Annotated in this window: 185 protein-coding genes and 1 pseudogene (1 of these 186 running past the window's edge); 91 read left to right on the top strand and 95 right to left on the bottom strand. The window is 69.0% G+C overall.

The window, feature by feature from the left end:
- The 4 genes in view from ubiA to recG are tightly spaced (at most 55 nt apart) and all read right to left on the bottom strand, a layout consistent with a single transcriptional unit that may run on beyond the window.
- Positions 1-523, bottom strand: the 5' portion of a protein-coding gene (ubiA, locus tag AC1Q9M_RS20690; RefSeq protein WP_492435530.1) for a 4-hydroxybenzoate octaprenyltransferase. It extends 350 nt beyond the left edge of the window; the window shows 523 of its 873 coding nt (coding positions 1-523); it begins with the start codon at positions 521-523; its stop codon lies off the left edge, out of view.
- A 10-nt stretch (positions 524-533) separates the two neighbouring features.
- Complete coding sequence (locus tag AC1Q9M_RS20695) at positions 534-1,037, bottom strand: Dps family protein (protein WP_291111885.1); 504 nt, start codon at positions 1,035-1,037, stop codon at positions 534-536.
- A 36-nt stretch (positions 1,038-1,073) separates the two neighbouring features.
- Complete coding sequence (locus AC1Q9M_RS20700; protein WP_382153707.1) at positions 1,074-2,033, bottom strand: hydrogen peroxide-inducible genes activator; 960 nt, start codon at positions 2,031-2,033, stop codon at positions 1,074-1,076.
- Positions 2,034-2,088: 55 nt separating this feature from the next.
- Positions 2,089-4,185 (bottom strand): ATP-dependent DNA helicase RecG, encoded by a 2,097-nt coding sequence (recG, locus tag AC1Q9M_RS20705; RefSeq protein WP_492435532.1) that lies wholly within the window; start codon positions 4,183-4,185, stop codon positions 2,089-2,091.
- A gap of 70 nt (positions 4,186-4,255) precedes the next feature.
- On the opposite strand from recG, the gene queA reads away from it, so the two are divergent.
- Genes queA through tgt form a run of 3 tightly spaced genes read left to right on the top strand, consistent with a single transcriptional unit; the run spans position 4,256 to position 7,789 of the window.
- Positions 4,256-5,362, top strand: coding sequence for a tRNA preQ1(34) S-adenosylmethionine ribosyltransferase-isomerase QueA (gene queA, locus AC1Q9M_RS20710; protein ID WP_492435534.1), 1,107 nt, complete (start codon positions 4,256-4,258; stop codon positions 5,360-5,362).
- Positions 5,363-5,373: 11 nt separating this feature from the next.
- On the top strand, positions 5,374-6,591 hold the full coding sequence (locus tag AC1Q9M_RS20715) for a PQQ-dependent sugar dehydrogenase (RefSeq protein ID WP_492435536.1): 1,218 nt from the start codon (positions 5,374-5,376) through the stop codon (positions 6,589-6,591).
- Between the two features lie 25 nt (positions 6,592-6,616).
- A complete protein-coding gene (gene tgt / locus AC1Q9M_RS20720; protein ID WP_382322119.1) occupies positions 6,617-7,789 on the top strand; it encodes a tRNA guanosine(34) transglycosylase Tgt in 1,173 nt (390 codons plus the stop codon).
- On the opposite strand, the gene AC1Q9M_RS20725 is transcribed toward tgt, so the two are convergent.
- The 5 genes from AC1Q9M_RS20725 to AC1Q9M_RS20745 all read right to left on the bottom strand — a co-directional run bounded on the left by AC1Q9M_RS20725 (position 7,786) and on the right by AC1Q9M_RS20745 (position 12,728).
- Positions 7,786-8,832 (bottom strand): serine endopeptidase, encoded by a 1,047-nt coding sequence (locus AC1Q9M_RS20725; RefSeq protein ID WP_492435538.1) that lies wholly within the window; start codon positions 8,830-8,832, stop codon positions 7,786-7,788. The two genes, tgt and AC1Q9M_RS20725, sit on opposite strands and share 4 nt — an antisense overlap.
- A gap of 28 nt (positions 8,833-8,860) precedes the next feature.
- Positions 8,861-9,661 carry a DUF2145 domain-containing protein gene (locus AC1Q9M_RS20730; RefSeq protein ID WP_382322120.1) on the bottom strand — a complete coding sequence of 267 codons (801 nt, stop codon included), beginning with the start codon at positions 9,659-9,661 and terminating at the stop codon, positions 8,861-8,863.
- The gene (locus AC1Q9M_RS20735; protein ID WP_382328141.1) at positions 9,658-10,113 is read right to left on the bottom strand and encodes a hypothetical protein; all 456 of its coding nucleotides are present in this window, start codon (positions 10,111-10,113) and stop codon (positions 9,658-9,660) included. The genes AC1Q9M_RS20730 and AC1Q9M_RS20735 overlap by 4 nt, the downstream gene beginning before the upstream one ends.
- 41 nt (positions 10,114-10,154) lie before the next feature.
- Complete coding sequence (locus AC1Q9M_RS20740; RefSeq protein WP_382322121.1) at positions 10,155-10,646, bottom strand: YiaA/YiaB family inner membrane protein; 492 nt, start codon at positions 10,644-10,646, stop codon at positions 10,155-10,157.
- A 126-nt stretch (positions 10,647-10,772) separates the two neighbouring features.
- Positions 10,773-12,728, bottom strand: a complete 1,956-nt coding sequence (locus AC1Q9M_RS20745; protein ID WP_492435541.1) for an MFS transporter — start codon at positions 12,726-12,728, stop codon at positions 10,773-10,775.
- A 141-nt stretch (positions 12,729-12,869) separates the two neighbouring features.
- Here AC1Q9M_RS20745 and AC1Q9M_RS20750 point away from each other — a divergent pair, with 141 nt between their 5' ends.
- The 3 genes from AC1Q9M_RS20750 to AC1Q9M_RS20760 all read left to right on the top strand — a co-directional run bounded on the left by AC1Q9M_RS20750 (position 12,870) and on the right by AC1Q9M_RS20760 (position 16,212).
- On the top strand, positions 12,870-13,601 hold the full coding sequence (locus AC1Q9M_RS20750) for a helix-turn-helix domain-containing protein (RefSeq protein ID WP_382322122.1): 732 nt from the start codon (positions 12,870-12,872) through the stop codon (positions 13,599-13,601).
- A gap of 7 nt (positions 13,602-13,608) precedes the next feature.
- The gene (locus AC1Q9M_RS20755; protein WP_492435544.1) at positions 13,609-14,787 is read left to right on the top strand and encodes an MFS transporter; all 1,179 of its coding nucleotides are present in this window, start codon (positions 13,609-13,611) and stop codon (positions 14,785-14,787) included.
- Between the two features lie 78 nt (positions 14,788-14,865).
- The gene (locus AC1Q9M_RS20760) at positions 14,866-16,212 is read left to right on the top strand and encodes a PQQ-dependent sugar dehydrogenase (RefSeq protein ID WP_492435546.1); all 1,347 of its coding nucleotides are present in this window, start codon (positions 14,866-14,868) and stop codon (positions 16,210-16,212) included.
- A 73-nt stretch (positions 16,213-16,285) separates the two neighbouring features.
- Here AC1Q9M_RS20760 and AC1Q9M_RS20765 read toward each other — a convergent pair whose 3' ends face one another.
- Entirely contained in the window at positions 16,286-16,450 is a 165-nt protein-coding gene (locus tag AC1Q9M_RS20765) for a DUF1328 domain-containing protein (RefSeq protein ID WP_382153673.1), read from the bottom strand.
- A 157-nt stretch (positions 16,451-16,607) separates the two neighbouring features.
- Entirely contained in the window at positions 16,608-17,240 is a 633-nt protein-coding gene (locus AC1Q9M_RS20770; protein WP_291111933.1) for a response regulator, read from the bottom strand.
- Positions 17,241-17,452: 212 nt separating this feature from the next.
- On the opposite strand from AC1Q9M_RS20770, the gene AC1Q9M_RS20775 reads away from it, so the two are divergent.
- The 7 genes from AC1Q9M_RS20775 (at position 17,453) to AC1Q9M_RS20805 (ending at position 22,690) form a co-directional block, all read left to right on the top strand.
- Positions 17,453-17,692, top strand: coding sequence for a CsbD family protein (locus AC1Q9M_RS20775; protein WP_382153670.1), 240 nt, complete (start codon positions 17,453-17,455; stop codon positions 17,690-17,692).
- A 60-nt stretch (positions 17,693-17,752) separates the two neighbouring features.
- Positions 17,753-18,193 (top strand): BON domain-containing protein, encoded by a 441-nt coding sequence (locus AC1Q9M_RS20780; protein WP_444687574.1) that lies wholly within the window; start codon positions 17,753-17,755, stop codon positions 18,191-18,193.
- A 114-nt stretch (positions 18,194-18,307) separates the two neighbouring features.
- Positions 18,308-18,619, top strand: coding sequence for a BON domain-containing protein (locus tag AC1Q9M_RS20785; RefSeq protein ID WP_382153665.1), 312 nt, complete (start codon positions 18,308-18,310; stop codon positions 18,617-18,619).
- Between the two features lie 169 nt (positions 18,620-18,788).
- Entirely contained in the window at positions 18,789-19,190 is a 402-nt protein-coding gene (locus tag AC1Q9M_RS20790) for a response regulator transcription factor (RefSeq protein WP_382322126.1), read from the top strand.
- A gap of 18 nt (positions 19,191-19,208) precedes the next feature.
- Complete coding sequence (locus AC1Q9M_RS20795) at positions 19,209-20,615, top strand: CHASE3 domain-containing protein (protein WP_382322127.1); 1,407 nt, start codon at positions 19,209-19,211, stop codon at positions 20,613-20,615.
- Positions 20,612-21,970 (top strand): sensor histidine kinase, encoded by a 1,359-nt coding sequence (locus AC1Q9M_RS20800; RefSeq protein ID WP_444687576.1) that lies wholly within the window; start codon positions 20,612-20,614, stop codon positions 21,968-21,970. Before AC1Q9M_RS20795 ends, AC1Q9M_RS20800 begins: the two co-directional genes overlap by 4 nt.
- A gap of 24 nt (positions 21,971-21,994) precedes the next feature.
- Entirely contained in the window at positions 21,995-22,690 is a 696-nt protein-coding gene (locus AC1Q9M_RS20805; protein WP_492435550.1) for a DUF1345 domain-containing protein, read from the top strand.
- Positions 22,691-22,702: 12 nt separating this feature from the next.
- Here AC1Q9M_RS20805 and AC1Q9M_RS20810 read toward each other — a convergent pair whose 3' ends face one another.
- Entirely contained in the window at positions 22,703-22,861 is a 159-nt protein-coding gene (locus AC1Q9M_RS20810) for a hypothetical protein (protein WP_382328135.1), read from the bottom strand.
- 235 nt (positions 22,862-23,096) lie between these two features.
- On the opposite strand from AC1Q9M_RS20810, the gene pyk reads away from it, so the two are divergent.
- Positions 23,097-24,530, top strand: a complete 1,434-nt coding sequence (pyk, locus tag AC1Q9M_RS20815) for a pyruvate kinase (RefSeq protein ID WP_291111957.1) — start codon at positions 23,097-23,099, stop codon at positions 24,528-24,530.
- On the opposite strand, the gene AC1Q9M_RS20820 is transcribed toward pyk, so the two are convergent.
- Entirely contained in the window at positions 24,527-25,294 is a 768-nt protein-coding gene (locus AC1Q9M_RS20820; RefSeq protein WP_382153647.1) for a DUF481 domain-containing protein, read from the bottom strand. The genes pyk and AC1Q9M_RS20820 overlap by 4 nt on opposite strands.
- A 143-nt stretch (positions 25,295-25,437) precedes the next feature.
- On the opposite strand from AC1Q9M_RS20820, the gene AC1Q9M_RS20825 reads away from it, so the two are divergent.
- Positions 25,438-26,328, top strand: coding sequence for an alpha/beta hydrolase (locus AC1Q9M_RS20825; RefSeq protein WP_382322132.1), 891 nt, complete (start codon positions 25,438-25,440; stop codon positions 26,326-26,328).
- Here the strand turns inward: AC1Q9M_RS20825 and AC1Q9M_RS20830 are convergent.
- The gene (locus AC1Q9M_RS20830; RefSeq protein WP_382322133.1) at positions 26,297-26,869 is read right to left on the bottom strand and encodes a phosphatase PAP2 family protein; all 573 of its coding nucleotides are present in this window, start codon (positions 26,867-26,869) and stop codon (positions 26,297-26,299) included. The two genes, AC1Q9M_RS20825 and AC1Q9M_RS20830, sit on opposite strands and share 32 nt — an antisense overlap.
- Positions 26,870-27,011: 142 nt before the next feature.
- Here AC1Q9M_RS20830 and fba point away from each other — a divergent pair, with 142 nt between their 5' ends.
- Complete coding sequence (gene fba, locus AC1Q9M_RS20835) at positions 27,012-28,076, top strand: class II fructose-bisphosphate aldolase (protein ID WP_382153638.1); 1,065 nt, start codon at positions 27,012-27,014, stop codon at positions 28,074-28,076.
- A gap of 55 nt (positions 28,077-28,131) precedes the next feature.
- Here fba and AC1Q9M_RS20840 read toward each other — a convergent pair whose 3' ends face one another.
- Entirely contained in the window at positions 28,132-28,959 is an 828-nt protein-coding gene (locus AC1Q9M_RS20840) for an IclR family transcriptional regulator (protein ID WP_382322134.1), read from the bottom strand.
- A 182-nt stretch (positions 28,960-29,141) separates the two neighbouring features.
- Here AC1Q9M_RS20840 and AC1Q9M_RS20845 point away from each other — a divergent pair, with 182 nt between their 5' ends.
- The 3 genes from AC1Q9M_RS20845 (at position 29,142) to AC1Q9M_RS20855 (ending at position 32,913) form a co-directional block, all read left to right on the top strand.
- A complete protein-coding gene (locus AC1Q9M_RS20845; RefSeq protein WP_444687579.1) occupies positions 29,142-30,836 on the top strand; it encodes a long-chain fatty acid--CoA ligase in 1,695 nt (564 codons plus the stop codon).
- 40 nt (positions 30,837-30,876) lie between these two features.
- Positions 30,877-31,875 (top strand): tripartite tricarboxylate transporter substrate binding protein, encoded by a 999-nt coding sequence (locus AC1Q9M_RS20850; RefSeq protein WP_382322136.1) that lies wholly within the window; start codon positions 30,877-30,879, stop codon positions 31,873-31,875.
- Between the two features lie 129 nt (positions 31,876-32,004).
- On the top strand, positions 32,005-32,913 hold the full coding sequence (locus tag AC1Q9M_RS20855; protein WP_492435555.1) for a phosphoribosylaminoimidazolesuccinocarboxamide synthase: 909 nt from the start codon (positions 32,005-32,007) through the stop codon (positions 32,911-32,913).
- Here AC1Q9M_RS20855 and trxA read toward each other — a convergent pair whose 3' ends face one another.
- Positions 32,914-33,825: a thioredoxin gene (gene trxA / locus AC1Q9M_RS20860; RefSeq protein WP_382322137.1), complete on the bottom strand. Its 912-nt coding sequence runs from the start codon at positions 33,823-33,825 to the stop codon at positions 32,914-32,916.
- 112 nt (positions 33,826-33,937) lie between these two features.
- Between trxA and purE the strand changes: the two genes are divergently transcribed.
- From purE to AC1Q9M_RS20875, 3 genes are read left to right on the top strand one after another with little or no spacing between them, the layout of a single operon-like run.
- Entirely contained in the window at positions 33,938-34,426 is a 489-nt protein-coding gene (gene purE, locus AC1Q9M_RS20865; protein ID WP_291111981.1) for a 5-(carboxyamino)imidazole ribonucleotide mutase, read from the top strand.
- Positions 34,423-35,664, top strand: coding sequence for a 5-(carboxyamino)imidazole ribonucleotide synthase (locus AC1Q9M_RS20870; RefSeq protein ID WP_492435558.1), 1,242 nt, complete (start codon positions 34,423-34,425; stop codon positions 35,662-35,664). The genes purE and AC1Q9M_RS20870 overlap by 4 nt, the downstream gene beginning before the upstream one ends.
- Positions 35,665-35,672: 8 nt before the next feature.
- Positions 35,673-36,689: an L-threonylcarbamoyladenylate synthase gene (locus AC1Q9M_RS20875; protein WP_382322139.1), complete on the top strand. Its 1,017-nt coding sequence runs from the start codon at positions 35,673-35,675 to the stop codon at positions 36,687-36,689.
- A 167-nt stretch (positions 36,690-36,856) separates the two neighbouring features.
- Here AC1Q9M_RS20875 and dacB read toward each other — a convergent pair whose 3' ends face one another.
- Positions 36,857-38,404 carry a D-alanyl-D-alanine carboxypeptidase/D-alanyl-D-alanine endopeptidase gene (dacB, locus tag AC1Q9M_RS20880; RefSeq protein WP_492435560.1) on the bottom strand — a complete coding sequence of 516 codons (1,548 nt, stop codon included), beginning with the start codon at positions 38,402-38,404 and terminating at the stop codon, positions 36,857-36,859.
- 127 nt (positions 38,405-38,531) lie between these two features.
- On the opposite strand from dacB, the gene tsaB reads away from it, so the two are divergent.
- Genes tsaB through wecC form a run of 5 tightly spaced genes read left to right on the top strand, consistent with a single transcriptional unit; the run spans position 38,532 to position 43,224 of the window.
- Positions 38,532-39,302: a tRNA (adenosine(37)-N6)-threonylcarbamoyltransferase complex dimerization subunit type 1 TsaB gene (gene tsaB / locus AC1Q9M_RS20885; protein ID WP_492435562.1), complete on the top strand. Its 771-nt coding sequence runs from the start codon at positions 38,532-38,534 to the stop codon at positions 39,300-39,302.
- A 41-nt stretch (positions 39,303-39,343) separates the two neighbouring features.
- Complete coding sequence (rimI, locus tag AC1Q9M_RS20890) at positions 39,344-39,931, top strand: ribosomal protein S18-alanine N-acetyltransferase (protein ID WP_492435699.1); 588 nt, start codon at positions 39,344-39,346, stop codon at positions 39,929-39,931.
- Entirely contained in the window at positions 39,928-40,776 is an 849-nt protein-coding gene (locus AC1Q9M_RS20895; RefSeq protein WP_492435564.1) for a uracil-DNA glycosylase, read from the top strand. Before rimI ends, AC1Q9M_RS20895 begins: the two co-directional genes overlap by 4 nt.
- A 47-nt stretch (positions 40,777-40,823) precedes the next feature.
- A complete protein-coding gene (gene wecB / locus AC1Q9M_RS20900; protein ID WP_492435566.1) occupies positions 40,824-41,945 on the top strand; it encodes a non-hydrolyzing UDP-N-acetylglucosamine 2-epimerase in 1,122 nt (373 codons plus the stop codon).
- Between the two features lie 19 nt (positions 41,946-41,964).
- Complete coding sequence (wecC, locus tag AC1Q9M_RS20905) at positions 41,965-43,224, top strand: UDP-N-acetyl-D-mannosamine dehydrogenase (protein WP_492435568.1); 1,260 nt, start codon at positions 41,965-41,967, stop codon at positions 43,222-43,224.
- Positions 43,225-43,228: 4 nt separating this feature from the next.
- Here the strand turns inward: wecC and AC1Q9M_RS20910 are convergent, their stop codons facing one another.
- Positions 43,229-44,116 carry a DMT family transporter gene (locus tag AC1Q9M_RS20910; RefSeq protein ID WP_492435570.1) on the bottom strand — a complete coding sequence of 296 codons (888 nt, stop codon included), beginning with the start codon at positions 44,114-44,116 and terminating at the stop codon, positions 43,229-43,231.
- Positions 44,117-44,202: 86 nt separating this feature from the next.
- Here AC1Q9M_RS20910 and pyrF point away from each other — a divergent pair, with 86 nt between their 5' ends.
- The 5 genes from pyrF (at position 44,203) to AC1Q9M_RS20935 (ending at position 50,010) form a co-directional block, all read left to right on the top strand.
- Complete coding sequence (pyrF, locus tag AC1Q9M_RS20915) at positions 44,203-45,042, top strand: orotidine-5'-phosphate decarboxylase (RefSeq protein WP_444687585.1); 840 nt, start codon at positions 44,203-44,205, stop codon at positions 45,040-45,042.
- Positions 45,043-45,197: 155 nt separating this feature from the next.
- A complete protein-coding gene (locus AC1Q9M_RS20920) occupies positions 45,198-47,054 on the top strand; it encodes a DUF1800 domain-containing protein (RefSeq protein WP_492435572.1) in 1,857 nt (618 codons plus the stop codon).
- An 11-nt stretch (positions 47,055-47,065) separates the two neighbouring features.
- Positions 47,066-48,526 (top strand): DUF1501 domain-containing protein, encoded by a 1,461-nt coding sequence (locus tag AC1Q9M_RS20925; RefSeq protein WP_382322146.1) that lies wholly within the window; start codon positions 47,066-47,068, stop codon positions 48,524-48,526.
- A gap of 150 nt (positions 48,527-48,676) precedes the next feature.
- Positions 48,677-49,396, top strand: a complete 720-nt coding sequence (locus tag AC1Q9M_RS20930; protein ID WP_382153601.1) for a glutathione S-transferase family protein — start codon at positions 48,677-48,679, stop codon at positions 49,394-49,396.
- On the top strand, positions 49,393-50,010 hold the full coding sequence (locus AC1Q9M_RS20935) for a glutathione S-transferase family protein (RefSeq protein WP_492435575.1): 618 nt from the start codon (positions 49,393-49,395) through the stop codon (positions 50,008-50,010). Before AC1Q9M_RS20930 ends, AC1Q9M_RS20935 begins: the two co-directional genes overlap by 4 nt.
- Before the next feature lie 9 nt (positions 50,011-50,019).
- Here AC1Q9M_RS20935 and AC1Q9M_RS20940 read toward each other — a convergent pair whose 3' ends face one another.
- Positions 50,020-51,573: a CYTH and CHAD domain-containing protein gene (locus tag AC1Q9M_RS20940; protein WP_492435577.1), complete on the bottom strand. Its 1,554-nt coding sequence runs from the start codon at positions 51,571-51,573 to the stop codon at positions 50,020-50,022.
- A 189-nt stretch (positions 51,574-51,762) separates the two neighbouring features.
- Between AC1Q9M_RS20940 and AC1Q9M_RS20945 the strand changes: the two genes are divergently transcribed.
- Positions 51,763-52,308: a hypothetical protein gene (locus AC1Q9M_RS20945; RefSeq protein WP_492435579.1), complete on the top strand. Its 546-nt coding sequence runs from the start codon at positions 51,763-51,765 to the stop codon at positions 52,306-52,308.
- Between the two features lie 7 nt (positions 52,309-52,315).
- Positions 52,316-53,146 (top strand): MipA/OmpV family protein, encoded by an 831-nt coding sequence (locus tag AC1Q9M_RS20950; RefSeq protein WP_492435581.1) that lies wholly within the window; start codon positions 52,316-52,318, stop codon positions 53,144-53,146.
- A gap of 4 nt (positions 53,147-53,150) precedes the next feature.
- Here the strand turns inward: AC1Q9M_RS20950 and uvrA are convergent, their stop codons facing one another.
- On the bottom strand, positions 53,151-56,204 hold the full coding sequence (gene uvrA, locus AC1Q9M_RS20955) for an excinuclease ABC subunit UvrA (protein ID WP_492435701.1): 3,054 nt from the start codon (positions 56,202-56,204) through the stop codon (positions 53,151-53,153).
- Positions 56,205-56,480: 276 nt separating this feature from the next.
- Here uvrA and AC1Q9M_RS20960 point away from each other — a divergent pair, with 276 nt between their 5' ends.
- Complete coding sequence (locus AC1Q9M_RS20960) at positions 56,481-57,674, top strand: MFS transporter (RefSeq protein ID WP_382325757.1); 1,194 nt, start codon at positions 56,481-56,483, stop codon at positions 57,672-57,674.
- On the opposite strand, the gene AC1Q9M_RS20965 is transcribed toward AC1Q9M_RS20960, so the two are convergent.
- Positions 57,657-59,033, bottom strand: coding sequence for a chloride channel protein (locus AC1Q9M_RS20965; protein ID WP_382322148.1), 1,377 nt, complete (start codon positions 59,031-59,033; stop codon positions 57,657-57,659). The two genes, AC1Q9M_RS20960 and AC1Q9M_RS20965, sit on opposite strands and share 18 nt — an antisense overlap.
- A gap of 111 nt (positions 59,034-59,144) precedes the next feature.
- On the opposite strand from AC1Q9M_RS20965, the gene ssb reads away from it, so the two are divergent.
- Complete coding sequence (gene ssb / locus AC1Q9M_RS20970) at positions 59,145-59,645, top strand: single-stranded DNA-binding protein (RefSeq protein ID WP_291112021.1); 501 nt, start codon at positions 59,145-59,147, stop codon at positions 59,643-59,645.
- 68 nt (positions 59,646-59,713) lie between these two features.
- On the opposite strand, the gene AC1Q9M_RS20975 is transcribed toward ssb, so the two are convergent.
- On the bottom strand, positions 59,714-60,604 hold the full coding sequence (locus AC1Q9M_RS20975) for a hypothetical protein (RefSeq protein WP_492435583.1): 891 nt from the start codon (positions 60,602-60,604) through the stop codon (positions 59,714-59,716).
- A gap of 296 nt (positions 60,605-60,900) precedes the next feature.
- Between AC1Q9M_RS20975 and AC1Q9M_RS20980 the strand changes: the two genes are divergently transcribed.
- A complete protein-coding gene (locus tag AC1Q9M_RS20980; protein ID WP_492435585.1) occupies positions 60,901-61,650 on the top strand; it encodes a ProQ/FinO family protein in 750 nt (249 codons plus the stop codon).
- Positions 61,647-62,924, top strand: a complete 1,278-nt coding sequence (locus AC1Q9M_RS20985) for an MFS transporter (protein WP_382322151.1) — start codon at positions 61,647-61,649, stop codon at positions 62,922-62,924. The genes AC1Q9M_RS20980 and AC1Q9M_RS20985 overlap by 4 nt, the downstream gene beginning before the upstream one ends.
- Here AC1Q9M_RS20985 and AC1Q9M_RS20990 read toward each other — a convergent pair.
- From AC1Q9M_RS20990 to AC1Q9M_RS21000, 3 genes are read right to left on the bottom strand one after another with little or no spacing between them, the layout of a single operon-like run.
- Positions 62,888-64,189: an FIST signal transduction protein gene (locus AC1Q9M_RS20990; protein WP_492435587.1), complete on the bottom strand. Its 1,302-nt coding sequence runs from the start codon at positions 64,187-64,189 to the stop codon at positions 62,888-62,890. The genes AC1Q9M_RS20985 and AC1Q9M_RS20990 overlap by 37 nt on opposite strands.
- A 43-nt stretch (positions 64,190-64,232) precedes the next feature.
- Positions 64,233-65,066 (bottom strand): PhaM family polyhydroxyalkanoate granule multifunctional regulatory protein, encoded by an 834-nt coding sequence (locus tag AC1Q9M_RS20995; RefSeq protein WP_444687594.1) that lies wholly within the window; start codon positions 65,064-65,066, stop codon positions 64,233-64,235.
- 37 nt (positions 65,067-65,103) lie between these two features.
- Positions 65,104-65,934, bottom strand: coding sequence for an enoyl-CoA hydratase/isomerase family protein (locus AC1Q9M_RS21000; RefSeq protein ID WP_382163839.1), 831 nt, complete (start codon positions 65,932-65,934; stop codon positions 65,104-65,106).
- An 85-nt stretch (positions 65,935-66,019) separates the two neighbouring features.
- Here AC1Q9M_RS21000 and AC1Q9M_RS21005 point away from each other — a divergent pair, with 85 nt between their 5' ends.
- Positions 66,020-66,460, top strand: a complete 441-nt coding sequence (locus AC1Q9M_RS21005; RefSeq protein WP_382322154.1) for a VOC family protein — start codon at positions 66,020-66,022, stop codon at positions 66,458-66,460.
- Positions 66,461-66,469: 9 nt separating this feature from the next.
- On the opposite strand, the gene AC1Q9M_RS21010 is transcribed toward AC1Q9M_RS21005, so the two are convergent.
- On the bottom strand, positions 66,470-67,477 hold the full coding sequence (locus AC1Q9M_RS21010) for a fumarylacetoacetate hydrolase family protein (protein ID WP_444687595.1): 1,008 nt from the start codon (positions 67,475-67,477) through the stop codon (positions 66,470-66,472).
- 228 nt (positions 67,478-67,705) lie between these two features.
- On the opposite strand from AC1Q9M_RS21010, the gene AC1Q9M_RS21015 reads away from it, so the two are divergent.
- The 3 genes from AC1Q9M_RS21015 to AC1Q9M_RS21025 all read left to right on the top strand — a co-directional run bounded on the left by AC1Q9M_RS21015 (position 67,706) and on the right by AC1Q9M_RS21025 (position 70,267).
- Positions 67,706-68,581 (top strand): IclR family transcriptional regulator, encoded by an 876-nt coding sequence (locus AC1Q9M_RS21015; protein ID WP_492435704.1) that lies wholly within the window; start codon positions 67,706-67,708, stop codon positions 68,579-68,581.
- A gap of 11 nt (positions 68,582-68,592) precedes the next feature.
- Positions 68,593-69,816 carry a DUF3108 domain-containing protein gene (locus AC1Q9M_RS21020; RefSeq protein ID WP_444687598.1) on the top strand — a complete coding sequence of 408 codons (1,224 nt, stop codon included), beginning with the start codon at positions 68,593-68,595 and terminating at the stop codon, positions 69,814-69,816.
- Between the two features lie 166 nt (positions 69,817-69,982).
- On the top strand, positions 69,983-70,267 hold the full coding sequence (locus tag AC1Q9M_RS21025) for a BTH_I0359 family protein (protein WP_382153555.1): 285 nt from the start codon (positions 69,983-69,985) through the stop codon (positions 70,265-70,267).
- Positions 70,268-70,316: 49 nt separating this feature from the next.
- Here the strand turns inward: AC1Q9M_RS21025 and AC1Q9M_RS21030 are convergent, their stop codons facing one another.
- Entirely contained in the window at positions 70,317-71,387 is a 1,071-nt protein-coding gene (locus tag AC1Q9M_RS21030; RefSeq protein ID WP_382325761.1) for an AbrB family transcriptional regulator, read from the bottom strand.
- Between the two features lie 56 nt (positions 71,388-71,443).
- Between AC1Q9M_RS21030 and AC1Q9M_RS21035 the strand changes: the two genes are divergently transcribed.
- Complete coding sequence (locus tag AC1Q9M_RS21035; RefSeq protein ID WP_382322155.1) at positions 71,444-72,250, top strand: ChaN family lipoprotein; 807 nt, start codon at positions 71,444-71,446, stop codon at positions 72,248-72,250.
- A gap of 85 nt (positions 72,251-72,335) precedes the next feature.
- On the opposite strand, the gene aptA is transcribed toward AC1Q9M_RS21035, so the two are convergent.
- Positions 72,336-73,676 carry an omega-aminotransferase AptA gene (gene aptA, locus AC1Q9M_RS21040; protein WP_382322156.1) on the bottom strand — a complete coding sequence of 447 codons (1,341 nt, stop codon included), beginning with the start codon at positions 73,674-73,676 and terminating at the stop codon, positions 72,336-72,338.
- 124 nt (positions 73,677-73,800) lie between these two features.
- On the opposite strand from aptA, the gene purU reads away from it, so the two are divergent.
- Positions 73,801-74,649 (top strand): formyltetrahydrofolate deformylase, encoded by an 849-nt coding sequence (purU, locus tag AC1Q9M_RS21045; protein WP_382153546.1) that lies wholly within the window; start codon positions 73,801-73,803, stop codon positions 74,647-74,649.
- An 85-nt stretch (positions 74,650-74,734) separates the two neighbouring features.
- Positions 74,735-75,604, top strand: coding sequence for a LysR substrate-binding domain-containing protein (locus tag AC1Q9M_RS21050; RefSeq protein ID WP_382322158.1), 870 nt, complete (start codon positions 74,735-74,737; stop codon positions 75,602-75,604).
- Positions 75,605-75,628: 24 nt separating this feature from the next.
- On the opposite strand, the gene AC1Q9M_RS21055 is transcribed toward AC1Q9M_RS21050, so the two are convergent.
- Positions 75,629-76,051: an Hsp20/alpha crystallin family protein gene (locus AC1Q9M_RS21055; protein ID WP_382322159.1), complete on the bottom strand. Its 423-nt coding sequence runs from the start codon at positions 76,049-76,051 to the stop codon at positions 75,629-75,631.
- A 208-nt stretch (positions 76,052-76,259) separates the two neighbouring features.
- On the opposite strand from AC1Q9M_RS21055, the gene AC1Q9M_RS21060 reads away from it, so the two are divergent.
- The 3 genes from AC1Q9M_RS21060 (at position 76,260) to AC1Q9M_RS21070 (ending at position 82,153) form a co-directional block, all read left to right on the top strand.
- Positions 76,260-77,762 (top strand): FAD-linked oxidase C-terminal domain-containing protein, encoded by a 1,503-nt coding sequence (locus AC1Q9M_RS21060; protein WP_382322160.1) that lies wholly within the window; start codon positions 76,260-76,262, stop codon positions 77,760-77,762.
- A 132-nt stretch (positions 77,763-77,894) separates the two neighbouring features.
- Positions 77,895-81,671, top strand: a complete 3,777-nt coding sequence (locus tag AC1Q9M_RS21065; RefSeq protein ID WP_444687600.1) for a PAS domain-containing sensor histidine kinase — start codon at positions 77,895-77,897, stop codon at positions 81,669-81,671.
- Positions 81,668-82,153, top strand: coding sequence for a response regulator (locus AC1Q9M_RS21070; protein WP_291112066.1), 486 nt, complete (start codon positions 81,668-81,670; stop codon positions 82,151-82,153). Before AC1Q9M_RS21065 ends, AC1Q9M_RS21070 begins: the two co-directional genes overlap by 4 nt.
- 24 nt (positions 82,154-82,177) lie before the next feature.
- Here the strand turns inward: AC1Q9M_RS21070 and AC1Q9M_RS21075 are convergent, their stop codons facing one another.
- Both AC1Q9M_RS21075 and AC1Q9M_RS21080 read right to left on the bottom strand, forming a co-directional pair.
- A complete protein-coding gene (locus AC1Q9M_RS21075) occupies positions 82,178-83,995 on the bottom strand; it encodes a carboxyl transferase domain-containing protein (protein WP_492435706.1) in 1,818 nt (605 codons plus the stop codon).
- A gap of 175 nt (positions 83,996-84,170) precedes the next feature.
- Positions 84,171-84,473 carry an RNA-binding protein gene (locus tag AC1Q9M_RS21080; RefSeq protein ID WP_291121781.1) on the bottom strand — a complete coding sequence of 101 codons (303 nt, stop codon included), beginning with the start codon at positions 84,471-84,473 and terminating at the stop codon, positions 84,171-84,173.
- 262 nt (positions 84,474-84,735) lie between these two features.
- Here AC1Q9M_RS21080 and AC1Q9M_RS21085 point away from each other — a divergent pair, with 262 nt between their 5' ends.
- Complete coding sequence (locus AC1Q9M_RS21085; RefSeq protein WP_492435594.1) at positions 84,736-87,672, top strand: sensor domain-containing protein; 2,937 nt, start codon at positions 84,736-84,738, stop codon at positions 87,670-87,672.
- A 19-nt stretch (positions 87,673-87,691) separates the two neighbouring features.
- Here the strand turns inward: AC1Q9M_RS21085 and AC1Q9M_RS21090 are convergent, their stop codons facing one another.
- Positions 87,692-88,750 (bottom strand): cupin-like domain-containing protein, encoded by a 1,059-nt coding sequence (locus AC1Q9M_RS21090; protein ID WP_492435596.1) that lies wholly within the window; start codon positions 88,748-88,750, stop codon positions 87,692-87,694.
- Positions 88,751-88,798: 48 nt separating this feature from the next.
- Positions 88,799-91,771, bottom strand: coding sequence for an L-glutamate gamma-semialdehyde dehydrogenase (locus AC1Q9M_RS21095; RefSeq protein WP_492435598.1), 2,973 nt, complete (start codon positions 91,769-91,771; stop codon positions 88,799-88,801).
- 106 nt (positions 91,772-91,877) lie between these two features.
- On the opposite strand from AC1Q9M_RS21095, the gene AC1Q9M_RS21100 reads away from it, so the two are divergent.
- Positions 91,878-92,348, top strand: coding sequence for an Lrp/AsnC ligand binding domain-containing protein (locus tag AC1Q9M_RS21100; RefSeq protein WP_297395587.1), 471 nt, complete (start codon positions 91,878-91,880; stop codon positions 92,346-92,348).
- Between the two features lie 69 nt (positions 92,349-92,417).
- A complete protein-coding gene (locus tag AC1Q9M_RS21105) occupies positions 92,418-92,966 on the top strand; it encodes a DUF3617 domain-containing protein (protein ID WP_492435600.1) in 549 nt (182 codons plus the stop codon).
- Here AC1Q9M_RS21105 and AC1Q9M_RS21110 read toward each other — a convergent pair.
- A complete protein-coding gene (locus tag AC1Q9M_RS21110; RefSeq protein WP_492435602.1) occupies positions 92,950-93,669 on the bottom strand; it encodes a YggS family pyridoxal phosphate-dependent enzyme in 720 nt (239 codons plus the stop codon). The two genes, AC1Q9M_RS21105 and AC1Q9M_RS21110, sit on opposite strands and share 17 nt — an antisense overlap.
- 39 nt (positions 93,670-93,708) lie before the next feature.
- On the opposite strand from AC1Q9M_RS21110, the gene AC1Q9M_RS21115 reads away from it, so the two are divergent.
- The 3 genes from AC1Q9M_RS21115 (at position 93,709) to AC1Q9M_RS21125 (ending at position 97,009) form a co-directional block, all read left to right on the top strand.
- Positions 93,709-94,752, top strand: coding sequence for a type IV pilus twitching motility protein PilT (locus AC1Q9M_RS21115; protein ID WP_291121788.1), 1,044 nt, complete (start codon positions 93,709-93,711; stop codon positions 94,750-94,752).
- 112 nt (positions 94,753-94,864) lie between these two features.
- Positions 94,865-96,001: a PilT/PilU family type 4a pilus ATPase gene (locus AC1Q9M_RS21120; RefSeq protein WP_291120124.1), complete on the top strand. Its 1,137-nt coding sequence runs from the start codon at positions 94,865-94,867 to the stop codon at positions 95,999-96,001.
- Between the two features lie 105 nt (positions 96,002-96,106).
- Positions 96,107-97,009 (top strand): NAD(P)-dependent oxidoreductase, encoded by a 903-nt coding sequence (locus AC1Q9M_RS21125; protein WP_492435605.1) that lies wholly within the window; start codon positions 96,107-96,109, stop codon positions 97,007-97,009.
- Between the two features lie 105 nt (positions 97,010-97,114).
- On the opposite strand, the gene AC1Q9M_RS21130 is transcribed toward AC1Q9M_RS21125, so the two are convergent.
- From AC1Q9M_RS21130 to AC1Q9M_RS21140, 3 genes are read right to left on the bottom strand one after another with little or no spacing between them, the layout of a single operon-like run.
- Positions 97,115-97,777 carry a BON domain-containing protein gene (locus tag AC1Q9M_RS21130; protein ID WP_492435607.1) on the bottom strand — a complete coding sequence of 221 codons (663 nt, stop codon included), beginning with the start codon at positions 97,775-97,777 and terminating at the stop codon, positions 97,115-97,117.
- A complete protein-coding gene (locus tag AC1Q9M_RS21135; protein WP_291120132.1) occupies positions 97,774-98,394 on the bottom strand; it encodes an SIS domain-containing protein in 621 nt (206 codons plus the stop codon). The genes AC1Q9M_RS21130 and AC1Q9M_RS21135 overlap by 4 nt, the downstream gene beginning before the upstream one ends.
- 36 nt (positions 98,395-98,430) lie before the next feature.
- The gene (locus tag AC1Q9M_RS21140) at positions 98,431-98,868 is read right to left on the bottom strand and encodes a YraN family protein (protein WP_382163836.1); all 438 of its coding nucleotides are present in this window, start codon (positions 98,866-98,868) and stop codon (positions 98,431-98,433) included.
- Between AC1Q9M_RS21140 and rsmI the strand changes: the two genes are divergently transcribed.
- Positions 98,868-99,779, top strand: a complete 912-nt coding sequence (gene rsmI / locus AC1Q9M_RS21145) for a 16S rRNA (cytidine(1402)-2'-O)-methyltransferase (protein ID WP_382322165.1) — start codon at positions 98,868-98,870, stop codon at positions 99,777-99,779. The two genes, AC1Q9M_RS21140 and rsmI, sit on opposite strands and share 1 nt — an antisense overlap.
- Here the strand turns inward: rsmI and AC1Q9M_RS21150 are convergent.
- Positions 99,773-100,129, bottom strand: coding sequence for a hypothetical protein (locus AC1Q9M_RS21150; RefSeq protein WP_382322166.1), 357 nt, complete (start codon positions 100,127-100,129; stop codon positions 99,773-99,775). The two genes, rsmI and AC1Q9M_RS21150, sit on opposite strands and share 7 nt — an antisense overlap.
- Before the next feature lie 126 nt (positions 100,130-100,255).
- On the opposite strand from AC1Q9M_RS21150, the pseudogene AC1Q9M_RS21155 reads away from it, so the two are divergent.
- The 3 genes and pseudogenes from AC1Q9M_RS21155 to AC1Q9M_RS21165 all read left to right on the top strand — a co-directional run.
- A pseudogene (locus tag AC1Q9M_RS21155) lies at positions 100,256-100,886 on the top strand (DUF502 domain-containing protein); the annotation flags it as partial.
- Positions 100,887-100,986: 100 nt separating this feature from the next.
- Entirely contained in the window at positions 100,987-101,613 is a 627-nt protein-coding gene (locus tag AC1Q9M_RS21160) for a dioxygenase family protein (RefSeq protein ID WP_492435610.1), read from the top strand.
- A 23-nt stretch (positions 101,614-101,636) separates the two neighbouring features.
- Positions 101,637-102,647: a metal-dependent hydrolase gene (locus AC1Q9M_RS21165; RefSeq protein WP_492435612.1), complete on the top strand. Its 1,011-nt coding sequence runs from the start codon at positions 101,637-101,639 to the stop codon at positions 102,645-102,647.
- On the opposite strand, the gene AC1Q9M_RS21170 is transcribed toward AC1Q9M_RS21165, so the two are convergent.
- The 3 genes from AC1Q9M_RS21170 to dinG form a co-directional block, all read right to left on the bottom strand.
- Positions 102,644-104,146, bottom strand: coding sequence for a phospholipase D family protein (locus tag AC1Q9M_RS21170; RefSeq protein ID WP_492435614.1), 1,503 nt, complete (start codon positions 104,144-104,146; stop codon positions 102,644-102,646). The genes AC1Q9M_RS21165 and AC1Q9M_RS21170 overlap by 4 nt on opposite strands.
- Before the next feature lie 61 nt (positions 104,147-104,207).
- A complete protein-coding gene (locus AC1Q9M_RS21175; RefSeq protein WP_382322170.1) occupies positions 104,208-104,678 on the bottom strand; it encodes a CopD family protein in 471 nt (156 codons plus the stop codon).
- 24 nt (positions 104,679-104,702) lie between these two features.
- Positions 104,703-107,033, bottom strand: a complete 2,331-nt coding sequence (dinG, locus tag AC1Q9M_RS21180; RefSeq protein ID WP_492435616.1) for an ATP-dependent DNA helicase DinG — start codon at positions 107,031-107,033, stop codon at positions 104,703-104,705.
- Positions 107,034-107,128: 95 nt separating this feature from the next.
- Here dinG and AC1Q9M_RS21185 point away from each other — a divergent pair, with 95 nt between their 5' ends.
- Entirely contained in the window at positions 107,129-108,205 is a 1,077-nt protein-coding gene (locus AC1Q9M_RS21185; RefSeq protein WP_382322173.1) for a patatin-like phospholipase family protein, read from the top strand.
- Between the two features lie 28 nt (positions 108,206-108,233).
- On the opposite strand, the gene nadC is transcribed toward AC1Q9M_RS21185, so the two are convergent.
- The 12 genes from nadC to AC1Q9M_RS21245 all read right to left on the bottom strand — a co-directional run bounded on the left by nadC (position 108,234) and on the right by AC1Q9M_RS21245 (position 120,132).
- Positions 108,234-109,079, bottom strand: a complete 846-nt coding sequence (gene nadC / locus AC1Q9M_RS21190; protein WP_492435619.1) for a carboxylating nicotinate-nucleotide diphosphorylase — start codon at positions 109,077-109,079, stop codon at positions 108,234-108,236.
- A 39-nt stretch (positions 109,080-109,118) separates the two neighbouring features.
- On the bottom strand, positions 109,119-109,580 hold the full coding sequence (locus tag AC1Q9M_RS21195) for a bacteriohemerythrin (RefSeq protein WP_444687618.1): 462 nt from the start codon (positions 109,578-109,580) through the stop codon (positions 109,119-109,121).
- Positions 109,577-110,329 (bottom strand): sulfite exporter TauE/SafE family protein, encoded by a 753-nt coding sequence (locus tag AC1Q9M_RS21200; RefSeq protein WP_382322176.1) that lies wholly within the window; start codon positions 110,327-110,329, stop codon positions 109,577-109,579. The genes AC1Q9M_RS21195 and AC1Q9M_RS21200 overlap by 4 nt, the downstream gene beginning before the upstream one ends.
- Before the next feature lie 35 nt (positions 110,330-110,364).
- Positions 110,365-111,354, bottom strand: coding sequence for a substrate-binding domain-containing protein (locus AC1Q9M_RS21205; RefSeq protein WP_382322177.1), 990 nt, complete (start codon positions 111,352-111,354; stop codon positions 110,365-110,367).
- An 11-nt stretch (positions 111,355-111,365) separates the two neighbouring features.
- On the bottom strand, positions 111,366-112,370 hold the full coding sequence (locus AC1Q9M_RS21210; RefSeq protein WP_382322178.1) for a PDR/VanB family oxidoreductase: 1,005 nt from the start codon (positions 112,368-112,370) through the stop codon (positions 111,366-111,368).
- Positions 112,367-113,539: a Gfo/Idh/MocA family protein gene (locus tag AC1Q9M_RS21215; RefSeq protein WP_382322179.1), complete on the bottom strand. Its 1,173-nt coding sequence runs from the start codon at positions 113,537-113,539 to the stop codon at positions 112,367-112,369. Before AC1Q9M_RS21215 ends, AC1Q9M_RS21210 begins: the two co-directional genes overlap by 4 nt.
- Positions 113,539-114,072 (bottom strand): MarR family winged helix-turn-helix transcriptional regulator, encoded by a 534-nt coding sequence (locus tag AC1Q9M_RS21220; RefSeq protein WP_382153469.1) that lies wholly within the window; start codon positions 114,070-114,072, stop codon positions 113,539-113,541. Before AC1Q9M_RS21220 ends, AC1Q9M_RS21215 begins: the two co-directional genes overlap by 1 nt.
- A gap of 43 nt (positions 114,073-114,115) precedes the next feature.
- Positions 114,116-115,213, bottom strand: coding sequence for an ABC transporter ATP-binding protein (locus AC1Q9M_RS21225; RefSeq protein ID WP_382322180.1), 1,098 nt, complete (start codon positions 115,211-115,213; stop codon positions 114,116-114,118).
- Positions 115,214-115,238: 25 nt separating this feature from the next.
- Entirely contained in the window at positions 115,239-116,996 is a 1,758-nt protein-coding gene (locus AC1Q9M_RS21230; RefSeq protein ID WP_492435623.1) for an ABC transporter permease, read from the bottom strand.
- Positions 116,997-117,004: 8 nt separating this feature from the next.
- A complete protein-coding gene (locus tag AC1Q9M_RS21235) occupies positions 117,005-118,045 on the bottom strand; it encodes an ABC transporter substrate-binding protein (protein ID WP_492435625.1) in 1,041 nt (346 codons plus the stop codon).
- A 73-nt stretch (positions 118,046-118,118) separates the two neighbouring features.
- Positions 118,119-118,850 (bottom strand): class II aldolase/adducin family protein, encoded by a 732-nt coding sequence (locus AC1Q9M_RS21240; RefSeq protein WP_444687626.1) that lies wholly within the window; start codon positions 118,848-118,850, stop codon positions 118,119-118,121.
- Positions 118,843-120,132: a Rieske 2Fe-2S domain-containing protein gene (locus AC1Q9M_RS21245; protein ID WP_444687627.1), complete on the bottom strand. Its 1,290-nt coding sequence runs from the start codon at positions 120,130-120,132 to the stop codon at positions 118,843-118,845. The genes AC1Q9M_RS21240 and AC1Q9M_RS21245 overlap by 8 nt, the downstream gene beginning before the upstream one ends.
- Before the next feature lie 273 nt (positions 120,133-120,405).
- On the opposite strand from AC1Q9M_RS21245, the gene AC1Q9M_RS21250 reads away from it, so the two are divergent.
- The 4 genes from AC1Q9M_RS21250 (at position 120,406) to AC1Q9M_RS21265 (ending at position 122,855) form a co-directional block, all read left to right on the top strand.
- On the top strand, positions 120,406-121,386 hold the full coding sequence (locus AC1Q9M_RS21250) for a porin (protein ID WP_444687628.1): 981 nt from the start codon (positions 120,406-120,408) through the stop codon (positions 121,384-121,386).
- A gap of 163 nt (positions 121,387-121,549) precedes the next feature.
- Positions 121,550-121,837 (top strand): GNAT family N-acetyltransferase, encoded by a 288-nt coding sequence (locus tag AC1Q9M_RS21255; RefSeq protein WP_382322187.1) that lies wholly within the window; start codon positions 121,550-121,552, stop codon positions 121,835-121,837.
- A complete protein-coding gene (locus AC1Q9M_RS21260; protein ID WP_382322188.1) occupies positions 121,824-122,168 on the top strand; it encodes a GNAT family N-acetyltransferase in 345 nt (114 codons plus the stop codon). The genes AC1Q9M_RS21255 and AC1Q9M_RS21260 overlap by 14 nt, the downstream gene beginning before the upstream one ends.
- A 9-nt stretch (positions 122,169-122,177) precedes the next feature.
- The gene (locus AC1Q9M_RS21265; protein ID WP_492435628.1) at positions 122,178-122,855 is read left to right on the top strand and encodes a glutathione S-transferase; all 678 of its coding nucleotides are present in this window, start codon (positions 122,178-122,180) and stop codon (positions 122,853-122,855) included.
- Here the strand turns inward: AC1Q9M_RS21265 and AC1Q9M_RS21270 are convergent.
- From AC1Q9M_RS21270 to AC1Q9M_RS21280, 3 genes are read right to left on the bottom strand one after another with little or no spacing between them, the layout of a single operon-like run.
- The gene (locus AC1Q9M_RS21270) at positions 122,818-123,501 is read right to left on the bottom strand and encodes a MarC family protein (RefSeq protein ID WP_382322190.1); all 684 of its coding nucleotides are present in this window, start codon (positions 123,499-123,501) and stop codon (positions 122,818-122,820) included. The two genes, AC1Q9M_RS21265 and AC1Q9M_RS21270, sit on opposite strands and share 38 nt — an antisense overlap.
- 13 nt (positions 123,502-123,514) lie before the next feature.
- Positions 123,515-125,044 carry a BCCT family transporter gene (locus tag AC1Q9M_RS21275; RefSeq protein WP_444687633.1) on the bottom strand — a complete coding sequence of 510 codons (1,530 nt, stop codon included), beginning with the start codon at positions 125,042-125,044 and terminating at the stop codon, positions 123,515-123,517.
- Positions 125,045-125,057: 13 nt separating this feature from the next.
- Positions 125,058-125,555, bottom strand: coding sequence for a MarR family winged helix-turn-helix transcriptional regulator (locus AC1Q9M_RS21280; protein ID WP_492435631.1), 498 nt, complete (start codon positions 125,553-125,555; stop codon positions 125,058-125,060).
- 95 nt (positions 125,556-125,650) lie between these two features.
- Here AC1Q9M_RS21280 and AC1Q9M_RS21285 point away from each other — a divergent pair, with 95 nt between their 5' ends.
- From AC1Q9M_RS21285 to AC1Q9M_RS21295, 3 genes are all read left to right on the top strand, one after another.
- Complete coding sequence (locus AC1Q9M_RS21285; RefSeq protein WP_492435633.1) at positions 125,651-126,625, top strand: Bug family tripartite tricarboxylate transporter substrate binding protein; 975 nt, start codon at positions 125,651-125,653, stop codon at positions 126,623-126,625.
- A 174-nt stretch (positions 126,626-126,799) separates the two neighbouring features.
- A complete protein-coding gene (locus tag AC1Q9M_RS21290; protein WP_492435635.1) occupies positions 126,800-127,765 on the top strand; it encodes a Bug family tripartite tricarboxylate transporter substrate binding protein in 966 nt (321 codons plus the stop codon).
- A gap of 7 nt (positions 127,766-127,772) precedes the next feature.
- Positions 127,773-129,110 carry a sulfatase family protein gene (locus AC1Q9M_RS21295; protein ID WP_382322194.1) on the top strand — a complete coding sequence of 446 codons (1,338 nt, stop codon included), beginning with the start codon at positions 127,773-127,775 and terminating at the stop codon, positions 129,108-129,110.
- Here the strand turns inward: AC1Q9M_RS21295 and AC1Q9M_RS21300 are convergent.
- Positions 129,080-129,811, bottom strand: coding sequence for a hypothetical protein (locus AC1Q9M_RS21300; RefSeq protein WP_492435638.1), 732 nt, complete (start codon positions 129,809-129,811; stop codon positions 129,080-129,082). The two genes, AC1Q9M_RS21295 and AC1Q9M_RS21300, sit on opposite strands and share 31 nt — an antisense overlap.
- 172 nt (positions 129,812-129,983) lie before the next feature.
- On the opposite strand from AC1Q9M_RS21300, the gene AC1Q9M_RS21305 reads away from it, so the two are divergent.
- The gene (locus tag AC1Q9M_RS21305) at positions 129,984-131,669 is read left to right on the top strand and encodes a SulP family inorganic anion transporter (protein ID WP_492435640.1); all 1,686 of its coding nucleotides are present in this window, start codon (positions 129,984-129,986) and stop codon (positions 131,667-131,669) included.
- A 16-nt stretch (positions 131,670-131,685) separates the two neighbouring features.
- On the opposite strand, the gene AC1Q9M_RS21310 is transcribed toward AC1Q9M_RS21305, so the two are convergent.
- Positions 131,686-132,177 (bottom strand): DsrE family protein, encoded by a 492-nt coding sequence (locus AC1Q9M_RS21310; RefSeq protein ID WP_382322197.1) that lies wholly within the window; start codon positions 132,175-132,177, stop codon positions 131,686-131,688.
- A 165-nt stretch (positions 132,178-132,342) separates the two neighbouring features.
- On the opposite strand from AC1Q9M_RS21310, the gene AC1Q9M_RS21315 reads away from it, so the two are divergent.
- Positions 132,343-132,816 (top strand): acyl-CoA thioesterase, encoded by a 474-nt coding sequence (locus AC1Q9M_RS21315; RefSeq protein WP_382153395.1) that lies wholly within the window; start codon positions 132,343-132,345, stop codon positions 132,814-132,816.
- Between the two features lie 7 nt (positions 132,817-132,823).
- Here AC1Q9M_RS21315 and AC1Q9M_RS21320 read toward each other — a convergent pair whose 3' ends face one another.
- From AC1Q9M_RS21320 to AC1Q9M_RS21330, 3 genes are all read right to left on the bottom strand, one after another.
- On the bottom strand, positions 132,824-133,978 hold the full coding sequence (locus AC1Q9M_RS21320) for an ABC transporter substrate-binding protein (RefSeq protein ID WP_382322198.1): 1,155 nt from the start codon (positions 133,976-133,978) through the stop codon (positions 132,824-132,826).
- Positions 133,979-134,156: 178 nt separating this feature from the next.
- Positions 134,157-135,608 carry an alpha/beta hydrolase gene (locus AC1Q9M_RS21325; RefSeq protein WP_382325763.1) on the bottom strand — a complete coding sequence of 484 codons (1,452 nt, stop codon included), beginning with the start codon at positions 135,606-135,608 and terminating at the stop codon, positions 134,157-134,159.
- Positions 135,609-135,781: 173 nt separating this feature from the next.
- Entirely contained in the window at positions 135,782-137,476 is a 1,695-nt protein-coding gene (locus AC1Q9M_RS21330) for an FAD-dependent oxidoreductase (RefSeq protein ID WP_492435643.1), read from the bottom strand.
- Between the two features lie 53 nt (positions 137,477-137,529).
- Between AC1Q9M_RS21330 and AC1Q9M_RS21335 the strand changes: the two genes are divergently transcribed.
- Positions 137,530-138,054: a MarR family winged helix-turn-helix transcriptional regulator gene (locus AC1Q9M_RS21335; protein ID WP_492435645.1), complete on the top strand. Its 525-nt coding sequence runs from the start codon at positions 137,530-137,532 to the stop codon at positions 138,052-138,054.
- On the opposite strand, the gene AC1Q9M_RS21340 is transcribed toward AC1Q9M_RS21335, so the two are convergent.
- A complete protein-coding gene (locus tag AC1Q9M_RS21340) occupies positions 138,026-139,012 on the bottom strand; it encodes a Bug family tripartite tricarboxylate transporter substrate binding protein (RefSeq protein ID WP_444687640.1) in 987 nt (328 codons plus the stop codon). The genes AC1Q9M_RS21335 and AC1Q9M_RS21340 overlap by 29 nt on opposite strands.
- Before the next feature lie 90 nt (positions 139,013-139,102).
- A complete protein-coding gene (locus tag AC1Q9M_RS21345; protein WP_492435647.1) occupies positions 139,103-140,191 on the bottom strand; it encodes a tartrate dehydrogenase in 1,089 nt (362 codons plus the stop codon).
- 112 nt (positions 140,192-140,303) lie between these two features.
- Between AC1Q9M_RS21345 and AC1Q9M_RS21350 the strand changes: the two genes are divergently transcribed.
- The 4 genes from AC1Q9M_RS21350 to AC1Q9M_RS21365 all read left to right on the top strand — a co-directional run bounded on the left by AC1Q9M_RS21350 (position 140,304) and on the right by AC1Q9M_RS21365 (position 142,511).
- A complete protein-coding gene (locus AC1Q9M_RS21350) occupies positions 140,304-141,230 on the top strand; it encodes a LysR substrate-binding domain-containing protein (RefSeq protein WP_492435649.1) in 927 nt (308 codons plus the stop codon).
- Between the two features lie 123 nt (positions 141,231-141,353).
- A complete protein-coding gene (locus AC1Q9M_RS21355; RefSeq protein ID WP_382153369.1) occupies positions 141,354-141,713 on the top strand; it encodes a hypothetical protein in 360 nt (119 codons plus the stop codon).
- Between the two features lie 109 nt (positions 141,714-141,822).
- Positions 141,823-142,095 (top strand): hypothetical protein, encoded by a 273-nt coding sequence (locus tag AC1Q9M_RS21360; RefSeq protein ID WP_291116867.1) that lies wholly within the window; start codon positions 141,823-141,825, stop codon positions 142,093-142,095.
- A complete protein-coding gene (locus AC1Q9M_RS21365; RefSeq protein WP_492435651.1) occupies positions 142,092-142,511 on the top strand; it encodes a hypothetical protein in 420 nt (139 codons plus the stop codon). Before AC1Q9M_RS21360 ends, AC1Q9M_RS21365 begins: the two co-directional genes overlap by 4 nt.
- Here the strand turns inward: AC1Q9M_RS21365 and AC1Q9M_RS21370 are convergent.
- Positions 142,471-142,875: a RidA family protein gene (locus AC1Q9M_RS21370; RefSeq protein WP_492435653.1), complete on the bottom strand. Its 405-nt coding sequence runs from the start codon at positions 142,873-142,875 to the stop codon at positions 142,471-142,473. The genes AC1Q9M_RS21365 and AC1Q9M_RS21370 overlap by 41 nt on opposite strands.
- A 146-nt stretch (positions 142,876-143,021) precedes the next feature.
- Between AC1Q9M_RS21370 and AC1Q9M_RS21375 the strand changes: the two genes are divergently transcribed.
- A complete protein-coding gene (locus AC1Q9M_RS21375) occupies positions 143,022-143,945 on the top strand; it encodes a LysR family transcriptional regulator (protein ID WP_492435655.1) in 924 nt (307 codons plus the stop codon).
- Between the two features lie 111 nt (positions 143,946-144,056).
- A complete protein-coding gene (locus tag AC1Q9M_RS21380) occupies positions 144,057-144,404 on the top strand; it encodes a DUF1428 domain-containing protein (RefSeq protein ID WP_382153358.1) in 348 nt (115 codons plus the stop codon).
- Between the two features lie 10 nt (positions 144,405-144,414).
- Here AC1Q9M_RS21380 and AC1Q9M_RS21385 read toward each other — a convergent pair whose 3' ends face one another.
- The 5 genes from AC1Q9M_RS21385 to AC1Q9M_RS21405 all read right to left on the bottom strand — a co-directional run bounded on the left by AC1Q9M_RS21385 (position 144,415) and on the right by AC1Q9M_RS21405 (position 148,026).
- Entirely contained in the window at positions 144,415-144,840 is a 426-nt protein-coding gene (locus AC1Q9M_RS21385; RefSeq protein ID WP_382322204.1) for a hypothetical protein, read from the bottom strand.
- Positions 144,837-145,532 (bottom strand): Bax inhibitor-1 family protein, encoded by a 696-nt coding sequence (locus tag AC1Q9M_RS21390; protein WP_444687647.1) that lies wholly within the window; start codon positions 145,530-145,532, stop codon positions 144,837-144,839. The genes AC1Q9M_RS21385 and AC1Q9M_RS21390 overlap by 4 nt, the downstream gene beginning before the upstream one ends.
- A 54-nt stretch (positions 145,533-145,586) precedes the next feature.
- Positions 145,587-146,345, bottom strand: a complete 759-nt coding sequence (locus AC1Q9M_RS21395) for a TerC family protein (protein WP_382153348.1) — start codon at positions 146,343-146,345, stop codon at positions 145,587-145,589.
- 78 nt (positions 146,346-146,423) lie between these two features.
- Positions 146,424-146,783 carry a hypothetical protein gene (locus AC1Q9M_RS21400; protein ID WP_492435658.1) on the bottom strand — a complete coding sequence of 120 codons (360 nt, stop codon included), beginning with the start codon at positions 146,781-146,783 and terminating at the stop codon, positions 146,424-146,426.
- Positions 146,784-146,823: 40 nt separating this feature from the next.
- Positions 146,824-148,026, bottom strand: a complete 1,203-nt coding sequence (locus AC1Q9M_RS21405; RefSeq protein WP_492435660.1) for a Bcr/CflA family efflux MFS transporter — start codon at positions 148,024-148,026, stop codon at positions 146,824-146,826.
- A gap of 232 nt (positions 148,027-148,258) precedes the next feature.
- Between AC1Q9M_RS21405 and AC1Q9M_RS21410 the strand changes: the two genes are divergently transcribed.
- Genes AC1Q9M_RS21410 through AC1Q9M_RS21435 form a run of 6 tightly spaced genes read left to right on the top strand, consistent with a single transcriptional unit; the run spans position 148,259 to position 154,424 of the window.
- Positions 148,259-151,201, top strand: a complete 2,943-nt coding sequence (locus AC1Q9M_RS21410) for a monovalent cation/H+ antiporter subunit A (protein ID WP_444687649.1) — start codon at positions 148,259-148,261, stop codon at positions 151,199-151,201.
- Entirely contained in the window at positions 151,201-151,545 is a 345-nt protein-coding gene (locus tag AC1Q9M_RS21415; RefSeq protein ID WP_382322208.1) for a Na+/H+ antiporter subunit C, read from the top strand. Before AC1Q9M_RS21410 ends, AC1Q9M_RS21415 begins: the two co-directional genes overlap by 1 nt.
- 35 nt (positions 151,546-151,580) lie before the next feature.
- Complete coding sequence (locus AC1Q9M_RS21420) at positions 151,581-153,263, top strand: monovalent cation/H+ antiporter subunit D (protein ID WP_382328626.1); 1,683 nt, start codon at positions 151,581-151,583, stop codon at positions 153,261-153,263.
- Positions 153,260-153,751, top strand: coding sequence for a Na+/H+ antiporter subunit E (locus AC1Q9M_RS21425; protein WP_382153336.1), 492 nt, complete (start codon positions 153,260-153,262; stop codon positions 153,749-153,751). Before AC1Q9M_RS21420 ends, AC1Q9M_RS21425 begins: the two co-directional genes overlap by 4 nt.
- A complete protein-coding gene (locus tag AC1Q9M_RS21430) occupies positions 153,748-154,026 on the top strand; it encodes a K+/H+ antiporter subunit F (protein ID WP_291116828.1) in 279 nt (92 codons plus the stop codon). The genes AC1Q9M_RS21425 and AC1Q9M_RS21430 overlap by 4 nt, the downstream gene beginning before the upstream one ends.
- Positions 154,023-154,424 (top strand): Na+/H+ antiporter subunit G, encoded by a 402-nt coding sequence (locus AC1Q9M_RS21435; RefSeq protein ID WP_382153333.1) that lies wholly within the window; start codon positions 154,023-154,025, stop codon positions 154,422-154,424. Before AC1Q9M_RS21430 ends, AC1Q9M_RS21435 begins: the two co-directional genes overlap by 4 nt.
- 20 nt (positions 154,425-154,444) lie before the next feature.
- On the opposite strand, the gene AC1Q9M_RS21440 is transcribed toward AC1Q9M_RS21435, so the two are convergent.
- From AC1Q9M_RS21440 to AC1Q9M_RS21465, 6 genes are all read right to left on the bottom strand, one after another.
- Positions 154,445-154,978: a MarR family winged helix-turn-helix transcriptional regulator gene (locus AC1Q9M_RS21440; protein WP_492435664.1), complete on the bottom strand. Its 534-nt coding sequence runs from the start codon at positions 154,976-154,978 to the stop codon at positions 154,445-154,447.
- A 75-nt stretch (positions 154,979-155,053) separates the two neighbouring features.
- Positions 155,054-156,334 (bottom strand): TRAP transporter large permease subunit, encoded by a 1,281-nt coding sequence (locus AC1Q9M_RS21445; RefSeq protein ID WP_492435666.1) that lies wholly within the window; start codon positions 156,332-156,334, stop codon positions 155,054-155,056.
- A gap of 11 nt (positions 156,335-156,345) precedes the next feature.
- The gene (locus tag AC1Q9M_RS21450) at positions 156,346-156,843 is read right to left on the bottom strand and encodes a TRAP transporter small permease (RefSeq protein WP_382322211.1); all 498 of its coding nucleotides are present in this window, start codon (positions 156,841-156,843) and stop codon (positions 156,346-156,348) included.
- 18 nt (positions 156,844-156,861) lie between these two features.
- Positions 156,862-158,250, bottom strand: a complete 1,389-nt coding sequence (locus AC1Q9M_RS21455; protein WP_444687650.1) for an FAD-binding oxidoreductase — start codon at positions 158,248-158,250, stop codon at positions 156,862-156,864.
- A 65-nt stretch (positions 158,251-158,315) separates the two neighbouring features.
- Complete coding sequence (locus tag AC1Q9M_RS21460; RefSeq protein WP_382153319.1) at positions 158,316-159,338, bottom strand: TRAP transporter substrate-binding protein; 1,023 nt, start codon at positions 159,336-159,338, stop codon at positions 158,316-158,318.
- Positions 159,335-160,246: a fumarylacetoacetate hydrolase family protein gene (locus AC1Q9M_RS21465; protein ID WP_492435669.1), complete on the bottom strand. Its 912-nt coding sequence runs from the start codon at positions 160,244-160,246 to the stop codon at positions 159,335-159,337. Before AC1Q9M_RS21465 ends, AC1Q9M_RS21460 begins: the two co-directional genes overlap by 4 nt.
- A gap of 119 nt (positions 160,247-160,365) precedes the next feature.
- On the opposite strand from AC1Q9M_RS21465, the gene AC1Q9M_RS21470 reads away from it, so the two are divergent.
- From AC1Q9M_RS21470 to AC1Q9M_RS21480, 3 genes are all read left to right on the top strand, one after another.
- A complete protein-coding gene (locus AC1Q9M_RS21470) occupies positions 160,366-161,043 on the top strand; it encodes a GntR family transcriptional regulator (RefSeq protein ID WP_382322214.1) in 678 nt (225 codons plus the stop codon).
- A gap of 71 nt (positions 161,044-161,114) precedes the next feature.
- On the top strand, positions 161,115-162,050 hold the full coding sequence (locus tag AC1Q9M_RS21475; RefSeq protein ID WP_492435671.1) for an aldo/keto reductase: 936 nt from the start codon (positions 161,115-161,117) through the stop codon (positions 162,048-162,050).
- A gap of 9 nt (positions 162,051-162,059) precedes the next feature.
- Positions 162,060-162,734 (top strand): DUF6064 family protein, encoded by a 675-nt coding sequence (locus AC1Q9M_RS21480; RefSeq protein WP_444687652.1) that lies wholly within the window; start codon positions 162,060-162,062, stop codon positions 162,732-162,734.
- Here the strand turns inward: AC1Q9M_RS21480 and AC1Q9M_RS21485 are convergent.
- Genes AC1Q9M_RS21485 through AC1Q9M_RS21495 form a run of 3 tightly spaced genes read right to left on the bottom strand, consistent with a single transcriptional unit; the run spans position 162,697 to position 165,113 of the window.
- Positions 162,697-162,954 (bottom strand): VF530 family protein, encoded by a 258-nt coding sequence (locus AC1Q9M_RS21485; protein WP_382153304.1) that lies wholly within the window; start codon positions 162,952-162,954, stop codon positions 162,697-162,699. The two genes, AC1Q9M_RS21480 and AC1Q9M_RS21485, sit on opposite strands and share 38 nt — an antisense overlap.
- On the bottom strand, positions 162,951-163,898 hold the full coding sequence (gene gshB, locus AC1Q9M_RS21490) for a glutathione synthase (RefSeq protein WP_492435673.1): 948 nt from the start codon (positions 163,896-163,898) through the stop codon (positions 162,951-162,953). Before gshB ends, AC1Q9M_RS21485 begins: the two co-directional genes overlap by 4 nt.
- Positions 163,899-163,910: 12 nt before the next feature.
- A complete protein-coding gene (locus AC1Q9M_RS21495; RefSeq protein WP_382153297.1) occupies positions 163,911-165,113 on the bottom strand; it encodes a benzoate/H(+) symporter BenE family transporter in 1,203 nt (400 codons plus the stop codon).
- A gap of 160 nt (positions 165,114-165,273) precedes the next feature.
- Here AC1Q9M_RS21495 and AC1Q9M_RS21500 point away from each other — a divergent pair, with 160 nt between their 5' ends.
- Together AC1Q9M_RS21500 and AC1Q9M_RS21505 are read left to right on the top strand one after the other, a co-directional pair.
- Positions 165,274-165,636, top strand: coding sequence for a type III secretion system chaperone family protein (locus tag AC1Q9M_RS21500; protein ID WP_382153294.1), 363 nt, complete (start codon positions 165,274-165,276; stop codon positions 165,634-165,636).
- A gap of 7 nt (positions 165,637-165,643) precedes the next feature.
- Complete coding sequence (locus AC1Q9M_RS21505) at positions 165,644-167,521, top strand: hypothetical protein (protein WP_492435676.1); 1,878 nt, start codon at positions 165,644-165,646, stop codon at positions 167,519-167,521.
- 3 nt (positions 167,522-167,524) lie between these two features.
- Here the strand turns inward: AC1Q9M_RS21505 and AC1Q9M_RS21510 are convergent, their stop codons facing one another.
- On the bottom strand, positions 167,525-169,393 hold the full coding sequence (locus tag AC1Q9M_RS21510) for a potassium transporter Kup (protein ID WP_444687655.1): 1,869 nt from the start codon (positions 169,391-169,393) through the stop codon (positions 167,525-167,527).
- Between the two features lie 133 nt (positions 169,394-169,526).
- Positions 169,527-170,819, bottom strand: coding sequence for a glutamate--cysteine ligase (gene gshA / locus AC1Q9M_RS21515; RefSeq protein ID WP_382153285.1), 1,293 nt, complete (start codon positions 170,817-170,819; stop codon positions 169,527-169,529).
- A gap of 118 nt (positions 170,820-170,937) precedes the next feature.
- Here gshA and AC1Q9M_RS21520 point away from each other — a divergent pair, with 118 nt between their 5' ends.
- Complete coding sequence (locus AC1Q9M_RS21520) at positions 170,938-171,225, top strand: hypothetical protein (protein ID WP_382322220.1); 288 nt, start codon at positions 170,938-170,940, stop codon at positions 171,223-171,225.
- A 3-nt stretch (positions 171,226-171,228) separates the two neighbouring features.
- On the opposite strand, the gene AC1Q9M_RS21525 is transcribed toward AC1Q9M_RS21520, so the two are convergent.
- The 8 genes from AC1Q9M_RS21525 to AC1Q9M_RS21560 all read right to left on the bottom strand — a co-directional run bounded on the left by AC1Q9M_RS21525 (position 171,229) and on the right by AC1Q9M_RS21560 (position 176,287).
- Positions 171,229-171,900 carry a hypothetical protein gene (locus AC1Q9M_RS21525; protein ID WP_492435678.1) on the bottom strand — a complete coding sequence of 224 codons (672 nt, stop codon included), beginning with the start codon at positions 171,898-171,900 and terminating at the stop codon, positions 171,229-171,231.
- 66 nt (positions 171,901-171,966) lie between these two features.
- Positions 171,967-172,239: a DUF2277 domain-containing protein gene (locus AC1Q9M_RS21530; RefSeq protein ID WP_492435680.1), complete on the bottom strand. Its 273-nt coding sequence runs from the start codon at positions 172,237-172,239 to the stop codon at positions 171,967-171,969.
- A 26-nt stretch (positions 172,240-172,265) separates the two neighbouring features.
- Positions 172,266-172,766 (bottom strand): BON domain-containing protein, encoded by a 501-nt coding sequence (locus tag AC1Q9M_RS21535; RefSeq protein ID WP_492435682.1) that lies wholly within the window; start codon positions 172,764-172,766, stop codon positions 172,266-172,268.
- Between the two features lie 18 nt (positions 172,767-172,784).
- Entirely contained in the window at positions 172,785-174,065 is a 1,281-nt protein-coding gene (locus AC1Q9M_RS21540) for a glutamate-5-semialdehyde dehydrogenase (RefSeq protein ID WP_382153272.1), read from the bottom strand.
- A gap of 44 nt (positions 174,066-174,109) precedes the next feature.
- Complete coding sequence (locus tag AC1Q9M_RS21545) at positions 174,110-174,421, bottom strand: single-stranded DNA-binding protein (protein ID WP_382153270.1); 312 nt, start codon at positions 174,419-174,421, stop codon at positions 174,110-174,112.
- Positions 174,418-174,897, bottom strand: a complete 480-nt coding sequence (locus tag AC1Q9M_RS21550; RefSeq protein ID WP_382322225.1) for a hypothetical protein — start codon at positions 174,895-174,897, stop codon at positions 174,418-174,420. The genes AC1Q9M_RS21545 and AC1Q9M_RS21550 overlap by 4 nt, the downstream gene beginning before the upstream one ends.
- 39 nt (positions 174,898-174,936) lie before the next feature.
- Positions 174,937-175,410: a CreA family protein gene (locus AC1Q9M_RS21555; RefSeq protein WP_492435685.1), complete on the bottom strand. Its 474-nt coding sequence runs from the start codon at positions 175,408-175,410 to the stop codon at positions 174,937-174,939.
- 73 nt (positions 175,411-175,483) lie between these two features.
- Complete coding sequence (locus AC1Q9M_RS21560; RefSeq protein WP_444687659.1) at positions 175,484-176,287, bottom strand: IclR family transcriptional regulator; 804 nt, start codon at positions 176,285-176,287, stop codon at positions 175,484-175,486.
- 116 nt (positions 176,288-176,403) lie between these two features.
- Here AC1Q9M_RS21560 and AC1Q9M_RS21565 point away from each other — a divergent pair, with 116 nt between their 5' ends.
- The 3 genes from AC1Q9M_RS21565 to AC1Q9M_RS21575 are packed head-to-tail and all read left to right on the top strand — an operon-like array spanning position 176,404 to position 178,579.
- On the top strand, positions 176,404-177,411 hold the full coding sequence (locus AC1Q9M_RS21565) for a TRAP transporter substrate-binding protein (protein ID WP_382325765.1): 1,008 nt from the start codon (positions 176,404-176,406) through the stop codon (positions 177,409-177,411).
- Positions 177,412-177,416: 5 nt separating this feature from the next.
- The gene (locus AC1Q9M_RS21570) at positions 177,417-177,866 is read left to right on the top strand and encodes a type II 3-dehydroquinate dehydratase (protein WP_382153253.1); all 450 of its coding nucleotides are present in this window, start codon (positions 177,417-177,419) and stop codon (positions 177,864-177,866) included.
- Between the two features lie 29 nt (positions 177,867-177,895).
- Positions 177,896-178,579: a hypothetical protein gene (locus AC1Q9M_RS21575; protein ID WP_382322227.1), complete on the top strand. Its 684-nt coding sequence runs from the start codon at positions 177,896-177,898 to the stop codon at positions 178,577-178,579.
- Positions 178,580-178,795: 216 nt separating this feature from the next.
- On the opposite strand, the gene AC1Q9M_RS21580 is transcribed toward AC1Q9M_RS21575, so the two are convergent.
- Together AC1Q9M_RS21580 and AC1Q9M_RS21585 are read right to left on the bottom strand one after the other, a co-directional pair.
- A complete protein-coding gene (locus tag AC1Q9M_RS21580) occupies positions 178,796-180,442 on the bottom strand; it encodes an alkaline phosphatase PhoX (protein WP_382153249.1) in 1,647 nt (548 codons plus the stop codon).
- A 106-nt stretch (positions 180,443-180,548) separates the two neighbouring features.
- The gene (locus AC1Q9M_RS21585) at positions 180,549-181,439 is read right to left on the bottom strand and encodes a class I SAM-dependent methyltransferase (protein WP_444687660.1); all 891 of its coding nucleotides are present in this window, start codon (positions 181,437-181,439) and stop codon (positions 180,549-180,551) included.
- Between the two features lie 127 nt (positions 181,440-181,566).
- Here AC1Q9M_RS21585 and AC1Q9M_RS21590 point away from each other — a divergent pair, with 127 nt between their 5' ends.
- Positions 181,567-182,250, top strand: a complete 684-nt coding sequence (locus AC1Q9M_RS21590; RefSeq protein WP_444687661.1) for a winged helix-turn-helix transcriptional regulator — start codon at positions 181,567-181,569, stop codon at positions 182,248-182,250.
- Positions 182,251-182,258: 8 nt separating this feature from the next.
- Here AC1Q9M_RS21590 and AC1Q9M_RS21595 read toward each other — a convergent pair whose 3' ends face one another.
- From AC1Q9M_RS21595 to AC1Q9M_RS21615, 5 genes are all read right to left on the bottom strand, one after another.
- Entirely contained in the window at positions 182,259-183,782 is a 1,524-nt protein-coding gene (locus AC1Q9M_RS21595) for a tripartite tricarboxylate transporter permease (protein WP_492435689.1), read from the bottom strand.
- Between the two features lies 1 nt (position 183,783).
- Positions 183,784-184,230 (bottom strand): tripartite tricarboxylate transporter TctB family protein, encoded by a 447-nt coding sequence (locus AC1Q9M_RS21600; protein ID WP_492435691.1) that lies wholly within the window; start codon positions 184,228-184,230, stop codon positions 183,784-183,786.
- A 4-nt stretch (positions 184,231-184,234) separates the two neighbouring features.
- Positions 184,235-185,224 (bottom strand): Bug family tripartite tricarboxylate transporter substrate binding protein, encoded by a 990-nt coding sequence (locus tag AC1Q9M_RS21605; protein WP_492435693.1) that lies wholly within the window; start codon positions 185,222-185,224, stop codon positions 184,235-184,237.
- Positions 185,225-185,342: 118 nt separating this feature from the next.
- On the bottom strand, positions 185,343-186,755 hold the full coding sequence (locus tag AC1Q9M_RS21610; protein WP_492435695.1) for a sensor histidine kinase: 1,413 nt from the start codon (positions 186,753-186,755) through the stop codon (positions 185,343-185,345).
- Complete coding sequence (locus AC1Q9M_RS21615; protein WP_382153229.1) at positions 186,752-187,420, bottom strand: response regulator; 669 nt, start codon at positions 187,418-187,420, stop codon at positions 186,752-186,754. Before AC1Q9M_RS21615 ends, AC1Q9M_RS21610 begins: the two co-directional genes overlap by 4 nt.
- Positions 187,421-187,514 lie beyond the last annotated feature (94 nt).

Here is a 187,514-nt window from a genome sequence, read left to right on the forward strand (position 1 = left end):
TCAGCACCCAGGCCAGCAGCGGCACCTGCGACTGCACCGCCGCGAACGCCATCGGCACGCCGAAGCTGAAAGCCACACCCAGCACCGCCTGCGGCATGGACACATAGCGCTTGGCGTAGGGGTAGATCAGCGTGATCGTCAGCGCGGCGAACGACATCAGCACCGTGAGCGTGTTGGTGGTGAGCACCAGCCCGAAGGCCGCCAGCGCCAGCACGGCCCCCACCGCGAGCGCCTCGCGCGTGGAGACCTTGCCCGAGGTGACCGGGCGCTGCGCCGTGCGCTTGACGTGCTTGTCGAATTCACGATCGGCCACGTCGTTCACACAGCAGCCCGCGCTGCGCATGAGGATGGTGCCCAGCACGAACACCGCCAGCAGGTGCCAGCCCGGGAAACCGCCCGCGGCCACCCACAGCGCGGCCAGCGAAGGCCAGAGCAGCAGCAGCCAGCCCGCGGGCCGGTTCCAGCGGATCAGGTCGAGGTACAGCGACAGGCGCGACGGCGCGGGCGAGGTGGCGGCAACCATGGCAGGCGAATCACTCCTCGAGCAGCGAACGCAGCATCCAGGCGGTCTGCTCGTGCACCGTCAGGCGCTGCGTCAGCAGGTCGGCGGTGGGCTCGTCGCCCGCCTTCTCCACCACGGGGAACAACTGGCGCGCGGTGCGCGCCACCGCCTCGTGGCCCTGCACCAGGATGCGCACCATCTCCAGCGCCTTGGGCGGCGTGGCCGGCACATCGGGCACCGAGCTGAGCTTGCCGAACTGCGCGTAGCTGCCCGGCGCCGCGTGGCCCAGCGAGCGGATGCGCTCGGCCACCGGATCGACCGCGTTCCACAGCTCGGTGTACTGCGTCATGAACATGGTGTGCAACGACGTGAACATCGGACCGGTCACGTTCCAGTGGAAGTTGTGCGTGGTCAGGTACAGCGTGTAGGTGTCGGCCAGCAGCTGCGACAGGCCCTTGGCGATGGCGGCGCGGTCCTTCTCGCCGATGCCGATGTTGATCGCGGGGGCGGTGACGGTGCCTCGGGGTTTGGCCATGGTGTGCTCCTTGGGATGGTGAATGGAAAGGAAAAACTAGGACAGGCGTTTGACGCCCGGCAGCTCGCAGGCGTAGATGGCGTTGCGCAGTTCGGCGATGGCCTCGTAGCGCGTGAAGCTGCGCCGCCAGGCCAGCACCACGCGCCGCGTGGGCGCCTCGCCCTGGAACGGCAGGTAACGCACGTAGGACGAATCGCCGAAGTCCTGGCCCGGCGCGCTCGCGCCGTCCAGCGCCGAGGACGGCACCGACAGGCGCGGCACCAGCGTCACGCCCATGCCGGCGGCGACCATGTGTTTGATCGTCTCCAGCGAGGAACCTTCGAAGCTCTTGCGGATGCCTTCGGCGTCGTTCGAGAAGCGCGCGAACTCGGGGCAGACCTCCAGCACGTGGTCGCGGAAGCAGTGGCCCGTGCCCAGCAGCAGCATGGTCTCGCGCTTGAGCTCTTCGTTGGTGATGTGCTCCTGCTTCGCCAGCGGATGGGTGTGCGGCACGGCGGCCAGGAAGGGCTCGTCGTACAGCGGCGCGATGGCGAGGTTGGTGTCGGGAAAGGGCTCGGCCAGGATGGCGCAGTCGATCTCGCCCAGGCGCAGCTGTTCCAGCAGCTTGACGGTGAAGTTCTCCTGCAGCATCAGCGGCATCTGCGGCGTGCGGTCGATGACGTGGCGCACCAGGTCGGGCAGCAGGTAGGGGCCGATGGTGTAGATCACGCCCAGCCGCAGCGGCCCGGCCAGCGGGTCCTTGCCGCGCTTGGCGATCTCCTTGATGGCGGCGGCCTGCTCCAGCACGGTCTGCGCCTGGCGCACGATCTCCTCGCCCAGCGGCGTCACCGCGATCTCGGTGGCGTTGCGCTCGAAGATCTTGAGCTCGAGTTCCTCTTCCAGCTTCTTGATGGCCACCGACAGCGTGGGCTGCGACACATAGCAGGCCTCGGCGGCCTTGCCAAAGTGCTTCTCCCTCGCCACGGCCACGATGTACTTGAGTTCGGTGAGCGTCATGGGGTGCTATTTTGCGCCCGTGGCCCGCGGCGTGCAGGGCGCCTCAGCCATTCACTCAGGCTTTCAGGTACTCGGCCTTGCCGCCGAGCCAGCGCGCGATGTGTTTTTCCGCCGCCGCCGGGTGCTGGGTGAGCATCACCGGCGCGGCCTCGCGCGCCCAGTCGAGCAGGTGGGTATCGGTCGCCAGGTCGGCGAAGCGCAGCAGCGGCGCACCCGACTGGCGCGCGCCGAGGAACTCGCCCGGGCCGCGGATCTCCAGGTCGCGGCGCGCGATCTCGAAGCCGTCGCTGGTGTCGGCCATGGCCTTCAGGCGCTCGCGCGCGGTCTCGCCCAGGCGCCCGCCATCGGGCGGCGTGTACATCAGCACACAGGCCGAGGCCGCCGCGCCGCGCCCCACGCGCCCACGCAGCTGGTGCAGCTGCGAGAGCCCGAAGCGCTCGGCGTGTTCGATCACCATCAGCGAGGCGTTGGGCACGTCCACCCCGACTTCGATCACGGTGGTGGAAACCAGCACGCCCATCTGCCCACCGGTGAACAGCGACATCACGGCCTTCTTCTCGGCCACCGGCATGCGCGAATGCAAGAGGCCGACCAGCACGCCGGGCAGGGCCTGCGACAGCTCGGCGTGCGTGGCTGTGGCGTTCGAGAGGTCGATCGCCTCGCTCTCCTCGATCAGCGGACAGACCCAGTAGACCTGCCGGCCCTGCCCGAGCTGGCCGCGGATGCGCTCGATCACCTCGGCGCGGCGACTGTCGGCCACCACCTTGGTGACGATGGGCGTGCGCCCGGGCGGCAGTTCGTCGATGGTCGACACGTCGAGGTCGGCGTAATAGCTCATCGCGAGCGTGCGCGGAATCGGTGTGGCCGTCATCATCAGCAGGTGCGGCTCCTGCTCGGTGCCGTCTTCCGCCACGCCCACCTTGCTGCGCAGCGCCAGCCGCTGCGCCACGCCGAAGCGGTGCTGCTCGTCGATGATGGCCAGCGCGAGGTGCTTGAACACCACCTGGTCCTGGATGACGGCGTGCGTGCCCACCACCAGCGCGGCCTCGCCGCTGGCGATCAGGGCCAGCATCTCGCCGCGCTGCTTTTTCTTCTGGCTGCCGGTGAGCCAGGCCACGCGCTTGCCCAGCGGCGCGAGCAAGGGCTCCAGCCAGCCGATGAGCTTGGCGAAGTGCTGCTCGGCCAGGATCTCGGTCGGCGCCATCAGCGCGCACTGCCAGCCCGCGTCGATGGCGATGGCGGCGGCCAGCGCCGCCACCACCGTCTTGCCCGAGCCCACATCGCCCTGCAGCAGCCGGTGCATGGGCACCTGGCGCAGCAGGTCGCGCGCGATCTCCTCGCCCACGCGGCGCTGCGCGGCGGTGAGCGCGAACGGCAGCGCACCCAGCAGCTGCTCGTGCAGCCCGCCCGCAGCGGCGCGCAGGGCGGGCGCGCGCAAGGCGGCGCGCTCCTGCTTGGCCGTGAACTGCGAGAGCTGCTGCGCCAGCAACTCCTCCGCCTTGAGGCGCTGCCAGGCCGGGTGGCTGCGGTCTTCCAGCGCGTCGAGCGACACGTCCGGCCCCGGGTGGTGCAGGTACTGCAGCGCGTCGCGCAGCGTCCAGGTGCCGCGCACCACGGCCTGCAGGCCGCCCAGCAGCGCGGGCGGCAGCGTCTCGCTCAGGTCGGCGCGCTTGAGGCCGCTGGCCACGGCCTTGCGGAGGTAGGCCTGCGGCAGCTGCGCGCTGGTGGGGTAGACGGGGGTGAGCGCGTCGGGCAGCTCGCCACCGGCCGCGTGGAACGCCGGGTGCACCATGGTCCAGCCCAGGAAGCCGCCGCGCAGTTCGCCGCGCACGCGCACCCGCTCACCCACCGCCAGCGTCTTCTGGTGCGCCGGGTAGAAGGTGAAGAAACGCAGCGTGCAGGTGTCGGTGCCGTCGTCCAGCGTCACCAGCAGCTGGCGGCGCGGGCGAAAACTGATCTCGCTGTTCGTCACCGTGCCCTCGATCTGCGCCAGCTGGCCGTCGCGCGCGCCGCGCAGGCTCACGATGCGGGTCTCGTCCTCGTAGCGCAGGGGCAGGTGCAGGGCCAGGTCGATGTCGCGCACCAACCCGAGCTTGTGCAAGGCCTTCTGAGGGGCAGACAGGGGCTTGCGGGCAGGGGTGGCGTCGGGCATGGGACAATTCTGCCCGGTTCCCAACCCCTCCTTTTCACTTGGCACGGGCCTTGTTCGGCCCTCAAGCAGCATGACCGCTTCTTCTTTCCCCGACACCGTCGCGCGCCCCTTCACCGTCGCCGACTTCGACTTCCACCTCCCCCCCGAGCTGATCGCCCAGCACCCCGCCCCCGAGCGCAGCGCCTCGCGCCTGCTCGACGGCACCGGCCCCGCGCCGGTGGACCGCGTGTTCCGCGCGCTGCCCGCCCTGTTGAACGACGGCGACCTGCTGGTGTTCAACGACACCCAGGTCGTCAAGGCGCGCCTCTTTGGCCAGAAGGCCAGCGGCGGCCAGCTGGAAATGCTGATCGAGCGCGTGCTGCTGCCCCACGAGGCCAGCGACGGCACGGCGCACGAGGTGGTGGCCCACCTGCGCGTGAGCAAGAAGCCCCAGCCCGGCGGCCGCCTGCACATGGCCGGCGGCCTGAAGGGCGGCGGGTTCGACGCGGTCTTTCTCGGTCGCTGGCCCGACGAGCAGGGCCAGCTGTTCCGCTTCCGCCTGCACGGCCCGGCCGGTGACACGCCCTACGAGCTGATGGCGCGCCACGGCCACGTGCCCCTGCCGCCTTACATCACCCACGCCGACGAGGCCGACGACGAGCGCCGCTACCAGACGGTGTTCGCGCGCGTGCCGGGCGCGGTGGCCGCGCCCACCGCCGCCCTGCACTTCGACGAGGCCGTGCTGGCCGCGCTCGACGCGCGCGGCGTGCGCCGCGCCAGCGTCACCCTGCACGTGGGCGCGGGCACCTTCGCGCCCATGAAGGCAGGGCGCATCGAAGACCACGTGATGCACCACGAGCGCTACGCCATTCCCCCCGAAACGCTGCAAGCCATCGCCGACTGCCGCGCGCGCGGCGGCCGCGTGGTGGCGGTCGGCACCACCACCGTGCGCACGCTGGAGAGCTGGGCGCGTTCGGGCGAGACCCAGGGCGACACCAACATCTTCATCACCCCGGGCTTCGGCTTCCGCGTGGTGGACCTGATGGTGACCAACTTCCACCTGCCGCAGTCCACGCTGATGATGCTGGTGAGCGCCTTCGCCGGCTACGACCGCATCCGCGCGCTGTACGACCACGCCATCGCCGGGCGCTACCGCTTCTTCAGCTATGGCGACGCCATGCTGCTGCGCCGCGCCTGAACCGTCTCACCATGCGCCCTCTGCTCCTGGCCCTGCTCGCCCTGTTGCTGCCCCCCGCCGCGCCAGCCGCCCAGCCCCTGTACGCGGCTAAGGGCCGTTGCGACGGCCACCCGGGCATCGCGTTGAAGGTGCCCGATGGCTGGTGCGCGGGCCTGGTGGCCGATGCGCGCGATGGCCTGCGCATGCCGCGCCGCCTGCTGGCCGTGGCGCCGCACCGGTTCTGGATCATCGACATGGGCAACTGGGAGCCGCGCCGAGGCCGCCTGCTGGAGCTGCGCACCGATCTCGCGCGCGGCGAGGCCGGGCGCGTGCGCGTGCTCGCCAGCGGCCTGGACCGCCCGCACGGCCTGGCCCTGGGGCCGGACGGCCGCGTCTACATCGGCGAAGCCGGCACCGTGTGGCGCACGCCGGTGGGCGAGGCGGTGCAGCGGCAGGACGTGATCACCGGCCTGCCCACCGGCGGCGCGCACCCGCTCAAGGAACTGGCCTTCACGCCCGATGGCCGCCTGCTGGTCAACCTGGGCTCGGTCACCGACGCCTGCCGGGGCGACGACCAGCAGCAGCCCCAGCCCTGCCGCGAACTCACCGGCCCGCAGCCGCGCGCCGCGGTCTACGTGGCCCGTTTCGGCGGCGCGGACTTCGCGCTGCAGAGCTTCCAGGCCCTGGCCACCGGCCTGCGCAACTCGCTCGGCCTGGCCGGCACGAGCGCGCGCGACGGCACGGTGCGCCTGTGGCAGGCCGAGAACTCGGTGGACTACACCGACGCGGCACTGCCCGCCGAGGAACTCAACGAGCTGAAGGACGGCGCGTCCTACGGCTGGCCCTACTGCGTGAGCGATGCGCGCGGCAAGGCCGTGCCGGCGCGCGGCTACGAAGGCCGGGCGCGCTGCGCCACGCACACGGCGGCCCACGCGGCTTGGCCGGCGCACGTGGCCCCGCTGCAACTGCTCAGCGCGCCCCAGGCCCTCACCACCGGTCCGTTCGCCGGTCGCCTGCTCGCCGTCTGGCATGGCTACCGCACGGGCGGCCACCGCGTCGTGGCCTGGCGGCTCGACGAACACGGCCGCCCTGGCGGCGCGCGCGAAGACCTGGTGAGCGGCTGGCACGCCCAGGTGGGCGTGCGCCCGCTGGGCACCCCCGCCGGCATCACCCTCGACGCCGAGGGCCGCCTGTGGATCGTCGAAGACCGCAACCGCAGCGTGATCGTGATCGCGCCCAGCCCACCCTGAACACCCGTCCCCCAAGAGACCCACCATGCTCCAGTTCGACCTGCTCACCACCGACCCAAACAGCCACGCGCGCCGCGGCCGCCTCACGCTCAACCACGGCGTGGTGCAGACCCCCATCTTCATGCCCGTGGGCACCTACGGCACCGTCAAGGGCGTGATGCCACAAAGCCTGCACGACATGGGCGCGCAGATCATCCTGGGCAACACCTTCCACCTCTGGATGCGCCCGGGCCGCGAGGTGATGCAAAGCTTCGGCGGCCTGCACGCCTTCGAGCAATGGCACAAACCCATCCTCACCGACTCGGGCGGCTTCCAGGTCTGGTCGCTCGGCGCGATGCGCAAGATCACCGAAGAAGGCGTGACCTTCGCCTCGCCGGTCAACGGCGACAAGCTGTTCATGTCGCCCGAGGTCAGCATGCAGATCCAGACCGGGCTGAACAGCGACATCGTGATGCAGCTCGACGAGTGCACGCCGTACGAGACCAACGGCCACCTCACCACCGAGGCCGAGGCGCGCAAGAGCATGGAGATGAGCCTGCGCTGGGCCAAGCGCTCGCAGGACGAATTCGCGCGGCTGGAGAACCCCAACGCGCTGTTCGGCATCGTGCAGGGCGGCATGTTCGAGCACCTGCGCCAGGAGTCGCTGGACGCACTGGTCGAGATGGACTTCCCTGGTTACGCCATCGGCGGCGTGAGCGTGGGCGAGCCCAAGGAACAGATGCTGCAGATCATGGCGCACACGCCGCACCGCCTGCCCGCGCACAAGCCGCGTTACCTCATGGGCGTGGGCACGCCCGAAGACCTGGTGCAGGGCGTGGCCGACGGCGTGGACATGTTCGACTGCGTCATGCCCACGCGCAACGCGCGCAACGGCACGCTGTTCACGCGCTTTGGCGACCTGAAGATCCGCAACGCGCGCCACAAGACCGACCACCAGCCGCTGGACGCCACCTGCACCTGCCACGCCTGCGCCGGGAAAAGCGGCGTGAGCTGGGCCGACGGCGGGCGCGACGGCTTCAGCCGCGCCTACCTGCACCACCTGGACCGCTGCGGCGAAATGCTCGGCCCCATGCTGACCACCATCCACAACCTGCACTACTACCTGAACCTCATGCGCGAGGTGCGCGAGGCGCTGGACGCCGGCACCTTCAGCGCCTTCCAGGCGAAGTTCAAGACCGATCGCGCGCGCGGGGTCTAGCTCTCGACCTTCGCCGCCGGTTCACCACACGAGTAGCAGTACCGCGCGAACGCGCTCTTGCGCGCCTGGCAGGCCGTGCAGTGGTTGTGCAGGCCCATGCCACAGTGCGGGCAGAAGTCGTTCTTCGGGTCCTTCAGGTCCACCGCGCGCTCGCAGCCCGGGCACACGCCCTTGGCCAGGCGGGTCTGCGCGAGGTCGTAGTCCAGCTCCTGGCGGCGCTGCCGATCGGGCAGCGCCTCGGTCTGCTGCTGGCGCTCGAGGTAACGCTGCAGCGCCTGGATCGCGTAGCGCCCCCCAATCACCGTGAGCACGATGCCCACGATGTAGCGCACATAACCGCCGTAGCTCGGCAGGTAAGGCACGAGCTCGACGAAAAACGCGAACAGCGCGAAGAAGATGAAGCCCCAGACGAAGGGCCAGTAGGTGCTCTTGCGCTGCTTCGCGAACAGCCAGCCCGCCACCACCAGCAGGGGCAGCGTGAGCGCCAGCCGGTAGAGGAACACGCGCAGCTCCTGCGCGCGCTGGGCCGATTCGTAGGACTGGCGCGCGTCTTCCTGCATCTGCTGCAGTTCATCCTGGGCGCGCTGCTGCACCTGCCGCGCGTCAAGCGCTGCCTGACGTTGTGACTCCACCGCCGCAAGCGCCTCGCGCTCGGCCTGGCGGTAACCGTCGAGCTGCCGCGTGCGCTCGATCAGTTCCGGGTCCTGCTCGGGCCGCTGCGTGGCCTGGCGGGTATTCAACCAGTTGCCGAAGGTGTCGCGTGCCGCGCGGTGGTTGGCCTGCGCGGCCTGGTGCTGAAGCTGCGCCTGATCGAGCGCGTCCCGGGCCTCGCGCGCCCTGCGTTGCGCGGTCTCGATGACCTGCCGAACCTGCGGCGCACGCTGCGGGTCCAGAAAGTCGTCGAGCGTGCGCTGCTGCTCGACCTGCGGCAGGTCGCCCACGATGGTGCTGCCCAGCCCCACCAGGAACCACGCGAACACGAAGGCCACCAGCCAGAGGCCTCGGTGGAACCACTTCTCCGACCAACGCAATGCCTTGCCCATGTTCAGTCCTCCAGAAAGTTGCACCGTTTTACAACGCCAGCGCCTGCGGCGCGGACGCCATGCCGCTGCGAGAGAGCCATTCGAACACCGAATCCACCGTCACGGTCTCGATGCGGTCGGCAAACCGCTTCTCGTTCGGGTGGTCGTCGAAGGCCACGTTGGCCGTGCCGGCGCGCGCGCCGAGCCGCGTGAACGCGCCCAGCTTGAGCGTGGTCGGCTGGTAGCCCTTGAAACGCAGCCAGGCCTGGGCCTGTTCGCGCGTGCCGACACCGCTTTCGGCCGCCATCGCGAGGGTTTCGATCGCCCACTGGTTGGACTGCTGGTAACGCTGGCCCCAGGCGTAGCTCACCAGGTTGTAGGGCCGCGCGTGCAGGGCCACCGAGCGCCGGGGGTCGTTCAACAGCTCGAACAGCGGCGCCTGCAGGGCCGGGGCCGGCACCACCCACGCGGCTTCCTGGCGCCACAGGTCGTCCAGGAAAAACTCGCCCAGGCCCTGGCGGTACAGGTCGCCGGTGGCGGTGCCGCACTGGTTGAGCTTGTGCAGCACGCGCCAGGGCCCTTGCGCCGTCTTGTAGGCCCAGCCCAGGTGCGAGTAGCGCAGCTGGTACTTGCTCAGGTCCTGCCCGGCGCGGCCCAGCACCACCACGCGCGCGCCGCTGCGGGCGTGCTCGGCGTCCAGCGCCTGCGCGGTCCTCTGCGCCAGCGCCATGCCCTGCTCGATGGTGTGCGCGGTGAGCGGCTTCTGTTCGCAGGATCGGCCGGCGTGGGCCACCGCCGTGAACATCAACGCGGCAGCGCATCCGCAAGCGAAACGCAGCGCGGCCTTCATTGCGTCACCCGTTCGTTGTGCAGCAGGGCGCGGCCCAGCTCGTTGGGGATGAAGGCCAGCACCTCGCCCGCCGCCGAGAGCAGCACGCCGGTGCCGATCACGCTGACCGCCACGACGGTGCCCACGCCGACCACCACACCCGAGGCCGCGCGCCCGGCGACCTCCACGCTGGCGCGGGCGCCGTCGGAAGCGCGTTCCAGCACATAGACCGTGCCGCGCGCGGTGCTCTCCACCGTTTTCACCACCAGCACCGCACCGGCGGTGGAGAAGGCCACCGGCAGCACGCTGACGGCCGCCGCGCCCGCCGAGGCGGTGACGACGACGGACGCCACGGGCAACAGGGACAACGCGGCCGAGGCCTCGCTCTGCGCCCGGGCCGGGGCGCTGGCCAGGGACAAGGCCAGGCAGACGCTGGCGAGCAGCGACATCGATTTCAGTTTGAACGTGTTCATGGAAGACTCCGGCTGAAAAAGAAAAGAAGGGGTGGGTCGGTTCATTCGGCGGTGCCGGCGGCGCGTTCCTGCATCGCCTGCTGACGGCCGCGAATCTGGGCCTCGCTCAGGTCGGCCTCGTGGCGGTCGCGCAGGGTCTTGGCCAGCGTGAACGCCGAGGTGACGAGGTAGAGCCAGCTCACGCCCAGGTAGGCGCGGTAGGTGTCGTTGATCTCCATGCGCATCAGGCCCCAGCCGGTCAGGCCCATGGCGACGGCAAAACCGCCCCAGACCACGATGCGCCACATCGGCGTTTCGGCCTCGCCACTGAGCGCGGCCTTCTGGCCATCGCGCACCGCCTTGGACAACACGAACACGGTCGAGAGACAGAACACGTAGCCCATCACCATGAACGCGCGGTCCAGCGACTGCCCCGGCAGCCAGGCCAGGCCGGTGGCGCACAGGAAGACGGCGACACCGAACGAGACCCACACCTGCAGTTGCCAGGCACGGGTGTCGCGCATCACGATGAGGGAAGAACGGTTCGAGGCCATGTGAAAACCCTTGGGGTTGTTGAGGAGCCGCGATGGTGCCGCTGGCGCGCCTCGAAAGACCCGGGAAACTCGACCTGTATCGAAAAATGGCTGATCGGGTATCGATTTGCGATACCCGATCAGCCATCAGTGCAGCAGCTGGGCGACGCGCGCCTGCAAGGCCTCGGGCGTCACGGCCGAAGACGGCATCGGTTCGCCCACGTTCAGCCCGACGCGGTTGAACAGGCCGCGCCGGAACGGACGGACCATGGCGGTCTTCTCGCCGTGGCGCACCTCGACCCTACTGAAGAAGGAACCCCAGAGGTTGGTCAGCGCCATCGGGATCACCGGCACCTGCAGGCCATCGGCCTCGGCGCGTTCGAGGATCTTCATCACGCCACCCTTGAACGGCTGCAGCTGACCGTCGGCCGTGATGCCGCCTTCGGGGAAGATGGCCAGCAGCTCGCCCTCGCGCAGCACGGCGGCGGCGGCGTCGAACGCGGCCTCGTAGGCCGCCGCGTCTTCCTTCTGCGGCGCGATCGGAATCGCCTTGGCCAGCCGGAACAGCGCGCCCAGCACCGGCACGCGGAAGATGCGGTGGTCCATCAGGAAGCGGATCGGGCGCGGGCTCGCGGCCATGAGCAGCACCGCGTCGACAAAGCTCACGTGGTTGCAGACGATCACGGCCGCGCCGTCGGTGGGGATGTGCGCGTCGCCCGTGACCTTGAAGCGGTACACGCAGCGCGAGGCCACCCAGGCCACGAAACGCAGCAGGTACTCGGGCACCAGCATGAAGATGTAGAACGCCACCACCGCATTGGCCAGGCCCACCAGCAGGAACATCTGCGGGATCGTGAAACCCGCGCCGAGCAGGGCGCCCGCGATGAGCGCGCTGGCGATCATGAAGAGCGCGTTGAGGATGTTGTTGGCCGCGATGATGCGCGCGCGGTGCGTGGGCTGGCTGCGCATCTGGATCAGCGCGTACATGGGCACGCTGTACAAGCCGGCGAACAGGCTGAGCAGGGTCAGGTCGGCCAGCACGCGCCAGTGGCCCGACACCGCCATGAACTCGGCCACGCCCTGGCTGGCCACCGGCGGCAGGCCGCGCGAGGCGAAGTACAGGTCGATGGCGAACACGCTCATGCCGATGGCGCCCAGCGGCACGAGGCCGATTTCCACGTGCCGGCGCGAGAGCACCTCGCACAGCAGCGAGCCGGTGCCGATGCCGACCGAGAACACGATGAGCAGCAGCGAGGCCACCTGCTCGTTGCCGTGCAGCACCTCCTTGGCGAAGCTGGGGAACTGGCTCAGGAAGACCGCGCCGAAGAACCACATCCAGCTGATGCCCAGCACCGAGCGGAACACCACCGTGTTGCCGTGCGCGAGTTTCAGGTTGCGCCAGGTCTCGGTGAAGGGGTTCCAGTTGATCTTCAGGCCCGGGTCGGTGGCGGGCGTGGCGGGCACGTAATGCGCCGTCACCCGGCCGAGCACGGCCAGCGCCACGCAGCTGAAGCCCACATGGTGCGCGCCGATCTCGGGCACGGCGATGATCAGGCCGCCGGCCAGGTTGCCCAGCAGGATGGCCACGAAGGTGCCCATCTCCACCATGCCGTTGCCGCCGGTGAGCTCGCGCTCGCCCAGGTGGTGCGGCAGGTAGGCGAACTTCACCGGGCCGAACAGCGTGGAATGCAGACCCATGAGGAAGGTGCAGGCCAGCAGCAGCACGATGTTCGTGCTGAAGAAGGCCCACGCGGCCAGGGCCATGATGAGCACCTCCAGCCGCTTCACGAAGACGATCAGCGTCTTCTTGTCGTACTTGTCGGCGAGCTGGCCGCTGGTGGCCGAGAACAGCAGGAAAGGCAGGATGAACAGGGCGCCGATCACCAGCCCGGCCAGGGTGGGGGGCAGCCAGGCCACCTGCAGCTGGTAGGTCACCAGCACGGTGAAGGCGAACTTGAACAGGTTGTCGTTCGCCGCGCCGAGGAACTGCGTCCAGAAAAACGGCGCAAAGCGGCGCTGGCCCAGCAGCGCGAACTGGCCGCCTTCGTGGGCCGGGGCGTGAGACGGATGGGCCACGGCGGACGTGGCGGTGGATGGGCTCATGTGCATCTCCTCCTGTTGGGCTTGTGCGGCGGATTCTGCCGCACGGCGCAGTGTCATGCTCCCCACCCCATCGGGCATCGTCTTCCGATACAGTCGATCCAGACCAAACCCCAAGTACCGCATCTCGATACCGGACACCCCATGAGCACCACCGCCGACCTCGTTCTCGCGCTCAAGAAGGAACTGAAGGCCGCGCAGATGACCTACGCCGACCTGGCGCAGGCCATCGGCATGGCGGAGTCCAGCGTCAAGCGCATGCTGGCCGGCGGCGACATGTCGCTCTCGCGCGTGGACGAGATCTGCCGCGCCCTGAAGCTGGATTTCGCGGAGCTGTCGCGGCGCGTGGCCGACACCCAGCCCCTGCTGCGCGAGATGTCGCAGGACCAGGAACGCGCGGTGGTGGCCGACAAGAAGCTGCTGCTCGTCGCCATCTGCGTGCTCAGCCAGTGGACGCTGGAGCAGATGACCGCGCAGTACCGGCTGAGCGAGGCCGAGTGCGTGAAGTACCTGGTGCAGCTCGACCGCATCGGCATCATCGAGCTGCGCCCGCTCAACCGCTACCGCCTCAAGCTGGCCAAGACCTTCCGCTGGCGCCCTCATGGCCCGGTGATGAACTACTTCCGCGAGCACGCGCTGCTGGACTATTTCGCCGGCGGCTTCGACGGCAGCGGCGAAGGCGTGATGCTGGTGCACGGATCGGTCAGCCGCACGCTGGCGCCGGCCTTCCTGGAGCGCCTGCAGCGCGTCGCGCAGGACTTCGCGCAGCAGCACCAGACCGACCAGAAGCTCAGCGAGAAGGACCGCGAGGGCTACACGCTGGTGCTGGCCATGCGCAGCTGGGAGTTCGAGGCTTTCACACAGCTGCGGCGCTGAGGCCGGCATGAACACCTCCGTGCCCCGCCACATCCTGCCCGTGCTGGTGCTGGCCCAGTTCCTGGGCACCTCGCTCTGGTTCGCGGTCAACGCCGTCATGCCCGACCTGCAGCGCGAGCTGGGCTGGCCCACCAGCGCGGTGGGCACGCTCACCTCGGCGCTGCAGTTCGGCTTCATCGCCGGCACGCTGGTGTTCGCGCTGCTGGCCATCGCCGATCGGTTCGCGCCGCGCCTCGTGTTCCTGGTGTGCTCGCTGGCCGGTGCGGCCTGCACCGTGGGGGCCTGGTGGATGGTTCGCGACCACACCGCCTTGCTGGTCTGGCGCTTCGCCACCGGTTTTTTCCTGGCCGGGATCTACCCGGTGGGCATGAAGATCGCGGCGCAGTGGTACACGCGCGGCCTGGGCGGTGCGCTGGGCCTGCTCATCGGGGCGCTGGTGCTGGGCTCGGCCAGCGCGCACGCGCTGCGCGCGCTCAGCGGCGCCCTGCCCTGGCCCACGCTCATGCTGGGCGTGGCGGCGCTGGCCGCCGCGGGCGGCCTGCTGCTGTTCTTCGGCACCAGCGACCCGCCCGGCGCAGCCCAGCGCGTGACCACGCTGCAATGGCGCGCCCTGGCCACGCTGTGGACGGATGCGCGCGTGCGCAGCTCGGTGCTCGGTTACTTCGGCCACATGTGGGAGCTCTACACCATGTGGGTGATGGTGCCGCTGGTGCTGGCCACGCGCTTCGAGGGCACGGGGCTTTCCTGGACCGCGTTCCTCGTGCTGGGCGCGGGCGCCATCGGCTGCGCGGGCGGGGGCTGGCTCGCGCCGCGCTGGGGCAGCGCGCGGGTGGCGGGCACGCAACTCGCGCTCAGCGGCGCCTGCTGCCTCGCCGCGCCCTGGGCCCTGGGCGCGCCGACCCCGCTGTTCATCGGCTGGCTGCTGCTCTGGGGCATCACCGTTTCGGGCGACTCGCCGCAGTTCTCCACGCTGACCGCTCGCAATGCACCACCGCAGGCCGTGGGCAGCGTGCTCACGCTCACCAACAGCATCGGCTTCGCGATCTCCATCGCGAGCATCCTGCTGTTCGTGTCCCTGGCCGAACACGTGCCGCTGGGCGCGCTGCTGCCCTGGCTGGCGGTCGGGCCCGCGCTGGGGCTGTGGGCCTTGCGCCCGCTCTGGCGGGAGGACGCCCGCGCGCGCTGAGCACGGCGCGTGCGCTGGCGAACAGACCGGGCCGGGCACAGGTCCTACCGTGGAAACCCACCCGCCACGAAGAACCCCATGCCCCGGCCCCACCTGCTTCCTCCGCCGAACTGGCGCGCCCGCACCGCCGTGGGCCTGACCGCGCTGCTGGCGCTCGGCGCCTGCGCCGAATCGGCCCGCCACAGCGTGGCCGAGGGCACGGGCCCGAACCCGGTCCTGCCGGCACCGAACAAGACCCTGATCCCCACGGTGAACGTGGCGCCCGTCGTCGGCTGGCCCAGTGGTGCGGCGCCCACCCCCGCGCCGGGCACGCGCGTGACGGCCTTCGCGCGCGACCTGGCGCACCCGCGCTGGCTGCTGGTGCTGCCCAACGGCGACGTGCTGGTGGCCGAGTCTGCCGCGCCCCCCAAGCCGGAAGGCAGCGGGGGCGGTTTCAAGGCCTGGGTCACCGGCCTGTTCATGAAGCGCGCGGGCGCGGCCGTGCCCAGCGCGAACCGCGTCACCTTGCTGCGCGATGCCGACGGCGACGGCGTGGCCGAGTTCCGCTCGGTGCTGCTCAGCGGCCTGCACTCACCCTTCGGCATGGCCCTGGTGGGCGAGCGCCTGTTCGTGGCGAACGCCGACGCGGTGCTCGGCTTTCCGTACCGCACGGGCGACACCACCATCGGCGCGCCCGGCACCCCGCTGGTGGCCCTGCCGGCCGGCATCAACCACCACTGGACCAAGGGCCTGATCGCCAGCCCCGACGGGCAGCGGCTCTACGTGAGCGTGGGCTCCAACAGCAACGTGGGCGAGCGCGGCATGGCCGCCGAAGAAGGCCGCGCCGCGATCTGGCAGGTGGATGTGGCCACGGGCGCGCACCGCCTCTTCGCCACCGGCCTGCGCAACCCCGTGGGCATGGCCTGGGATGCCTCGGGCCGCACGCTGTGGACGGTGGTGAACGAGCGCGACGAGCTCGGCAGCGACCTGGTGCCCGACTACCTCACCTCGGTGCGCGACGGCGGCTTCTACGGCTGGCCCTACAGCTACCATGGCCAGCATGTGGACGCGCGCGTGCAGCCGCCGCAACCCGCGCTGGTGGCCACGGCAATCGCACCCGACTACGCGCTGGGCCCGCACACCGCGTCGCTCGGCCTGGCTTCGTCCCGTGGCAGCGCCTTGCCCGCGCCGTTCGTGGGCGAGGGCATGTTCATCGGCCAGCACGGCTCGTGGAACCGCCAGCCGCACAGCGGCTACAAGGTGATCTTCGTGCCCTTCCAGGCGGGCCGCCCCGCCGGCATGCCGGTCGATGTGCTGACCGGCTTCCTGAATGCGGATGGCAAGGCCCAGGGCCGGCCGGTGGGCGTGGCGATCGACCGGCGCGGCGGCTTGCTCGTGGCCGACGACGCGGGCAATGTGGTCTGGCGCGTGAGCAGCGAACGCTGACGCCAAAAAACGAAGGCCCGACCGGCAGACACCGGTCGGGCCCTCATCGCGGTGAAGCGAGCGGAATGGCTCGTCAGCGCTTGCGGATCAGGCCGACCACGATCGAGACCAGGGCCATGACCAGGAAGACCACGAAAAGCAGCTTGGCGATGCCGGCCGCGCTGGCGGCGATGCCGCCGAAGCCCAGCACAGCGGCAATCAGGGCGATGACAAAGAAAACCACGGCGTAGTGCAGCATGGTGGGCTCCTGTGTGAGGCCGGTGGTCCGGCCTTTTGGTGGGTTCACAACGACCACCGTTGTGATGCCTTCACTGTAGGGACACCGGTGCTCGAAAGCTGCAAGCCCGAGCGCCGTTGTCTCGTAGGACGGCACCGACACTTCGCGCGCACGCCGCCTACTGGATCAGGCCGTTCTTCAGCGCGTAGTAGGTGAGGTCGCTGTTGCTCGTGAGCTTGAGCTTTTCGAGCACCCGCGTGCGGTAGGTGCTCACGGTCTTGATGCTCAGGAACATGGACTCGGCCATGTTGCCGATGGTCTCGCCCTTGGCCAGGCGCAGGAACACCTGCAGCTCGCGCTCGGACAGCAGCTCGTGCGGCGGGCGCTCGGCATCGCCCGCGGCGTTGTCGGCCAGCAGCTCGGCCACGGCCGGGCTGATGTAGCGCCGGCCGCGCGCCACGGTGCGGATGGCGGTGACGATGTCGTCGGGCGCGCAGTCCTTGTTCAGGTAGCCGCTGGCGCCGTAGCGCAGCAACGTGGTCGCGTACTGCGCTTCGGGAAAGCCGCTGAGAATGAGCACCGGCAGATCCGGAAAACGCGCCTTGATGGCCTGCAGCGCGTCCACGCCACTGTGGTCTGGCATGGAGATGTCCATCAGCAGCACGTCCACCTCGCCCCCGCGCACGAGTTCGAGGGCCTCACGACCGTTGTTGGCCTCGCCCGTCACTTTCAGGTCCACGTGTTCGCTCAGGAACTGGCGCAGGCCCGACCGCACGATGGCGTGGTCGTCAACGATTCCGACTTTGATCATGGTGTCCTTGATGCTCTTTTGTGGGGGCCGCAAGCAATTTAACAGGCCGGCTCCCCGGGGGCAGTCAGACGGCTCCTACAACCCCGCCCCGCGCATCGGCCATGTCCTACACACGCTCGGCCCGCCGCCCGACATCCGGCAGCCGGCGGATTTCCTACAGTGACTCCACGGTCTTCTGACCGGTACCTGCAACCCAACCACAAGGAGTCGCCATGAACTGGGATCGCATCGAAGGCAACTGGAAACAAGTCAAGGGAAAGATGGTCGAGCAGTGGGGCAAGCTCACCGACGACGATTTCGACGTCGTGGCCGGCCGCCGTGAACAGCTCACCGGCAAGATCCAGGAGCGCTACGGCGTGGCCAAGGACGAAGCCGAACGCCAGGTGGCGGACTGGGAACGCCGCGTCAGCGACGACTGGTTCGAAAACCCCAACGACCGCAAGCCGCACTGACCTGCGAATTTGCTTCATTCACCTTCGTCGGCCTGACCGGCGATCTGAAAGGACAACATCATGAAACGCAACACCCGACTCGCGGCCCTCGCGGCCGCCGCCATGGCCACCAGCCTGATCGTGGCCTGTGGCCAGAAGGAAGACGAAACCGTGGGCCAGCGCATGGACAGCACGGTGGAGCAAACCCAGGCAGCGGGCGCTGAACTGCGCGCCGATGCCAACAACGCCGCTCAGGACGTGAAGGCCGCCGGCAACGAAGCCGCCGACAAGATCGCCATGGGCGCCGCCGACGTGGCCATCACCGCCAAGGTGAATGCCGCCCTGGCCGGCGACTCGCAACTGAGTGCGCTCAAGATCAACGTGGACACCACCAATGGCCACGTGGAACTCAAGGGCACCGCACCCGACCCCGCCGCCCGAGATCGCGCGACCGTCCTGGCCGCTGCCGTCGAAGGCGTGGTGAAGGTGGAAAACCGCCTGACCGTCGAGGCCAAGGGCTGACCAGCCCCCAGACCCATCTCTCTCTGAATTTCAAATGACCACCACCGCCACCGGCGGGCCCCGTCCACAGGGGCTCGCCGGTCGCTCCAAGAACCCAACCCCGAGGAGAATCCCATGAAACTGTCACACACCCTGCTGGCCATTGCCGCCGCCACCGCCGTCGTTCAGATCACCGGCTGTGCCGTGGCCCGCGATCAACAGACCGTCGGCGCCTACGTCGACGACGCCACCATCACCACCCGGGTGAAGGCCGCCTACGCCAAGGATCCGGTCGTGGCCGCCACCTCCATCCATGTGGAAACCCTCAACGGCACGGTGCAGCTCTCGGGTTTTGCCAAGTCCGCCGGTGAAAAGAGCGCGGCCGAGCGCCTGGCGCGTGAAGTCAACGGGGTGAAATCCGTCAAGAACGACATCGCGGTCCGCTGACCGCGAGCGACGGCCGCCGCGTGTAGGATTCCGCCTACACGAAAATCAGCGGCCGTGAAGGCGCGGGAACGCACAGGCGCGGCAAGATGGCCGCGTTTGTGCGTGAAGGCATCCTGGATGCCATTCGCCCGCACCGGATATCCTTGGAACGCTCACGCCCGCCTGCCCCATGTCGCCGCTCAGAACCTACATCGTCGAGGACAACAAGGTCATCTATGAGAACCTGGTGTCCACGCTGGAAGAGCTGGCCAATGTGGAAGTGGTCGGGCACGCCAGCGACGAAGAGACGGCCGTGCACTGGCTGCAACAGGGTGATCGGTTCGACCTCATGATCATCGACATCTTCCTGGTCACCGGCTCGGGCCTGGGTGTGCTGAAAGCCGCCCAGGAGTCGAATGTGCCGGCGCGCCGGGTGGTGCTCACCAACTACGCCACACCCGATATCCGCAAGCGCTGCGCGCTGCTGGGGGCGGACCGGGTGTTCGACAAGTCGTGCGAACTGGACGACTTGATCGCCTATTGCGAACGCATTTCCGACGGCTCGGCCACCGCGCCCGGCGGTCTTCAGTAGGTCCGGCCCGCCCCTCCAATGCCCTCCCCCCCTCCCATCCCTGGGCGCCGCGCACCCTGGCGAACCCCGCTGGCCATCGCGCTGGCGGTGTTGCTGGCGCTGGGGGTGTTGGCCGGGGCGGAGTGGACCTACCAGCGTGCCCTGGACTCCCTGGCCAGCCTGGGCGCGCGCGACACCGCGCGCAACGCCATCCAGACCGTGATGCGCCGCCTGCTGGACATGGAAACCGCCCAGCGCGGCTACCTGCTCACCGGCCGACCCCAGTACCTCGACCCCTACCAGGCCGCCGAAACCGACATCGCGCATGCCATCAGTCGCTTGCGCGAGCACTACCGCAGCGACCCCGATCTGCTGCGCCTGGTGGACAGCCTGCAGGAGCGCGCGCGCGAAAAAACCTCGGAGGTCACCGAGACCATCGCCCTGTACAACGCCGGCTCCCACGCCGCCTGGCACGGGCTGATGCTCACCGACATCGGCCGCGAGAAGATGGAAGGGGTGCGCCGGGTGGCCGACGTGCTGATGGTCACGGAAGAGCGCCGCCTGGGCATCGAGCGCGCGGCCATCTACCGCACGCTGGCGGTGGGCCACATCGGCGTGTACGTTCTGACGCTGTTGAGTCTGCTGGCCTACGTGTTCTTCCTGCGCAAGAACGCCGCCCTGCAGACCAGCCAGATCGAACATGCCCGCCATCTGCAGATGGAGCGCGATTCGCTGGAGAGCCAGGTGCGGCTGCGCACGGAAGAACTCGCGCAGCTCAACCTCGGCCTGCAGGAGATGCGCGACGGCGAGCGCAGCGGCCTGGCGCGCGCGCTGCACGACGACCTGGGCGCCCTGCTCACCACCGCCAAGCTCGACCTCACGCGGTTGCGCCACTCGCTGCACACCACCGACCCGGAGGTGACCGAGCGGCTGCGGCACCTGAGCTCCTCGCTGGACGAAGGCATCGGGATGAAGCGGCGCATGATGGAAGAGCTGATGCCATCGGCCCTGCACAACCTGGGCCTGCAGGCCGCGATCGAGCACCGCGCCACCGAGTTCGAGCAGCAGACGGGCATGACCATCGACCTCGCCTTCATGCCCGTGACGCTGGACGTGCCGTCCGAACAGGCGCTGTTCGCGGTGGTGCAGGGCGCGCTGTCCAATGTGGAGCGGCACGCCAGCGCCACGATCGTTTCGCTGCGCCTGGCCCAGGAAGGCATCCACGCGGTGGTGGAGGTGCAGGACAACGGACTGGGCTTTGCCGACCGCCAGGGCACCACCTCGGCCAGTGGACTGAGGAACCTGCGCCACCGCATCGAGTCGCTCGGCGGGCAGTTCAGCGTGCACTCCGTGCCGGGCTCGGGCACCCGCGTCATGGCGCGCCTGCCCTTGCGCCAGCGCGATCCGGCCCCGCCCGGTGCCCCACGTGCTACAACCTCGGGATGATGATCAAGTCCTCCATCGAACGTGTGGCGCGCAACCGCTTCGGGATGCCCATCATCCTGGCGCTGGCGCTGATCATGCTGGTGGTCAACGAAGCCAGCTACCAGCATTCGCGTTCGACGCTGATGCAGGGCATCACGCTGAGCGATGCGCGCCAGCAGGCCGCCCGCACCCTGCAGGCCCTCACCGACGCCGAGGTCGCGGTGCGCGCCTTCATGCTCAGCGCCCAGCAGGCCGACCTGAGCAACTACCGCGAGGCCATCAACGAGATGGAGGGGGTTCAGCAGGATGCGTTCAAGCGGCTGGAAGAGCTGGACCCCAAGCGCACCGTGTCGGTGGTGAACGTGCGCAAGCGGATCGAGGAGCGCACGGCCACCTTGAACCAGTGGGTGAGCATGACTGAGCAGGGCCGGCGCATGGATGCCCAGACACTCGCCGTGAGCGACCAGGGCCGCCTGCGTTATGCCGAACTGCGCCAGGAGTTCGAATTCGTGCTCGAACGCGCCGCCGCGATCCAGAAGACGGCGCGGGTATCGCTCTACGACGCGATGATGATCAACCGGCTGGCGATCCACCTGCTGGTGCTGGTGGCCTGGGTGGCGCTGATCCTGTTCATGCGCCAGTTGCGCGACAACGACCGGCGCCAGTCCGAGGAACACCAGCGGCTGGCCACGCAGGTGGCCTTGCGCACCACCGCACTGCGCAACCTGGCCGGCCACCACGTCAACGCCCGGGAAGACGAGCGCGGGCGGGTGGCGCGCGAGCTGCACGACGAGATGGGCGGCCTGCTCACCGCGATGAAGCTCGACATCGCGCGCCTGCGCCGCGTGCCCGCCCTGCCGCCCCCGGCGCTGGAGCGCCTGGCCAGCATCGAACAGCGCCTGACCGAGGGCATTGCCGTGAAGCGGCGCATCATCGAACACCTGCGGCCGTCCTCGCTGGACCAGCTGGGCCTGATCCCCGCGCTGGAAATGCTCTGCCAGGACGCGGCCGGCCGCATGGGCATCGAGGTGGAGATGCACCTCTCGCCGGTCGAACTCGGCAAGGACGCGGAACTCACCGTGTACCGGCTGGTGCAGGAGTCCCTGACCAACGTTCAGAAGTACGCGCGGGCCCACCGCGTGTGGGTGGGACTGGCCCAGGAGGACAGCACGGTGCGCGTCTCGGTGCGCGACGACGGCCAGGGATTCGACATCGACAGCGTGCCGGCGGGCCACCACGGCCTGCTGGGCATGCGGGTGCGGGTGGAGTCGCACAGCGGCCAGCTGCACGTCCACAGCGAGCCACGCCAGGGCACCCTGGTCGAGGCCGAGCTGCCGGCGAAGACCGTGGACACCCCCGCCGCAGATTCGGCCTGAACGCGCCGCCCTGCCCGCCGGCCCATGTCCCGCTCACGGCCCACCCACCCGCTGCCGCACCGGCTGACCCACCTCACGGCCTGGGAGCGGCAGGCGGTGGCCTTGCTGCCGGCGGTGCTCGTGGGCGCCGCCAGCGCCACCTGGGCCAACCTCCCCGGCCCCGCCCCCTGGCTCATGGCCTGGATCGTGTACTGCGCCACCTACGTGGGTCTGGTCTGGCACCTCGCCGCGCGGCTGGACGCAACCGCCACCCAGCAGCGCGCGCAACGCGAAGACCCGGGTGCCGCGATGCTGTTCGTGCTGGTCACCGCCGCGGCTTGCGCGAGCCTCGTGGCGGTGGCGATGAACGTACAGGCCACGCAGGCGCTGCAAGGCTGGCAACGCGCGTCCAGCCTCGGGCTCATGGCCTTGTCGCTGGCCGGCGCGTGGCTGCTGATCCAGGGCGTGTTCACGCTGCACTACGCGCGGGTGTATTACCGCAGCCAGGGCAGTGCAGACACGCCGGACCGGGGGCTCGGCTTTCCCGACGGCAAGGACCCGGACTACCTCGACCTGCTGTACTACAGCGCGGTGATCGGCATGACTTCTCAGGTGTCCGACGTGAGCATCCGCAGCCGCGGCATGCGGCACCTCACGCTGGTGCACGCCCTGCTGTCGTTCGCGTTCAATCTGATCGTGCTGGCCACGGCGGTCAACGTGTTCGCCAGCGCCGGGCGCTGAGAGCCGCCCGGCTCAAGGCGTGAGCGTGGTGGCCAGGGCCGAGACGGCGGTGTTCATGCCCGCCACGGCCCGCACGAAATGGGCCTCGACGTCGAACCAGGGATGGACCGCTGCCGCCGACACGGCGATCACCAGGGTCGCGAGGTAACCCACGATGGCAGGTGCGGGCATGTGCATGAGGTCCTCCGTGAATGGCTTCGGCGTTCCAGAGGGCATCCTTCGCGCGTGGTTCCACTGTAGGGACGGCTGGCCCGCCGCCCCACCGGACAACGGCGGCTTGGGGTGTCGGACGTGTCCTACAAAAGCGACAGGCGGCGGCCTGTAACCAGCGTGTAACTGGTTTCACGGATAATTGAAACCAAATTACAAACCGGCCTCGCGGCCCCTTCTGGAGACAGCTTCCATCATGTCCATGCGCGCCACCAAGATCGTTGCCACCCTGGGTCCTGCCTCCAGCGACCCCGACCTGCTGGAGCGGATGATCCGCGCCGGTGTCAACGTGGTCCGGCTCAACTTCTCGCACGGCACCGCCCAGGACCACATCGACCGCGCCGAACTGGTGCGCGCGGCGGCCCAGCGCGCGGGCCGCGAGGTCGGCATCATGGCCGACCTGCAGGGGCCCAAGATCCGCGTCGGCAAGTTCGCCCAGGGCAAGGTCATGCTGGAGCCGGGCATGCCCTTCGTGCTCGATGCCTCGCGCACCGAACCCGGCGACATCGAGGGCGTGGGCCTGGACTACAAGGAGCTGCCGCGCGACGTGAAGGCCGGCGACACCCTGCTGCTCAACGACGGCCTGATCGTGCTCACCATCAACAAGGTGGTCGGCCCGGCGGTGCACACCACCGTCAAGCTCGGCGGCGAGCTGTCCAACAACAAGGGCATCAACAAGCAGGGCGGCGGCCTGACCGCCCCCGCGCTGACCGCCAAGGACATGGACGACATCAAGACCGCCATGGGCCTGAAGGCCGACTACGTGGCGGTGAGTTTCCCCAAGAACGCGACCGACATGGAACTGGCCCGCCAGCTCTGCAATGTGGCTGGCGCCGCCCTGGCCCACAAACCGGCGCTGATCGCCAAGATCGAACGCGCCGAGGCGATCCCCGAACTGGCCGCGATCCTCAAGGTGTCCGACGGCATCATGGTCGCGCGCGGCGACCTCGCGGTGGAAGTGGGCAACGCGGCGGTGCCCGGCCTGCAGAAGCACATGATCCGCCTTGCGCGCGAAATGGACAAGGTGGTCATCACCGCCACGCAGATGATGGAGAGCATGATCGTCAACCCGGTGCCCACGCGCGCCGAGGTGAGCGACGTGGCCAACGCGGTGCTCGACGGCACCGATGCGGTGATGCTCAGCGCCGAGACCGCCGCCGGCCGCTTCCCGCTGGAAACCGTGATGGAGATGGCCAACATCTGCTCGGAAGCCGAAAAGGCCGAGTACCGCGAACTGTCTGCCGACTTCCAGGGCAAGACCTTCAAGCGCATCGACCAGTCCATCGCCATGGGCGCGCTGTTCACCGCCCACCACCTGGGTGCCAAGGCCATCGTGGCGCTGACCGACTCGGGCTCCACCGCGCTGTGGATGAGCCGGCACAACGTGCGCATGCCGATCTACGCCATGACGCCCAACCTCTCGACCCAACGCCGCATGACGCTCTACCGCAACGTGCGACCGCTGCTCATGGACAACAGCACCGACCGCGACTCCGCGCTGCTGGACGCCGAGGCGCACCTGAAGAAGCGCGGCATCGTGCAGACCGGCGATGTCTACGCCATCACCGTGGGCGAACCCATGGGCCAGCCCGGCGGCACCAACACGCTCAAGATCTGCCGCGCGGCTTAATCAAACCGAAGTGAAACGCCGGTCACGAACATCGTGTCGGCCTTCTTGAGGTTGGTCCCGGGGTCGCTGTCGTAGCGGTAGCTCAGCCCCGCCGACAGGTTGAGCGTCTGTGTCATCGCGACCGTGAGGCCCGTGTCCAGCACGGCGCGGTATTTGCCCGAATCCCGCAAGTCCGGGTACAGCGAGAACTTCTGGCGCAGGCTGGTGGTCTCGGTGAGCTTGTGGCTGGACTCCTCCGCCAGCACCAGCTCCAGGCGGCCGTACCGGTCGCGCATGGCGCCAGCGATGTCGGTGGACCGGATGTAGCGGTCGTAGGTGTAGCCCAGACCGACCGACACGTCGAAGAAGCCCCGCTCCTCCTGCCACACGTGCCGGCCCACACCACTGGCCACCGAGGTCCGGCTGGAGATGTTGGCCAGCCGGTCGCGCAGCAGCTCGCCCGAACCGAAGCCGAACCAGTCCACCGAGAAGTCGCGGTTGTACTGGGTGCGCAGGCCGTAGCGCTCGGTGGTGTCCACGCCCGAACTGCGCGCGCGGTCGGCCTTGGCGGCCCAGGTCCACTTGTCGTCGTCGGTCTCGCGCGCGCCCTCGGCCGCGAGGTTGAGCGTGCCGGCGTTGTTGTTGCCCGAGGAGATGTTGGCGCCGGCGGTCAGCAGGTAGCGCCATTGGCCATCGGGTTTGAGCGTGACCTGGGCCTGCGAGAGCGCTGGCGCGAGCAGGGCCGAGACGGCGGTCAGTGTCGCGATCAGGGGGCGGCAGGGCATGGCGAGTCCTTTCTTGTTGTTCCGGAATGGCAAAGTGATCCTTAAGAGGGTTCGCCTTGGCGGGGCCGCAGTTCCCCGTGTTTTGTGACGAAAGGTTTCGATTCGCCTTGAATCCACCCACCGCCCGGCCGCGTAAAACCCGAATGACCACCCATTCACCGATCCCCACGCCACGCCGTCGCCTGCTGGCAACGCTCGCGCTGCTGCCGTGGCTGCAGGCTTGCTCGCCGCTGCGCCTCATCAATGCCACCGTCAGCAGCGACACGCACACGGTGCTGCGCGACCAGGCCTACGGCAGCCACGCGCGCCAACGGGCCGACGTGTACATCCCCGCCCCTGCCATCACCGCCGCGCCCCTCGCCGTGTTCTTCTATGGCGGCAGTTGGAGCAGCGGCGACCGGGCGGACTACCGGTTCGTCGGCGAGGCCCTGGCCTCGCGCGGCATCGTCACCGTGGTGGCCGACTACCGTCTGAGCCCCGATGTGCGCTACCCGGTGTTCCTGGAGGACGGCGCCGACGCGGTGCGCTGGGCCGCCGACCACGCGGCGTCGTTCGGCGCCTCGCGCGAACACGTCTTCGTGGTGGGCCACAGCGCGGGCGCCTACAACGCGGCCATGCTGGCGCTCGACCCTCGCTGGCTGGCGCGCGTGGACCTGGCCCCGCGCCAGTTGGCCGGCTGGGTGGGCCTGGCCGGGCCCTACGATTTCCTGCCCATCGGCAATCCCCAGGTGCAGGTGGCCTTCGAATGGCCCCACACGCCGGCCGACTCGCAGCCCCTGTTCCACGCCAACGCGGGCCATGCCACGCCCCGGCGCGTGCTCCTGCTGGCCGCCCGGAAAGACACCCTGGTGAACCCGCAGCGCAACACGCTCGCCATGGCTCGGGCGCTGGAAAGGCGAGGCACGCCGGTGGACGTCGAGCTGTTGGACCGCGTCAACCACACGACGTTGATCGGTGCGATGGCACGCCCGCTGCGCGGACTGGCGCCGGTGCTGGATCGCGTCAGCGGTTTCCTGAACCGGCCACCGGCCTGACCGGCCAGGCGGCGCGGCACCGCGCCAGCCACGCGAAGCCCTGCCGGGCCGTCACCGCGCATGCCGCCCCCAGCAGCAGGCCCACGGCGATGTCCGACACGAAGTGCAGGCCCAGGAACACCCGGCTCCAGGCGATGGCCAGCGCCACCCCGCCCGCCACGGCCAGCCAGCGGCGTGGGCGCGACGGTGCGAACAGCGTGAGCGCCAGGGCCCAGGCGCCCGCCACCGCCGCATGAAAGCTGGGAAAACTCGCCGTCGCCGCATGTTCGAGCCACTGCCCGCCCAGGCCCAGTTCGAAGGGCCGGGCCACGTGCACCGTTTCGCGGATGCCGCGCACCGCCAGCCAGGCCAGCACCATGGCCAGGCACATGCCGAGGAACTGCCGGCGCCCGGTTGGACCGAACAGCAGCAGGGGCACCAGGCCCAGCACCGCCAGGGCGGGCAGGTCGGTGGACACCCAGCGCGCCAGCGCGAGCAGCCAGGCCGGCGTGTCGGCCGTGGCGTTGATCCAGAGGAAAAGCAGGGTGTCGAGTTGGGTCATGGCAGGGTGGAAAGTTCGACCCAGTCTGGCCGGCGCACATTAAGGGCGTGTGAAATGACACAAGTCCGTCACCTCCGGCCAACAGGTCGAAAGTTAAAATGCCGGGTTACACCACGGTTACCAACTGATTAAGGGGAATCTCATGGCGCTCGTTTCCATGCGCGAACTGCTCGACCACGCCGCCGCCAACGGCTACGGCATTCCGGCTTTCAACGTCAACAACCTCGAACAGGTGCAGGCCGTGATGGCCGCCGCCGACGAAGTCGGCGCGCCGGTGATCCTGCAAGCCAGCGCCGGCGCCCGCAAATACGCCGGCGAGCCCTTCATCAAGCACCTGATCCAGGCCGCGATGGAGGCCTACCCGCACATCCCCCTGGTGATGCACCAGGACCACGGCACCTCGCCCAAGATCTGCGAAGGCGCGATCAACCTGGGCTTCGGCTCGGTGATGATGGACGGTTCGCTGATGGAAGACGGCAAGACCCCGGCCTCGTTCGACTACAACGTGGACGTGACCCGCAAGGTGGTGGACATGGCGCACAAGGTCGGCGTCACCGTGGAAGGTGAGCTCGGCTGCCTGGGCAACCTGGAAACCGGCGAAGCCGGCGAGGAAGACGGCATCGGCGCCGAAGGCAAGCTGGACCACAGCCAGATGCTGACCGACCCCGAGGAAGCCGCCGTCTTCGTCAAGGCCACCCAGCTCGACGCCCTGGCCATCGCCATCGGCACCAGCCACGGCGCCTACAAGTTCAGCCGCAAGCCCACCGGCGACATCCTGGCGATCAGCCGCGTGAAGGAAATCCACAAGCGCATTCCCAACACCCACCTGGTGATGCACGGTTCCTCGTCCGTGCCGGCCGAGCTGCTGGCCATCATCAACCAGTACGGCGGCAAGATGAAGGAGACCTACGGCGTGCCGGTCGAGGAGATCCAGGAAGCCATCAAGCACGGCGTGCGCAAGATCAACATCGACACCGACATCCGCCTGGCGATGACCGGCGCGGTGCGCAAGTTCCTGGCCGAGAACCCCGACAAGTTCGACGCCCGCGAGTGGCTCAAGCCCGCGCGCGAAGCCGCCAAGCAGGTCTGCAAGGCCCGTTACCTGGAGTTCGGCTGCGAAGGCCAGGGCAGCAAGATCAAGGGCGAGAGCCTGCAGGTCGTCGCGGCGAAGTACGCCAAGGGCGAACTCGCCCAGCTCGTGAACTGAGCGTCCACCGCTCCCTCGAAAACGCCACCACCGCCGGTGGCGTTTTTCATGGCGCTCAATCCTCCCATGCAGCGGCCTGGATGGCCGCCACGATCTCGCGGCCCGAGCGCACCAGCGCAGGCCCGAAGTTCTCGTGCAGCAAGGCCCCCTGCAGGCGCGAGGCCGGCCCGCCCACGGTGAGCGCCAGCGGCTCGCGGCCGTCGCCCAGGTCGATGCCCACGCCGATCGCGGCGATCTCGCTCTCCCATTCGGATTCCGACGTCACGCAGCCGCGCTCGGCGTGGTCGGCCTCGGCGCGCCGCAGCCCGGCTTCGCGCACCGGCCACAGCGCCGCGTTTTCCGCCTGCAGCCGGCCGGCGATCAGCGCCCGCATGCCCGGTGGTGTGGCGCACCAGATCGCACGCCCCATCGCGGTCTCGGCGAACGGCAGGCGCGTGCCCACGTCCAGCCCGAGGATGAGGCGCGCCGTGCTGCGGCAGTGCGCTACATAGACCACCGAGGTGCCATGCCGCACACCCAAGGAGATCGCGGCCTGGGTGTGCTCGGCCAACGTCTCCATGAACGGCCGCGCGATGCGCCCGACCTGGAAGTTGGACAACACGCTGAAGCCCAGCGAGAGCACCGCCGGGCTCAGCGCGTACTCGCCAGTGGCCGCGCGGTGCCGCAGGTAGCCCAGGCTGGTCAGCGTGAACGTGAGGCGCGAGACGGTGGCCTGCGGCAACCCGGTGCGGCGCGCGAGTTCCTGGTGCGCGAGCCAGCGGTCCGACGGGCCGAAGCTGCGCAGCACCGTGAGCCCGCGCGCCAGGGCGGTGACGAAACGGCGGTCCTCGGCGGGATCGATGTCGGCCAGCGGGGTCGCTGGCGTGTGGCGCTGGCGCCCCATGGGATGTCTCCTTTTTCTGCAGATCGGAATACGGCACCTCCCGTATTCCGCGCATCGGAATTCTGAGGCTCTTTCGTCGGATGCCGGATGCTCGGTTTCCCTGAATGGCATTTACACGGCCAAGGCGTGGACCGTATATTGATCTTCATCTTCTTGTTTTCCGCCAAGCGGAATCAAACACCATGCCCTCGCAAACGGCCCACTGGCCGCCCGGCCTGCCCCGGCAACTCACGCTGCCGCAGACCAACCTCTTCTACAACCTCGAGGTCTCGGCCACGCGGTTTCCCGACAAGCCCTTCATCGTCTTCTACGACACGCCGCTGAGCTACGCGCGCTTCCTGCGCGAGGCCGAGCACATCGCGGGGCACCTGCAACAGGTGTGCGGCGTGAAGCCGGGCGACCGCGTGCTGCTGTGCATGCAGAACAGCCCGCAATGGGCCCTGGCCTTCTACGGCATCCTGCGCGCCAACGCGGTGGTGGTGCCGGTGAACCCGATGAACCGCGAGGAAGAGCTGCGCCATTGCCTCAGCGACAGCGGCGCGCAGGCGGCCTTCGTGGCGCAGGACCTGTTGCCGCAGCTGCGACCGCTGCTCACCACCGAGACCGAGGGCGAAGGCCTGCGCCACCTCGTGGTCGCCACCTACAGCGACCACCTGCGCGTGCCCACCGAACTGCGCGTGCCCGACTTCGTGGCCGCGCCGCGCTCACCCATCGAAGGCCCCGGTCTCGTGGCCTGGGCCGACATGGTGGCCGCCGCCCGCGCGCCCGGGCCGCTGACCACCGGGCCCGACGACCTCTGCGCCATGCCCTACACCTCGGGCACCACCGGCCTGCCCAAGGGCTGCATGCACACCCACCGCAGCGTGATGAGCACGCTGGTCGGCGGCGTGCGCTGGTTCGGCACCTCGCAGGACGCGGTCTGTCTCTCGGTGCTGCCCTTCTTCCACGTCACCGGCCTCTCCGGCAGCCTGAACGGCCCGCTGTACGCGGGCGCGACCCTGGTGGTGCTCTCGCGCTGGGACCGCGAGGTCGCCGCGATCTGCATGCAGCGCTACCGCGTCACGATGTGGCAGGCGATCTCCACCATGGTGATCGACTTCCTCGCGCACCCGCAGCTCGACCAGTTCGACCTGGCCAGCCTGGCCTGCGTGCGCGGCGGCGGCGCGGCCATGCCCGACGCGGTGGCCGCGCGCCTCAAGGCGCTCACCGGGCAGGACTACATCGAGGGCTACGGCATGTCCGAGACCATGGCCGCCACCCACATCAACCCCACGCACCGGCCCAAGCCCCAGTGCCTGGGCCTGCCGGTGTTCGACGTGGACGCGCGCGTGCTCGACCCCGACACCCTGACCGAACGCCCCGCCGGCGAGACCGGCGAGATCGTGGTGCACGGGCCGCAGCTCATGCAGGGCTACTGGCGCAACCCGCAGGCCACCAGCGAGGCCTTCATCGAGATCGACGGCCAGCGCTTCCTGCGCACCGGCGACCTCGGCCACGTCGACGAAGAAGGCTACTTTTTCATGACCGACCGGCTCAAACGCATGATCAACGCGAGCGGCTTCAAGGTCTGGCCGGCCGAGGTGGAGGCGCTCATGTACCACCACCCGGCGATCCAGGAAGCCTGCGTGATCGGCGTGCGCGACGCGCGCCGCGGCGAGACCGTCAAGGCCCTGGTGGTGCTGCGGCCTGGACAGCGGGGCCAGGTCAGCGAACAGGACGTGATCGAGTGGGCGCACGGCCACATGGCCGCCTACAAGAGCCCGCGCATCGTGGAATTCGTGGAAACGCTGCCCCGCTCGGGCAGCGGCAAGGTGATGTGGCGCGAACTGCAGGCGCAGCAGGCCGCGCGCGACGCACAGACACCCCATCCCTCCTGAGCAACCGCCCACCCGGCATCACCACAGAAGGAGACAAGGCATGCAACACCCCTCATCACCCCCCTCGAAGCGCCGCCGCGCGCTGCTGCTGGCCAGCGCCGCCAGCGCGGGCCTGGCCCCGTTCGGCCTCGCGCAGGCGCAATCGCCCGCGTACCCGAACCGCCCCGTGACCATGATCATTCCCTGGCCCGCCGGCGGCTCGACCGACCGCCACCTGCGTGCGCTCGCCGAGATCGCCAGCAAACACCTGGGCCAGCCCATCGTGATCGAGAACCGCCCCGGTGCCGGCGGCACCCTGGGCCCCAGCACCATGGCGCAAACCGCCAAGCCCGATGGCTACACCATCGCCCAGTTCCCGCTCGGCCTGCTGCGCATGCCGCACATGCAGAAGACCAACTGGGACCCGCTGACCGACTTCACCTACATCATCGGCGTCTCGGGCTACACCTTCGGCCTCACCGTCAAGGCCGACTCGCCCTACAAGACCTTCAAGGACTACATCGAGGCCGCGCGCAAGCAGCCCGGCGCCATCAACTACGGCTCCACCGGCACCGGCAGCAGCCCGCACCTGCTGATGGAAGAGCTGGCCGGCAACGCCAAGGTGCAGCTCACGCACGTGCCCTTCAAGGGCAACGCCGACCTGCAGGCCGCCCTGCTCGGCGGCCACGTGATGGCGCAGAGCGACGCCAGCGGCTGGGACAAGTACGTGGACGGCGGCCAGATGCGCCTGCTGGTCACCTTCGGCGAACAGCGCACCCAGCGCTGGCCCGAGGTGCCCACCGCGCAGGAGCTCGGCTACGGCGTGGTGTCCACCTCGCCCTATGGCCTGGCCGGCCCCAAGGGCATGGACCCGGCCGTCACCAAGGTGCTGCACGATGCGTTCAAGAAGGCCATGGAGGACCCCAGGCACATCGAGGTGCTGGGCCAGCTCAACCAGGCCATGTGGTACCGCAGCGGCGACGACTACCGCAAGTGGGCGGCCGAGACCTACGCCAAGGACAAGACCCTGATCGAGCGCCTGGGGCTCGCCGCCAAATAGGCGCCGCACCGGCGGACTCGACTTTCGGCCCCATCCCGCCGCCAACTTGCGATAATCCCCCGGAATGGTTCAAAGCCCGTTGGCTGTTCAACGGGCTTTTTTCTTGTCCTGCTTTTTTCCGATCCGATCATGACCTCTGCCTTGCACACCTCGGCCCTGACCTCCCTGCCCCTGCTGGCGCGCGGCAAGGTGCGCGACAACTACGCCGTGGGCGACGACCGCATCCTGATGGTGGCGAGCGACCGCATCAGCGCGTTCGACGTGATCATGGGTGAACCGATCCCCGGCAAGGGCGAGCTGCTCACCCGGCTCTCGCTGTTCTGGTTCGACCAGCTCGGCCCCAAGGGTTTGAACATCTGCCCGATCCACCTCACCGGCGACGCACCCGAGAGCGTGGTCTCGCCCGCCGAGGTGCCGCAGGTCACCGGCCGCTCGATGCTGGTGCAGCGCCTCAAGCCGATCCCGGTGGAAGCCGTGGTGCGCGGCTACCTGGCCGGCAGCGGCTGGAAGGAGTACCAGGAAAGCCGCTCGGTCTGCGGCGTGAAGCTGCCCGAGGGCCTGCAGAACGCCTCGCAATTGCCCGAGCCAATCTACACGCCCGCGGCCAAGGCGGCCATGGGCGAGCACGACGAGAACATCACCTTCGAGCGCACGGTCGAGATGATCGGCCCCGAACTCGCCGCGCAGATTCGCGACGTGTCGATCGCGCTCTACCAGGCAGCCGCGGCGATCGCGCTGAAGAAGGGCATCATCATTGCCGACACCAAGTTCGAGTTCGGCCTGGACAAGGCCGGCAAGCTGGTGCTCATGGACGAGGTGCTCACGCCCGACAGCTCGCGCTACTGGCCGGCCGAGAGCTACGTGGTGGGCCAGAACCCGCCCAGCTACGACAAGCAGTTCCTGCGCGACTGGCTGGAGACCGCGCAGGTCAGCGGCAAGCCCTGGGACAAGACCCCCCCCGCGCCGCGCCTGCCGCGCGAGGTGATCGAGAAGACCGCCGCCAAATACCAGGAGGCGCTCACGCGCCTCATGAACTGATCAGCTGAGAACCACGCTGGAGAGGCGGCGGCGGTAGGTCGCCACCGTCGGGTCTTCCGGCGGCACCTGGCCTTCGGCCACCTTGGGCTTGGGTGGGTCGATCACGTCGAGGATGGCGATGAAGGTCTTGCGCGCCAGCTCCTCTTTCCAGGCCTTGTCGCGCATCAGGATCTCCAGCAGTTCGTCCATGGCCGCCGTCCACTGGCCGTAGGCCATGAGCAGTTGCGCGAGCGCGAAGCGCGATTCGAAGTCGCGCTTGTTGGCGGCGATGGCGGCCTGCAGCTCCGCCGCGCGGGCATCGGGGTCGGCCACCTCGGCCTGCGCATCGCGCGCGGCCATCCAGCGCTGCAGCGAGTCGAGCCGGCGCACGCCCGCGGCCTTGGCGATCACCGGGGCGAACGCCACCTTGGCGTCGTCGTCCTGCCCCATCTCCAGCAGCAGCTTCACGAGGTCGAAGCGCGCGTCGTCGTTGTCCGGTGCCGCCTGCACCGCCTCGCGCATCTTCTCCAGCGCGCCGTCCAGATCGCCCTGGGCGAGCGCGTCCTGCGCATCGGGCTCCACCGCCTCGGCCTCGGCTTCGTCGCCGCCGGGGGGCAGGTGCTTGTCGAGGAAGGCCTTGATCTGGCCCTCGGGCATCGCGCCCATGAAACCATCGACCGGCTGACCGTTCATGAGCAGCACGCAGGTGGGAATGCTGCGGATGCCGAAGGCGGCGGCGAGCTGCTGCTCCTGGTCGGAATCGATCTTGACCAGCTTGAAGCGGCCGGCGTAATCGGCCTCCAGCTTCTCCAGCAGCGGGCCGATCACCTTGCAGGGGCCGCACCACGGGGCCCAGAAATCCACCAGCACGGGGGTGTGCATCGAAGCCTCGATGACCTCGGCTTCAAAGTTGGCGACGGTGACGTTGATCATGGGAGCGGCCTGGGCAAACGTAAAATCCACACTTTACCGGAGACGCCATGCCCTGCCATGCGCGCGACCGCTCCAGCCCCCCGCGGGGGGCGCACCGGCCAGAGGCACCGTCATGAACTCCATCCAAGTGGGTGTGCTCATGGGCTCCAGCAGCGACTGGGACACCATGCAGCACGCCGTGCAGATCCTGCAGGACTTCGGCATCGCGCACGAGGCGCGCGTGGTCTCGGCGCACCGCATGCCCGACGACATGTTCACCTACGCCGAGGCGGCCGCCGGGCGCGGGCTCAAGGCGATCATCGCCGGGGCCGGCGGCGCGGCGCACCTGCCGGGCATGCTGGCGGCCAAGACCGTGGTGCCGGTGCTCGGCGTGCCGGTGGCCAGCAAACACCTCAGTGGCGTGGACTCGCTGCACAGCATCGTGCAGATGCCCAAGGGCATTCCCGTGGCCACCTTCGCCATCGGCGCGGCCGGCGCGGCCAACGCGGCGCTGTTCGCCGTGGCCCTGCTGGCCAGCCACGACCCCGAGCTGCGCCACAAGCTCGACACCTTCCGCGCCCAACAGACCGCCGCCGCCCGCGCGATGACCCTGCCCGCATGAGCTTCAAGACCCTTCTCCCCGGCAACCCTTCCGTGCACAGCGGCCAGCAGACCACGCTGGGCGTGATGGGTGGCGGCCAGCTCGGCCGCATGTTCGTGCAGGCGGCGCAGGCCATGGGCTATTTCACCGTGGTGCTCGACCCCGATCCGGCCAGCCCCGCCGGCCTGGTCAGCCACCACCACATCAAGACCGCCTACGACGACGAGCAGGGCCTGGCCCAGCTGATGCAGCGCTGCGACGCCATCACCACCGAATTCGAGAACGTGCCGGCGCACGCCCTGCTCACGCTCGCGGCCCAGCGGCCGGTCGCCCCGTCCGCCGCCTGCGTGGCCGTGGCGCAGGACCGCGTGAAGGAGAAGGCCCACTTCGAGCACTGCGCGCCCATCAGCGGCGTGGCACCGGCGCCGCACGCCGTCATCACCACCGACGCCTCGCTCAAGGCCGTGCCGGCCGATCTGCTGCCCGGCATCCTGAAGACCGCGCGCATGGGCTACGACGGCAAGGGCCAGGTGCGCGTGTCCACGCGCGAGGAACTCGCCGCCGCCTGGGACGACCTGGACAAGGTGCCCTGCGTGCTGGAGAAGCTGCTCCAGCTGCGCGCCGAATGCTCGGTGATCGTGGCGCGCGGCGCCGACGGCCAGGTCGTGAGCTTCCCGGTGCAGAAGAACACGCACCACGACGGCATCCTCGCCCTCACCGAGGTCTTCGACGGCGCGCTCGATCCCACCCTGGCACAGCGCGCGCAGGCCAGCACGGTGGCCATCGCGAACCACCTGCAGTACGTGGGCGTGCTGTGCGTCGAGTACTTCGTGGTGCAGAACGCCGATGGCGCGCTCGACCTTGTGGTCAACGAAATGGCGCCGCGCCCGCACAACAGCGGCCACTACACGCAGAACGCCTGCGACCTGTCGCAGTTCGAAGCCCAGGTGCGCGCGCTTGCCGGCCTGCCGCTGCCCACGCCGCGCCAGCACAGCCCGGCCATCATGGTCAACCTGCTGGGCGATCTCTGGTTCGCGCCCAATGCCGTGCGCGCGCAAGCCAGCAGGACACCCGTGTCGCCGCCCTGGGGCGCGGTGCTGGCCCTGCCCGGCACCCACCTGCACCTCTACGGCAAGCTGGGCGCCCGCCCGGGCCGCAAGATGGGCCACCTCAACATCACCGGCGCCAGCGTGGCCCAGGTGCGCGAGACCACCGCGCAGGTGCTGGCGCTGCTCGGCCTGCCCGCGCTCGGCGCCTGAGGCGCGCCATGCCACCGCCGCTGCTGTCCGCGCAAGACCCCGCCGCCATCGAGCGCGCGGCGCAGCGCCTGGCCGACGGCTCGCTGGTGGGCATGCCCACCGAAACCGTCTACGGCCTCGCGGCCGATGCCGACAACGCCACGGCGGTGCACCGCATCTTCGAGGCCAAGGGCCGCCCGGCCGACCACCCGCTGATCGTGCACCTCGCGCCCGGCCCGGGCGCGCACGGCTGGCGCGCCGGCGTGGACCACTACGCGCGCGAAGTCCCCGCCTTTGCCGCCGCGCTCATGCACGCCTTCTGGCCCGGCCCGCTCACGCTGATCCTGCCGCGCCGCGAGGGCGTGGCTGCGGTCGCCGCCGGCGGGCAGGACTCGGTCGGCCTGCGCTGCCCGGCCCACCCCGTGGCCCAGGCCCTGCTGAGCGCGGCCGCCGCGCGCGGCGTGAGCGGCGTGGCGGCGCCCAGCGCCAACCGCTTCGGCCGCGTGAGCCCCACCACCGCCGCGCACGTGGCCGAGGAGTTCGCCAGCCTGGCGGAAGACGAATTGCTGATCCTCGACGGCGGCGCCTGCCCGGTGGGCATCGAATCCACCATCGTCGACTGCACGCGCGGCCACCCCGTGCTGCTGCGCCCCGGCATGATCACCGTCGCGCAACTTGAAGCGGCCTGCGGCCAGCCCCTGCGCGAGCGCGACGAGGCCGCGCCGCGCGCCTCGGGCACGCTGGAATCGCACTACGCGCCGCGCGCCAAGGTGCGGCTGATGGACGCGCATCAGCTGCGCTCGGCCTTCCAGGTGCTGGGCAACGACGCGAAGCACATCGCGCTCTACGCGCGCAGCCCCGTGGAGCCCGCGCGAAGCGTGCCGCGCCGGCGCATGCCGGACGACGCGGCCGCCGCCGCCCAGGAACTCTTTGCCGTGTTGCGCGAGCTGGACGCCACCGGCGTGCGCCTCATCTGGGTGGAAACGCCACCGGAAGACCCAGCCTGGGACGGCGTGCGCGACCGGCTGAGGCGCGCCGCGGCATGAGGAGGAACACCCCCCTGCGCCGCTTTGCGGCTTCCCCCCTCTGTGGCGCGCCTTCGGCGCTTCGAGGGGGGACGGCATCTCGGGCCGGCGGAGCCGGACCCTTGATGCCCCTGGACGGGGCTGCTTCATCCGATGCGGGTCGCGCTCCGGCGCGGTGAACGCGGGGTTCAGTCCGGCAACGACGCCGTCCACTCCAGCAAGGCATCCAGCGCCGGTCGCGCAGCCGGTGCATTCGGGTGGTTGATGAAACCGACCACCACATAACGCGCGCCATTGGCCGCGTTGACGTAGCCGGCGATGCCGGTGACGTCGCGCAGCGTGCCGGTCTTGACCCAGGCGTTGCCGCGCGCGGCGCTCTGGCCACCGCGCGCCAGCCGCGCCGCGGTGCCGCTGACGCCTGCGATCGAAAGCGACTGCACGAACTGCACGCCCTGCGGGTGGCGCGCGGCGTGGTGCAGCAGGCCCGCCAGCGCCTCGGGCGTGATGCGCTCCTCGCGCGAGAGGCCCGAGCCGTTGTCGAGCACCGGCCCCGGCATGCGGGGGCCGAAGGTGCGTTTCCACCAGTCGGTCACGACCTCGCGCGAGTATTCGAAGCGCGCCGGGCGTGAGGGCACCAGCCGGGCGGCGGCCGAACCCGGGGCCACCATGGCCAGCACGGGCGTGGCCGTCTGCGGCGGCGCCAGCTGGCCCAGCGTGAGGAACACCTGCTGCGCCATCACGTTGTTGCTCCACTGGTTCACGTCCACGATGACCTCGGACAGGGGCAGCGAGCGCGCCTCGTGCAGCAACTGCACCTCGGCCGGCATGGTGCCGTCGCGCACCTGGCCGGTGATGGAGCCGCCGCTGGCGCGCCACAGACCTTCCATCGCGCGCGCGGCGTAGCTCGCGGGCTGCTGGTAGGCCACGGGCCACTTGAGTTCGCCGCAGACCTGCGGGTAGCGGCCCTCGAAGCGGATGCTGTTCGGGTCGTCGAAGCGGGCCTGCACGGTGCCGCGCCAGTCCCCGCAGGCGGTGCCGCGCGAGAGCGGCACGGAGGCGTCGACCGCCAGGCCGGCCATGGGCGGCTCGCTGACCACGCGGGCCACGCCGTTGGCCAGATCGGGCTGGAAGGTCAGGATGACCGACTTGAAGTTGACCAGCAGCGCGTCGGGCGTGGCGTTGTAGGGCCGCAGGGCCTCGCCGTCGAAGGCGCCGGGGTCGATCGCGGGCAGCTCGAACGCGCTGTGATCGAGCACCATGTCGCCCAGGATCACGCGCACGCCCTTGGCCTGCAGGGCCAGGTAGGCCTCCTGGATGCGTTCGAGCACGAACTTGGGATCGCCGCCCCCGCGCACGTACAGGTTGCCGCGCAGCACGCCGTTCTCGACCGTGCCGTCGGTGTAGAAGCGGGTGTTCCAGGTGAAATCGCTGCCCAGCAGGTCGATGGCGGCGTAGGTCGTCACCAGTTTCATCACCGAGGCCGGGTTCACCGGGGTGCTGGCGCGGTGGCGCAGGCGCTCATGGGCGTCGGGATCGACCGAGATCACCAGCGCCGACAGCGCGCTGGCCGGCACCTGGGCCCGGCTCATGGCCGCCAGCACCGCGGGCGGCAGGGGGTCGCTCCGGCCCGCCATCTGGGCGCACGCGGGCAGCGCCAGGCCGGCCAGCAGGCTCAGCACCAGCCCGCGCACCGGGCGCAAGGCGGTCACACGGCGGAGGAAGTCGATATCGAACATGGTGTTTCATTATGAAACGGCACCGGGGAAGAACCGGCCACGGCCGTGTGAATGGCCGTTGCGGTGGATGGCCGGCGGCGCGCCCCCACCCCGGAAGCGGGGGCACCCGGTGCCCGATAATCCCGGGATGCCTTCCGCCTTGCGCCTGCTCACCCTTGAAACCAGCACCGACACCCTCTCGGTCGCCCTGGGCAGCGGCGCGCCCGACGGCCCGCTGTGGCAGCACAGCGGCCCGGGCGGCGCGATGGCGTCCACCACCCTGCTGCCGCTGGTGAAACAGCTGCTCGATGCCTCGGGCTGGGCCCTGAACAGCCTGGACGCCGTGGTGTTCGGCCGGGGGCCGGGCTCGTTCACCGGCCTGCGCACCGCCTGTGCCGTGGCCCAGGGCCTGGCCTACGGAGCGCAGGATGCGGCCCGCCCGCAGGGCCTGCCGGTGCTGCCGGTCGACACCCTCCTCGCCCTGGCCGAAGAGGCCCGCTGGAACCACCAGCACGCCGGCCAGACCCCGCCCAAGCGCATCGCCGCCCTGCTCGACGCCCGCATGGGCGAGCTGTACGTGGCCACTTACGCCTGCGCGCCAGCAGGGCTGTCACCGCTGGCGCCGGCCCGCCTGTGCGCGCCGGCCGACCTGGGCGCACACCTTCAGGCCGATGGCGCCACCCTGCTCGCGGGCAACGTGTTCGACAGCTATGCCAGCGCCCTGGCCGAACTGCCGGGCATCCGCCTGCCGTCCCTGCCCACGGCCGCCGCGCTGCTGCGCCTGGCGCCCGGCCTGCTGGCCGCGGGCGCGGCGGTGGCCGCGCGCGATGCCCTGCCGCTGTACGTGCGCGACAAGGTGGCCCAGACCACCGACGAGCGCGAACGCCTGAGAGCCGCCGTGGCGGCCGTCACGCCCTGAGGCTCACGATGGACACCACCGCGAACGCCCTGCTGCGGGCCATGACCCCCGGCGCCACCCAGCCCCCGCAGGCGGTGTGGCCACTGCCGGACACCGTGCGCCCCCCGGCCACCCGCGAACGCCGCATCGCCTTCGAGCCCATGACCGAGGCCGACCTGGACGCCGTGCGGGCGGTGGAAGTCACGGCCTACGCCCACCCCTGGTCGCGCAAGCATTTCCACGATTCGCTGCAGGCCGGCTACCCGGCGGTGTTGCTGCTGGGCGAGGCGCTGCCAGGTGAACAGGCGCAGGCCGTGCGCGCCGACGGCCGCGTGCTGCTGGGTTACCTAGTGGCCATGCCGGGCGTGGACGAGGTGCACCTGCTCAACATCACCGTGGCGCCGGCCCACCAGCGCCAGGGTTGGGCGCGCTTCATGCTCGACGCGCTGGTGCTGTGGTCGCGCGGCCAGCAGGCCCAGTGGCTCTGGCTGGAGGTGCGCCAGAGCAACGAAGCCGCGCGCCGCCTGTACGAGCGCTACGGTTTCTCGCAGGTCGGCCTGCGCAAGGGCTACTACCCGGACGGCCACCTGCGCCGGGAAGACGCCATCGTCATGAGCCTGAACCTGATGGCGGCGCGGGGCACCCGATGAGCGACGACGTGCTCGACACCTCCTTTGTTCCGCTGCTCGATGCGCGCCAGCGCGCCATGCTGGCCGAGATGGGCGTGCGCGTCTGGGCGCCCAGGCCGGTGCCGCCGGCCGTGGCGGCCCCCGTGGTGGAGGCACCCCAGGCCGCCGCCGGGACGCCCAAGGTCGCGGCGCCACCGGCCACCGCGCCTTCGCGCCCGGTGCCAACCCCAGCCCCGAGCAGCGCGCCGCTCGCGCCCGCCGAAGCCCCTCCCGCCCGCCCCAGCCACGTGGACCGCATGGACTGGCCCGAGCTGCGCGAGACCGTGGCCAACTGCCAGGCCTGTGGCCTGTGCAAGGGCCGAAAGAACACCGTGTTCGGCGTCGGCGACGTGCAGACCGACTGGATGATCGTGGGCGAAGCGCCCGGTGAAAACGAAGACCTGCAGGGTGAACCCTTCGTGGGCGCGGCCGGCCAGCTGCTCGACAACATGCTGCGCGCGGTGGGCCGCAGCCGCCAGGGCGAGGGGGCGCAAGGTGCCTACATCGCCAACGTGCTCAAGTGCCGACCGCCCGCCAACCGCAACCCGCAGCCCGAGGAAGTGGCGCGCTGCGAGCCCTACCTGGTGCGCCAGGTGACACTGGTCAAGCCCAAGGTCATCGTGGCCATGGGGCGCTTCGCGGTGCAGTCGCTGCTCAAGACCACCGAACCCATCGGCCGCCTGCGCGGCCGGGTGCACCGCTACGAAGGCGTGCCGGTGATCGTGACCTACCACCCGGCCTACCTGCTGCGCACCCCCGGCGACAAGGGCAAGGCCTGGGCCGACCTGTGCCTGGCGATGGAGCAGCTCGCTGCGCCCCTTGTGTGATGATTGTTTGATCAGACCCTTCATTCCAGAGAAAGAGAAACAGGGAGATGAGAGTACTTGCCGTGTTCGGAACACGCCCCGAGGCCATCAAGATGGCCCCCGTGGTCAACGTTCTGCGGGCCGATCCGTTCTTCGAAACCCGCATCTGCGTCACCGCCCAGCACCGCCAGATGCTCGACCAGGTGCTGGAGCTTTTTTCCATCAAGCCCGACTTCGACCTGGACCTGATGAAGCCGGGCCAGGACCTTTCGGACATCACCAGCCAGGTGCTGCTGGGCATGCGATCGGTGTACGAGCAATGGAAACCCGACATCGTGCTGGTGCATGGCGACACCACGACCACGCTGGCCACCAGCCTGTCGGCCTACTACGCGCGGCTGCGGGTGGGCCATGTGGAAGCGGGTCTGCGCACACACGACAAGTACGCCCCCTGGCCCGAAGAGCTGAACCGCCGCCTGACGGGTTCGATCGCCGACCTCCACTTCGCCCCCACCCAGCGCTCACAGGACAACCTGCTGGCCGAGGGGGTGCACCCGGAAGGCATCGAAATCACGGGCAACACCGTCATCGATGCGCTGCTGGGCATTGCGGACCGGGTGCGGACCGACGCCGCCATGCGCACGCGCTTCGAGGCCCAGTTCGCCTTCCTGAACGCCGGGCAGCGCCTGATCCTGGTCACCGGGCACCGGCGTGAAAACTTCGGCGTGGGCTTCGAAGCCATCTGCCACGCGCTCGCGGACATTGCCGGGCGGGGCGACGTGCAGGTGGTCTACCCGGTGCACCTCAACCCCAATGTGCAGGAGCCCGTGCGCCGAATCCTCTCCGGCCTGCCCAACGTCCATTTGCTGGAGCCGCTGGACTACCTGCCTTTCGTCTATCTGATGGACCGGTGCCATCTGCTCATCACCGACTCGGGGGGTGTGCAGGAAGAAGCCCCCTCACTCGGCAAGCCTGTGCTGGTGATGCGCGACACGACCGAGCGGCCGGAAGCGGTCGATGCCGGCACGGTCAAGCTCGTTGGTACCGATCGCGGCACCATCGTGCGCGAGGCCTTCCGCCTGCTGGACGACCCCGCGGCCTACGACACCATGACCCGCGCGCACAACCCCTATGGCGACGGGCACGCCGCCGAGCGCATCCGCGATCGCCTCAAGGCCCTCTCTTTCTGATTCCACTCGAATGATCCCCATGTTTGAAACCATCTCCATGATCGGCCTGGGCTACATCGGCCTGCCCACCGCCACGCTGTTCGCGTCCCGCAAGAAAAAAGTGATCGGCGTCGACGTGTCCGAGCATGCCGTGCACACCATCAACCAGGGAAAGATCCACATCGTCGAACCCGAGCTCGACATGCTGGTGCACGCCGCGGTTCACGAGGGCTACCTGCGGGCCACCACCCGGGCCGAGGCGGCCGATGCCTTTCTGATCGCCGTGCCCACGCCCTTCTCCGAGGGACACAAGCCCGACCTGTCCTATGTGCGCGCGGCCACCCTCTCCATCGCGCCGGTGCTGGCCAAGGGCAATCTGGTGATTCTCGAATCCACTTCGCCGGTGGGGACGACCGAGCAGGTGGCCGAGTGGCTGGCGGGTGCGCGGCCTGACTTGAGCTTTCCCCAGCACGCAGGCGAAACGGCGGACATCCAGATCGCGTACTGCCCGGAACGCGTGCTGCCGGGCCGTGTGGTGCACGAGCTCGTGGCCAACGACCGGGTGATCGGCGGCATGACGCAGAAGGCCGCCCACATGGCCAGCGCCCTGTACCAGACTTTCGTCAAAGGCGCTCTGATCCACACCAACGCGCGCACGGCTGAAATGTGCAAGCTCACGGAAAACAGCTTCCGGGACGTGAACATCGCTTTTGCCAATGAGCTGTCCATCATCTGCGACAAGATGGGCATCGACGTGTGGGAACTGATCAAGCTCGCCAACCGCCACCCCCGGGTCAACATCCTTCAGCCCGGTGCAGGGGTCGGGGGCCATTGCATCGCGGTGGACCCCTGGTTCATCGTGGATTCGGCGCCGGATGAGGCGCGCCTGATCCGCAGCGCGCGGGAGGTCAACGACCACAAGCCCGAATGGGTGCTGGAGAAGATCAAGTCGGCGATCGTGTCCGCGCTCGCCTCGGCGCCGCAGAAGACGATGCCGGACATCAAGGTCGCCTGCCTCGGGCTGGCTTTCAAACCCGACATCGACGACTTGCGCGAAAGCCCCGCCCTGGAGATCACGCAGAAGGTGGCCGAACTCGGCGTCGAGCTAATGGCCTTCGAGCCCAACATCGATCAACTGCCGGATCGGCTCTCGCGCCACCGCGCGCGCATGGCGTCCTCTCTCGCCGAGGCGCTCACGGCGGACGTGGTCGTGGTGCTGGTCAAGCACAAGGAAATCGTCGCCGAGAAAGCGGCGCTGCTGGACCACCCCACGCTGATAGACGCCGTGGGCATCGCCTAGCCCTTTAGGCCGGGCCGCGCCGCGACGGCCACAACACCGACGCGATCGCCACCATCACCAGCGCGACGGCGGCCCAGTCCTGCCAGTGCAGCACCTCGCCCAGCCACCACGCGCCGGTGAAGACGCCCAGCACGGGGATGAACATCACCGACAGCGTGGAGGCGATGGGCGGCAGGTCGCGCGCGAGCGAGAGCCAGGCCACCTGGGCGAAGGCGAACACGCCCAGCGCGTTGAAGACGATGGCCCACCAGATGCCCGGCGTGGGCCAGCCCCAGGCCGAGCGCTCGAAGGTCAGCGACAACACAGTCATCCACACCGTGGTGAGCGCCGTGAGCCAGAACGAGATGGTCAGCGTGGGCGTCGGAATCGTCGTGCGGCGCATCATCTGCGTGCCCACCGCCCAGGTGGCGGCGGCCACCAGCATCATCACCACACCCAGCGGCTTGCCCGAGAGCTGCGTGAGTTCGTGCCACAGCAGCAGCAGCACGCCCAGCGCCGCCGCCGCCACGCCGCCCCAGGCCCGGCCCGCCAGCCGCTGGCCGAACCACCAGCTGCCCACCAGCGCCGAGAACACCGGCATGGTGTAACCCAGGATCGCGGCGCGCCCGCTCGACAGCGTCTGGATCGCCAGGATCGCCAGCGTGTGCCAGAACAGCATGTTGAACACCGTGAGCACCGCCAGCTCCCGCCAGTGCTCGCGCGGGATGCGGAAGGGCACGCGCCGCCACCACAGGAACAGGCCCAGCACCGGCAACCCGATCCACATGCAGATGGTGCGGAAGGTCAGGGGTGGAAAACCCGTCACACCGAACTTCATGATGGGCCAGTTGACGCCCCAGACGAGGGTGAGCAGGACGAGCAGGACGAGTTGTTGTCGGGACAGGGCGTGCATGGGCGTGATCTTAGGCGGCGCGGGGGGGCGGTGTCCGTCGCGGGACCGCCAAGACCTCGCGGCAGGCGGCCAACTAAAATCGGCCCATGACCTTTCTCGACATGCTGCGCACCGCCGAGCGCCAGAACCGTTCCCTGCTGTGCGTGGGCCTGGACCCCGATCCCGCCCGTTTCCCCGCGCACCTGAAGAACGACGCCTCCCGCATCTACGACTTCTGCGCCGCCATCGTCGAGGCCACGGCCGACACGGCGATCGCCTTCAAGCCGCAGATCGCCTACTTCGCGGCGCACCGCGCGGAAGAGCAGCTGGAGCGGCTGATGGCGCACATGCGCCGCGTGGCGCCGCAGGTGCCGGTGATCCTGGACGCCAAGCGCGGCGACATCGGCAGCACCGCCGAGCAGTACGCGATCGAGGCCTTCGAGCGCTACGGCGCCGATGCGGTCACGCTCTCGCCCTTCATGGGCTTCGACTCGGTGCAGCCTTACCTGCAGTACCACGGCAAGGGCGCGTTCCTGCTCTGCCGCACCTCCAACCCCGGTGGCGACGACCTGCAGAACCAGCGCTTCGCCTCCATCGACGGCGAACCGCGCCTGTACGAACACGTGGCGCGCCTCGCGCAAGGACCGTGGAACCTCAACGGCCAGCTCGGCCTCGTGGTGGGCGCGACCTACCCCGCCGAGATCGAGCGCGTGCGCGAGATCGCGCCCACCCTGCCGTTGCTGATTCCCGGCGTGGGCGCGCAGGGTGGCGATGCGGTGGCCACCGTGAAGGCTGGCCTGCGCACCCAGGGCGATGAGACCACCGGTCCCATCATCGTGAACTCGTCGCGCGCCATTCTGTATGCGTCGGCCGGTGCGGACTTCGCGGACGCGGCGCGCCGGGTGGCGCAGAAAACACGAGACGAACTGCGCGCCGCGCGCACCTGAATTTCGACGGATGGCCGCCGGGCAAACCCCGGCGGTAGCGCCGCCGGGCGGGTGCCGCGAACGCGCCACACCCACTTGTAACGACTTGAAATTCGGCCTTTTCCGCTGAAGGCGCCTCCCTACACTCGCGCTCGTCGAACCGAGGAGGGATCGTCATGATGGACATCGAAGAAGCGCCTGAACACGCGGCCGATGCGAGCGCGGCCGGCGCACACCACGAACCAGACTCGTCGCCGGAGAACCCCACGCCATCGTCCCGACACGCGCTCGCGCCGCTGGCGGCGGCCGCGCTGCTCGCGGCTTGTGGTGGCGGTGGTGGTGGCGGCAGCACCGCCGATGCGGCACCGGCGGTGGGCGTGATCGACTTTCCCATCGCCGGCTACAGCCACATCAACCCCACGAACGATGCCGAGGCCGCGCGCTTCCTTCAGCAGGCGCAGTTTTCCTCCACACCGGCGGAGATGGCCGAGCTGCGCGGCATGGGCTGCGCGCAATGGCTGTCCAACCAGTTCGCGCGCTATCAGGGCATCACCGGCTGGACCTGGCTGGAGGCCCGGGGCTACGGCGTGGTGGACGCCAACCGCTATTTCTTCAACCAGTACCCGGCCGACTTCATGATCTGGAGCCAGCTTCTGAGCGGGCCGGACATGATGCGCAAACGCGCCGCGCTGGCGCTCTCGGAATTCTTCGTGGCCTCGCTCGCCTCGGCCGAGTTCACCTGGCGCTCGCACGCCTACGCGAGCTGGTGGGACACGCTGGCGCGCAACGCCTTCGGCAACTACCGCGAGCTGCTGGAAGACGTCACGCTGCACCCTGCGATGGGCTACTTCCTCAATACCAAGGGCAACCAGAAAGAGAACGCCAGCACCGGCCGCGTGCCCGACGAGAACTACGCGCGCGAGGTCATGCAGCTCTTCACCATCGGCGTGGTCGAACTCAACCTCGACGGCACGCCCAAGACCAGCGGCGGCGTGCCGCTGGAGAGCTACACCCAGGCCGACGTGACCGGTCTGGCGCGCGTGTTCACCGGCTACGACTTCGACACCTCCGACGGCGTGCGCCATCCGGTGGACAACTACACCATCGAGTCCAAGGCCTTCGCGGGCAAGCGCATGTCGTTCAACGCCAATCGGCACTCCAACCTGGAAGCTCGCTTCCTGGGCACCACGGTGCCGGCCAATACACCGGGCCCCACCGCCCTGCGGATGGCGCTGGACACCCTGTTCAACCACCCGAACGCCGGCCCTTTCTTCGCGCGTCAGATGATCCAGCGCCTGGTGACCAGCCACCCCAGCCCGGCCTACGTGGCACGCGTCGCATCGCGCTTCAACGACAACGGTGCGGGCGTGCGTGGCGACCTCAAGGCGGTGTGGGTGGCGATCCTGCTTGACGATGAGGCACGTGGGCCGGCCTCGCTGCAAAGCACCACCTTCGGCAAGCTGCGCGAACCCATGCTGCGCTTCATCCAGTGGGCGCGCACTTTTGGCGTCACGTCGGCGGCCGGCAGCTGGAAAATCTTCGAGCTGAACAACGCGGCCACCCAGCTCGGTCAGAGCCCGCTGCGCTCGCCCTCCGTGTTCAACTTCTTCCGGCCGGGCTATGTGCCACCGGGCACGGCGCTCTCGGCCTCGGGCGCCACCGCGCCCGAGTTCCAGCTGGTCAACGAGTCCACCGTGGGCGGCTACCTGAACTTCATGCAGGGCGTGATCGAACGCGGCATCAACTGCCCCGAGCCAGGGGTGCCGCAGGCGGCGTGGACCAACTATGCCTACGACGTGCAGGCCAACTACAGCCGCGAGCTCGCGCTGGTGGCCGATGCCACGGCGCTGGTGAACCACGTCTGCCTGGTGCTCGCGGCGGGCCAGATCTCCAGCGCCTCGCGCGCCACCATGGTCTCGGCGCTCAACGCCACGCCGGTGACCACGGCCAGCAGCGACACCGTCAAGCGCCGTCGCATCTGGGCCGCCATCCTGATGGTCATGGCCTGTCCCGAATACCTGATCCAGAAATAAGGGGGCCTGCCATGCACTTCATCCAGCCCGATCTGCACACCCGCCGCGCCTTCCTGCGCCGGGCCGGCCAGCTGGCCTTCACCGGCGCGGCCCTGCCCACCGCGCTCAACCTCGCGGCCATGGCCGACGCGGCGGCGTTCAACGCCACCGACTACAAGGCCCTGGTCTGCGTGTTCCTCAACGGCGGCAACGACTACGCCAACACCGTCGTCAACTACGACACCGCCAGCTACGACCAGTACAGCGCCATCCGCGGCGGCGGCGCGAACCGCACGGCCGGCGGCATCGCCCTGGCGCAGGCCGCGCTCACGCCCACCGTGCTCAACCCCACCGTGGCCCTGCCCGGTGGCAAGCAGTACGCCTTGCACCCGGCCATGACCGGCCTGGCCGGCCTGTTCAACAGCGGCGTGGCGGCGGTGCAGCTCAACGTCGGCCCGCTGGTGGCGCCGGTCACGCGCCAACAGTACCACGGCAGCAACCGCGTGGCCTACCCGCTGCCGCCCAAGCTGTTCTCGCACAACGACCAGCAGTCGGTCTGGCAATCGTCGCAGCCCGAAGGCGCCACCACCGGCTGGGGCGGCCACATCGGCGACCTCGCGCTCTCGGCCAACACCAACCGCGTGCTCACCTGCGTCTCGGTCACCGGCAACACGGTGTTCCTCTCCGGCGACCAAGCGCTGTCGTACCAGGTCAGCACCAACGGCGCGGTGAAGATCAGCGCGGTCAACAACAACGTCTACAACTCGGCCGCGGTGCGCGCGGCCATCACCTCGCTGGCGCTGCAGACCCGCACCCACGTGCTGGAGAACGAATACAACCTCGTCACCGCGCGCGCCGTGGGCGCCGAAAGCGCGCTCACCTCGGCGCTGGCCGCCTTCCCGGCCACCGACGCACCGTTCAACGCCTTCCCCACCGCCAACGGCCTGGCCGACCAGCTCAGGATGGTGGCGCGCCTGATCGCCGCGCGCACCCAGCTGGGCAACCAGCGCCAGGTGTTCTTCGTCTCCATCGGCGGCTTCGATCTGCACGACAACCTCATCGGGGGCCAGGCCACGCTGATGGACCGCGTGAGCTCGGCGCTCACCGCCTTCTACAACGCCACGGCGGCGCTCAACGTGGCCGACAAGGTCACCACCTTCACCGCGTCCGACTTCGGCCGCACGCTCAGCTACAACGGCGACGGCTCCGACCACGGCTGGGGCAGCCACCACTTCCTGGTCGGCGGCGCGGTGCGCGGCAAGGCCTTCTACGGCAAGGCGCCACCGGTGAGCGTGGGCAACTCCACCACCGACGCCAACGACCAGTGGCACGTGGGCCAGGGCCGGCTGCTGCCCAGCACCTCGGTGGACCAGTACGCCGGCACCCTGGCCACCTGGTTCGGCGTGCAGGGCGCCGAGATGAGCGGCATCCTGCCCAACCTGGGCAACTTCAACAGCGTCGACTACCCCACCAACCTGGGCTTTATGCTCTAGAGGGCTCCCCCCGCGCCGCGCCTGCGGCGCGTCACCCCTCAGGGGCAACACCTGCGGCCCGGCAAAGCCGGTTCCGCGGTGTTCCCGACCTGACACCGCCCTCCGGTGAAGTGCCCCTAAGATGGCCCGACTTCTTCAGCGGGCCTCTGCATGATCGACCTCTATACCGCCGCCACGCCCAACGGGCACAAGGTGTCCATCGCGCTCGAAGAGCTGGGCCTGCCCTACACGCTGAAGGTGCTCAAGCTGAGCGAAGGCGAACAGCGGCAGCCCGACTACCTGAAGATCAACCCCAATGGCCGCATCCCGGCCCTCGTGGACCACGAGGCCGGCGGTTTCGCGGTGTTCGAGTCCGGCGCCTGCCTGATCTACCTGGCCGAAAAAACCGGCCGGCTCATGCCGTCGGACATGAAGGGGCGCTCGCTCGTGATGCAGTGGCTGATGTTCCAGATGGGCGGCATCGGACCCATGATGGGCCAGGCCAATGTGTTCTTCCGCTACTTTCCCGAGAAGATCCCGGCCGCGATCGACCGCTACCAGGGCGAATGCAAGCGCCTGTTCCGCGTGCTCGACGGCCACCTGGCGCAGCACGAGTACCTCGCGGGCGACTACTCCATCGCCGACATCGCCAACTGGGCCTGGGTGCGCACCCACCGCTGGTCCGGGGTGGACATCGGCGACCTGCCCCACCTCAAGCGCTGGCGCGACGCGATCCGTGCGCGCCCGGCGGTGCAGCGCGGCATCGAGCGGCCGGCCTCGACCATGGACCTGGAGCGCGACGGGGAACAGGGCGCGCAGCGCTTCGCCGAGGACGCCCGGCGCCTGATGGAAACCGGCCAGAGCCTGAAGGCGGGCGGGGGTGGTGCATGAAGCTGTACGTGTCGCCGCGCGCCCCCAACCCGCGCCGGGTGCTGATGTTCCTGGTCGAGAAGAACATCAACGGGCTGGAGCTGGTCAACATCGACCTCAACGCCCAGGAGCACAAGACCAGCGGCTACCGCGCCAAGAGCCCGCTGGCGCGCGTACCCGCGCTGGAGTTCGACGACGGGCGCGTGCTCACCGAGACGCGCGCGATCTGCACCTGGATGGAAGGCCGCTACCCCACGCCCAACCTGATGGGGCAGAACGCCGAGGAACGTGCCTTCATCGAGATGGCCGACCGGCGCGTGGAGTGGTACTTCATGCTGCCCATGGCCAACGCCATCCGCCACACGCACCCGGGCCTGGCACCGCTGGAGCAGCCGCAGTTTCCCGATTTCGGCCACTCGCAGGTGGCCAAGGCCCGCGAGACCGCCGCCTGGCTCAACGCCGAGCTGCAGCGCCAGCCCTGGGTGGCCGGCAACCGCTTCACCATCGCCGACATCACCGCGTTCTGCACCGTCGAGTTCGCGCGGCTGATGCGCTTCAAGCCCGCCGACGAGGGCTTCCACGCGCTGCAGGCCTGGCGCGACCGCGTGGCCACGCGCCCCAGCGCCCTGGTCTGAAGCCCTGGCTCAACCCCAGGGCGTGGGTGTGCGCGCCAGCGCGCGCTCCATGGCCGGCAGGGCCTGCAGGCCCGATGCCAGCTGGTCCCGCAGCGCCGCCTGCCAGCGCTCGACCCAGGGCGTGGCCAGGCCTTCGGGCACGGTGGCCAGCAAGGCCTGCGCGGTGCTCAGGTCGTTGAGCTGCCCCAGCAGCTCCTGCGCATCGGCCAGGGCCTCGGTGCTGCGCTCCAGCCGCCTGGGCGGCAACACGCTGGCCAGGAATTCCTGCGCATACCGCAGCTTCTTCAAGACGATGCGCAGTTCGTGCCTCCCCTCCGGTCCGAGCCGGCGCGCGCGGCGCGCTTCGGCTTGCAGCGCCATGTGGCGCTGGCGCAGCGTGTCGCGCGCCCAGTCGGGCAGGCTCTGCGGAGCTTCGCCACGGGCCTGCAAAGCCAGCACGGCCCGGGTGAATGCCAGCATTCGAAGCGCGTGCTCACATCCACCCAGAGCATCGGCCGCGCGCTGGTGGGCCGCCTGGCGCTGGTCCCGCACCCAATCAAGCAAAGCCTGCTCGGCGGGCGCCATCGCGGCGCCCGGCACGGCCTCGGGTTGCCACGCGGGCAGGCGTTCGGTGGCGAACACATCCCAGTTGCGCGCGTCGCCGAGCTGGCCCGCGAGGGTTTTCCACTCGGCCGCCCAGTGCGCGACGAAACGGCGTGGCAGGTGGGCCCGGAACAGGCGCAGGCCGGTGCGCAGCCGCCGCAGGGCCACCCGCGCCTGGTGCACGAACTCGGGGTCGGGCACGGCGCCATCCGGCCCGGGCGGCCGCACGCCGGCCTCGTTGGCCTGCAGGTGGCTCAGGCAGCTCAGCGCGGCGGCCTGGAAGGCCTGCACCGGCGCCATCTGCGCATCCAGCGCGAGCGGCTCGGCCTTGCTGGGCCGCAGGCGTTCGCCGGTGAAGAGGGCATAGCCCCGCTCGGCCTTGCTGCGCTGGGCCGGCAGCAGGCGCAGCCCCTGGGCGGCCTGCCCGCTCGGGCCCAGGGCCAGCGTGTGCGCCAGGTCCAGCAAGGCATCGACCGGGCCGCTGAGCAACTCCAGCTCCAGTTCCAGAATGGCCTGGCGGTGGTTGCCCTCGGCGTTGCCGGTGGTGATGGCGCCCTGGTCCAGCGCCACCTCCACCACCGCCCCGCCGTGCGACAGGGTCCAGCTGCGGCGCGTGAAGTCGGTGCGGAACACCGGCACCAGCTGCCACGCCACGCACAGCAGTTGCTGCGCCAGCGCCTCGTCGTCAACCAGGGCCGCGAAGTCGAAGCGGCCGGGGCGGCAAGCGGCCTCCCACTCGCCGCGGCGCGACAGGCCCCCCACCGAGGTGCCCGCCGTCTTCACCGTGAGCAGGATGCGGCGGCCCACGCGGCGCTCGCGCACCGCCAGCCGCTGCGCGCGCAGCGTGAGCGTGGAGGTGTCGAAATAGGTGTTGAACAGGCGCTCGCGGCGCGGTGCCTGCCCGCTCAGCAGCGGGTGCGCGAGCAGGCGCGGCAGGTCCTCGGGGTGCAGTTCGAGCTTGAGTTCGGTTTCCTGGGGCATGGGGTCGTTGGGGCACGGGGGGAGCGGCGAGTCTGCCAGCACCGGGGAAATTCATCTACCGCGCCACGCGGCGAGCTCGCCACAGCCTTACGCCTTGTAACGCCGACGGCCACGCGCCACGCCAGAATCGCGACAGGCCGCGCCCCCTCGGACCCGGTCGTTCGACACAACACCCCACAAGCCCACGACATGACCCACCCACCGCGCACGCGCCTCTCCATCGCCTTCCTGAGCCTGATGCTGCTGGGCAGCCTGCCGGCCCTGGCCGAAAAACCCGAATGGGCCGGCAAGCAGGGTGGCAAACACGACAAGCATGAAAAGCACGAGAAGCACCGGGACGACCACCGCGATGACCGGCGGGACGACCGCCGCGACGGGCCACGCTCGCCCTCGTCCAGCGTGTCGGTGAACATCCAGATCGGCGGCTACTTCGGTGAGCCCCAGCGCCGCATCGCCCACGATTACTACGAGCCCCGGTTCAAGGCCGGCAAATGCCCGCCGGGCCTGGCCAAGAAGCACAACGGCTGCATGCCCCCCGGCCAGGCGAAGAAGTGGCGCATGGGCTATCCGTTGCCGCGCGACGTCGTGTACTACCCCGTGCCCAACAGCGTGTCGGTGCAGATCGGCCTGCCCCCCTCGGGCTACAAGTACGTGCGCGTGGCGGCCGACATCCTGATGATCGCCGTGGGCACGGGCATGGTGGTGGATGCGATCGAAGACCTCGGCCGGTTCTGAGTTCGCGATGCGCCCCACCACCCTGGTGGCCGCAGCGACCCTGCTCACCCTGGGCAGCGGGGCGAGCGCGGCGCAGCCCCCCACCGACACCGTGGCCCTGGAAGCCAGCCGCGACTACCTCGTGGGCGCCGCCGTGGTGTCGTCCGCGCCGCAACTCGGCAGCGATGTCGAGCAGCGCCTGCGGCTGCGCCCGATCTGGGCTTTTCAACTCGGGCGCTTCCGCTTCGCCACCTCGGGCGCCAGCGCCCTGCTCAGCCAGGGCCGCCAGAGCGTGGACACCGGCGTGAGCACGGTGCTGGCCGGCAACGACCGCTGGTCGCTGAGCACCTCGCTGTCGATCGACGAGGGGCGCTCGTGGGACGACGACGCCGTCTTCCGCGGCCTGCCCGACGTGCGCGCCACGCTGCGCGGCCGTGTCGGCGCCAACGCGGCCCTGAGCCAGCGCTGGACCTACTCGGTGCGGGCCTCGCAAGACCTGCTGGGCCGCGCCGGCGGCCTGCGTGTGGACCATGGCCTGAGCTACCACCACCCCGTTTCTTCGCAGACCCACTGGGACCTGTCGCTGGGTGCGGGCTGGGCCAACGGCACCTACCGGCAGACGCACTACGGCGTGGACCCGGCCCCGGCGGCCGCCACCGGTGTGCCGGCGTTCGCGATCGGCTCGGGCTGGGACACGGTCTCGCTGGGTTGGCGCATCACCTCGGCGCTGAACCGCCACTGGGTGGCCTACGGCGGCGTGGGCGTGTCGCAGCTGCAAGGCGCGGCCGCGCGCAGCCCGCTGGTGGGGCGCCAGACCGCCTACGGCGCCACCGTCGGCCTGGCCTACCGCAACAACTAGGCCTCTAGACCGTCAGCAGGCGGCGCAGGTAGCACCCGGTGTGGCTGTCGGGGTGCGCCGCGATGGTCTCGGGCGTGCCCTGCGCCACCACCGTGCCACCGCCCGAGCCCCCTTCGGGCCCCATGTCGATGACCCAGTCGGCGGTCTTGATGACGTCGAGGTTGTGTTCGATCACCACGATGGTGTTGCCCGCGTCGCGCAGCTGGTGCAGCACCTTGAGCAGCAGTTCGATGTCGGCGAAGTGCAGGCCGGTGGTGGGTTCGTCCAGGATGTAGAGCGTGCGGCCGGTGTCGCGCTTGGAGAGCTCCAGCGCGAGCTTGACGCGCTGCGCCTCGCCTCCCGAGAGCGTGGTCGCGCTCTGGCCGAGCTGGATGTAGGACAGGCCCACGTCGAGCAGGGTCTGCAGCTTGCGGTGCAGCGTGGGCACGGCGCTGAAGAAGGCGTGCGACTGCTCCACCGTCATGTCCAGGATCTGCGCGATGTTGCGGCCCTTGTACTGCACGTCCAGCGTCTCGCGGTTGTAGCGCTGGCCGTGGCAGACCTCGCAGGGCACGTACACGTCGGGCAGGAAGTGCATCTCCACCTTGACCACGCCATCGCCCTGACAGGCCTCGCAGCGGCCACCGGCCACGTTGAAGCTGAAACGGCCCGGGCCGTAGCCGCGCTCGCGCGCGGTGGGCATCTCGGCCATGAGTTCGCGGATGCCGGTGAACAGGCCGGTGTAGGTGGCCGGGTTGCTGCGCGGCGTGCGACCGATGGGCGACTGGTCGACGTTGATGACCTTGTCGAAGTGTTCGATGCCTTCGATCGCGTCGTGCGCGGCCGGCTCGTCGTGCGATCGGTAGAGCGTGCGCGCCACCGCCGCGTACAGCGTGTCGTTGACGAGGGTGGACTTGCCCGAGCCCGAGACGCCGGTGACGCAGGTCAGCAGGCCGACCGGGAACGCCACGCTCGCGCCCTTGAGGTTGTGCCCGCGCGCGTTGACGACGCGGATTTCCTGCAGCTCGCCCAGCGTGGCCTGGTGCGCGGCCTCGCGCGCGGCGCGGCGCTCGGCCGCCGGGCTGGGCGGGAAACGCGGCTTGGCGGGCGCGGCCTTCGGGGCATCGCCCTTCTTCACCACCGGCAGCCAGGGGGTGCGGCGCGCGGGCACGGCGATCTGGCGCGTGCCGCTGAGGTACTGACCAGTAAGCGAATCGGCCGTGGCCATGACCTGCTCGCAGGTGCCTTGCGCCATCACGCGCCCGCCGTGCACGCCCGCGCCCGGGCCCATGTCGATCACGTGGTCGGCGGTGCGGATCATGTCCTCGTCGTGCTCGACCACCAGCACCGTGTTGCCGAGGTCGCGCAGGTGCTGCAGCGTGGCGATGAGGCGGTCGTTGTCGCGCTGGTGCAGGCCGATGCTGGGCTCGTCGAGCACGTACATCACGCCGGTCAGGCCACTGCCGATCTGGCTGGCCAGGCGGATGCGCTGGGCCTCGCCACCCGAGAGCGTGTCGGCGCTGCGGTCCAGGCTGAGGTAGTTCAGGCCCACGTCGTTCAGGAATTTCAGGCGCTGGCGGATCTCGTTGATCACGCGCGCGGCGATGTCGCCCTTGGCGCCGTGCAGCTCCAGTTGCTGGAAATAGGCCAGCGCCTCGCCCAGCGTGACGTGGCTGATCTTGTAGATGGGCTGCTTCTGTTCACCCTCGCCCACGAACACGTGGCGCGCCTCGCGGCGCAGGCGCGAACCGCCGCACTCCGGGCAGGGCTGCACGGCGCGGTAGCGCGCCAGTTCCTCGCGCACGGCGGCGCTGTCGGTCTCGCGGTAGCGGCGCTCGAAGTTGCGCACGATGCCTTCGAAGGGGTGCTTCTTGCTGATCTTCTTGCCCGCGCGCTCGCCGGATTCGAGCGCGTAGCTGAACTTCACCTCTTCCTCGCCCGAGCCGTAGAGCAGCACCTGCTGCACCGCGTCGGGCAGGCTCTCCCAGGGCGCCTCGGCGTCGAACTTGTAGTGCGCCGCGAGGCTCTCGATCATGGCGAAGTAATAACCGTTGCGCCGATCCCAACCCTTGATGGCACCGCTGGCCAGGCTCAGCGAGGGAAAGGCGACCACGCGCGCGGGGTCGAAGAATTCGGTGTGGCCCAGGCCGTCGCAGGTCGGGCAGGCGCCCATGGGCGAGTTGAACGAGAACAGGCGCGGCTCGAGTTCGCCCACGGTGTAGTGGCACAGCGGGCAGGCAAAGCGCGCCGAGAAACCGTGCTCGCGCGGCACCGCGCCAGGGGTTTCCGGCGCGTCCATCTCCATCGCGATGGCCCGGCCGTCGGCCAGGCGCAGCGCGGCCTCGAAACTCTCGGCCAGGCGCTGGCGCAAGGGATTCACGCCCTCTTCCTCAACGTCGACGCGCACCTTGATGCGGTCGATCACCACGTCGATGTTGTGCTTCTCGGTTTTCTTCAAGGCCGGCAGCGCCTCGGCCTCCAGCACCGCGCCGTCGACGCGGAAGCGCACATAGCCCTGGGCCTGCATGTCGGCGAAGAGCTCGGTGAACTCGCCTTTTTTCTCGCGCGCCACCGGGGCCAGGATCATCAGGCGCGTGCCCTCGGGCAGCGCGAGCACCGTGTCCACCATCTGCGCCACGCTCTGCGAGGTCAGCGGCAAGCCATGGTCGGGGCAGTGCGGCGTGCCCGCGCGCGCGAACAGCAGGCGCAGGTAGTCGTGGATCTCGGTCACCGTGCCCACGGTGGAACGCGGGTTGTGGCTGGTGGCCTTCTGCTCGATGGCGATGGCGGGTGACAGGCCTTCGATCAGGTCCACGTCGGGCTTATCCATCAGCTGCAGGAACTGCCGCGCATAGGCCGACAGGCTCTCCACGTAGCGGCGCTGCCCCTCGGCATAGAGCGTGTCGAACGCCAGGCTGGACTTGCCCGAGCCCGACAGCCCGGTGATCACCACCAGGGCGTGCTTGGGAATGTCGAGGTCGATGTTCTTGAGGTTGTGCGTGCGCGCACCGCGCACCGACAGGAACGCGCTGGCATGCCGCAGGGCGGCGCCCAGGTAACGGGGGGATGGCTCGCCCACGGACGGCGGCGTCCCGGGGGTGTCGGCGCCGGTCGATCCAGGCAATTTCAGGTCCGGGGGAAGGTTCTGGTTCAAGGCGCGATGCGGGGTTCAGGGCAACCCGACATGATAAGCCGCCACGCGGTTTTGCGCCCCTCCGCCCGGCGGGCGCCGGCCTTTCGCCGACAATACGCCGTCCCCCTGTCTCCCCTGCCCGCCCTGCCGGCCTCCGCTGCCTTGTCCACCCTGAGCCCCTCCCCCGCCAACGCGGCCACCACGCCGCCCGACGCCGCCCGCATGACCCCCGCCGAGCGCCGCGCCAGCGCCTCCCTGGCCCTGGTGTTCGCGCTGCGCATGTTGGGCCTGTTCATCGTGCTGCCGGTGTTCGCGCTGGAAGCCGCGCGCCTGCCCGGCGGCGAGGACGCGGCCCGGGTGGGCTTCGCCATGGGCCTGTACGGGCTGACGCAGGCCTTTCTGCAGATTCCCCTGGGCCTGGCGTCCGACCGCTTCGGCCGCAAACCCGTGATCGTGGCCGGCCTGCTGCTGTTTGCCCTGGGCAGCGGCATCGCCGCCTGGGCGCCCGACCTCACCTGGCTGGCCATCGGCCGCGCGGTGCAGGGCGCGGGCGCCATCTCCGCCGCCGTGACGGCCTTCCTGGCCGACGTCACGCGCGACAGCGTGCGCACCAAGGCCATGGCCATGGTGGGGGCCAGCATCGCGCTGATGTTCGCGCTCTCCCTGGTGCTGGCGCCCGCGCTGGCGGCCTGGGTCGGCCTCTCGGGCATCTTTGCCCTCACCGGCGCGCTGGCGCTGCTGGCCATCGCCGTGGTGATCTGGGTGGCACCGCCCGAACCGCGCGAACACCGGCCCTCCGACCTGCAGCAGTTGCGCGCCGGCCTGGCCGAGGTGCTGCGCCACCGGGGCCTGCTGCGCCTGAACCTGGGCGTGTTCGTGCTGCACGCGGTGCAGCTGGCGATGTGGATGGCGGTGCCGGCCCTGCTGGTGGCCGCCGGCCTGCCCAAGGCGGACCATGCCCAGGTCTACCTGCCCGCCGTGGTGGCGTCCCTGCTGGTGATGGGCGGCGTGCTCTTTCCCATGGAGCGCCGGGGCCGGCTGCGCGCGGCCTTCCTGATCGCCATCGCCCTGATCGGCGCGGTGCAGCTCGCGTTGTGGGCCCTGGCCGACGCCTCACCCGGCCTGTGGACCCTGGGCGGGCTGCTGTTCGTGTTCTTCATCGGCTTCAACACGCTGGAAGCCAGCCAGCCCAGCCTGGTGTCCAAACTGGCGCCCGCGCACGCCCGGGGGGCGGCGCTGGGCGTCTACAACACCCTGCAGTCCGTCGGCTTCTTCGTCGGCGGCGCGGTGGGCGGCTGGCTGGCGCGCGCGCACGGCGCGCCAGGCCTGTTCGCGGTCTGTGCCGTGGCCATGCTGGTGTGGCTGGTGGTGGCCTGGCCGATGCAGGCGCCGCCGCCCTCAGCGGCCCGGCGCTGAACCCTCGCCGGGCGGCGGCGGCGCAGCCGCCACACCATCGCGCATCGAGCGCATCATCAGCTGCGACATGGTGCTGTAGAGCGGCCGGCTGATCATGCGCGAGATCAGGCTGGCCAGCAGCGCGCAAGCCATCAGGCTGAGCACCATGCTGTGGCCATCGGTCATCTCCATCACGATGATCATGGCGGTGATCGGGGTCTGCGTCACGGCCGCCAGGAAACCGCACATGCCCAGCGCGATCAGGGCCGCGCCGTGCGGAGAATCGAGCAGCCAGGCCACGTCCGCGCCCACACCGGCGCCGATCGACAGGCTGGGCCCGAACAGCCCGCCGGGCACACCCGCCCACGACGACAGCCACGAGGCCACGAACTTCAGGCCCGTGAACACCAGCGGCTGGTGCGACGCGCCCGGTGTGCCGACCTGTTCCAGCATCACCTTGGTGTGTTCGTGGCCCCCGCCCACGGCCGTGCCGTCGCTGATCACGGCGATCACCGCCACCGCGAAGCCGCAGATCGCCGCGAAGGTGACCGGGCGCTTGCGCCGGTAGGCGCAGAAGCGGTCAGGCAGGCCGATGAACGAGGCCAGCATCAGGCGCGACATCAACCCGCCCAGCAGCCCGCAGCCCACGGCCACCAGCGCGCCAGGCAGGAACAGGCTCCACGACAGGGCCTCGGCCCGCACCCGCCCGAAGTACGACAGGTTGCCGAACGCCGAGACCGCCACCAGGCCGGCGATCACGATGGCCGCCAGCATCAGGCCGCTGTTGCGGTCCTGCAGGCGCCGGGACAGCTCTTCGATGGCGAACACGATGCCGCCCAGCGGCGTGTTGAAGGCCGCGGCGATGCCGGCCGCGCCGCCAGCCACCAGCAGTTCGCGGTGGGTGATGCCCGAATTCGGCGACAGCCAGCGGCGCGCGTGCAGCATGACCCCGGCGGCGACCTGCACCGACGGGCCCTGACGGCCGATCGAAAGCCCGGCCAGCACACCGCCGGACACCGCCACCATCTTGACCAGGCTCAGCCGCAGCGAGACGAAGCGCGAGCGCTCGCGCAAGGGCGTGGCCGGGTCCAGCGCGGTCAGCACCTGCGGCACACCGGAGCCGGCCGCCCCGGGGGCCCAGCGGCGGATGGCCCAGACCACCAGCGCCGTGAGCGCGGGCGTCCACACCAGCGGCGCCCACCACCAGCCGCTGCGCAAGCCGCTGTACAAGGCATAGGCCCCCTCGGCCAGCAAGGTGAACGCCACCACCGCGAGGCCCGCCAGCACGGCATAGACGATCACCACCGCGCGGTCCAGCCATTGACGCCCCCCGCCCATTTCGTCGCGCAGGTTCTGCAGGAAGTCCGGTTCGCCTTTCATGGGGGGCCAGTGTATCGACCGATACGGGCCGGCGCGCCGGCACTTGCGGCACAATGTCAGGCCGCGTCCCGGCCGCGCCCGGGCCCGCCCTCTCTTCAGGACATCACCACCATGGCATCCGTCAACAAAGTCATCCTCGTCGGCAACTGCGGCCGCGATCCCGAAATCCGCTACCTGCCGTCCGGCCAGGCCGTGGCCAACGTCAGCGTGGCGACCTCCAGCCGCCGCAAGGACAAGAACAGCGGCGAGATGATCGAAGACACCCAGTGGCACCGCGTCACCTTCTACGACCGCCTGGCCGAAATCGCCGGCGAGTACGTGAAGAAAGGCCGCCCGATCTACGTCGAAGGCCGCCTCAAGTACGGCAAGTACACCGACCAGTCCGGCGTGGAGAAGAACACGGTGGACATCATCGCCACCGAACTGCAGCTGCTCGGCGGCCGCGAAGGCATGGGCGGTGGCGGCGGTGAAGAAGGCGGTGGTGGCGGCGGCTACTCGCGCCCCGCCGCGGCCCCCCGAGCCCCGGCACCCGCGCCGCGCCAGGCCCCGGCGGCCGCGCCCGCGCGCCAGTCCAGCGGCTTTGACGACATGGACGACGACATCCCGTTCTGACGCCGCCCCGCCAGGTTTCACGATCAGGCCCGCACGCGCCTCGGCGCTGCGGGCCTTTTGCTGGCCCCTCAGCCCACCCCGAAGTGCGCGGGCAACTGCAGGGCCACGGCGTAGAGGGCATGGCGCGTCATGCAGGCATGTGCCTCCCGCATGAGCAGGTTGCTGCGTTGCCATTCCTGGCCGGCCACGGCCTGAGCGAACGCCATCGCGCCTTGAGATCCGGTGTGACACCCGGGCTCGGCCAGTTGGCGCACGCGACCGGCGCGCGCCCATCGGGCTTGCGCCAGCTCCCAATCCATGACCGCCTGCAGGTAGGTCTCCCTGGCTTGGGCAAAACGATCGCTCGCCGAGGTGCGATGCCCATCCGGCGTCTTCGAAATGGCCTCATCCCCTTGCCGCTGCGCTTCGAGCGCCAGCCGGTCGATCTCGGCAGGCGCCGCCGGGATGAAGTGGGTCCCATTCGTGTCCAACTGGGCCGGCAACAGGCGCGTCACCCGCGTGAAGTGCCGGCCCGCCGCCTCCCACATCGCCGTGGCCATCTCCACCGTGCATCGCAAGTCCGCCAGCATTTCCGTGAGCTTGCGCTGCTCCGTCCCTGGGCCCAACCCAGCGTCCCCCCTTGCCGTGAGGAGGTGGGCCAGGCTTTTCAAGGTCTGCTGGGTGTTCAGGCTGCCCATCAGCCGCCGCCGGGCCGTGTCCACCTCGTGGCATGCGGTCAGCACGCACAGGAGCCGCCCGTTGAGCCGCCGCAGATCGGCGGGCTCGTGCGCATCGCGTTCGGCTTCACGCACGTACACGTGCTGCAGCACGTCCCGAAACGCCATGCCCGTGACGCCGCGCCCGGCCGCACCGCCCATGGCCTCGGGCGCGCCTGCCTCGTGCCGCCCAGGCCTCCCCCACCCCTCTCCCCTGTGATGGGTGGCACCAAGCCCCCCACCCTCGTCGAATGCATCGAACATGCCGAGGTCTTTCCCGAATCAAGTTGGATTGAAACCAAGGGGCATCACCATCCGGCGCGATCCGACCATCGCCGGCATGAGGTGCCCATCGGCACTTGCTGCGCGGAGCCCGTCTCTGGTGGACCGTTCAAGACACCCGCGCGCGGAAATTTATAACACTGTTTTTCTACAAAACCCATGCTTTTCCGGCATGAAATGAACAAAAAGGTTATCGAAATCCAAAAATGGCCGGCGTGCCATGGACCGTTCCGGCGCCCCATGCATGGACGAAGGTGGCCCGCATCCCAGGCACTGGCATGATGTCGGACTTCGCAGCCCCGCTGCCGGCCCCACTCCCAGCCATGAACACAGCCACCATCCCGCCCGACGCGCCCGCGACCGCCCAACCGGCCCGGGCGCGCCGCGGCGCCCCGCGCAACAAGGCCCCACGCACCGATGCGCGCCCACCCCGCCAGCACCCGGTGCTCGACCAGTTGGCCCAGCTCGCGCCCGGCCTCTTCGGCGAGGTGCTCAAGCCGCTCAAGCGCGGCATCTACCAGGACCTGCTCGACGCCCACCCAGGCGTGCTGGACGCCGAAGGACTCAAGGCCGCGCTGGCCCTGCACACCCGCTCGTCGCGCTACCTGACCGTGGTGGCCTCGGGCCAGCCGCGCCACGACCTCGCCGGCCAGCCGGTGGAGCCCCTGGCGCCCGAGCACGTGCACCATGCGCTGATCGAGGTCTTCCGCCGCCGCCAGGGCCGCTCGCCGGAAGACCTGGTCCCCAAGCTGCGCCAGCGCATCGTGCAGGCCTTCGAGGCCTCGGGCCTGGGCCGTGAGGCCTACGCCACGCTGGTGATGGGGCGCGACGAGACCGTCAACGCCATCACCGCCGACGCCCTGGCCGAAGCGGCCAGCCGCGCCGCGCGCGACGAAGCCCTGCTGCGCGCCTTCGACGCCAGCGGGCAGACGGTGGAGGCCTTCGCCGACATGTACGGCATGCCGGTGCACGAAGCCCGGCGCACGCTGGAGCGCGCCCGCGCCCGCCAGACACCCCGCGCCGCATGAGCCCCGCGACGACCACCGAATCACCCTACGCGTGGTGGCGGCTGGTCGTCTCGCTCGTGCTCATGACGCTGGGCGGCGTGGGCATGTACTCGGTCACCGTGGTGCTGCCTCGCATCCAGGCCGACTTTGGGGTGGATCGCGGCGCCGCCTCGCTGCCCTACACGCTCACCATGGTGGGCTTCGGCGTCGGCGGCATCCTCATGGGCAAGCTGTCCGACCGTTTCGGCGTGATGGTGCCGGTGCTCGGTGGCGCCGTCGGCCTGGGCCTGGGTTTCATCGCCGCCGGTGCGGCCACCACGCTCTGGCAGTTCAGCCTGGCGCAAGGCCTGCTCATCGGCCTGCTCGGCACCTCGGCCACCTTCGCGCCGCTGGTGGCCGACACCTCACGCTGGTTCGACCGGCGCCGCGGCATCGCGCTGGCGATCTGCATGAGCGGCAACTACGTGGCTGGCGCGATCTGGCCGCCGGTGACGCAGCATTTCATCGACCACGGCGGCTGGCGCGAGGCCTACACCTTCATCGGCGTGTTCTGCCTGCTCACCATGCTGCCGCTGGCCCTGGTGCTGCGGCGGCGCCCGCCTCCTGAAGCAGCGCCGGTGCCGGTCGCTGCGCCCGCCAGCGCGACCGTCGCCCAAGGCGATCGGCCGCTCGGCCTGTCGCCCGGCACGCTGCAGGCCCTGCTGTGTGTGGCCGGGGTGTCGTGCTGCGTGGCCATGTCCATGCCGCAGGTGCACATCGTGGCCTACTGCACCGACCTGGGTTTCGGCGCCGCGCGCGGCGCCGAGATGCTCTCGGTGATGCTGGGCATGGGCGTGGCGAGCCGGCTGATCTCCGGCTGGATCTCCGACCGCATCGGCGGCCTGCGCACGCTGCTGCTGGGTTCGGTGCTGCAGGGCGTGGCGCTGCTGATGTTCCTGCCCTTCGATGGCCTGGTGCCGCTGTACCTGATCTCCGGCCTGTTCGGCCTGTTCCAGGGCGGCATCGTGCCGAGCTACGCCCTGATCGTGCGCGAGCACTTCGCGCCCATGCAGGCCGGCGTGCGCGTGGGCACGGTGCTGATGGCCACGCTGCTGGGCATGGCGCTGGGCGGCTGGATGTCGGGCGCGATCTTCGACCTGACCGGCTCCTACCAGGCCGCCTTCCTCAACGGCATCGGCTTCAACCTGCTCAACGTCAGCATCGTGTTCTTCCTGCTGCGGCGCGCGCGGGCGCGCGGCATCGGCCTGGGCCGGTCGTCTCAGGGCATGGTGAACACGGTGAGCACGCCGGTGTAACCGTAGAGGCTGCGGTGAGCGATCTCGCCACCGGCGAAGAAACCCACCAGCGGCACATCGCCGAGCGCGCGGCGCACCACCTGAAGCTCGGCGCTGGGGCTGCCGAAATGCGGCCCGCCGCGCCCCGAGCAGCTGACGTACACCGCCCCGGCGATGCGACGCGCGGCATGCGGGCCGGCCTCCACGTCGGTGGACGAGAGCGCCGTCGCCATCGACAGGCCCAGCTCTTCGGGTTCGAGCTCTTCACGCACCTCGGCGCACACGCGCACGAGGTCGGCGCGCGCGGCCTCGGCGTTGCGTTCGCAGAAGGCCAGGCGCGTGCCCACCGGCGCCACGTCGGCAATCGCGATGCCGCGCCGCCCCGGGTCCAGGCCGATCAGGTGGCGCACCAGCACCTCGGTGCCGAACTGGCCGCGCACGCGCGGGGCGGGCGCTGAGGACGCGCTGTGCTCGGGCAGCGGCGGCGAGAGCCCCACCAGCGTGGCGCGCAGGCGCGGCATGGCTTCTTCGGGTTGCTCCAGCGAGATCACGCGCTCGCGCAGCAGCACGTCCAGCGCGGGTTCGTCGTCGAGCATCAGCACCAGGTTGCCGTCGGACGCGGTGACCGTGCGCTCGCGGTCCACCGGCTGCGCCCCCTGCGTGACGCGCGAGACCAGGCCCACGTCCGCCCCGAAGGCCACGCCGCTCAGGCCGCCATGGAACACCCCGCTGGCCGCGCCCTGGCCGTCGAGGGTGCCCGCGCTGCTGAGCGAAAACTGCACGCTCTGGTGCCGGCTCGCCGCCAGCCCACCAAACACGTAGCCGCTGCGCGTGCGCTCGGCCATTTCGGCAATGAGTTCGGCCAGCTCGGGCGTGCCGCCGTCGGCATGCACCAGCGCCGTGTGCGCCTCGAAACGGTCGGCGATCGCCGGGCGGCCACTCGTGGAGAGTGGCGCCACCCCGCTGAACACACGGTACTGGCCCGGGTGCAGATCGCACAGCATCACGCACATCGCGGGCTCGTCGAAATACTCCACGTTGTTGGCCGCGATGCCCACGCCCACGGTGCCGGCCCAGTCGATCGCCTCGGACGACAGCTCGGCACTCAGGTGCTTGAGGATGGCCTCGGCTTCGTCGGCGTAGTGGTCGGTGATGTAGAGCAGCCCCAGGCAGGGCGACTTGGCGTATTCGGGCAGCGCCATCTGCGCGCGCAGTTGCGCGAGCACGAGAGCGGCGGCCATCCGCCATTGCGGGTGGGTGGCGTGGGCGTAAGGAAAGAGTTTCATGAGAAAAAAGGCGGCGCGCCGCGAACACGGCGGCGTGGGAGGTTCAACGTCGGCTGGCGGCCTTGCGGGCCGGGGCCCTCCTGGCGGCCGGCTTGGCGGCGGATTTCGCGGCAGGGCGCTGGGCAGAAGGGCTGGCGGCCGGCCGGGCCACCGCCCGCGCGGCAGCGCGGCCCACGCCCCGGGCGGCCTTGCCGGCCATGCCGGTGGCGGTCTTCAGGGCCTGGTCGGTCAGGCCGCTGGCGACTTGCCGCGTGGTATCGAGCGCGGTCTGCTTGGCCACGTCTTTCATCGCGTTGCTCGCGATCTGCTGGAACTGCTGCGACAGCGCGCCCCACCACTGCATCGGGTCCACCACGCCACCGGCGGCCGGCGCGGCGGTGGCCGCCGTCTTGCGGGCCGGCTTCTTCTTGCGCGGCGCCGGCGCAGGCGCGGCTTCGGGCTCGGCAGGGGTGCCGTAGGTGCGCGGCGGCACTTCCAGGCCGGCGAACGGCGTGGGCGCGGCGGCGGGTGAACCGGTGAAGCCGGCCAGGGTGTCGGCGGCCTTGATCTTGAGCGCGTTGGCCACATCGCCCATGCTGAAGTTCATCGTCTTGAGCGTGGACAAGGTCATCTTCTGCACCTCCAGCGCCTGGATGGTGGCCCCCAGCGCCTTGGCGTTCTGGTCCAGCCAGAAGTGCACGGCCTTGAGTTCCTCGATGCGTTTCTCGAGGTCTTCCACGTTGAAGGTGGGCGCCACCCAGCTGCCGAGGTTGGGCAACTGCGGGATGTTCTGGCTGATGCCCTGCGCCACCCCGCCGGCCGCCTGGCCCGCGAGGTTCTGCAGGAACTCGAAGCCGGGAACGAATTTGCCGAAACCGCTGCCGGGGGCGTCGCTCATGGAGATCTCCTGTCGTGCCGTCTAGGTCTTGTCTGTCTCAGCCGTCCACGCCGTAGCGGGGTGCGCGGCGCTCACGCAAGGATGCCACACCTTCGCGCACATCGGGCCCGGCAAAACCCATGAATTCGAGCGCCAGGGAGGTGTCGAACGCGGGGCCGGCCTGGCGCAGCCAGTTGTTGAGCGAGTACTTGGTCCAGCGGATCGCGGTCTGGCTGCCACTGGCAAGGCGGTCGGCCACTTCATAGGCCTTGTCGAGCAGGGCCGCGTCCTCCACCGCGAGCGAGACCAGGCCGATGCGCTCGGCCTCCTCGCCGCTGATGGGGTCGCACAACATCAGGTAGTACTTGGCCTTGGCCAGGCCGCACAGCAGGGGCCAGACGATGGCCGCGTGGTCACCGGCCGCCACGCCCAGGCGCGTGTGGCCGTCGACGATCTTGGCGCTCTTGGCCGCGATCGAGATGTCGGCCAGCAGGCCGGCCACCAGGCCCGCGCCCACGGCCGGGCCGTGCATGGCGCTGACGATGGGCTTGTCGCAGTTGATGACGTTGTAGACCAGGTCGCGCGCTTCCTTCCAGACGCGCGTGCGCACCTCGAAGTCGGTCGCCATGTCCTGCACCAGCGCGAGGTCGCCGCCGCCGGAGAAGCCCATGCCGCTGCCACGCAACACGGCGCAGCGCACGCTGTCGTCGCGCCCCACGTCGCGCCAGATCTCGCTGAGCTCCCAGTGGCCGTCGTGGCCGGCGGTGGGCAGCTTGCCGTTGCCGCCCGGGCCGTCGGCGCGCATCTGGATGTCGAGCACGGAAGGCACGCCGTCCACGGTGGGGCCGCGGCGGGTGATGGCGAGGGTCTGGTAGCGGCTGTAGTCCACGGGGCTGCTCATGCGGGTCTCCTGAAGGGCTGGGGTTCTGTCGGTCATTGTGCTCGACCGCGCGCCAGCGTCTATGCTGGCGGCCATGAACCCGTCCACCGCTGCGCTGCACACCCGCAGCCTGTTCCATTTCGCCTTCAACGTCACCGACCTGGACGCGGCGCGCCGCTTCTACGGCGGCGTGCTCGGCTGCGCCGAGGGCCGCAGCACCGACACCTGGGTGGACTTCGATTTCTTCAGCCACCAGATCTCGCTGCACCTGGGCGAGCCGCTGAAGACGCAGCGCACCGGCCGCGTGGGCGAGCACCTGGTGCCCATGCCGCACTTCGGCCTGGTGCTGCTGCTGCCGGAGTGGCAAGCGCTGGCCGCGCGGCTGCAGGCCGCGGACGTGGACTTCGTGCTGCCACCCCAGGTGCGCTTCGAGGGGCAGCCCGGGGAGCAGTGGACGATGTTCTTCTGCGACCCCTTCGGCAACCCGATCGAGGTCAAGGGCTTCGCGTCGATCGAGCAGGTCTACGCTGTTTGAACGCTGGCCTCAGGCCAGCGGCGCGATTTTCTGGTCGATCGCGCCGAACACGGACTGGCCATCCTTGCCCTTCATCTCGATGCGGATGGTGTCGCCGAACTTCATGAAGGCGGTCGAGGGCTGGCCGTCCAGGATGGTCTCGATCGCGCGCTTCTCGGCGATGCAGCTGTAGCCCTTGGGCCAGTCCTTGCGGCCGTCCACGTCCGTGCCCTTGTTGCTCACCGTGCCGCTGCCCACGATGGAGCCGGCGCGCACGTTGCGCGTCTTGGTGATGTGGGCCACGAGCTGGCCGAAGTGGAAGGTCATCTCCGGGCCGGCCTCGCACATGCCGACCTTGCGGCCGTTCCAGGTCGACTGCATGGTCAGGTGCACGCGGCCACCCTGCCAGGCGTCGCCGAGCTCGTCGGGCGTGACCGCCACCGGGCTGAACGCGGTGGCCGGCTTGCTCTGGAAGAAGCCGAAGCCCTTGGCCAGTTCGGCCGGGATCAGGTTGCGCAGCGACACGTCGTTGGCCAGCATCAGCAGGCGCACGCCCTCCAAGGCCTGCTCGGGCGTGGCGCTCATGGGCACGTCGCCGGTGATGACGGCGATCTCGGCCTCGAAGTCGATGCCGAAGTCTTCACTGGCCACCACCACGTCTTCGCAGGGGCCGATGAAGTCGTCGCTGCCGCCCTGGTACATCAGCGGGTCGGTGTAGAACGACGCCGGCACTTCGCTGTTGCGCGCGGCGCGCACCAGTTCCACATGGTTGATGTAGGCCGAGCCGTCGGCCCACTGGTAGGCGCGCGGCAGCGGGGCCATGCACTGGGCGGGGTCGAACGGGAAGGCGTGGCGCGCCTTGCCCTGGTTGAGCGTGACGTACAGGTCGTGCAACTGGGGGCTGATGAAGTTCCAGTCGTCCAGCGCCTGCTGGAGCTTGTGGGCGATGCCGGTCGCATAATGCGCCGTGCTCAGGTCGCGGGAGACCACCACCAGTTGTCCGTCGCGCGAGCCGTCTTTGTAAGTGGCGAGTTTCATGCAAGTCTCCTGCTGTCAGGTTGGGGTCAAAGCGGGCACATTGTCCGCCTGGGGGCGGATCGGTGGCACACTCGGGGGATGTCTTTGAATTACGGATAGTGAAATTGATTCACCTATTCGTAAATACGGGATTCTAGACGAAAGCCCCGTGAACCGCTGCAAGACCCGCCACCGGCCCGGGGAACCCACCGCCCGACCGACCGTCCAACCTTCGTGACCCTGATTCACATGCCTGTTGCCCAACGCCCCGCCATCGACACCGAAACCCGTGACGACGCGGAACCGTTGCGCGCGGGCATCCAGTCGGTGGAAGTGGGCTTCGAGCTGCTCGATGCCCTGTCGCAGGCCGACGGTGCCCTGATGCTGCGCGACCTGGCCGCCGCGGCTGGCATGAGCGCGGCCAAGGCCCACCGCTACCTGGTGAGCTTCCAGCGCATGGGCCTGGTGGTGCAGGACCCGGTGAGCACGCGCTACGACCTCGGCCCCGCCGCGCTGCGCATCGGGCTGGCCAGCCTCGCGCGCCTCGACGCCGTGAAGTTCGCGCGCGAACGCATCGATGGCCTGCTGGCCGAGACCGGCCACACCCTGGCCATCGCGGTGTGGGGCAACCAGGGCCCCACCATGGTGCACTGGATCGAGGCGCCTCAGACGGTGCCCGTCACCCTGCGCCTGGGCGACGTCATGCCGCTGCTGACCTCGGCCACCGGCCGCTGCTTTGCCGCCTTCATGGGCAGTGAAGGCCGCGACGCCCAGCGCATCGCCCCCATGGTGCGCGACGAACTCGCGCGCCTGAAGAAGCTGCCGCAACATGGCGATCTGCCCCTGGTGGACGTGCCCCAGTCGCCGCAGGAGGTGCAGGCCCTGCTCGAAGACACCCGGCGCCGGGGCTTGGCGCGCGTGGTGCACAGCCTGCTGCCCGGCGTGGGCGGCTTCTGCGCCCCGGTGTTCGACGCCCAGGGCCGGCTCGCGCTGGGCCTGGTGGTGCTCGGCTCCGTGGCCACGCTGGACACCGACTGGCAGGGCGCCACCGCCACCGCCCTGCTGCGCTGCGCTCGCCAGCTCAGCGCCGACCTGGGGCACCGCCCCGCCCCTTCCAGCCCGTGACCCAAACGCCCTTGTCACCTTCTGCCTCGCCACGCGGGTCGGTGCTCACCGCGCTGGTGGCGCTGGTGCTGGGCCTGCACCTGGTCCTGCTCGCCGGCGGCATCACGCTTCAACTGCCCGACACCGCCCGGGCGCCAGCGCCCCCGGCCACCGGCGCCAGTGCATCCGCCGCGAACGCCGAACCGCCCGCCACCGCCTCCACCCCGGCAGCGCGCCCGCAGCCGGTGCAGGTGAGCACCGTGCGCTGGATCGTGCCCGCCGCCCCGGCGCCCGCGCCGCGCCCCGAACCCGCGCCCCGGCCCAAGCCCGTTCCGAAGGCGGCGCCCACGGCCCGCCCCGCCCCGGTTCCCGAACCCGTCGCCGTGGCCCAGGCAGCGCCCGAACCCGCCGAGGCCGTCGCCCTCGCGCCGGCTGAGACGCCGGCCATCGCTTCGCAGGAAGTGGCCGTGAGCGAGCCTCCGGCGCCGGCACCCGAAGCGCCGGCAGAAGCCGTGGCGGCGCCTGCTGCCACGCCCGAAACACCCCCAATCAGCGAGCCCACCGGCACCACGCCGTCGGCAGCAACCGACGGCAAACCCAGCGCCCCCGTCGCCCTGCCACCCGCCACGCCGCCGCCCAGCACCCGCCTGCACTACGACGTGACCGGCAACGTCAAGGGCATCGGCTACAAGGCCCAGGGCACGCTGGACTGGGCCGTGGCCGACGGCCGCTACGAGGCCCGCATGGAGATGCGCGTGCTGCTGCTGGGCAGCCGCTCGCAGACCAGCATCGGCCGCATCGGCCCCGAAGGCCTGATGCCCGAGCGCTTCGCCGACAAGAGCCGCAGCGAGAAAGCCGCCCATTTCGATGCGGCGCAACAGCGCATCCGCTTCAGCAGCAACGCGCCCGAGGCACCGCTGCAGCCGGGGGCGCAGGACCGCCTGAGCCTGTTCCTGCAGCTCGCCAGCCTGCTGCAGGCCCGCCCGCAGGCCTACACCACCGGGCAGACGGTGGACATGCAGGTGGCCGGCACGGGCGACGCCCCCGTCTGGCGCTTCGACGTGGGCGAAGAATCGACGATTTCGCTGCCAGCGGGCGAATTCAAGGTGCGCCACCTGGTGCGCCAGCCGCGCAAGGAATTCGACAGCACGGTCGAAATGTGGCTCGCGCCCAGCCTGCACCACCTGCCCGTGCGCCTGCGGGTGAAACAGTCGAACGGCGATGTGGCCGATCAGCAACTCAGCCAGATGCCGTAAGGCAAACACCTGTAGGACAAACACCCATCTGTGCCAAAAAAGACACGCATCTTGAAGTCCGGGGGAACGTCGCCACGTAAAGCTGCATCTGACCTATAAATCGGCGCGTATTTGCCGATATAAGGTTGTCAGGAACGCAGATTTTTTCTATTCAAGGATTTCAGTCATGCACATGCTTTACGACTCGGATGCCTTCGCTGTGGTCCACATCCTGGCCAATGCGCCCGTCGAGGGCGACAACGAAGTGGCCGACGGCCCGCAGATTCCCCGCCACGGTTTCGAGATCGTGGACAAGCGCTCGGGCAAAGAGGTGTACCTCGACGGCTCCTGGGCCGAGATGTTCCAGCTCCAGATCACCGCCTGGCAGCAGAGCACGCCGTCCCAGGAAGAGGTGGAAGACACGCTCGAGGGCTATGCCACGCTGGCCCAGATGCCCGTGGTCATGCACTGAACGAACGCACTTCCTCTGAAAAAAGGCCGCTGCACCCCAGCGGCCTTTTTCATGTCGGGCCGTGGCGCCAGCGGTACAGCGGCTCGGCCAGCACCAGCACCGCCACCAGCCGGCAGACCTGGAACGCCGTCACCACCGGCACGCCCAGCTGCAGCACCTTGGCGGTGATGGCCATCTCGGCAATGCCGCCGGGCGCGGTGCCCAGCAACAGCGTGACCGGGTGCAAACCCGTCAGCTGCGCCAGCACCCAGCCGAAGCCGGCGCACAGGCCCATCATCACCAGTGTGGCGAAAGCCACCGACGCCAGCCAGCGCGGCGCCGTGTGCACGAAAGTGGGCGTGAAACGCACGCCCAGGCTCACACCGATCACCAGCTGCGCCGCGTTCGACAGGCTCTGCGGGATGGCCGACAGGGTGTGGCCGCTCAAGGTCACCACCATGGTGACCACCAGCGCGCCCATGAACCAGGGGTTGGCGCGGCCCAGGCGCTGCATGGCCAGCGCGCCCAGCAACGTGAGCCCGGCCAGCGCCAGCAGCCCCAGGGCTTGCACGTCCCGCACGCCCTGCGCCCCGGTGTCGAGCCCGCTCACGCCCCCGAACTGCAGGGCAAACGGGATGGTGACCGTCACCAGCAGCACCCGCAGGCTGTGCGCGGCCGCCACCAGATCGGTGCGCGCGCCCTGGCGCTCGGCGATCAGCGTCATCTCGGACGCGCCGCCGATCGCGCCAGCGAAATAGGTGGTGCAGCGCAGCTCCGCCGGCGTCAAGGCCACCAGATGCCCCGCGTGCAGCCAGCGCAGCCAGGCTGCAAAACCCAGACCCAGGGCCAATGCCCACGCGATGCCGAGCGCGATGGCCCACCAGAGGCTGGCCACGAGCGCGCCCACGGCCGGCGTGAAGTACAGGCCCAGCGCGGTGCCGATCACCCACTGCCCGCTGTTGCGCAAAGGCGTCCAGCTCTCGGTGCGCATGCCCAGCACCGACACCAGCGCCGTCGCCAGCAGCGGGCCGATCATCCAGGGGATGGGCGTGCGCAGCCAGCGGCACAGCAGGGCGGCGGCCAGGGCGATCGTCAGGGTGAGGCAGACGCGCGGCCACGAATCGGGCCGCCAGACAGGCAGAAAGGACACGCGGAAAGGGAAGGTGAAGGGGCCTCGGGTGCGCTTAGTATCCACGCATGACCTGTCGAACCGCTGTCGCCATTGCCCTGGGCCTGTCCTTGCTCGCGGCCTGCGCGCACCGCCCACCCACCACCGTGCCGGCCCTGCTCGACCGCGTGCTGCCCGCGCCGGTGTTGCTGCTCGGCGAGCAACACGACGCCGCCGAACACCAGGCCCTGCAGCGCGACGTGGTGCTGGCCCTGGCCCGGCGCGACCAGCTGGGCGCGGTCGTGATGGAAATGATCGAACAGGGGCGCAGCACGCAAGGCCTGCCCAGCGACGCCGACGAGGCGCGCGTGCGCGAGGCCCTGGGCTGGACCGAGCAGAGCGGCTGGCCCTGGCCGGTGTACGGCCCGGTGGTGATGGCCGCCGTGCGCAGCGGCGTGCCCGTGATCGGCGGCAACCTGCCGCGCGCGCAGATGCGCGGCACCATGGGCCAGGCCGAGCTGGACGGCCTGGTGAGCGAGAGCGTGCTGCAGCGCCAGCGCGACGGCATCCGCGAGAGCCATTGCGGCCTGCTGCCCGAGAGCCAGATCGCGCCCATGACCCGCATCCAGCTCGCGCGCGACCGGTCGATGGCGCAGACGGCCACGCAGGCCCTCATCCCGGGCAAGACGGTGCTGCTGGTGGCCGGCAACGGCCATGTGCGCGAAGACCTCGGCGTGCCCCTGCACCTGCCCGCGTCCGTGGGCCACAAGGTGGTGATGGCGCAGGCCGGCACCTCCAAGGACGCCAGCGCACCGCCGGCCGACGCGGTGTGGCAGACCCCCGCGCTGCCCCCGCGCGACCACTGCGCCGAACTGCGCCAACAGATGAAGCGCTGAATCCAGGGGCACCAAGGGTCCGGCTCCGCCGGCCCCAGGTGCCGTCCCCCCACCGGGGGGAAGCCGCGCCAGCGGCGCAGGGGGGTTACCCCAGCCTTTTGATCGCGTCGGCCAGCGTGCCCACCATGGTCTCGATCTGCGCGCGATCGACGATGTAGGGCGGCGCGAACACCAGGTTGTCGCCCGCGTTGCGCACCAGCACGCCCCGGTGGTAGCAGTCCATGAACACGTCGAACGCGCGCTTGCCGGGCAGGCCCGGCTGCGGCGTGAGCTCCACGGCGGCCGCCAGCCCGAGGCTGCGGATGCCGATCACGTGGGGCAAGCCCTTGAGCGCGCTGTGCATCGCGTCGCCCAGCACCGGCCCCATCTCGCCCGCGCGGGCGAACAGGTTTTCCTCGCGGAACAGGTCCAGCGTGGCGATGGCCGCCGCGCAGGCCACCGGATGGCCCGAGTAGGTGTAGCCATGGAAGAACTCGATGGCGTGGTCCGGCGCGCTGCCGTGCGCGCCCATCATGGCGCCGTAGATGCGGTCGGTGCAGACCACGCCGCCCAGCGGGAACACGCCGTTGGTCACGGCCTTGGCGAAATTCAGCATGTCGGGCTGCACGCCGTAGTAGTCCGACGCGAAAGCCGTGCCCAGGCGGCCGAAACCGGTGATCACCTCGTCGAAGATCAGCAGGATGCCGTGCTTGTCGCAGATCTCCCGCAGGCGCTTGAGGTACCCCTGCGGCGGCACGTACCAGCCCGCGCTGCCGGCGACGGGCTCGACGATCACGGCCGCCACGTTGCTGGGGTCGTGCAACGGCAGGATGCGGTTCTCCAGCTCCAGCAGCAGGTCTTCGTCCCACACCGGTTCGGTGTTGTGCACGTAGGCGTGCTTGACCGGGTCGTGGATGAAGCGCAGGTGGTCCACGCGCGGCAGCAGGGCGGCGCCGTAGACCTTGCGGTTGGCCGGGATGCCGCCCACGCTCATGCCGCCAAAGCCCACGCCGTGGTAACCGCGCTCGCGGCCGATGAAGATGTTGCGGTGGCCTTCGCCGCGCGCGCGGTGGTAGGCCAGCGCCACCTTCATCGAGGTGTCGGCGGCCTCGCTGCCGGAGTTGCAGAACAGCACCTTGTTCAGGTCGCCCGGCGCCATGGCGGCGATCATCTCGGCGGCGCGAAAGGCCTTGTCGTTGCTGACGCTGAAGGCGGTGCTGTAGTCCAGCGTGTCCAGCTGCTGCTTGATGGCTTCGTTGATCGGCTTGCGGTTGTGGCCGGCGCCCACGCACCACAGGCTGGAAATGCCGTCGATGACCTGGCGGCCGTCGTGCGTCGTGAAATACATGCCGTCGGCCGCCACGAAGACCCGGGGGTCTTTCTGGAAACTGCGGTTGGGCGTGAAGGGCAACCACTGGTTGTCCATGCGGAAATCGTTGTAGGCCATGCGGGCGTCTCCTGCGGCAAAAGGACGGGGAAGCGGCATTTTGTCACCGCCTCCCGCCTCCAGGGGCTCCATTGCGCCGGGTTCGGCCAGGCCCACCGCGCCTTGCTGCGACAATTCGCACGCCATGAATCACACCTACGTTCTTACCCTGTCCTGCTCGGACCGCCCGGGCATCGTGCACGCCGTTTCCGGCTTCCTGCTGGAGCACGGGGGCAACATCGAAGAAGCCGCGCAGTACAACGACCACGCCACAGGCCTGTTCTTCATGCGCGTGCAGTTCGCCTGCGGCCAGCTCACCCAGGACGACCTGCGCCTGCACCTGAAGCTGTTCGCCGAACCGTTCGCCATGCAGTGGAGCCTGCACCCGCTGGCCGAGCCGGTGCGCACCGTCATCTTCGTCAGCAAGGAAGGCCACTGCCTCAACGACCTGATGTTCCGCTGGAAGAGCGGCCTGCTGCCGCTGGACATCCGCGCCATCATCAGCAACCACCGCGACTTCTACCAGCTCGCGGCCAGCTACAACGTGCCCTTCCACCACATCCCGGTGACCGCCGCCACCAAGCCGCAGGCCGAGGCCAAGCAGCTGGAGATCATCCAGAACGAAGGCGCCGAGCTGGTGGTGCTGGCGCGCTACATGCAGGTGCTCAGCAACGACCTGTGCCGCGAACTCTCGGGCAAGGCGATCAACATCCACCACAGCTTCCTGCCCAGCTTCAAGGGCGCCAAGCCCTACTACCAGGCGCACGACCGGGGCGTGAAGCTGATCGGGGCCACCGCCCACTACGTGACGGCCGACCTCGACGAAGGCCCCATCATCGAGCAGGACGTGGCCCGGGTGGACCACACCGACGCGGTGGAAGACCTCACCGCGCGCGGCCGCGACACCGAAAGCCAGGTGCTGGCGCGCGCCGTGAAATGGCACAGCGAACACCGCGTGCTGCTCAACGGCCACAAGACCGTGGTGTTCAAGTGAACGCGATGCCGCAGGGCCGCCCCAAGGCCGCTCAGCCCCCTCGGGGGGCAGCGACCACGCGTCAGCGGTGGAGCGTGGGGGCGCCATGACCATCCGGATTCCTCCCATCCAGTGCCTGCTGACCTTCGAGGCGCTGGCGCGCCTGCGCAGCGTGACGCAGACGGGGGAGGAACTGAACGTGACGCCCAGCGCGGTGAGCCACCGCGTGCGCCAGCTGGAGCAGATCCTGGGCACCAAGCTGTTCGGCCGCGCCGATTTCTCGCTCACCACCGAGGGCAGCGAATACCTGGCCCACGTGCGCGAAGGCCTGGGCATCCTGCAGCGTTTTCCGGGCGGCAACACGGCGCCGGGAAAACGCAAGCTCAAGCTGGCCGTCACACCGACTTTCGCGCGCTCGATCCTGATGCCGCGCCTGCGCCAGTTCACCGAGGCCTATCCGGAGATCGACCTGACGCTGCAGGTCTCGATCCCGCTGCTGGACGTGGTCGCCGAGGACGCCGACCTCACAGTGCGCTACGGCACCGGCCGCTACGCCGACGTGGAGCACATCTGCCTGCTCAAAGACGAAGTGACGCCGCTGGCGTCTCCCGCCTACATCCGCGAGAACGGCCCGTTCGACACGGTGGAAGACCTGCAGCGCGCCGCCCTGTTGCGCAGCCCGCTCGAACCCTGGCGCACCTGGTTCGCGGCGCACGAACTCGACTGGCCCGAGCCGGTCGAGGGTTCGTCGTTCAACGACATCGGGCTGATGTGCGATGCCGCGGCGCAAGGCCTGGGCGTCGCCCTGGTGCGCCTCAAGCTGGGCGCGCCCTGGATCGAGAACGGCTCGCTGGAACGCATCTCGGCACGCAACATCCCATCGCCCCATGCGCACTACCTGTGCTGGCAGGCCGGTGCGATGGAGCGGTGGGAATGCGCGGCGTTCGCCGAGTGGCTCAAGAAGAGCGTGAACTGACGAGCCCGGTGGCGGATCGCGGGTTTATTCGATCGCCAGGCGCTGGGCCGCGGCGGCGGTCTTCTTCGGCAGCGTGAGCTGCAGCACACCGTTCTCGTACTTCGCTTTCGCGGCGCTGTTGTCCACGTCGACCGGCAGCTGGAAGCTGCGCGAGACGGCGCCGTAGTAGCGTTCGCTGCGCAGCAGCTTGCCACCCTCGGTCTGGCTGTCCTGCTGCTTGATCTCGGCGCGCAGGGTCACCAGCTTGCCGTCGACGTTGACGTGGATGTCGTCCTTGGACACGCCGGGCACTTCGGCCTGCAAGGTGTAGGCCTCGGGCGTCTCTTTCACATCGACGCGGATCTGCGCCGGCAGGCCGTCGCCGTGCAGCGGCTTGACGTAGAAGGCGGGAGCGACGTCGTTGAAGAAGTCGTCGAGAAAACCACGGCGGGCAATGAGGCTGTTCATGGCAAGAAACTCCTGATGGATGATGAGGTTCCAGGGCGCGACAGGCGTCCTGCGGTGAACACAACTTGATGCCACCGCCCGCCGATTTCAAGGGCCCTTCGTCACCGCCCGCCGAAGCGTTCACAAAGCGCTGCAAGTTTCTTCAATCCGGCACGCAAGCTTTGGCCTAGACTGGAGCGGCCCTTGATCCGACCCGCACCGGCCCCACATGAACGCACCCGCCCGCCCCGCCGAAAACACCTCCCTGCAACGCGCGCAACGGCAGGCCGACGTGGTGCGCGCGCTGCAGGCCGTGGTGCCGGCGCACGCACTGCTCTGGCAGGCCGAGGACACGGTGCCCTACGAATGCGATGGCCTGACCGCGTACCGCGAGCGCCCGCTGGTGGTGGTGCTGCCCGAGACCGAGGGCCAGGTCGCTGCCGTGCTCAAGGCCTGCCACGGCCTGGGCGTGCCGGTGGTGGCGCGCGGCGCGGGCACGGGGCTCTCGGGCGGTGCCATGCCGCACGCGCTGGGCGTCACGCTGTCGCTGGCCAAGTTCAACCGCATCCTGCGCATCGATCCGCGCTCGCGCACCGCGGTCGTGCAGGCGGGCGTGCGCAACCTCGCGATCTCCGAAGCCGCCGCCCCGCAGGGCCTGTACTACGCGCCCGACCCCAGCAGCCAGATCGCCTGCACCATCGGCGGCAACGTGGCGGAGAACTCGGGTGGTGTGCACTGCCTCAAGTACGGCCTGACCTTGCACAACGTGCTGGCCGTGCGCGGCTTCACCGTCGAGGGTGAGCCCGTCACCTTCGGGGGCGACGCGCTCGACGCACCCGGCCTGGACCTGCTGCCCCTGGTGATCGGCAGCGAAGGCATGTTGGCCGTCACCACCGAGGTCACGGTCAGGCTGGTGCCCAAGCCGCTGCTGGCGCGCTGCATCATGGCCAGCTTCGACGACATCCGAAAGGCCGGCGACGCGGTGGCCTCGGTGATCGCGGCCGGCATCATCCCGGCCGGCCTCGAAATGATGGACAAGCCCATGACCGCGGCGGTGGAGGACTTCGTGCACGCGGGCTACGACCTGAGCGCTGAAGCCATCCTGCTGTGCGAGAGCGACGGCACGCCGGAGGAGGTGGAAGAAGAGATCGGCCGCATGAGCGCGGTGCTGCGCCAATGCGGCGCCACCGCCATCGCGGTCAGCCGCGACGAAGCCGAGCGCCTGCGTTTCTGGAGCGGGCGCAAGAACGCGTTCCCGGCGAGCGGGCGCATCAGCCCGGACTACATGTGCATGGACTCGACCATTCCGCGCAAGCGCCTGGCCGACATCCTGCTGGCCATCGCCGAGATGGAGAAGAAGCACGGGCTGCGCTGCGCCAACGTGTTCCATGCGGGCGACGGCAACCTGCACCCGCTGATCCTGTTCGACGCCAACGACGCCGACCAGTTGCACCGCTGCGAACTGTTCGGTGCCGAGATCCTGGAGACCAGCGTCGCCATGGGCGGCACGGTCACCGGCGAACATGGCGTGGGCGTGGAAAAGCTCAACAGCATGTGTGTCCAGTTCTCCGCCGAGGAAAACGCCCAGATGTTCGCCGTCAAACGGGCCTTTGATACCAATGGGCTACTGAATCCGGGCAAGGTCATCCCGACCCTGCAACGTTGTGCTGAATACGGTCGGATGCTGGTGCGCGCGGGGGCTTTGGCGCACCCTGAGCTACCGCGTTTCTAGCTGTCAAATATCACGCTGGAGAAAGAGGGCCCTGGGGTACAGTTGTGCCGGATGAGCACCCTTTTTCCCTCGGAGGACAAACGCGTTGACAGCCACAGAACCGAACGCTCGGCTGTGGAGCGTGAGCGTGCGTTGCTTCTGGAGCTGGAAACCCTGCGAGCGGAGAACGAGCACCTGCGCCGCAGCTACGCGCAGCGGCTCAGCGGCCAGCCCGACAGCACCGACCTGAAGCGCCAGGCCAACCTGCCATTGCCTCTGGAAACCGCGCTGGAAGCGGCCGCCTTGGACCGGGCTCCGCACACCGCGCAGATCGAATACGAAGCGCTGTTCTCGGCCCTGGCCAGCGTCTTTCCCATCGGCGTCTTTCGCACCGACCACGCGGGCGTGCTCACCCACGTGGACGAGCAGCTGCAGGCGATCTTCGCGCTGAAGAAGCAGGACTTCCCCAACTTCGGCTGGTTCAGCCGCGTGCACCCCGACGACCTGGAACGCGTGCAGCAGCACTGGTTTCGGGCGATCTCCGAGGCCGAAACGCTCAGCGTGGAGTTCCGCCTGGTGCGCCCGGGCAACGAGGTGGTCCATGTGCTGGTGCGCAACGCACCCTTGCGCGATGCCAACGGCGCCGTCGTCAGCCAGCTCGGTTTCATGCAGGACATCACGCCCATGCGCACGCTGGAAGCCGACGCGCGCATCAAGGACGAGCTGAACCGCCAGATCATCTCGAGCAGCCCCGACTGCACCAAGGTGCTCGATCTGCAAGGCCGCGTGGTGCAGATGACGGCCCAGGGCTGCCGCCTGGTCGAGGTGGACGATTTCGAACAGGTGCGCAACAGCGAATGGGTCACCTGGTGGCCGGACGACGGGGCCTTGCTCTCGCGCGAAGCCCTGGAGAGCGCGCGCCAGGGCAAGAGCGCGCGCTTCGTGGCGTTCGGCAACACCTTCAAGGGCACACCCAAGTGGTGGGACACGGTGGTCACCCCCATCTGCGATGCGCAGAACCGGCCCGTGATGGTGCTGGCCGTCTCGCGCGACATCACCGCGCTGCACCAGCAGCAGGAAGAGATCCAGCGCTTCAACGTCGAGCTGGAAGCCCGCGTGCGGCAACGCACCGACGAACTGGCCGAAGCCAAGGAGCGCATCCACCAGGCCCTGCGCGATGCCCAGGCCCTCTACAACCAGGCGCCCTGCGGCTACCACTCGGTGGACGCCGACGGCGTGTTCGTGCTGATCAACCGCACCGCGCTGGACTGGCTGGGCTACGAGCGCGACGAGGTGGTCGGCAAGCTGCGCTTCCACGACATCGTGCCGCCCGAGCACCAGCACCTGGTCGGCGAGCGCCTGGCGCGCATGACGCGCGGCGAAAAACTGGAGGCCGCCGAGTTCCCGATCCGCCGCCGCGACGGCAGCACCTTCCTGGCCCTGCTCAGCAGCACGGCGGTCGTCGACGAAAACGGCCGTTTCGTCCGCACCAACAACACCCTGGTGGACATCACCGAACGCAAGGGCGCCGAGAACGCCCTCGCGGGACAGCGCAATTTCCTGCAGGCCATCACCAACAGCGTGCCGGTGCAGCTGGCGTTCTTCGACCGCGACCTGATCTGCCGCTTCGCCAACGCCAGCTACGCGCGCTGGGTGCAGGGCGATACCGAGCAGCTGATCGGCATGCACCTGAGCCAGATCGCGCGGCCCCAGGATTTCGAGGCCTCGCGCCTGAACCTGGCCGCCGCGCTGTCCGGCGAAATCCAGCGCTTCGAAGGCAAACGAGCCTTCCCCGATGGGCACAGCTTCTACGCCGGCATCGAATACACGCCGTACTGGCATGCGGGTCAGGTGCAGGGGATCATCATCCAGATGATCGACCTCTCCCAGCGCAAGGCGTCGGAAGACCTGGTGCGCCAGGCCAATGGCCAGCTCAACAGCGCACTGCGGCAATCGCAGGACCTCTACAACAACGCGCCCTGCGGCTACCACTCGCTCGACGTCAACGGCATCTACGTGTCCATCAACGACACCGAGCTCGACTGGCTGGGCTACCGCCGCGACGAGGTGGTGGGCAAGATGGCCTTCCGCGACATGATGGCGCCGCGGCACACGGATCTGCTGGAGCACCGCATGCAGAAGATCCTGAAGGACGATGCCTTGGAGGCCGTGGAGTACGAGATGCGCCGCCGCGACGGCAGCACCTTCCACGCCCTGCTCTCGTCGTCCGCCGTGCGCGATGCCGACGGCCGCTTCCTGCGCAGCAACACCACGGTGGTGGACATCACGCTGCGCAAGGCAGCCGAGATGGCGCTGCGCGACAACCAGCGCTTCCTTCAGACCATCACCGACCACGTGCCTGGCCTGATCGCCTACCTCGATGCGGGCCTGCATTTCCGGTTCGCCAATGCCGAGCACCTGCGCGTCTATGGCATGGACCCCCAGTACATCATCGGGCGGCACATCGGTGAATGCGTGAAACCCGACGTCTGGGCCGACATCGAGCCTCGCATGCGGATGGCGCTGGCCGGCCAGCCCCACCACTTCGAGACCTGGCGCCCCACCATCGATGGCCAGCAGATCTTCGTGAGCGCGAGCTACCTGCCCGACTTCAATGACGAAGGCAAGGTGCAGGGCCTGTTCGTGCAGATCATCGACATCACCGACCGCAAACGCATCGAAGAGCGCGTCGTCCACCTCAACGAGGAACTGGAGCAACGCATCAGCGAGCGCTCGCTGGAACTGCTGGAGAGCGAACAGCGTTTCCGCCTCATGGTGGACAACCTGCGCGACTACTGCATCTTCTTCATGGATGCCGACGGCATCATCACCGATTGGACCGACAGCGCCCAGCGCATGGACGGCTATTCGCCCACGCAGATGCTGGGCCGCCATTACGGCGTGCTGTTCGATCCGGTCAACCCGGACCATGGCAAGGTCAGCGCCATGCAGATGCTGCGCCTGGCGGCCTCACGTGGGCAGCACGAGCTGCACAACTGGCACACCCGCAAGGACGGCTCGCAGTACTGGTCGCACTCGGTGCTCATTGCCCTGCGCGACGACAGCGGCGAACTCAAGGGCTTCGCCAAGGTCAACCGGGACATGACCGACGCCAAGCGGCTCGACGACCTGATGCGCAACATCAACGACGAGCTGGAGAACCGGGTGGTCGAGCGCACCGAGCAGCTGCTCGCCGCCAACAAGGACCTGGAGTCGTTCTCGTACTCGGTCTCGCACGACCTGCGGTCGCCCCTGCGCCACATCTCCAGTTTCGTCAGCCTGCTGGAGGAACACCTCGGTGGCCAATGCGACGAGGTGAGCGCCCGCTACCTGAGCACGATCGGCAATTCAGCCCGGCACATGAGCCAGCTCATCGACGGCCTGCTCGCGTTCTCGCGCCTGGGGCGTTCGGCCGTGAACCTCACGGCGGTGGACTTCACCCTGCTGGTGGATGCGGTGGTCGGCCAGATCGGGCACGACACCGAAGGCCGGGTGGTCGACTGGGTGGTGGCGCCCGACCTGCCCGTGGTGCAGGGCGACGCCCTGCTGCTGCGCGAGGTCTGGGCCAACCTGTTGGGCAACGCCTACAAATACACCCGTCCGCGTGAAAGAACGCGCATCGAGGTGGGTTGGAGCATGGACCCTGTTGTCGGCTATACCTTCTTTGTTCGTGACAATGGCGTGGGTTTTGACACAAAATACGCCCAGAAGCTGTTTGGCGTTTTCCAACGCCTGCATCGCGCCTCGGAGTTTGAAGGCACTGGCATCGGCCTGGCACTGACGCGGCGCATCATTGAGCGACACGGCGGCACCATCTGGGCTGAAAGCCAGCTCGGAGAGGGCAGTGTGTTCTATTTTTCGCTACCTTTTGAAGGCGCCCATGGGTTCGAGTCTCCTCCCGACTCCATGCCGGCCGCCCTGGAACCATGAGCAAAAACGCCGACGCCATCCTTCTCGTTGAAGACAATCCCGACGATGCCGAGCTGACCAAGCTGGCCTTGGCGCGCCATGGGCTGGACGGGCGGGTGACGCACGTCTCGGATGGCATGCAGGCCCTGGACTACCTGCACCGCCGCAACGGTTTCACCAACCGCTCGGGCAGCAACCCCATGCTGGTGCTGCTGGACCTGAAGATGCCCCTGCTGGATGGCATCGGCGTGCTCCGGGAAATCAAGGGCTCGGACAACCTGCATCACATCCCCGTGGTGGTGCTGACCTCCTCCACCGAGCCGAGCGACCTGCTGCGCGCCTACGATGCGGGCACCAACGCCTACATCGCCAAGCCCACCGAGTTCTCGCAGTTCCTCAGCGCGATGAAGCACGTGTGCGAGTTCTGGATCAACATCAACCAGACCGCGCCGCAACTGCCCAGCGCGGGCGTGCGCACCACCGGTTTCGGCGACCTGATCTGATGAACCCGGGGCCCTCCTCGGGCCTCACCAGGTGTCGATGAATCGCCCCGGGCGGGGCTCTGACACCTTCGCCCCCGCCAGTCCCCTGACCAGCCAGTCGCGCGTGAGCGCCGGGTCGATCACGGCATCGATCTCGAGCGTGGTCGCCATCTGCACCGCCGAGCCATTGGCGACCTGCTGCGCCAGCAGCCGGTCGAACAAGGCATCGCGCCGCGGCCCCTCCGGCTCCGCTTCGAGCTCCTTGCGGTAGCCCAGGCGCACGGCGCCTTCCAGCCCCATGGCGCCGAATTCGGCCGTGGGCCAGGCCACGGTGAAGGCCGGCGAATGGAACCCACCGGCCGTCATGCCCATGGCGCCCAGGCCGTAGCCCTTGCGCAGCACGACGCTGAAGAAGGGCACACGCAGGTCCGCCGCCATCACGAACAGGCGGCTGACGTGCCGCACCTGCGCCCTCGCTTCGATGTCCGGCCCGACCATGAAGCCGGGCGTATCGACCAGGCTCACGATGGGCAGGCCGTGTGCGTTGCACAGCTGCATGAACCGCGCGGCCTTGTCGGCGGCGTCGGCGTCGATCGCACCGCCCAGATGCAGCGGGTTGTTGGCCATCAGGCCCACCGCGCGCCCTTCGATGCGCGCCAGCGCGGTGTGGATGCCCACGCCGAAGCCGGTGCGCAGCGGCAGCAGGCTGCCGACATCGACCAGCCCTGCCATCGCCGCCTGGGTGTCGTACACACGCAGCCGGTTCTCCGGCACCACGTCGCGCAGGGCCCGGGCATCGGGTGCGCGTCCGCCGTCGACCGGGCCCTGGAAGAACGACAGGTATTGGCGGGCCACCGCCACCGCCTGCGCTTCGTCGTCCACCAGCACGTCGATCACGCCATTGGCGTGCTGCACCGGGCTCGGGCCGATCTGCTCGGGCCGGAACACGCCCAGCCCGCCCCCCTCCACCATGGCCGGGCCACCCATGCCGATGTTGCTGCCCCGGGTGGCGATCACCACGTCGCAGCAGCCCAGCAAGGCGGCGTTGCCCGCAAAACAGCGGCCACTGACGACGCCCAGCACTGGCACCTGGCCCGAGAGGCGCGCGAACGCGGCGAAGGTGCCCACATGCAGGCCGGCGACGATGGGCATGTCGGTGTCGCCCGGTCGGCCACCACCGCCTTCCGCGAACAGCACCACCGGCAGGCGCTGCGCCAGCGCAAGGCCCAGCAGCCGATCGGTCTTCTGGTGGTTGCGCATGCCCTGCGTGCCCGCCAGCACCGTGGCGTCGTAGGCCATCACCGCGGTGCGCGACCGCTCGGCGCCGTGTTGGGCGGCATTGACGGAACCGATGCCGGTCACCATGCCGTCGGCCGGGGTGTGGGCGATCAGGTCGTCTTCGCTGCGGCGCTGGCGCTGCGCGGCCACCGCCAGCGCGCCGTACTCGATGAAGCCGCCCTCGTCGCAGAGGTCGGCGATGTTCTCGCGCGCGGTGCGCTGGCCGAGGGCGTGGCGGCGCGCCACCGCCTCGGGCCGGGCCGCGTCGAGCGTGCGGGCCTGGCGGTCGAGCAGGCGCTGCAGGTCGGGCCTGAGCGCGGCCGGCCCGGCCTGGGCGGTCTCCTGCGGTGCGGTGGTGGGCGGGGTGGCGGCGCGGGCGACCGGCTCGGTGCGCAACAGGACGTCGCCCTGCTGCACCGACTCGCCCGGGGCGAACAACAGCTCCAGCACACGGCCAGGCGCTTCGGCACGCAGCTCGTGCTCCATCTTCATGGCTTCGAGGATCACCAGCACGTCGCCCTGGCGCACCGGGTCACCAGGGGCGACCAGCCATTGAACGATCTGAGCGGCCAGGGGAGAGCGCAAGGCATTCATGCGCCAATTCTGCGCGGCGCCAGGGCGCGCAGAGGTCAATCGGGAGACAGGGAAAAGAGCCGGAGCGAGGAGCTCCCTTTCCAGAGACACCGAGGGTCCGGCTGTGCCGGCCCGAAGTGTCGCCCCGCTTCAGGGGGTGGCGCCGCAGGCGACGCGGGGGGTGCTTTCAATAGATGTCGGAGTCGGCCCACTGGGACGAAGGACCGTCCTCGGCCGTCACGGGCACGTTGAGGTTCAGCACGAAGACGACTTCACCTCCGAAGCGGCCCACGCCCAGGCTTTTCATGAGCACCTGCTCCTGCTCGGGGCGCTCCATGCGCAGGAAGCAGATGGCCTGCTTGGTGCCTTCGTGCATGGCGGTCAGGATGTCGAGCCGCGTGATGCGCCCGAACTCACTGCACAGCTGGTGCAGTGCGGATTTCAGGCTGGAGACGTCGCTGTATTGCCTGAGTTCTGCGAGTGTGCTCACAATCAACTCCCTCAAAGTTCAAATCGGCGGTGGTGGCGATGCGGTGGCGCGAAAGTGTTGTGAAAACGGAGGCTTGGCATCGGCGATGGGGGCCATGTTAGAACATAAGCAACAAAATCTAACATTTATGTTACAAAAATTCCCCACATTTGGGGAGGTCGTGCGGAAGTTCACACGCCTGGGTCGACCTTACGCCCGCCATGTGTGCGGCAGATGACAGACGGTCTGTATGCTGCACCCTCGACCACCGAAACCCCTTGCCATGCGCCCTGGATCCGACAACCGCCCCCCTTTGGTCGCCGACACCGCGATGGAGCGCACCGGCGCCTGGACCGTGCCTCACCAGCGCGGTGAGCTCGATCGCCTGGCCCAGATGGCCACGCAGCTCGCGGGCACGGGCGCGGCGCTGCTGGTGGACCTGTCCCACGCGCCGCCCGAAGTTCTGGGCTCGCACGGGCTCGACCCGGATCAGGCGGCCAAGGCCCTGGAGGCCTGCACCGCGCTGCTGCGCGAGCGCGCCGATGTGGAGCGCTGGCTGCCCGAGGCCGCCAGCCCTTGGCGCCACGGACATTGGCTGCCGGTGTTCGATGCGGTGGGACAGTCCGGCCTGCTGCTGCTCGACCACGGCCCGCGCGAACAGCCGGCGATCGGCACGCCCCTGCTGCAGTTGCTGTCGCAACATGCGGCCGATGTGCTGGCGCTGGCGCGCCGCTGCGAACAAAGCGAGCAGTACAACGCCAACGTGCTGCGCGAAAGCGAAAGCCGGCTCAACCTGACCGAGCACACGGCCGGCGCGGGCAGCTGGTCGTTGCAACTCTCCACCCGCGAGGTGGTGCACTCGGACGAGTTCGCCACCATCCTCGGACTGGCCGATCACCGGCAGGTGCGCAACCTCGAGGACATGGTGCAGCGCTACTCCCCCGAGTGGCGCAACGGCATCCGCCAGCGTCTGGAGCGCTGCGCGCAGTACGGCGAAGGCTTCGACGAGGAGATCCAGGTGATGGTCGAAGGCGGTGCGCCCAAGTGGGTGCGCACCGTGGGCACCGCCGTGCGGCGCGCCAACGGCCAGATCGTGCGCATCCAGGGCGCGATCCAGGACATCTCGGCGCAGAAGCAGGCCCAGCAGGACACGCTGCGCCTGGCGATGCGCCTGACCACCACCCTGGCCAGCATCACGGAAGCCTTCGTCACGCTGGACCGGCAGTGCTGCTTCACCTACCTCAACCAGGAGAGCGAACGGCTGCTGCAGAAGACCACCGCCGATCTGCTGGGGCTGGAGGTCTGGCAAGGTTTCAGCGCCGGCCTCTCGCAGCGCCTGAAAGACCAGCTCACGAAATCGCTCAACACCAACCGCCGCGTGGAACTGGAAGACTTCTTCCCCACGCTGGGCAAATGGCTGGAGGTGCGGGCCTACCCGTTCGCCGAAGGCCTGGCGGTCTACTTCCGCGACGTCACCGAACGGCGGCGCTCGCAGGAACAGCTGATGCTGCTGGAGACCAGCGTGTCCCGGCTCAACGACATCGTGGTGATCGCCGAGACCGGCGCGGGCAGCGACGACCAGGAGCCGCGCATCGTGTTCGTGAACGACGCCTTCGAGCAGCACACCGGCTACAGCCGCGCCGAGGTGCTGGGGCAGACGCCGCGCATGTTGCTCGAACTCGACCCGGCCATCCCCAAGCTGCGCGAACTCGCGCAAGGCCTGCAGCAGACGCAACAGGCGCGCACCGAACTGATGGTGCGCCGCAAGAACGGCGCCATGTTCTGGGTGGAGCTCGAGGTGGTGTCGGTGCAGGCCACCGCCGAAGAGGTGACGCACTGGGTGGCGGTGGGCCGCGACATCACGCAGCGCAAGACCGCCGAGGACATGATCCGCCACCTGGCGTTCTACGACGCGTTGACCGACCTGCCCAACCGCCAGCTGCTGCTGGACCGGCTGCAGCAGGCCCTGGCGGCGAGCGCGCGCTCGGGCCAGCACGGTGCGCTGATGTTCATCGACCTGGACAACTTCAAGATCCTCAACGACACGCTGGGCCACCACATGGGCGACCAGCTGTTGCAGAAGGTGGCCGCGCGCCTGACCAAGAGCGTGCGCAAGACCGACATGGTCGCGCGCCTGGGCGGCGACGAGTTCGTGGTGATGGTCGACGACCTGAGCACCGACCCGGACGCCGCCGCCTTCAAGGCCACCGCCCTGGCCGAGAAGGTGCTCAACACGCTGCGAGAGCCCTTCCAGCTCACCGGCCACCAGCATTTCGCCACCCCCAGCATCGGCGTGACCTCGTTCAACGGCCAGCAGAGCGACGTGGGCGAGCTGCTCAAGCAGGCCGACCTGGCGATGTACCAGGCCAAGTCGCTGGGCCGCAACACGCTGTGCTTCTTCGACCCCAACATGCAGGCCACGGTGAGCGCCAACGCCACCGTGAGCTCCGACCTGCGCGTGGCGCTGAGCGAGCAGCAATTCGTCGTGCACTACCAGCCGCAGGTGGACCGCGTGGGCGTGATCACCGGCGTGGAGGCCCTGGTGCGCTGGCAGCACCCGCAGCGCGGCCTGATGTTCCCGGCCGATTTCATTCCCGTGGCCGAAGACACCGGCCTGATCCTGCCGCTGGGCCAGTGGGTGCTGGAGAAGGCCTGCGAGCAGCTCGCGGCCTGGGCCGACCGGGCGCAGACCGCCAACCTGAGCATCGCGGTCAACGTGAGCGTGCGCCAGTTCCGCCATCCCGATTTCGTGGACATGGTGATGGCCGCGATCACACGCACCGGCATCCGACCGCACAAGCTCAAGCTCGAGCTCACCGAAAGCCTGCTGGCCGACCGCATGGAGATCACCATCGACAAGATGGGCATGCTCAAGGCCTTGGGCGTGACGCTCTCGCTCGACGACTTCGGCGTCGGCTATTCCTCGCTCTCGGTGCTCAAGCGCCTGCCGCTGGACCAGCTCAAGATCGACAAGGGCTTCGTGGCCGACGTGCTCACCGACCCGAACGACGCCGCGATCTCGCGCGCCATCATCGCGCTGGCACAAAGCCTGAGCCTGCAGGTGGTGGCCGAAGGCGTGGAAACGCAGGAACAGCGCGACTTCCTGGCCTACCAGGGCTGCGACCAGTTCCAGGGCCACCTGTTCGCCAAGCCCCTGCCCATCGAGGCGCTCGACGCCCTGCTGCAGAACCCGACCGCGGGCATGCTGGTGCTGTCCTGAACGGCGGCAGCCCCACCCCTCACCAGTTGGTGATGGTGGGGTTCTGGAAGCTGTAATGGTTGGGCAGGGCCAGGTTGGAGAACGAGAACGACAGGCTCACGTCCAGCGCCGTCACCTGGTGCCACCAGCCCAGGGGCAGGAACACCGTCTCGCCCGGCTCGACGATCACCTCGAGCACTGTGGCCTGGCTGAACAGCGGATAACGCGCGAGGTCCGGCCGGTCCAGATCGATCGGGCTGTAGACCTCGAAGTGGTTGTAGAGCAGCGGCGTCTGCAAGGGTGAGATGAAGCGCCAGCGCTTGCGCCCCACGATCTGCGTGTGGCACAGCATGAGCGTGTCGTGGTGCAGCGGCGTGACCGTGCCCGCCGGGCCGAACCAGAACGAGGCGCGGCGCGCCAGCTGCGAGGGGTCGCAGAAGGCCGGCAGGCTGCCGATGTCGGCCAGGATGGGCGCGAATTCGGGCCGCGCCAGCATCTCGTTGTTGGCGGTCAGGTAGTAGTCGTTGGTGGTGCCGCCGGCCAGCACCTGATCGACAAAATTCGCCAGGCCCACGCTGCGCCGGTGGTCCAGCTTGTTGACCTCGTAATTCGGGTCCGCGCTGCGTTCGGCCTGGATCTCCACCTGCAGGTGGCCGAAGCGCTCCCGCAGGTCCTGGGGCGACCAGCGTTGCAGGGCGGGCCAGTCGCGCGCCACGCCGGTGAGCACCAGCGGGCGGCTGCCCACCACGTATTTCTCGACGAACTCGTCCAGCGGCACGTCGCCGCGCTTCTCCACCTGCCCATAGCGCGGGTTCAGCTCCAGCAGCTTCTGCTGGTTGGCCATCACCGATTCGAGCTTGGTCTGCAGCTGCTGAAACTTGCGCGCGGCAAGGAACGCCGGGTCGCTGTCCATCGCCCGGATCGCGGGCTCGCACTCCGCCGGGTCCAGGCCCGCCTCGGTCATGGTGACCAGCATGGATTCGGGCGTGCAATGGCGCAGCCGGTTCTCGGCGATCCATTGCAGCCAGCCCGCGTCGAGCGGGCGAAAGGGCGCCGCCTCCAGGGGCTTGGGCGCGGCGGGAATGGTGGGCGGGCTCATGGCGGCGGCCAGTATCGCACCGGCCGGGTGTCGAAACGTGTCGGAGGGTTACCCGGTGAACAGCGCCACGTTGCCCCCGGCCGCCGTGGTGTTGATGGTGAGCGTCTGCTCGGCGCAGAAGCGCTGCAGGTAGTGCGGACCGCCCGCCTTGGGCCCGGTGCCGCTGAGGCCTTCGCCCCCGAAGGGCTGCACGCCCACGACGGCGCCGATCATGTTGCGGTTCACGTAGACGTTGCCCACGCGCGCCGCGCCGGCCAGCGCCAGTGCGCGGCTGTCGATGCGGGTCTGGATGCCCAGCGTGAGGCCGTAGCCCAGCGCGTTGATCTGCTGGATGACGCCCATCGGGTCGCCGCCCCAGCGCACCACCTGCAGCACCGGGCCGAAGATCTCCTGCGCCACCTCGGCGATGCCACCCACCTCGTACATGCGCGGCGCGACCAGCTGAGGCAGGGCCGGCGAGCGGTTCGCGTCGAGCAGCGGCCGGGCCTGGGCATTCAGGCGCTGCAGATGGCGGCCGATGCCCTCGAAGGCTTCGGCATCGATCACCGGCCCCAGGTCGGTGGCCAGATCGGCCGGGTCGCCCGCCACCAGCTCGCTCGCCGCGCCCTGGATCATCGCGATCACGCCATCGGCCACGGCTTCGTGCACGCACAACAGGCGCAGCGCCGAACAGCGCTGGCCCGCGCTGCGGAACGCGCTCTGCACCACGGCATCGGCCACCTGCTCGGGCAGGGCCGTGCTGTCCACCAGCATGGCGTTGATGCCACCGGTCTCGGCGATCAGCGGCACGATGGGGCCGTCCTTCGCGGCGAGCGCGCGCTGGATCAGCTTGGCCACCTGCGTCGACCCGGTGAACACCACGCCGGCCACGCCGGGCTGCGCCACCAGCGCCGCGCCCACGGTATCGCCCGGGCCGTGCAGCAACTGCAGCGCGTCGGTAGGCACGCCCGCCGCGTGCAGCAGCTTCACCGCTTCGAGCGCGATGGCGGGGGTCTGCTCGGCCGGCTTGGCCAACACGGTGTTGCCCGTGACCAGCGCCGCCGCCACCTGGCCGGTGAAGATCGCCAGCGGGAAATTCCAGGGGCTGATGCAGACCCAGGCGCCGCGCCCTTCCAGGCGCAGCGTGTTGCTCTCGCCGGTGGGCCCGGGCAGGGCCTGCGGTGCCATCACGCGCTCGGCGTCGTTCGCGTAATAGCGCAGGAAATCGATCGCCTCGCGCACCTCGGAGACCGCGTCGTTCCAACCCTTGTGCGCTTCCTTCACCAGCAGCGCGCACAGCCGCGGCATCTGCTGCTGCATGGCGTCGGCCGCGCGGCGCAGCGTGGCCGCGCGCTCGGCCAGCGGCGTGTGGTTCCAGCCGGCAAAGGCCCGCACGGCGGCATTCACGGCGGCCGGCGCGTCGGCGGCGCGGGCCTCGGCCACCGCAGGCACCACCAGCGCCGCGTGCGCGGCCAGCAGCGGCTCGCGGTGCGCGACCACCGCGAGGTCCAGCCCCTGGCTGTTGGGGCGCGCCGGGCCGTACAGGTCGGGCGGCAAGGGCAGCGTGGACGCGAGGGCCTCGGGCCGGGACTGTGCCAGCGGCGACACCAGCAGCTCGTCCATGCCCACCGACTCGTCGGCCAGCTGGTGCACGAACGACGAGTTCGCGCCGTTCTCCAGCAGGCGGCGCACCAGGTAGGCCAACAGGTCACGGTGCGCGCCCACCGGGGCGTAGACGCGGCACGAGACGGCCGGGTTCTTCAACACCTCGCGGTAGATGCCTTCGCCCATGCCGTGCAGGCGCTGCAACTCGAACGGCGTGCCCTGCTTCGCCGCCATCTGCAGGATGGCCGCGATGGTGCCCGCGTTGTGCGTGGCGAACTGCGGGTGGATCGCGTCGTGCGCCGCGAACAGGGCCCGCGCGCAGGCCAGGTAGCTCACGTCGGTGTGCGGCTTCTGCGTGAACACCGGGTAGGCCGGCAGGCCCAGCTCCTGCGCGCGCTTGATCTCGGCGTCCCAGTACGCGCCCTTGACCAGGCGGCACATGAACCTCAACCGGTGCTGCCGTGCCAGGCCCGCCACATGCTCGATCAGCTCGACCGCCCGCGTCTGGTAAGCCTGCAAGGCCAGGCCGAAACCCTGCCATTGGGGGCAGTGTTGCGCCACCCGGGTTGCCAGGGCCTCGAACACGGCCAGCGAGAGTTCGAGCCGGTCCACCTCTTCCGCGTCGATGGTGAGGTTGAGGCTGGCGGCGGCCGCCGCCTCGCACAGCGACCACACGCGCGGCACGAGCTCGCGCATCACGCGGTCGTGTTGCGCGTCCTCGTAGCGCGGGTGCAAGGCGCTGAGCTTGATCGAGATGCCGTCGTTCTGGCCCGGGTGCCGCGCCGGGTCGGCGCTGCGCGCGATCGCCGCGATGGCGTTGCGATAGCTCGCGAGGTAGCGCAGGGCGTCTTCGTCGGTGCGGGCGCCCTCGCCCAGCATGTCGAAGCTGAAGCGCAGGTTGGCCTGGCGCCTGCGCGCCGAGGCGGCCTCCTTCATGCCCTCCTCGATGGTCTGCCCCAACACGAACTGGCGGCCCAGCAACTGCACCGCGCGCAGCGTCGCGGCCACCACGGTCTTGGCACCCAGCTTGGCCATCAGACCGGGCTCGCTGCCCGCGTGCGGCAGGAAATGTTTGGACATGGCGATCGCCGTGGACGAGAGGCGCGCCAGCGTCGAGTCGGCCGCTCCATCGAAGTCGGCTCGGCCCAGCTGGTCGGCGGTGAGGGCGATCGCGGTCTCGGCGTCGGGCACGCGCAGCAGCGCCTCGGCCAGTCGCATCAGGGCCAGGCCCTCGGCGCTGGAGATCGGGTACTCCTTGAGCAGGCTCTCCATGGCCCAGAACGGCGGCGGGTTCTCGCGCACCGCGCGCACCCAGGGTGCCGCATGGTCCGCGGCTGCTACCCAATCCAGGGCACCGCGCAAGGCGCTCAGGCGCTGGGCGAGAACGCCGGCTTCGGGGCGGTAAGGGAACGGCAGGCGGTCTTGGGCACGGGGCATTGGAACACTCCAGAAAGGCGGGCAATCGGTGAATTCACGCATGGTGCCGCCGAATCAACCGAGTTTTTCACCAAAAATATCAGCTCCAACCGGATAATTCACCACCATGTCCGACACCCAGGAACCCGATCGCATCGACCTGAAGATCCTGCAGCTCCTGCAGGCCGACGGCCGGCTGACCAACCTCAAGCTGGCCGAGGCGGTGGCCCTGTCACCCACCGCCGTGCTCGCGCGCACCCAGCGCCTGCAGCGCGACGGCTACATCCTGGGCTATGAGGCGCGGCTGAACCCGCTCAAGCTCGGGCGGGGCATGATGGTCTTCGTCGAGGTGCTGCTCGACCGCACCACGCCCAACGTGTTCAACGAATTCAAGGCCGCCGTGCAGGTGCGCGACGAGATCATGGAATGCCACATGGTCGCCGGCGGTTTCGACTACCTGCTCAAGACCCGCATGGCGGACATGGCCGCCTACCGCGACTTCGCCGGCAGCGTGTTGTGGCAGCTGCCCGGCGTGCGCGAGACGCGCACCTACGCGGTGATGGAAGAGGTGAAGAACAGCTCGCGGCTGCCCTTGTGATCCATTGACGCCGCCGTTGACACGCCCACCCGGCGCCGCACAATGGCACTCTCACCCATGGGAGCCGCCATGCACCACACCACCATCACCCCCCTGTTGCTGGGCGTCACGCTGGCCGCCACCACCGCGCACGCCCAAAGCATCAAACCCGGCCTGTGGGAAATGACCCAGAAGGTCGGTGGCAGTGCCCAGATGGACCAGGCCATGGCGCAGATGCAGCAGCAGATGGCCAGCATGCCGCCCGCGCAACGCAAGCAGATGGAGGACATGCTGGCCAGACAGGGCAAGGCCATGCCCACGCCGGGCCCGGGCGGCGGCATGGCCATGAAGGTCTGCATCACGCCCGAGATGGCTGCTCGGCAGGACATGCCGATGCAAGGCGATGGCGACTGCACCAACACCGTCACCTCGCGCAGCGCCACCGCGCTCAAGATGAGTTTCGTCTGCAAGAAGCCCTCGTCCTCGGGCGAAGGCACCTACACCTTCAGCGGCGACGCCGCCTACACCGTGAAGATGGTGATGAACACCACGCACCAGGGGAAGCCCCAGACCATGACCATGGACGGCCAGGGCAAGTGGCTGTCGGCCGACTGCGGGACGGTCAAGCCAAGGAAGTGAGTTTGGCGGGGCGGCCGCCGAACACGGCGCGCCCCACGCGCACCATGGTCGAGCCGGCGGCGATGGCGGCCTCGAGGTCGTCGCTCATGCCCATGGACAGCGTGTCGAGTGCCAAGCCCGCGCCATTGAGTTGATCAAACAACTCCTTCGCCTGCAGGAACACCGCGCGCTGGGCTTCGAAGGTCTCGGCCGGTTCGGGGATGCACATCAGGCCGCGCAGGCGCAGGTTCGGCAAGCGCGCCACCGCCTGCGCCAGTTCGCGCAGTTCGGCCGGCGCCACGCCTGCTTTCGTGAGGCCACCGTCCACATTCACCTGCAGGCACACCTGCAAGGGCGGCAGTCCTTCGGGGCGCTGTTCACTCAGGCGCTCGGCGATCTTGAGCCGGTCCACCGATTGCGCCCAGTCGAAATGCGCGGCCACCAAACGGGTCTTGTTGCTTTGCAGCGGGCCGATGCAGTGCCATTGCGTTGGCGTCGGCGCAACAGCCGACTCGCGCAGCGCGAGGATCTTCTCGACGCCCTCCTGCACGTAGTTTTCGCCAAAACACCGCTGACCGGCGGCCTGCGCCTGACGAACGGCGTCCGGTCCGAAGGTCTTGGAAACCGCGAGCAAAACCACCGCCTCCACGGGGCGTCCGGCATGTGAACAAGCACGCGAAATGCGCTCTTTCAGCCCTTGGAGATTGCGTTCAATGGTCGTCATAATCTGCCGTCATACCTCAACACCGCACGGGACCCCGGGATGGATATCACCCAACTGCTGGCTTTCAGCGTCAAGAACAAAGCATCCGATCTTCATCTCTCGGCCGGTCTTCCACCCATGATACGGGTGCATGGTGATGTGCGACGCATCAACGTCGAACCGCTGGACCACAAGCAGGTCCACGGCATGGTGTACGACATCATGAACGACAGCCAGCGCAAGCAGTACGAAGAGTTCCTGGAGTGCGACTTCTCGTTCGAGATCGAAGGCCTGGCCCGCTTCCGCGTCAACGCCTTCAACCACAACCGCGGCGCTGGCGCGGTGTTCCGCACCATCCCGAGCAAGATCCTCACGCTGGAGCAACTCAACGCACCCAAGATCTTCGGCGACCTCGCGCTGCGCCCGCGCGGCCTGGTGCTGGTGACCGGGCCCACCGGCTCGGGCAAGTCCACCACGCTCGCCGGCATGGTCAACCACCTCAATGAAACCGAGTACGGCCACATCCTCACGGTGGAAGACCCGGTGGAGTTCGTGCACGAGTCCAAGAAGTGCCTGGTCAACCAGCGCGAGGTGGGCCCGCACACGCTGAGTTTTTCGAACGCGCTGCGCTCGGCGCTGCGCGAAGACCCGGACGCGATCCTGGTCGGCGAAATGCGCGACCTCGAAACCATCCGCCTGGCGATGACCGCCGCCGAGACCGGCCACCTGGTGTTCGGCACGCTGCACACCTCCAGCGCGGCCAAGACCATCGACCGCATCATCGACGTGTTCCCGGCCGAAGAGAAAGACATGGTGCGCGCGATGCTCTCCGAATCGCTGGTGGCGGTGATCTCGCAGACGCTGTGCAAGACCAAGGACGGCTCGGGCCGTGTCGCGGCGCACGAGATCATGCTGGGCACCAGCGCGATCCGCAACCTGATCCGCGAGGCCAAGGTGGCGCAGATGTACTCGGCCATCCAGACCGGCAACAGCGTGGGCATGCAGACGCTGGACCAGAACCTCTCGGAGCTGGTCAAGCGCAATGTGATCAGCCCGGCGGAAGCACGCGGCAAAGCGAAGATCCCCGAGAACTTCCCGGGCTGAGATGACGACCCCCACGCTCCACCGCTGCGCGGCTCGCTGCCCCCCAAGGGGGCTGGCCTTGCTTGGGGCGGCCCTGCGCGGCGGCCGTCGCTGCTGATCAAAGGACACTCTCATGGAACGCGACCAGGCATCCAAATTCATCAACGACCTGCTGCGCCTCATGCTCAGCCGCTCGGGCAGCGACCTGTTCCTGACCGCCGATTTTCCGCCAGCGATCAAGGTCGACGGCTCGGTCGTCAAGGTGTCGCCGCAGCCTCTGAACGCCACGCACACGCTGGCGCTGGCGCGCGCCATCATGAACGACAAGCAGGCCGCCGAATTCGAGCGCACCAAGGAGTGCAACTTCGCGATCTCGCCGCCGGCCATCGGGCGCTTCCGCGTCAACGCCTTCATCCAGCAGGGCAAGGTCGGCATGGTGCTGCGCACGATTCCCGCCGTGCTGCCCACCATCGACAAGCTCGGCCTGCCCCAGGTGCTCAAGGACGTGGCGCTCTCCAAGCGCGGCCTGTGCATCCTGGTCGGCGCGACCGGCTCGGGCAAGTCCACCTCGCTCGCGGCCATGGTGGACTGGCGCAACGAGAACACGCACGGCCACATCATCACGGTGGAAGACCCGATCGAGTTCGTGCACCCGCACAAGAACTGCGTGGTGACGCAGCGCGAGGTGGGCCTGGACACCGACAGCTGGGAAGCCGCGCTGAAGAACACGCTGCGCCAGGCGCCCGATGTGATCCTGATGGGCGAGATCCGCGACCGCGAAGCCATGGAGCACGCGATCCAGTTCTCCGAGACCGGCCACCTGTGCCTGGCCACGCTGCACGCCAACAGCGCCAACCAGGCGCTGGACCGCATCATCAACTTCTTCCCCGAAGAGCGCCGTGCCCAGCTGCTGATGGACCTGTCGCTGAACCTGCGCGCGCTGGTCTCCCAGCGCCTGGTGCCGCGCCAGGACAACAAGGGCCGGCACGCGGCGGTGGAGATCATGCTGAACTCGCCGCTGATCTCCGACCTGATCTTCAAGGGCGATGTCGCCGAGATCAAGGAGATCATGAAGAAGAGCACCCAGATGGGCATGCAGACCTTCGACCAGGCGCTGTTCAACGCCTTCGAGGCCAACCTCATCACGCTCGAAGACGCGCTGCGCAACGCCGATTCGCTCAACGACCTGCGGCTGCAGATCAAGCTCAACAGTCAGCGCGCCAAGTCGCTGGACCTGGCGGCGGGCACCGAGCACCTCACCATAGTTTGACCCACCCCCGCGCCGCGCTGGCGCGCGTCACCCCCTCAAGGGGACAATGTCTGCGGCCCGGCAAAGCCGGTTCCGCGACATTTCTTGTATTGGAAGCTTCTTCACATGACCAGCATCGCCGAACGCACCTACGAATCCACCTCTGCGCGAAAGGTCGCCTTCATCGGCCTGGGTGTCATGGGGTACCCCATGGCCGGGCACCTGGCGCGCGCCGGCCACGCTGTGACGGTCTACAACCGCTCCAGCGCGAAGGCGGCCGCTTGGGTGGCCGAGTTCGGCGGGGCGCACAAACCGACGCCGCGCGAGGCGGCCCAGGGCGCCGACATCGTGTTCGCCTGCGTGGGCAACGACGACGACCTGCGCTCCATCGTGCTCGGTGCCGACGGCGCTTTCGCCGGCATGTCGCCCGGCGCCGTGTTCGTGGACCACACCACCGCCTCGGCCGACGTGGCGCGCGAGCTGCATGGCGCGGGCAAGGCATTGGGCATCGCTTTCGTGGATGCCCCCGTCTCGGGTGGCCAGGCGGGCGCGCAGAACGGCGCCCTGACCGTGATGTGCGGCGGTGAGGCGGCCGCGTTCGACGCCGCCAGGCCGGTGGCCATGGCCTTCTCGCGCGCCTTCACCCGCATGGGCGAGAGCGGCGCCGGCCAGCTCACCAAGATGGTCAACCAGATCTGCATCGCCGGCCTGGTGCAAGGCCTGTCCGAAGCGATCGCCTTCGGTCAGAAGGCCGGCTTGGACATGACCCAGGTGCTGGACGTGATCGGCAAGGGCGCGGCCCAGAGCTGGCAGATGGACAACCGGGGCAAGACCATGGTGGCCGACAAGTTCGACTTCGGCTTTGCCGTGGACTGGATGCGCAAGGACCTGGGCCTGGTGCTGGACGAAGCCAAGCGCAACGGCGCGCGCCTGCCGGTCACCGCGCTGGTGGACCAGTTCTACGCCGACGTGCAGGCCATGGGCGGCCAGCGCTTCGACACCTCCAGCCTCATCAAACGCTTGAAGTAGGCTCCCCCCGCGCCGCCTTCGGCGTCACCCCCCAGGGGGCAACACGTGCGGCCCGGCGAAGCCGGTTTCGCCGTGTTCTGGATGGCGCCTGGCGCCGCTGTTTGCTTACTTCGCAGGGTTGGTGGGCGCCGGCTGCTTGGCGGCGCCGATGCTGGCGAGTTCCTGCTCGGAGATGATCTCGAACACGCGCACCACGCGCGACACGTTCTGCGTGTTGCGCGCGATGTCGGTGGCGCGGTCGGCTTCGCGCTGCGTCACACGGCCCATCAGGTACACCGTGCCACGCTCGGTCAGCACCTTGAAGGCGCTGGCCGAGAGGTCCTTGGCGTCCACCAGCGAGGCCTTCACCCGGCCGGTGATCAGCGTGTCGCTCGCGCGCTCCTTGAGCGAGGGGCTGTTGGTCACGCCCAGCTCGTTGATGACCTCGCGCACGTTCTCCACGCCGGACACGATCTGCGTGACCTTGGTCTTGATCGCCTCGCTGGAGGCCTCGCCGGTGATCAGCACGCGGCGGTTGTAGCTGGAGAGGTTGTAGCGCGCGTGCGCGTCGCCCAGCTCGTCCTTCAGGCGGTTGGACGCCCTCAGCTCGATGCCCTGGTCGTCGAGCTGCGCGCCCGAGGTGCGGCGGTCCACCGCCACCAGTGCGGTCACGGCCGCGCCGCCCACCACCAGGGGCGCGCAGGCGCTCAGCGTGGCGCCCAGGGCGGCCACGGCGAGCGCGGCGGCGGCGATGCGGTGAAAGGAAGGGGTGTTCTTGATCTGGCTCATGAGGCACTCTCCATAGGGGTGTTGGACTCGTCGGGCAGGCCCAGCAGCTGGGCGTCCACGCCGTCGCAAATGCAGTGCAGCACGAGGTGATGCACTTCGAGGATGCGGGCCGGCAGCTCGTGCGGCACGCACAGGTGCACGTCGGTGTCGCGCAGTTGCATCGAGAGGCGGCCGCCGCGCGCGCCGGTGAGCGCCACCACGACCATTTCGCGCTCGTGCGCGGCCTCCACCGCCGCCAGCACGTTGGCCGAATTGCCACTGGTGGACAGCGCCAGCAGCACATCGCCGGCCTGGCCGAGCGCGCGCACCTGGCGGGCGAACACCGCGCGGGCATCGAAATCGTTGGCGATGCCGGTGAGCACCGCCGCGTCGGACGAGAGCGAAAACGCCGCCAGCTCGGGCCGCTCGCGTTCGTAGCGGCCCACGAAGCTGGCCGCGAAGTGCTGCGCGGCCGCGGCCGAAGCACCATTGCCGCAGGCCAGCACCTTGCCGCCGCCCGTGACGCTGGCCAGCACGGCCGCGATGGCCGACTCCACCATCGGTGCCAGGGACTGGGCGCACTGGTACTTCAGGTCGGCGCTGTCGATGAACTGTTGCTGGATGCGTTGCAGAAGCATGGCGCGATCATAGCGGTGAGGGGTGTATCCATTTGCTCAGAATGCCACGGAGGCATCGAAGGCGGCGCGCAGCCACTCGATGCGCACCGGCGTCGGCGCGTCGAACGCGCCATCGATCAGCACCACATCGAAGCGGCATGCAGGCTCTGAGCCGAGCCGCAGCAAAAAGTGCCGCGCCGCGAACACGATGCGGCGTTGTTTCACCCCGGTGATGCTGGCGCCGGCCCCACCCTGGCGCTGGCTGGCGCGCTGGCGCACCTCGACGAAGACCAGCGTGCCATCGGGCTCGCGCATAATCAAATCGACTTCGCCACCGCCCCGGCCCGGGGTCCTGAAGTTGCGCCGCACCAGCGCCAGGCCATGGCGCCGCAGGTGGACCAGGGCCGCATCCTCCGCGGCGTCGCCCCGGTCCTTGGTGGTCTGTTTCGCCGCGCCGCTCCCCGAGGGCGCCGCCTGTTTTCTGGATGTCCACATTGTCTGCAAGCACTCCATCCCTGTTGGCCGCCGCCCGCGACGCAGCGGGGCACCAGCATTATCCGCAGGGCGCGCTCTACATGGTCGCCACCCCCATCGGCAACCTGGCCGACATCGGGTTGCGCGCGCTGCAGGTGCTCTCGCTCGTGGACACCGTGGCCTGCGAGGACACGCGCCACACCGCCGCGCTGCTGCAGGGCTACGGCCTGCACAAGCCGCTGCTGGCGCTGCACGAACACAACGAGGCCGAGGCCGCGCAGACCGTGGTGCAACGCCTGCAGGAAGGCCAGCGCATCGCCTACGTGAGCGACGCCGGCACACCGGGGGTGAGCGACCCGGGCGCGCGCCTGGTCGCCGCCGTGGCAGGCGCCGGCCTGCGCTGCCTGCCGATCCCGGGCGCCAGCAGCATCACCGCGCTGCTCAGCGTGGCCGGGCACAGCGGCTGGGACGGTCGTTTCGTGTTCGCTGGCTTTCTCTCGCCCAAGGCGGCCGAGCGCCAGCGCGAGGTGCAGCAGATCGGTGCCGATGCGCGCGCCTGCGTGCTGCTGGAGGCGCCGCACCGCATCGAGGCTTTGGCCAAGGACCTGGCCTCCCTGGGCCCACGCACCCTGACCGTGGGGCGCGAGCTGACCAAGCAGTTCGAGGAGATCGCGCCCATGCCCGCCGAGGCCCTGCCTGGCTGGCTGCAGGCCGGCGCGCACCGCACGCGCGGCGAGTTCGTGTTGATGGTGCACCCGCTGGCGGCCGAGGCGGCCGAAGCCGGCGCGGTGGACGCGGCGGCGCTGCGCACGCTGGACCTGCTGCTGGCCGAACTGCCGCTGAAGACCGCCGTGCGCCTGTGCGCGGAGATCACCGGCCAGCCACGCAACGCCCTGTACGAGGCCGCGCTGGCCCGGCGGGCCGATCAGTAGATCACGCGCGCCGTGTGGTCGGGGCCCGATCGGGCGCCCGGTTCGCGGGTCGGGGCCTCGGGCACCTCGGTGGCCTCGACATCGACCACATCGCCCATGGGCCGGCGCACACCGCCCGCGCCACCCGGCCACACGCCCTGCGTGTAGCGCTGCGAGGTCTGGCGAAAACGGCTGAACACCACCGCCGGGGCGGGCTTGCGGCCGGTCACCAGCGACCAGAGCGAGACGCCGACCATTACCACCAGCGACGCCAGCAGCAGGCTGAGCACGAAGACCAGGGCGGCCAGGGCCAGCGCCAGCCGGATCACGCCACGCAGCACGCGGCCAAAGAAGTCGAAGAGTCCGTTCATGGATGAGAGAGCCTCCTGGCCCCGAGGGAGTTCCTGAACTGGCGCGAACACCAGGCATGCCACCCGGCATGGGGCAAACAGCGGGCAGATGGGGGCATTCTGGCGGTTTGCAAGCCACCTCGCGGTATGCTCCCGCGTGTGAAACCGATCTATCAGTACTTCTTCCGCGGCCTGATCACCTTCCTGCCGGTGGCGCTCACGGTCTACGTGCTGTACCTGTTCATCGTCTGGGTGGAAACCATCGCCATGTGGGCGATCCGACCGCTGGTCGGCGACTTCTACCTGCCTGGCCTGGGCATCGTGATCGGCGCGGCCATGATCTTCGGCCTGGGTTTCCTGATCTCCCAGCCCGTGACGGCGCGCATGCTCTCCTGGGTGGAGCTGCCGTTCACCAACCTGCCGGTTGTCAAAAGCATCTATTCCTCGCTCAAGAGCTTCGCCGACTACTTCGCGCCCAACAAGAAGGACGCCCAGCAGCAGGTGGTGATGCTGAAGATGCCGGACAACGAGATGACCATCGTCGGCCTGGTGACGCGCCAGAACATGGCCGGCCTGCCGCCCGGGCTGGCCGAGCTGGACCACGTGGCGGTCTACCTGCCCATGGGCTACATGATCGGCGGCTACACCGTGTTCGTTCCGCGCAGCTGGACCACGCCGATCGACATGTCGGTGGAAGAGGCCATGCGCGCCTCGCTGCTCGCCTGGATGGGCACGAAGTAAGCCCCCCGCGCCGCCTTCGGCGCCCCCCCAAGGGGGCAACACCAGCGGCTTGGCAAAGCCAGTTCCGCGCTGTTCCGGACCGTGGAACTTGCGCTCGGACAGACCTTCCAATCAGGCTGCCGTCTTAGGAGACTTGCATGAGCACCCATCCCCTGCGCCGCCGCCTCCTCATCGCCAGCGCCGCCGTCGTGGCCGCGCCGGCGTGGCTTTCGCCCGCGCTGGCGCAGGGCAAGTCCCTGCGGCCCACGCCGAGCCAGACCGAAGGCCCGTTCTACCCGGTCACGCTGCCGGCCGACAGCGACGCCGACCTGCTCAAGAACGGCAAGGCGGTCTACAGCAAGGGCCAGCCGACCTGGGTCGAGGGCACGGTGACCGACCTTGCCGGCGTGCCGGTGGCGGGCGCGGTGGTGGAGATCTGGCAATGCGACCACGAAGGCCGCTACCACCACCCGGGCGACGGCGGACGGGCCGACCCGGCGTTCCAGGGCTTCGGCCAGGTCACGGTGGGCCGCGATGGGCGCTACCGTTTCCGCACCCTCAAACCCGTGCCCTACACCGGCCGCACGCCCCACATCCACGTGAAGGTGCGGCTGGACCGGCAGGAGCTGCTCACCACCCAGCTGTACGTGGCGGGCGACCCCGGCAACGAGCGCGACGGCCTCTGGCGGCGCATGAACGAAGAGGCCCGCGCCGCCGTCACCGTGCCCTTCACCCCCGGCAGCGACGGCCTGCGCGCCACCTTCCCCATCGCCGTGCAGGCTTGAAGCCGGGCGGCTAAGCTCGCCGCATGGATTCATTGACCCAGATTGCCCTCGGCTCGGCCGTGGGCGTGGCCGTGATGGGCCGGCGCACCGCCGCGTGGAAGGCCGCGTTGTGGGGCGCCATCGGCGGCACCCTGCCCGACCTCGACGCCTTCATCAACCACGGCGACGCCATCCTCAACATGACGCGCCACCGCGCCGAGAGCCATGCGCTCTTCGTGCTCACGCTGGCCGCGCCGGTGCTCGCCTGGATCGTCTCGCGCGTGCACGGCGAGGCCGCGCTGTTCAGGCGCTGGTGGCTGGCGATGTGGCTGGTGCTCATCACCCACCCGCTGCTCGACACCATGACGGTCTACGGCACACAGCTGCTGCAGCCGTTCAGCGACTACCCGTTCGCCGTGGGCAGTGTCTTCATCATCGACCTGGCCTACACCCTGCCACTGATCGTGGGCGTGGTCGCGGCGCTGCGGCTGAAGTCCGCGCGCGGCCTGGCCTGGAACACCGCCGGGCTGGTGCTCAGCACGCTCTACCTGGGCTGGAGCGTCGGCGCGCAGCAGCACGTCATGCGGGTGGCGCAGGCGTCCCTGCAGGCCGACGGCATCGCGGCCGAGCACCTGCTGGTCACGCCCTCGCCGTTCAACACCGTGCTCTGGCGGCTGGTGGCCACCACGCCCACCGAGTACCGCGAGGGCTTCTACTCGCTGCTGGACGACAGCCCGCGGATCACTTGGACGGTGCATGAGCGCGGCGCGGACCTGATCGCGCAACACCGCAACGAGCCCTACCTCGCGCGCATGGCGGCCTTCACCCACGGCTTCTACAGCGTGTCGGCCACCGAGGGCCATCTGTTCGTGACCGACCTGCGCATGGGCCAGGAGCCGCACTACACCTTCCGCTTCGACCTGGGCACCGACACCGAGCGGGCCAACGGGGGCCACCGCCCCACCCTGAACGGCTCTCGCCCGGACCTCGCCACCGCGCTGCCCGGTCTGTGGCACCGGCTGCTGGGCAACCGGCCGCCGTCACCGGCGAGCTAGAGCAGCCACTCGATCGGCAACACCGACAGCAGGCCGATCCAGGCGCGTTGCCCCAGTGAGCTGCCCGGCTCGTGGGTGTGGCGGATCTCCTGGCCGTCGCGGCGTTCGATCCACACCAGATCGCCCCGCTCATCGAGCCGCACCGCGTACGCCGTGGCCGGCACCTCGCGGTCGAAGGCCTCGGCGACCGCGCGCGCCATGGCCGGGCTGTCGATGATGAACCCCAGCTCGGTGTTCAGGTGCGCCGAGCGCGGATCGAAATTCATCGACCCCACGAACACGCGCTCGCCGTCGAGCGCGAAGGTCTTGGCGTGCAGGCTGGAGCCCGAACTGCCGAACACGCCCGAGCGGCCCATCACCACCGCACTGCGGCGCATCTCATACAGCTCGATGCCGCCGCGCAGCAGGTCCTGGCGGTAGCGCGCGTAACCCGAGTGCACGGCCGACACGTCGGTCGCCTCCAGCGCGTTCGTCAGGATGCGCACGCGCACGCCCCTGGCCGCCAGGCGCTCGAAGACCGCCACGCCCGCCGCGGTGGGCACGAAGTACGGCGAGATCAGATCCAGCGAGCGCACCGGCGGGCGCGCCAGCACCTGGGCCAGCTGGTGGGTCACCAGCCCCTCCTTCTCGGCCAGCCCCAGGCCTTTGCGGGGATCGTCGCTGACCATCTCCACGCGCGCCCACTGGGGCACGATGCCCCCCGTGAGCAGGTCGGACACGAAGCGCGACTCGCGCAGGGCCTGCAGGTAGCGCGCGGCGCGCGGATCACGCTCGGCCTGCACCGCGGCGTCCGGTGCCGCCACCACCGTCCCGGCCGGGACGATGCGGTCGATCGGGTAGGCCGAGGCGCTGGCCCAGTAGCGGTCGAAGTCGGCCGACAGCTCGGGCACCACCGCCCCGGTGGCCAGCACGTCGAGATCGGCGAACAGCACGCCATCGGTGGCGCCGAAGTACTCGTCGCCCACGTTGCGCCCGCCCATGATGGCGGCCTGGCTGTCGGCGACCAGCGCCTTGTTGTGCATGCGCCGGTTGGCGCGGCTGAAGTGCGTGAGGTAGCCCAGCGCCTTGGGCTGGCGGATGGAGAACGGGTTGAACAGCCGCACCTCGATGGCCGGGTGCCGGTCCAGCGCGAGCAGCTTGCCGTCCATGGCCACGCCGTTGTCGTCCAGCAGCAGGCGCACGCGCACGCCGCGGTCGGCCGCCTCGCGCAGCGCGTTGAGCAAGAGGTTGCCGGTGATGTCGTCGCGCCAGATGTAGTACTGCACGTCCAGCGTGCGCTCGGCCGCGCGCACCAGCAGCACGCGCGCCGCGAACGACTCCAGCGCATCGGCCAGCGGCAGGATGCCGGACTCGCCGGGATGGGCCTGCGCGTCAGCGCTCAGCACGCGGCCCAGCGCCGTGGCGGCGGCCTCGGCCGGCGCCAGGGCCCGGGATTCGGTGCGCCCTTCCAGCGGAGGCAGGGCACAGCCCTGGAGCAGGGCAGTCAGCAACGCCATCATCCACCCACCTCGTTGGAAGATCCCCATGGAAGGCACGCTCATGACGGCGCGGCGGAGGCGTTCAGCCCATCAGCAGCGTCACGCAGACGATCACGACGCCGATGCACAGGTTGACGAACACCCAGCTGCGGATGGACGCCATGGCCGCGCCGGCCGCGGGCCAGTCGCTGGCGGCCACGGCGCGCGTGAGGCGCCTGAACAGCGCGAAGCGGATGTGGCCGAAGATCAGGATCATCACGATGCCCAGCGTGGCCATGATGGTCCAGTCCAGCGGCATGTTGAAGGCCAGGCCGGCCTGCACCGTTTCCTTGGCCGTGCGGCCGATCATCCACAGGCCCGTGGCCAGCACCACCAGCGAGGCCCACAGCACCACCGAGAAGAAGCGCTTCATCACGGCCTGCAGCAGGCGCAGGCGCACCGGCGGCTCCAGCGCCTGCACCGAGGGGCGCAGAAAGAAGTGCGCGAAGGCCATGCCGCCCACCCACAGGATGACGGCCAGCACGTGGATGAGTTTGAGGGCGGAGAAGATCATGCGCGGGGCTTTCTGTGAGGAAGGTCAGGCTTCGGTCAGCACGCCGTCCACGCGGCGCTGCAGCCGGTAGGGCGGCAGGCCCTTGAGCATGCGCCGTCCGTAGGACTGGCGCAGCAAGCGGGCATCGTAACAAACGACCACCGCCTCGTCGGCCTCGGTGCGCAGCGCGCGCCCGGTCCATTGCAGCAGGCGCGCGCCGGTGGCGGGCACCACGAGTTCGCTGAACGGGTCGCGGCCCTGGCTCTTGAGCCAGTCGGCGCGCGCCTGGCCCACCGGGTCGCTCGGCGAGGCGAAGGGCAGCTTGGTGATGAACACCCATTCGCACAACTCGCCGGGCAGGTCCAGCCCCTCGCCGAAGGACTGCAGGCCGAACAGCACCGAGGGCTTGCCCTCGGCCACGCGCTCGGCGTGGCGGCGCAACAGCACGGTGCGCGAGGCCTCGCCCTGCACCAGCACGCGATCGCGCAGCGCGCCGTGTTCGCCGCGCTCCAGCAGGCTCTGTGCCTGGCGCATCTGCGCGCGCGAGGTGAACAGCACCAGCGCGCCGCGCTCGACCTCGCGCAGGTCGGCCATCAGCAGGGCCAGCATCTCGCGCGTGTAGCCGTCCACGTCCTTGGGGTCGGCCGTGGTCTGCACCACCACCAGACGGCCCTGGCGCGCGTGGTCGAACGGGCTCTGCACCTCGCGCGCGGCCACCGCGCCGTCCCAGGCCAGGCCGGACTCGTGCAGGAAGTGATCGAAGCTGCCGCAGGTGGTGAGCGAGGCCGAGGTGACCACCGCCGCGCGCACCTGGTTCCACAGGTGGTTGCGCAGCAGGCTGCCGGGCTGCAATGGGCAGGCGTGCGCGGTCAGCGTGACCAGGCCGTGGCTCACACCGGCCTCCAGCCACTTGGCCAGGGGCGGCTGCCCGTCCCCCGCCGCCTGCTGCCAGTAGCTGGCGGTTTCCTGCGCGCTCTGCAGGCGCGGCGCGAGCACGCCCAGGCGGCTGTAGAGCTTGGCGCAGCGCGCCGCGTCGCCCGGGTTCTCGCGCGCATTGGCCTTGAGCTGGGTGGCCAGCGCCTCGAACACCTTCAGCAGGCTGCTGGCGTTGGCGTGCAGCTTGCCCACCACCTCCAGCCACTCCGCCGGCAGCACGCCGCCGTCGAAACGGTCCACCACCGGCGCGCCGGCGTCGTTGAAAGAACCGCCACCGGCGCGCGCGGGCGAGCGGCCGGCGGACCGGCCGGTGAGGTCCAGCCAGGCCGGCAGCGAGCCGATGCGCTGCATCGCGAGCCGCGCCAGCTCGGTCTGGGCGCTCTTGAGTTCCTTGGTGAACGCGGCCACATCGATGGTGGGCTTGTGGTCGATCGCGGTGGCCACCTCGTCCACCGCGCGCGGCAGCTTGTCCAGCCAGTGGCCACGCATCAGGTCCATGGAAGCGGTGAACTGCCCCTGCGCCACCGAGCCCAGGTGGTGGGCCTCGTCGAACACGAGGTAGCAGTCCTGCGGCGCGGGCAACGCGTGCAGGCCCAGGGTGGAGAGCAGCAGGTCGTGGTTGACGACGATCACCTGCGCCTGCGCCAGTTTGGCGCGCGCCTGGTAGTAACTGCAGCTGTTGTAGCTGGGGCAGTGGCGCGCGGTGCAGGTGTGGCGCTCGGCGGCCACGGGCGCCCACAGGCTGCCGTCGGGCGGGTCGTCCAGCCGGTCGCGGTCGCCGTCCCAGCTGCCGCCGTCCAGCGCGTTGGCCCAGGCGGTGTACTGCACGCCGCGCTCCTGCCAGCGCGCCGCGGCGGCGGCCGAGGCCACGGCCTGCGCCGCCATGCCGGCCGCGCTGGGGTCGCCACCCCCATCGTCGCTTTCGAACAGGTCGGCGCTCGCCGCGTCGCCCCCGCTGAGCTGGTCCAGTTTGAGGCGGCACACATAGCGCCCGCGCCCCTTGGCCAGCGCGAAACTGAAGGGCTGCGGCAGCGTGGCGGCCAGCGCGGGCAGGTCCTTGGCGATCAGCTGTTCCTGCAGCGCCACCGTGGCGGTGCTGATGATCACGCGCTTCTGCTGCGCCAGCGCGAGCGGAATCACCGTGGACGCGTAGGCCGCCGATTTGCCCACGCCGGTGCCCGCCTGCACCACCGCGATGCCGCGCGCGGGCAGCGCCGCGTCGCTCGCCACCGCGCCGTCGCCCAGGGTCACACCCGAGAGCGTGTGCGCGATGTGGGCCGCCATCTCGCGCTGGCCCGGCCGCGCGCGGTAACCCGGCGCGTGCGCCACCACGTGGTCGAACGCGGCCAGCGCGATCGCCTCGCGCGCCAGCGGGCCGGCTACCGGCGCGGCGGATGCGCCGGTGTCGGCGGAAGAGGGCTCAAGGGTGGGGGTGGACATGCGAACGCGAAAACAAACGCCGATTGTCCCAGACCGGGCCCGATGTCACCCGGCCATGGTGCAATGCACCACCCTCCCCCCTGACAATGTGATCCATGGCCCAGCCCCCCCGCCCCGGCAAACACCCGATCGACCTCGCTCTGCAGGGCGGCGGCTCGCACGGCGCCTTCACCTGGGGCGTGCTCGACCGCCTGCTGGAAGACGACACGCTGGAGATCGCCGCCGTCAGCGGCACCAGCGCGGGGGCCATGAACGCGGTGGCGCTGGCCTCGGGCCTCATGGACGGCGGGCGCGAAGGCGCGCAGCGCGTGCTGCGCCAGTTCTGGACGCGCGTGGCCGAGCTCTCGCCTTTCCACCGGCTGCAGACCAGCCCGATCGGCGTGCTCATGGGCCCGGCCACCGACTGGCTCGCGCCCTGGCTCAAGCCCTGGACCGAGCCGCTGCAGCAGGCGGCCGATGCCTTCGGCCACACGCTCTCGCCCTACCAGCTCAACCCGCTCAACCTGAACCCGCTGCGCGACATCCTGGTCGAAACCATCGACTTCGACCGCGCGCGCCGCTGCCACAAGACGCAGCTCTTCATTGCCGCCACGCAGGTGCGCACCGGCGCGCTGCGCGTGTTCGGCCAGCAGGAACTCACGGCCGACATGGTGCTGGCCTCGGCCTGCCTGCCGCTGCTGTTCCAGGCGGTGGAGATCGAGGGCGAGGCCTACTGGGACGGCGGCTACGCGGGCAACCCCACGCTGCTGCCGCTGGTCAACGAGACCCGCGCCGACGACCTGCTGCTGGTGCAGATCAACCCCACGCAGCGCGAGAGCGTGCCCACCAGCGCGCGCGACATCCTCGACCGCATCAACGAAGTGACCTTCAACGCCAGCCTGGTGAAAGAGCTGCGCACACTGGCGCTGCTCAAGCAGGTCATCGGCGAGCAGCGCTCACCCGGCAGCCCCGCGCTGTTCCAGCGCGTGCAGCGGCTGCGCGTGCACCTGATCGAGGGCGGCGACTCGCTCGCGGCGCTGGGCGCGGGCAGCAAGACCAACACGCAATGGGCCTTCCTCTCCAACCTGCACGCCATGGGGCGCGAAGCGGCGGACCGCTGGCTGCATGCGCACCGCAAGGACCTGGGGCAACGCAGCACGCTGGACCTGGGGCCGGTGCTCAAGGACGTCTGAGCCGCGCGCCCCGCCAAGGGGGTCGGACTCAGGCCGCGAAGCGCATGGAAAAGTCGGCGGCGGTGACGTCCTTGACCAGCGCGCCCACCGAGATGCGGTCCACCCCGGTCTCGGCATAGGCGCGGATGTTCTCCAGGTTCACGCCGCCCGAGACCTCCAGGCTGCACCGGCCGCCAGCCATCGCCACCGCGCGGCGGACCGACGCCAGCGGCATGTTGTCCAGCAGCACCATGGTCACGCCGATGGCCAGCGCCTCTTCCAGCTGCGCCAGGGTTTCCACCTCGACCTGGATGAAGCTGGCCTGAGGCGCCAGCGCCTGGGCGGCGCGGAACGCGGCCGGGAGGCTGCCGGCCGCGTGGATGTGGTTTTCCTTGATCAGCACCGCATCGAAGAGCCCCATGCGGTGGTTGTGCCCGCCGCCGCAGCGCACGGCGTATTTTTGGGCCTGGCGCAGGCCGGGAAGGGTCTTGCGGGTGTCGAGCACGCGGGCGGCCGTGCCCTGCACCCGATCGACGAAGGCCGCCGTCCGGGTCGCGATGCCGCTGAGGAACTGCAGGAAGTTCAGACAGGTGCGTTCGGCGGTGAGCAGCTCGCGCGCGCCACCCTCGACCTCGAAGATCGCCTGCCCGGGTTCGCAACGCCCGCCGTCGGGCACCCGCCAGGTCACCGTGGCAGACGGGGCCAGCTGGCGCAGCGTGGCCCGCACCCAGGGTTCGCCGCAGATCACAGCGGCCTGCCGGCAGATCACGACAGCGCGCGCACGCCGGTCGCCGGGCACGATGCCGGCGGAGAGATCGCCCGCGCCCACGTCCTCGGTCAGGGCGCGTTGCACGTCGGCGTCGATCTGGGTGGGGGGAATGTCGAGGTCCATCATCGTCGGCAGAGAAGGGAGAGAGAGAGAGAGAAAAAGGGGCTAGGAACGTCGCCGCAGGACCACCGGCTTGCCGCCCAGCTGGGCCTTGCACATCCAGTGCGCCAGGGCGGAATCGAGGTGGGTGGCATGGCCGGGGAACCAGTCTTCCAGCGCATCGGCCAGGCGCCGGCAGGGCGCCATCTCGCCCTGCAGCAGCAGAGCGCGCACCTCGGCGGCCGAGCGGAGCACGGCCGCGTGCTCGTCCACATGGCACTGGCGGGGCGGAAACCCGCTCTCTTCCATCCAGCGGTCCTCCTCGCCGAAATGCGCGGCCAGGTGATCGATCATGGCCTCCAGCGCGACCAGCAGGATCTCGTCGGGCGCGCGCTGCAGGTCGCCCAGGCAGGCCACGAACTGCTCGTGCCGGTGGTCCATGGGTGGGTAACCGAGCAGGAGCTCGTCGCTCCAGGCCAGGGGGCCCTGTTCGGACACGGGCGTGGGCGGGAGGGCGTCCTGGTTCACTTGAACAGCAGCACCGTCGCCAGCACCGTCAGAAAGGCCAGCAGCAGCGCGCGAAAGCGCGTCTCGCTGAGCCGGTAGCGGATCTTCTTGCCCAGCGCGAGCCCGAGCAGCATGGGCAGCACGGTGGCGCAGGACACCAGCAGCTCGAAGGCGCCGAAGCGGCCGTACCAGATCATGGCCGAGTACATGAACACCGAACCGAAGAGGTAGATGACGCTGATGCTGCCGATGAACTCCTCGCGCTTGAGATTCAGCGCCATCAGGTAGGTGATGAGCACCGGGCTGGTGAGGGACGACACCCCGCCCATCACACCGGCCGTGATGCCGGCCAGCACGCTGGCCGCGGTCTCGTGGCGCGGCGCGATCCGCACGTTGGGCCGGGTCGCCATCAGCAGCACGGAGACCAGGATCGCGCAGGCGAACATCACGTTCATCTGGTCGGCCGAGAGGCTGGAGGTCAGGCGCACGGTGAGCACGACGGACAACAGCTGCGACATGATCAACCAGCGAAAGCGCTTCACGCTGTAGATCGGCGAACCGCGCTCGATGGTCTGGACCACGTTGGACCACAGCACCGGCACCACCATCAGGCCGATGGCCTGGGCCGGCGGCACGAAGAGGGACAGCATGGGCACGGCCAGCATGCCCATGCCCACGCCCATCGCGCCCTTGACGATGCCCGCCGCCAGGACGATGACCGCCCCCGCCAGCAGGAACACCAACCAGGCGGCGGGCTGGAATTCACTCATTCGATGGACCATGGCAGGCGGCGGCGCGGCCGGCCTCAGATGCTGTAGCTCTCATAGGTCGACGGGTGGAACAGCTCGGCGAGCTCGACCTTGCGGGCCGACAGGCCTTGCGCATGGTGGTGGTGCAGGAAGGCCTCGAGGGTCCGGGTGTTGGGCGCCACGCCGTAGGACCAGAAATCGTTGCCCAGCAGTTCGCGCGCGGCCTTGAGCTGCTCCTCCACGAACGGCAGCGTGACCTTGGTGGCCGAGGTGTCGGCCAGCAGCTCCAGCGCGCGCGCCTTGGATTCGCTGAAGGCCTTGAACAGCGCGGCGGGCAACCAGGGGTGCCGCTGCACCAGCTCCTTGCGCACACCGACCACGTGCATGATGGGGAAGATGCCCTTGCGGGCGTAGTAGTCCTTCGCGGCCGCCGTGGGGTCGTCGAACAGCCAGCCCACCTGCGGGTTGCTCAGGGCGGGACCGCTCGGCGGGCGCGGCGCGATGAAGGCATCGATCTCGCCCTGGTCGAGCAGGTCGGAGATGGTGCGGCCTTCCGGCGCGCTCGTCACGTCGACGCCGGGCGGCAGGTTCAGCTTGATCTTCTCGGGACGCCCCGGCGTGTCGATGCCGCCGCGCACCCACTTCACGTCCTCCGGCCGGATGCCGAAATCATCCTGCAGGATCGAGCGGGCCCAGACGATGGCGGTGAGCTGGTACTCGGGGATGCCGATGCGGCAGCCCTTCAAGTCCTCGGGGCGCCGGATGCGGTCCTTGCGCACGTAGATCGAGGTGTGCCGGAACGCGCGCGAGAGAAAGACCGGGATGGCCACGTAGGGGCTGTCACCGGCCGAGTGCTTGACGAGGTAGCTGGAGAAGGACAGCTCGGTGACGTCGAAGTCGCGGTTGCGCATGGCGCGGAAGAACATTTCCTCCGGGCTGAGCAGCATGTAGACCGGGTCGCAGCCATCGATCTGGACGCGGCCGTCGAACAGGGCGCGGTTGCGGTCGTAGTCGCCCATGGCGACGGAGATTTGCAGTTGGGACATGGTGGGGTTTCTCAAAGGTCGATTTCGATCACGGAGCTCTTGGCGCGGGAGACGCAGATCATGATTTCGCTGTCGTGCTGGTCTTCGTCGAGCACGTAGTCGCGGTGATCGGCCACACCGGCCACGAGCCGGGTGCGGCACGAGCCGCAGGTGCCGCTCTCGCACGAGCTGGGCACCAGCACCCTGGCTTCGCGCAGCACATCCAGGATGGTCTTGCCGCAGGGCACGTCGAACATCTGGCCGGTCTTGCAGAGCCGGACCTTGAACGGGATGTCGGTGTGCGCATCGGAGACCTCGCTGGTGCCGAAGTCCTCGAAATGCACCGTGCCACTCGGGCGGCCGCGCGCCAGTTCCTTCACCGCGTCCATCAGGCGCCGGGGGCCGCAGCAATAGATGTGGGCGTCGGCCGCGCAGGCCTGCATCGCGGCCGCGAGGTCGAAGCGCTGCGCCGGGTCGGCGTGGTTGTGGTGCACGGTGGCGTGCGGCGCCAGATCGGGGGCCAGCAGTTCGTCGCGGTAGGCCGCCGACTCGGGCATCTGCGTGAGGTACAGCACCTTGAAGGCCCTGCCGCGCTGCCGCAGGGCGCGCGCCATGGACAGGATGGGCGTGATGCCGATGCCACCGGCGATCAGCCAGTACGAGGGCGCCTCCATGCCCAGCGGGAAGTAGTTGGCGGGCGGCGACACCGAGACCGGGTCCCCCCGCTGCACCTGGTCCACCAGGCTGCGCGAGCCCCCCAGGCCCTGCGCCTCGCGCTTGACCGCGATGCGGTAGAGCGCCGTCTCGCCCGGGCGGTTGCAGACGGAGTAGCGCCGCGTGAGGCCGTTGGGGGTGAGCAGCGTGATGTGGGCGCCGGGTTCGGCGGGTGGCAAGGCACCGCCACCGGCCCGCGCCAGTTCGAACTCGTGCACATCGCTCGCGATGCACTGTTTGCCCACCACCTGCAGGCTCATCCAGCCGTTGTCCACGGTGGACGGGGTCGGGGCCGTGGCGACGGCCAGGTCTTCATTGCTCATACGGGAACCGCTCTCTGTTCGTTCAGGGCCACGTCGGCGTTCTGCTCGGAGGACTCGAGGGCCGCCAGACACACTTCCAGGTTGGCCATGCCCCACAGGCCGTCGTGCACGGCGGCCGCGCGGCCGCGGATCGCATCGCCCCATTCGTCGAGCACGAGCTCGCGCGGGCTGCGGTCGGTGGGGAAGCGGAGTTCCTCCACGCCGTCGCGGTCGTACACCTGAAGCCCTTGTGGCGACTGCCGGATGTCGCCGCCCTCGCAGCTGACCAACGTGATGCCGAAGAAGGGGTGGAAGGGCGCCTGATCCGGAATCACCTGGCCGGCGCGCGCCTGCTTGGCCTGGAGTTCGGCGGCGGCGTCGCGCGCGCCGCCGGCGCCGCGGCGCTGCACGCTCCAGCCCTGCTCGGGGGCGGGGAAGCCCCATTCCGACAGCCCGCCGAGGATCTCGGTGGTCTGGAAACCACCGTAGCCGTTGTACACGGCGGTGGCCACCGCGCCGTTCTCGAAATCGAGGTAGACGCAGTGCGCGCCGATGGCGCGCCGCCCGCGGTCCAGGTCGAAGGCGCGGGCGCGCACGCGGCGAACCTCGCCGCCGCACAGCAGCCGCAGGATGTCGAACTGGTGCGAACCCTGGCGCAGCGTCACGCCACCCCCTTGCCGGGCATCCAGCTCGTCAGGGCGGCGCGGGCGGTAGATCCAGTCGGTGAAGCACCAGTTGTGGGCCATGCGCACGCCTCCCAGGCGGCCCGAGGCGATCACTTCGCGCATCTTGCGGATGGGCAGGTCGTAGCTGTGGGAATGACCCACCAGCAGGACCACGCCGCGCTCGCGCGCCGCCCGCACCATGGACCGCGCGTCGTCCAGCGCGATGGCCATGGGCTTCTCGACCAGCACGTGCAGGCCCGCCTCCATGGCCTGCAGCGCCTGGGCCGTGTGGTATTCGGTCGGCGAGGCGATGCAGACCGCGTCCAGGCGCGGGCCTTCGGCCAGCAGCTGCGCCAGCGTCGCGTGGCCCGGCACACCGTACTTCGCCTGTGCCGCCAGACGGGCGTTTTCGTGCGGTTCGACGAAGGCCGCCAGCTCGAATTCGGGGTGTCGGGCGATCGCAGGGACGAAGGCCAACCCGGCATTGCCCATTCCGAGCATGCCGATGCGAAGGGGAAGGGACATCACGGTTCTCCGTCGAGGCCCAGGTCGTCGTCACCGTCCACCTGCCGGGCGGCGTCCCGACTCAGGTTGTCGATGATGGCCAGCAGGGTGCGCCGCGTCGTGGCCAGGTCCTCGGCCGGCACGCCCTGCGAGGCGATGGCGTTGACCTCCTCCGCGCAGATGACGATGGCCGAGCGCAATGCCACGCCCTTGGGCGTGAGGAAGACGCGGTTGTTCTTCTTGTTGCCCGGCACCTTCTGGCGGAAGACATAGCCCTGCGCCTCCATGCCCTTGAGGGCCGTGATGGTCGAGGGCTCGGTCACGCCGGCCTGCTCGCTGAGCTGGCGCTGCGTCAGGCCGTCGCCGCGCCACAGGATGCGCAGCAGGGTCCAGTGGCCGTAGAGCACATCGTGCTGCTTCAGCCGGCGCGAGAGGCTGCTGGAGGTGCAGCGGAACGCGGTCTTGACCAGGTGGGCCAGGCGCTCGTCGTTGAGCACCCCGCGCCAGTCGGCGGCAATGGCTTCTTTTTCCCTGTTGTTTTCTGCTTGAGACATGGCGATCGGTTGGCTTGAGGCGGGGTCGGGGTGGATGGAAGCGTCAGTCCGGGCTGATGCAGATGCATTTTTCGGGGTTGATCCTGACATACAGGGGCTCACCCACCATGGTCTTGAGCGAGGGGTGCGCGCGCGCCATCAGGGAACGGTCGCCGAGTTTGACCTGAAAGTCGATGAACTCGCCCAGGAACACCTTGGCGTCGACCGTCGCGGCCAGCACGTTCTCGCCCACCGGCGCCAGTTCGCTGAGCTCCACGTCCTCGGGCCGCACCGAGAGCAGCACCCGCGCGCCCACGGGCAGCTTTTCGTAGGCGGTGACCCGCAGCACGCCGATGCCGGTCTTGACGTCGCACAGGTTCTCGCCCACCCAGGCCCGCACGTCCCCTTCGATGAAGTTGGTCAGGCCCACGAAGTCGGCCACGAAGCGGTTGGCCGGGCGCTCGTAGATGTCGCGCGGCGAGCCGATCTGGCGGATGCGGCCTTCGCTCATCACCGCGATCTCGTGCGACAGCGCCAGCGCCTCGCTCTGGTCGTGGGTGACGTAGATGGTGGTCAGGCCGAGTTCGCGCTGCAGGCGCTTGAGTTCGAAGCGCATGCGCTCGCGCAGCTTGGCGTCCAGGTTGGACAGCGGCTCGTCGAGCAGCAACAACTCGGGCTCCATGGCCAGCGCGCGCGCCAGCGCCAGGCGCTGCTGCTGGCCGCCGGAGAGCATGGTCGCCTCGCGGTCCGCGAAGTTCTCCAGGCCCACCACCGTCAGCACGCGCATGACCTTGTCCTCGATCTCGCGGCGGCTGAATTTCTTAGAGCCCACCTCGAGCGGGAACGCCGCGTTCTGGAACACGTTCATGTGCGGCCAGATCGCGTAGGACTGGAACACCATGCCGAAGTTGCGCTTGTTGGGCGCGATGAAGACGCCGGTGCTCGAGCAGTAGACCGGCTGGCCATTCACCGTGATCTTGCCCGACACGGGTTTCTCCAGGCCGGCCACCGAGCGCATGGTCGTGGTCTTGCCGCAGCCGCTGGGCCCGAGCAGGGTGAACAGTTTGCCCCGGGGCACCTCGATGGAGATGTCCTGCGCCGCCTTGACGATGCGCCCGTGGCTGTCCTTGTATTGCGTGTTGAGGTTGCTTACGCGCAGCATGTGCTTGTCTCCAGTTGCTTGTTCATCAGATTTCCTTCACCCCGAAGCGGCGTCCCACGTACTGGGCCAGGATCACCAGCATCAGCAGGGCCAGGATGAACACCACGCCCAGCGCGGACAGCTCCACGAACTGCCCGTTCTCCCACAGCTCCCAGATCACGATGGCGATGACCTCGTTGCCCGGGCTGTACAGCAGGATGGAGGCCGAGAGCTCGCGGATCGAAACGATGAAGACGTAGATCCAGCCGGCCAGCAGGCCCGGCTTGAGCAGGGGCAGGAGGATGCGGTAGAACATCGTGCCCCAGCCCGCTCCGCTCATCTGGGCCGATTCCTCCAGCTCCTTGTGGATCTGCAGCATCGACGTGCTGTTGTAGCGCATGCCGTAGGGCATGAACCGCGTCACGTAGACGATCAGCATGATCCACAGCGTGCCGTAGACGCCGATGTTGAAATTCAGGTAGAAGACCATCACCGCCAGGCCCAGCACCAGGCCCGGGAAGACCAGCGGCAGGGAGGCCACGTTGTCCAGCAGCCAGCGGCCGGGCAGTTTGGTCTTGATCACGATCCAGCACACCACCGAGGTCATCAGCATCACGATGGTGGCGCTGCCGAAGGCCAGCAGCAGGCTGTTCCACACCGAGTTGGCGATGGTCGGGTGGTCCCAGAGGAAACGATAGGCGTCCAGGCTCATGTTGCGCGCCGCTTCCATGGAGGGCACGGCGTAGTAGCTCTGCAGCGACGACCATAGCAGCACCAGGAAGGGCAGCAGCACGATCAGCGCGAAGTACAGGATGAACACCGCGGCCGTGACATAGCGCCAGGCGCCCAGGTCGACCACGCGCGGGCGGAACCCCTTGCCCGTGACGGTGGCGTACTTGCTGCCCTTGCCGGTGAGCCGGGACTGCAGGTAGATGCCCGCCGTGGTGATGAGCAGCAGCGTGGTGCCGTACGAGGACGCCAGGCCCACCTGGCTCGGATACTGGTGCACCGCCTGGTAGATGGCGGAGGTCAGCACCTGCGTGCCCACCGGAATGCCCAGCAGCGCGGGCACCTCGAAAGCCTCGATGGCGCGCACGAACAGGATCAGCATCGAGGCGAAGATCGCCGGCCAGGTCAGCTTGAGCGTCACGCGCCAGAAGATCTGGCCGATGCTGGCGCCGCTCATCAGGGCCGACTCCTCCAGCGAGGGGTCCATCGAGCGGAACGCCGCCGTCATCATCAGGAAGGCCATGGGCGAGTAGTGCAGGCCCTCGACCCAGATCATTCCCCAGATCGAGTACACGTTGACGAACACGTGGTCGGTGGCGAACCAGCTCTGCAGCAGCAGGTTGATCAGGCCGATCTTCGGGCTGCCCAGCAGGATCCAGGAGATCGTGAACATGATGCCGGGAATGATCAACGGGATGATCGAGAGCGCGAAGAACAGCTTCTTGAAAGGCGTGTTGGTGCGCTCGTTCATCCAGGCCAGCATGCCGCCCACGCCAAAGGCGAACACCGCCGTGCCGCTGGCGAACACCAGCGAGTTGCCCATGAGGTGCAGGGTGTCGGTCGAGCCGTAGGCCCGGGCGTAGTTCTCCAGCGTGAAGCGCGAGGCCTCGCCCGCGGTGTCGGGCGTGAAGAAGCTCTGCCAGATCAGGAAGCCCAGCGGCATCAGGGCCAGGTACGCCACCGCCAGCAGGCAGGCCCCGATCACCAGCCACTGCATGTTCAGCGCCCCGCCCAGCCTGCGCCAGGGCGGCACCCTGGCCGGGCGGGCACCGGCGGCGTTCAGCGAAGTGCTCATGTCGGTGATCACTTGGCTTTCTTGACGATCATCTCGTCAAAGGTGGTCAGCCAGGCGCTCTGCATGTCGATGGCCTTGGCCGGATCGATGTAGCGCAGGGCGTCGTCGCGCAGGGGGTGGGGCAGCTTCTTGTGCGTGGTCACATAGCTGAACTCCTGCAAGATGCGCTGCCCCTCCTCGCTGACGATGAAGTCGTAGAACAGGATGGCCGAGGCCGGGTTCGGCGCCTTCTTCAGCAGGGCCACGGTGCTGGGCTGGGCGATCACGGGCTTGAGCGTGAAACCCTTGATGGGCGCGCCCTTGGCCTTGAGCTGCTCGGGGTTCCAGTTGTAGACCGTCAGGGCCAGCGGCACCTCGCCGGAGGCGACCATGGTGGTCAACAGGGAATGCCCCTTGCGGGCGGAGATGCCGTTGGTGGCCACGATGTTCTTGAAGATCTCGCGCCCGCGCTCCTCGCCCATCTCCAGCAGCAGGGTGCCGAACCAGCCGTGGTTGTTCGCCTCGATGCCCAGGCGCCCTTTCCATTTCGGGTCCTGCAGGTCCTCGTAGCTCTTGGGCAGCTCGGCTTCCGTGATGCGGCTGGTGTTGTAGGCCGCGGTCCAGACGTCCAGGGTGACGCCGACCCACTCGCCGTGCGCCGGTGTGGCCTGAGGGATCAGCTCCGCCGTGAAGGGGGAGCGCACGGCCTGCAGCAGCTTCTCGCGGTGGGCCGCCTCGTTCTCGGGCGCGTTGTTCTGGACGATGTCCACCTCGAAGCGGTTGCCGCGCGACTCCGTGATCACGCGCTGGAGAATGGCCTCCGAGCCTGCGCGCCAGGCGCGGGTCTTGATGCCGTACTTCTTGGTGAAGGCCGCCATCACGTTGGTGAGCGCGGGATACGAGTGGTACACCGTGATCCCGTTCTCCTTCTTGGCCGCCTCCACCAGGCGCGCCTGCCGGTCGGGGCCCTGGTACAGGGCCAGTTCACTCACGCTGCCCTGGGCCAGGGCACCCTGGGCACCGAGCACCACGAGGGCGCTCGCCACCACTTTCTTCAGAATCTTCTTCATTGCTGTGTCTCCTTCATCATGGGGTCCAGGCGGTGTTCCCGGCGCGGCTCGCAACGGCTGGATGGCTCGCCTCTCAGCTCTTCTGGCGGATAGCGCGCCGTCGCAGGTATTCAAAGTTGATCGTGTATTGCTCCGTCTTGGTGATGGTGTCGTGCAGGCGCTCGATGCACGCCCGGTCGAACTCGGCCCCGGCGGCACCGGCCGCGTCGGCCAGCAGCTGGATCTCGCAGGCGTTCTCCAGCAGGATCGCCAGGATGGTCGACTCCTCGACGCTGGCGCCCACCACCGCCACACCATGATTCCTCATCAGCACGGCCTTGTGGGGACCCAGGGCTTTGGCCACGCCGGCCCCCATTGCGTGCGTGCGGATCAGCTCGATGGTGTCGGTGTACACCGGCAGGCCATCGAGGAACGCCACGCTGGGCTGGCTGATCGGCCGCATGGTCCGCCCCGTGGCCGAAAAGGCCACGGCGTGCGTGGGGTGCGTGTGGATCACGCTCATGACATCGGGCCGCGCCTTGTAGATTTCGGAGTGGATGTACACCTCGCTGTGCTTTCGCCCGCCGCCCCCGATCTTCTCGCCATCCAGGTTGCAGATGACGATGTTTTCGTGGGTGATCTCGTCGAAGCCGAAGCTGTGCGGCTTCATGTAGAAGTGGGTCGGGTCGCCGGGCACGCGCACCGACACGTGGCCGCGCGTGAGGTCGCCCTGGCCCGCGGCCTCGAGGATGAGCCCCGAGTCGATGAGCACCTGCCGGGCGTCTTCCGCGCTCAGGCCGCCTCGGGTCTGCGCCGGGTTAGCCATGCTGCGCTTCCAGTGCGGCTTCGGTCGCTTCCCGAAGCCTGGGGTTCTCGAACACGTTGACCAGGTCCTGTGCGATGGGCGAGTACTTGGCGTGGGTGCGCAGCATGAAGCTGGCGAAACCGTCGCTGTTGTGGTGCTTCTTCTTCTCGTTCGGCAGGTCGATGCAGGCGTTGCGCGCGGCATCGCGAACGATGCCGATCGGGTCCTGGCCCTGCTGCATCTTCTTGATCTCGCGCCGCAGCACGCGGCGGTAGGTGGCGATGCCCTTGTCCGACGCGCCCAGGTTCTCCAGGGTGCGGTCGGCGATCGCGCCCTGGGTGATCCAGGCCATCATGTCCTGGCCGTCCACGTTGTCCACGATGAACTCGCCTTTGTCGTCCTTGAAAGGCACGTCGTAGGTGTGCACCTTGTCCAGCAGGCGCTGCGGCACCGAGACACCCTCGGGCGGCACGTAGGCGTTGTACCAGAGGTGCAAGGTGTTCTCATCGTCCATCGGCACCCGGATCTGGAACGAGAAGTAGCGCGACTTCTCGTCGCCATTGCCCACGGCCAGCATGTTCGGGAACACGACCGGATGGCCAATGCGCCAGTCGTCGCCATCCTCCGAATGTCCCTCCAGCAGGCGGTGCTTCGTGATGCCGAACTCGAACTCGCGGAAATCGATCTTCACATGGTGGGCGCTGATCGCGACCTTGATGCCTTCCTGCTCCTTGAGGAACTCGTAGTGGTGCCCGTGCAGCCACTCGGTGTGGATCGGATCGAGCGAGTTCTCCATCACCTGAAGCCAGTTCACCGGCAACTCCGCGCGACCCAGCATGCGGATCGTGCCGCCGGCGACGAAACCGTCGAAACGCGGCAGCAGCGGCGCGGGCTGGGGGCCCAGGTAGGCGAACACGAGGCCACCCAGCTCCTGCACCGGATAGGCATCGATGGCCACCTTGTCGCGGAACGCGCAGTTGTCGACCTCGTTCGGCTGCTCGATGCACTTGCCAGCCACGTCGAACTGCCAGCCGTGGTACGGGCAACGGATGCCCTCGGCCGTGGGGATGCCGTGCAGGAACGACGCGCGCCGGTGGGGGCAGCGCTCCGCGATCAGGCCCAGTTCGCCCTGGCGGTTGCGGAACAGCACCAGGCGTTCGCCCAGCAGCCGCACCGGCCTCGTCCACTTGCCGTCCATGTCGGCCACCGCGCAAATCGGGTGCCAGTACCGCCGCATCAGCTCGCCCATGGGTGTGCCTTTGCCCACCTGGGTCAAGAACTGGTTGCCTTCAGCCGTTTCCATCGCTCATCTCCTATCGAGGGGTTTGGTCAGATTTAAGAAAATACTTAGCTATCTATCATTTGTCGATCGCCAGTGTAAAGGCGCCACATCCCTTGAATCAACGCCATTTTTGGGCATTTTTTTAGGGGTTTACCCTGATGATTTTAAATACACCGGGTATTTTTACTTAGATAGAAAATTTTGTTCTTCTGCCTACAATCCGCCCGCCTTCCGCACGGTGTGGAAGGCGGGGGCCCTGACGGGCTCCGACCGAACCACAAGGAGATATCCCTCATGAAAAAGAGCTTGATGGCTCTGGCCGTCCTGGCCTGTACCGGCAGCGCCATGGCGCAAACGAACGTCACCCTCTATGGCCGCATCGATGCCTCGCTGGGGGCGACGAAGCTCAACGGCGTGAGCACCACGCAGCTCTACAGCGGCAACCTCACCAACAGCCGCTGGGGCATGCGCGGCAGCGAAGACCTGGGCGGCGGACTCAAGGCCCTCTTCCAGCTCGAGACGGCATTCAACGCCGACGACGGCACCGGCGCGGCCGGTTTCTCGCGCCAGTCCTGGGTCGGCCTGAGCGGCGGCTTCGGCTCGGTCCGCATGGGCAAGGCCGACAGCATCTACAAGGACATCTTCGACCTGGGCAACACCTACAACATCTCGGCCGACTCGCAGTTCAACTCCGCCGTCGAGGCCTACCGCGCCGGCCTGGCCGCCTACGTCGCCCGCCCGAACAACCAGATCCGCTACGACTCGCCCAGCTTCGGCGGCTTCAGCGCCGGCCTGACCTACGCGCTCGATGAGGACGTGGCCGGCACACCCAAGGTGACTGCCATCGGCGCGCGCTACCGCGCCGGCAACCTCGACCTGGGCGTCGCCCACCAGGACGAAGACCAGCCGCTGTTGGTCAACGACCGCCAGCACACCACCGTCGGCGCCACCTACAACTTCGGTCCGGCGCGCCTCTCCGCGCAGTACCAGAACGTCAAGGCCGGCGACAACCGCAAGGACAACGAGATGGCGCTGGGCGTGAGCGTGCCGCTGGGCAACCTGGAGCTGACCGCCGGCTACTCGCGCAGCAAGGCCAAGAACGCCGCCGGCGCCACCAGCGGCAAGGGCGCGGCCTTCGCCCTGGCCGCGACCTACGCCATGTCCAAGCGCACGCGCGTGTACGGCGGCTACCTGGACGGCGAAACCGAGAACGCCGCGGGCGTGACCACCCGCGACTACCGCCTGTACGCCGTGGGCATCCGCCACGATTTCTGAGCGCGCCCCCACTCCAAGGCTTCAAGCCTGCCAGCCCTCACGGGTTGGCAGGCTTTTTTTCGACCCACTCCGAGACGGCGGTGCGCCTGTCAGTGTCCGCCGACAGACAGGTGATTGGCACGGGTGATAGCCTGACGCCTGCAACCTTCACCGGAGAACCGCCATGGAACATGCCATCGAACACGAAGAAAGCGGCTCGCGCGGCGCCTTCCACGTCCTGCGCAGTGGCCAGCGCGTCGGCGAGATGACCTACAGCCGCACCAACCCTGCGCTGGTGGTCGTGGACCACACCTACGTGGACCCGAGCCTGCGCGGCCAGGGCGTGGCGCAGCACCTGCAGGACGCGATGGTGGCCTGGGCCCGCGAGACGGGCAACAAGGTCGTGCCCGTCTGTTCGTACGTGAAGGCCCAGTTCAGCCGCGACCCGTCGATCCGCGATGTGCTGGCCTGAGCCCGTTTCCTTTTTCTCAACCACCCTCCCCCATCCCATGGCACAACACACCATCCAGCACCAGGAACAGGATTCCAAAGGCGCCTTCTACGTCGAACAGGGCGCGCAACGCATCGCCGAGATGACCTACAGCCGCACCAACCCCACGCTGATCGTCATCGACCACACCGAGGTGGACGAAAGCCTCAAGGGCCAGGGCGTGGGCCGCCAGCTGCTCGACGCGCTGGTGGCCTGGGTGCGCTCGAACAACACCAAGGTGATCGCGCTGTGCCCGTTCGCGAAAGCGCAGTTCGACAAGGACCCGTCGATCCGCGACGTGCTGCGGGCCTGAGGGGCCGGGGTGGCCCCGCTGCTGTACAGCTACCGCCGCTGCCCGTACGCGATGCGCTCGCGCATGGCGCTGCTGGTGGCGGGCATCGAGTTCGACGCGCACGAGATCGTGCTGCGCGACAAACCCGCCGAGATGCTGGCCCTCTCGCCCAAGGGCACGGTGCCCGTGCTCGTGCTGCCCGGCGGCGAGGTGCTGGAGCAAAGCCTGGACATCATGCGCTGGGCGTTCTCGGCGCACGACCCGGCGGGCTGGTGGGCGCGCGCGCAGAGCCCGGCCCATCTGGAGCTGCTGTCCTTGTGCGACGGCGCCTTCAAGCACCACCTGGACCGCACCAAGTACCCCGAACGTTTCGACGGTGCCGACCCGGCGCGGCACCGCGCGCAGGCGGTGGACGCGCTGCTTCAACCCCTGGACGCCCGCCTGCAACAGAGCGCCCAGCTGGGCGGCGACCGCCCCTGCGCCACGGACCTCGCCATCTTTCCCTTCGTGCGCCAGTTCGCGGCGGTGGACCCGGCCTGGTTCGAGGACCGCTTGCCCCTGCCCGCGCTGAAAGCCTGGCTGGCCGGGTGGTTGTCGCACCCGCTGTTCACCGCCGCCATGGCGAAGCTGCCCAGTGGTCAGGTGACGAGATTCCCCGCCCCGCCGGCGCTCACGCCGCCACCAGCAAGCCCCGCAGCAATTCGCTGACCCCGTCCCACACGATCTGCACACCCAGGCAGAGCAGGATGAAGGCCGACAGCCGCAGGAAGATCACCGTGCCGGCTTCGCCCAGGGGTTTGAGCAGGCGGTCGGCATAACGGAACGCCAGGTAGAGCAGCACGCCGATGACGAACAGCGCCAGCACACCGCCGCCCATGCGGGCCAGCGAGAGCGCGAAGCGCTGGTCGTGCAGGGCCACGCCCACGGTGATGGCCGCCGCGATGGAGCCCGGGCCGCAGCTGATGGGAAAGGTGAGCGGGTAGAACGCCTGCCGGCGCGCCTGCTCGGGCGTGAACGCCTCGGCCAGTTCGGCTCGGCTGTCCTGGGTGGCGTGGCCGGCGTTGAGCAGGCGCCAGGCCGAGGCCGCCACGATGAGCCCGCCGCCCACGCGCACGATGGGCAGGGAGATGCCGAAGAAGTCGAGCACGTAGGAGCCCACCAGCATGGAGCCGATCATGAGCGCGAACATGTTGCGCGCGATGCGCCGCGCCAGCAGCGCGCGCGTGGACGGCGAGGCCCCTTCGGTGAGGCCGAGGAAGATGGGCGCGGTGGCCGCCGGGTTCAGGATCGGCAGGATGGCGGCGAACACGAAGAGAAAGCTCTTCCCGAACGCCAGCAGAAGTTCGAGGGTCATGCGCCCGATTGTCTCAAGGCGCGCGCGGCGGCTCCACCAGGTCGCGCATGCGCCGGCGCAGCGCGCGCTCGCGCCGCTGCTCTTCGTCCCAGTCGTCGCGCACGCCGCGCCACAGGGCGATGGCCATCAGCACGATCACCACGGTGAAAGGCAGGGCGAACACGATGGTGGCGGTCTGCACGGCCTTGAGGCCGCCGGCCAGCAGCAGGCTGATGGCAATGCCCGAGATCAGCAGGCCCCAGGCGATCTTCACGCGCGCGCCGGGGTTCTCCTCTCCACCGGTGCTCATCATGCCCAGCACCAGCGTGGCCGAGTCGCCCGAGGTGACGAAGAACAGCAGCACGAGCACGGTGGCCACGCCGGACATCAGCGCGGTCATGGGCAGCGCCTTGAACATCGCGAACAGCGCGGTGGAGACGTCGGCGCGCACCGCGTCGGCCACGGGCACGCCCTGCATGATCTCGAGATGCAGCGCGGTGCCGCCGAACACCGAGAACCAGACGAAGGCCGCCAGGCTGGGCGCGAGCATGGTGCCCAGGACGAACTCGCGGATCGTGCGGCCGCGCGAGACGCGCGCGATGAACAGGCCCACGAAGGGCGACCAGCTCACCCACCAGGCCCAGTAGAAGATGGTCCAGCCGCCCACCCAGGTGCTGTCGCGAAACGGTGTCATGCGCAGGCTCATGCGCACCAGCTCGCTGACGTAGCTGCCCAGCGTGGAAGTGAAGGCGTCGATGATGACCACCGTGGGGCCGACCACGAACACCACCAGTGCCAGCAGGGCGGCAAGCACCAGGTTGATGTTGGAGAGCCACTTGATGCCCTTGGTGACGCCGCTGACGGCCGAGGCCAGGAACAACACGGTGGTCACCACGATGATGCCGACCTGCTGGGCTTCGCCCACCGGCAGGCCCAGCAGCGCGTGCAGGCCGCTGTTGATCTGCAGCGCGCCCATGCCGAGCGAAGCCGCCACGCCGAAGGCGGTGGCGATCACCGCGAGCACGTTGACCACCGGCCCGAGCCGCTGCAGCGGCGCCCAGGGCAGCGCCTGCACCGCCGTGCTCACCAGCGCGGTGCCGCCCTTGCGGAACTGGAAGAAGGCGATCGACAGCGCGACGATGCTGTAGACCGCCCAGGGGTGCAGGCCCCAGTGGAAGAAGCTGTAGCGCATGGCCGCGTTGGCGGCTTCCGGCGTGCGCGCCGCGATGCCGGGCGGCGGTGTGCCGTAGTGCGAGATCGGCTCGGCCACGCCCCAGAACACCAGGCCAATGCCCATGCCGGCCGCGAACAGCATGGCGAACCAGCTGCCGATGGAGAACTCGGGCTCATCGTCCTCGCCACCGAGCTTGAGATCGCCATAGCGGCTGAACGCCAGCACCAGCGCGAACACCACCAGGCCCAGCACCACCCACAGGTAGAGCCAGCCGAAGTCGCGCGTGATGACCGCCAGCGCACCCTGGAACAGCACGTCCAGGGAATCGGGGGCGATGACGCCCCACAGAACGATGGCCAGGATCACGCCGGCCGAAACGATGAGTTGCATGAAAGGGTCCTCCTCAATCTCCACCGTCCTGCGGTGTCGGGGTCTCGGGCCGGGCCGCCACCATGCGGCCGGCCTGGGCCTGCAGGGCATCCACCATGGCGTCGAGCTGTTCGAGCTGAGGGCCATCGAGGTCGGCCACCAGCTCGCGGTTGATCGCCGCCACGCGCGGGTAGATCTCACCATACAGCCGTCGGCCCTCGTCGGTCAGGAAAACGTGCACCTCGCGCCGGTCCGACGGGCGAGGCTGGCGCACCACGAGTTTCTTGGTCACCAGCGTGCTCAGGGTGCGCGAGGTGCGCGCGCGGTCGAGCATGGCGTGTTCGGCCAGCTGGGACGAGAGCGCGCCCTCGCGCTCGGCCAGGAAGGACAGGATGCGCCACTCGCGCCGCGTGATGCCGAATTCGCTCTCGCACATGTGCACCACCAGCCGCCCGGCGGTGGTGTGGATGCGGTAGAGCCGGTACAGCAGCAGGTCGGCCTGCCGCTGCGGCGCCGTGATTCGGTTGCTCATCAGGGAAAACACCCGCAATGATTGATTTCTGCAATTGATTGTCGCTGCATAGGATGCTGGGTTGCTCGGGAAATTTCCCCCTCTGGAGACCCACCATGATCCCCCGCCGACGGCTGCTGTTGTCCCTCACCGCCGCGCTTGCCGCGTCCACCGCCCTGCCGGCCCACGCCCAGGCCCAGGCCCTCGAAGGCCCCCTGCGCGTGGTGGTGCCTTACGCGCCGGGTGGTTCGTCCGATCGCGTGGCGCGCCTGGTGGCCGACAAGCTCGGGCCCAAGCTGGGCCTGACCGTGGTGGTGGAGAACCGCACCGGCGGCGGTGGGCGCATCGCGGCCCAGCAGCTCAAGGCCACGCCGGCCCACCAGAACGTGCTGCTGCTGGCCAACCCGGCGCTGATGCTGGTCGCGCCGCTGGTGTTCAAGGACGCGGGCTACGACCCCGACAAGGATTTCCAGCCGGTGTCGCAGGCCAGCAGCTACGAGTTCGCGGTGGCGGTGGGCGCGGGTGTGCCGGTGCGCGAACTCAACCACCTGCTGGCCTGGCTGCGCGCCAACCCCGAGCAGGCCAACTTCGGCGTGCCGGCCACTGGCAGCCTGCCCCACTTCTTCGGCCTCATGGTGGGCGAGAAGGCGGGCGTGAAGGCCCAGGTGGTGGGCTACCGGGGCTCCGGCCCGCTGCTGGCCGACCTGATGGGCGGCCAGGTGCCGGTGGCCTTCGACACCTTCGACACCCTGCTGCCGCAGCACGAGGCCGGCAAGATCCGCATCCTCGCCGTCTCCAGCGCCAAGCGCTCGCCCTTCGCGCCCGCCATCCCCACCTTCAAGGAAGCCGGGCTGGACCTCGGCGCCGACGGCTGGAACACCTTCTTCGCCCCCGCCAGCATGCCCGCGGCCCGCGCGGCGCAGTTCGGCCAGGCGATCCGCGAGGTCATGCAGGACCCCGAGACCGTGCGCCGCTTCAACGACGCGCGCCTGGGCCCGGTGGCCAGCACGCCCGAGCAGACGCGCCGCATGCTCGCGGCCTACCGCGCTCAATGGGCCCCCGTGGTGCAGAAGTCCGGGTATCAGCCGTGAACACCCCCCTGCGCCGCTGCGCGGCTTCCCCCCTCCGTGGCGCGCCTTCGGCGCTTCGAGGGGGGACGGCATCTCGGGCCGGCGGAGCCGGACCCTTGGTGCCCCTGGTGGGCATTGTTTCGCTTCAAACGGCTCGGTGAGAAACCAAGTTCTTTTTTCCTTTTATCTGTCTCCATGAAGATCACCGCCTTCCGCCTCGCCCTCACCCTGCTCGCGGCCACCGCCGTTCCCTTCGCTGCCGCCCAGGACGGCTACCCGAACAAGCCGGTGCGCTTCGTCAACAACTTCCCCGCCGGCGGCCCCTCGGACCTGCTCGCGCGCTCGGTCGCCGCCGTGCTGCAGGAGACGCTCAAGCAGCCCTTCGTGGTGGAGAACAAGGCCGGTGTGGCCGGCAACATCGGCGCGGCCGACGTGGCGCGCGCGCCGGCCGACGGTTACGCCGTGCTGTTCGGCATCGACACCACCTTCACCGTCAACCCCCACCTCTACGGCAACATGCCGTTCAAGCGCGGCGACCTCAAGCCCCTGGTGGTGATGGCCTCTTCCGGCCTGCTGGTGGGCGTGAACCCGGCCACCGGCATCAAGAACCTGGCCGGCATGGTCGAGATGGCCAAGACCAAGGGGCTGAATTTCAGTTCGGCCGGCAGCGGCAGCCCGGGCCACCTCGCGGTGGAGGTCATCAAGGAAGCCACGCGGGCGAAGATCACCCACGTGCCCTACCGCGGCAACACGCCGGCCGTCACCGCCGTGCTCTCGGGCGAGGTCGACGGGGGCGTGCTCGCCACGCCCGGCATGCTGCCGCACGTGCAGACCGGCAAGATCACCGCGCTGGCCGTCACCAGCCGCCAGCGCTCCCGCCTGGCGCCCGAGCTGCCCACGGTGGCCGAAGCCGGCCTCAAGAGCCTGGAGCAGGAGGTGCTCTACACCGTGATGGTGCCCGCCGCCACCCCCGACGCGGTGGCGCAGACGCTGCAGAAGGGCATCGTGGACGCGCTCAAGCGGCCCGACGTGCAGGCCCGCATGACCCACCTGGACCTGTTCTTCGAAGGCCTGACCGGCGCGCAGGCCAGCCAGCGCCTGGACGCGCTGTACAACCGCTACGGCCCGATCGTCAAAGCCACCGGCATGAAGGTGGAGTGAGCACACCATGACCTCAACGCAGCAACGCCCCAACCTCATCTACATCGTCTGCGACGACCTCGGCTACGCCGACCTCGGCTGCTACGGCGGGCGCGAGGCCGACTTCGGCGCCGTCTCGCCGCACATCGACCGCCTGGCCGCCGGCGGCGTGAAATTCACCCAGGGCTACGCCAACTCGCCGGTGTGCTCGCCCACGCGCTTCGCGCTCATCACCATGCGCTACCAGTACCGGCTGCGCGGCGCGATGGAAGAGCCCATCAACAGCCGCAGCAAGGGCAGCACCACGCTGGGCCTGCCGCCCGAGGTGCCCACCTTGCCGTCGCTGCTGAAGAAGGCCGGTTACCACACCGCCCTCATCGGCAAATGGCACCTGGGCTACCCGCCCTCGTTCGGCCCGCGCCGCTCGGGCTACGACGAGTTCTTCGGCATCATGGCCGGCGGCGTGGATTACTTCACCCACTGCTCGTCCAGCGGCGAACACGACCTCTACATCGACGAGCAGGAGCACCACGAGGTGGGGTACCTCACCGACGTGCTGTCGCAGCGCGCGGTGGACCACGTGCGCCAGCGCGCGGCCGACGCGAAAGCCGGCAAGCCCTTCCTGCTCAGCCTGCACTACACCGCGCCGCACTGGCCCTGGGAAACGCGCGACGACGCGCACGTGGCCTCGGACGTGGCGAAGAACCTGTTCCACCTGCACGGCGGCGACGTGCAGACCTACCGCCGCATGATCCACCACATGGACGAGGGCATCGGCCGCCTCATGGCCGCGCTGCGCGAAGAGGGGCTGGAAGAGAACACCCTGATCGTCTTCACCAGCGACAACGGCGGCGAGCGTTTCTCGGACAACTGGCCGCTGGTGGGCGGCAAGATGGACCTGACCGAAGGCGGCATCCGCGTGCCCTGGATCGCGCACTGGCCCGCTGCCATTCCGGCCGGCACGGTGAGCACCCAGCACTGCATGACCATGGACTGGTCGGCCACCCTGCTCGCAGCCGGCGGCGGCCAGGCCGACCCGGACTGGCCCCTGGATGGCGTGAGCCTGCTCCAGGTGCTGCGCGACCCCGCGCAGCGCTTCGAGCGCCCGCTCTACTGGCGCATGAACCACCGGGGCCAGCGCGCGCTGCGCGAGGGCGACTGGAAATACCTGCAGGTGGATGGCCACGAGTACCTGTTCAACATCGGCAAGGACGAGCGCGAGCGCGCCAACCTCGCCGCGCGCGAGCCCGAGCGGCTGGCGCGCATGCGCGAACAGTGGGTGGCCTGGGACGCCAGCGTGCCGCCCATCCCGGTGGATGCGACGGTGAGCCTGGGTTATTCGGCCAAGGACATGCCGCAGCGTTGAGCCGCCGGCAGCAAGCGCTCTTCGGACGGGCCGAACAGGTCCAGCTGCCAGCTCGCCTCATTGGCAATCCGGATCAGCACGTCGTGAATGCAGGGATACACCTCCTCGGGCAGCAGGCGCTGGAGCCGGGCGATGCGCTGCACGCAGCCCCGCAGCTGCTCGCCATCCATGGGGCCGAGTTTCAGCTCGGCGACGTCCACCACCTCGATGCGGTCCAGCGGGCCCACGGCCGGGTCGCGGCACAGACCCTGGAACTCCACCTTGAAGCCGTGGGACAGCCACGATTCGCCCCTTGCCTGCTCTTTCAGGTGCGCCAACACGGCCTGGAACCGGACGATGGTGTCTTCAGGGGTCCCATCCGCGCCCCCTCGATCCGAGCGCCAGAGTTCGGCCAGGACCGCCGAGCTGTCACGCGCCCCGGGCCACTGAGGCCCCAGGTGCGCGACCGACGGGGGAAGCGCCGCCCGCCTGCCCGTCAGGAACCGGACGATCTCGGGCCACGCGCCCTCCGCCATGCGGCCTTCTTCGTGGTGCCGGATCACCGCCGCCAGGAAACCCCGGAGGTGGTCGTTGGCGGCGAGGACTTCGGCCTGTTGCGCGGGCAGGCCCGCGAGGCGCTGTTTCCATCCGCCGGCAGGATCGGCATCCGCCTCCGCATGTGCGAGGGCATGGTGAAAGAGCTGGAAGATGCTTGACAACATGGCGCGAATCCTTGGTGCGAGGCGACAGAAACGCCCACAGAATGAGCCACTCTCGCCTCGCGGTTGGCGCTGTGGGTCCGCCTGGGCGGAATCAGGAACGAATCAAGCGATCGCGCGCACGAACCGCCTGGGCCCCGCGGGCAGGCCACGGTCGATTCAGTAGGATCGGGGCATGTCACGTTTCCACCGCCTGTTCCCCTTCCTCCGCTGGCCGCGCCCCGACGCCGCCCTCCTGCGCGGCGAGGCCCTGGCCGGCCTCACGGTCGGCCTCATGGTGATCCCGCAGGGGGTGGCCTACGCCGCGCTGGCCGGCATGCCGCTGGTCACCGGCATCTACGCCTCGCTGCTGCCGGCGCTGATCGCGGTGCTGTTCAGCGCCTCGCCGCGCCTCTCGGTCGGGCCCACCGCGCTCACCTGCCTGCTGGTGGGCGCCTCGCTCAGCGGGTTGGCCGAACCTGGCAGCGCGCAATGGGTGGCGCTGGCGGTGTGGCTCGCCCTGCTCACCGGCCTGCTGCAGATCGCGCTGGGCTTCGCGCGCTTCGGCTGGCTGCTCAACCTCGTGAACTCACCCGTGCTCATGGCCTTCACGCAGGCCGCGGCGGTGCTCATCATCGCCTCGCAACTGCCGGCCCTGCTCGGTTTCGCGGGCTGGGACACGCTGTTCACCCAGCCCCACGTGCACTGGCCTTCGCTGGCCTTCGGTGTGGCCAGCTTCGCGCTGCTGGTGCTGGCGCGCCGCTGGCGGCCGGGCTTTCCGACCGTGCTCACCGTGGTGGTGGCGAGCGCGGCCATCAGCTACGCCGTGGGCTTCGAGGCGCTGGGCGGCGCGGTCATCGGCTCGCTGCCGCAGGGCCTGCCCGCCGCCTACTGGCCCGGCTGGCCGGGTTGGGCCACGCTCGGCCAGCTGGTGGTGCCCACGCTGGTGATCACGCTGGTGAGCTTTCTGGAAACCGCGTCCAGCGCCAAGGTGGACAACGGACAGCGCGGCCAGCGCTGGGACCAGGACCAGGACCTGATCGGCCAAGGCCTGGCCAAGCTGGCCTCGGGCCTGAGCGGTGCGTTCCCCACCAGCTCCTCGTTCTCGCGCTCGGCGCTCAACCTGTACGCGGGCGCCAAGACCGGCTGGGCCACCATCTTCTCGGTGATCGTGGTGCTGATCACTCTGCTGCTGTTCATCCCGCTGTTGCACCACGTGCCGCTGGCGGTGCTGGCCGCCATCGTGCTGGTGGCGGTGATGGGCCTGATCAAGCCGCGCGCCTTCAGCCAGCTGTGGAAGCTCTCGCGCGTGGAAACGGTGATCGCCGGCATCACCTTCGCGGTGACGGTGCTGGCCGCGCCACGCCTGTACTGGGGCGTGCTGGCGGGCGTGCTCATGGCGCTGTCGCACTTCCTCTACCTGCGGCTGCACCCGCGCATCATCGAGGTGGGCCTGCACCCCGACGGCAGCCTGCGTGACCGCCACCTCTGGAAACTGCCGCCGCTGGCGCCGCGTCTGTATGCGCTGCGCATGGACGCCGCGCTGGACTTCGCCACCGCCAACGGCTTCGAGCGCGCGGTGTCCGAACACATCGCGGCCCACCCCGACACCCGCCACGTGATGCTGATCGCGCACCCGATCAACTGGATCGATGCCACCGGCGCCGAAGCCTTCGGCCGCCTGCGCGAACAGCTCGACGACCAGCGCATCGAACTGCACCTGGTCGGCATCAAGCTGCCGGTGGAGAACGTGCTGCGCCTGGCCGGGCACCTGGAAACGGGCCCGCGCCTGCACCTCTACCGCACCGAGGCCGACGGCCTGCGCGCGGCCGATGCGCTCACCGAGGCGGCGCCCACCGTGCAGGGCGCCGCCCCGGCCTGAGCCGGCCGTCCGTGGCTTACTGCAGTTCGATCGTCTGCTTCACGAGCTCCTCGCGCGTGAGGCGCGGGAAGCTCTCGGCGTACATGTAGCTGTAGCCCTCGTTCTGCCACTTGGCCAGGTCGATCACGGCGGCCGGCACGACGGTGATCACGTCGTAGAACTCGTCGGGCTTGTAACCGCGCGAACGCGCCGCGTTGCTGCACACGCGGATCGTCACGCCCGCGTCCTTCAGCGCCTTGAGCTCCTCGTACATGTCGGGGTAGGCCGCGCGGTTGAGGCGCGAGAAGGCGTGCAGCTCGTTGCCGTGCGCCACGATCACGATGTGCGATTTCGCCGGGTCGCCGTATTCCTTGATCGCGCGCAGGTGGTTCTTGATGTAACCGAACGCTGCCTTGCCCTCGAGCGGCTTGGCGAAGTTGAAGTCGTACAGCGCTTTCTGAGGGGCGTAACGCGTGCCGTCAAAAGGCGACGGGTCTTGAGGGCCGGCCCAGGCGGCGGTGCTCAGCAAGGCGGCGAGCGCCAGCGGGACAAGACGGGTGTTGATGATGGTCTCCTGTGGTGGGGGAGCCCGAGGTTAGCTTGAAAATCCGGATATTCGAAACAGCTTCTTTAATGCCTGCAGAATCACCCGCCTGCGCCCCGCTCTTGCGCCAACCGACCCACGGACCGATTCATGGAACTGCCCCGACACCAACTCAGCATGACGGTGCTGATGACCCCCGACACCGCCAACTTCTCGGGCAAGGTGCACGGCGGCACCGTGCTCAAGCTGCTCGACCAGGTGGCCTTCGCCTGCGCCAGCCGCTACGCGGCGTCCTACGTGGTCACGCTCAGCGTGGACCAGGTGATGTTCCGCCAGCCGATCCAGGTGGGGGAACTGCTCACCTTCCTCGCGGCCGTGAACCACACCGGCACCTCGTCGATGGAAGTCGGCATCAAGGTGATCGCGGAGAACATCCGCACCCAGGCGCAGCGGCACGTGAACAGCTGCTTCTTCACCATGATCGCGGTGGACGACCACGGCAAGCCCCAGGCCGTGCCGCCGCTCGAACCCGGCACGCCCGACGAGCACCGCCGGCACGCGGCGGCCACGCTGCGCAAGACCATGCGCCAGGAAATGGAACAGCGCTACGCGGCGATCCGCTGAGAAGGCCTCAGGTCCGCACTTTGCCGTCGCCGGTGAGCATCGACAGCTCCGCGAAGCTGGACGCCACGTGGTCGTTCGGGCCCAGCGAGACCTGGAAGCCGCCGAAGGATTGTTCGCCGATGGCCTCCATGCCGTTGATGAAGCTGTCGCGCGTGACCCGCGAACCCGCGCGGCGCAGGCCTTCGCTGAACAGCTTCGCCGCGAGAAAGCCCTCCATGCTGGAGAAATTGGGCTGCACCTTGTTGCCGCCCTTGCCGATGGCCTCGATGAACTCGCGCGTGATCGGGCGCGACGCGCTGTACGGCGTGGGCACCACCTGCGAGACCACCACGCCCGCGCCGTCCTTGCCGAGCTCGTCGGCCAGGGCCTGCGTGCCGACGAAGGACACGTTGTAGAAGGTGCCGCCGTAACCGGCCGCGCGCGCGGCACGGATGTAGGCCGCGCACGACTTGTAGGCGCTGATCTGCACCACCGCGTCGGGCTTGGCCGCATTGATGGTGGCCACGGCCTGCGCCACATCCACCGAGTTGCGCTCCACCGTGGCCGTGGCCACGGGCTTGAGGTTGCGCGCCGTCAGCGCGAGCACCGTGCCATCGAGGCCGGCCTTGCCGTAGGCGTCGTTCTGGTGGAACACCGCCACCTTGTTCAGGCCGAGGTTGGTGAGCTGGCGCACGATCAGCGCGGTCTCGTCGTTGTACGAGGCGCGCAGGTGGAAGGCGAGCCGGTTGAACGGCTGGCGCAGGCCCATGGCCCCCGTGAAGGGCGCGATGAACGGGGTCTGCGCCTTGGTCGCCAGCGGCAGCGCGGCCAGGCTGGTGGGCGTGCCGATGTAGCCGAACAGCGCGAACACCTCGCTGGCCAGCAGCTTCTGGGTGTTTTCGGCGCAGCGGTCCGGCTCGTAGCCGTCGTCGAGCTGCACGATCTCGATGCGCTGGCCGCTCACGCCGCCCTGGCCGTTGAGCTGGTCGAAAAACAGCTTGGCCCCGGCGTGGAACTGGATGCCCAGCTGCGCCGCCGCGCCCGTGAACGCGGCCGACTGGCCAAGCACGATGCGGTTGCCCGACTGCGCGCGCAACGCGGGCGCGCCCAACACGGCGGCACCGGCCACGAGGCCATTGAATTGGCGGCGCGAAAGGCCGGGCATGGGCGGGGAGGACTGCATGTGGGGCTCCGTTTATAGGTATCGAACGGGGGCGTCACACCAGGCGCGACCCCACGTTCCATCCTATCGAGTACCCCTCCCGCGTATGCCTTCACCGGGCGCTCGGATTCAACCGCTCATCGATTCCGGCGCCCCAGCCTCGGTTGCGTTGCCGCACCGAAGCTGGGGACACCCTCCCTCAGGGCGGGCAGACGCCGGGCAGCGCGCCCAGGATGGCGGGGCGGAACAAGGACGCGGCGGAGCCGGCATCGTCCGGCCCGATGGTGTTGTCGGTGAACGTGCAGCCGTAGGTGGGGGCGGCCACGGTGGCCGGGGTGCTCACGTCGTCACCGGCTGGCGGCGGCCCGCCCTCGGCCCAGGCCACCATGTCCGAAAACGCCCGCACCTGCTCGGCCACGGTGAAATCGCAATGGCTCGCGCCCCGGATCGCACGCTGCACCAGCAGATTCCCGTTGCCCTTGGCCACCGCGCGTTGCCGGTAGATCTGCTGCATGCTGAAAGGCACGAACAGATCGCCCAGCGTGTGGATGGACACCACCGGCACTTTGAAGTCGCCGTGGATCGCCGGGATCCAGCGCAGGCCGTCGCGGCGAAGCCGGTTCGCGTCGGGCGCGGCCGTCAGCTTCTGCACCGAGGCGTTCAGGGCGGTGGAGTTCGGCACGTCGCCGTCGATCATGTAGGTGTAGGCGTTGGTGTCCAGCACGTTCTTGTTCAGGATGCCGTTGACCGTGCCATCGCTGCCAAAGACGCCGTAGGCCGACTGGAAGCTGCGGCCGAACGCCACCCCCTGATCGAACAGCGGGCGATCGCCGCCGGTGAGGTTCTCCACCACCGACAGGTACCTCACGCCCAGCGGGTTGCTCGGCACGATGTTGGCATTGTTGTAGGTGGTGAACAGGGCGGTGGTGACCAGGCCCTGGATCTCCGACCACTTGTTGGTGGGGTAACTCGGCACGCCCGCGATCGCCTGGGCCGCGACCTGCATGCCCGCGAAGCGGTTGAAGAGCTCGGCATCGCCCATCACGCCGCACATGGGCGCGGCGCCGTTATAGCGCACCTTGTTCTTCGCCGTGGCGTAGGTCTCTTCTTCGATCGCGGCCCCGGTGACGTGCCCGCCCATGGAATGGCCCGTGATGTACAGCTTCGTGGGCGCCGGCAGCGGGCGGCCTCGGGCCGCCGCAATCTGGTTGAAGGCGAGCGCGAGCGCGTTGGTGTCCTCCACGCCCGCGCGCACGTCGTACGAGTTCTTCGAGTAGCTCGACGCGGCCCAGGCGTAACCGTTCTCGATCAGGTAGCGCCGGATCGTGGGCGCCGTGACGTTGAGCGACGGCACTTCACCCACATAACCGTGCGCGTACATCACCAGCTTGCCGTTCCAGGTCGCCGGCACCTCGATCTGGTAGGACGCGCCATTGAGCACGCCGGCCCATCGGTCCGTGCCGACCGCCACGCCGGCCATGACGGCAAAGGTGGTGGCGCCCGGCGCGGCCGGTGTGTAGACCTTGCTGTCCTGAGCGCGGGCCTCTTCCGGAACCACCGGCGGAGGCGGCGCGGGCTCGTTGCCACCGCCTCCTCCACCACACGCCGCGAGCCATGCCGTGCCCGCCAAAACCGCCAAACGAAGTCTGATAGGTGTTTTCAAGCTTGTCTCCTGTCGTTGTTGGGAACCGATGCCTGCCCGCGCATGGCTGAGCAGGGAGTCGGTTATGCGACTGGAGATCGCCCGAACCCATAGTGAATACCCGGTGCCAGTCGCCCAGGCGACGCGGGCCCCACCACCGGTCGGGCACCGCTTGCCAAGGCTCAGGTGCGTGCCACACGCGCCCAGAGGGCGGCGGCGTTCTCGGGCACGTCCGCGCCGCGCCAGGCAATCACCTGATCGGGCCGCACCAGCAGCAGGCCTTCGTCCAGCAGGTCGCCCGCCTCTTCCGCTTTCAGCAGCAGCACGGCCACGTCCAGCCTCGCCGCGCGGCCCGCCTCGGCCAGGCGCGTGGCCTCGGCCCCTGCGTGGGCCGGCGCCAGCACCGTCCACTCGAAGCCCAGCAGGTCGTACAGCGAACGCTCGCCCTCCAGCCAGCGGTGCGGCAGGCGCCCGCCCGGCTGGGTGGACGGGTGGTAGGCGTTGGCCTGGTCGGGCGGCACCCGGGCCGGGTCGCCGAACACGGTGGGCGAGGCATCCACGCGCTCGCCGAATGTGACGCCCGGGATGTTGAACTCGCGCCGCACGTGCGCGCCCAGCACCTCGCTGGCCTGCGCGCGCAGGGCGTCGCCCGTGGCGCCCTCGGCCTCCAGCTCGGGCGTCACCTCGAACAGGCCCACCGAATCGGCGAACTCGCGCGCATAGGCCGTGTTGCGCAGACCGATGGGGCGGCGCTCCTGCTCATAGCTGTCCAGCAGGGAGGCGTCCGCCTGCCCCTTCACCACCGCCGCGAGCTTCCAGCCCAGGTTCACCGCATCGCCCACCGCCGTGTTGTAGCCCAGGCCCCCGGTGGGCGTGAACAGGTGGGCCGCGTCGCCGGCGATGAACACGCGCCCGCGCTGGTAACGCTCGGCGACCAGCGAATGGCCCGCGATCCACACGCCGGTGGACAGCACCTCGAAGTCGATGTCCATGCCGCTGGCCTCGGCGAAGATGCGGCGCGCGTCGGCGTGTGTCCAGTCCTCCGGTGTCTCGTGCGGGTGCACGGCGGCGTGGAAGGCGAACTCGCCGCGCCCGTCCACCGAGGCCATGAACACGCGCCGCTCGTGGTTCACCGAGACGTACATCCAGGCGATGTCGTGCGGAAACCGCTCGTAGAACGCCGGCGCACGCAGGTAGATCGCGAACATCTTGCCGCCCATGAACTGGCGCTGCAGGCCGGTGGCGCCGCCCATCTCGATGCCCAGCGCGCCGCGCACAGCGCTGCGCGCGCCGTCGGCCCCCACCAGGTAACGCGCCCGCACCGTGACCGCCGGGCCGCCTGCGGCAGGCGCCACCGGCGCCACCACCTCGTCGCCGGTGTCGTCGAAGGACTGCAGCCGCCAGCCAAAACCGATGCGCCGGCCGGTGCGCTGCTCGGCATGCTCGCGCAGCACGGCTTCCACGTACTTCTGCGACACGCGGTGCGGCAGCTCGGCCGCGCTCCACGAACCGGCCAGGGACTTGATCTGCTCGGTGGCCTGCGCGGCGGTGGGCAGGCGCAGGCGCGCCAGCTCGTGCCGCGCGAACCGGGTGAAGTAGGCGATGTCGGTCGGGTGGTCGCCGGGCAGGCCCAGCGCGCGGATCTGCCGCGCGATGCCGATGCGGCGGAAGTGCTCCATGGTGCGCGCCTGCGTGGCGTTGGCCTGCGGGTTGAAGGCCGTGGTGGCCTTGGGGTCCACCACCAGGCACGGTACATTGCGCAAGCCCAGTTCGTTGGCCAGCATCAGCCCGCAAGGGCCCGCGCCCGCGATCAGCACGTCCACCCGCAGCTCGCCCCCTTCGGCCTGCGCCTGCTCCAGCGTCGAGAATTCCGCCACACCCGTCTCCATCGTCGATTTAATTAGGCAACCTAAGCAAATCCATTGTACGCATGAAAACCGAAACCCCTCAACCCCGGCGCCGCGCGCCCGATGCCTGGCGCCTGGGCAACGCGGGCCGTGTGCTGGGCAACGCCGTCACGCGCTTCGAGTCGCGCGTGCTCGAACTCATGGCCGCCGCCGGCCATGCCGACACCCGGCTCTCGCACGTGAACCTGACGCGCCACCTCGACCTGGAAGGCACGCGCATCACCGAGCTGGCGCGCCGCGCCCGCATGACCAACGCCGCCATGACCGAGCTGATCGACCAGTGCGAAGGCCTGGGCCTGGTGCAGCGCGAGGCGGACCCGACCGACAAGCGCGCTCGCATGGTGAAATTCACCGAGGCGGGCCGCGAATGGCTCAAGGCCTTCGGCCTGGCGGTGAAGAAGGCCGAGCGCGAGATGCTGAAAGACATCGGCCCCGAAGCGGCGGAGGTGCTGCTGCGGGGCCTGGCGCGTTACGCGGGCACGGTGGAGTCGATCCGCGTGGTGGACGAAGGCGCTTTGCTCAGTCGATCACCACGTTCGCGTCCTTGACGAGCTTGCCGAACTTCTCGGTTTCGGCCTTGATGGTCTGCGCCATCTGCTCCGGGCTGTCGCCGATCGGGTCGGCGCCGATGTCGGCCATGCGCTGGCGGAACTCGGGCGACTTGATGATCTTCACCATCTCGCTGCTCAGGCGCGCCTGGATGTCCTTGGGCGTGGCCACCGGGGCGAGCACCCCGAACCAGGTGCCGATGTTGAAGCCCTTGAGCCCCGCTTCGTCCAGCGTCGGCACGTCGGGCAGCGCGGGCGAGCGCGTGGCAGTGGTGACGGCCAGCGGGCGCAGCTTGCCGGCCTTGATGTGCGGCAGCACCGGCGTGATGGTGTCGAACGACAGCAGGATCTGACCACCCAGCAGATCGGTCGCCAGCGGGCCGCTGCCCTTGTAGGCGATGTGCGTGAGCCTGGCGCCGGTGTTGTTCTGGAACTGCGTGCCGATCAGGTGCTGGGCCGTGCCGTTGCCGTTGGAGCCGTAGTTCGCCCGGGCCGGCTCGGCCTTGAGCAGGGCCACGAGTTCGTTCACGTTCTTCGCCGGCGTGGCGGCGTTGACCACCAGCACGTTGGGCACCATGGCAATCGTGGTGAGCGGCGCCAGGTCTTTCTGGAAGTCGTAGGGCAATTTCTTGTAGACGCTGGTCGCGATGGTGTGGTGCACCGCGCCCACCAGCAGCGTGTAGCCATCGGGCTTGGCCTTGGCCACGAAGTCCGCGCCGATGGTGGCGCCCGCGCCCGGCTTGCTCTCGATCACCACCGGCTGCCCCAGGCTCTGCTGCAGCCGCTCGCCCAGCGCGCGGGCCAGCACGTCGGTGGTGCCCCCGGCCGGGAACGGCACGATGAGCGTGATGGGCCGGTTCGGCCAGGCCTGGGCCATGGCGCCGGTGACCGTCATGGCGGCGGCCAGGGCCGCCCCCTGAAGGACGAGGCGGCGCGGGATGGGTCGGGCGTTCTGCATGTCTGTCTCCTGTTGCACGGTGTGCGTGTGAACCGCCGGACGAACCGTCCGGTCGTGGGCGCGGGATTGCGCCGGGAACCATCAAGGAATTCAGGCGGCCTTGCGCTGCAGGCTCGCGGTGAGCAGCTCGCACACGGCCTGCGTGACCTGCGCGGTGGTGGCCTTGCCGCCCAGGTCGCCGGTGTGCAGCGCGGGGTTGGCCGTGACCTGCTCGATGGCCCGCATGAGGCGTTGCGCCGCATCGAACTCGCCCAGGTGTTCGAGCAGCATCACGCAGCTCCAGAAGGTGCCGACCGGGTTGGCCAGGCCCTTGCCCATGATGTCGAAGGCCGAACCGTGGATGGGCTCGAACATCGAGGGGTAGCGGTGCTCGGGGTCGATGTTGCCGGTGGGCGCGATGCCCAGGCTGCCCGCGAGCGCGGCGGCCAGGTCGCTCAGGATGTCGGCGTGCAGGTTGGTGGCGACGATGGTGTCCAGCGTGGCGGGGTGGTTCACCATGCGGGCCGTGGCGGCGTCCACCAGTTCCTTGTCCCAGGTCACATCCGGGAACTCCTTCGCGATCTGCACCGCGATCTCGTCCCACATCACCATGGCGTGGCGCTGGGCGTTGCTCTTGGTGATCACGGTCAGTTGCTTGCGGGGGCGCGACTGCGCCAGCTTGAACGCGAAACGCATGATGCGCTCCACCCCCGCGCGGGTCATCATGCTCACGTCGGTGGCGGCCTCGATCGGATGGCCCTGGTGCACGCGGCCACCCACGCCGGCGTATTCGCCTTCGGAGTTTTCGCGCACGATCACCCAGTTCAGGTCCTCGGCCTTGCAGCGCTTGAGCGGTGCGTCGATGCCCGGCAGGATGCGCGTGGGGCGCACGTTGGCGTACTGGTCGAAGCCCTGGCAGATCTTCAGGCGCAGGCCCCAGAGGGTGATGTGGTCGGGGATGTGCGGATCGCCCGCCGAGCCGAACAGGATCGCGTCCTTGCCGCGCAGCGCGTCCAGGCCATCGGCCGGCATCATCTCGCCGTGCTGGCGGTAGTAGTCGCCACCCCAGTCGAAGTCCTCGAACTGGAAACGGAAGGCGTGGCTGGTGGCGGCCAGCGCCTCCAGCACCTGCTGGCCGGCGGGCACGACTTCCTTGCCGATGCCGTCTCCGGGAATGGTCGCGATCGCGTAGGTCTTCATAACGGTCTCTCTGATGGGGTGGGTCGATGGGTGGACTGTAGGGATTCGACGGTTTTCCGAAACACCGCTAAAGTGAATCCATCGTTAACCTGGATTCAACAGTGAGACCGCCATGAGTTCCGCCATCCAGCCCGCCGACCTGGGCTTCTTCTCGGTGCTCGCCAGCGCCGGCAGCCTGAGCGCGGCCGCGCGCGAGCTCGGCATCACCACCCCGGCGGTGAGCAAGCACCTGGCGCTGATGGAGTCGCGCGTGGGCGTGGCCCTGCTCAACCGCACCACGCGGCGCATGAGCCTCACGCACGAGGGCGAGGTGTATCTGCAGCACGCGCGCCGCATCCTCGGCGAGATCGACGACATGGAGGAGCTGCTCGGCGTCTCGCGCTCCACGCCCACCGGCCTGCTGCGCGTCAACGCCACGCTGGGCTTTGGCCGCAGCCACGTTGCGCCACTCATCTCGCGCTTCGTGCGCAAGCACCCGCAGGTGGAGGTGCAGCTGCAGCTCTCGGTGAACCCGCCGCCGCTCACCGACGACGCCTTCGACGTCTGCATCCGCTTCGGCGCGCCACCCGACTCGCGCATGATCGCGCGCCAGATCGCGCCCAACCGGCGCCTGCTCTGCGCCTCGCCCGCCTACCTGGCCCGACACGGCGTGCCCAAGGTGCCGCACGACCTCACCCGACACAACTGCATCGGCATCCGCCAGGGCGAGGAAGCGTATGGCGTGTGGCGCCTCTCCAGCGGGCGCGGCAAGACGGTGAGCACCGAGGCGGTGAAGACCCGCGGCAACCTCACCACCAACGACGGCGAGATCGCCGTCAACTGGGCGCTGGACGGCCACGGCATCCTGATGCGCGCCGAATGGGACATCGAGCGCTACCTGCGCAACGGGCGGCTGGTGCAGGTGCTGCCGCAATACTTCACGCCCGACGCCTCCATCCACGCCGTCTACCCGCAGCGCCATCAGCTGGCCGCGCGCGTGCGGGCCTTCGTGGATTTCGTGGCGCTGGCCTTCACACAGCAGGCCGCGGTGAGCAAGTAGGCGAAGAGGCGCGCGGCAAGTTCCTGGGCCGACCCGATGCGGCGTCTCCCCCATGTGTGCATCGGCTTGCGGGCCGGCGCGCATAGACTGGCTTCACCTCCATCCAACGGGAAGGACCACACCATGGTGGCCAACGCGAACGCCGACGACATTCCCCCTGAACTGGTGCGGGCCATCCAACAGACGCAGGTCGAGCGCGAGCGCGTGCGCCAGGCGCACCCCGAACTTTTCGCCGCGGTGTCGGGTGCCATGTTTCGCCGCGACCCCGTCGAGATCAACTACCACTTCAACACCGACGAGTACGACGCGGAAGCGGGCACGGTCATCCCGAGGCTGCGGGACTGCCAGTCCGCCCAGGAGGTGGCCACCGTGCTGCACGAGGAGTTCGTGCGCTGGTTCGGCGCGGAGACGGCCGGGCCGCGCGAGCGCTATCTCGAGCTGTCGCAAGACATCTGGGCGCTGTGGACGGCGCCCGCGACCTGACCGGCTGCACGGCAGCCAGGGTATCCAGCGGACGGCATTGCCTATATTCTTCGTCAGGGCCCGGCCGCGCCGCCGCCCGCCTTCCCCCTCAACGAAGCAGGAGACCCACATGATCGACAAGGCTCAGGCCGACATGGCCAAAACGCTCTGGGAACAATCCAAGGCGGCCGCCCAGCAGGCCCACGAAGCCTGGTGGATGGTGCTGAAATCCCAGAAGGCGCTGCTGGACTCCATGCGCGGGGTGGGCATGCCGTTCGAGGTGGCGGCGGACCAGTTCGAGAAGCTGATGCAGTTCCATGCCGAGCAGCACAAGGCCGCGCTGGACTACATGGACAAGATGTCCGTCGACTACGGGCGGGCCGTCGCCAAACAGAAGAAGTGACGCGGCCCGCCCTGCGGGCAACGTTCATCTCCGTCCTGACCCTGCTGCTGCTTGGCGGTGGGTGGCCCGCCCAGGCGGCGGAGCATCCCACCGACCTGCGCCAGTTCCTGGAGCGGCGCGAGGAATGCGACCACTGGCGCGGTGAAGCGGGCTACGACAAGGCGCGGCAGGCCGACATCGACCGCGGCGTGTGCCGCACCTGCACGGGCACGGACGCCGAACTCGCGCGGCTCAGGAAAAAGTACCGGGCCAACCCCGGCGTGATGGACGTGCTGGATGAGCTGGAGGACCGGATCGAAGGGCCCGACAAGGCCACCGCGACACGCTTCTGCCGCCGCATCCAGCCACAGAAACAGCCGCAGAGCGACCGGCCGTTCAGCCCCCCTGGCCCTGCGGCAACCGGGCGATCACCTTGATCTCGAACTGGAAACCGTAGAGCCAGGTCACGCCGACGCCGGTCAGCGTGGGATGCGGCGCTTCGCCCCAGTATTCGGGCACGATGCCCCAGACTTTCTCGAAGTTCGCTTCGGGATCCACCAGGAAAACGGTCACGTCCACCACGTCGTCGAAGGAGCAGCCGGCGGCCTTCAGGATGGCGTTCAGGTTGTCGAACGCGCGGCGGACCTGCGCGTCCAGTTCGGGCTCGGGTGATCCGTCTTCCCGGCTGCCGACCTGCCCCGAAACGAACAGGAAGCCGTTGGAGCGGATCGCCGGTGAATAGCGGTTTCTCTCGTAGAGCGCCTGCCGCCCGGCGGGAAAGACAACGTCGCGTGTGGCCATGGGTGGAATTCCTTCTTGAATGGGTCGAAGCGACCCGTTGATGCGATGAAGGGACTTTAGGGACGTCGGCCACGCAGATAAACAGGCCAGGCCAACAATCACTGTTTGCACAATCCAAACAATCTTTGAACCGTCAAGGAGCCTCGATGGACCGTTTCGATGCGATGCAGGCGTTCGCGCGGGTGGTGGAGACGGGCAGCTTCACCAAGGCCGCCGAGACGCTGCGCATGAGCAAAACCAGCGTGACGCAGCTGGTGCAGCAACTGGAAGCCCGCCTGCGCGTGAAGCTGCTCAACCGCACCACGCGCAAGGTCAACGTGACGGCCGATGGCGCGGCGTACCACGAACGCGTGGTGCGGTTGCTGGCGGACATGGACGACGCCGAAACGAGCCTGTCCAGCGCGTCGGCCTTGCCCAGGGGCCGCTTGCGGGTGGACGTGCCCAGCCCGCTGGCCCGCACGATCCTGGTGCCGGCGCTGCCTGCCTTCCACGCGCGCTACCCCGACATCCAGCTCGACATGGGCGTGAGCGACCGCGTGGTGGACCTGATCGACGAGAACGTGGACTGCGTGGTGCGCGGCGGCGAGCTCAGGGACCAGTCGCTGATGGCCCGCCGCGTGGGCGATCTGCCGTTGGGCGTGTACGCCGCGCCGGGCTACCTGGCGCTGGCGGGCACGCCCGAGCACCCGAGGGAGCTGGACGGCACGCACCACCGCATCGTGGGTTTCATCTGGGCCCGCACCGGCAAGGCCGTGCCCTACGCCATGCACCGGGACACCGAACGCGTCGAGGTGCAGGGCCGCCACGTGCTCTCGGTCGACGACGGCAATGCCTACCTCGCCGCCGGCATCGCCGGCCTGGGCATTCTCTGGCTGCCGCACTACATGGCGCGCGAGCCGCTGGCGCGCGGCGAACTGGTGCCCCTTTTCGACGGCTGGCGGCTCGACCCGATGCCGCTGTACGTGGCATATCCGCCGAACCGGCACGTCAGCGCCAAGCTGCGGGTGTTCATCGACTGGATCGTCGACCTGATGGCCGAGCACGCGCCGGTCGGCGCACCCCAAAAATAGGGCGCTGACAGACGGTAGGACTGTCGATCTCCCCGGGCCTGATTCGTCGTAAGGTCAGGTGAGGCGTTTGGGCGCCCACCTTCCCTTGTCCCCTACCCCAGGAGATTCAGCATGAAATACATCGATGGATTCGTGGCCGCCGTGCCCAGCAACAAGCAGAAGGAGTACCTCGAACACGCCCGCCTGGCGGCCGTGGTCTTCAAGGAGTTCGGCGCGCTGAACGTTGTGGAGACCTGGGGCGACGACGTGCCCGACGGCAAGCTGACCTCGTTCCCCATGGCCGTGCAGCGCAAGCCGGACGAAACCGTGGTCTTCTCCTGGATCACCTGGCCCTCGCGCGCCCAGCGCGACGAGGGCATGAAGAAGTTCATGGAAGACCCGCGCGTGAAGGACATGAAGATGCCCTTCGACGGCCAGCGCATGATCTACGGCGGCTTCGAGGTGATCCTCAACGCCTGATCGCCAGCGCTCAGGCACCTGCCGCGCAGTGCCGCGGCAGGAAGTCCACCAGCCACTTCATCTGCGCGGCGTCGTGCGCATCCACGCCATCGAGCACCAGCACGCCCTGCGCGTCGCCGGTGGGCGCCACGCGCACCGCGTGGCTGCCGGTGTTGGCGTCCTTCTCCACCACGGCCACGGAGCGCCGCAGCGCCACCTGCACCGGTTCGCGGTCGCGCAGGAAGCGCCTGGCCTGGGCCTGCAGCACGCAGCCCGGCAGCAGCTCGTAGTGCCAGTGGTGGTCGAGCTGGCGCCGGTGGCCCAGGTGGTGCATGGCACCCAGGGCCTTGTCCAGCTTCATGTCGTGGCTGAGATGGAGCGCGCCGTCCTCGCTGGGGTAACCGTCGGCGCAGGCCGCCAGCAGCGCGGCCTGCGCCAGCAGCAGCGCCCGCCTCACTCCTCGCGGCCGCCGGCGATGCCCAGCAGGGCCAGCAGGCTCTGGAAGATGTTGAACAGGCTCAGGTACACGCCCAGGGTGGCGGTGATGTAGTTGGTCTCCTCGCCGTCGCGCACGCGCTTGAGGTCGTACAGGATGAAGGCCGAGAAGATGCCGATGGCCAGCACGGAGAGCGTGATCATGAGCGCGCCGGACTGGATGAACACGTTGGCGATGCCGGCCACGAGCAGCATGATCATGCCGATGAACAGGAACTTGCCCATGTTGCCCAGGTCGCGCTTGATGACGGTGGACAGCGTGGCCATGCCGAGGAAGATCACGCCGGTGCCGGTGAAGGCGGTCATGATCAGGCCCGCGCCGTTGGCCAGGCCGAGCACCGAGCCGATCAGGCGCGAGAGCATCAGGCCCATGAAGAAGGTGAAGGCCAGCAGCACGGGCACGCCGGCGGCGGAGTTCTTGGTCTTCTCGATCGCGTACATGAAGGCGAAGGCGCCGCCCAGGAAGACGGCGATGCCGAGGAAGCCGGTGAGCGGCGCGGTGATGCCGGTGGTCACGCCGATCCAGGCGCCCAGCACGGTGGGGATCATGGAGAGCGCGAGCAGCCAGTAGGTGTTGCGCAGCACGCGGTTGCGTTCAACGGCAACGGCCTGGCCGGCGGCGGCGGGGGAAGAGAGGTCGAGATGCGGGTTCATGGGGGTCCTTGAGAAAAGCAATGGAAGGGTGAGTGAGAGAAAAAGAAGTGGTGGTCAGGTGCCCTGGCGCGCGGCCAGGGCCTGCCGCTTGGCGCGGGCGCGGATGTTGAGCGCCTCGACCGCGAGCGAGAAGGCCATGGCGGCGTAGATGTAGCCCTTGGGCACTTCGCGGTCGAAGGCTTCGGCGGTGAGCGCCATGCCAACCATGACCAGGAAAGCCAGGGCCAGCACCTTGACGGAGGGGTGGGCGTCCACGAAATTGCCGATCGGCCGGGCCGCCACCAGCATCACGCCGACCGACACGACCACGGCGGCCACCATCACGCTGATCTGGTCGACCATGCCCACGGCGGTGATGACCGAGTCGAGCGAGAACACGATGTCGATGATGGCAATCTGGCCGATGATTCCCCAGAACAACTTGCTGCCGGCGGCCTTGAGCTCGGCGCTGTCGGTCGCGGCCGGGCCGTGCTGCTCGCGCGCCTCGACCTCGACGAAGATTTCGTGCGAGGCCTTGTAGAGCAGGAACAGACCGCCCAGCAGCAGCACGATGTCGCGCCCGCTGATGCCCTGGCCGACCACGGTGAACAGGTCGGCCGTGAGGCCCATGACCCAGCTCAGGGTGAACAGCAGCGCCAGCCGCGAGAGCATGGCAAAGCCCAGGCCGAGGCGGCGGGCCTTGTCGCGCAGGTGCGGCGGCAGCCGGCCCACGAGGATCGAGATGAAGATGATGTTGTCGATGCCGAGCACGATCTCGAGCGCGGTGAGCATCGCGAACGCGATCCAGACATTGGGGTCGGTGAGCAGTTCCATGGAACGGGCGCCAGCGGCCTGGCGAAAAAGGGGACACCTGGGCGCCGGAGCGGCCTCAGGGCCGCGCGGCGGAAACGGTCAGGCGAGGGCGAGCAGGCCGCGCGGCGGTCGCTGGAGCCCGTCGAGCACGGGCGGCGTGAGGTCTTGCGCCGGGGGCGGCGACGGTGTGCGCAGGTGTTCGCCCGGGCCGGAGGTGGCGATGGGCGCGTCCAGGCACTCGGGCAGGTCGGCCTGGGCATCGGCCAGGCCGTGCTCGGGCCAAGGGTCGGCGCTCAGGCCGTCGTCGGGCGTCGGCTGGGCGGCAGCGACCGCCTCGATCACCAGGCTCTGCGCGTGGCTGGCCTGAACGGCCTCCACCCCATGGGAAGGCCCGAATGCCCACGCACCCACACTCAGGAAGAGGTGCAGGGCGAAGACGGCGGCAAGCCAAGGGCGCATGGTCGGGCCAGTATACCGGCGCCCCTGTTCGGGCGTGTGATCAGCCGGCCGCCGGGCGGGCGGCCTGGCCGCGCTGCAGCAGCGCCATGGCCACGGCGGCGCAGGCCGAGAGCGCGAGCATCAGCCAGCCCAGGTTCACCGCGCCGTCGTGCGGCACCAGACCCACCACGAAACCGCCCACCGCGCCCATGAGCTGCTGCATCAGGCCGGCCACGGCGGCGGCCGCGCCCGCCAGCGCCGGCAGCAGGCCCACGGTGCCGATGAGGGTGGGCGGCACCAGCAGGCCGTGCCCCATGCCCAGCAGCAGCAGGGGCAGCGAGAGGGCCAGCGGCGTGTCCACCCCGGCCAGCGCGAGCGCGAGCATGAGGCCGATGCCCAGCAGCGAGCTGCCCTGCCCCAGGCGCATCACGGTGCGTTCGCCGATGCGGTGCACGAGATGCGTGGTGAGGTAGTTGCCGACGATGTAGGCCAGCGGCACCAGCATGATGTGGTACCCGATGCCCGCCGGGCCCACGCCGTAGCTGCCGAGCACGATGGGCGCGCCCGCGAGGAAGGCGTAGAAGGTGGCGGTGGTCATGGAGAGCAGGGCCACGTAGAGCAGGAAGCCTGGGGCTCGCGCGAGCTGCGCGTAGGACGAGGCCATGTCGCGCAGCCAGTGCGTCTGCTGCGGTTCGGCTGGGGCGGTGTGGTCGGGCAGGCCGCGCCAGGCGGCGATGAACAGCACGAGGGACAGCCCGGTCAGCAGCACGAAGTTGGCCTGCCAGCCCAGGCGCACATGCAGCTGCCCACCGATGATGGTGGCCAGCGGCGGGACCAGGCCCATGGCCATGCCGATGTAGGCCATGACGCGGGTGCGCTCGGGGCCGTCGAACAGGTCCTGCACCATGGCGCGACCCACCACCATGCCGGCGGCACAGCCCGCGCCCTGCAGCACGCGCGCGGCGGTGAGCATGAGCAGATCGCCCGCGAGCGCGGCCAGCAGCGAGCCGAGACCGCCCAGCGCGATGCCGAGCAGCAGGATCTTCTTGCGCCCGAGGCGGTCGGACAGCGGGCCATACAGCAGTTGCAGGCCGCCATAGGCCACCACGTAACCGCTGAAGGTGAGCTGCACCGCTGCCTGGCTCGAGCCGAAGATCGCGCCCCACTCCTGCATCGAGGGGATGCAGATGGTCATGGCCAGCAGACCGAAGGCGAGCTGGGCGACGAGGTTGGTGATCAGGGGGCCGTGGCGGGGGGCGGTCATGCGTCTGGGTCTTGGCGGGGCAACCGGGCATGGTGCCATAAAGCTTCTCGCCTCTGTGTGGGCAAGGTCGGGTGGTCCAGGCACACAAGGCTTGCGTGCACAGGTGTGTTTCGGTCCCCACCCTCGGCCCACCGCGAAGCAGCCGAGCGCAAAGAGAAAAAACCCACAACACCCCCCCCCACGGGGGAACCCTCGAGGCCCTGCAAACTCATGCCACTAAACTCGAAGCCACATGCACGTCTCCCTGATCTTCCTCGTCGCCCTCCCCTTCGTGGGCAGCCTCATCGCTGCGCTGCTGCCCGCGAACGCGCGCAACACCGAGTCCACACTGGCCGGCGCCATCGCACTCTTCTGCACCGTGCAGGCCGCGATGTACTTCCCTGAAGTCGCCGCCGGCGGCGTCATCCGGCAGGAATTCGTCTGGCTGCCCTCCCTCGGCCTGAACTTCGTGCTGCGCATGGACGGCTTCGCGTGGATGTTCTCCATGCTCGTGCTCGGCATCGGCTCCCTCGTGGTCCTGTACGCGCGCTACTACATGTCGCCCGACGACCCCGTGCCGCGCTTCTTCTCCTTCCTGCTCGCCTTCATGGGCGCCATGAGCGGCGTCGTCCTCTCGGGCAACCTGGTCCAGCTGGTGCTGTTCTGGGAACTCACCAGCCTCTTCTCCTTCCTGCTCATCGGCTACTGGCACCACCGCCGCGACGCGCGGCGCGGCGCGCGCATGGCCCTCACCGTGACCGGCGCGGGCGGCCTGTGCCTGCTGGCCGGCGTGCTCGTGCTCGGCCACATCGTCGGCAGCTACGACCTCGACGTCGTGCTGCGCGCCGGCGACGTGGTCCGCGCCCACCCGCTCTACACCACCGCGCTCATCCTCATCCTGCTCGGCGCGTTCACCAAGAGCGCGCAGTTCCCGTTCCAGTTCTGGCTGCCGCACGCCATGGCCGCGCCCACCCCGGTCTCGGCCTACCTGCACTCGGCCACCATGGTCAAGGCCGGCGTGTTCTTGCTGGCGCGGCTGTGGCCGGTGCTCGCGGGCACCGACGAGTGGTTCTGGATCGTCACCTGCTCGGGCCTGATCACGCTGCTGATCGGCGGCTTCGCGGCCATCTTCCAGAACGACCTCAAGGGCCTGCTCGCCTACTCGACGATCTCGCACCTGGGCCTGATCACCACGCTGCTGGGCATGAACAGCCCGCTGGCCGCGGTGGCCGCCGTGTTCCACATCATCAACCACGCCACCTTCAAGGCCTCGCTGTTCATGGCGGTGGGCATCGTCGACCACGAGGCCGGCACGCGCGACATGCGCCGCCTCTCGGGCCTGGCACGCTACATGCCGGTGACCGCCACGCTCACCGTGGTGGCCGGCGCGGCCATGGCCGGCGTGCCGCTGCTCAACGGCTTCATCTCCAAGGAGATGTTCTTCACCGAGGCCGTGTTCGTGAGCGCGGCGCCCTGGTTCCAGCGCCTGCTGCCCACGGCGGCGGTGATCGCCGGCATGTTCAGCGTGGCCTACTCGCTGCGTTTCACCGCGCGCGTGTTCTTCGGCCCCGACACCTGCGCCAACCTGCCGCGCGTGCCGCACGAGCCGCCGCACTGGATGCGCGTGCCGATCGAGGTGCTGGTGCTGGCCTGCCTGGTGGTGGGCATCGTGCCGCAGTGGTCCATCCAGCACATCCTGGGCACGGCCGCCTCGCCGGTCGTGGGCGGCACCCTGCCCGAGTTCGACCTCGCCGTCTGGCACGGCTTCAACCTGCCGCTGTGGATGAGTTTCCTCGCGCTGGCCGGTGGCATCGTGCTGTACCTGCTGCTGCGCAAGCCCCTGCAGAGCGGGCGCATCCAGCGCGCACCGCTGGTGGGGCTGTTCAACGGCAAGCGCCTGTTCCACCACACCATGGCCCGGCTCACCGCCGCCGCCCGCAGCGCCCTGCGCCTGCTGGGCACGCGGCGCCTGCAGCCGCAGCTGTTCCTGCTGGTGCTGGTGACGGTGGTGGGCGCGGTGGCCGCGTTCCGCCTGGCCGTGCCCAACCCGGTGCTCTCCCCCGGCGATCGCACGCTGCTGCCGTTCTCGCCCATGTTCGCGCTGCTCTGGGTGGTGGGCGTGGGCGCGGCCATCGGCGCGGTCTGGCAGGCCAAGTACCACCGGCTCACCGCGCTGGCGCTCATGAGCGTGTCCGGCCTCACCACCGTGATCACGTTCGCCTGGTTCTCCGCGCCCGACCTCGCGCTCACGCAGCTTTCGGTCGAGGCGGTGACCACGGTGCTGATCCTGCTCGGCCTGCGCTGGCTGCCCAAGCGGCTGGAGGTGCAGGACGACCGCGAACCGCTGTGGGATCGCACCAAAGCCAAGGCCCGGCGCTCGCGCGACCTGCTGCTGGCGCTGGCCGCGGGCGCTGGCATGACCGGCCTGTCCTACGCGGTGATGACGCGCGACTTCCCGCAAAGCATCTCGCCCTTCTTCCTGGAGCGCGCGCTGCCCGAAGGCGGCGGCACCAATGTGGTCAACGTGATGCTGGTGGACTTCCGGGGCTTCGACACGCTGGGCGAGATCACGGTGCTGGGCATCGTGGCGCTCACGGTGTACGCGCTGCTGCGCCGCTTCCGGCCCTCGCCCGAGAGCACCGAACTGCCGCCGCAGCAGCTGGCCCTGCCGGCCGACCTGGACACCGACCTGGTGAACCCGCAGCTGGCCGAAGACACCGCGCAGGGTTACCTCATGGTGCCGGCGGTGCTGGTGCGCCTGCTGCTGCCGATCGCGGCGGTGATCGCGGTCTACCTCTTCATGCGCGGCCACAACGAACCCGGCGGCGGCTTCGTGGCCGGGCTGGTGCTCTCCACCGCCTTCATCCTGCAGTACATCGTCTCGGGCACGCAGTGGGTGGAGGCCAACATGCAGCTGATGCCGCAGCGCTGGATCGCCGCCGGCCTGCTCACCGCCACCGCCACCGGCCTGGGCTCGTTCTGGTTCGGCTACCCGTTCCTGACCACGCACACGGCCCACCTGCACCTGCCGCTGCTGGGCGACATCCACGTCGCCAGCGCGCTGTTCTACGACATCGGCGTCTTCACCCTGGTGGTGGGCGCCACCCTGCTCATCCTCACCGCGCTGGGCCACCAGTCGGTGCGCGGCCACCGCCAGGCCAAGGTCGAGCAGGAAAAAGAAGAAGGAGCTCACTGATGGAACTCGTCATGGCCATCGCCATCGGCGCCCTCACCACCTGCGGCGTGTGGCTGATGCTGCGCCCGCGCACCTACCAGGTCATCATGGGCCTGTGCCTGCTGGGCTACGGCGTCAACCTGTTCATCTTCGCCATGGGCCGGCTCTCGGTGGACAGCGAACCCGTGCTCACGCCCGGGCTGGAAGCCACGCTGCTGCAGTACGACGACCCGATGCCGCAGGCCCTGGTGCTCACCGCCATCGTGATCGGCTTCGCCATGACCGCGCTGTTCCTGGTCGTGCTGCTCGCGCAGCGCGGCTTCTTCGGCAATGACCATGTGGACGGACAGGGGGACGCGGAGTGACGGGAGGATTGATCCAGTCGATCACCGCGGCGCTCATGCCGCACCTGATGATCGCGCCCATCCTGCTGCCGCTGGTCACGGCCTGCCTGCTGCTATTCGTGGGCGACCGGCGGCACCGCACCAAGGCCACCATCAGCCTGAGCGCCACCGTGATCAACCTGGCGGTGGCCGTGGCGCTGCTGCTCTGGAGCAAGCAGGGCGAGGGGCCGAGCGCGTTCGGCGTCTATTTGCCCGGCAACTGGGACGTGCCCTTCGGCATCGTGCTGGTGCTCGATCGCCTCTCGGGCCTGATGCTGCTGCTGGCCGCGATGGTGGCGCTGATGGCGCTGCTGTTCGCGCTGGCGCGCTGGCACAAGGCCGGCGCGCACTTCCACCCGCTGTTCCAGATCCAGATCATGGGCCTGAACGGGGCCTTCCTCACCGGCGACCTGTTCAACCTGTTCGTGTTTTTCGAGGTCATGCTGGCCGCGTCCTACGGCCTGCTGCTGCACGGCTCGGGGCCCTCGCGCGTGAAGGCCGGTCTGCAGTACATCTCGATCAACCTGGCCGCGTCCTCGCTGTTTCTGGTGGGCGCCTCGATGATCTACGGCGTGACCGGCACGCTGAACATGGCTGACCTGGCCGCGCGCATTCCGGACGTGGCCTCGGCCGACCGCGCGCTGCTGCACACCGCCTGCGCCATCCTGGCCGTGGCCTTCCTCGCCAAGGCCGCCATGTGGCCGCTCAACTTCTGGCTGGTGCCGGCCTACTCCAGCGCCAGCGCGCCCTCGGCGGCGATGTTCGCGCTGCTCACCAAGGTGGGCATCTACGTGTTGCTGCGCCTGTCCACCCTGCTCTTCTCGCCCGAGGCCGGCCATTCGGCGGGCTTCGGCAGCGAGTGGCTGGCCTGGGGCGGCATGGCCACGCTGGCCTTCGGCGCCATCGGCATGCTGGCTTCGCAGCGGCCCGCACGGCTGGCGGGCTTCTCGGTCATCGTGTCCTCGGGCACGCTGCTCGCGGTGCTGGGCTTCGCGCGGCCCGAGCTCACCGCCAGCGCGCTGTACTACCTGCCGAGTTCCACCCTGGCGGTGGCGGCCTTCTTCCTGCTGGCCGAGCTCATGGACCGCTCGCGCACCGACCCTGCGAGCCAGCGCGCGCCGGAAGACGAAGAGGACCACCTGCCGTTCGCCCTGGCCGACCTGGAAATCGCCAAGACCGCCAACCTCGACGAGGACGAGGAAGTGCTGATCGGCCGCGCGATCCCCGCGACCACCGCGCTGCTGGGCCTGGCCTTCATCTGCTGCACCGTGCTGGTGGCCGGGCTGCCGCCGCTCTCCGGCTTCATCGGCAAGTTCGCCATGCTCTCGGCGCTGCTGCCGCTGCAGAGCGGCACACCAGCGGTGAGCGCGGCGAGCTGGACGCTGATGGTGCTGGTGATCACCTCCGGCCTGTTCGCGCTGGTGGCGCTCTCGCGCACCGGCATCCGCTTCTTCTGGGCGCCGATGGAGCGCGGCGGGCACATGCTGCGCGTGGCCGAGTACGTGCCCATCGCGGTGCTGATCGGCCTGTGCGTGCTGTTCACGGTGCGCGGCGAGGCGGTGATGCGCTACACCGCCGCCACCGCGAGTTCGCTGTACCACCCACGCGGCTACATCGACGCCGTGTTCTCGGCCCAGCCGTTGCCCACCCCCACCAACGCCGAGCGCCTGGGCGTGCCCGTGCCGGAGAAGCAGCCATGATGCGGCGCCTGTTCCCCGCCCCCCTGCTGTCGCTCGCGCTGGTCGCGCTGTGGCTGGTGCTCAACAACCCCTACAGCCTGGGCCAATGGCTCATGGCCCTGGTGCTGGGCTTCGCGGTGCCGCTGCTCACGCAGTCGCTGCGCCCGACGCCAGTGCGCTTCAGCCACCCCTGGGTGGCCGTCAAACTCTTTCTGCGCGTGGGCGTCGACGTGATCGAATGGAACTGGCGCGTGCTGCGCGGCACGCTGGGCCGCGGCGAGCACATGCCGCAGGGCGGCTTCATCACCGTGCCGCTGGACCTGCGCGACCCCAACGGCCTGGCGGTGCTGGCCGCCATCATGTGCGTGATCCCGGGCACCATCTGGTCCGAGATCGCGCTGGACCGCAGTGCGCTGCTGGTGCACATCTTCGACCTCAAGGACGCGCCGCACGAAATCGCGCTGATCAAGCAGCGCTACGAGCGTCCCCTGATGGAGATCTTCGAATGAGTCCCTTCCTCTTTGGCGCCATCGTCTTCGCGCTGGCCTGTTACGTGCTCGCCATGGCGCTGGGCCTGCTGCGCCTGTACCGCGGCCCCTCGGCGCAGGACCGCGTGCTCGCCATGGACCTGATCTACACCATCGGCATGCTGGTGCTCATGGTGCTGGCGATCCGCTACCGCAGCGCGATGTACTTCGAGGCGGCGCTGCTGATCGCCGTCTTCGGTTTCGTGAGTTCGGCCGCCATGGCCAAGTTTTTGCTGCGCGGCGAGGTGATCGAATGATGATGCCGGCCGGTGTCTCGCTCTGGGCCGAAATCCCGGTGGCGCTGCTGCTGATCCTCAGCGGCATCTTCACGCTCACCGCCGCCATCGGCGTGGTGCGCTTCAAGACCTTCTTCCAGCGCATGCACCCGCCCGCGCTGGCCTTCAGCTTCTCGGCCTGGTGCGTCACGCTGGCGAGCATCGTTTACTTCTCGGCGCAGGACGAACGGCTCTCGCTGCACGCCTGGCTGATCATCATCTTCCTCTCGCTCACGGTGCCGGTCACCACCATCCTGCTGGCGCGCACCGAGCTGTTCCGCCGCCGCATCGGCAACCCGGGCACGGGCGAGATCCCGCCCTCGCTCAGCCACGTGGTGCCCCGGCCCACCGACGGCGACGAAGCGCGCGCCAGGGACTGAGCGCGGCGGGCGCGCCCGCCTCAGGCTTTCTTCTTGCGCGGGCGTGGAGCGGGGGCGGCCTCGGGCGGCTCGTACTCGTTCACGAACGGGACGTTGGCCGTGGTGCGCACCAGCAGGTCCAGCAGCGTCTCCACCTCGCTGGCCGACAGGCCCTTGAGCAGGCGGCGTTCGCGCTCCAGAGCGGCGCGGATGACCTCGTCGTGGACGGCATACCCCTCGGGCGTGAGCGCCAGCGTGTGCCGGCGCGGGCTCTCGGGGTCTTCCTCCACCGTGAGATAGCCCTTGGTTTCGAGCTTGCGCATCTCGCGGCTGACGGCGCCCTTGTCCAGCCCGATGACCTGGCAGACGCGCACCGGCGAGATGCGGGGCTCGACCGCCAGCATGGCCAGCACGCGCCACTCGATGATGCCGATGCCATAGCGCTGGAGGTACAGCCGCGAGGCGCCGCTGGAGAGCCGGTTGGCCAGCACCGTGAGGTGGGAGGTGACGTAACCCGCGAGGTTGAGCACCTTGCGCCCTTGTCGCACCGCCGTGTTGCTGCGCCGAGTCGCCATCGTGAGTCCACTTTCCGGGTGTTGAACGTGGGCCGTACTGTACCCGGCGCGCGGACCGCGCCCCGCCCCGCTGGCTCAGCGCGTGAGGAAGCGCAGTGGCGCCAGCACCAGCTGGGGGAAGAACACCAGCAGGAACAGCACCCCGAGCTGCGCGAGCAGGTAGGGTGAGACGGCGCGGATCACCGACTCCAGCCGCACGCGGGAGACGCCGCAGACCACGTTGAGCACCGTGCCCACCGGCGGCGTGATGAGTCCGATGGCGTTGTTCATGATGAAGAGCACGCCGAAATACACCGGGTCGATGCCGGCCATGCGCACCACCGGCATGAGCACCGGCACCAGGATCAGGATCGTGGGCGCGAAGTCCAGCGCCGTGCCCACCACGATCACCAGCAGCATGATGACGATCAGCAGCAGCGTGGGCGAGTCGGCCAGCGGCTGCAGCATGTCCGCCACCACCATGGGGATGCTGGCGGCGGCGATCAGCCAGGCAGTGACCTGCGCCGCGGCCACCAGGAACATGACCACGGCCGAGGTCTTGCCAGCCGCGAGCAGCAGCGCATAGAGCTGCGCCACCTTGAGCTCGCGGTACACCACGAAGCCCACGAAGAGCGCATAGAACACCGCGACCACGGCCGCCTCGGTGGGCGTGAAATAACCGCCCTTGAGGCCGCCGACGATGAGCACCGGCAGCAGCAGCGCCCACACGCCCGCGAAGGTGGCCGACCAGCGCTCGCGCATCGACACTTTGGGTTCGCGCGGCATGTCGTCGCGTTTGGCCTGGTACATCCATGTGCCCACCAGCGCGAGCGCCATCAACAGGCCGGGCACGATGCCGGCGATGAACAGGCTGGTGATGGACACGTTGCCGACCACACCGAACATCACGAAACCGATGGAGGGCGGAATGATGGGCGCGATGATGCCGCCCGAGGCGATCAGGCCCGAGGCGCGCGGCATGTCGTAGCCGGCCTTGCGCATCATCGGGATGAGCAGCGCCGCCACGGCCGCGGTGTCGGCGATGGCCGAGCCCGAGAGCGAGGCCATGATGACGCAGGCGAAGATGGCCACGTAGCCCAGGCCGCCCTTGAAGTGCCCGACCCAGGCGCCCGCCACCGCGACGATGCGCCGCGAAATGCCCCCGGCGTTCATGAGCTCGCCGGCCAGCACGAAGAAGGGAATCGCCATCAGCGGGAAGCTGTCGGCGCCGGACAGCATGTTCTGCGCCAGGATCTGGGCGTTGAAGATGTCCATCCAGGCCATCATGGCCAGGCTGGAGACCATGAGCGCGAAGGCGATGGGCATGCCCAGCGCCATCGCCGCGAGCAGCGCAAAAACGAAGATGAGGACGATCATGGGAGGGGCGCTCAGGCGGCGTCGGTGAGTTGCGGGTCGGGCAGGTCCTTGCCGCGCAGCAGGGTGACGATGTTGGCGAGGACCATCACACCGATGGAGGCCGCGCACAGGTAGGCGACCGAATAGACGATGGCCAGCGAGAGGCCGGTGACCAGGCCGATGTTGGCCACGTTGATGCCGTGCTGCAGGATCAGCCCCCAGAGCAGCACGGCGCAGCAGGCGAGCACCAGCAGCTGGGAGAGCATCAGCGCCACCCAGCGGGTGCGCCCGGTGAGGCGGCGCACCACCATGTCCATGCCCAGGTGGCCGCCTTCGCGCATCGCCACGATGGCGCCCAGGAAGGTGAGCCAGATGAACATGAAGCGCGAGAGCTCTTCCGAGGTGTTGATGCCCGAGTCGAACACGTGGCGCAGCACCACGTTGCCGAACACCATGACGCACATGGCGGCCAGGCACAACACCATGACCCCCTCGAGCGCCTTGAAGTACCAGTGGATGAGGGTTTTCATGGGGTGCGTTGCCGAGCTTCAGAAGGAAAAGATCTTGCCTGGGTTCATCAGGTTGTGCGGGTCCATCGCGTGCTTGATCTGTCGCATCAGCGCCACCGGCGCCTCGCCCAGCTCGTCGAGCAGGAAGCCCTGCTTGTGCAGGCCGATGCCGTGCTCGCCGGTGCAGGTGCCGTCCATCGCCAGCGCACGCGCCACCAGCCGCGCGTTGAGCGCCTCGGCCTGCGCCACCTCGTGTTCGCTGTCGCCGTCCACCAGGATCTGCACGTGGAAGTTGCCGTCGCCCACATGGCCGACGATGGGCGCGATCAGGCCCGACTGCGCGAGGTCCTGCGCGGTCTGGTTCACGCAGTCGGCCAGCTGCGAGATCGGCACGCAGACATCGGTCACCACGCTGCGGCTGCCCGGGCGCAGCTGCAGCGCGGCGAAGTAGACGTTGTGCCGCGCCTCCCACAGGCGCGTGCGCTCTTCGGGTGTGTGAGACCACTGGAAGCTTTCGCCCCCGAGTTCGCCCGCGATGGCCTGCACCAGCTCGACCTGCTCGCGCACGCCGGCCTCGCTGCCGTGGAACTCGAAGAACAGGTGCGGCTGCTCGGGCAAGCCGGTCTTGCTGTAACCATTGAGCGCGCGGATCGCCACGCGGTCGACGAATTCGCAGCGCGCGATCGGCACACCCACCTGGATGGTCTGCACCACCGCCTGCACCGCCGCGTCGATGCTGGGAAAGGCGCACACCGCGGCCAGGATGGATTCGGGCAGCGGGTGCAGCTTCACCGTGGCCTCCACCACCACGCCCAGCGTGCCTTCGGAGCCCACGAACAGGCGCGTGAGGTCGTAGCCGGCGGCGCTCTTGCGCGCGCGCCGCGCCGTCTTCACCAGCTGGCCGTCGGGCGTGACCACGGTGAGGTTGACCACGTTCTCGCGCATGGTGCCGTAGCGCACGGCGTTGGTGCCGCTGGCGCGCGTGGCGCACATGCCGCCGATGGTGGCATCGGCCCCGGGATCGATCGGGAAGAACAGGCCCTTGTCGCGCAAGGCGGCGTTGAGCGCCTTGCGCGTCACGCCGGGTTGCACGGTGGCGGTCTGGTCCTCGTCGTGGATCGCGACGAGCTGGTCCATCTGCTGCAGGTTGAGCGTGACGCCGCCCTGCACGGCCAGCGTGTGGCCTTCGAGCGAGGAGCCCGCGCCGTAGGGCACCAGCGGCACCCGGTGCTCGCGGCACAGGCGAACGATGGCGAGCACCTCGTCGGTGTGCCGCGCGAAGGCCACGGCAGCGGGCGGCATGGGCGCGAAGATGGATTCGTCGCGGCCGTGGTGCTCGCACACGGCGGGGCTGGTGGACAGGCGCTCGCCGAGCAGCTGGCGCAAGCCGTCCAGCACGGCGGCTGGCAAGGGAATCGAGGCGGTCATGGCAAGGCCGACCGGGCGCGTGGCCCGGTCGTGTGAGGGAAGGAACAGCGCCTGAGAAGGCGGGCTTACTTCGACGCGGTGCGCACCTTGGCGATCTCGCTGCGCACCAGGGTCATGAACTCGGGGCCGATCTTCTCCAGGTGCGGCGCGATCGCCGGCGGCACGCGGTCGCGGATCGCCTGCAGGTCGGCGGGCGAGAACTGCGTGACCTGCACGCCCTTGTCCTTCATGCCCTGCAGCGCGCTGCCGGCCTCGGCGGCGGTGGACTTGCGCTGGAACGCGGTGGCGTTCTTCGCGGCGGTGTTCATCGCCTTCTGCTCGTCGGGCGAGAGGCTGTCCCAGTATTTCTTCGACACCGCGAAGATCAGCGGCGAGTAGACGTGGCCCGAGAGCGTCATGTACTTCTGCACTTCGTAGAAGCGCTGGGTGTACATCAGCACCACCGGGTTCTCCTGGCCGTCGAAGGCCTTGGTCTCCAGTGCCACGAACAGCTCGGACCAGGGCAGCGGCGAGGCGTTGGCGCCGATGGCCTTGAAGGCGTCGAGCGTGAGCGGGTTGGGCTGGGTGCGCAGCTTCAGGCCCTTGAGGTCGTCCAGCGTGTTGACCGGGCGTTTGGAGTTGGTGATGTGGCGAAAGCCGTTCTCCCACCAGCCCAACACGTGGATGCCGACGGCCGCAAGCTTGGCGTTGAGGTGGGCGCCCACCGGGCCGTCGAACACGGCGTGCGCCTCGGCCTCGGTGTTGAAGAGGAAGGGCACGTCCTGGAAGCCGAGCTCCTTGACCTGGCCCAGCATGGCGAGCGCGCTGCCGGTGTAGAACTCCTGCACGCCGCCCTGCAGCGCGGCCAGCATCTGCGGGTCCGGGCCCAGGGCCTGGTTGGCGATCACGGCAATCTTCATCTTGCCGCCGCTGGCCTTCTCCATCTCGGTGGCGAACTGCTTCGCGGCCTGGCCGGCCGGGTGGGCGTCGGCCATGCCGTGGCCGAAGCGCGCGTTGCGCGCCTTGAAGTCCTGTGCCAGCGCGGCGGTGCTGCCGAGCGCGGCGAAGGTGGTGAGGGCCATGGCGGCCAGCAGGCGGTTGAGCTTCATGCGGTTGTCTCCTCTTTGGGGGCGGGGTGGTGAGGGGTGGGCGCGGGCGCGCGCGCCTCGATGCGGTTGCGCAGCAGGCCGATGCGCTCGATCTCGACTTCGCAGACGTCGCCGGGCTGCATGTACAGGCGCGGCTCGCGCGCATGGCCGATGCCCGCGGGCGTGCCGGTCACGATCAGGTCGCCGGGCTCCAGGGTGATGGCCTCGCTGATGGTCACGATGAGCGAGGCCACGTCGAACACCATGTCGCTGGTGTTGGCCGACTGCACGGTCTGGCCGTTGAGGCGCGTTTCCAGCCGAAGGCCGCGCGCGCCGGGCGGCAGCTCGTCGGCTGTGACCAGCCAGGGGCCGAAGGCGCCGGTGCGGTCGAAGTTCTTGCCCATGGTCCACTGCGGCGTCTTGAACTGGTACTCGCGCACGCTGCCGTCGTTGAAGACCGAATAGGCCAGCACGTGCGAGAGCGCGTCCTCGTGGCGGATGCACGAGCCGCCGGTGCCGATCACCGCCACCAGCTCGCCTTCGAAGTCCAGCGAGTCCGACAGGCCCGCGTGCTCCAGCGGCGCGCCGTGCGGCACCACACTGGTGTTGAAGCGCGAGAACAGCGTGGGGTAGGCCGGCTGCTCGAAGCCGCTTTCTTCGGTGTGGTCGCGGTAGTTCAGGCCCACGCAGATGATCTTGCGCGGCTCGGCCACCGGGGCCAGGAAGCGCACGGTGGCGAGATCCACCGCCGGCTGGGCGCGCATCGCGGCGGCGGCGGCGTCCAGCGCCGGGCGGCCCGCGCGGATCGCGGCGTCCAGCGCGCCCGGGTAGGCGGCGGCGCCTTCGGTGGCGCCATGCCAGCCCCCGCTGGCCGGGTCCTGCACCGCCCAGCCTTCACGCCCGTCCCGCTGGAAACGCAACAACTTCATCGAATGCTCCTCTGTGTGTGAATGTGTCTGGGTCGGGACTCTATCACCGACGATGTATCCTTCAACAAATAATCTATTCTTTTCTCATTGGTACATTCCCTCATACAATCTCGCCTGCCATGACCACCCCCGCCGCCAAACTCACCCAGGCCGAGACCGTCTGCCAGCTCATCCGGGCGGAAATCCTGGAGGGCCGCCTGCTGCCGGGGGCCAAACTCAACATCAAGGCGCTGGAACAGCGGTTCGAGGTCAGCCTGGGCGCCATCCGCGAAGCCCTCTCGCGCCTGGGGGCCGAGGGCATGGTGGTCGCCGAGTCCCACCGGGGCTACCGCGTGGCGCCGGTCAGCAGGGAAGAGCTGCTGGACCTCACGCGCACGCGCGTGGAGCTGGAATCGCTCTGCCTGAGCAAAGCCATGCAGCACGGCGACGTGGAGTGGGAGATCCGCATCGTCGCGGCGGCGCACCGCATGGAGCGGCTGCAGGACATCCCCTCGGACGAAGAGGCGCGCAAGGCGCCGGCCTGGAACCAGGCCCACGGCGCCTTCCACGAAGCGCTGGTGAGCGCCTGCCCCAGCGTGTGGCTGCTGCGCATGCGCGAACTGCTCTACGCGCAAAGCGAGCGATACCGCCTGCTCTCGGTGCCGCTGGACACCGACCACCACCGCGACGTGAAGGCCGAACACAAACGCCTGGTGGACGCGGTGCTCGCGCGCGACGAGCCCGCCGCGCTCAAGGCGCTGGAAGAACACTTCTTCGCCACCGTGCAGATCATCCTGCGCTCGCCCTTGCTGAAGTAAGCCGCGCGGGCCGGAACTTCCCGGCGCCGCGCCACGTCCCACCGGCTTTCACGCCCCAACGGGAGGCCACCATGTTTCCTCCGCCGTTCCGCGGCAACCGCCGCCAGTGGCTGGGCGCCGCGCTCGGCGCACCGCTGGCCGCGGCCTGGCCGGCCTGGGCCGCCAACCCGGCGGCACCGGGCCTGCTCACGCGCCGCATCCCGGCCAGCGGCGAGGCCCTGCCCGTCGTCGGCCTGGGCAGCTGGATCACCTTCAACGTGGGCAACGACCCGCAGGCGCGCGACGCCTGTGCCGAGGTGGTGCGCGCCTTCTTCGAGGCCGGTGGGCGGCTGATCGACAGCTCGCCCATGTACGGCTCCTCGCAACCCACCATCGGCCACGCGCTGGCGAAACTCCGGCACCCGGCCGCGCTGTTCTCGGCCGAGAAGGTGTGGGTGGGCGACGCGGCGCGCGGTGCCGCGCAGATGGAGGCCTCGCGGGCCTTCTGGGGCGTGCCGCGCTTCGACCTCATGCAGGTGCACAACCTGCTGGGCTGGGAAGGTCACCTGCCGCGCCTGTTCGAGATGAAGGCGCAAGGCCGCCTGCGCTACGTGGGCATCACCACCTCCGAAGGCCGGCGGCACACCGAGCTCGAACGCGCCATGCGCACCCAGCCGATCGACTTCGTGCAGCTCAGCCTCAACCTGCTCGACCGGGAGGCCGAGCAGCGCCTGCTGCCGCTGGCGCAGGAGCGCGGCATCGCGGTGCTCGCGAACCGGCCCTTCCGCGAGGGCGCGCTGCTGCGCGATCTCGCGCGCCACAAGCTGCCGGGTTGGGCGGCGGAGATCGGCTGCGACGGCTGGGCGCAGGTGGCGCTGAAGTTCGTGGTCTCGCACCCGGGCGTGACCTGCGCGATCCCCGCCACCAGCCAGGTCGCGCACCTGCGGCAGAACATGGGCGCGGCGCGCGGCCCCCTGCCCGACGCGGCGCTGCGCGCGCGCATGGCGCGCGACGTGGCCGCGCTGTAGGGCCACGCCATGAGCGAATGGTGGACCTACCGGCCGGCGGATTTCCTGATGTTCGCGCCGCGCACCTACTGGCGGCTGTTCGAGCTGCAGAACGCCGCGTGGTGGCCGGCGCCCTGGGTCTTCAGCCTGCTGGCGATGGCGCTGGCGATCGGCCTGTGGCGCCGCCCTGCCCAGGCCGCGCGCGTGGGCCTCATCGGCGCGGCGCTCGCGTGGGCCTGGGTGGCCTGGAGCTTTCTCTGGTGGCGCTACACCCCGATCAACTGGGCCGCGAGTGCCTTCGCCATCGCCTTCGCGCTGCAGGCGCTGGGCCTGCTCGCGCTCGCTTGGCGCCGGCCCCACGCCACCACCTCACCGGGCCGCCGCCGGCTCGGCCTGGGCCTGCTGCTGTGGGCGGTGGGGCCGCATCCCGCGCTGCCCCTGGTCTTCGGCCGCCCGTGGTCGCAGGCCGAGGTGATCGGCCTGGCGCCCGACCCCACGGCCATCGCGACGCTGGGCCTGCTGCTCTGCCTCGACGCCCACCCGCGCGCCCTGCCTTGGGCGCTGCGCGCCGGCGCGGTGGCCTGGCTGTTGCTCAGCGCGGCCACGCTGGCCACCCTGGGTTCGGCGCAGGCGGTGGTGCCACTGGCCGCCGCGCTGCTGGCGCTGGTCAGTCCCGGCCCGCGCGGCGCTGTTCGCGCAGCATGAACAGGTACAGCCCTTCCACCTTCTCGCGCGCCCACGGCGTCTTGCGCAGGAAACGCAGGCTGGACGGGATGCTCGGGTCGATGTTGAAACAGCGCACCGGGATGCGCTCGCCCAGGCCGTCCCAGCCGTAGTGGTCCACCAGCGCGGTGAGGATCGCCTCCAGCGTGAGGCCGTGCAGCGGGTTGCGCGGCTGGGCCGAAGGCGCGGGGGTGTCGCTCATGCGAGCGCCGCCTCCAGCGCGTCGACGAACATCGCGGGCACGTCGAAACCGGTCTGCTGCTGGATCTCCTGGAAGCAGGTCGGGCTGGTGACGTTGATCTCGGTCACCTTGTCGCCGATCATGTCCAGCCCCACCAGCAGCAGGCCGCGCGCGGCCAGCGTGGGGGCGATGGCCTCGGCCACGGCACGGTCGGTGTCGCTCAGCGGCTGGGCCACGCCCTTGCCGCCGGCCGCGAGGTTGCCCCGCACCTCGCTGCCCTGCGGAATGCGCGCGAGCACGAAGGGCGCGACCTGGCCGCCGATCAGCAGCAGGCGCTTGTCGCCCAGCACGATCTCCGGCAGGTAGCGCTGCACCATCACGCTGGTGGCGCCGCCCTGGTTCAGCGTCTCGATGATGGAGCCCAGGTTCATGCCGTCGGGCCCGACGCGGAAGATGCCCATGCCACCCATGCCGTCGAGCGGCTTGAGGATGATGTCCTTGTGCTCGGCGTGGAAGGCGCGGATGGCCTCGGGCCGGCGCGTCACCAGCGTGGCCGGCGCGAACCGCGCGAACTCCATCAGCGCGAGTTTTTCCGGGTGGTCGCGCAGCGCGCGCGGGCTGTTGAACACGCGCGCGCCTTCGCGCTCGGCCTGCTCCAGCAGGTGCGTGGCGTAGAAGAACTCGCTGTCGAACGGCGGGTCCTTGCGCATCAGCACGGCATCGAAGCTGTGCAACGGCTCGCGGCCTTCGCGCGTGGTGGTGAACCAGGCCTCGGCGTCACCGGTGAGCGTGACGTGGCGCACCTGCGCCGTCACCGGCTGGCCGCTCTGCCACTGCAGGTGCTCGGGCTCGCAGGCCGCCAGCGTGTGGCCGCGCCGCTGCAGCTCGCGCATCATGGCGAAGGTGGTGTCCTTGTAAATCTTGAAGGCTTCGAGCGGGTCGGCGACGACGAGGATCTTTTTCATGGCGTTGTTCGTTCAGGGCTTTTTCGAGGTGAGTCCGTACTGTTGCACAAGCAGCGCGACGGCGCCGGCGACCACGCCCCAGAAGGCCGAGCCGATGCCACCGATGACCACGCCGCTGAGCGTGACGAGAAAGGTGATGAGCGCGGCCTCGCGGTGCGCGTCGTCCTTGAGCGCGGCGTGCAGGCCGCCACCGATGCTGCCCAGCAGCGCGATGCCGGCGATGGCCATGACCAGCTCGCGCGGGAAGGCGATGAGCAGGCCGGTGATGGCCGCGCCGAAGAGGCCGATCAGCACGTAGATGCCGCCGCACACCACGGCGGCGGTGTAGCGTTTCTTCGGGTCGGCGTGGGCTTCGGGGCCCATGCAGATGGCCGCGGTGATGGCGCTGAGGTTGAGCGCGAAGGCGCCGAAGGGCGCGAGCACCAGCGTGGCCGCGCCGCTGAGCGTGATGATCTTCGAGATCGGCATGTCGTAACCCGCCGCGCGGATCGCGGCCACGCCCGGCAGGTTCTGCGAGGCCATGGTGACGACGAACAGCGGCAGCGCCAGGCTGGTGAACGCGGCGAGGCTGAAGACGGGCATGGTGAACACCGGCATGGCAAGTTCGAAGCTCACCGCGCCGCCATTGAACTGGCCCCGCGCCACCACGTAGGCGATGGCCACCGCCAGCGTGAGCGGCACCGCATAACGCGGCAGCAGGCGCCGGCCCAACAGGTAGGCCAGCAGCATCAGCACCACCAGCGGCAGCGCGGTCTGCGCGGCGGCGAAGGCCTGCAGGCCAAAGCGCGCCAGCACGCCGGCCAGCAGGGCCGAGGCGATCGCCATCGGAATCTTGTTCATCACGCGCTCGAACCAGCCGGTGGCGCCCACCAGCACGATCAGCGCGGCGCTGATGAGGAAAGCCCCCACGGCATCGGCCATGGTGAAGCCGCCGGCCAGGCCCGCCGTGGCCAGCACCGCCGCGCCCGGCGTGCTCCAGGCGATCATGACGGGCTGGCGCAGCACCAGCGAGGGAATGGCCGAGCACAGGCCCATGCCCAGGCCGAGCGCCCACATCCAGGAGGTGATCTGCGCGGGGGTGGCGCCAAACGCCTGCGCGGCCTGGAAGACGATGGCCACCGAGCTGGTGAAGCCCACCAGCACGGCCACGAAGCCAGCCGTGGCGGCCGAGAGGTTGACGTCTCGAAAAAAGGAGGGGGACGCGGTGGAAGACATCGGGCGATTGTGCCGGGCGGCGGCACAACGCACGGGGGCCACCGGCAATGGCCCCGGAACCCTGCTCGGCGGGCGCCGACGGAACCGAACCGCCAGGCCCCGCACTACTTCCTGACGGGTCGCGCTCGAGACGGCCCGGCCGTTCAACCAGGATCCCACCATGCGCTATGCCGCCTTGATGCACAAGCTCTTTGAGCAAACCCAGCTGGACAACTGGCAGGGCACCGCCCGGACCCCTCACTTCGAGGTGGACGGCACCATCGTCGGACTGATTCCCAAAGGCGATTCGGGTCTCGTCGTGTACGTCGACCTCGGCCATCAACCCGGCAACGAGATTCAACTGCTGGAGTACAACGCCCGCGCCAATGACGAGGTGTCGGGCTGCTTCGTGGTCGTGCCCAATTCGGGGAAGGTGGCGTACCGCTTCGACGTGCCCCTGGACGCGCTGGAACGCACCCCCTCCTTGCCGGCCTGGCTGCAGGCGCGCGTCAACCAGGCCCGCACCGCGCTGGCCAGCGCCTGAGCCCCTCATGAACCCCATCATCAGGAACGCCCTCGGCACCTGCCTCCCCCACGTGGGCAGCGCATTCGTCAAGGTCCACGCCAAACCATTCGCCCAGCTGTTGTTCAGCGAGACGAGGCGCAACCCCGAGGGCGCGCTGTCGAAGACCGGCCACATCGCCTTCCGACTGAACGCCACGGAATTCACCTCGCTCCAAAGCTTCCTGGGCCAGCCCGCAGACGCCGAACGCCCGGGGTCCATCGGCCATCAGCCCGACAACCACACGCCGGTGCGTCGCCGCGACACCATCCACACCGACATGGGTGGGAAAGACGTCGAATACGAGAACCTCACCTGGCTTGCGCTCCCGCGGTGGGCAGAACAGCGCTTCGACAACACCCCTCGGTCCACGGGCGTCGGTGAACTCACCCCCCAACACCTCGAAGCACTGGCGCGGGTCATCGGGGGTGAAGAATTCGGCCTCTACTCCCTGCGCGGTGACAAGCCCATCGACATGCTCAGCGCCGAAGACCTCCGCGCATTCCTGATCGACGGCAAGGCGCCCCGGCACGCCCCCAACTGCGTCGATTTCGTCAGGGCGGTCCTGGTGGCATGGGCCCGACTGGAGGGCTCACCCCGGGCCGTGATGCATTTCGCCGCCTCACTGGCCGACTGCCGCTATCCCCAGGATGTCGGCGCGTTGGCCCAGGTGCATTTCGGGGCGGACGACAACGGTGCCATCCAGTTTCGACCCGTCAAGGGCGTGGCGGCCCCCGAACGACTCGACAACCAGCGCTTCCACGGCCAGTTCCTCGAAGCGTCCGGGCTGTCCAAGGAGGTCTTTGACAGGATGTGCGCCGACCTGGCGGCCAAGGGGCTGATCTTCGGCGAGATCTTCGAGCACGACGAGACCTGGGGCACCACCTTCTTCAACGGGCTCGGCAAGCGGTTGCGGGCGTGCCAGCCGCACGAAGGCGTGGCGGCCATCTGCTACCACCAGGACACCTACAAGGGTGGCATCACCCACGTCTCGCTGATGGCGTTCGCCCCGGATGGCGGCGCATCGGTCTGCCACCACGAGTCCATCAGGGTATCGGCCCAAGACCCTGTGAGCAACCTGATGCCGGGCATCGTCGGGGTGCCGTCCAACACCTACGACACCACGGACCTTCACCAGCGGGTGCTGGGCGACAAGGCCCGTGAGCTCACCACGTTGCCGATCCGGCATTCATACGACCTCTCCGGCCCGCCCATGGTCCAGTTCGCCCACCTGAACAACTGGGCCGCCTTGCGCGAATTCAACGATCGCACCGCGCACGAGAGTTATGTGAACGCCCGGTCGCTCGCCTACGGCACCGATCCCGACCAACATCTGCTGGAGAAAAAAGGCGCCTTCGGCCGCGGCCTGACCAGCACCGTCTCCGTGCCGGGCCAACGCTTCCCCCACGAACCCCTGATGCTGCCGCCTGGCGAGCGCGAGACCTCCTCCGCGGGTGCCTGGACCAACAACTGCGCGGCCCACACCCTGCGCTGCCTGCAGGCCGGCGGCTGCACGGCCCTGCCGACATCGCGCGAGCCTGTGGGCGAGTGGCGGCTGAGTGAAGTCGCCGAGGTGCTTCTGAAGGCGGGCCTCATGCCGTGCACCGACCCGGAGGTCGCGCACATCATGGACGACGCCGGCTACAGATACGATCCCGACGAGGGTGTCATCGTCGATGCCGGCTCGTTCCTGACCCTGGCGTACCACTGGTCCATGTCGCCCGTCGGCTCACCGGGCGTCTACCCACCCGATGTGCCGCGCAACGAGGTCCAGGACAAATCCCTCGCCGAGGCCGTGCTGAAGAAGCGGCTGGACCGGCTGAGCAAGACCATCTCGGACCACCAGGCGTCCTTCCGGAAAATCTGACCCCTAGATCTCCACTTTCGAGCCCAGCTCGATCACCGCGTTGCTCGGCAGGTTCAGGAACTCGGCCGCCGCGCTCGCGTTGTGGTGCATCTGGGCGAACAGCTTCTCGCGCCAGGGCGCCATGCCGCTGCCGATGGTGGGCACCACCACATCGCGAGAGAGGAAGTAGCTGGTGGTCATCGGGCCCATGTCGCAGCCGCGCCCGCGCATGGCCGACAGCGCCTCGGGCAGGTCCAGGTCGTTCTTGAAGCCGTAGTTCACCACCACCTGCCAGCAGTCGTGCCCCAGCGGCTCGATCTCCAGCCGCTTGTTCAGCCCGATCCAGGGCACTTCCTGGCTGCGCACGGTGACGAACAGGTTCTGCTCGTGCAGCACCTTGTTGTGCTTGAGGTTGTGCAACATGGCGTTGGGCACGGTGCCGATGTCGGCCGTGAGGAACACCGCCGTGCCCTCCACCCGCACGGGCGGTGCGATGAACAGCGCATCGAGGAAGCTGTTCAGCTCGATCGATTCGGCGTGCTGCGCCTCGGTCATGAGCGAGCGGCCGCGCTTCCAGGTCATCATGAGCGTGAACACCGCGCCGCCGATGAGCAGCGGGAACCAGCCGCCGGCGAACAGCTTGAGCAGGTTGGAGCTGAAGAAGGCGAGGTCCACCAGGAAGAAGAAGCCGGTGGCCAGCACGCACAGCCACAGCGGGTACTTCCAGCTGTAGCGCACCACGTAGAAGGTGAGCACCGTGGTGATGAGCATGTCCAGCGTGACCGCGATGCCATAGGCCGCCGCGAGGTTGCTGGACGACTTGAACATCACCACCGCCAGCACGATGGCGGTGAACAGGCTCCAGTTCACGAACGGCATGTAGATCTGGCCGGTGTGCTTCACGCTGGTGTGCTGGATCTTCAGGCGCGGCAGGTAACCGAGCTGGATCGCCTGCTTGGTCACGCTGAAGGCGCCGGTGATCAGGGCCTGCGAGGCGATCACCGTGGCCATGGTGGCCATGATCACCAGCGGCAGCAGCAGCCACTCGGGCGCCATGTTGAAGAACGGGTTCTTCACGGCCGCCGGGTCGGCCAGCAGCAATGCGCCCTGGCCGAAGTAGTTCAGCGTGAGGCAGGGCATGACGACCGAGAACCAGGCCAGGCGGATCGGGCGTTTGCCGAAGTGGCCGAGGTCGGCGTAGAGCGCCTCGGCACCGGTGACGCACAGCACCACCGCGCCCAGGATGATGAAGCTGGTGCCGGGCTGCGCCCACATGAAGCGCAGCGCGTGCAGCGGGCTGAGCGCGCCCAGGATCTCGGGGTGCCCCACGATCTGCGACACGCCCAGCGCCGCGATGGTGAGGAACCAGGCCAGGGTGATCGGGCCGAAGAAGCGGCCGATGCCGCTGGTGCCGCGCTTCTGCACCGCGAACAGCGCGAACAGCACCAGCAGGGTGATGGGCACCACGTAGTGCTTGAAGTGCGGCGAGATCACCTCCAGGCCCTCGACGGCCGAGAGCACCGAGATCGCCGGCGTGATGACGCCGTCGCCATAGAACAGCGCGGTGCCGAAGATGCCGATGGCCAGCAGCGTCTGGCGCAGCGCGGGCCGCTCCTTCACCGCCATGGAGGCCAGCGCGAGCATCGCGATCAGGCCGCCTTCGCCGTTGTTGTCGGCGCGCAGCACCAGCACCACGTACTTGAGGGAGACGATGACCGTCAGCGTCCAGAACAGGATGGACAGGATGCCGTAGACGTTGGCGTGGGTGAAAGGCACGTGGCCGGAGCCGAAGACCTCCTTGACGGCGTACAGCACGCTGGTGCCGATGTCGCCGTACACCACGCCGATGGCGCCGAGGGTGAGCGCAGCCAGTGACGATTTGGAAGCGGACACAAAACAACCCCGGCCTGTTGGCACGGGGTTCGGTTGTCGAGGGAACGCGATTGTGCGCCCGCCGGCGGGGCCTTGTCTGCCGGCTCAGCGCTCTAAACGGCGGCGCCCGCGCCGAATGTTGCGCCGCAGCAACTCACTCGTAGACTTCGGCGTCCGGGTCGGTGGCTTCCAGCTCGTAGCTCGCCGCCAGCATGGCCAGGCGGCCGATCACGCCGTACATGTAGAAGCGGTTGGGCACGCTCGCGCCGGGCTTCTGGCCGGGCTGCGGCAGCTGCGCGCTCTGCTCGAAAGCCAGCGGCACGTAGCTGGAGCCGGGCGCGTTGAGGTTCTCGTCCACGCCGCGGTCGGCGTGCACGCGGTAGAAGCCGCCGACCACGTAGCGGTCCATCATGTAGACCACGGGCTCGGCCACCGCGCTGTTGATGCGCTCGTTGGTCAGCACGCCTTCCTGGATGATGACCTCGTGCACCTCCTGGCCGGCCTGGCCCACGGCCATGCGGGCCTTGGTCTTGGCCGAAAGGTTGTCGATGTCCTTGGCGTCGCGCACGGTCAGGATGCCCATGCCGCCCGTGCCGTTGTCGGCCTTGACCACCACGAACGGCTTTTCGTTGATGCCGTATTCCTTGTACTTGCGGCGGATCTTGCCCAGCAGCGCGTCGGTGTTGCTGCGCAGGCATTCCAGCCCGGCGTCTTCGTTGAAATCCACCTGCCCGCACTGGTTGAACATCGGGTTGATCAGCCAGTGGTCCATGCCCAGCAGCTTGCCGAAGCGCTTGGACACCTCTTCATAGGCCTTGAAGTGGTGGCTCTTGCGCCGCGTGCCCCAGCCGCCGTGCAGCGGTGGCAGCAGGTACTGCTCGTGCAGGTCTTCCAGGATGCCCGGCACGCCCGCGCTCAGGTCGTTGTTGAGCAGGATGGTGCAGGGGTCGAAGTTCTTCAGGCCCAGGCGGCGCTTGCTGCGCAGCAGCGGCTCCAGCACCACCTTGTCGCCGCCGGGCAGCTCGATGGTGGTGGGGGCCTTGATGTCGTTGGAGAGCGAGCCCAGGCGCACATTGAGCCCGGCCATGTAGAAAATGCGCTGCAGCTGCGCCAGGTTGCTCAGGTAGAAGGTGTCGGTGGTGCTCTCGGGCACCAGCAGCAGGTTCTTGGCCTCGGGGCAGATCTTCTCGATCGCCGCCATCGCGGCCTGCACCGCCAGCGGCAGCATCTCGGGCGTGAGGTGGTTCCAGCCGCCGGGATACAGGTTCGTGTCCACCGGCGCCAGCTTGAACCCCGCGTTGCGCACGTCCACCGAGGTGTAGAACGGCGGCGTGTGCTCCATCCACTCGAGGCGGAACCAGCGCTCGATCACCGGGGTGGACTCGAGGATGCGCTGCTCGAGCTCGTTGATGGGGCCGGTCAGGGCGGTGACGAGGTGCGGGACCATAGGGGGAGGGGTATTGGCGGCTGGGGAGGCAACCAGTGTAATGGGGGCGCATGACGCCAATTTCAAGCCGGTTCCAGCGCCTGGAAGCGGCCCCATAACGGCCCGAGGGAGGGTTCCGATGACGATTTTCGCCCTGATGACCGCCCTGGCCGCCTGGTTCAGCGTGTGGCGGCCACCCGAAAGCACCGGTCTGCGGGTGCTGCTGATGGGGGTGTTCCTGCTGCTGGGCGCCCTGTTCGCCCTGGCCGGCGGCTTCGCCTACTGGTGGGACAGCGGCATGCGCCCGACCCGCGCCAGCCCCTGGCTGCTCATCTGGGGCCTGCTGACCCTGGCCTCCCAGGCCGGCAACCTGCTGCGCGCGGTGTTCGAAGGGGAAGGCGGGACGGACTGGCCGGGGCGGCGCTGAGGCTCAGTTTTTTTCCCAATAGGTCTGGGCATCATTCCGGCTCCAAGGCGGCAATACAGCCTTCTGGATTTCCACTCCGTCCAAAGCGGTAAAGGTCTTTTTGAAAAGAGCCACATCTCTCTCGTAGGCGTCCGTGATTTCAATATCGAAAGTCCCGGTCGAAGCCCCCGCAATCGCCTGATCAATCAATGGGATAACAGGGCCTGCACGGAATTCGTTGTCCCGTCGTTCGCGAATCACCGCATTGACCGCCCCAAGGTAGTGAGCGCCGGCGGTTGCCAAGGGCAGTTCGGAGTGCAAAGGCACGAAATAAGTGCCCAGTACGGGAAACGCAGCGCTCATGGCGTTAAGGCCGCGAAGGGTGTACGCCGCACTATCGACCGTGAAACGCAATAGGTAGGTCACGCTTCCGTCTTCTGCAGGTGAGACGACACGGCCCTTGCCGTCCATCCGAAAGGCCACCTGCTCAGGTTTTGCCAGGCCTCCACGCGCATCCAGAAGAACACCAAGCACATCTGGCTTCCACCTCGGCTTGTGTTCATTGTTCACGCGCACCGACATCAGATACAGCGGTTTCGAGGGATCAACTTTGGGGGCCCCCTCGGCCAGAGGCATGGGCAAGGAAGCACATGCCGTTGTCAGGGCCGCAAGCGTGGCCGCGAAGAAAATCTTCATCTTTTTACTCAATTTTTGTTAAACAAGTTGAGTATTTTAGACGAAAAGTTCTAATTAATTATCAAATCAGCCTGGTCCAAAACGCGCCAGCGAGCGCGCCTTCGACCTGGCCGCCTCCACCTCGCGGTTGCGCGGCGCGGCGGTGGTGCGCAGCGAGGCCATGAGTTCGCGCGCTGTCGCGGCCACCTGCTCCACCGCGCGGTCGAACGCCGCTTCGTTGGCCTGCGACGGCACGTTGAAGCCGCTGAGCTTGCGCACGAACTGGAGCGAGGCGTCGCGGATCTCCAGCTCGGTCGCGGGCGGCTCGAAATTGAACAGAGTCTTGATGTTGCGGCACATGGTCTCTTCACTCCTGGTGAACGCCCTCAGGGGCGGTCGGCGGCGGTCCGGTAGGGCGGGCGCGCCGAGGGGTCGTGGCGGATGATCGCGCTGGCCTGTTGCACGTGCGGCAACGCCCGCGCAAAGGCCTCGGCCTGCGCCGCCACGGCCTGGCGCCGGGCACAGCCCTCGATGTACACCACACGCCCCTGCACCGTCACCCAGAGCGTGCTGTCGGCGGTGAACGCGGGGCGCCGTTTCAGGGCCTGCCGAAAGGCGGTGGCGATGTCCTGGTCGTAGGCGAAGGCGTTGGGGCGATCGCAGGCTTTCGCGAGCCAGCAGGTCGTGCCCTTCTCGGCGCGCCGGTGCGTCTGGGCCAGTCGCTCGCGCTCGGTGATGAACGGCCCCGCCGGCCGGGGGCAGTCGGACACGGCGGCCGAGATCTGGAAGAACGGGTCGTTGAACCAGTTCTGCGCCGCTTCACCCGCCACGGCCCCACCCGCATGCGCCAGGGCCAGGAATGCCAGCAGGCGCACCGGGCGTTTCACGGCCGGTCTTTCAGGGCGTCAGCCCCGCACTTCGCCCTCGCCCAGCACCACGTACTTGAGCGAGGTCAGGCCCTCCACGCCCACCGGGCCACGGGCATGGAACTTGTCGGTGGAAATGCCGATTTCGGCGCCCAGGCCGAACTCGAAACCGTCGGCGAAGCGGGTGCTCGCATTCACCATGACGCTGGCCGAATCCACTTCGCGCAGGAAACGCTGGGCGTGCACGTGGTCGGTGGTGATGATGGCGTCGGTGTGGTGGCTGCTGTAGCGGTTGATGTGGGCGATGGCCTCGTCCACGCCCGCCACCAGCTTGATGCTGATGACCGGGGCGAGGTACTCCTCCGACCAGTCGGCCTCGGTCGCCTCCTTCAGGTTCGCGCCCGGCACCGCCGCCAGGATCGCCCGGCTCTCGGCGCAGGCCCGCATCTCCACGCCCTTGGCGGCGAAGATGGCGCCGATCTTCGGCAGGAAATCGGCCGCCACGCCGCGCGCCACCAGCAGGCTTTCGGTGGCGTTGCAGGGGCTGTACTTCTGCGTCTTGGCGTTGTCGGTCACCTTCACCGCCAGCGCGATGTCGCAGGGCTCGTCCACGTAGGTGTGGCAGTTGCCGTCCAGGTGCTTGATGACCGGCACCTTGGCCTCGGCGCTGATGCGCTCGATCAGCCCCTTGCCACCGCGCGGGATGATCACGTCCACGTACTGCGGCATGGTGATGAGCTGGCCCACGGCGGCGCGGTCCGTCGTCGGCACCAGTTGCACCGCGTCGGCCGGCAGGCCGGCGTCCGTCAGCGCGCGCTGCACCAGCGCGGCCAGGGCGCGGTTGGATTCGATGGCCTCGGAGCCGCCGCGCAGGATGGCCGCGTTGCCGCTCTTGATCGACAGCGAGGCGGCCTCGATCGTCACGTTGGGCCGGCTCTCGTAGACCATGCCGAACACGCCGATGGGCACGCGCATCTGGCCCACGCGGATGCCGCTGGGCATCTGCTTCATGCCGCTGATGTCGCCAATGATGTCGGGCATGGCCGCGAGCTGCTCGCAGCCCTGGGCGCAGGTCTCGATGACCTTGGGCGTGAGCTTGAGCCGGTCCACCATGGGTTCGCTCAGGCCATTGGCGCGGGCGCGCTCCAGGTCTTTCGCGTTGTCCACCTGCAGCGCGTCCACGTTGGCGCGCAGCAGCGCGGCCAGGCCGCGCAGGGCCGCCAGCTTGGTGGCCGCGCTGGCCTTGGCCATGAGCGCCGAGGCCGCCTTGGCCTGCAGCCCCAGGGTGTTCATGAGTTCGGTGGTGTTGGTCGCGTTCATCCGGGCGATTTTCGCAGAGGCGCGCGCCCTTGGGGCAAGCGGGGTCAAGCCCCGGCGCCGGGCTGGTGCGCCGACAGCACGTGGGTGGCCACCATGTCCAGGCTGGGGCGAACAATGCCCTGCTTGTCCGTCCAGACCTTGGGCGTGAGCCCGCCCGAGAGGCTGAGCGACTCGCCGTCGCGCAGCGCCACCAGCGCCTGGCCCACCGCCTCGTCGAAAGCGATCACGTTGACGATGAATTCCTCGTCCGCCCGGTTGCGGGCCAGCACGCGGGCCACGATGTAGCCGCGCCCGGCCTTGTCCACGCGGCGGGAGGCCTCGCCCATCAGGCGCCCGGCGACCAGGCCGTCGATCATCGCGCGGGCCTCTCGAAACCGGCGGCGATCCAGGCCTGCGCGCTGTCCACGTTCAGCTTGAAGGTGGGCGGCACGGGCACGCAGGCCAGCTCGGCGTCGAACTCGTCGAGCGCGCGCAGCGTGGCGGTGGCGCCCTCCTCGTCGGGCACGATGGCCAGGGCGACGCGGATGCGCTGCCCGTCCACCGCCACGGTCACGTTCTTGTTCAGCTCCGCGTGCCGCTGCTGCTCGGAGCGGCGGATCACCTCTTTCGCGGTCTTCACCAGGGTGTTGAAGGCCGCGGTGTCCAGCGGCTTGGGGTTCTTCTTGTCGCGGCCCATGGTCCAGGGGCCGACCAGCGCCGGTTCGGCCCCGTTGTCCAGGTACATGGCGACGGCCCAGCCGTCATCGTCGTCGTTCTTGATGACGCGGGCGGTCCAGTGTTCGTCGCTCCAGACGCGGGCTTCGTGAATGGGTTCTTGGGTATCGGATGTCATGAAAGGCGATCGGTCAAGGGCCGAACAGGATAACGCCCTTCACTTCACCGGCATCGGCGTGGCGCGGTCCACCGCCACCACCGCCACCGAGTTCTGCGGCGAGCCTTCGATCACGCGGTCGGAGTACGTGAGGTAGACCAGCGAATGCCGCTTGGCGTCCACCATGCGCACGATGCGCAGCCGCTTGAAGATCAGGCTGGTGCGCTCGCTGAAGATCTCTTCCTGTTCCTTGATGGGCTTGGCGATGGCGATCGGGCCCACCTGCCGGCAGGCGATGGACGCCTCGGACTTGTCCTCGGCCAGGCCGAAGGCGCCCTTGAGACCACCGGTCTTGGCGCGCGAGATGTAGCAGGTGACACCCGTCACGCCGGGGTCGTCGTAGGCCTCGACCACGATCTTGTGGTCGGGCCCGATGAACTTGAACACCGTATCCACCGAGCCGATCTCTTCGGCATGGGCGGCGGTGGTGGTGGCGGCGAGCAGCAGCAGGCAGGGAGCGAGGAAATGGCGCATGGTGGGCTTTCCGGAAGGGTGGCGAATGCCCACACGGTAGCAGGCGCGGCAGGCCGGGCACACCCGACGGGACTCAACTGGCCTCGGTCTCGCGGACGCGGTAGCGCTCGAAGATGGGCGAAGAGGTGCTGGCCAACGCCAGCTCGGCAGAGATCGCCATCAGCGCCGGCCCGAGTTCCTGCATGCGCGATTCCGTCAAGCGGATCAGCGGGCCTGCGATCGTGATCACGCCGATGGCGGCTTCGCCCGGGCGCTGGATCGCAGCCGCCATGGCACTCATGCCGGGCGCGAACATTTCATTGATCGTGCTGTAGCCGCGACGGCGCGTGTCCTCAAGGATTTTCGCGAGCGCCTTCACAGTGTTGGGCGCCTTGGGCCCGAACTGTTCACGGCTGCCAAAGCCCTGGCGCGCCACGATCTCCAGCGCCTGGTTCTCGGGCAGGGTGGCCAGCCATGCATGGCCTGCCGAGCTGCACGACAGGCGCACATCGGTGCCCGTGTCCGGGTCGTAGCGCAGGCCCGCCTTGGCGCCCTGCGCCTTGGCAACGAAGGTCAGGCGTTCGCCGTCAACGATGGCCAGGCGCACAAGCTCGCCCGAGATCTCGGCCATGCGGTCGATCAGCGGCTGCGCGATGTCGACGATGCCGGACCCGCTCAGGTAGTTGAGACCCAGTGCGGCGAGCTTGGTGGTGAGCGCGTAGTCGCCGTGCTCGCGCATCTGGCGCACCCAGCCGCAACGCACAAGGTCGCTGAGCATGCGGTGGCATGCGCTGCGCGGGATGTTCAGGTCGTCCGCAATCGAGGCCAGAGGCTGGCCTTCGGGGCGCGCCGCGAGGTATTCAAGGGCGGCGAGGGATCGGTCGAGGTTGATGGCCATGGATTCCACTATTGCAACACATGCCAAAAATGGAATACGATTCCAAATGGAATAACATTCCCATCGACACTGTCAAATTCGATTCTGACGCCCTTTCAAGGAGAGCACACGTGAAAATCAAGGTATCGCTGGCCGCGCTGGCCGCCGCTCTTTCGTTGGGCCTGGCCAGCGGGGCGGCTGCGCAGGACATCCAGGAACGCACCATCAAGTTTGGCCATCTGAACAATGCGGGCCATCCCACCAGCCTGGGCGTGCGCAAGTTCGCCGAGATCGTCGCCGCCAAGACCGGCGGAAAGATCAAGGTGCAGGAGTTCGCGTCGTCCCAGCTCGGCAACGAGCTGCAGCAGCAAGCAGCCCTGCAAGGCGGCGTGCAGGAGATGCTGGTGGCATCGACCACCTCGCTCAATGGCATCGTCAAGGAATTTGGCCTGCTGGACTTCCCCTTCCTGTTCGCCAATGAGCGGCAGGCCGATGCGCTGGTGGACGGCCCGCTGGGCAAGATGCTCAGCGCCAAACTGCCGGAAAAGGGCCTGGTGGTGCTGGGCTTCTTCGATCTGGGGTTCCGCAACGTCACCAACAGCAAGCGGCCCATCACCAAGGGCGCTGATCTGGAAGGCCTGAAGCTGCGCGTGATCCCCAACCCGGTGTTCCTGGAAACCTTCAGGACATTCAAGGCCAACCCCCTGCCGATGCCGTTTGCCGAACTGTATGGCGCGCTCGACAGCAAAGCGGTCGACGGGCAGGAGAATCCCTTCGCGGTCATCGAGTCGAGCAAGTTCTACGAAGTGCAGAAGTACGTGAGCGGCACCAACCACGTCTACGCGACCAACCCCATCCAGATCAGCAAACGTTTCTGGGACCGCCTCTCGCCGGTGGAGCAGAAGATTCTTCAGGAAGCCGCCACCGAAGCCCAGAACTGGCAACGTGTCGTCAGCCGAGAGGTGTCAGGCAAAGCGCTGGGCGAGCTCAAGGCCAAAGGCATGATCTACAACGACATTCCAGCCGCCGAACTGGCCCGCATGCGGGCCGACGTCCGTCCCGTCTACGACAAGTTCTCCGCCGCGTACGACCCCGCGGTCGTCACGCTCTTCAGAGCCGAACTGGAGCGGGTCTCCAAGCTCTGAACCCCATGAAAATCCTTGTCCTGCACGGACCGAACCTGAACCTGTTCGGCCGGCGCGAACCCCATATCTACGGCACCACCACGCTCGCGGAGATCAACGACCGCCTGCGTGCGCTCGCGGTGGAACTGGAGGTCGAGCTTGAGATTCACCAGTCCAACCACGAAGGGGTGCTGGTGGACCGCTTTCACGACAACATCGATGTGGCGGCCGGCGCGCTGCTCAACCCCGCGGCACTCACCCAGCACGGCGTATCGCTGCACGACGCGATCAAGGCCATGCCATTTCCAGTGCTCGAGATCCACATGTCGAACATCGGCGCGCGCGAGCAGTGGCGACATCACTCGATCATCTCGCCCGCGGTGAAGGCAACGATCCAGGGCCTGGGCTGGCGCTCGTACACCGCGGGCCTGCGCGCGCTCGTCGAGCTGGTGCGCGAAGCGCGCGCCACCGCCTGACAGCGGGCACGGCGAAGCCAGGAAACACCATGGCGCTGCTGGGTCAAGGAGCCGTGGCCATGTGGTGGGACATTGCGCCCGCCTTCAGGGCCGAATTCGAGGACTGGCACACGCACGAGCACTTCCCGGAACGCATGGCGATACCGGGATTCCACCGCGGCTCGCGCTGGTCCGCTGCCGATGGCGGCGAAGGCTTCTTCGTGCTGTACGAACTCGAGGCTTATGAGACCCTGGCGTCACCTGGCTACCTGGGTCGACTCAATGCGCCCACCACCTGGTCCGCGAAGATGATGCCGCATCACCGCCACATGGTGCGCAGCCAGTGCCATGTACTCGAGAGCTTTGGCGGCGCGCTGTCGCGCCACGCGCTCACGGTGCGCCTTTCACCGAGCGAAGGTGCCGCCGAGCGGCTGCGTGATCATCTGCGCACACAGGCCAACGCGTTCAGGTCGCGCCCCGGCGTCTCGGCCGGACACCTGCTCGTCCACCAGGCCCCCAAAATCGAGACCACGACAGAGCAGAAAATTCGCGGGGGACCGGACCTCGCAGCCGACTGGATCTTCATCGTCTGCGGCTACGACCTCGCGTCACTGCAGGCCCTGGCCGGCACGGAGCTGTCCGATGCGGTGCTTACCGGCGCGGGCGCAAAAATCGGCGCGGTGCGCGGTCTGTATGCACTGTCGCACACCAACACCGCCACCGACGTCGACTGAAGGAGGGGCGCTGTCAGGCAACGCCACCGCTTCAGCGCAGGCCGAAGAAACTCAGAATGACGCCAATGACGACGACCAGGCCCACGATGTAAATGATGGTGTTCATGAGGTGTGCTCCTTGTAGAGATACCCCATCGTAGGGAGCCTGGATCGTCTGGCATGTCAGCCGCCGCGATGCCTCTTTGTAGGACGGCGCGCACGCCGTCCGCGCAGGCATCAGAGGTTGCCCTTGGTCCACGGGCCCACGATGGCCACCGTGATGCCGGGCGTCTGCAGGTTGGCGAACAGGATGCGGCCGGTCGGGTCGAAGCAGGCGCCGCAGAACTCGTAGCCCCGGTAGTCCGCCGCGCCCACCGTCTTGCCGGCGGTGGCGATCTGGCCGGCGTCCAGGCTGAGGTTGTTCTTGCACAGGATGTAGGCCTCGCCCGCCGGATTCAGGCCCAGCAGGCGCGAGCCGGTGCCGAAGGCGTCGGTGGAGCCACCGCCGTCTTCGCACAGCACCACGCCGCCGCGCGGGCTCACCGTCACGTTGTCGGGGTTGTTGCCGGCGGTCTGGTGGCCGCTGACGAAAACCGCGCGCAGGCGCATGGTCGAGATCGTCAGCTCCCACACCGCGCCCTCGCCCTGGCCCACGCGGCCGTTGCCGTCGACACCGGCGGCGGTGTCCACGATGAACAGCTTGCCGCCCGAGTACCAGATGCCTTCGCCCCGGCTCATGCGCGCGCAGCCCTGGCTCAAGGCCTGGTAGGTCGGGCCGGCCGCGAAGCCGATGCTCACGCCACCGGGCTGGCCGACCACGACCACCGGGTCGGCGTCCGGGTCGGCGATGTCGACCCACTCCAGCTCGTACTCGTCGCCGATGTCGGGGTTCAGCAAGCCCTGGTCGTTGGCCTGGGCCAGCGTCGAAGGCCGCGCCTGACGCACCAGGGTCTTGATGCGCGCGGCCTGCAGGCGCCCGCCGTGGTGCAGGCTGCCGAGCTGACCCGAGGTGTCGTCCGGCACGTAGCGGAAGAAGGCTGCCACATTGCGGTTGTCTTCGGTCTCGTAGACGTGGCCCGTGGCCGGGTCCACCGCGACCGCCTCGTGGATGAAGCGGCCCATGCCCACGATGGGCTGGGCGATCGACTCGGCCGCGTCGTCGGCCACCTCGAACACGTAGCCGTGCTTCTTGCCGCCGATGCCCGAGAAGTCGTAAATGGTTTCTTCGCAGGTGAGCCAGGTGCCCCAGGGCGTGGGGCCGCCCGCGCAGTTGCCCAGGGTGCCGCTGAGCGAGCCCACCGAGCCGGCCCATTGGCCGTCGCGGAACAGCAGGTTGCTGGTGCCGCCCGCGGGGTAGCCCACGAAAGGCGCGGGCGCGGGTGCGGCGGGGTTGGTCACGATGCCGCCCGCGCCGATGCGGATCGGCTGGCCGCCGTAGAACACGGTGATGATGCCGTTGACCTCGGTCGTGGCGTAGGCATGGGGCGCCTGGATGGCCTCGCCCGGCGTGGCCACCAGGCCGCGTTCGTGGTTGCGCACCAGCACCAGTTCGCTGCTGCGACCCACGCGGCGCGAAGTCACCACGGCCATGCCGTCGTGGTTGCCCGGGGTGGGGAAACCGTCGCTCATGGCGTCGCCCGTCCAGCCGTGGCTGCGGTAGCTGAAGCCGGCCGGCAACTGCAGCAGCGGCAGGCCGGTGGTCATGTCGTTCACCGGCGAGACCGGCCCATAGGGCGACACGGCGGAGACCGCCTGCTTGCCGGTGGCGGCGCGCGCGTTGCTCGCGTAGAGCGCGCCCATCAGGCCGGTGAAGCGCGTGGCGGCGATGGCGCCGGAGCCCTGCAGCAGGCGGCGGCGAACGGGGGAGAACGGGACGGAAGACATGGCATGACCTCGTGGGGTTGTGGGTTTGCCACCATCTTCCGCCGCGCTCATTGCCGTTCTGTCGCACACCGGCCCGAAGCGAATGGGCCGTTTGGTGCCCCCCGGATCAGCGCGTGCCCGCCCCCACCAGCATCTCGCAAGGGCCCACGAAACCACCCGCCTCGGTTTCGAAGCGGGCCAGGGCCTGCTCGATCTCCGTCCACGTGTCGGCGCGTTCGTCCTCGCTCAGGCCCGCCAGCATCTGGTGCAGGGCCCCGAAGGACTCGCGCTCGAACCGCACGCACTCGGCGGCCGTGGGAAGGTGCACGGGGGAATCGACCCTGCGCACCTCCACGTCCCGAAAACCCGCCTGCTCCAGCGTCTTCGCCAGCACGCCCTCAGCGCCCAGGGAGAACGGCCCCGGTTGCCCGGGCAGGGGCGGCGGCAGCTGCGCGCGGCGCCGGATGATGCCGACCGGCACGGCGAAGAAAGGGTTGCGCTCGGCGGTGGAATACACCACCGCGGCGAACCGCCCGCCCGGCTTCAAGGCATGGCGGATGCCGGCAAGGGCGCGTTGCTGGTCGGGGAAGTAGATCAGACCGACGCGCGAGACCGCCGCGTCAAAAGAGGCGCGAGGCAAAACGTCGTGGCGCTCACCATCGAGTTCCAGGGTGTCCACGTTCGACAGGCCGGCCTGCTCGGCCGCCGATTTCGCGTGGCGCAGGATCGCCGGGGAGATGTCGGTCGCCAGCACGTGGCCATTCGCGCCCACGCGGCGCGCGGCGACCAGGGTCTGTTCGCCCGCGCCCGCCGCCACGTCGAGCACGCGCGAACCGGGGCCGACGGCCGCCATGTCCAGCATGACCTCGGTCGCCGGGCCCAGCCAGCGGGCCAGCAAGGGCGCCCATCGGTCCCAGGCTTCGGCGGCGTTCTCCCACTGCGCGCGCGTGGACTGGCGGAACTTCTCGGCATCGAAAACAGCCGGGGCGGCGGGGGAGGCAATGAGGGTCTCGGTCATGGCAGTGCTCCTTGAAAAGACCGGTGCGAGTTGCACGGTCGGTCTTCAAGTTAAGCCCGATGCCAGGCAGCCTCAAGTCCAGAATCTGGAGTAGGCAAGCCGGCGGCACACCGATAGACTGGCCCGCATGATCGACTACATGCAGTTCTGTACCGTCGCCCGAGGCGCCGAGGTATTGGGCGAGCTGTGGACACCCCTCGTGGTGCGCGAGCTGCTCTGCGGCAGCCACCGCTTCAACGACATTCACCGCGGCGTGCCGCGCATGTCGGCCACGCTGCTGACGCAGCGGCTGCGCAAGCTGGAAGAGATCGGCGTCCTCGAGCGGCGGCGCGTCGAGAAAAACTGGGAATACCACCTGACGCCCGCAGGCGAAGAACTGCGACCGATCGTCGTCGGCATCGGCCATTGGGGCGCGCGCTGGATCGGCAGCCGGCTGCGGCACGAGCAACTCGATGCAGGCTTTCTGATGTGGGACATTCGCCGCTTCGCGCGCCTGGAAGCGTTTCCCGACGGAGAACGCACCGTCGTCCACTTCCGGTTCAGCGATGCGCCGGCGGCCGAGCGGCAATGGTGGCTCGTGGTGGAGCACCACGAGGCCGACCTCTGCCGCGACGACCCGGGTCACGACGTGAGCGTGCTGGTCGACTCGACGGTGCGCGCACTCACCGAAATCTGGACCGGTGACAGCGACCCCGAACAGGCCATCCAGTCCGGGAGCCTCACGGTGCAAGGCGCGGGCCGCAACGGCCAGCGGCTCTGGCGCTGGTTGGGGCGCAGCATGTTCGCCCCGACGCGCATGGCGCAGCGCTGAAGGCGCGGTTACTTCCCGACCGGCGCGATGGCGCCGATCGGCGGCCTGCGCCGCGACCGCCACCGCATCAGCACCGGCAGCAACAGCATCAGGCCGCCACTCAGCCAGAGCCCGATGGAAATCGGGCTGCCGACCAGGATGCCCGCATCGCCGTTGCTGATGGACAGCGCGCGGCGCAGGTTCTGCTCCATCAGGTCGCCCAGCACGAAGCCCAGGATCAAGGGCGCCATCGGCACGCCCTGCTTGCGCAACAGGTAGGCCGCGAAGCCGAGCCCCACCATGAGCATCAGGTCGAAGGTGGTGGCGTGCACCGCGTACACCCCCACGCTGCTCACGGCCAGGATGGACGGCACCAGGAACCAGTTGGGCACGCTGAGGATGCGGGTGAAGAATCCCACCATGGGGATGTTCATCACCAGCAACATCACATTGGCCAGGAACAGCGAGGCGATCAGCCCCCACACCAGCGTGGGCTGCTGCGTGAACAGCGCCGGGCCCGGCGTGATGTTGTAGAGCGAGAGCGCGCCCATCATCACGGCCGTGGTGCCCGAGCCGGGGATGCCCAGCGTGAGCATGGGCACGAAGGAGCCGGTGGCGGCGGAGTTGTTGGCCGCCTCGGGCGCGGCCACGCCACGGATGTCGCCCTGGCCGAACGTGCCCTCCTTGTCGGTCAGCCGTTTCTCCATCGAGTAGGCCATGGCGCTGGCGATGGTGGCGCCCGCACCGGGCAACACACCCACCACGAAGCCCAGCACGCTGGAGCGGACCGTGCCCCACCAGGTGGCCGCCATCTCGCGCAGGTTGAACAGCATGCGGCCGGTCTGGGTGATGACACCCGTGCTGCTGTGGTGCTCCTGCAGCATGAGCAGGATCTCGCTGATGGAGAACACCCCGATCACGACCACGACGAACTGGATGCCGTCGGAGAGGTGGATGTCGCCACCCGTGAAGCGGTACACGCCGGAGTTCGAGTCCAGCCCCACGCAGGACATGGCCAAGCCGATCATCGCGGCCACGCCGGCCTTCACCGGCGCATCGCCCATCAGCCCCGCGATGCAGGCGAACGCGAAACACATGAGCGCGAAATACTCCGCCGGGCCGAACGACAGCGCCCACTGCGCCAGCAGCGGCGCCAGCAGCACGATGCCCACCGTGGCCAGCAAGGAGCCCACGAACGAGCTCCAGGCCGAGATCGACAGCGCCACGCCACCCAAACCCTGGCGCGCCATCGGGTAACCGTCGAGCGCCGTCATGATGGCGCCCGCGTCGCCCGGCACGTTGAGCAGGATGGAGGAAATGCGCCCGCCGTACTCGCAGCCGATGTAGACCGCCGCCAGCAGGATCAGCGAGGTCTCGGGCGGCAGCTTCATCGCGAAGGCCAGCGGCATGAGGATGGCCACGCCGTTGATGGGCCCCAGGCCGGGCAACAGCCCGACGATGGTGCCGATGAACGAACCCAGCGCGGCGATGACCAGGTTGACGGGGCTGAAGGCCACGCCGAAACCTTCCATCAGGTGTTTGAGCACATCCATCTCACAGACCTCCCAGCCACGCGGCCAGCGGGCCGACGGGCAGCACCACGTCGAGCACCTTGTCGAACAACAGGTACAGCACCAGCCCCAGCGCCGCACCGCCCGCCAGCGCCTTGCGCCAGCTGCCGCCAAACGCCATGCCCACCGGCACCGTCATCAGCGCCGTGGCCAGCGCGAAACCCAGGGCCTGGAACAGCGCGGCATACGCCAGGATCGCGCCCGCGCACCACAGCGTGGGCACCCAGGGCACGCCCTTGAAAGCATCAGCGCCTTGTGTGGGGCGGAACATCAGCCACAGCCCCGACAGACCCAGCCCCACGGCCAGCAGCAAGGGGAAGGCGCGCGGGCCCAAAGGCTCGTAGGAAAAGGCGGCGGTGTAGTCGTGCGCCGCCGCGGTCATGGCCACGGACGCGAGGGCACACGCCGCGCCAAGTGCTCGATCGCTCATGGCCTTACTTGGCGGGCGTGGTGGCGAGCCCGAACTCGTCGGCCAGCTTGCGGTAACCCGCCACCTGCTTCTTCACATACGCGTCCAGCTCGGCGCCCGTCATCGCGAGCGGGAACAGGCCGCGCTCCGTGCGCAGGGCGTTGTAGGCCGGCGTGGCCATCATCTTGGTGAAGGTGTCGGCCCAGACCTTGTAGTCCGCGTCACTGACCTTCGGCCCCAGGTAGAAGCCGCGGATGATGGGCCACTCCACCTCGAAGCCCTGCTCGCTCGCGGTGGGGATGTGCGCCATGTCACCGCTCAGCCGCTTGTTGTGCATCACCGCGAGGATGCGCACCTTGGCACCCGCCTTGATCTGCTGCTGGGCCTCGGCGGCATCGCCGGTGAACACATGGATGTGGCCACCCTGCAAGGCCGTGAGTGCCTCGCCGCCACCTTCAAACGCGACGTAGCGCATGGACTTGGGGTTGACCCCACCGGCGCGCGCGGTCAGCGCGGCCTTCATCCAATCCTGGCTGCCCACCGTGCCGCCCGCGCCCAACACCACCTTGGTGGGGTCGGCCTTCATCGCGGCCATCACGTCCTTCAGGGATTTGAAAGGCGAACCCTCGGCCACCACCACCGCGCCGTAGTCGGTGCCGATGGCGGAGAGCCAGCGCACGTCGTTCTCGGTATAGCGGCCGAACTTGCCCTGGGCCAGGTTCAGCAGCGAGCCGCCCGAGAAGGCGATGATGGTGTTCGCGCTGTCGGGGCGCTGGGCAATCACCGTGTTGTAGGCCACGGCGCCGATACCGCCCGGCATGTAGGTCACGCGCATCGGGTCGGCGATGAACTTGCCCTCCACCAGGGCGCTCTGCACCAGCTTGCAGGTCAGGTCAAAGCCGCCACCCGGCTTGGCGGGCGCGATGCACTCGGTTTTCTCCAGGGCGCCGGCCGCGTGCGCCGACAGGGCGCCCGTCACCAGGGCGATCGCCAGAAGGCGGGGTAAGAATTTCATGAAGCTGTCTCCTCGTTGTGGCTGCTTGCTGAATGCCCGCGCAGGCTCGGCGTGGCAGGCCACTGTAAAAAAAACGCACTTTCAGGACGCTTTCAGCGCGGGAGCGAAACCCCGAGGGTTAACCCGCGAACTCGGCGGGCAGTGCCAGCACGACGGCCAGCCCGCGCCCATCGGGACCGGGCCGCACCTGCATCGCGCCCCCATGGCGCAGCGCCACCGAACGCGCGATGGACAGGCCCAGGCCCGAGCCCGGCAACTGCCGGCCACCGCTGCCGCGAAAGAAGCGCTCCCCGACGCGCTGCAACTCCTCCGGCGGCATGCCCGGCCCGTCGTCCACCACGCTGAAACACACCTGTCCACCTTCGCCGCCCAGGAACAGCGTGACGTGGCCGCCCTCGCCCCCGTGGCGAATCGCGTTGTGCAGCAGGTTCGACAAAGCCTCGTTCAACAGCGCGGGCTCGCCCCGGAACGGCAGCGTGGCCATGGGCGCGTGCAGGCCCAGGTCCACCCCCTGCTGGCGCGCCACGGGCCACCAGCGGCGCATCAGGTCTTCGGCCATCACCACCGCGTCCAGCGCCTCGGGCGCGGGCGGCGCGCTGTCGGCCTTGGCCATCGCCAGCATCTGGTTGGTCTGGCGGATGGTCTCGTCCAGCTGCGAGCGGATGTCGTCCACCACCGTGCGCAGCGCGGCCGGGTCGTCTTCGCGCAGCGCATAGGCCACCTGCGTGGACAGCGTGGTCAACGGCGTGCGCAGCTGGTGCGACGCGTCGTCCACGAAACGCCTCTGCTGCTCGCTCTGCGCGCGGTTGCGCTCCACGTGGTGGTTGATCGCGCCCACCAGCGGCAGCAGCTCGGCCGGCACGTCGTCGCTCGCGATCGGCGTGAGGTCTTGCGGCGAGCGCGACTCCACGTCCTGCCGCAGGCGTGCCAGCGGCTGCAGTGCCCAGGCGATGGTGAGGCCGAACAAGGCGCTCGCCACCACCACCAGAAAAAAGTCGCGCGCCACCGACTGCATCACCAGCGCGTCCTGAAAATCGTTGCGCGCCTCCAGCGTCTCGGCCACCTGGATCACCACGCGCTGCGAGCCCGCCTCGCCCGTGAGCGGCGGCGACAGCTCGCGCGCGTAGCTGCCCACGCGCACCGCCTCGCCGAAATACTCACCGTCGTAGAACTGGGGCACACCGGTTTTCAAAGGCTGGGGCGGCGCGGGCAGCCCCGGGCTGCCGATCTCCACCAGGCCGTCTTCCGAGGCCACGCGGTAATACACCTTGCCGTTGGCGGTCAGCTCGAAGAACTCCAGCATGCGGTACGGCAGCTCCACACCCAGGCCACCGCTCGCGGTGGAAATGCTCGAGTCGATCGACTTCACCGCGCCCAGCAACGAGCGGTCGTAAGCCGCGTCCGCCGCGTCGCTGGCCGTGCGCCAGGCCAGCCACAGCTCGGCCGAGAACACCAGCAACATGCCCGGAATCAGCACCACCAGCAGCGCCCGCCGGATGCTCGACCGCAGCCAGCGCCGGGGCGGCTTCATGGCGCGCATTCCAGCAGGTAGCCCATGCCGCGCAGCGTGGTGATGCGCACCGGCGAAGCCTCCAACCGCTTGCGCAGGCGGTGCACCAGCACCTCGATCGCCTCGGGGTGCACGTCGCTCTCATCGGAAAACACGCGCTCCACCAGCTCGCGCTTGGACAGCGGCTCGCCGCTGTGCTGGATCAGCGCGCGCATCACCGCGTGCTCGCGCGGCGTGAAGGTCAACACCTCCTGCTGCAGGCGGAACTGCCGGCTCGCGCTGTCGTAGCTCAAGGGGCCGCACGCGAAGCGCGCGTGGTCCACCCCGTGCGAACGCCGGATCAGCGCCGTCAACCGGGCTTCCAGCTCCGCGAGTTCAAAAGGCTTGGCCAGGAAATCGTCGGCCCCGCCGTGCAGGCAGCTCACGCGCTCCATCAAGGAATCGCGCGCGGTGAGGATCAGCACGGGCAGGCGCTGGTCCGCCTCGCGCAGATCGGCCAACACGTCGTGGCCCTCCACCCCGGGCAGGCCCAGGTCCAGGATCAGCGCGTCGTAGCGCGTGGCCTTGAGGCTGCGGCGGACCAGGCGACCGTCGTTCACCCAGTCGATCAGGAAACCGTTCTGCGCCAGGGCCTTGGTGAGCCAGTTGCCAAGATCGGCATCGTCTTCGGCGAGCAATATCCGCATGGTGAGGTGTCTCCTGGATGTTGTCTTCCGCTGAAAACTGACCCAGTTAGAGCTGCAATTTCCATTTAAAGCTGACCCACGTAAGAACCCTATC

The sequence above is a fragment of the Hydrogenophaga sp. GW823-FHT04C09 genome, assembly GCF_058796355.1.

What these genes read in the sequence shown, in the direction of transcription:
- AC1Q9M_RS21485 (WP_382153304.1), bottom strand. Translation starts at nt 162,954, where the DNA reads ATGAGCGACACCCCCGCGCCTTCGGCCCAGCCGCGCAACCCGCTGCAC.
- AC1Q9M_RS21175 (WP_382322170.1), bottom strand. Translation starts at nt 104,678, where the DNA reads ATGATCTTCTCCGCCCTCAAACTCATCCACGTGCTGGCCGTCATCCTG.
- tgt (WP_382322119.1), top strand. Translation starts at nt 6,617, where the DNA reads ATGCTCCAGTTCGACCTGCTCACCACCGACCCAAACAGCCACGCGCGC.
- AC1Q9M_RS21290 (WP_492435635.1), top strand. Translation starts at nt 126,800, where the DNA reads ATGAAGATCACCGCCTTCCGCCTCGCCCTCACCCTGCTCGCGGCCACC.
- AC1Q9M_RS21425 (WP_382153336.1), top strand. Translation starts at nt 153,260, where the DNA reads ATGATGCGGCGCCTGTTCCCCGCCCCCCTGCTGTCGCTCGCGCTGGTC.
- AC1Q9M_RS21100 (WP_297395587.1), top strand. Translation starts at nt 91,878, where the DNA reads ATGTCCGACACCCAGGAACCCGATCGCATCGACCTGAAGATCCTGCAG.
- AC1Q9M_RS20930 (WP_382153601.1), top strand. Translation starts at nt 48,677, where the DNA reads ATGATCGACCTCTATACCGCCGCCACGCCCAACGGGCACAAGGTGTCC.
- AC1Q9M_RS21235 (WP_492435625.1), bottom strand. Translation starts at nt 118,045, where the DNA reads ATGAAGAAGATTCTGAAGAAAGTGGTGGCGAGCGCCCTCGTGGTGCTC.
- AC1Q9M_RS20945 (WP_492435579.1), top strand. Translation starts at nt 51,763, where the DNA reads ATGACCCACCCACCGCGCACGCGCCTCTCCATCGCCTTCCTGAGCCTG.
- AC1Q9M_RS21105 (WP_492435600.1), top strand. Translation starts at nt 92,418, where the DNA reads ATGCACCACACCACCATCACCCCCCTGTTGCTGGGCGTCACGCTGGCC.
- purE (WP_291111981.1), top strand. Translation starts at nt 33,938, where the DNA reads ATGAACTCCATCCAAGTGGGTGTGCTCATGGGCTCCAGCAGCGACTGG.
- AC1Q9M_RS21450 (WP_382322211.1), bottom strand. Translation starts at nt 156,843, where the DNA reads ATGAAAACCCTCATCCACTGGTACTTCAAGGCGCTCGAGGGGGTCATG.
- AC1Q9M_RS21380 (WP_382153358.1), top strand. Translation starts at nt 144,057, where the DNA reads ATGAAATACATCGATGGATTCGTGGCCGCCGTGCCCAGCAACAAGCAG.
- nadC (WP_492435619.1), bottom strand. Translation starts at nt 109,079, where the DNA reads ATGATGGACCTCGACATTCCCCCCACCCAGATCGACGCCGACGTGCAA.
- purU (WP_382153546.1), top strand. Translation starts at nt 73,801, where the DNA reads ATGAATCACACCTACGTTCTTACCCTGTCCTGCTCGGACCGCCCGGGC.
- AC1Q9M_RS21345 (WP_492435647.1), bottom strand. Translation starts at nt 140,191, where the DNA reads ATGAAGACCTACGCGATCGCGACCATTCCCGGAGACGGCATCGGCAAG.
- AC1Q9M_RS21545 (WP_382153270.1), bottom strand. Translation starts at nt 174,421, where the DNA reads ATGATCGACGGCCTGGTCGCCGGGCGCCTGATGGGCGAGGCCTCCCGC.
- AC1Q9M_RS21370 (WP_492435653.1), bottom strand. Translation starts at nt 142,875, where the DNA reads ATGGCCACACGCGACGTTGTCTTTCCCGCCGGGCGGCAGGCGCTCTAC.
- AC1Q9M_RS21600 (WP_492435691.1), bottom strand. Translation starts at nt 184,230, where the DNA reads ATGAGCGATCGAGCACTTGGCGCGGCGTGTGCCCTCGCGTCCGTGGCC.
- AC1Q9M_RS20800 (WP_444687576.1), top strand. Translation starts at nt 20,612, where the DNA reads ATGATGATCAAGTCCTCCATCGAACGTGTGGCGCGCAACCGCTTCGGG.
- AC1Q9M_RS21475 (WP_492435671.1), top strand. Translation starts at nt 161,115, where the DNA reads ATGTTTCCTCCGCCGTTCCGCGGCAACCGCCGCCAGTGGCTGGGCGCC.
- AC1Q9M_RS20830 (WP_382322133.1), bottom strand. Translation starts at nt 26,869, where the DNA reads ATGACCCAACTCGACACCCTGCTTTTCCTCTGGATCAACGCCACGGCC.
- AC1Q9M_RS21170 (WP_492435614.1), bottom strand. Translation starts at nt 104,146, where the DNA reads ATGATGGCGTTGCTGACTGCCCTGCTCCAGGGCTGTGCCCTGCCTCCG.
- AC1Q9M_RS21595 (WP_492435689.1), bottom strand. Translation starts at nt 183,782, where the DNA reads ATGGATGTGCTCAAACACCTGATGGAAGGTTTCGGCGTGGCCTTCAGC.
- AC1Q9M_RS21455 (WP_444687650.1), bottom strand. Translation starts at nt 158,250, where the DNA reads ATGACCGCCTCGATTCCCTTGCCAGCCGCCGTGCTGGACGGCTTGCGC.
- AC1Q9M_RS21415 (WP_382322208.1), top strand. Translation starts at nt 151,201, where the DNA reads ATGGAACTCGTCATGGCCATCGCCATCGGCGCCCTCACCACCTGCGGC.
- AC1Q9M_RS21405 (WP_492435660.1), bottom strand. Translation starts at nt 148,026, where the DNA reads ATGACCGCCCCCCGCCACGGCCCCCTGATCACCAACCTCGTCGCCCAG.
- AC1Q9M_RS21230 (WP_492435623.1), bottom strand. Translation starts at nt 116,996, where the DNA reads ATGAGCACTTCGCTGAACGCCGCCGGTGCCCGCCCGGCCAGGGTGCCG.
- ssb (WP_291112021.1), top strand. Translation starts at nt 59,145, where the DNA reads ATGGCATCCGTCAACAAAGTCATCCTCGTCGGCAACTGCGGCCGCGAT.
- AC1Q9M_RS20730 (WP_382322120.1), bottom strand. Translation starts at nt 9,661, where the DNA reads ATGAAGGCCGCGCTGCGTTTCGCTTGCGGATGCGCTGCCGCGTTGATG.
- AC1Q9M_RS21615 (WP_382153229.1), bottom strand. Translation starts at nt 187,420, where the DNA reads ATGCGGATATTGCTCGCCGAAGACGATGCCGATCTTGGCAACTGGCTC.
- AC1Q9M_RS21585 (WP_444687660.1), bottom strand. Translation starts at nt 181,439, where the DNA reads ATGACCGAGACCCTCATTGCCTCCCCCGCCGCCCCGGCTGTTTTCGAT.
- AC1Q9M_RS21560 (WP_444687659.1), bottom strand. Translation starts at nt 176,287, where the DNA reads ATGGCCATCAACCTCGACCGATCCCTCGCCGCCCTTGAATACCTCGCG.
- AC1Q9M_RS21300 (WP_492435638.1), bottom strand. Translation starts at nt 129,811, where the DNA reads ATGTTGTCAAGCATCTTCCAGCTCTTTCACCATGCCCTCGCACATGCG.
- AC1Q9M_RS21060 (WP_382322160.1), top strand. Translation starts at nt 76,260, where the DNA reads ATGAACGCACCCGCCCGCCCCGCCGAAAACACCTCCCTGCAACGCGCG.
- AC1Q9M_RS21440 (WP_492435664.1), bottom strand. Translation starts at nt 154,978, where the DNA reads ATGGCGACTCGGCGCAGCAACACGGCGGTGCGACAAGGGCGCAAGGTG.
- AC1Q9M_RS21135 (WP_291120132.1), bottom strand. Translation starts at nt 98,394, where the DNA reads ATGCTTCTGCAACGCATCCAGCAACAGTTCATCGACAGCGCCGACCTG.
- AC1Q9M_RS21165 (WP_492435612.1), top strand. Translation starts at nt 101,637, where the DNA reads ATGGATTCATTGACCCAGATTGCCCTCGGCTCGGCCGTGGGCGTGGCC.
- AC1Q9M_RS21050 (WP_382322158.1), top strand. Translation starts at nt 74,735, where the DNA reads ATGACCATCCGGATTCCTCCCATCCAGTGCCTGCTGACCTTCGAGGCG.
- AC1Q9M_RS21115 (WP_291121788.1), top strand. Translation starts at nt 93,709, where the DNA reads ATGGATATCACCCAACTGCTGGCTTTCAGCGTCAAGAACAAAGCATCC.
- AC1Q9M_RS21215 (WP_382322179.1), bottom strand. Translation starts at nt 113,539, where the DNA reads ATGTCCCTTCCCCTTCGCATCGGCATGCTCGGAATGGGCAATGCCGGG.
- AC1Q9M_RS20760 (WP_492435546.1), top strand. Translation starts at nt 14,866, where the DNA reads ATGCCCCGGCCCCACCTGCTTCCTCCGCCGAACTGGCGCGCCCGCACC.
- AC1Q9M_RS21275 (WP_444687633.1), bottom strand. Translation starts at nt 125,044, where the DNA reads ATGCAACTCATCGTTTCGGCCGGCGTGATCCTGGCCATCGTTCTGTGG.
- AC1Q9M_RS20805 (WP_492435550.1), top strand. Translation starts at nt 21,995, where the DNA reads ATGTCCCGCTCACGGCCCACCCACCCGCTGCCGCACCGGCTGACCCAC.
- AC1Q9M_RS20745 (WP_492435541.1), bottom strand. Translation starts at nt 12,728, where the DNA reads ATGAGCCCATCCACCGCCACGTCCGCCGTGGCCCATCCGTCTCACGCC.
- AC1Q9M_RS21400 (WP_492435658.1), bottom strand. Translation starts at nt 146,783, where the DNA reads ATGCGCCCTTGGCTTGCCGCCGTCTTCGCCCTGCACCTCTTCCTGAGT.
- AC1Q9M_RS21250 (WP_444687628.1), top strand. Translation starts at nt 120,406, where the DNA reads ATGAAAAAGAGCTTGATGGCTCTGGCCGTCCTGGCCTGTACCGGCAGC.
- AC1Q9M_RS21435 (WP_382153333.1), top strand. Translation starts at nt 154,023, where the DNA reads ATGATGATGCCGGCCGGTGTCTCGCTCTGGGCCGAAATCCCGGTGGCG.
- AC1Q9M_RS20725 (WP_492435538.1), bottom strand. Translation starts at nt 8,832, where the DNA reads ATGGGCAAGGCATTGCGTTGGTCGGAGAAGTGGTTCCACCGAGGCCTC.
- AC1Q9M_RS21410 (WP_444687649.1), top strand. Translation starts at nt 148,259, where the DNA reads ATGCACGTCTCCCTGATCTTCCTCGTCGCCCTCCCCTTCGTGGGCAGC.
- AC1Q9M_RS21605 (WP_492435693.1), bottom strand. Translation starts at nt 185,224, where the DNA reads ATGAAATTCTTACCCCGCCTTCTGGCGATCGCCCTGGTGACGGGCGCC.
- AC1Q9M_RS21540 (WP_382153272.1), bottom strand. Translation starts at nt 174,065, where the DNA reads ATGAACGCGACCAACACCACCGAACTCATGAACACCCTGGGGCTGCAG.
- AC1Q9M_RS20700 (WP_382153707.1), bottom strand. Translation starts at nt 2,033, where the DNA reads ATGACGCTCACCGAACTCAAGTACATCGTGGCCGTGGCGAGGGAGAAG.
- AC1Q9M_RS21465 (WP_492435669.1), bottom strand. Translation starts at nt 160,246, where the DNA reads ATGAAGTTGTTGCGTTTCCAGCGGGACGGGCGTGAAGGCTGGGCGGTG.
- AC1Q9M_RS21125 (WP_492435605.1), top strand. Translation starts at nt 96,107, where the DNA reads ATGACCAGCATCGCCGAACGCACCTACGAATCCACCTCTGCGCGAAAG.
- AC1Q9M_RS20715 (WP_492435536.1), top strand. Translation starts at nt 5,374, where the DNA reads ATGCGCCCTCTGCTCCTGGCCCTGCTCGCCCTGTTGCTGCCCCCCGCC.
- dacB (WP_492435560.1), bottom strand. Translation starts at nt 38,404, where the DNA reads ATGTTCGATATCGACTTCCTCCGCCGTGTGACCGCCTTGCGCCCGGTG.
- AC1Q9M_RS20850 (WP_382322136.1), top strand. Translation starts at nt 30,877, where the DNA reads ATGCAACACCCCTCATCACCCCCCTCGAAGCGCCGCCGCGCGCTGCTG.
- AC1Q9M_RS21280 (WP_492435631.1), bottom strand. Translation starts at nt 125,555, where the DNA reads ATGAGCAACCGAATCACGGCGCCGCAGCGGCAGGCCGACCTGCTGCTG.
- AC1Q9M_RS20795 (WP_382322127.1), top strand. Translation starts at nt 19,209, where the DNA reads ATGCCCTCCCCCCCTCCCATCCCTGGGCGCCGCGCACCCTGGCGAACC.
- trxA (WP_382322137.1), bottom strand. Translation starts at nt 33,825, where the DNA reads ATGATCAACGTCACCGTCGCCAACTTTGAAGCCGAGGTCATCGAGGCT.
- AC1Q9M_RS20740 (WP_382322121.1), bottom strand. Translation starts at nt 10,646, where the DNA reads ATGGCCTCGAACCGTTCTTCCCTCATCGTGATGCGCGACACCCGTGCC.
- AC1Q9M_RS21095 (WP_492435598.1), bottom strand. Translation starts at nt 91,771, where the DNA reads ATGCCCCGTGCCCAAGACCGCCTGCCGTTCCCTTACCGCCCCGAAGCC.
- AC1Q9M_RS21590 (WP_444687661.1), top strand. Translation starts at nt 181,567, where the DNA reads ATGATCGACTACATGCAGTTCTGTACCGTCGCCCGAGGCGCCGAGGTA.
- gshB (WP_492435673.1), bottom strand. Translation starts at nt 163,898, where the DNA reads ATGAAAAAGATCCTCGTCGTCGCCGACCCGCTCGAAGCCTTCAAGATT.
- AC1Q9M_RS21220 (WP_382153469.1), bottom strand. Translation starts at nt 114,072, where the DNA reads ATGTCTCAAGCAGAAAACAACAGGGAAAAAGAAGCCATTGCCGCCGAC.
- AC1Q9M_RS20765 (WP_382153673.1), bottom strand. Translation starts at nt 16,450, where the DNA reads ATGCTGCACTACGCCGTGGTTTTCTTTGTCATCGCCCTGATTGCCGCT.
- AC1Q9M_RS21570 (WP_382153253.1), top strand. Translation starts at nt 177,417, where the DNA reads ATGAAAATCCTTGTCCTGCACGGACCGAACCTGAACCTGTTCGGCCGG.
- AC1Q9M_RS21205 (WP_382322177.1), bottom strand. Translation starts at nt 111,354, where the DNA reads ATGTCCCAACTGCAAATCTCCGTCGCCATGGGCGACTACGACCGCAAC.
- AC1Q9M_RS20990 (WP_492435587.1), bottom strand. Translation starts at nt 64,189, where the DNA reads ATGAAACTCTTTCCTTACGCCCACGCCACCCACCCGCAATGGCGGATG.
- fba (WP_382153638.1), top strand. Translation starts at nt 27,012, where the DNA reads ATGGCGCTCGTTTCCATGCGCGAACTGCTCGACCACGCCGCCGCCAAC.
- tsaB (WP_492435562.1), top strand. Translation starts at nt 38,532, where the DNA reads ATGCCTTCCGCCTTGCGCCTGCTCACCCTTGAAACCAGCACCGACACC.
- pyrF (WP_444687585.1), top strand. Translation starts at nt 44,203, where the DNA reads ATGACCTTTCTCGACATGCTGCGCACCGCCGAGCGCCAGAACCGTTCC.
- AC1Q9M_RS20980 (WP_492435585.1), top strand. Translation starts at nt 60,901, where the DNA reads ATGATGTCGGACTTCGCAGCCCCGCTGCCGGCCCCACTCCCAGCCATG.
- rimI (WP_492435699.1), top strand. Translation starts at nt 39,344, where the DNA reads ATGACCCCCGGCGCCACCCAGCCCCCGCAGGCGGTGTGGCCACTGCCG.
- AC1Q9M_RS20935 (WP_492435575.1), top strand. Translation starts at nt 49,393, where the DNA reads ATGAAGCTGTACGTGTCGCCGCGCGCCCCCAACCCGCGCCGGGTGCTG.
- AC1Q9M_RS20975 (WP_492435583.1), bottom strand. Translation starts at nt 60,604, where the DNA reads ATGTTCGATGCATTCGACGAGGGTGGGGGGCTTGGTGCCACCCATCAC.
- AC1Q9M_RS21575 (WP_382322227.1), top strand. Translation starts at nt 177,896, where the DNA reads ATGGCGCTGCTGGGTCAAGGAGCCGTGGCCATGTGGTGGGACATTGCG.
- AC1Q9M_RS20895 (WP_492435564.1), top strand. Translation starts at nt 39,928, where the DNA reads ATGAGCGACGACGTGCTCGACACCTCCTTTGTTCCGCTGCTCGATGCG.
- AC1Q9M_RS21260 (WP_382322188.1), top strand. Translation starts at nt 121,824, where the DNA reads ATGTGCTGGCCTGAGCCCGTTTCCTTTTTCTCAACCACCCTCCCCCAT.
- wecC (WP_492435568.1), top strand. Translation starts at nt 41,965, where the DNA reads ATGTTTGAAACCATCTCCATGATCGGCCTGGGCTACATCGGCCTGCCC.
- AC1Q9M_RS21390 (WP_444687647.1), bottom strand. Translation starts at nt 145,532, where the DNA reads ATGAACCCGCATCTCGACCTCTCTTCCCCCGCCGCCGCCGGCCAGGCC.
- AC1Q9M_RS20855 (WP_492435555.1), top strand. Translation starts at nt 32,005, where the DNA reads ATGACCTCTGCCTTGCACACCTCGGCCCTGACCTCCCTGCCCCTGCTG.
- AC1Q9M_RS21430 (WP_291116828.1), top strand. Translation starts at nt 153,748, where the DNA reads ATGAGTCCCTTCCTCTTTGGCGCCATCGTCTTCGCGCTGGCCTGTTAC.
- AC1Q9M_RS21350 (WP_492435649.1), top strand. Translation starts at nt 140,304, where the DNA reads ATGAGTTCCGCCATCCAGCCCGCCGACCTGGGCTTCTTCTCGGTGCTC.
- AC1Q9M_RS21580 (WP_382153249.1), bottom strand. Translation starts at nt 180,442, where the DNA reads ATGTCTTCCGTCCCGTTCTCCCCCGTTCGCCGCCGCCTGCTGCAGGGC.
- dinG (WP_492435616.1), bottom strand. Translation starts at nt 107,033, where the DNA reads ATGTCCACCCCCACCCTTGAGCCCTCTTCCGCCGACACCGGCGCATCC.
- AC1Q9M_RS21120 (WP_291120124.1), top strand. Translation starts at nt 94,865, where the DNA reads ATGGAACGCGACCAGGCATCCAAATTCATCAACGACCTGCTGCGCCTC.
- AC1Q9M_RS20735 (WP_382328141.1), bottom strand. Translation starts at nt 10,113, where the DNA reads ATGAACACGTTCAAACTGAAATCGATGTCGCTGCTCGCCAGCGTCTGC.
- AC1Q9M_RS21360 (WP_291116867.1), top strand. Translation starts at nt 141,823, where the DNA reads ATGATCGACAAGGCTCAGGCCGACATGGCCAAAACGCTCTGGGAACAA.
- AC1Q9M_RS20950 (WP_492435581.1), top strand. Translation starts at nt 52,316, where the DNA reads ATGCGCCCCACCACCCTGGTGGCCGCAGCGACCCTGCTCACCCTGGGC.
- AC1Q9M_RS21340 (WP_444687640.1), bottom strand. Translation starts at nt 139,012, where the DNA reads ATGCAGAACGCCCGACCCATCCCGCGCCGCCTCGTCCTTCAGGGGGCG.
- AC1Q9M_RS21530 (WP_492435680.1), bottom strand. Translation starts at nt 172,239, where the DNA reads ATGTGCCGCAACATCAAGACTCTGTTCAATTTCGAGCCGCCCGCGACC.
- AC1Q9M_RS20995 (WP_444687594.1), bottom strand. Translation starts at nt 65,066, where the DNA reads ATGAGCGACGCCCCCGGCAGCGGTTTCGGCAAATTCGTTCCCGGCTTC.
- AC1Q9M_RS20755 (WP_492435544.1), top strand. Translation starts at nt 13,609, where the DNA reads ATGAACACCTCCGTGCCCCGCCACATCCTGCCCGTGCTGGTGCTGGCC.
- AC1Q9M_RS20695 (WP_291111885.1), bottom strand. Translation starts at nt 1,037, where the DNA reads ATGGCCAAACCCCGAGGCACCGTCACCGCCCCCGCGATCAACATCGGC.
- AC1Q9M_RS21035 (WP_382322155.1), top strand. Translation starts at nt 71,444, where the DNA reads ATGACCTGTCGAACCGCTGTCGCCATTGCCCTGGGCCTGTCCTTGCTC.
- AC1Q9M_RS21355 (WP_382153369.1), top strand. Translation starts at nt 141,354, where the DNA reads ATGGTGGCCAACGCGAACGCCGACGACATTCCCCCTGAACTGGTGCGG.
- AC1Q9M_RS21320 (WP_382322198.1), bottom strand. Translation starts at nt 133,978, where the DNA reads ATGCAGTCCTCCCCGCCCATGCCCGGCCTTTCGCGCCGCCAATTCAAT.
- AC1Q9M_RS20775 (WP_382153670.1), top strand. Translation starts at nt 17,453, where the DNA reads ATGAACTGGGATCGCATCGAAGGCAACTGGAAACAAGTCAAGGGAAAG.
- AC1Q9M_RS21505 (WP_492435676.1), top strand. Translation starts at nt 165,644, where the DNA reads ATGAACCCCATCATCAGGAACGCCCTCGGCACCTGCCTCCCCCACGTG.
- AC1Q9M_RS21140 (WP_382163836.1), bottom strand. Translation starts at nt 98,868, where the DNA reads ATGTGGACATCCAGAAAACAGGCGGCGCCCTCGGGGAGCGGCGCGGCG.
- AC1Q9M_RS21130 (WP_492435607.1), bottom strand. Translation starts at nt 97,777, where the DNA reads ATGAGCCAGATCAAGAACACCCCTTCCTTTCACCGCATCGCCGCCGCC.
- AC1Q9M_RS21200 (WP_382322176.1), bottom strand. Translation starts at nt 110,329, where the DNA reads ATGAGTGAATTCCAGCCCGCCGCCTGGTTGGTGTTCCTGCTGGCGGGG.
- AC1Q9M_RS21550 (WP_382322225.1), bottom strand. Translation starts at nt 174,897, where the DNA reads ATGACATCCGATACCCAAGAACCCATTCACGAAGCCCGCGTCTGGAGC.
- AC1Q9M_RS20785 (WP_382153665.1), top strand. Translation starts at nt 18,308, where the DNA reads ATGAAACTGTCACACACCCTGCTGGCCATTGCCGCCGCCACCGCCGTC.
- AC1Q9M_RS21055 (WP_382322159.1), bottom strand. Translation starts at nt 76,051, where the DNA reads ATGAACAGCCTCATTGCCCGCCGTGGTTTTCTCGACGACTTCTTCAAC.
- AC1Q9M_RS21315 (WP_382153395.1), top strand. Translation starts at nt 132,343, where the DNA reads ATGGAACTGCCCCGACACCAACTCAGCATGACGGTGCTGATGACCCCC.
- AC1Q9M_RS21245 (WP_444687627.1), bottom strand. Translation starts at nt 120,132, where the DNA reads ATGGAAACGGCTGAAGGCAACCAGTTCTTGACCCAGGTGGGCAAAGGC.
- AC1Q9M_RS20960 (WP_382325757.1), top strand. Translation starts at nt 56,481, where the DNA reads ATGACCCCCGCCGAGCGCCGCGCCAGCGCCTCCCTGGCCCTGGTGTTC.
- AC1Q9M_RS20820 (WP_382153647.1), bottom strand. Translation starts at nt 25,294, where the DNA reads ATGCCCTGCCGCCCCCTGATCGCGACACTGACCGCCGTCTCGGCCCTG.
- pyk (WP_291111957.1), top strand. Translation starts at nt 23,097, where the DNA reads ATGTCCATGCGCGCCACCAAGATCGTTGCCACCCTGGGTCCTGCCTCC.
- AC1Q9M_RS21160 (WP_492435610.1), top strand. Translation starts at nt 100,987, where the DNA reads ATGAGCACCCATCCCCTGCGCCGCCGCCTCCTCATCGCCAGCGCCGCC.
- AC1Q9M_RS21225 (WP_382322180.1), bottom strand. Translation starts at nt 115,213, where the DNA reads ATGCTGCGCGTAAGCAACCTCAACACGCAATACAAGGACAGCCACGGG.
- AC1Q9M_RS20780 (WP_444687574.1), top strand. Translation starts at nt 17,753, where the DNA reads ATGAAACGCAACACCCGACTCGCGGCCCTCGCGGCCGCCGCCATGGCC.
- AC1Q9M_RS21025 (WP_382153555.1), top strand. Translation starts at nt 69,983, where the DNA reads ATGCACATGCTTTACGACTCGGATGCCTTCGCTGTGGTCCACATCCTG.
- AC1Q9M_RS21005 (WP_382322154.1), top strand. Translation starts at nt 66,020, where the DNA reads ATGAACCCGTCCACCGCTGCGCTGCACACCCGCAGCCTGTTCCATTTC.
- AC1Q9M_RS21015 (WP_492435704.1), top strand. Translation starts at nt 67,706, where the DNA reads ATGCCTGTTGCCCAACGCCCCGCCATCGACACCGAAACCCGTGACGAC.
- gshA (WP_382153285.1), bottom strand. Translation starts at nt 170,819, where the DNA reads ATGGTCCCGCACCTCGTCACCGCCCTGACCGGCCCCATCAACGAGCTC.
- AC1Q9M_RS20770 (WP_291111933.1), bottom strand. Translation starts at nt 17,240, where the DNA reads ATGATCAAAGTCGGAATCGTTGACGACCACGCCATCGTGCGGTCGGGC.
- AC1Q9M_RS20750 (WP_382322122.1), top strand. Translation starts at nt 12,870, where the DNA reads ATGAGCACCACCGCCGACCTCGTTCTCGCGCTCAAGAAGGAACTGAAG.
- wecB (WP_492435566.1), top strand. Translation starts at nt 40,824, where the DNA reads ATGAGAGTACTTGCCGTGTTCGGAACACGCCCCGAGGCCATCAAGATG.
- AC1Q9M_RS20825 (WP_382322132.1), top strand. Translation starts at nt 25,438, where the DNA reads ATGACCACCCATTCACCGATCCCCACGCCACGCCGTCGCCTGCTGGCA.
- AC1Q9M_RS21090 (WP_492435596.1), bottom strand. Translation starts at nt 88,750, where the DNA reads ATGAGCCCGCCCACCATTCCCGCCGCGCCCAAGCCCCTGGAGGCGGCG.
- AC1Q9M_RS21240 (WP_444687626.1), bottom strand. Translation starts at nt 118,850, where the DNA reads ATGGCTAACCCGGCGCAGACCCGAGGCGGCCTGAGCGCGGAAGACGCC.
- AC1Q9M_RS21495 (WP_382153297.1), bottom strand. Translation starts at nt 165,113, where the DNA reads ATGTCTTCCACCGCGTCCCCCTCCTTTTTTCGAGACGTCAACCTCTCG.
- AC1Q9M_RS21555 (WP_492435685.1), bottom strand. Translation starts at nt 175,410, where the DNA reads ATGCGCCATTTCCTCGCTCCCTGCCTGCTGCTGCTCGCCGCCACCACC.
- AC1Q9M_RS21085 (WP_492435594.1), top strand. Translation starts at nt 84,736, where the DNA reads ATGCGCCCTGGATCCGACAACCGCCCCCCTTTGGTCGCCGACACCGCG.
- AC1Q9M_RS21255 (WP_382322187.1), top strand. Translation starts at nt 121,550, where the DNA reads ATGGAACATGCCATCGAACACGAAGAAAGCGGCTCGCGCGGCGCCTTC.
- AC1Q9M_RS20940 (WP_492435577.1), bottom strand. Translation starts at nt 51,573, where the DNA reads ATGCCCCAGGAAACCGAACTCAAGCTCGAACTGCACCCCGAGGACCTG.
- AC1Q9M_RS20925 (WP_382322146.1), top strand. Translation starts at nt 47,066, where the DNA reads ATGCACTTCATCCAGCCCGATCTGCACACCCGCCGCGCCTTCCTGCGC.
- AC1Q9M_RS20875 (WP_382322139.1), top strand. Translation starts at nt 35,673, where the DNA reads ATGCCACCGCCGCTGCTGTCCGCGCAAGACCCCGCCGCCATCGAGCGC.
- AC1Q9M_RS21285 (WP_492435633.1), top strand. Translation starts at nt 125,651, where the DNA reads ATGATCCCCCGCCGACGGCTGCTGTTGTCCCTCACCGCCGCGCTTGCC.
- AC1Q9M_RS21420 (WP_382328626.1), top strand. Translation starts at nt 151,581, where the DNA reads ATGCCGCACCTGATGATCGCGCCCATCCTGCTGCCGCTGGTCACGGCC.
- queA (WP_492435534.1), top strand. Translation starts at nt 4,256, where the DNA reads ATGACCGCTTCTTCTTTCCCCGACACCGTCGCGCGCCCCTTCACCGTC.
- AC1Q9M_RS21185 (WP_382322173.1), top strand. Translation starts at nt 107,129, where the DNA reads ATGGCCCAGCCCCCCCGCCCCGGCAAACACCCGATCGACCTCGCTCTG.
- AC1Q9M_RS21070 (WP_291112066.1), top strand. Translation starts at nt 81,668, where the DNA reads ATGAGCAAAAACGCCGACGCCATCCTTCTCGTTGAAGACAATCCCGAC.
- AC1Q9M_RS21525 (WP_492435678.1), bottom strand. Translation starts at nt 171,900, where the DNA reads ATGAAGATTTTCTTCGCGGCCACGCTTGCGGCCCTGACAACGGCATGT.
- AC1Q9M_RS20870 (WP_492435558.1), top strand. Translation starts at nt 34,423, where the DNA reads ATGAGCTTCAAGACCCTTCTCCCCGGCAACCCTTCCGTGCACAGCGGC.
- AC1Q9M_RS20920 (WP_492435572.1), top strand. Translation starts at nt 45,198, where the DNA reads ATGATGGACATCGAAGAAGCGCCTGAACACGCGGCCGATGCGAGCGCG.
- AC1Q9M_RS20985 (WP_382322151.1), top strand. Translation starts at nt 61,647, where the DNA reads ATGAGCCCCGCGACGACCACCGAATCACCCTACGCGTGGTGGCGGCTG.
- AC1Q9M_RS20845 (WP_444687579.1), top strand. Translation starts at nt 29,142, where the DNA reads ATGCCCTCGCAAACGGCCCACTGGCCGCCCGGCCTGCCCCGGCAACTC.
- AC1Q9M_RS21610 (WP_492435695.1), bottom strand. Translation starts at nt 186,755, where the DNA reads ATGAAGCCGCCCCGGCGCTGGCTGCGGTCGAGCATCCGGCGGGCGCTG.
- AC1Q9M_RS21375 (WP_492435655.1), top strand. Translation starts at nt 143,022, where the DNA reads ATGGACCGTTTCGATGCGATGCAGGCGTTCGCGCGGGTGGTGGAGACG.
- aptA (WP_382322156.1), bottom strand. Translation starts at nt 73,676, where the DNA reads ATGGCCTACAACGATTTCCGCATGGACAACCAGTGGTTGCCCTTCACG.
- AC1Q9M_RS21460 (WP_382153319.1), bottom strand. Translation starts at nt 159,338, where the DNA reads ATGAAGCTCAACCGCCTGCTGGCCGCCATGGCCCTCACCACCTTCGCC.
- AC1Q9M_RS21210 (WP_382322178.1), bottom strand. Translation starts at nt 112,370, where the DNA reads ATGAGCAATGAAGACCTGGCCGTCGCCACGGCCCCGACCCCGTCCACC.
- AC1Q9M_RS21480 (WP_444687652.1), top strand. Translation starts at nt 162,060, where the DNA reads ATGAGCGAATGGTGGACCTACCGGCCGGCGGATTTCCTGATGTTCGCG.
- AC1Q9M_RS21305 (WP_492435640.1), top strand. Translation starts at nt 129,984, where the DNA reads ATGTCACGTTTCCACCGCCTGTTCCCCTTCCTCCGCTGGCCGCGCCCC.
- AC1Q9M_RS21520 (WP_382322220.1), top strand. Translation starts at nt 170,938, where the DNA reads ATGACGATTTTCGCCCTGATGACCGCCCTGGCCGCCTGGTTCAGCGTG.
- AC1Q9M_RS21270 (WP_382322190.1), bottom strand. Translation starts at nt 123,501, where the DNA reads ATGACCCTCGAACTTCTGCTGGCGTTCGGGAAGAGCTTTCTCTTCGTG.
- AC1Q9M_RS21470 (WP_382322214.1), top strand. Translation starts at nt 160,366, where the DNA reads ATGACCACCCCCGCCGCCAAACTCACCCAGGCCGAGACCGTCTGCCAG.
- AC1Q9M_RS21395 (WP_382153348.1), bottom strand. Translation starts at nt 146,345, where the DNA reads ATGGAACTGCTCACCGACCCCAATGTCTGGATCGCGTTCGCGATGCTC.
- AC1Q9M_RS21445 (WP_492435666.1), bottom strand. Translation starts at nt 156,334, where the DNA reads ATGATCGTCCTCATCTTCGTTTTTGCGCTGCTCGCGGCGATGGCGCTG.
- AC1Q9M_RS20790 (WP_382322126.1), top strand. Translation starts at nt 18,789, where the DNA reads ATGTCGCCGCTCAGAACCTACATCGTCGAGGACAACAAGGTCATCTAT.
- AC1Q9M_RS21110 (WP_492435602.1), bottom strand. Translation starts at nt 93,669, where the DNA reads ATGACGACCATTGAACGCAATCTCCAAGGGCTGAAAGAGCGCATTTCG.
- AC1Q9M_RS20910 (WP_492435570.1), bottom strand. Translation starts at nt 44,116, where the DNA reads ATGCACGCCCTGTCCCGACAACAACTCGTCCTGCTCGTCCTGCTCACC.
- AC1Q9M_RS20965 (WP_382322148.1), bottom strand. Translation starts at nt 59,033, where the DNA reads ATGAAAGGCGAACCGGACTTCCTGCAGAACCTGCGCGACGAAATGGGC.
- AC1Q9M_RS21295 (WP_382322194.1), top strand. Translation starts at nt 127,773, where the DNA reads ATGACCTCAACGCAGCAACGCCCCAACCTCATCTACATCGTCTGCGAC.
- AC1Q9M_RS21335 (WP_492435645.1), top strand. Translation starts at nt 137,530, where the DNA reads ATGAAAACCGAAACCCCTCAACCCCGGCGCCGCGCGCCCGATGCCTGG.
- recG (WP_492435532.1), bottom strand. Translation starts at nt 4,185, where the DNA reads ATGCCCGACGCCACCCCTGCCCGCAAGCCCCTGTCTGCCCCTCAGAAG.
- AC1Q9M_RS21010 (WP_444687595.1), bottom strand. Translation starts at nt 67,477, where the DNA reads ATGAAACTCGCCACTTACAAAGACGGCTCGCGCGACGGACAACTGGTG.
- AC1Q9M_RS21500 (WP_382153294.1), top strand. Translation starts at nt 165,274, where the DNA reads ATGCGCTATGCCGCCTTGATGCACAAGCTCTTTGAGCAAACCCAGCTG.
- AC1Q9M_RS20840 (WP_382322134.1), bottom strand. Translation starts at nt 28,959, where the DNA reads ATGGGGCGCCAGCGCCACACGCCAGCGACCCCGCTGGCCGACATCGAT.
- AC1Q9M_RS20810 (WP_382328135.1), bottom strand. Translation starts at nt 22,861, where the DNA reads ATGCCCGCACCTGCCATCGTGGGTTACCTCGCGACCCTGGTGATCGCC.
- AC1Q9M_RS21150 (WP_382322166.1), bottom strand. Translation starts at nt 100,129, where the DNA reads ATGAACGGACTCTTCGACTTCTTTGGCCGCGTGCTGCGTGGCGTGATC.